Origin of the sequence: Luteolibacter sp., from assembly GCF_039920825.1 — a bacterium.
In the GTDB taxonomy this organism is placed as follows: Bacteria; Verrucomicrobiota; Verrucomicrobiia; order Verrucomicrobiales; family Akkermansiaceae; genus Luteolibacter.
Genome location: NZ_JBDSCX010000038.1, coordinates 1 through 230686, shown reverse-complemented (window position 1 = coordinate 230686; position 230686 = coordinate 1). Strand labels below are relative to the sequence as shown.

Sequence of the window (230686 nt, the reverse complement as noted above, 5' to 3'; positions counted from 1 at the left end):
TGTTCAGCGTGCCGGTGCCGAGGCCGCCGATATAACGGTTCGTGGCGCTGCCGTTGCCGCTGACGGTGACGCCGGAGGAATCATTCAGCGTCATCGTGAAATTCGAGCCGGCGGACTCCCCCAACTGGAATGCGCCGCCCGTGCCGATGCCCAGCGACGAGGTGTTGTTCAGGGTGATCACGCCCTTGGGCAGGTTGGAAGCGCTTCCACCGTTGAATCCGGCACTGAAGTTGGTAGCGGTGATGATGGCGGCATTGTTGGCGACCAGATCCGAGGAAACGCCGCCGATGCCGTTGCCGCGGCCGACCGAGAGCCAGTTGGCCACGGCGAGGGTTCCGGCATCAATCTGAATCCTTGCGTTCTGACCGGCACCGCCATCGGTAACGACGCCGCCGATGACGAGTTCTCCCGAACTGTTATGAGTGCCGCCGTTGAGAAGCAGCGTTCCTTCGCGGACGACCAGCGAGGTGTCGAAGACGGTCGCGGGAACGCGTGCCCGCGCTCCGGTTCCCGACCAGGTGCTGCCATTGCTCAGGGTGAGTGTGCCGGAACCTGTTTTCAGGAGTGCCGAACCACCGGCACCGGTTTCCGTGACGGTGCCGGAGATGGCGGTGTTTCCACTGCCAGCGACGGTTAGTAGACTGTTGCCGGCCGGCGGGACCATCGCGATGTTGCCGGCGATGGTGAGCAGGCCCGAGCCGTTGTTGGTGAAGGTGGTGGCGGAGCCGGCGGCGGTTGATAGGTTGAGCGTCGTTCCTGCAACTCCGATGTTTTGGGCGGTGGTGACGCCGGTGTTGATGGTGATGCCGCCCGCAGTGGTGAAGTTGAGCGTGTCGTTCGCATCGCCGATGTTGAAGACGGCCGCGTCGCCGCCGGAGACGCCGAAGACCAGGCTGCGGATGTTGAGTGTCCCGCCGAGATCGATCACGCCGCCGGCTCCGGTGGTGCTGAAGGCCGCATCATCGGTGCTGGTGAAGACATTGGTGTTGGATCCGGGAAACGCGGTGGTCCAATTCGGATTGTCCTGCCATGTCAGACCATCGCCGCCGTTGTCCCATGTGTCGGAGGCGGCATTGGCGCACGGCAAAAGACCGGCAATCGAGAGGTGGACAATGATAAGACCGAGATGACGGTGGGTTTTGTTTTTGGGTTTCATGGATGCTGATAGAAAGAGGATCGGATCGGATTTTGATGAGGGGTTTGGAACAAGAAGCGGAATCCCAAGGAATAACCCGACATCCAGATGGCGGATTTTTTTCGGGAATGCTGAAACGAAACCGCCCCGACTGGAACGAGGTCCGGCCGGGGCGGTGGAGTTGGTTAACGGGGTTTGTTGAATAATCAGTTAGGGATCACGACGAGGCGGACGAAGACCTTGCCTAGGTTGGTGACGGGGGTGTATTGGACGGTGTTTCCGACCACGTTGGACGCGGCATTGGTCCAGGCAGTTAGGTCCGGCGAGGTTTGCACGGTGTAGCTGCCGTTGAAGGCGGGATCCTTCGGCCAGGTCACCGTGCCGTTTTGCAAGCCGGGATTGGCGGTGAAGGACGAGCCGGTCGCGCCCATGAAATATTCCACGCCGTTTCTAACGCCGTCCTTGTCGTAGTCGCCATCGGCCGTTTCGCCATTGGCATTGGTGGCGGCCCAGCCGGAGTATCCGGTCGGGGTGGTCACCTGCAGGGTGAGCGCACCGGTGGCTTCGGTGAAGGTCCATGTGTTGTTTCCATCAACCTTGGTCCAGATGTCCGACGCCTGGATGAATCCGGGGATGTTGAACAGGAGAGAGTCGAAGGTCCGGCTGGTCACGTTCACCAGCGTCCAGCTGTTGCCATTGGCGACGGCTGCTCCGGTTAGGTTGATGGTGAAATCACCGGAGAGCGTCGCGGAGCCGGAACCGGTGAGTTTGTTGCTGACACCGTTGGCACCGGGTGCGAACTGGAGGGTGGCGTTGTCTGCCAGGACCAGCGTGGTGCCGCTGTTGACGGTGGTGTTTCCGGTGTAGGTGTTTGCGCCGGCGAGCGTGGTGGTGCCGGATCCGGAGTAGGTCATCCCGCCGCTGGCGTTGGCCACCAGCGAGGCGGTGCCACCGATCGAGCCGGTGTTGCCGACACCACCACCCACCAGGGCGAAGGTGGGTGGGGTGGTGTAACCGATTCCGGGGTTGGTGATGGTGATTCCAGTTAGATTTCCGCCGCCGTCAATGTTCGCCACGGCCGTTGCTCCGGTGCCGTCGCCGGTGATGGTCACTTGGGGAGCCGCGATGTAGCCGCCACCGCCGAAGGTCAGCCCGGAAGCGCTCACACCATTGCCGGTGGGGGCGAGCAGGGCCTGGCCAATGGTGATGGCGTTGCCGCCGTTGTTGATGGTGCCGCCGCCGGAATGGACGTAGGCGTTGGTGAGGCCGGTGAGGAAGGTGGTGCTTGCGACGTTGGCCGACAGGGTTCCACCATTGAAGTTCATGACGCCGGTGGCCAGTGCTCCGGGTTTGGAAACGTAGTTGGTGGTGACGGTGCCTCCTAGCAGGTTGAATGTGCCGCTCGCGGTGGCCACGCTGTTTTTACCAAGCTCGATTCCATTGGTTGGGAGAGTGAGTGCGGCGCTGCCGGAAACATTGAGGAAGCCGGTGCCGGCCTCGCCGATCCAGATGGCATTGTTGGTGGCCGAGTTGTGATTATAGATGGCGTTGCCGCTCAGGTTCATGATGCCCACGCCGCCTGCTCCAGCTCCGTTGGTCACAGGGCCTGCGGTCATCGTATAAGTACCGCCACTCAGGTTGAAGACACCATTTGAAGCGCCAAGCCCGATGGCAAGGAAGCCACCGATGCTCGTGGTGCCACCTGTCTGCGTGTAGTCCGCAAACGCACCGCCCACGCCAGCCACGGCAAGCTGTTTGTCGGTAGTCAGCGTGCCGGTGGTGAGCTTCAGCGCGCCCGCGCCGGTGGCGTTGTTACCGATGGTCAGAGTGCTGCGATATACTTCCGTGCCAGCATTCGAGCGGTTGTTGTAGCTGACCGTCGCGCCGTTGATTTCCAATATTCCATTCGCTCCGGCGGTATTGCCAACAATCGCCGTGAAATTGGTGACGGTGGTTCCGTCATCGTTCCGTGAGCCGTAGGTGCCGGTGTTGTTGAGGATGAGGCTGCCGCTGTCGACCGATAGGTTGGAGGTGGCGAAGTTGGAGTTGTTAGTCAGCGTCAAGGTGCCGGTGCCGCGTTTGACGATCCCGAGCTGGCGGGTGTTGCTGCCGTCGTTGTTTCGGATCAGCACATTGGACGTCACGGCAGTGTTGCCGTTCCAGAAAGTCCACTTGGTGCCGACGCCACCGGCGTTTTGCAGGATGCCGGTGCCGAGCGGTGCCGCGCCGAAAAGGTCCTGATTCGTGCCGACAATACCGTTTTGGATGTTGAAGTTTCCGGCGAAGGCACCAGCGGTCCCGTTCAGGACGAGAGTGCCGGTTCCGGTCTTCACGAGATCATATCCCGAACCGAAGTCAGTGATCGCACCGACACCGAAGGTCCCTGCCTGGACGTTGACCGTTCGCGAGGCGGGAATGGTGACCCCGCCATTGCTCATGTAGAGGGTGTTGGAACCGACGAAGCTGATATCGGTATTCCAAGTCTGGGGCTTGGCCGCCGTCATCACGATGGCACCGCCGCTCGTATTATCGATCAGGCCGCCGTTGATGATGATGGTTCCCGGTGCGGTTCCCAGGGCTCCCACGCTGTTGAGGTTCAACTGACCGGCATTTAGCGTGAAGTCGCCGGAGAAGGTGTTAGCCCCGGAGAGGGTGAGGGAGCCCGCACCGGACTTTTCGACGGAACCCGTGCCCAGGATGGGGTTGGCATAAACATTCGATGCTCCTGATAGATTTAAGATGAGGCTGCTGTTGTTGGTGATGGTGGAGCTCGATGCAATGGAGCCTGTCCCTCCGATTTCCAAAATCCCGGCGTTAATGATGGTCGCGCCGGTGTAGGTGTTGGCGGTGGTGATCGTCACCTTGCCATCGCCGTTCTTGATGATCGAACCCGAGCTGATGCCAAAACCGCCGGTGCTGGAAAGCGTGTAGTCGTTAGGATTGTTGTTGAAGACGACGGAGCTGGGACTGACGTTCTGCGCGAGGTTGACGGTGAAATTCGCGGCGGTGTCGTCGAACACCACCGGGCTGTTGGTGGAAAACTCGATGCCGTTTCCGAGGTAGCTCCAGTTTTTGGCGCCGCCGACTGCGACGGTGGTCCAGTTGGAGTTCACATTGCCCGTCCAGACCAGCGATTCTCCGGTGATGCTGAGGGCGATGGAGGTTCCGGTGTTGACCAGCGTGGCGGTCTGGTTGGGGTTCAGGCCAGGGATGGCTCCCAGTGTGAAATGGGAAGCATCGGCGCTGGCATAGCTATCGAACTCGACGAGCGGATAGTCGGTTCCGCTGGTCCACGCTCCCGAAACGTTGGTGACATTGATGACCGTGCCGGTGGCCGGAGTCACGAGATTGGTGGAATGGAGATATCGTTCCATGTAGGTTCCGTTAGCCTGAAGATTCAGGGTCGCGGCACCTTGGAAGGTGAGCGCGCCGACGGAGAGCGGCGAGATGGCTGCGGCACCATTCCCCGTAGTGATCGTGTTGGCGAGCGCGCTGGCGATGGTGAGCGAGTTGATGGTTCCGGTTCCGTCGAGGGAGCCACTGGTGAGTGTGACCGGGGAGGCAACCGGCACGAAACTGGCCTGAACCAGCTTGGCACCGCTGCCGTTGATGGTGACGGAGCTGCTGGTATCGACGCTTCCGCCGTTGGCCAGAGTGAGTGTCCCGCCGCTCACCAGGGTCGCGCCGGTGTAGGTGTTGGTTCCGGAAAGTGTGAGGGTGCCGGTGCCTTGTTTGGTGAGGCCGCCGCTGCCGTCGGATAGAAGCGGGTCAACGACAGTCACGTTGAATCCGTTGCTGTCGATGATGGCACCGCCATTCTTGACATTGGCCTTCTGGGTCGCCCCGCCGAGATCCACGAAGTTCGTGGTGTTGCCGGCGGCCTTGAGTGTGCCGCCGTTGAAATTAAAGGTGGCGGTCCCGGTGTTGTTAGTGGTGATGATCTGACCGATCGTCAGGGTGCCGCCATTAAGGTTGAAGGTGTTGTTGACGGTGCCGGTGGTGGAGGCCTGGTTGAGGTCGATGACACTGCCAAGGCTGATGACACCGTTGTTGTTACCGGTGTAGCCGGTGATCGCGCCGGCGTTGAGGGTCACGAAACTCGTGCCGGCCCCATTCGCATTGGTGCTGAAGCGGATGTCGGTGTTCGTGTTGAGGTTCACGTTGCCGCCGTTGATCGTCAGCTCGCCTTTCGATCCCTGGGTCTCGTTGAGCTTGAGCCAGCGCTCGGTCGCGGTGGCGACGTTGAGCGAACCACTATCGAGATTGAGCCGGCCGATGCCGGTGCCCGCGTAGCCGAGGACGAAGTCCCGCTCGAAGGTGGCGACTCCGCCGTTGATGTGGATGGTGCCAATCGCTCCGTCCGCCATTCCGACCCGCGTTTGGTTGGCATTGGCGGTTTGCTTGAAGGTGGAGGTGCCATTGAGTTCGAGGGTGAAGTTCGAGCTGGCGGACTCCGCGATGTTGACGGTGTTGGCCACCGTGATTCCGGATGTTCCGTTCAGGGTGATCGAGCCCTTGGGCAGGTTGGTTGCGCCGCCGCCGTTGAAGCCGGCGCTGAAGTTGGCTGCGGTGATGATCGCCGCGTTGTTAGCGACGAGGTCGGATGAAACGGCACCCACTCCGTTTCCACGGCCGACCGAGAGCCAACTGCTGATGGCGAGGGTGCCGGCATCGACTTGGATTTTTGCGTTCTGGCCAGCGCCGCCGTCCGCTACGACACCGCCGATCACCAATTCCCCGGTGACGGTGTGGGTGCCACCGTTGAGCAGCAGGGTTCCTTCCCTGGCAACGAGCGGAAAGCCGGCGGCGGTGGCCGGGATGCGGCCCAGCGCGCCGGTTCCAGTATAAGTGCCGCCATTGGAAAGGGTGAGGGTGCCCGCGCCGGTTTTGAGGAGGGCCGAACTGCCCGCGCCGGTTTCGTTGAGAACGCCGGTGACGGTGGTGTTGCCGCTTCCGCTGACGGTGAGCAGGCTGTTTCCTGCGGGAGGGACCGCGTTGATAGATCCGGCGACGGTGAGCAGGCTCGCGCTGTTATTGGTGAGGGTGTTGGTGGCATTGGCAACCGTCGAGAGGTTGACGTTGGCATTCACCAACTGGTTGGTGGCCACGGCCGCGTTGACGATCGCCGAGCCGGCGTTCGCGAGGGTAAGCGTCTGGCTGCCTGCCGCACCCGAGCCGAGCGTGTAGGCGGCGGTGCCGGCGGTGTCGAAAACGATGGCGCTGATCGCAACTCCCGCACCGAGATCCAAGGTGGTGTTGGCGTTGCCGGCATTGTTGAAAGTGGCGGTGTCGGCCGCGCCCGGGGCAGGGGTGGCACTCCAGTTGGTATCCGTCGCCCAGGTGGCGCTGGTGGTTCCGTTCCACGTCGCGCTGGCGGCGAAGGAGGAGGACGTCGCGAAGGTGGCGACGATGAGGGCGGTGGTGCTGGCGAGGAGGCGGGATTGGCCTTTGGGTTTCATGCGATTGGGTTCGTTGGGTTGTTGGGAATCCGCTACGAAATCGGGCTATGGAATGGGTCCCCGAGGGTTTCGCAACGGCGCGGAGCGACTCGTGTTGAGTCGATCGGAAGAAAGCAGCGGATTTCCCGGCGCAAACCCGACATGGATTCGCAAATTTTTTTCCCAACGCGGGAAACAAGCCTCAGTAAACGATCCGGAAGGTGGCGTCTTCCCGGTCGAGCGGGATGTTGATCGCCTCCAACCGGAGAAAATAGTTGGCGTGGCGCAAATAAAGGTCCGGCGACGAGAACGAGTGAAATGACGACCAACTGCTGTTAGCCAGGCCGGGCACTTTCACGAAGGTCGCCTTGGCCTTGAATCCGGGGGAGCCGTCGTCCTTGGCAAGCATCACATGTTCGGCCACGGCGCGGAGATACTGGCCCGGAGAATTGACGGACTCGAAGGAAATGCCCGTGGCGCCGGCGAGACCGGGCACGATCCTCCACTGCGAATCCTGATAGGGGTCGAACGGATAATAGGAGATACTGGCCATCTCATTATCATGCCGCACGAGACAGTCGGGAAAATTCCACGACTTGATGCGGTTCCATTTCGGTCGCCCCCAGTGGGCGATGAGGTTGTCCATTTCCGCTCGGGTGATGGGGATCACCGTGGCGTGCTTGACGTTGAGCGGCGTGTTGTAGTCCCGCTTGTCGATTTCTTTCCAGGCGTCGCTGCTGATGTCGTCGGTTTGCCACGCGTAAAACTCGCCATTCACCGGGCTGTCGGAATCGCCATAGAGAAACCAGCGGTTTCCCTGCAGCGCCTTCACTAACAACGGAGCCTCGATGATGGTTCCGCCGAGCGGCCTGGTGTAGGGAGTGCTGTCGAAACCGCGCGGAGCCAGCGTGGCGGAACGGGTGCCGCGCAGCCGGTTGGCCACGCCGTCCGTGTAATAGAGGAAACGGTTTCCCTGTTCCGGATCCTGAGCGAGCGTGGCGTCCCGCACGTCCTGGCCGGGATCGAAAAACAACTCGTGCGGAGTGACGTGGGTGAAGTCCGTGGTGTAGTTGACGTAAATGCGGCGGCGGTCGGTGTCGCCGGTCCAGATGATGCCGTATTGATTCCTATCAGGATCAAGGAATGCCTCGGGAGCGAGGGTGCGCATCGGCGTGTCGTGGAGCCTGACCAGCCGCGCGTTGTCGAAGGTGATGAAGTCGGCGGTTTCACAAACATGGATCTCTGGCGTGGCGATCCGGTTGAGTCCGGTTAGATTCGTGGCCAGCACAACGAATCCGCCTTCTTTTTTACGGAGGAAAAAAGGATCCCGAAGACCTTTTTGTCCGAGACGGGAGACCAGCACCGGCTCGTTCTGGTTGAGCGGCATCCAGTCGAGGCCGTCCTCACTGGTGGCGATCTGGAGGTTTGATGAATCTCCGCGCCCGGTCGGGGATTCGGTGAAATAGCCCATGAGGTAGCCCGCCATCGGCTCTGCGGCGGGCGACCGGGAAAACAGCAGGCAGGACACGGCCATCCAGCCAGCGGTGCGGAACGAGAGGGCGGATTTCACGGGGCCGGCGGTGTGTGGACGGATTTCAGGATTGTTTCTGGATCGAGGACTCGGCTTCTCGGAAAAGGATCCGGGCGAGCAGCCAGTCCCACCAGAATCCGTGTCCACGGCCGAGCGGCTCGTAAGCCGGTGCGAGTTCGGGAGTGAATGCGAAATCTATCAGCTCTCGGGATTTCTCCAACTCCACCCGGGCGGCATCCGTGTGCCCCGCACGAAGATTCGCCATGGCCAGGACCGGGTGGATGATGGCGGAGATGTAAGGATTCGGATCTTTGTATTCCAATGCCATGGTGCTCCAGACGACGGCCTTCTCGAAATTTCCCCGCCGGTATTCCAGCAGCGAAAGCGCCCATGCCCGCCAGGCCGCCAGGGTCACTTCGTTACCGGGTTTCAAACGCTTCTTTTCCGTATGCGACTTTTCGATCACCTCCTCGATCGGTTCCAGCTGTCGCAGAAAGCCGGGATCCGCGGGGAGCAGCAGGGTGGCTTGGATCACCTGCACCCCCACGATGTCGCGGGGAGTATCTCCGAAATGCGTGATCACCCATTCGCGGAATTTGGCGAAGTCGGCCATGTTCCCGTTTTCGGCCAGGACGGGGCCGGGTGCGATGAGATCGTTGTTGCTGGTGATCTTGTCAGGGCTGGTCAGACGGTTGGCCTGGATCAGTAACAGATAGCACTCAGACGCCTGTTTCCACCGTCCGCGCATCGCATTCCAGCCACCGAGCGAACGCAGCACGTTCGCCGCTTCCAAGGAGGGCTCGATGGTGGATAGCGGAGTGTTCCGTAGCTGGCTGTCCGCCTCCTCGGTGTTTCCTTCGCTCATCAGCACGGCGACTTGGGCGATGTTTTCCCTGGCAGTGGCGTTGCCGCGCAGTTTCTCCTCGTTGCCGCGGGCGGTTTCCGCGATCTGCCGCAAGCGGACCTGCTCCTGTCTCGCCTTGCTCTCGCGCAGGTAGGAGCCGTAGGCCAGCCCGAGACCCAGCACCAGCGCCGCGGCGACACCGGCCGCGGAGCTGACTGCCAGACGGTTGCGTTTCACGAATTTTTGAAACAGATAGATCCGCGACGGCGGGCGGGCCATCACCGCCTCGTTGTCGATGAAGCGCTTCAGATCCATCGCCAGTCCGTTGACGGTTTCGTAGCGGCGCTGGCGGTCCTTTTCGATGGCCTTCATCACCACCCAGTCGAGGTCGCCCTTCACCGAGTAAATTAATTTGGCCGGTTCCGTATGGCGTGTGGAAGCGATTTCCAACCGGGTGTCGTGATCCAGCGAGGCGAGCAGCGCGGAAGGGGAGGGCGGTTCGCGCTCCATCAGGATGCGCCGCAATTCCGCGACGCCGGCGGAGGAAAGTTCTTTCGGATCGAACGGCGTGCGGCCGGCTAACAATTCGTAAAGCAGGATGCCAAGACTATAAACATCGCTGCGTGTGTCCACGTCCAGTCCCTTCCGGTCGGCCTGTTCGGGACTCATGTAGGCGGGCGTGCCGACGAAGTGCTCGTGCGAGGTGATGAGCGTATCGCCGGAGGATTTTCCCGAGGTGGCCTTGGCGATCCCGAAATCGATCACCTTGGGTACGGGTCTGCCGTTGTGCGAGGTGATAAGAATGTTGGAGGGCTTGATGTCGCGGTGGATCACGCCCTTCTGGTGCGCGTGCTGGATCGCATGGCAGACTTGAATGAAGAGATCGATCCGCTGGCGGACATCGAGGCGGTTCTCATTGCAGTAGTCGGTGATCCTCACGCCGCGGACCCATTCCATGACGAAATACGGACGTCCGGTTTCCGTCGCCCCGGCATCGAGCACGCGGGCGATGTTAGGGTGATCCATCACGGCCAACGCCTGCCGTTCCATTTCGAAACGGGCGATCACGCTCTCGGTGTCCATGCCCAGCCGGATGACCTTCAGCGCCACCATCCGCCGCACCGGCTCCTGTTGCTCCGCCAGATAAACGACTCCGCAGCCGCCCTCGCCGATGCGTTCCTGTATCTTGTAGCGTCCAATCCAACTGCCCGGGCCTTCGGCATCGGGCAAAACGGCATCCGCCGCGGCACGGTCCCCGGCGATATCGGTTAGGGTTTCGCAGGCCTCCGCCGCGACCACCGTCCGGGCTTCCTCCGCATCGTGGAAAAACCGGTCGGAGTCGTCGATCGTGGCCAACAGGTTTTCCAGCCGGTCTCGTTGCGCGGGATTTCCGCCGCAGGCCTGATCGAGAAACGCATCCCTAACATATTTATCTTCGATGACCGCCGCGGCCTCGAACAAAGCCTTTTCGATTTCCCTGGAAGCGGTTGTCATGATTGAAACTTGATCGGTGGATCCTGTGAAAAAGCGGGATCCGGTGTGAAAACCCGACATCGATCATCAACCTAGACCGCAGCAGCCGCTTCGATTTCGCGGACCATCTGGAACAAGCTCGCTTTCGCATAGGCCCACTGGCGTTCCACGGTGCGGACCGTCACGCCCAGCGTCCCGGCCACTTCCTGATTGGTCAATCCGGCGAAAAACTTCAACAACACGATCCGGGCGCTGTCGGGATCTTCCTTCTCCAGCCGTCGCAGGCTTTCATCGACAAGCAGCAGGCGTTCGTCCGGAGTTATGTTTCCATGACCGAAAATGGGGTGTTCGTTTTCAGCACGCATTCCTCCGGCCTTGATGCTCGCTTTCTGACGGGCGCGGTCCACCAGGATGCGCCGCATGGCCAAAGCCGCGGCTCGGAAAAAGTGGACCCGGTTGTTCCAGTTCCGGTTGCCCGTCCCCGACAGCCGCAGCCACGCCTCATGCACCAGCGCCGTCGGCTGCAAGGTCATTCCCGCGGATTCCCGGGCCATCCGAGATGCCGCCAGACGCCGTAGTTCGTCGTAGACGAGTGGCAGCAACTGCTCGGACGACATGCTTTCTAACGATTCGGCTGGCTCCATGAGGGGATGGGTTTCTCCACGGTTACTGTGGGAAAGTAGCTGGAGCGGATCGCTCGCGCAAGGAGAGTTACCACGGAAACCAACTCCTTTGCTGGGTTCCGACGATCTCATGTCGGGTAATTCCACCGGATTTCGATTTTCTCCTGTAGCGATCATGAAACCACCGTTTCCATCCCAAACCCATCCATCCGTTGAGATCACTCCGACCCCGGTTGACTCACCGGATTTTTCCCACGCCGAATCCGAATTCCACACCAACGCCCCGTCCGGGAAACTGGATTTCGGCCTTTGGGATCTGGATTCAGCCGCCGGGTGCGCGCCATCTCCCCTCCCGGCATCTCTCCACCTGCCCGCATCATTCCGCGTCGCCACCCGCTGGCAATCCACGCGCCCGATCCCGTCATTCCCGGTTCCCAGCCTGAGCCGGGCCCGTCGCTGATGATGGCGTATAGCGCCTTCCTTGAGGCGATCTAACGAAAATCGCGGACCCCTCGCGCGGATGCCCGACCATGCGGCGGAATCCCCGAAAAACGCGGAGGTATCCATGGAAACCGGGGCCCGATGCATGAATCCGTGAAAGATCACGTTTTGATAGTCGCCCGTCTCGGCTCCCATTCGAGAAATTCCATGAACCGATCCATGATCCCACGCCTCCTCGCACTTGCCACGCTTCTTCCCGGTTTCCTCTCCGCGGAAATCCTCGACACGCTTTCTTTCGGCAACGATGCCTCCGAGTCGCTTCACGAATTGTCCGCGACCTTCTCCGATTTCAAACCCGGTGGTCTCGGCGAACCGGCGCGGCGGTTGTTGCCCGGCGGCGAGCTTGCCTGGCAGGGCGGCATTTTGAAATTCGTCGTCCGCGTCGATCCCGAAAAACAGAACTACATCACCCTCCGCCTGTGGGGCGAGGACGTGAACCATAACCAGATGACCCTGCATGTCGAGGGCAAGCAGCTCGGCTACCGCCATCTTGGCGACTACGAGGCGCTGGAAACGGGATCCGACGCCCCGGCCTATCCCGGGCGTTTCATCTATCGGACCTGCCCGTTGCCGCTTGATCTAACAAAAGGAAGGGATTGCGTGAACTGCGAGATCCGCGCCACCGGGCCGATCTGGGGATACGCCACCAGCTTCGAGCAATACCAGAAGCCGATGACCGAGCCGACGCGGGGACTCTACCGCGCCTACACCCACACCGACGGTTGTTTCACGCCGCCGGCGGACGACAAGCAGGGAGTCTATCCGGAGAACGCGCCGGTCCGCATCACTCCCGGCCCGGAGGTGATGGATGCCGTGAAATCCCGCGTCAACGGCGAGATCGACAATCAATTGAAGGACGTCAGGCGACCGTGCAACCAGATGCAGATCCTGTTTCTCGCCAAGGCCTGGCACACACCGTGGACCCACGCTGCTGGCAAACCGGAGACGATTACGAAAATCCAGACCAGCTTGGACGCGCTTTACCGCGCTTATGTCGCCAATCCGAAACTCGCCGAGGAAGAGCCGTCCACCTACAATCCCGACTGGTTCGGTCTCGGACCGTCCGGGCAGGTGATTGCTTCGTTAGAAAATGAACTCAAGCCGGGGCTGGATGAAAGCATCGACGATGGAAAAGGCGGGAAGATCAAACGCCGCGACGCTTTCAGCGCCATGCTGGTGGTCTGCCGCGACTGGCACCGCGAGCACCGCCGCCAATACACCAACCAGTCGATGATCAACGACCTCTACGGCATCTACCTCGCCAACCGCGGGGTCGCCGTGCTCGCGCCATCGCTGGCGTTGCCGGAGAAACAAGCGCTGCGCTATCTTTACGAATCGATCGGCCTCGAACCATGGCTCGGCAGCGAAAAGGACGGCAAGCCGACGAAGCCGTTGGGCGATTCCTACTATCAGCTCACGGCGAAAGGCCTGACCAAGGAACTCGGCTTTGTCGGGAACTACGGCGAGGTCCTCGACTGGGTGGCGCAGATTTATGAAGCCACCAAGCCGTCACCCGACAAGCCGGGCGACCCGAAAGTGAAGCGGCAGATGATCAAGATCGCGATGGCCCGCTCGCCTTTCCGCTATCCGATGCTTGATGGCGAGGGCAACCGGGCGATGGTTCAGGAAACCATCGTCGGCTGGCGCGATACCCACTATCCGGGCGATGTCACCTATGACCAGCGCCCGTCGTGGGATGGTTCGGCCTTCGAAGTCGCCACCGACGCGCGGGATCCGAAATTGATCGGCTTTTCCCAACAGATGCTCGCCGACAATCAGTTCTTCGCGGTGATTTTCAAACAGATGGAAAACAACACCTTCCGCACCACTTTCGGCCTGATGGGCGTGCCGGAGCGCTACGAATTCATGAAGGCGCAGAAGCCCGTCGCCCACCGCCTGCCGATGTCGTGGGACCAGCCGGACTTTGTATTCACGGATGAGGAGGACGGTGTGGTCGCGATCAAGAACGGCAAGGAAATCCTTTACGCGTCTCTTTATTGGCGAGCCCGCAATGCGGTGAATTTCCTCGGCCGCGTTCATTACCTCACGCCGACCTTCGATCGCATCGCCACGGTGATGGAGGACATCGACTACACACCGTCCGGCATGGAGTACACCCGGCCTAACTGGACAAACTTCGGCTTCGGAAATGGTGGCCATCCTTATCCCGCCAACTACACTTCCGCCCACACCGGTGAGAAACTGCCGATTGCGAAGATCCCAGCGGGCGTGTCGTTTAAACCGGGCGAGGAAAACATCTATGCCGGACGTGGCGATTTCTATCAACTACGGTATGGCCCGTATTTGATCGCCATGAACATGAGCGCCGACAAGACCTTCGACCTCAAGGCACCGGATCATGCGGGAAAAATGACCAACCTCGTCACCCGCAACCCGGTCAAGCCCGGCGGCGTCGCGAAGGTTGCTCCCCGCACGACGGTGGTGATTTTCCAAGAATGATCTACGATCTGTGGACCTGTCCCGGTCCTTATGGAGGCACCACACTCCTGTGGTGCTGGCGAATGAAGTGAAAAAGAAAAAGCCTTCAAAGACCCGTCTTTTTCCCTGCATTCACTCCACGACAAGAGTGTGGTGGCTCCTTATCCGCCGGCCCTTGCGTCCAACGATGTTAGGAGGCGGCATGATCGGCTCCTTCTACTTCGGCTGGGTGAATGCCACTGGCGATACCTTGTCGCGGTAAACCACTCCCGCGGGCGTGAGCGAGCCGTCCTTGCGGACGAGTTGCCGGGAGTCTTCTACCCAATTGTAAAGCGCGTATCGCTCCACGAACGGAGTGTCGTCGAGCATCTCGATCATTTTCTCAACGGCTTCCTTCTGCTGCGCTTCGTTCGGGTCGGGAGCCGAGGTCCAGTTGGCGCCGTTGTTCCATTCGGTGATCCACAGCGGGCGTTTCACCCGGTCGTGGATGCCTTTGAGGAATTGATAGAACTGGTCCGCGGCTCCCTTCGCGTTCTTCGGATCGCTGACGGCGCGGTAGTAATGCACGGGAACGTAATCGACACGCAGTCCGGAGGCGTCGGCCTTGTCCATGAACTGATAGAGCCAGCCGAGGCCGCCGTCGGACACCGCCGGCGCGCCCAGGCGGAGACCGGAGCCCATCAGCACCGGCCATCCCGCGATGGCCTCGTCCACGGTGAGGTTGGCTTGATCCTTGTGGTCCGGCTCGTTGAAGCCCAGCAGGTGGTTGATTCCCTTTTTCTTCCAATCCTGATCCATGCCGGGCCAGTCGCGTTTCTGGCGGATCGCCACGTATTCCAGATCGGGGGATGAATTCGCGCCGATGTTCCAATCGTAAAACCAGCCGACATCGAGTTTCTGCCAGATCCCGCCGGCGATGCCTTTCTTGGACGTCCACCGCCATGGGAAGATGCGGACGAAGCGCACGCCCTCGCTCAATCCGGCGGGGATTTCGTTGACCACCACGTCGTGATCCTGCGCGACGTAGTTCTTGCTAACACCCGTGCCGTTTTCCTTCTGCGCGATGGTGGCCGTGTAGCCGCGCTTGAGGACGAACGAGGCGGCGGGCCCTTTCAATTTTCCGAGCCTCGCGCCGTTGTAGTCCACGTAGCATTTCAAGGGGATGGAGGATCCTGTTAGCGACTTGCCGTCGAAGAGCGTCATTGCGGTATAATCCGGCTCCTGCGGGATGACGACCGTGCCGGCTCCGTATTGCACCACCCGCACGTTGGTCGAGGCGTTCGCTTTGGCACCGTTGATCCGCATCCGGTCGAGAAATTTGGACTCCACCACCGAGGGCGCGACCTTGTCCAGAAACAGCCACGCATCGGGCGAGGTGAAAAAGAACGAGCTGCCGGGGATCGGGTCGCCCTTGCCGGTGACGTGGAATTCCGTGTTGCCGGTTAGGGTCGTCACTTGATCCGCGAGCGTCTCGACGGATTTCATCGCGTAATCCTGGCGGCTGAGGTTCGGTTTTCCCGGTTCGTTCGCGGCGGCGGGCGGCTTTCCTCCGGTTTCGAGCGCGCGGAGGTATTGCTGGTCCGCGGGAGCGAAATTCTCGAAAGCAAACTCGAAGCTCTTGCCGCTGGTGTCCTGCAAGACCACCCAGCCGTTCTTCATCCCGACAAACTCAGCTTCCAGTTGTTTCGAAACTCCGGTGAATTTCCATGACTTCGCCTGCAGGGTGGAACCGCAGGCAACGACCGCCATGCAGGACGCGGCGAGCAGAGTTGTCGGGCGCCTGCCGTGACGGAATGCGGCGAATGTCTTGGAGCTCATGGGTTTTTGATGGGGGTGGTGTGGAATCTAGTCGCTGGTTCGTGGGGTTGTCACCTGCGATCGTGGGCTAGCCCTTGGGGCATCCAACGCCGGGTTTTCATGGAAACTCTCACGCAATGTTTCGTCGATGGCTTCGGGTGAAACTCATGATGCTTAACCGGATTGCGGACTATTTGTACACGGTTTGGAGGGTATTGCGATTACCCTGACAGCCACGCGCTCCGCCAAAGCTTCTCCGCATGAAATTCCCGACCGACAAGATCCGCCTCGTGCTCGCCGCGTTGTCGCTGTTTCCCGCCTTGGTTCAGGGGCAGGACCACACGGTGGTTTTCAGCACAAATGACCCCGGTATCACGAAGTCGATCGATACCTGGGGGATGGATACCACTTGGGCGAACCCTGATAACATGCGCAGCGGCATTGCCAACATGGGCCTCGATCAGATCGACGTGGTGCGTGTCGGTTTCATGATCAACAAGCCTTTAGGTGCGAATGATGAGTTGGACCCCGCCTCGAAAAGCCGCCAGGACGATATGATGGCCGTCGCCGCACTGGCTGGCACCAAGCCGTGGCTGATGATGCCCGATACCGAGGGCGGTGTGGACGCCTATTACAAGAACGGCAGCGAGGTGCGAGCCGATCGCTGGGTGGCCGCGATGGCTGCGGCGAAGCGCTACTATGGCAAAACCATGATTTGGACCGAGCCTTTCAACGAGCCTGACTACGGGCCATGGAACGAGGGTACTCAGGCGAATTTGAACGATATCATGGGCCGACTCGAGGTTCATGCGGATTTCCAAGGCACGGGAATCGCCGGGGCCAGCACGCTGAACTGCAGCAACGCTAACAACTGGTACAACGCCGTCAAAAGCCATGCCGCCGTCGGCACCACCCATTGCCTCGGTGGCACCTTTGACGACTACGTGAGCTGGATGCAGAACGTCCGTGCCAGCGGCGACTTCGTCCTGAATCCGGAAGCCCACAACCTCATGGAAGTGATCGCCGGAGCCGAGTATGGCCTCCAAGGTGCCATCTGGTGGGGAAGCTGCAGCCAGACCCGGGGGCAGTTCGTGAAATCCTGCCAAGGCAAACGACTCGCCTACGCCGAGGACCGTGCGAAATGGACGGCCGCCGCAGTCTATCGGGCACCGGACAACGTGATCCGCTGCTTCGTCGGCGGGTCGGAGCGGATGGGTGTGGCCACGACTTACAAATTCGTTTGCGCGGACCGCGATGTGTTTTTCAACGGCCAGGGACCGATGCGCGAGTTCACGATGACCGCCATCCCGGACAAGGACGGATTCGTCGAGGTCCGCTGGGACGACGCTCCGCCGGACATCGACGGGAAATATGTCATCGCCGCGCGCCACAGCGGGAAGGTCATGGAAATCGCCGGCGGCGGAACGGGCAACGGCGCGAACGCCCGGCAAGCGACTTATGCCGGCGCGGCCTATCAGAAATGGGACATCTCGGTCGCGGACGGCATTTTCAAGAAACTCATCAACGTGAACAGCGCGAAGTCGCTGGAAATCGTCGGTTTCTCCACGGCCGACGGGGGCAACGCACAGCAGTGGGGCGCGGGCGAGAACTGGAACATGAACTGGTTCGTCGAATATGCGGACAACGGCTATTTTTACATCCGCAACAGGTTCAGCGGGAAATATCTGGAAGTTGCCGGAGCGAGCACCGCCGAAAACGCGAATATCGCCCAGTGGACCGGTCTCGGCGGGGCGCACCAGCAATGGAAATTTTTCCCCGCCGGCTACTGGACGAAGGTGGACGACACCGGAGCCGGAGTTTCCTATGGTCCTAACTGGGGAACTTATGTCGGGAATCCCGGCTACCAAGGCACCGAGCATTTCCAGAACACCAGTGGCGGTGAGGTGACCTACACCTTCACCGGCACCCAGGCGCGCTACTACGGATTCAAGCGCAGCGACCTCGGCATGGCGGAAATCCGCGTGGACGATGTGCTCAAAACGACCTTGGATTGCTACAGCGCGACCGGCGCGTTCGATCAACTTCTCTATCAGACCGACCCGTTGCCCGCCGGGACGCACACGCTCAAGGTCCGCGCCGCCGGGACGAAAAACGCGGCGAGTTCGGGCATTTCCATCATCGCCGATGCGTTTTCGAAATTCACGGACACGCCGGTGGATTTCATCGCTCCCTCGCCGCCGAAAGGTCTATCCGCCGTGGCGGGAAACTCCTCGGTCGCGCTCACGTGGAGTGCGAACCCGGAGCCGGATGTCACCGGCTACACCGTCCTTCGTGCGACCGCACCGGGCGGTCCCTATCAGATCATCGCGCTCGCCACCACGGCCCCGGCGTTCACCGACACCAAGGTTTTCAAGGGCACCACCTATTATTACGTGGTTAAGGCGGCGGACGCTTCGACTAATCTATCTGGCCTCTCCAGCGAGGTCGCTGCGACGCCGGGCGGACCGGCCGGGCTGATCGCACGCTATCTCTTCGATGGTGACAGCCTCGATGCTTCCGGGAACTCTAACCACGCCACGCGAACTGGCACGCCAGTCTTCACTACCGGAAAAACGGGGCAGGCACTCGCGTTCGACGGCGTGGACGACTTCGCCACGCTGCCTGTCGCAGCGGTGAATTTCAACGACATCACGATCTGCACGTGGGTGAAATGGACCGGTGGCAGCAACTGGCAGCGGATCTTCGATTTCGGCAATGACACCGCTTTCAATCTTTACCTCTCGCCCAAGACGAGCGACGGCAAGTTGCGCTTCGGTATCCGGGACGGCGGCGGCGAACAGACGCTGAACGCGCCTCCGCTCACCGCCGGACAATGGACGCACGTCGCCGTGACGCTGCAGGGAGATGTCGGAAAACTCTATGTGAATGGCGTCCTCGCCGACACCCAGACCATCACCTACAACCCTTCCTATTTCGGCCCGGCAAACGTCTGGCTCGGAAAAAGCAATTGGCCTGATCCGCTCCTAACGGGCAGCCTCGACGATTTCCGCATCTACAATCTGGCGCTCTCCGGCGCTCAGCTTGCTGCCATCGTTCAGCCCGTTCCGCCGGTTTTCGCCGCCGATCCGATCGTGAAACCCGCCGCCGATCAACTCATCGCCTACGCCGGTCAGACGATCTCTGGCAGCGCCACCGACCCCAATGGCGACACAGTCACCTATTCCAAGGTCGGCGGTCCCACTTGGCTTTCCATTTCCGCAAGCGGAGCGCTGTCAGGCACTCCCGCCGCCACGAACGCGGGTCTCAACTCCTTCACCGTCGCCGCGAGCGATGGCACTTCCTCGACGCAAGCCACGTTGCAAATCACCGTGAACCGCGCGACCTACACCCTTCCCGTCACCGACCCCCCCGGCACCTCCACCTTCACCGTGCCGCTCACCGGCGCGGCGACCGGCTGGCCAGGTGTCGCGGCGGCGGGAAACGATTACATCGTCGGCGGAGGCGCCACGGGCGTCGCATTACGCGGACCGGTTACGGGGAATTCGACTTTCGCGGGCGATTCCCTGACGTTGCTTTCTAACGGCCGGCTTCTTTTGAAAACAACCGCCAGCGCCGTGCAAACGCTGGCCGTCGCGAACCTCACCCTCAACGGCGGCGTCCTCGATCTGGCGAACGCCGTCAACTCCGGCTCCGCCGCCACACTCGCGGGAGCCATCACCCTGGGTCCGAATTCCGGGGCTGGCGGAATCGGCGCGCTGACCGGGGAAACGCTGACGATCTCGGCTGCCATTTCCGGCACCGGCCCGCTGGTGGTCTCCGGCTCATCCGTCAACAGCGGCGCCGATCTGGGAACGGTCATCCTCACCGGCGCGCTATCGTACAGCGGTTCCACAAGCGTGAAAGGCGGCAAGCTCTCGCTGAAAACCGCCTCACTCACCAACACCGCCGCCGTGACCGTCACCGCCCCCGGCGTTCTGGATCTCGACTACACCGGCACCGATATCGTCGGATCGCTGACCCTCGGTGGCGTGCTCCAGCCGGACGGCATCTACGGCAGTGCGAACAGCTCCGGGCGCATCACCGGCAGCGGAAAACTTCAGGTCGGCACCGCCGGATACGCCATCTGGGCCGCCACCCACGCCGCCGGCCAGCCGGCGGACGGCGATGCCGACGGCGATGGCGTGTCAAACGGAGTCGAGTATTTCATGGGATCCAACAGCGCCGGCTTCACTGCCAATCCGTCGGTCGTGAACCGCATCGTTACCTGGCCGAAATCAACGGACTTTGTCGGCAGCTCTGTTGTCCAGATTTCCACCAATCTAGCCACTTGGACCGACGCCACACAGGGTGTTGTGGAAACCGCGAATTCCGTCAAATTCACACTGCCGCCGAACGCGGGATTGATTTTTGTTAGGCTGAAAGTCGTGCCATAATTTCCGTATACGCCGCCGCCGTTCCGACATTTCCTATCATCGTGAAACCACCCCCCGAACAGAACGCCGATCTTGCGTTCACGTTGGACCTCGCCAGCCACCAGGCGGCGTTGGCCGCGTTCCTGCGCTCGCTACTGCCGGTTGGGACCGATCCGCGCGACCTTCAGCAGGAGGTGAACATCACGTTATGGAAGAAGAAGGAACAATTCGAGCCGGGCACGAATTTCAAGGCGTGGACGTTCCAGATCGCGCGTTACCACGTCCTCAACCATTTCCGCGTGCTCAAGCGCGACCGCCGCCTCGTTTTCGATGACGAGCTCGTCGCCCGAATCGCCGACCACGCGGAAAGCTCCATCGACAACGATATGCTTCAGGCCCGGAGAAACGCGTTGCGCGGCTGCCTTGTGAAACTCCGCCAGACCGACCGCGAGCTGTTGGAAATGCGCTACGCCGATCCCGAATCCATCGAGGATTTCGCCCGCCGGCAGAACCGCAACCCCGGCACCGTCCGCGCGCTTCTCAGAAATATCCGCAAGGCGCTCGCGCGATGCATCCGCATGGAACTCGGAGAGGAGGCGCTTTCGTGAACTCCGCCGAAACCGAAGAACTCATCGCCCGCCATTTCGACGGAACGATCACGCCGGATGAGTTCGCACTGCTCCAAAACCGTCTGAAATCCGAACCCGCCGCGTTGGCGCTTTACATGGATCACGCGGCGAATCACGCGCTGTTGGCGGAGCTTTACGAGTCGTCGGCGCCAGCGGCCGCTCCGGTCCGCCGCGTGAAACCGCGGGTTCCTCTCCGCATCGTCCGGAAAAAGCGGGCCGCCACGCCGCGGTGGCACCGCGGGGTGTTCGCCGCCGCCGCGTGCATCGCGCTGGCGTTCTTCCTTTGGCCTGCCCGACAAACCCGCGAGGTGGCAAGCCTGAGCTTCCGCGAAGAGTCCATTTGGTATTACGAAACCGGCGACGGCGGGCGCGACTCCAACAACGGCGGCCAGCTCGAACGTGACCGAACGCTCCATCTGGTGGAAGGTGCGCTGCGCGCCGTGCTCCCCTCCGGCGCGGTCGCCGTCATCGAGAGTCCGGCAGTTCTCCGGCTGGTGGGCGACAACGCCCTGCGGCTTGACGCCGGACGCGGACGTTTCTCGGTGCCGCCGCCCGCGCACGGGTTCGCCGTGATCACCCCGGAGCGAACGATCACCGACCTTGGCACCGAGTTCGGGGTTTTGGAACTGCCTGGAAGCGGCGGTACGGAAGTTCACGTTTTCAAAGGCCGCACCGTCGTCTCCGATGACAGCTCAACTCAGAGGGAGCTCCATGCGGGACAGGCCGTGAAGTGTGCCGCGGACGGGGAAATCCGTGACATCCCGGTGACTCCTGAGGCTTTCTCCAACGCATTGCCGGTCGCTGCGGAAGTCGTTTTCGCCGATGATTTCGAGTCAGCGGGCCTCGCGGATGATAACCAAACCGAGGAACCACCGCAGGGCTGGACCCGCGTCGGACCGGGCGGGCTGGGCGTATTCAACCCGCCGGACGACCATTGGTATTCCGGCCCGGATTTTTCCGATACCGCGCCCGGCGGCGGTGCGCCCGGCGCGATGAAAGGGCCGTCGATGGCCTACCTCTTCAACGGCGCGCCCGGCAGCGGCATGGCCCGCGAGATCGGAAAAATCGCGGCGGACAGCGATTACGCGCTCACCTTCGCCATCGGCCATCGGCCGCTTCAGGGTCCACGCGGCGAGCATGCGCGCTTCGGCGGCTACACCGTCAGCCTTGAGTCCGGCGAAACGGTCCTCGCCACAGCCCGCTCGGATGAAGCCCCATCGCCCGAGAATTCCGTCGGTGACGCCGTACTGCGCTGGAAGTCCACCGCGGCGCTCGCCGGTGCCCCGCTCTCGATCCGCATTACCATGAACCAGCGCGATTATCTGGATATCGACAACGTCCGGCTCATCCGCGTTCCGAAAAGCGGCCGCTGAGAAAGGTTTTTCGGGAAATCCACTCCGCGCGTACACGCCGCCGGGTGGGATGCGGTTACCTCATGCCGAGGTGATGCTGGATCGCGCAGCATCTCCGCATTCCCGACCCAAACCCAATCTCCCGGACCGATGACATCTCTCCGCCATCTAACTCAATTCAAAGCCATCGCCCGATTTCTAAAAATCATCCCTCTGCTGTGGCTTGGGAGCACCTGTCCATCCCACGCCCTGACCTATCATATCAGCTACGTTTACAATGACGACGCCGCGAAGCGAGCTCAGGTGGAAGCGGCGATGAACGAGGCGGTGGCGGTTTACAACGCACAGACGAACATCGATGTGGACATCAATGTGTCCTATCACCCGGGCATTCCCACCGCGCAGTCCGACTACAATGGGACTCTGGGATTCGGCGGGTCGATCAACACGCAGGTGGCGCTCCATGAAATCGCCCACTATCTGGGAAGCGGGACGACCAACGAATGGGAAGCGCAATGGGGAGGAGATAATGTGTGGGACGGAGCGGCGGTGAGACATTTCATCAAGATGTTCGACGGCCCGGGCGCGGAACTTTATCGATCCGGTGTCCACTATTACCCCTACGGTTTCAACTATGGCAACGAAGACAGCCCCATCGCGCGCTTCCGTCTGCCTCGGCTGATCCAGGCGATGCGGTTAGATATGGGCTTCCAGGATGGCGACGGCGATGGCATGTCCGACGAGTGGGAACGTTATAAAATCGGCACCACCTCCCAATCCGCGGCCGGCGATGCGGATGGCGACGGCATTTCAAACTATGACGAATGGTGGAACGAAAGCGATCCGATGCGCGCTTGCCCCGTTAGGAATGGCCGCACCTATATCCTGCGTTCCCGCCTCAGTCAAAAGGTCATGGAAGCGGCGGATACCACGGCCGGTGCGAATGTCCGCCAGAATCCTCTATCCGGATCGGATCTGCAAAAATGGACCGCAACTTCGGTCGGCAGCGGATACTGGAAATTCATCAACCTCGCCAGCGGCAAGGCTTTGGAAGTCGGCGGATTTTCCACTGCCGCAGGAGGAAATATCATGGCTTGGAACGATACCGGAGGAACAAATCAACAATGGCGCATCGTCGAATATGGCGGCATTTACTCGAAACTCTTCAATCGCAACAGCTCGAACATGGTCATCGACGTGGATGGCGGAACAGGTGCCACGGGAAATGGCGCGAACATTTCCCAATACGACGATAACATCAACGCGCTGAATCAGGAATGGGTCTTCGATGACGTCACGCCGACCGATCCACCAGGGAATTTGATGGCCCAATTCAAGCTCGACGGTAGTGCCTGGGACTCCAGCGGCCGTGGACTCCACGGCACTGTTAGCGGCGGTGTCACCTACACCACCGGTCGGGTGGACTCTCAAGCCGCCACATTCAATGGCACGGATGCCTCCATCGAGTTCCCTGCGCCCGTGGACACGAATTTCACCCTCGCCTGTTGGGTGAAAACAGCCGCCACCGCGGGAACCGGCCAATGGTATCAGGGCATGGGCATCATCGATGGCGAAGTCCCCGGAGTGGCCAAAGACTTCGGCCTCGCGCTCGTCGGAAATAAAGCGGCGTTCGGTGTGGGAAATCCCGACATCACCATCACCTCTAACGTCGCCATCAATGACAACGTCTGGCATCACGTTCTCGCCACTCTCGACACTGGCACCGGCGCGATGAGGCTTTATGTGGACGGCGCGCTCCAAGCCAGTGGCACCGGTCCCACAGGCGCACGCACCGCCCCAAGCAAACTCTATCTCGGCAGCATTGGTGGCGTCACCAGATTCTTCAATGGCAGCCTCGATGAGGTTAGAATCTATAATAAAATCCTCAGCTCCACCGAAATCAATCATCTCGCCACCATCGGTCAGACTTCGATCGCATATTATCCGTTCGATGGAAATGTTAGTGATCTCAGCACCTTCAGCAATCATGGGATCGCCACCGGCATCACTTATGGAGTCGGGAAAATCGGCACTCAAGCCGCCCAGTTTGATGGCACCGGCAGTTTCGTCCGCCTCCCCGCCACCGTCAGCGGAGACTTCACCGTTGGCTACTGGATGAAAACCACCGCCACCGGCGGCACGGGTCAGTGGTATAATGGGAAATCCATCATCGACGCGGAAGTCCCTGGCGTTGCTGCGGACTGGGGCATCGCCCTTGTGGGAAACAAGGTCGGCTTCGGCATTGGCAATCCGGACAAAACCATCCTCTCCACCACTGCCGTGAATGACGGAGTCTGGCACTATGTCATGGCGACACGCATCAACACCACGGGTGCCATGAAGCTCTACATCGATGGCCAACTCCAGGTCAGCGACACCGGCCCCGTCGGCCCGCGCAATGCCGCGGGTGGCATGCGTCTCGGCAGCACACTCTATGGCGGATCCTATTTTGCCGGATCCATCGATGATCTGAACATTTTTAACTACGCGCTCACCCCCGACGGAGGGACTGCGACGATGTCGATCACTGCGGCGAATGCGACCGGCAGCAACCTCACTAACAACGGAACTCTGGTGTTCGCATGGAACGTCAACGGCATTGCCGCCAACCCGCTGCCGGTGGTCAATGGCATGACCTTTGCCAACACCGCGCCCGCTTCGGGCCCATCCGCGGCCATCTCCGGATTCCCGGCAGCCGTGAATGAAGTCGGGGGTGCCACTCAAGCTCACTACAGCGGCGACATGGCCAGGGTCATGGGAGATTTCGTGGGAACCAACTTCAGCACCAACGGCACGGTGACCTTGTCCGGCCTGACGGTTGGGTCTCTCTATCGGGTTCAATTCCTCCACCATCAAGACATCAACAACGATGCCCAACGCACACTGCGGGTGCTCTTCGGGGCCGGCCCTTCCGCCACGGCCTATGCGGGTGCGGGGGATGACATCGGGTATGTTAGCAACGTGGTTTTCACCGCCGCCGCCGCAACTCAGATTTTCACGCTGAATCCTACAACCGGTGCCCGTGCCATGCTTAACGGAGTGGTGCTCCATAAAGACCCGGTGGTTGCCATGCAGGTCAATGTTAGTAACCCGGTCTCCCGCCAAGTCGTCCAACGCGATGGGACCAATACCGGTGATATCCCTATCAGCGGCACTTATAACGGATCTTTCGACCGCATCGAAGCCCGGGCCGTGGTCATGGCCGGAGCCGGCAACAACGGCACCACCACCGCCTGGAGCACCATCGCCAGCACGCTCTCCGGAGGCGCCTACAGCGGCACGCTCAACGATGTCCCCGCCGGCGGTTGGTATCAAATCGAAGTCCGTTCCGTCACCGGCGGAATCCCCGAAACCGCGGTCACGGTCACCCGCGTCGGCGTGGGTGACGTCTATCTAACCGGCGGGCAGTCGAACGCCGCCAACCGCGGATTTCCGCTCTACAGCCCGGGAGTGGATCGGTTCAGCGCCCTCAACTACAGCACCGCCGCGTGGACCTTGGCCGCCGATCCGATGCCCGGAGCATCTGTCACCGTCCCGACCTATCAGGGTTCGGTTTGGTCACGGCTCGGTGAAATTCTGGTCAATCGCGACAATGTCCCTGTCGCCATGGTTTGCTTTGCCGAATCGGGATCGGACATCACGCGCTGGCTTCCCGCTAACAACGATCTCTACCCTAGAATCCGCACGGCCGTGCAGAGTTTCCCGCAAAACGGATTCCGGGGGATCCTATGGCACCAGGGTGAAACCAACGCCACGAATGGCAACACTGCGGCCGCCTATCAATCCTGGCTGACCACCATCATCGGCCAAAGCCGTGTCGATGCCGGCTGGACGATCCCGTGGTATGTCGCCGAGGCCTCCTATATCCAGGCCGGACTCGCCAAAGAGGAACCCATCGTCGCAGGCCAGCGTGCGGTCATTTTTGCGGATTCGCAGGTTTTCCCAGGCCCTGTTACCGATAATTTTCATCAGGAAGACAAGGTGATCGACGGTGTGCATTTCAACGCCGAGGGCATGCTCGACCACGCCACGCAATGGTCGGAAGTTCTGGGCGGCACGCCGCCGCTCGCACCGAAGAATGCCGACTTCGAAAGCAACACCGCCTTGGCCGACGGCGGCATCGCGGTCATCGATACCGCCAGTACCAGTTCCCCCTCGGTCATCGGCTGGCGCGCGCTCAATGCCGCCAACACCGGAGCTGCGGACGGTTCTTGCGGCTACTACAACCCGAACTCCTCGTCCTACGCAAACGCGTCGGACACCGGACCCAACGGCGGAGTGTTGCCCGGTATGTTAGGCAAACAGGTTGCCTTCATTTCCAATTCTTTGGCCAACGCCTGCTTTCTGCAAACCCGTCGCTCCATGTTGCAGGCCGGGCGCACCTACACCCTCGCCGTTGCCCTCGGCGTCCGCACCACTTCCGTCGCCACCTTCGGCGGTGCTACCGTTGAATTGCTGGCCGACGGCAATGTCATCGCCAGCCGCAGCATCGACCGCGCCGGGCTCGATGCACTCAACTCCGGCAACGCTTCCGGCACCTTCACCGACATCGCCTTCACCTACACCCCCGACCAAACGGTCACCGCTGGGAAACCACTCGCTATCCGCATTCGCAAGATCGGCGGAGCGAACACCTACATCGATTTCGACAACGTCCGGCTAACAGTCGCCGTCACGCCCTTCGCCTCGTGGCAGGTCGCGCATTTCGGCTCAAGCCTGTCTGTCGACGCGGCATGGGATGCGGATCCCGATGGCGACTCGCTGAACAATGCCTTCGAATACTACCTGGGCCTCGATCCCGCCCACTCGGACGCCCCGACCTTCCTCTCGGACGTCACGCGTTCCGGCGGACCGTGGGTGCGCTATCGCGTGCCGCTCGATCCTGCGGTCGATTCCTCCTCCCTCGGACTTTGGTATTCATTCGATCTTTCCGGGTGGCAACCTGCAGCGACCGAGCCGGATGGAACGGTCGTCGAGGCCCGCGCTGCCGACGAATGGTCGCTGGAAATTTCACGCACCGCCCATCCCCGCGCCTTTTTCCAACTCCGCGCCGGCCCACCGCCCTGATTTCCGCCTGCTCCGGACTCTGGGGGAAAATTTTTTCGTGAAAATCACGCGGCGCGTACACGCCGCCGCCAGGGACGCGGTTACCCCCCAGAGAAAAGTGTCGGTCGCGAGCCGCATGTCCGTCCCAACCCTATGAAACCATTCCCTATCTCCGGTTCCCTGCCTTCCATCCTCCTGATCACCGCTTGCTTCGCCCTGCCGGCTGGAAACGCCGGCGCGGCGGAGTTCACCCTCCCCGTCACGGACCCCGGCGGCACGTCCAGCTTCACGAATCCACTTACAGGAGCCACCGCCACCGGCTGGACCGGTGGGGCTCCGGTCACGACCAAAAATCCGCCCGCGTCCGGAAATACCTACACGATCGGTGGCGGTGCCACCGCCATCGGCATGCGCGGGCCGACTGCCGGAGTGGCGTTTACGTTCCCGGGCGACTCGCTGACCCTGCTTGGCAACGGACGGTTTCTTTTCAAAAACCCGCCCGCTGTCGCCCAGACACTCACGGTGCCCAACCTGATCCTTAACGGTGGCGTGCTCGATCTCGCGAACGCGGGCAACGACTTTGCCACCGCCACCTTCGCCGGTGCCATCTCGCTTGGCGCGAATTCCGCCAACGGCGGCATCGGTGCGCTCACCGGTGAAACGTTCACCGTTGCTGCCACCATTTCAGGGGCCGGGCCGCTGGTCGTCGCCGGGGCGAACGTGAACGCGGGAGCCGATACCGGCACCGTCATCCTCTCCGGGGCGAACACCAACACCGGAGGCGCGACCCTCAACGCCGGCCGCGTTCTCATCGGCGTTTCAAATGCCACGACCGTCAGCGGGGCGCTCGGCGCATCTGCCGGAGATGTCACACTCGGCGCGACCACTGGCGCGAATCCAGTCTCGCTCCTCACGAACGGAGCCTTCACGTTTTCCAACAACCTCATTGTCCGCGCGGGCGGTACCGGTCTCCTCACCTTCGGTGGAAACACCCCGGATCCTTCGGTTTTCTCGGGCAACGTCACTCTCAACCAGAACGCCACAGTCGCCCTGCCGTTTGGCGGGACCCTCAGCCTCACCGGCAATATTTCGTCCGGTACCGCCGGCGCTCGCAACCTTACCTTCAACACCGCCGGCAATGTCAGCCAGTCCACCGGCGTCATCAGCAACGGCGCGGGCACCGTCTCGATCGTTCAGTCCGGCACAGGTGCCACCACCTTGGGCGGTGCGAACACCTTCGGCGGCCAGGTCTCCATTTTCACCGGCGGCTCGATCATCGCCTCCTCGCTCAACAGCGTCGTAGGCGGCACGCCCTCCAGCAACCTCGGCGCTCCTCTGACTGTTGAGGCGGGCACCTTCATTATGGGGGGCAACTCCGCTCCCGGAAACCTCATCTACAACGGCCCCGGCGAGACCACCGACCGCGCCATCCGCCTTCAGGCATTTTCCACGGGGAGCAACGGCGTCATCGACCAGTCCGGGACGGGGTTGTTGAAATTCACCGGCGGCATCACCAACACGAGCGGCTCGAAACATGTCATCACCTTCCAAGGTTCGACCGACGGCACGGGTGAGATCTCCGGGGCGATCACCAACGGCACCGGCCTCGCCGTCACCAAGAACGGCACCGGCACCTGGACACTTTCCGGGCAGAATACCTACACCGGCGACACCACCGTTTACGACGGCACGCTCGTGTTGAAGACCCCATCGCTCTATTATGCCTCCTCCGTCTATGCGTATGGCATCTCCATACTGAAGCTCGACTATGTCGGCACCGCCACCGTCAAGGCGTTATACTTCGACGGGACGCCCGTCCCGGACGGCATTTACGGCTCGGACGATCCCTCCGGCTTTCTTGCTGGAACGGGGAAAATCAAGGTTCTCTCCGTCGGCTACGCCTCTTGGTCCACCACCAACGCTGGTGACCAGGGAGCGCAACTCGACTTTGACAACGATGGCGTGAAAAACGGCGTCGAGTTCTTCATGGGCGCCACCGGAAGCACCTTCACCGCCAACCCGGCCATTATCGGAAGCACCCTGACCTTCCCGAAAAGCGCCGCCTACACCGGCACCTATCACTTCCAGACCTCCCCGGACCTCGTCGTCTGGACCGACGCCACCACCGGCATCACCGACACCGGCACCTCTGTCTCCTTCGTCGTGCCCAACGTTCCGGGGAAACAATTCGTGAGGCTCAAGGTGGAGCCGGAGTGATTTCGAAAACGACTGAAAAACCCAGCTCATGAAATTCCATTCCTCTTACTTCCTTCCGCGTGGTCTCGCCGCCATCTTCCTTGCGACCGGTTCCGCCTTCGCCGCTGAGTATTACATCGGCACGACGGGCGAAAACGCGGGTGGGTCCAGCTTCACCAATCCCCTCACTCCTAGCGCGGCGGGTTGGAAGTTAAACAATGCGGGTACGGCCGTCGCTCCGCTGGCTGGGAATAACTACACGGTCGGGGGGCCTAACATCGGCGGCAACGCAGTCGGCACTCTGTTGCGTTCCCCCACCAGCGGTTCGGTCACCTTCGCTGGCGACAAGCTTACCATCTCCTCCGGTGCGCGCTTCATCGGAAAGAGTAATAACAACACCGGCGGTGTCGGCACGACCCTCACGATCAACAACCTGGTTTTGAATGGAGGCCTCTTCGATCAGGCCGACGCGAACAACGGCGCCATCCTCACCATCGCCGGCAATATCAACGTCACTGCCACCACTTCCCTCGGAGCGCTCTCGAACGAGACTCTCTCCATCACCTCGACCATTACCGGTTCCAGCAACCTGGTGATCGACGGCACCGCGAATGGCAACGCCGACACCGGTCTGGTGCGCTTCACCGGCACCAGTTCTGCCTATACAGGGTCGATCACCATCACCTCGAGCACTGCCACAGTCCCAGTGGCCCCCACCCTCCAAATCGGCAATAACGGCACGACCGGCTCGTTTTCCGGCAGCACCAACATCATCAATAATGGCGCGCTCCGTTTCAATCGAACCAACACGATCACCCAAGGCACCGATTTCGGCCTGATCAGCGGCACTGGCTCGGTCACCCAGACCGGGACTGGAAACGTCATTCTGAACGCTGCGAACACCTTCACCGGCCAAGTCTCCATCTTCACCGGCGGCTCGATCACCGCCTCCTCGCTTAACAGCGTCATAGGCGGCACAGCCTCCAGCAGCCTCGGCGCGCCAACCACCGTCGAGAAAGGCACAATAGTCCTGGGTGGCAACGGCGCTGCCGGCACACTCATCTACAACGGCGGCGGCGAGACCACCGACCGCGCCATCAGCCTCCGGGCATTTTCCGCAGGGAGCAACGGCGTCATCGACCAGTCCGGGACTACCGGGTTGCTTAAATTCACTGGCGGCATCACCAACACGAGCGGAGCGGCCCACGTCATCACCTTGCAGGGCTCGACCGGCGGCACGGGTGAAATCTCCGGTGCGATCACCGACGGTGCCGGCCTCGCCCTCACCAAGGCAGGCACCGGAACCTGGACTCTCTCAAACGGCGGCAGCACTTTCACCGGCAACATCCTCGTTAGCAATGGCACGCTCAAGGCGGCGACGACCAATGTGAACAGCAGCAACCCCACCGCCGGAATCCTCGGCAACACCACCGTCGCCCGATCGATCACCGTGAGCAGTGGCGCGACCCTGGAGTTCGCGATCGGAAACGTCCTGGCCACGGGTGCCTACAATCCGGCCAACGTCACCCTGAATCTGAATGGCGGAACCCTTCGCTCCACCGCCGGAGACACGAATACGCTCGGCGTGGTGAATCTCAACGGCGGCACCATTACCGCGACCACCGGCACCGCCAATGCCAGCTACCAATCCTACGTGCTGAACCAAACCGTGACCGCGACAGGCACGACGCAGTCCGTCATTTCCACCACCGCAGGCGGCAACAATGGCTACCATCTCGGAGTGGGCACGAACAAGACGGTCACTTTCGACGTTGATCCGGGCGCGACGGGCGCCTCGTTGTTAGTATCCGCTCCACTCATCGGCGGCAGCGGCACGGCAGGAGGCGCGGCCGGCTCGGGTATCATTAAAACCGGCGGCGGAACAATGACTCTCTCGGGCGCTAACACCTACACCGGAAAAACCACGATCAGCGGCGGCAGTCTGGCACTCGCTTCGACCGCCTCCATCGCCAACTCGTCCGAAATTTCTATCAACGGCGGCAATTTCAATGTGTCGGCCGTGAGTGGCTTTAGCTTGGGATCCGGGCAGTCGCTCACCGGCTCGGGAGGTTCCGTCACTGGTGCGATCACCGTCAACGGCACGCTCGCCATCGGCAACTCGCCGGGCACGATGACTTTTAATAACGATCTAACGTTCGGGAGTGGGGCGGTTTCCAATTTCGAATTCACCAATATCGCATTAGGTATCAACTCCTTTGATCTCGCGCAAGGAGGTGTGGGCACCCAGGCGGTGACGTTCGGAGGCACGCTGAATCTGCTGTTCTCCGGCGGCACGTATGCCAACGGCGGCTCCGTCCAGATCTTCAACTTCGACACCTACGGGGGAACTTTCTCGACGGTGAACTTCAGCGGCTTGGATGTGGGTCAGTCCGCGGTGTTCGATACCGCAACAGGCTACGTCACCGTGGTTCCCGAACCTAGTGCGGCGTTGCTGGGCGGCCTCGGGATGGTGATATTGCTGCGCCGCCGGCGCGCATAGCCTCAATGCCTGTTAGTCGGGGCTGCCCCCACGGTTTTCGTTCCGGTCCATCCGCAGTCCCTCAACGCGCCGGCGATTTGCTTCCTTGCCGGGCCTCGTCGATCTTTTTGACGAGGTTCTGTTTGCCCTTGTTAGCTGGCAGTTGATCGAGATAGCCGGCGGCGCGGTCGGGATCGCGGTCGGCGATCATCCACGCGTACTCCTGTGTGGCCTTGTCGCGCAATTCTCCGGGCGGGATTTTTTCCAGCCATTTCGCAGGGAGATCGGCGTCCTCGATGGAGCGGCTTGCGATTTGACGCACAAGCGGATGAGAGACTGCGTTTCCCTGTTGGGCAGTCCACGCGGCCCATTCGGCCGGATCGATCTTGAGGAACCAGTCAACCCACTTTTCCGGGTCGGCAAGATCGCCACGGGAGGCGGATTGTTCCGCGACGTGAAATCGTTCCGCAGGCGTGAACTCGGAATCGATCAAAGCGATCGCCTGATCGGCGGGCCATTTGTAGAAATGCCCCGCGATTTCACGGGTGTAATCCTCGCGGATCTTGGCCAGCACCGGGGAAGGATTTTTCTCCTGAGCGCGGCGCAGGGCGGCGAGGAATCGCTGGTGGTCCGCAGGCTGCTTAAGCCTGCTACCGACGAAACCGCCAAGGTGGGCAAGCGCGTCGGGATCAGCGGTGAATTCAGGAGAAACGGCGTGAGCGAGCATCTTATCGGGATCGCTGGTAGCCAGTTCCAGCAGCACGCTCGTGCGGATGCCGGTGGTGGCGAGGTCGGGATTTCCGCGAGAGGATTCCTCGTCGAACTGTTGGAGGGTATGTTTGCTGTCCTCCAGGAGGCAGTTCCGAAAGGCATCGTCGAAAAGGCCCTGCCAATCCGGGAGATCGCGATGGGCTTCAAGATAGTCCCGCCAGGCGAGGGGGGCGGTTCGGGAGAAAATCTCGCGGCAGGCATCAGCGAGGCTGTTCTGTTCCATTCCGGCCGACCGTGGATCGGAGCGCAAAAGATCGAAGAAGCGCGAGATGTCGTCTGCGGAAAACGCGCTGGCCGCGAGAATGAGTTGTTTCATCCGTTCCGGATCGGCGCGGGTCTGATGGTTCCGGGATGCGGCGAACTCTTTGATGATCTCATCGCGGACCAATTCGAACTGCTCCGCCGTCGCGTTCGGTTTGATTTCGTTGGCGGCGGCGCGGTCGGACCGCTTTGCTGTCGGCGCGGGCTGTTCCGCCATCAAGCGGGCGGTTTCAGCATTCAATTCGGAGAGCTTGGAATGCCGGGCGATGCCAATAGCGGCAACGGCCGCGATGGCGGTGGCGATGAGGATGGGCTTCATGGGTTTGAGCGGGGAAGTTTCTGTTGGAGCGATTCGAAACGGAGAATCGTCTCAGCCCGCTTCGTAGGGTCCTTGATCCTGCGGGCCTGCTCGAGCGCTTGGGGCAGGAACTCGGGAAACTCTTCGAAATCACGGCGGTTCAGTTCTTCGGTGACGTCCCCGTCCCGGATGACCTCGCGGGCAGCGAGATCTTTTAAGGACTGCTGTATTTGCCCTCTCTCCCGATCCGCGGCTGCGGCCTTCGTGGTAGTAAAAATTTCCTCAGCGTCGTCCGGGATGTGGGTTTGCAGCCAGGCCAAGGCGTCGCTGTCCACCGCAACACGATCCGGCCGGGGGTGGGTGTTGTAAGGCGTTTCCAGAATCCTCATGGCTTGGGATTCCGCGATGATCCGCCGCTCGGATGGATCGAGATCGAGAGTTTCCATGATCCTGCCGGAAATCGGGCTATCGACGGGCTGCCGTTCGGCGTCGAACAGAAACCGCTCGATGGTCTCCCGGCGGTCCATCCCCCACCGACCCTGCGATCGATCTTCCGGGATGAATTCGCGGATCCACGGAAGGAATTTCGCAAACGCATCCACCATGAAATCGGCGGTCGCGGCGTTTTCCATGGTTCGGTCGTTTAGCATACCCATCGCATCGCGGAGCACATATCCCGGATACACGTCGTCGGACAGCGTCACGATCTCGCGGGCAAGCGGGGAACCGGAAAGAATGAGCGGCGCGGCCACCGCTGCCTGGTATTCCATGAAGGCGTGCCAGTTCCCGCCGGCAGGCTTGGATTTGAACTCTTCCAGCCATCGCACGGCGGCTTCCGGTTCCCCCGCCGTCCATTGGTAAAGAGCTTCCTGAACCCCGGCATTCAGGACCAGGGGTTGCTGCGGATCGGCCGAGCAGGCGGTGCGGACCGCGAGTCCGGGATCGATCTTTGCCAGCGCCGTGATGAGATGGCGAAGCAGATCGGTTTTCCCCTGCCACATGCCGGGCAGCGTGAATGTCTGCGGAATCAGCGTTTCGAGTTCTTCGGCTCCGAGAGTGGCTAACATTTCCTCGAACTCGATTCGCTTCAGAACGGTCCGGTCGGCTTCCTGCTGCGCGCGCTGGAGGATGTCGATGGTGATCCGTCTCTTTCCCGTGCTAACAGTTCGGGTGGCCGTCGTGCCTGAAGCCCTGCGGACCGCCGGCTCTTGGGATGCGAGTGATTCGCGGAGCCGGTCGTTGTGCGCGGCGGCGCGGGAAATGGCGAGCTGCTGCAAGCCCAGCGGGGAAAGCAGGATCAGCAGCGCGATTGGCAGGGTGGCTTTGGATTTCATGGCCATGAACAAGGTGAGTGAGGTGGTGGAATGGGCGGCGGCTCCGGCGAGCGCCTTGGCGGCGACGGATTTCAGCAATGCGGGCGGCGCTGCATTCGCGGATTGGGCGGCGAGCCCGGATGTTAGAGCGACGGCGGAAAGCATCACGCCCTTGCCGCGCAGGATTCGGGAGAGCTTGTCGAGCGCGCGGCGGCATTGCTTCTGCACGGTGGCCGCCGGGCGTGAGACTTCATCGCCGATCTGGTTGAAGGATTTTCCTTCGAAATAATGCCGGAGCAGGATGCGGCGGTCCGAGTCCCGAAGGCGATCGAGCGCGAGATCGAGCACGGGCAGGGCGGTATTCCATGCGGAGGAATCCGCATCGCCGGTGGTGGCGATCCCATCGGGATGGACGAGTTGTTTCCGGCGTTGGTGGGAGGCTTCGGAGCGCATGGCTTTGCTGGATTCGAAGAGCGTGGCGCGGTGGAGCCAGGCCGGCAGACGGTCCGGATGCCTGGCCAGTCCCGCCGCCTTGCGGACGACCGCACAGAGGACGTTCTGGCTGACTTCCTCGGCGATCTGCCGGTCGCCGGTACGGCGCAGTGCGACGTGATAGATGAGCCCGAGGTAACGGCCCGTCAGTTCGTCGAATGCGGCTTCATCGCGATGGCTGGCGAAGCGGGTGAGAAGGTGGCCGTCGGTTTCCTGCATGTCTTTTTGCCCATGTAACACCCTGCCACATCCGGCAGCGGACAATTTTTCTCAAAAAACCACGTCCCGCTTTCCGCAAAGAAAGCCGGCCGGTTTTTCACGACTCGCGCAAACCGCTCGCAATCGAAAGCCGCGCCGCGCGGATCGCGGGGAAAAGTCCGCCGATGACACCGATGACCGTGGCGAAGATGATGGCCATGACCAGCAGGGCGGGGGTGACGCGGAAGGCAAAGGTCACCTGGCTGAAGGTTTGCCAGTTGATGGTGGAGGCGCGGTAGCCGTCGAATAACAGATAGGCCCCGCCCGCGCCGAGGATGCCGCCGAGGATGGAGAGCACGATGGACTCGGTGAGCACGGAGAAGATCACGGGGCTGGTGCCGAAGCCGAGGGCGCGCAGGGTGGAAATTTCCCGGGTGCGGGCGGCGACGGCGCTATACATCGTGTTGAGCGCGCCGAACAAGGCGCCGATGGCCATCAGGCTGGCGATGAAGAAGCCGATGGTCTTGATGAAATGGGTCACCAGCGTGGATTGCTCTTCGTAGAACTCACTCTGGCGCGCGACTTTCACCTCCAGCTTCGGGTTGGTGGTTAGAGTATCCTTGAAGGTCGCGAAGGAATCCGGATTGGCCAGTTTCACATACACGGATTGGAAATCATCGCGGTGATAGGCAGGCTGGAGGACGGCGGCGTCGGTCCAGATTTCCGACTCGGCGATGCCGCCCTTCGAGGTGAAAATACCGACCACCGTCCACAGGTTCTGGCCGACCTTGATTTGCTTGCCGACATCCAGTCCGGCGAAGGCGCGTGCGGCACCGACGCCGACCATGATCTCGTTCTTCCCCGTTTCAAAGCGACGGCCTTCGATCAGGTTGATGTTGCCCCGCACTTCGAAGGCTCCCTGTTCCACACCCCGCAACGGCACATTCGCATCCGTGCCGGTGGAGTACTTGGGGAGATTGATGATGACGAACAGCTCGGCGGAAGTGATCGGCCCTTTGGCGTTAGTTGCGATGCCGGCGGCGTCCGAGATCGTGCGGACGGTGTCGCGGTCGAGGCCGCTGGTCATTTCACTATCCGATCCGGAGCGCAGGACCACGGCCACATCCGGCGAGCCGGATGCCGTCATCGCCTGGCGGAATCCCTCCGCGATCGCGAGCACGCCCACCAGCACGCCGACGACTCCGGCAATCCCGATGGCGGCGGTGAGCGCCGCGCCCTTGCGCTGCGGCAGCGTGCGGAGGTTGAAGAAGGCCACGGAGACCAGTTGGGTGAGGAAGGACATTTTGCTCGATCAAAGAATGAACCGCTTAGGCGCGAAGGTTGCAGAGAAAACGCAAAGATTGGAATTCTTAATTCCTTTGCGCCACCCCTGCGACCTTTGCGTCTTTGCGGTTCAGATTCATGGGTTTGTCCCCACAACCGGGTATGAGACAATCTCCAAATGCGTTCCCGCCTTGGACCAATCCACATCCAGAATGGGGTGGTGTTGTTGCCCACCACTTTCAGTTTCACCCATTCTTGGTTAGCCAACCGGAGTTAGGTACCCAGTATCCCAACCGACTGTTGGAATCCCCGCCCTGAAATGAACCTTCCCCAACGATCCCACCGCCAGTTCAAGCACCTGGCCTGGGCCGAAATCATCAAAAATCCGCTTGTATTTACAAAGTGAATCCTCTAATTCATTTCGTACTTTCGCCATGAAAACTCAACCATTCCCCGAAAACCCCAGCCATTCGCAGGCTTCCCGCCAACTCCCCACCGAGGGCACCTTCCGGTCCCTCTTCGTCGCCCTATTCACCTTCGTCACGATACTGGTCACCGCCGCCATGGTGTCGCCCATCGTGGCATCTGCGGAACCGACCTCCGTTGAGATCGGCACCGTCTGGTTTCCTGCTGTCGATACCGGCGTTGGCCCTGAGAACTTCAAGGTCGCCACCTTCAGCGTCACCCCTGCCACTTGGGTCGCCGGGTCGCGAATCACCATCGAAGCCGTCACCACTTACGAGCAGGCCGAGGCCACCAACGGCGAGGGTGCCAAACGCTACCCGGGCAATGGCTGGCTCCGTGTCAGCTTCCCCGGGAAAACCCCGGCGCAGCTGGAAGTGCATGATCCTTCCGCGCCAAAGACCTACGGCGACCTGAACTCCCGTTACCTGCCGCCCACGGAGGTGGGTGGCGTCGCTTGGTATCGTGTGGGTGAAAATGCCGCGAGCCCGGCCATCCGCCCCGGAACCTTCCACTTCTCGATCATCGCCCCCACCGGCAGCGAGCACTTCGTTTGCCCGAAGGTGGAAATGTTCGTTGAATACCTGGCCCCGAATCCCGCGTTCACCGGTCAGACCCTCAACAGGATTCTCCCCCTCCTGCCGACATCGATCGCACAGACCAAAAACACATCCATCACCGCCATCGCTCCCGGAGTCCAATGGGGCGCCGAGCCGAAAATCGCCATCAAGGTCACTTCTCCCGGCGGCGTGCCGACCGGGCAGGTCGACGTCACCGGGTCGGATGTTTCCGGCAGCGCCATTCTTCATGCCGATGGTGCGGTCGCTCGCGCGACGGTCTCGCTGCCCGGCACCTTGCCGGTGGGCGAGCACACCCTGACCGCCACCTACCTTGGGGACGGCACATTCCTCGGCAGCAGCACCACCACGAGCCTCCTCGTCAGAAAACGTGAAACCAAACCCGAGGTGCGGGTCACGAAAAAGCCAGGGGTGCTCACTGCAGGCGGGATCCGTGTCGCCGTCGGTTCTCCACTCCCGATCAAGCCCGGTGGCGGTGTGACGGTTAACCTCAGGAAGGGCGACGGCACCCGCAAGGTCACCGGCACCTTGAAAAATGGAATCGCCGAATTGCTTCTCCCCGCCCTGCCCGCGGGCACCTGGCGGATCGTGGCGGTTTACGCCGGCGATGACCACTATCGGGCATCGGAATCAACGGCGATCGAGCTCCATGTCGGCGATTGAGTGGATCGCGGCCCCCGCCTCCGCTCTCGGCAGGACACCGCTCCATCTGACAGATCGGGTCGGAGGAAGGACATTTTGTTCGATCAAGGATTGAACCGCTGAGGCGCGAAGGTTGCGAAGAAAACTCAAAGATTGGAATTCTTAAATCCTTTGCGGCCTTTGCGGCCTTTGCGTCTCTGCGGTTCAGATTCATGGGCCCGCTGTTGCCCCCCGATCAGGCAATTTTCCACCCGTTTTCAACTCGCCGGAAAACCTTGGCACCTTCCGGATGGAACCGGTCGCCATGCCATCGCCAGAGTTCGATTTGGATCGTGTCCGGTGCGAGTTGGATCAAATGGAAACCGTTCGGCTCACCTTTGAGTCGGGTGGAGCAGATGGAGGGCGCTTGGGAAACGACGATCCTTCGCTCGGAATCCGCCGGCTCGGGGAAAAGGCAGATTTTCGATTGATGGAAATGACCTGCGAGCAAGAGATCGATTTTTGAGGTCTCGAAAAATTTTCTGACCAACGATATCGGCGCAACCAGCGCGCGTTCCTTTTCGCCGGATCCCACGACCGGATGATGCATCCCGAAAACCCGCAGGAGGCCTTCCGGGACCGTTTCGAAAAAAGTGGCCAGCGCGTGGATTTCAAACGGACTGAGGAAACCGCGCGACCAGTCGAGGTGCAGGCCGAAGGGGGTGGAGGAATTCGCGGTGGCCAGCGCGCCGATGTCGCCGAGCTGCCGGTTAGGTTCTTCGATTTCGGAAATGTATTCCCGGTAGCGGCCGAAGGGTGAAAAGAACCGGTCCAGAATGTGGTTCAGGCCGGGCACGTCGTGATTGCCGGGAAGGGTGACCCAGGGCTGCGGGAGTTCCCTCAACCACGCCCGCGCCAGCTCGAACTCGAAGCGCCGGCCGCGCATGGAGAAATCCCCGGAGACCACCGTGAGGTCCGGCTTCAGTTCCACGGCGAATTCCACCGCAGCCCGTGAAATCCGCGGATCGTAGGCTCCGAAGTGGGGGTCCGAGTAATGGAGAAGCTGGAAGGACATCAGGAAGGATCGCTTTTGGGACGCAGGACGTTCAACGCACGGGGCAGGATTTCGAGGCGGCAGGGCAGGGAGATCCGCAGGATTTCTCCGTCGATCATGGCGGGAATGGTTTTGCGGCGCTTCACGTCGAGGATGATTTCGGAGCTCTCGATTTTCGTCATCTTCTCCATGTCCAGCAGCTTGCCGGTGAGGTAGCCGAGGGCGGCGTGCAACATCTGGCCGCGGCTGAGGTGCTCGGAAACATACGCGGTGAGTTTGCCGGAAGCGAGATTCTTGCGCTGGGGGATGAGGCCCACGCTCTCCTCGTAGCTGCCGGGCGAAAAAGCGGTGAGCCGGGTGCGGCGGTGATAGGTTTTCCCCTCCGCGCTGATCGTCAGGTTCAGCGCTGGCGACGCCACGGCCACGGTGGCGATCTCACGGGCAATGCGCAGGGATTTCACCCACCACGAGCTGCCATGGAAACTCTCGCGGGCTTTGGCGAGCGCGGGGTAGAAGCCGATCACCGTGGTGCACAGGCAGTATTCGCCATTCACCTTGAGCAGGTCGATCGGGAGGGTCTCCGCATCCAGCAGGCTCTCCGCCGCTGCGAAGGGATCGAGCGGGATATTCAAATCGCGGGCTTCCAGGTTGAAGGTGCCGAGCGGGAGAACGCCCAGCGTTTTTTCCGTGCCGTGCAGCAGCCGCGCGGCGGTGGTGATCGTGCCATCGCCACCGCCGACGATCAGGACTTCCCCGGCGGACTCCGCTTTTCCCTTCAGGGCGGCTTCGAGCTGGTCCGGCTCGACCACGCGCAGATCGACGGAATGCCCGCGGCCGGTGAAAATCTGTTTGAGGCGATCCTGCTGCGCGGCCTCCTCGAAGAGGCCTTCGCCGGATTTGCGGTTGATGACGATCTGATAGTTCATGTTCAGTCGGTGATGCGTTTCGGATTGAAGTAGAGGCTGCCGGTAGCATAGCCGAGTTCCCGCGCACGTTGCATCTGCCCCTGAAATTCCTCGCGTCCATCGGCGGGATTTTTCGAGAGAAGCCACAGGAAATTCTTGTCAGGCGATCCCACGACGGCGCGGGTGTACGGCGGATTCGTTTCCAAAATCCAATAATCGCCTTCGAAGAGAATCGCGGGAAATGGGTCGAAGCGGACCAACAGTTTTCCCGGATCCGCGGGGTCGGGCTGTCTGGCGTTTCCGTCGATCGAGGTTCGGGCGCCGTCATTTTTCAGCCCCTCGTTGCTCACGCTTAGGGTGCCGTCGGACTTGGCTCGGTAGATCGCCTTGGCGGCGACGAGATTGTTCTCAAAGGTATTGGGCAGGCGGGCGATCTCGTGCCACACGCCCGAAAACTTCGCAGCATTGAGTTCGCGGACCGTGGGCTGGCTGGCATGGGGACGGGCGCAGGAGAGGAAACAGGCGCTGAGTGCGGCCAAAGCCATGAGGTGCGGGAGATTTTTCATGGAGGGAGAAAGGGACCGGGCGCAGGACCCCTGTTATCGCAGGAGCTGTGCCACCGCACCGATGCAATGGTGCGTAGGTGGTCCGGGCGGCGAGAATGGGTGTGGTTTGCGGAATGCTCCTTTCCGCGCAAAGACCATTGCAAAACGCGATAACCACTCCACCCGATGCGCACGCCTTCTGCCCCTCGTCCCGTCCTTCGGTCCGACGCGTCGGTCGTTTCGGGGGCATCGATGGTTTCCGAAAAATGAACGCCACCCACCGATTGATGCTTGTTGATGGGGGCCGACTCTATCAACACGCCCGCCCGCATCGCCGCAGAGCGCCGGCCCCCATGCAAAACTCCCCGGCAGGGAATGCCTGCCGGGGAGTTTGGTTGTTCAGGAAAAAACGGCCCCGCAGGCGGAAACCCGGTCGCGGGGGCCGTGGGATCATTCGGTGGCAACCACGCGCACGAACTTGCGGGCGCTGTTGACCGGGACCAACGCTTCCTTGCGCACATAGTCGGGGATGTCCTGAGTGGCGCTGTTGGTGATCGTGGCGGTACTGGCGGGCCACGGGTTTTCCAGCATCGTTGCGCTTTCCCGCAAGACATAGGTGCTGGTGCCGGTGGCACGTTGGTTCCAGCGGACGATCAGGCCGGATGGCGTGCTCTGGAAGGTGGACAGCGAGCCGGTTGAGGCGGTGGGTGAGGTGCCGAACAAATATTCCTGAAGGTTCGTGAAGCCATCGCCATCCGGATCATCCGTGCGGGCGCGTTGGCCGGCGTTCGGGATCTGGGCGGACCAGACGGCATACGGATCTGTTTCCGGCCCGGCGGTCACTACCAGCAGTCCGTTTCCTTTGATACGGGCCGTCTGGATGATACCGGGAGTTGGGTTGTCTGATGCTCCATAGGTTCCCGGATTGACCGTCACGCCAGCAAGTGTCAGACGGTTAATCGTGTCAGCCCCGCCTGTCAGCAGATTGAGCGTGCCACTCGCAGCGATGGAAACATTCGCGGTGTCTGCCAGACACGGGAAGCCCATCCGGAGTTCACCTTGCACGACGGTGGTATCCCCGGTGTAGGTGTTGGTCCGGCGCATCCACATCGTTCCCCCACCGGTCTTGGTCAAAGGCGAAGTGAATGAATTGACGTTTCTCAGCACGGCATCCACGTCGAAATCAACGGCGTCGGTGCCAGTGACGTCGGCCACTTGGAAGGTCGTCCCAGGCAAGGCTCCCGATCCCAACGAAGCATTGGCATTCGGCCCCGTCCCAGCGGTGATGATGGCGGAGGGTTCGATACTGTCACCGCCGACCACGAGGGTGCCGACGAAGCAAAGGTTGGTGTCAAATCCGGCGATGGCAACTCCATCGCTGAGTGAGACATCACCATTGTTCAGCGTGAGGTTGGACACGAACGCGACGTTGTTGTTGCCGCCGTTCAACCCCGAATTATTGATCACAACGGAGGGCGCGTATTGCGGCAGCACGGAGGATTCACCAAGGGGCGCGATGCCGTCGAGTGCCAGGGTGGCACCCCCTTGGACGGTGATCACGTTGCCCGGAGTCATTGCCCCACCCACGCAAAACTGATCAGGGCCATTACCCGCACCTTGTGGAGGGTTGGATACAAGCGCCAAATATCCGTTATAGGTGCCAATGCCGGGAGATCCGACAGTGATGCCGCCAGAAAATGAATTGTGGGAATTGGTGAAGCGCACGGCATTGATGCCATTGACCTCCACATGTCCCGCACCCGAGATTTCCCGGTCAAAGTTCAGATCACCTGTCACCGCATGAAATTCCAGTGTGGCTGGAATCCCCGACGGACTATTGACCGCGATGTTGGACGCAAAGCCGTTGTTTCCACTGTTGAAGCTGATCTTGAGTCGGCCCTGGTTGATGGTCGTGGGCCCGGTGTAGCCATATCCCTGAACGGGAATATTGATGAGTTCCTGGGTGCCCGGGCCATTCTTGACGAGGGAGACGGCACCTGCGTCACCTCCACCATTGCGGATGATGCCTCGGAACGTGTGGTCCGTGGCATTGTTGAGCGTCAAGGTGAGGGCGGCGGCGTTCGGCGTGTAGCCCGTTTGGTTGCTCTCGTCATTCTGAACGATATTGATATTAGCGGCCACGGCGGTCGTGCTGCTGAGACCGGCGATGGTCTGGTTAAATCCGCGGAGGTTCATGGTCACCCCGTAGAAGGTTCCGTTGTCGATGGATACCTCGCTGTTCGGGCCGAACTGGTTGGCAGCAGCCATGTTCAAATAGACGTTCGATCCGCCATTTCCCAAGACCACGCTGCCACCGATGGCGGTGGTCGCGCTGCCGGCATCAAGCACTCCGCCATAGACCTTGGTGAGTCCGGTGGCGGCCGTGTTGTTCCCGGTAAGGTGCAGCACGGCAGGACCCGTCTTTCGAAGACCCATTCCCGGTCGGTTCAAGTCCCGCGAGAGGGTGGTATCAATGATGGTGTTCAGGCCCAAGGTGGAACCCGCTGCGAAACCGCCGAGCGACAAGTCGGTGTTGATGTTCGTTTCGGTGAATTCGAAACCGACATCGAGCCCGAGGGTCGCGCCATTTCCGACCACGATGTTGGAAGCTGTCCAAGACCCTGTGTTGCCGCCATAAAGTCCCGAGATACGGCTGAAATTCAAGGATCCGCCGGTCACCGTGGTTGACCCGGTGTAGCTGTTGTCACCGTCGAGGGTGAGGCTGCTGGCACCCGTCTTGGTAAGGCTGCCGATGGACCCGGCGGCATTGGAGATGTTTCCTCCGAAGTTGGTCACGGAGGTGGCGTCGCCGATTGACAGGTTGGTGGTTCCGGCTCCGTTGCCGAGAACGATGGCTCCGAAAGGGCCGGCGATGCTGGAGACGGTCGGCGCGGGCGAGGTGAATTTGACCGTTCCGCTGGACATGCTCAGGGCGCTGGTCCCCAACGAACCATTGCTCGCGGCGGTCAGCGTGCCTTCATTCACCGAGGTGATCCCGGAGAGGGAGTTGTTCTGGGCGAGTGTCACGACGCCGCTGCCTGAAACCGTCAGGGCACCCGCTTGGACCGTGCCGTTGAAGTTGAGATTGCCTGAACCCGTGTAGGTCAGGTCGGTGCCGAATACCACAGGCCCGTTCAAAGTGACATTTCCAGAATTCGCAACCGTGAGGCCATTGCTGACGGTTAGCGCCGCTCCGCCGATGGTGTAGGCGCTGGAGCTGTTGAAAGCCAGCGAGAACGCCGTGAGCGGCGAGGAGACGTTGATGGTTTTGTTGGCACCCGTGCTGTCGAAGGTAAGTGCCGAGGTGGAACTGAAGGCGTTGGGAGCGCCACCGTTGGTCTGCTTCCAATTATTGTCCGCGCCGGCGATCCAATTGCTCCCGGTGCCACCGGTCCAGGTGAGGGGAGCCGTAATGGATTCCGCCGTTCCCAGCGCGACGAATTCCCGGTAGCCGACCCAGCCGTTTTCCTGACTGTCGAAGTGGAATTGGATCGCGGCGACGCCGGTGGCCAGATAGCCGGATTCAGCGGCAAGGGCGGTGTGGGTCGAGTTTTGGTTCCCACCCGTGTGGTTGACGACATGGGCGAGCGGGATGAAGACCCCCGGGGCGTCCCACTTGGAATAGAGGATGGAGAAATCCTGGTTGTCCCGTCCACTGTTGACCCACGCTCCGAACGAATCAAACGACGAGATGTTATAGCCCTTCGTATTCGTGGTGGTATTGAGCGGGAAGATGACGGAGGTGTTGTTCAAAGGACCGACGCTTGATCCGAGATCGGTGTAGGTCCCGACGGAACCATTGGTCAGAGTCGCCCAGCTTGATGAAGTGATCTCGTTGTTGCCGTGGTTTGTATCCGCCGGCGCGGAGGGGGTGTTGGCCGTCGCACCGTTCAGCAGATTGAGACCGCCGGGAAGTGTCCAGATGTTGGTCGAGTTGGACTCGTTGAGCGCGGTGATGACCGGTGTCGGAGGCTCGGAAGCCCGAACGACCAACTCGCGGAAGCCGGTGTAGCCGTTTTCCTGGTTACCCCCGAAAGTGACCCTGATGGAGTGAACGCCTTGGGCAAGGTAGCCGGTGGAGTCGGTCAGGTTGATGTGGGTGCAGTTGTTGGGGTTGCCGCTGTTGTTTTCGAAGCTGCCGATGGTGATGAAGTTGGTTTCATCACCCACCACCGAATACGCAAGAGTGTATTGCTGGTTGTCCCGCCCGCTGTCGCCCCAAGCGCAGTAGGAATCGAAGGAAGTGATGTTATAGCCGGTGGCGTGCCCCGCCAGATTCAACGCGAATGTGACCACCTCGTTATTGGGAGGTGCCACGCTCTGGGCATTTTGACTCGGAGTTCCCAGCGCCCCATTGGTCGTTATCGTCCAATCGACGGACGTGCCCTCACCGACGCCACCACTGGCGGCTGAGGTAGCCGGGGTTGGGGTGGCTGCGGCAAGCAGATTGGTGCCTGTAGGAAGTGTCCAGGGAATTGGGTTACCCCCGGGAACGCTGGCCTGTTCGTTGAACTGAATGACGCCGGCTGAGGCGGGGATACAGGCGAGAAGGGGGGTGACACAGACAATGAAGGACTGTGGAAAGAGACGTGGATATCGGAATTTCATCGGTAGGATTTATACGGGTTGGAACAGCGGGCACCTCCGAAACCCGCACAACCTTTGCGCCAAGATCCGCGGAAGTGCCCGCCATTCCTGGAACCTCGCCGCCGCCCTCTTCAAGCGATACCTACATATTTCTGGTGTATTTTCGCAACTCACAGAAAGTCAGGGAATCATTAGCTAATATTTTCAAAACTCAGAATATCCGCCTTCGGCAGGTAGGTCCTGATGGCCTGTTGCGGAGGCTGGCCCGAGGTCGGCTTTCCTATGCACGAAGGTCAGTGGATCATGGCTCTGCTTTCAAAATCCTTACCCGAAGGGTTCCCCGTAACCTGTGAAAAAAAACCTGCCCGTTCTGCGGATATTCAGATCGTTGTGGCGTCGGCCCGGCAAATGGCGGCCCTCCCGCCGCGCTACAGCGGACATGCGGACCGATCAATTCCAAGACGCGAAGGAGCAAATGGGACGGAGGCCGGCAAACTCCCCCTACTCCACGCATTTGAGACATCTCCAAATCCATCCCCCGCGACTCCGGCAGCTCCCCCTCACAAAAACGTTTTCGTGAATATTTCCGAAATCCTGCAACAAGAGGTGGCGGATTCTTAAACAGGTAAGTGAACGGTGGATGTGACCCGATGGGCGGGCTGCGTTGCCGGACTCAAATTCCCCGAACACGAACCCATGAAACCATTATCCATCAAATCGTTGTTACTCGTCTCCGCCCTGTTCACGCCATGGCTGCAAGCGCAGGACACGTCGGCAAAGGTCCGCGAGATCGAGCAAAAGGTGCTGCAGAAACAATACCTAACCGCCGTCGACGCGCTCGTCGGATCCGCACACGAGGGCGGCGAAACCAGTGCCAGCCCGGACCTCATCGGCAAGCGCGTGCAGTGGCTCACCTTGGTAGGAAATCAGATCGAAGGGGAACACAAAGCACCCGCCGCCAATCAGGAGGAAATGACAAAGAACGCCGGGACGCTCAATGAGCTGGCGTGGAACATGATCACTTCTCCGGATGAGGGTAAGCGCTCTCCGGAAATCGCGCTGAAGCTGGCAGACATCGCCATCGAACTGGCTGGCGGGGACCGGGATCTGAAACCGAAAGTGCTCGATACCAAGGCGCGGGCGCTGTTCCTGCTGGGAAAGCACGCGGAGGCGATCGCCGAGCAGGAGAAGGCCATCGCGGCGGCCACAGTTCCAGAGGAGAAGGCCGGATTCGAAGCGACGCTCGCCGGCTACAGGGGCGGGGGCGATTTGCTGGAGGTCCGTCCGGAAACGCCTGCTATCACAAGCGGCGCCGCCTACATCGTTGAAAAGCTCCGCCGGATTGTCATCCCGCGGATCGATTTCGAGGACGCCACCGTGGAGGAGGCGATCGATTTCCTCCGCCTGCGTGCTGCGGAACTCGATGTCACTGAACCCGACCCTGCCAAGAAAGGCGTGAACTTCGTGATCCGCCTCCCGCGTCTGCTCGCTGCCGGAACCGCCGATGCCGGGACGACTCCCACCGCCCCGGATGCCGCGAGTGATCCGGGTGCCCTCCGGGTGAAAGAACTCCGGCTCCGGAATGTGCCTCTTGCCGTTGCCCTCAAGTATATCTGTGACCAGACCAAGCTCCGCTTCAAGGTGGACGATTTCGCGGTCACTCTCGTTTCCCCAAGCGAGGAGGATAAAGACCTCTTCACCCGCACCTTCAACGTGCCACCGGATTTCGCTTCCAGTCTGGATTCCGGATCAGATGGCGGTAAGGCGGCTGCCCCTCCGACGGCTCGTCGTCCCATCATGGAATTGCTCAAGTCTGCCGGAATCAATTTTGGCGAAGGCAGCTCCGTGACGCTGACCTCTTCCGGCACGCTGCTGGTCACCAACACGCCGAGCGAACTGGACAAAATCGAACAGCTGGTCTCGGTTGCGACGGTTAGGAGCGAATGGACCCGAAAATGAACCAACCCTCCGGCGGCCCTCCGGAACCGGATGGGCGGTAAGGGTAAGGAGCAACGACACTCCTGTCGTTGAAGCGAATGAAAAGCCAAAGAGAAGAGCTTCGTACGTTTCTTGGGCCACCCGTTCGCTTCCACCACAAGAGTGTGGTGGCTCCTGATGCTTGCGATCCACACCGTGCTTTGCGGTTTGTCGGGTTCCGCCCCTCGTGCCATCCTTCGTTCGCTAGACACCGTCCTAGCACCTTCTCTGATCTAATCCCCATGCCGCATGCCTTCCACACCCACTTGGGAGAATTCCACACCACCCGGTGGTCCATCGTCATCGGCGCGCAAGGGCATTCGCCGGCGGAGGTGAATGCCTCGGTGGAGTCGCTCTATCAGCAGTATCTTTCGCCGCTGTATGCGTTCGCGCGGCGGCGGGGATACTCGCCGCATGACGCGCAGGATCTAACTCACGAGTTCTTCTCACGCCTGTTGGAAAAAGGCTGGCTGTCTTCCGCACAGCCGGATCGCGGGCGCTTGCGGACTTTCCTGCTGGTGGCGATGAAGCGGTTCCTGGCAAACGAGTGGGACCGCGCGCGGGCGGAGAAACGCGGCGGCGGCTCGCAACTGGTGAGCCTTCAATCCGAGGAAGGCGAACGCTTGTTCTCAGCCGACAGCGCGGCGAGCTCGACCCTGCCGGATGAGCTGCTGTTCGATCGGAACTGGGCGATGGTCCTCATGCAGACGACATTGGATCACCTCCGGCGCGAGTATGAGCGGAGCACGCGGCCGGGTGACTTCGCGGTGCTGAAATCCTGCCTCACGGCGGAGCGCGGAGACATCGATTATGCGGCCATCGCACGCGAGCTGCAATTGCTCCCGGCTTCGGCGCGAAGTGGGGTGCACCGCTTCCGCAGGCGCTTCCGGGAAATCTTCCGCGCGGAGGTGGCGGGCACCGTTTCCTCGCCCGAGGAAGTGGATGATGAAATGCGGGCACTGATTTCAACCTTGGGCCAACGATGAGCGAAGTTGCTGGAAATGAAAACCCGGTGGCGACGGAAGCGGATGCGCGAACCGCATGTCCGCGTTGCGGAGCACCGTTGGCGGGCGGCAGCGTGGACGGCTTGTGCGCGCGATGCCTGGGGGCGCTGAACTTCGACACGCTCACGCGGATCGGAGGAGCGGCGGATGAGGAGCCACTTGCCGTCCCCACCGTGGAGGAGCTGGCGGAATTTTTCCCGCAGTTGGAGGTGCTGTCCCTGATCGGACGCGGCGGCATGGGCGTGGTTTACAAGGCGCGGCAGAAATCGCTGCACCGGCATGTCGCGTTGAAGTTGCTGGCCCCGGAGCGCGCGGGCGATCCGATGTTCGCGCGGCGCTTCGCCAGCGAGGCGCGATCGCTCGCGGCGCTCAATCACCCGCACATCGTCGGCGTGCATGACTTCGGCGAGGCCGGCGGGTATTTCTATCTGCTGATGGAGTTCGTGGACGGGGTGAACCTGCGGCAGTTGATCCAGAGCCGGCAGCTGACCCCGGACGAAGCGCTGGGCATCATCACCCCGGTGTGCGATGCCCTGCAGGCGGCGCATGAGCGTGGGATCGTGCACCGCGACGTGAAGCCGGAGAACCTGCTCATCGACCGCAACGGCACCGTGAAGATCGCGGATTTCGGCATCGCCCGGATGATGGACGAGCCCGCCGCGGAGGGAATCCATCAAGCCGTGCCGGGTCTTCCGGCGGCGCATACCATCGCCGTCGGAACGCCGGACTACGCCGCTCCCGAGCAACGCGCTTCCGCACCGTCCGACCACCGGGCGGACATCTATTCCCTGGGCGTGGTGCTGTATGAAATGATCACCGGCCAGCGCCCGGGCAGCGGCGTCATCACGCCCCCATCACGACGCGCGGCGGTGGACATGCGGATCGATGAGGTCCTGCTGAAGGCGCTGCAGGAAGAGCCGGACCTGCGCTTCCGGACCGTGGCGGAATTCCGTGATCGATTCCAGGAAGCGAAACAGCACATGGAGCGGAAGACGACCGATCCAAAGCCCGTGCCAGGGTGGAAACAGAATCGCGGACGGATCGCGATCCTTTCCACCGCCTTGATCGTTCTGCTCGTGACAGGCGGACTCCTGATCAAAGGTCAGTCGCTTCAAAAGACCGGTCCTCATTCCCCGGAAATTGCCGGCGAGCCGTTGTTGGAAATGGGATCGCTGGAGGAAGCCTATCAGGCCTTCGAGGCGAACTTCGCCGCGCTGCAGGACGCGCGGGAAATCCAAATCGTCGGCATGCCGGACGGCAGCGCTCCTCCCGCAGCCCAGGCCGGAGTGGTGAAAAATCTCGAAGCCCGCGACCGCCAACTGCGGGCGACCCTCGCGCGGATGCCGAAGGCAGGAAAATAGCGCCACCGCCTTGTAGCGGCGCTCTCTGTGAGCGTCGATGTGGATGAATCGAGCGAAGCCTCTGGAACGGTCTCCGCCGCCGATCCCCCATTCCCGGCTTGCCAAGCGGAGTGAGCTGTCGAGCATCTCTATCGACTGTTGATATCCGCGCCCTGATATGACCTCAGACAGAGGGCGGACGCGAGGTCCCAGTCACGACCCACCCACCTCGACGCCATTCTCTCCGTAGGCTATCCACCGATTTAACCCATGAAATCCACAATCACAGTCACCGCCTTAGGGCTTTTCGCCATGCTCGCCCACTCCGCCGAGATCGCCGGTCCCTGGCACGCCGAATTCGAGGGCCGGCGCGGGCCACAGAAGATCCAGTTCGAGTTCAAAACGGAAGGCGGGAAGCTGACCGGCAAGACGATCTCGCAGTTCGGAGGAAACTCACGCGAGGCGGAAATCCAGGACGGCAAGGTCGAGGGCGAGAGCCTGAGCTTCGTGCAGGTCGTGAATTTCCAGGGTAACGAAATGCGCATCGAATACACCGGAAAAGTCGGCGAGGACGGCATCGCCTTCACCCGCAAGGTGGGCGACTTCGGCTCGTCCGACTTCAAGGCCGCACGCGGTCCCTTGTCTGCCGGTCCCGCCGAGCCAACGATCCCCGCCAACCCTGACCAAGTGAAGTTAGATCCGGACGACAAGCCCGCCTACGACGCTCCACCCGCTGGTTTCAATGAGACGCGGGACAGCATTCCCCACGGCAGGCTGGAAACGATCGAGTATGATTCGAAAACCGTCGGCACCACCCGCAAGATGCAGGTTTACACCCCGCCCGGCTATTCCACCGACAAGAAATATCCCGTCCTCATCATCCTCCACGGCATCGGTGGCGACGAGACCGAGTGGCAGCGCTTCTCCCACGTCGACGCATTGATGGACAACCTCATCGCCGACCACAAGGCCGAGCCGATGATCGTGGTGATGCCTAACGGCCGCGCGCAGAAGGACGATCGCGCCGACGCCGGGATGGGCGCGGCACCCGCCTTCGCCGTCTTCGAGCGCGACCTGTTGGACGACGTGCTCCCGACCATCGAGAAGCGTTACAGCACCCGCGCCGACCGTGAGGGGCGCGCTGGCCGGGCTTTCCATGGGGGGCGGCCAGACGCTCAATTTCGGACTCGGTCATCTCGATACCTTTGCCTGGCTCGGCGCGTTTTCCGCTGCCCCTAACACCAAGCCGCCCGCGGAACTGGTGCCGGATCCCGCTGCGGCGAGGAAGCTCAAGCTGCTGATGATCACCTGCGGCAGCAAGGACGGCCTATTCCGGATCAGCAAGGGCGTGCAGACCTACCTCAAGGAAAAGGAAGTGCCGTATGTCTGGCACGTGGACGACCACGGCCACGACCCCACCCACTGGTCGGCCGCGCTCTACAATTTCTCGCAGAAAATTTTCCGCTGAGCCGCCGCGGTAACCCATCCCATCAACGCCATGTTCCTAACCGATCGAAAACTGATTCTCGTGCTGACAAGCGTTGTGGTGTCCGTTTTCCAATCCGCCACCGCCGAGGAACCGGACAAAAACACCGCGACACTGCGCAGCGCCTTCAAGGACGACTTCCTCGTCGGCGTTGCCTTGAACACGGCGCAAGTCGATGGCCGCAACGCCAATGCCGGCGAGATCGCCGCCCGCCAGTTTTCCGCGCTCACCCCGGAGAACGACATGAAGTGGCAGTCGCTGCATCCGCAACCGGACCGCTACGACTTCAAGGGCGCGGACGCCTACGCCGACTTCGCGGAAAAACACGGAATGGCCCTCATCGGCCACAACCTCATCTGGCACAGCCAGACGCCGCGGTGGGTTTTCCAGGGAGCGGATGGAAAGCCCGCCACCCGTGAGGAACTCCTCAAGCGGATGGAGGACCACATCCACACCGTGGTCGGCCACTTCAAGGGCAAGGTGAAGGGCTGGGACGTGGTCAACGAGGCGCTTTCCGACGGCGGCCCGGATCTCCTGCGCGACTCGCCGTGGCGGAAAATCATTGGCGACGACTTTCTCGACCACGCCTTCCGCTTCGCCCGGGAAGCCGACCCGCAGGCCGAGCTTTATTACAACGACTACGGCCTCGAAAACGAACGCAAGCGCGCCAACTGCGTGAAGCTCATCAAGGGCATGCTCGAACGCAAGGTCCCCATCGACGGCATCGGCACCCAGTCGCATTTCAATCTGAACCAGCCGTCGCCCGGCGAAATCGAGAAGACCATCCAGGCCTTCGCCGATCTCGGCCTCAAGGTCATGATCACCGAACTCGACGTGGACATTCTCCCCGGCCGCGGACCCCAGGGAAATGCCGATATCAACCGCCGCGAGCAGGCCGACCCGGCGGCCAATCCCTACACCGGCGGCTTCCCGGATGACATGCAGGAAAAACTCGCGCGGCGCTACGCCGAGATTTTCGGCATCTATCTGAAGCACCGCAGGTCCATCACCCGCGTCACCTTCTGGGGCCTCGACGACGGGACCAGTTGGTTGAACGGCTTCCCGATCCGCGGACGCACCAACCACCCCTTGCTGATCGACCGGCAACTGAAACCCAAGCCAGCGTTCTTCTCCGTGCTCAAGGCAGGCATGGAAAGTCCGGCAAAATGAATGGGCTCCCAAAGCAGTGACCGGATCGCCTTGTCGCGTCGCTCTGTGAGCGTCGATGCCAAAGAATCGAGCGAAGCCTCTCCTCCAGCCTCCGCAGGGTAATCTCAAGATCACGTCCGCACGCATTGGAACATCGGGAACCAATGCCACTGGGTATTGGACACCATGTTCCGTGAGGACCACAATCAGACGTCGGTTGGCAACGCCGCCAGGAACCTCGGCGCGTTGCGGCGCATCGTCCTGAATGCTCTCAAGTTAGGTCCTAGCGGATCGAAGAAAAGCCTGCTGATGAAGCGGCTCAACGCGTTGGTGAATCCCGCATACCGTGAGAAAGCTCCTTTCCCTAGCTTCATCACCGTGGGCGGCAGCCGTGAATTCGGCCCTTGCAAAACCGCCAATATCGGCGAGCAAGACCGAACACGAATTATGAAACTCCTCCCGCTCGCTTCCGCCTTGGTCCTCGCCTCCCTCTCCTCCGCTTTCGCCGTCACCGATGCGGACATCGATCCCGCCGCGCTGGTGGGAAAAACGCTGACCTTCACCATCGTCACGAGTTCCGCTCCTCTTGCCACCACTGGCACCTGGTCAGGCACCTTCGCCGCTTCTGGAAATGGATTCACCGCCGCAAAAATCACGGGGGACTTCGTTGACATTTCCACCACCTACGCGGTGACCGCGCATTTCGTCGGAGAAACCGACTGCACGTTCGACAGATTGGTGAGCGGCGTCGAGGAGAAGGCTTACGTCGGGCTTTACAGCCAGAACGGGATCGGGAAATTCGATATCGGCCTGGGAGCCGGCATCATGGAGGGCACCTTCACGATTGGTGGCGGCGATCCGCCAAAAGGTCCGGAAATTTCCATCGTCCAAGGGCACGGCGCCGCATTAACTGATGGCAGCGCGTCCAAGAAAAACATCGGCACCGCCCTCGTCGGGAAATCAGTTTCCAAGACCTTCACGATCAAAAATACCGGAACCGCCACGCTCAAAAACATCTCCATCTCCGTGGACGGGAAAAATAAAACGGAGTTTACCGTCTCCAAACTTGGTGGAACCAGCGTCGCCCAGAAGAGTGACACCAGCTTCGTCGTCACCTTCAAGGCGAAGTCCATCGGCGTGAAAAACGCAGCCATCCATATCAAGAGCAACGACAAGGACGAAAACCCGTTCGACATCAAGCTCACCGGAACCGGCGCAGGCATCAAGTGATGCCGCTTCAGCGGGTCACGCCGCGCTGGGAGTTCTCGATGGAATCGATCAGAAGCCTGACGTGATGCGTGTCTGCGGTGTGGGTTGCCTTCAGCGAGCTGAGGGCGATGGCGAGATTGGCGTCCTTTTTCAAAAACAGCTTTTTAAAAGCGGTTTTGAGTTCCCTGATGTCTTCCTCGGTAAATCCACGGCGTTGAAGGCCCGCGGCGTTAAGCCCGCGTGTCAGTGACCGCACCGCCTTGTAGCGTCGCTCTGTGAGCGTCGATGCCAAGGAACCGAGCGAAGCCTCTCCTCCAGCCTCCGCTAGGCAATCCCCCATTCCCGGCTTGCCAAGCGGAGTGAGCTGTCGAGCATCTCTATCGACTGTTGATATCCGCGCCCTGATATGACCTTTCCCCCGTCCCCATGACCGGTCTCATTCTCTACACCACCGAAGACGGAAAAAGCCGTATCCAGCTCCGGGCGGATCAACAGACGGTCTGGCTCACGCAACTTGAGATGGCGGAACTCTTCGACGCCACGAAACAGAACATATCCCTGCACCTGAAGAACATCTTTGAGGACGGGGAGTTGGACCAGGCGGCAACTGTCAAGGAATCCTTGACAGTTCAAATCGAAGGTTCTCGCGAAGTGCAGCGCTCCCTCACGCTCTACCACCTCGACGCCATTCTCGCCGTCGGCTACCGGGTGCGCTCGCCCCGTGGCGTCCAGTTCCGCCGCTGGGCCTCCACCATCCTGAAGGATTACCTGCTCAAGGGTTTCGTCATGGACGACGAGCGCCTCAGGAACCCCGATGGCCGGCCGGATCACTTCGACGAGATGCTCGAGCGCATCCGCGATATCCGCTCCTCGGAAAAACGCTTTTACCAAAAGGTCCGCGATCTCATCGCCCTCAGCACCGACTACGACAAGACGGACCAAGCCACGCCCCAATTTTTTGCCACCGTCCAGAATTGCCTGTTGTTCGCCGTCACCGGGAAAACCGCCGCGGAACTCATCACCGCACGGGCCAATCCTGCCGACCCGCATTTCGGCCTGCTCAACTGGCAGGGTGGAAAGGTCCGCAAGACCGATATCCTCGTCGCGAAAAACTACCTGACCGAGGACGAGATCGACACCCTCAATCGTCTCATCGTCATCTTCCTGGAAACCGCCGAGCTCCGCGCCAAAAACCGTCAGGAAACGCGGATCAGCTTCTGGAAGGAAAACGTCGACCAGATGATCACCTCCAACGGCTTCACCCTGCTGACCCACGCCGGCCGCATCAGCCAGAAACAGGTGGAGTTGAAAACGAACGAACTCTATCTGGAATTCGACCGCTGCCGCAACCAGCAGGACGCCCACAACGCCGACCGCGAGGACGAGGCCGACCTCAAGACGCTCGAAAACAGAATCAAACGCCGCCCGAAGAAATGACCGGGCAAAGTCGCAAGCCGGGCTTGTTAGCCGGGACTGACCCCATCGATTCCGTTTTCGAACGCACGAGAGCATGAACACCCCCCTAGATAATCTGCAGGCCTTCCTTAGAGACGATAAGGTGATCCCAGTCATTGGAGCAGGCGTATCGTATGCTGCGGCCAATTTGCCGGGATGGAAGGCCGCTATCGAGAATGGCTTGTACTATGCAGAAATGCACCGCCTCGACTCCACGCGGATCCATACGGCGCGCGAGCAATTGGATGGCGGCAATCTCATCGAGAGCGCCGACATCATGAAAGCCATCCTCGGCGCGCCTGGGCACCCTTTCTCCAACTGGCTAAAGGACCTTTTCGGTGGGCCCGTAATTCGCTCCCCGGATCTGCTCGATAGTATCGAGGATTTGTGCACGCCCATCCTCCTTACCACGAATTACGACAAGCTGCTCTCCGCACGGAGCCGCCTGCGCACCCGCGAAGTCTTCGACTGGTCCGAATACGAGGAAGTCCGCGGAGCGCTCTCTAATGATCCGCGCTTCATCCTACATCTCCACGGCATCTGGAACAAACCCGAAACTATCGTTCTGAGTAAGGAAGACTACGCCAACCTCGCGAACGAACTCGGCTATAAGGAGCTGCTGAAGAAGCTCTGGAGCGATTACCATTTCCTTTTCATTGGGTGCAGCCGCGATGGCGTGATGGACGAGGATTTCTCCACCGTCTTCGGGTTCCTCAACGAATGGTTCCCCGGCCACACCCACCAGCATTTTATCCTGCTCAATGAGCGGGACATCGAGGCAGAAGCGCACCTGCCGCTCCTGAGACAGTGCAACGTTTCTCCTATCAGCTACGGGCACGACTACGCTAAACTGGCCGAATTCATTAATTTCCTAAACCCTAATCGCGAGCGTGCTCGGCGAGAGACCGAGGAACTCAAGAAAGAGATCGAAGCTCGGGTGGGAAGGCTGAAACTGTCCGACGCGAAGTATTCGGGAAACGACGCGGAGACCCGTCAACTCATCAGGGAGGTACTGCCCGCCGGAGCTTACTGGATCGACTCCCTGCAGCTCAAACTCCTCGGAGACGCCCTCCGGGAAACGAACAACAGCATCAAAAACAAACGCGAACAGTTCCGGTTTTCACAGGGCCTTGTGAAGGCGCTCGTGGAGATGGGAGAACTGGAATCCCAACTCCAGTTATGGACCGAAAACTCAGATAATCCCCCCGCGTTGAACAACGACAAGTTTATCAACCTCGCAATCATCTGCTACGAGTGCCTTGAGCGCTTGCCGGAGGATCTCCTGGAGGAAATCAGACATCGCGCTCCTAGTGCGATCCATTCCTATTATTTCAATGGCTACCTTGGCCAATTTGTCAGCGAATACCGAATGTTAAAAGACCGGTTTCGCGATCACTACAATGACGACAAATACTTCTTCGAAAACTTAAAGCGCCTCATAGACTCGTTGCGCGGATTGCTGAGACTTAATGCGGATATTCTCTTTCCGGACATAGCTCCGGCTATTATTGCACAACAGATCGAAACGCCGGGTTGGCTTTTTGTGTGTGAAGACGAAGCTTCTCTGCGAAAGCCATTATTTCCCTACGAACGCATAGCATGTCTGCCTGCGCAGGGGAATTTGTCGTTTCAGGATGCGGAAATCATTCGCTTTAAGGAGGAGTGGATAGTCGTGATATTCAACTCACAGAAATGTTTTCGGTGGAATCCAAGCAAGCAATTCGCCGCTGAACCGTTCTTCGAGGCGCCGCCAGGGGAGAGTATAAGAGATCTGTTTGTCACCGAGGCGACCCAGGAACGGGTAGTCGTTGTAGTCTATTGTGGATCAACGCTCTACACCTTCCTTAACTTTGAGGCGGTCAAGGATACACATCTGAAAACTGACTTCTCAGATCTCATTTATCATTCGGCTTGCGATGCATTCTTTGGCTTCAATTACTTGGGGATCTCTGATGTCTGTCCAGTGCTGTATGGGGTGAATTGGGATGGAAGCTGCCAACCTGTGATATATTCGGACACTATTTGGAGCGCTATTGAGCACCTACCCGCATGCGGGGCTCCAAGTGTCGAGGTTGACGACGAATTCTTCATGCTCCCTGCCAGATTCAACGGCGGGTTGATGCGCCTTCGGAGGTGGGGCGATAAGGAGGTTGTGGCCGTGAAGTTGAAGTTCTTAAAGCAGGGAGACGGAGCCGATTTACTCGCATTCATCGACGTAGAAAAAGCTGTTCCAGAGCTTCTGGCCCTGGTGCTTCTGCCCAGACGATTGTGCATCGCCTTTGACCTGATGCAGCAAGGGGACTCGATAGACTTAGTTTGTGGCTACCTGTCGACGGGTGAATATCCCAAGCATCTAGTCCAATGGATCAAGGGGGTTGATCGTCAACGGGCGACACAAGCCGACGATAGCTGCACCTACCTCGAGACGAGTGGTTCTGGCCAGTTCGACATCTATAACGTCTGGAACCACTCGGGCGATCGGGTCTTTGTAAATCAGCCAGCAAACGGCACGCTGTTCGATATGAGTCTGTCAGACGGGAGTTTTGATAAACTTTCGATCGACGGCTTGATCAAGATCCTGCCCTTCTGACGTGCAATTCCATGCAGAGAAGCAGACCTGTAGTCATAAATAATCAGTTTATAGACTGAGGGTTGAGTATTTCAGGGCGTCTTCAGCATAACCTTAGTTTGCTATTGATTCGCCAAAAAACTCTCAATTCTTTCCGCGGTGAACGAAAGTCTCGGAAAACGCCCCTCTTCCCTGATGCATTGAATAATTGCGTCCAAGGCAGCAATAAAATCGTCTTCCGATCCTCGGTTTGCCGTTATGCGGTGTAAATCCGAATAATCGAGAATGAGGCAATACTTTTCAGTATTCAACCAGAGATCCATTGTTTCCGCTAGATATCGCTCGGTATCCTTTTCAAACAATTCGCCAACGACTATCAATCCAACCACTTTTTTGTTGGTCGTCTCAAATTCCATGGATTCACCGTTTACGGATATCTCCAGGATATTTTTGTTTTTCCAGTAACGTATTGCTCCTTGAATTTGCCTCGACGCCTTGGCAATTTGCTCTTTGGTTTTTGCTCTTTTCCTCTCTAATTTTCTATTCAGCGCCGCCCCGGTATTTTGATTATCCTTTGCCTGAATAAAATAGAAAATCTCAGTGGTGATCACCAAAATATCGCAAATTTCTTTATTATTATCCAATCTCACGGGATTCAGAAAGATCGCGTCAGAATGGAATGATCGCTGCAATAGCCGAAGAATATCAGATTCTTGCGATGGCCCGGGATTTTCACGTTCTAATGTTGCCGGTCTATTCGTCTGGTTGCTCTGTTTAACATTAGATTGCGCAGTCAAATCTATTACTGCGATATCAAGTGGCATAAGCGTTTCTTTCAAAGAAATGGTGATAGCGTCGGCGTCATCGGCAGCCGTACGCAAGCCAAACCATTTTTGAAGATGGTTGAGATATTGATTAATATTGTCATGAGAGAATGAGATCAAAGGGATTTTGATCTTATTGATGATTTTCGTAGGCGCATCGTTCTTTGCTCTATATCCCAAAAATTCCCTATTATGATCATCAACAAAATGCACGTCAAATTCGGAAGATTCTAGGATTTCAATTAGCAATTTTTCACTTTTTCTATTTTTTATATCAATTTCAGCAAGTAATGTCTTTATCACCAGAGGCTCGTCCGCATCGTCAAAAAATGCCGTCACCAAGCCACAGGTATGATCTGTTAAATAAACATCAGGAACTAGATATATTTTAAAGTGCCCACGAATTTTTGCTGTCAGCAAGAATTCCTTGGGCGCTTTAATTATAAGAAACGGAGCGGATCCGTCCGTCGATTGATATGGAAGCAACCCTCCTTCGTAATTATCGAGGATTGAGCGAAGCTCAGGATATTGAACAGTTACTATTTTAGTCATATGATTTGTGATATAATTTGAAATATTTTTAATATCAGAGCAGGAAAACTTGTCCATCATTCAGTTCCTCTTGGCGTCGAAGGGGTCAGTCAAAGGGGTCTCGAAGGGTTCGAGTCCCGAATAACGAGCATTGAATGTGGTCCTCACAAACTCAGATCATCCCTCCAACCGGCGGCACTCCGACTCGAGTGAAAACAATTTCCCCGCAGGCGTGCGGATGAAGGCGCGCCTGCGGGGATTTTTTCGATCAACTCAGGGTAATGGTGGCGGGGGTGCTGGCCGGGCCGTCGCCGGATTCGTTGTGGGCGGTGATGGTGACGGTGAGCAGGACGCCGAGGGGCAGGCCGGTGAGGGTGGTCTGGTCATCCGCGAAGAGGCCGAAGCTGCGGGGCTCGGGCTCGCCGGGGACTTGGACTTTCACCCGGTAGCCGGTGGCGCGGCGGGCGGCATTCCAATCGGCGATGAGGGTGCCGCTGCCGGCGGCCCCGCCGGCCAAGGTCAGGTTTTCCGGAATGCCGGGGGTGGATGGATCGTCGGGGCGGTTGAAGCCGAAGGCATACCACAGCGGGCTGTCACCGGGGACCGGGATCTGCATCAGCTCGTCGCGCAGACCACCGAGGCGGCGGCGCATGGCATCGAGCGCCACTTCGCGGGCGTTGGCGGCAGCGCTGCTCTGGTTGGTCGCGTTGTTCACTCCGGTGCGGGCGGCGAGGCTGGCTTGATAGAGCGCGGTGGCCACGGCCTCCGTCAGATCCAGATCCGGCCGGAGTGGATCGGTGACGACGCACTCGGGATGGTTGCCGAGGAATTTCGCCATTTCCCCGATGAGCACGAAGCGGTCCTCCTGGCTGGCGGGATTGCTGATGGAGCCTCCGGTGAATCCGGCTTCCTGCCACAGCGGCCCCCATTGGCTGCCGATGCGCGGTTTCTCGAGCTGGATGAAGCGGGCGATGAACGCCTTGGCATTCGAGTCCGCGGATTTGTTCGCCGCGGAGGCGGTGGCCTTGGCGGTGCGTTTCAGCGCGGCGGTCTCCTCGCCGGAGGTCAGCGCGGCCAGTTCGGCACGGATGACGGCGGCGGTGTTCTGTTTCAGGCCGATGGCCACTCCATGCTTGTCCGCGCCATCGGCGGCGTCCTCGGCTAGGGTGATCACGGGGTTGTAGTTTTGTGGTATTTGGTTACTGGCCATAGTGGCGGTTCTGTTTTTTTGTTATGGAATCCCGGCGGCTTTCCCGACCGGCCGGGGTGGTGTGAAACCGGAACCGCCGCTTCCTGCGGCAATCCCGGGGAAAATGGCGATCCCGCTGGAAACCAACAGGTTGTCGTGGCCAATGGGCCGTAAAATCCCGCCGCGCGCGCGGGTGCAGGTGCTGATGGGCTGCGAAATCCAGCCGTCAGCAGGGGGTAAGGGCCTGATGGGCTTCCAACGTCCGCCCCGCGCAGGGGGTAAGGTATCGGGGTGACCCTGTGAGCCCGCCGCGCGGAGGGGGTCAGCACCTGATAGCCCGTGCGCGACCGCCGTGCGGAGGGGGTAAGCTGCTCGCCCCCTGCTCACGGCGGCCGTTGGAAGGAGGCCAGCACTCCACCCCCCGCGCGCGGCGGCCGTTGGAGGCACCCTTGCATCGCAAATCACCCGCGCCCGGCGGGGGGAGGGAGGGGAGAAACGCGCACCTGATCGGCGGCGGAATGATGACGAGTTAGAGATAACCTCCATCCAACGGCATCATCGTTAGAAACGTCAATAAACCAAATCGGCATTATTTTGATAGGTTTTGACTGGGAATCTCCGGAAGTCGTTGGAAATCCAATCTGCCAGAGAGGTCTCGCGCGGAGACGCGGAGCCGCAGAGGGTTGGTGGATTTTCGCAGCCTTGCTCTAACTTGCATGACCCGGGGACCGGCCTTTGTTCTTCTACCGGATTTCCTCACTCGCTGATAGAGACACCGCCGGGCTCCACCTGCAGACCCGCAGCCTTCGCTCTTTGTCCTTGGGAGGTTTTCGAGGGGCGGGTGATGTCATGACCTTCCTCGGGCGTGCCAAGGAGCCCGATCATCTCCTGGGTGTAGCCCGCTTTCGCAAGTTCCGTCGAAGCCCGCTGAGGATCCCGGGCGAGCCATTCCCGAGCCACCTTCTCGATTGCAAATGCCCGCCACGGACCCTCCACCGCCTTCGCCCATTCAAAGGCGGTCTCCACATCTTTCACCGCGGCCTCGGAGGCAAAGGCGGCGAGTATCTCATCAAATGCGGGATCGTCCGGATGATCGCGGAACCACTGCGCCGGTCCTTCAAAATCTCTTTGAAGCCATCCCAGAATCAGCTCCCGCTGGGCGGTGGCGCGCCAGGGCAAGTCCTGTTCCAACGGCGCATGTGCCTGCAGCCACGCCGAGGCCTCCCCCGGACCCGATGCCGCAATGCCGCGAAGAAGCCCCGGCGCACGCCACGCCAATTGCGCCCTGCCTTCGAAATGAGCCAGCGCCGCCAAACCATCGAGTCGTCCCCACTTCTCAAGGAACGCTTTCCATTCCGCTTCGTTGAAAGCCCCCGCGTCGCCCCGCGAAGCAGCATCGCTTACGAGATCGTGCAAACTTGCGGCATTACTTCGATCCAGCCGCTCCAACAGATCCCGGAAAGCGGCACGACGGGATGGCGAATCCTGCGATGTGATCGTGATCACGGAGGATTCCCCGCCAGCTTGTGATGCCAATGCGGCAGCGAACCAAGCGTCTGCCACCTCGCGGACAGAGTAAGTTTTTTCCCTCCCTCTCTCCCGTTGGGTGGCAGCGGGCGAGGATGAAGTCATTCCGCTTCGAACCGGGGCTGGACTCGCGGTGTTGGTTCGCTGCTTGAACCAGCCGACGACGAGCAACAGGAACAAAACTCCTCCCGTTACGAAAATCCGGCGTTTTCCAGAACTCCACATACGAGAAAATGGGATCAAGAGAAAAGCCCGGGGCAGACCCGCATCGAAGCGTCCTGCCCCGGTAGCCCATCAGCCGATGCGCCGGCGACGCAGGAGAAAGACTCCTCCCAATATCCCCAGAGCGGCAGTGCCCGGCTCGGGAATCGTCTGCGCGGTGATCACGAGATAGGGATGCACGTTTTCGAATTTCCCACCATCCGGGAGAGTGCCGTTGGAATTGTAAGTGTAGGAATTCGCGACAAGCTGAGTTGCCGCGGTATCGAAAGGATCGCCGAAGGCATACTCGATGGAGGGGAATCCGAAGCCCGGAACCCCCGCATAGTAGGACACCGTATTCGATCCTGTATTGGTGATGCCCAGCCAGACGATGCCATTGCCAATCGACGAAAACGGATTGCCGATTAGATCCGCGTAGCCCACCTGCGCATTGACCTGCGAGGTGCCTCCCTGAGCCGCAGCTGATCCCGGCCCCGCCGCGCCAACGGTGGCCGAACCTGCCGTGAATCCGGTCAAGGGCGCGATCGTAGACAGCGCCTCCCCCGTGTCTGTGGCCGAGTAGAAATTCAAGGAAACCGTCGAGGAGCCTCCGATGCCCAGCAGAAAAGTGGCGACTTCGAAATAGTCGGTCGCTTCGCTGGTGGGCCAGGCACCGGCACTATTATAGGGAATGCCGACATAGAGCGTTTGGTTGGCAAGAATCTCGACCGTGTAGTCAACATCCCCTCCGGTCACTACTTCCGTATTGGAACTAACGAGAGTGACCGTGGCGGCCTGCACGGATCCCGCGCCGCCAAACGATAGCAGCAGCGCGGAACATAGGACATTTCGGGTGGGTAAATTTGTTTTCATGGAATCAGGGTGAATTGATGAGGGTGGTTAGAGAACCGCAGATGGCTCCGGGAAAGCGGAAGGTATCTTTCGGCGAGATCACTCCGCCCGCGCGATGCCGGTGCTTTCGCCGGATGGGACGAGGCTGACGGACTGGTTGCTTTCGAGCGCGTCCAGTCTGGCAGCGAAGCTTGCGACACGGGCCACTTCGCCCCGCAGTTTCGCGTTCTCGGCCTCCAGCGAGGCCACCTTTTTCGCCAGCTCCTGAGTGGCGCTGACGTTGAGCATGGCGATCGCCTCATAATCCACGGTGCGCAGGTCATTGACCTTGCGGCCATAGACGAAGACTTTCTCGCCGTCTTGGACGAGTTCCAGATTCGCGGTGAAACTCGTCCCATCCGTTGTTTTCACCATGCCGAACACCGGCTCCCCATTTGCCGTGAAGACCTTCACTTTGTCTCCCGCTTTCAAGTCCAGGGCCTTGCCTGTTTCGATTTTAAAAAGGCCATTCCCTTTGGCCAGGCTTGTTCCCGACGCGTAAATATCCGGCAAATAGCCATCCGTTTTACTGATTGCCTGCGGATAGACTTCCTCCACCTGCTGCGCGATGACCTTTTTGATCTGACCGCTTCCCAGCACGGACGTATCCTTCATCGTGTAGTCGGTGACCTTGATCTTGTTCAGCGTCTGAAGATCCGCCGCCGCATTGGATTCTCCGATGATGTTCTTCAGCCGATTGTCCGATGGAGTGAGGCTGCTTGCAGCGATGACCGTTCCCCCGGATAGAACGTTGCCTCCTGCGGCGATGGCGTTCGAGGTGTAGATGCTGTAGTTAACGGGGCCAGCAGCGGCAGCCCCAAGATCTAGTCCGGAAGCCGAAGTGAACCCTCGACCGGCACCGGCAGTTCCGGCGAGGCTGCCCCGGACAACGAGCCGCGCTTCAGTGGGATCGGCGTCTCCGATGCCGAGGCTGCCATCCCTGTTCAAGCGCATGAGTTCCTGAGGAACGCCGGTCTTCCAACTGGAATTGGCGGACCAGACGAAACCGTAGTTGCCAGTCGGGTTGGTGTTGTTGGTATCGGCGACGAAAAAGATGCCCTGCCGCGACTCCATGAACAGGCTGTTGAACCCCGGATCGCCCACGTCCAGTTGGCTGTAGATTCGGTCGCCGGTATCATCCGGACCCCAGCGCACCGCGAACGACTGGGTCAATTCAATGTTCCCATCTTCCACGTCCAACTTGGCGGTGGGGGCGGTGGTGCCGATCCCCACGTTGCCTTGGATCATTGCGCCGTTGAGCGGTGCGATGGTGCCCGTGGTGCTGGTGTAGGTGGCGTCGCCGATGGCCATGCCGCCGCTGGCGGTGCTGCCGTTGACGCTGAGCTTGGACTTCGGGGTGGTGGTGCCGATGCCGACGTTCTGGGCGGAGACGACGGTGGTGAGGAAAGCGGCCGCCAGAAGGCTGGCAGCTCCGATGGTTGGGGTGTTGTTCTTTTTCATGGGTGATGTCAGGGTAAAATAACAGAAGTGGTCCGCAGTGGTGTTTATCTGGCGGTCGGTACGGTGACGGTTCCTTCGTCCTGCGGACGGAGGGCGGCGACGGCTTGTTTCAGTGCCTGCATTTCGGAGGAGGCAAGGGAGGTCAGAAGCGCGGTCACAAACAAACCGGCAAGGACAGGCGCGGTATTTTGCGTTTTCATTGTCTGGTAGGGTGGGGAAATTCTCAGGGTCACTCCTCCTTGAAAATTTTCTCTCCGGAGAATGTCAGTAATGTCTGATATCCCAAGAATATTGAGGGTCAAATATCGGACAAGTGGTCCCAAAACCGGCCATAAAGATGAGGAGCTCCCAACAACCCGAACATCGGCAGATCGTAATGGGAAAACGCCGCGCAACGTCGAAAGGGTTAGCTAACGGAACCCAACACAGCCTGTCGGCATTGTCATCATCCGGATTCCGTTCTCCTCCCCCCTGTTCTTCGGCGACTCCCTCTCCTCCGAAGCCGTGAACGGCCCTTCCCCGATACCGGACGTCACTCGTTTCCACGGGAGCGTAGAGCGCCTCAGGCGCGGAGGTCGCAAACAGAACGCAAAGTGTGGAATTCTTAAATGCTTTGTAAAAGGGGTCAGGCCTAACACCTGACCCCTTTTAGGACAAGCGCCGGGCCGATGGGTCGATGCAGCCTTATTGAACGCCTAAGCCCGCTTGGGTGAGCACACCGTTACGCAAACTCGGCCGATTTAGAGAACCGTTCTGAAGATAGACGACGGACTCCTCCCATTCATACGTCCAACTTGAGATTTGGTCAGCGCGGTGAAGAGAATTTCCCCGCAGGCGGAGGGCGATCTGTTGGAAGTGCGACAGCGGAGGACCAAAGTCCCCCGCCGTTTTTGTTTCAGCGGAGCGGGGTCCGCCGCTCCTCGAAGCCTTGCGTTCCGGCGATTGCTTTTTGCCAGCGATCCAACCTGATGGAAGATTTCCCAGTTTGATAGAAAAAAGGATCGGCGGTGGATGGAAATACCCACCGGTTTTGTGGGGGGAAATCCGCCGGTGACGGCCTCCGGATTTATTCTAGCAGCGGCTGTAGGGCGTTGATGGATTGCGGATTGCACGTTTCGGCCCGCCGCGCTGGTCCTGAACCGCGGAATCTTGCAAAATGCGCATTTCTGCTAGTTGAATTGTCGCGAACGCCATTGCAATTGTTAGGCTGTCTGACGCAGTTTCAGGGAATGTTCACCACCCCGCGCCCCTCAACCCTTTCCCGAACCCTCGCCCTGGTGCCTCCCGTGGTGGCCTTGGTGGCCCAACAGGCGAATGCCGGAGGCCTGTTCCTCAAGGTGGACGTCACCAGCGGACCCGTCATCACCGGCGAATCGCTCGACGTCAAACATTCCGGGTGGATCGAGATCATGTCCATGCAGGCCGGCATCGCCAACCCGGTCACTCTGAGCTCCAGCGGGGGAGGAATCACCCCGGGCAAATCCACCCGGTCGGACCTGGTGGTGACGAAGCTTCTCGACAGGGCCTCGCCACAGCTTTTTCTCGGCTGCGCCGTAGGAACCCGCTACCCGACCGTCACCCTGGAACTGACGACCTCCAACTCTGATGGAGCCTCCCTCACCTACTACAAGATCACTCTGACCAACGTGATCGTCAGCAGTCTTACCACGTCCGCGGGGGGCGAGCGGCCGACCGAAGCGGTTTCCCTGAGCTACGAGAAAATCACGACTGACTACTACATGGTCGATTCGAAAGGCTCGGTACCCACCTCTCCAACGACCACGGCCACTTGGAACTTCGCGAACAACAGCACCAAATGAGGCATCACTTCATGAAGCTGTCAGGAACTTCGTGGCGGCATTCGGCGGTGATTTGGATGATCGCGGTATCAGCCCATGGCCAGGCCGCGGGCTGGCTGGATTTCAACGGCCAGATCAAGGGGGAATCCCTGCAAACGAGTCATGTCGATTGGATCGAAATCGAAGGCTTCCAAATCGGCGGACAACTGCATGCCGCGCAGCCGGGAAAGCTGGGTTTCACCAAACGGCTGGATCGCGCGTCGCCACCACTCACCTCCGCCTGTGCCAAAGGGACACACTATCTGAAGGCGACCTTGGACCTGAATTTCACCTCGCAGGACACCACTCACCCGGCACCGGCGCGGATCGAGCTTGAGGATGTTTTCGTTTCATCGATCGCGATCTCCTCCGGAGGCGATGTCCCGTCGGAATCGTTCGACCTCGTTTTCGGCCGGATTGTTTACACTTACTACTACGACCGCTTTACCTCGGTGATCAGCAATTACGACTTCCGGTTCGCGACTGGCTCGAGCGGCACAGGGACGAATCCGGATACCGATTCGGACGGGCTACCGGATGCATGGGAGACGACCTACGGTTTCCCCATCGGCGCCAACAACGCCGCCGGCGATCCGGATGGTGACGGACTCACCAATCTCCAGGAATACCAGCTCGGCACGGATCCGAAGTCCGGCACCTCGTTTTTCAGAGCCGCGCTCGCTCCCGTCAGCGGGTCGCCGGGGAACTATCAGCTCAGTTGGAACAGCGTGGTGGGCAAGGTTTACGTCATCGAGTGGAGCCCTGATCTAGCTACCCCTTTCGCCACCCTCCGCACCGTCACGGCGACCGCGACGACGAGCACCGCAGCCATCGCCAATGCGGGGAACGTGGGATTCTATCGGGTGCGCCCTCAATAACAGAATGAGTTCCGGCGGAGTTTTCCAGAATCTCGAAGCATGGAATCCCGCACCGCTTCGGAAACATCTCCTCAGAGGTGGCTACCACCGCGAGGCGCTCGAAGCACTCGGGCTGCCCGAGCACTGGATGCGCTCCACGGTCCGCAGCGCCGCCCTGCTCGGCCACGCGCCGGAAGGGTCCCCGGTGAATACGCTCATCCGCCTCTTCACGCTGGGCGAACCGATCGACGGTGATCGCGCGCTGCTCACGCTGGGCGATTCCATTCACGGGCTGTTGGAGATCGGTTTCCTGCAAGCCGGCGGCGGATCGATCCGCTCGAACTATCAGATCATCCCGATGGCCGATGGCTGGGTGGCCTGTGATTTCCTGAGACGCCAGGGAGAAGGCGGCGAAGACTTCGTGATGGGGGTGGGCCTATCCAGCATCACGCTCGCTTCCCTGACGCCGCCCGCCAAAGGGCGCGCTTTGGAATTGGCCTGCGGGATCGGCTGGCTGTCGGGCAAGCTGGCGAAATCCGGACTGTCGGTGGTGGCCACGGATCTGAATGTTAGGGCAATCGAGCTCGGCCGCTTCTCCGCGCGGCTGGCAGGCATCGAGGGCATCGATTTTCGTCTGGGGGACGGTTTCGCCACCGTGGCGGGAGAGACGTTCGATCTCATCGTTGCGAATCCGCCGTTTGTCCAGTCTCCGGGAGGAACGATGATTTACAAGGAATCGGCGGTGGGCGATTCGATCTGCGCGCGGTTGCTGCGGGAAGTGCCCGCGCATCTCGCGCCCGGTGGCATTGCCGTGGTGTTGATCAACTGGACCCACGCGGCCGATGACGATTGGAGCGAGGCACCGCTCTCATGGGTGGAGCCGGAAGGCATGCGCCGGTGGTTGTTTCAGTCCGACTGCTCCTCGCCCGCCGACTATGCGTGGCGGTGGATTTCCAACGACCCGCGTTTCCCGAGCGAACAGGCGGCCACGGATGAAATGCAGCGCTGGCTCGCCCACTATCAGGCCGCGGGGATCCAGCGCATCAGCGGCGGCTTCATGATCCTCCAGAAGTGCGACGCCTGCGGCGAATGGACGCGCACCGAAAGCCGCGCCGCCGAAACGCTCGACACGACCGCCGGGATCGAAGTCCTGCGGGTCATTCACAACCAAACCTGGCTTGCCTCGAATCCCGTTCTGCTAGACAGCCGCTTCGGCGTCCCGGATGGCGTCCGCGCGGAAGCCTGCATGACCTTGGGCGCGGGTGGCTGGAACCGCGAAACCATCCGACTCACGAGCCCGGCCCGGCTTTCTTACGACGGCCAGATCGATGAAAACCTCCTCCGTCTGCTAGCCCTCGTCCGCGAGGGGAAAACTCCGGCGGCCATGGTTGATGAGATCCGCACGCGCCCGGAGCTGGCGGCGATCCCGGATCTACCCGAACGGATCACGGAACTCGTGAGGGATCTGGTCTATCACGGGATGCTCGTGCCTGTTTGATTTTGCCGGAGTGCGGGTGCGGCGCGCATACCGCAGAGACGATAGCCCCGGAGGTGTCTTGCCGCGGCTCCGCGAACACACGGATGAAACCAAAAGCTGCCGACGATGATCCGCGGGCAGCCTTTTGGTCGGATTCTCCCATCTAGACCGGTTGCACAAAATTCTTTTCCGAAACGAAACGCGGAGGCGCGGAGGTCGCTGAGAGAAGCGCGGAGCCAAATCCCGGCACTTTCAGTCTCTGCGACCCTCTCCCCGGTCTCTGCGGCTCCGCGTTTCGCTTGCCGTATGAAATCCTTCCCACGGAGCTTCTCTGACCCTGAGGAAAAACGGCAATGATTTCTGTCAAAGGGTCTAATTGAATTTGCCGGTGATGAACTCCACCAGCCTTTCGTCGCTCATTTTGTTCGAGGTGCATTCTTTGGCGACGGTGTTCTTGAACTGGGGAGTCTCGGCCAGGTAATGAATGAACTGCTCCTGGATGGTGCCGGTTCCAGTCACATGCACCTCATCGGCGTTCTGCATGTGGCTGGTGATTTCCTTGAAAAAATGGGCCTGCAGGGTCTTCTGCTGGTTCTGGGCGGCGTTCTCGTTGGAATTGCCGTCGGCACCCGGGTTTTTGGCGTGGCCTACGACCTTGAACTCGCCGTCGGTGGCGTCGGCATGACCGATGATGGTGGCATGATGGTTGTCCATCCAAATGCCGAACTGCTTCTTGTTTTTAACTGACATCCGATTACCTGCCGCCGCATCGATGGAATAGCGAATGATTTTACGCCTTTTCGCGGAACTGTCATCAGGCGGGCGATGAAGGCGCTCCTCCGAGAAGAGGCCGTAGCAGCGGGGCGGGGGATCGCCGGTGACCTGGAGGTTCAGCCGGTAGCCGGTAGCGCGGCGGGCGGAATTCCAATCGACAATGAGAGTGCCGCTGCCGCCGGCCAGGATCAGGTTTTCCGGAATGCCGGGGGTGGATGGATCAAATTCCATCTGGGAGAGATGTCTCGCGCGGAGCCGCAGGGGCGCAGAGTTATGGGTTGATGGATTTTGAGGTGATTGGCAGCTTTGCTCTAACTTGGAGAATCTCTGCGTCCCCGCGCGATAACAGGATTCATTATTTCTCAGTCGGCCGCTTAGAGGCGTTCCGAAAATGGTCGGAAGCTATTTCCCGTTCCATCTGAAAGAGGTTTCTCGCGCAGAGCCGCAGGGACGCAGAGGGTTGATGGGTTTTGCGGTAATGCGCAGCCTTGCTCTAACCTAAAAAACCTCTGCGCCTTTGCGTCTCTGCGCGATAACAGAATTCATCATTTCTCAGACAGCCAATGAGGGGCGATGACAGCCGGGCAGGTCTTTCATCATCACCTACCGGAGAGGGAAACGACAGGGGTGTCGTTTCTCCCCATTCCAAGTCCGCGGAACTGTTAGCGAGGGCGGCGGATGATGAGTTGCTTGATCGCGGTTTTGCCGCCGTGGGAATCGCGGGCACGGACGTCGATTTTGTTTGAGCCGTAGGCGAGGCTATCGGCGCTGACGCCAAACTGCCATTTGCCGCCATACCCGACTTCGGCGGTTTGCCAGAGGCCTCCGTTGACGCGCCATTGGATGTCGGCGGCGGTCACGGTCGCATCGCCGCGGATGGAGATCGAGCCGGTGTGAATCGTGCGGATGCGCTCTCCGGAATAACCGAACGAGAGGGCGGGATTGGGAACCACGGCACCGGAGGCGTCATACTTCAAGCCGCGACTCCAGCCGGTGACGCCGGGTCCGCCGATGGCGTCGATCTGGTTGTTGTCCAAGGAAATGCCGGCGCGGGCCAGGGCGTGACCGCCACCGCTGCTCTTGGCGCCGAAGGTGATGCTGGTTCCGGCAAGGTAGTTGCCGGCGATGTGGTTGTTCGCTCCGATGGTGATGCCGCTTCCGGCGTTCCAGAAGATTCCGCAATCGCGCCCGCCGTTAGAGCCGGGATTGATCAGGGTGACCGTGGAATTCACGGTGGTGGTCAGTGCGGTGCCGATCTGGAAAACCCAGAAGGCCCCATTTCGGCCACGGGCATCGAGAACCAGGTCGCCGGTGAGCTTGGCGGCACCGCCGAAGGTGTAAACGCCGGGGCGCAGGGTTTTGCCGCCGAGATCGATGTTGCTGAGGGTTTTATCAGAAGGCATGCCGGCGAGGCCAACCTGGGCTTTGATGAGATCGAGCCGCGCCTGTCCCGTCACCGGGCCGGTTGCGATGATGGCACCGTTTTCAATCACCGCAGGCGGAAACCCGGTGATGCCGGAGGTGGCTCCCGGCGAAAGGCCGACGTCACCATTGCGGATGATCGTCCCGGCCACGCCGCTGCCGGTGATCGCCGTGCCGCCGAGTAGAGCGAAATTTTCCGCGGAAAGCAGGATGGTTGCCGAACTGAAGGGCGCGGAGATGAAGAGCGCCAGGGACGCCGCACAGGCGGTGCGGGAGAGATATTTTAGGGTCATTGACCTTTTAGTATGCCCGTTGTCGAGGCCACCGCAAGTGAAGTTAATTTTCCGAGGCTCGGCGCGGTTGTCCGCGCCGATGCGGGTGACTCGGTTTTTTCCCTGTAGCGTGAACTCTTGGGTGTTGGTGGCGGTGGGTGGCCGGGCCTCTTACGGAGCGATGCGCCGCTGTAACGCTTTGCGAGCTTTGATCCGCGTTGCCGCCTTTTCGTAAAAGTGCAGCAGCGGGCTGGTGATGCCATGCACCGTCACGCTGAGCGCGACCACCGACAAGGTGAGTGACACGAGTCTCCCGGTGTTTTCGTCGAGCCCGTGATTGAGGGCATAGCCAAGGTAGTAGAGGCTGCCGATGCCACGGATCCCGAACCAGCCCATCAGCCATCGTTGCGACGGACGCGTCCGCGTTTTCGCGAGAAACAATAGCGTGAACAGCGGGCGGATGACGATGAACAACGCGAGCGCCAGCGGGATCGCGCGCCAGTCCCAGTAGGTGGACAGGCAGATGCCCAGCAACACCACCATCATCATTTCCAGCAGGCGTTCCGCCGTGTCGCCGAAGGTGATGATTTCCGCGACCATGTGACCGGCGGCTTTGGTCGGGTGTTTCAATTCTTCGGGCTGGGCCGTCCGGTTGGCAAATTCCTCGGCGGGCGGATGGGGCGCTGGAGCCTTTTCGCCCGTCGGCTGATTCGCCAGGTATTCGGGGGCGGGGTGGATCTCGGTGATTTCCACCTCGGTCCGGCGGAATCCCTGTCCGGCGGCGAATACCGCGAGGAATCCCCAAGCCCCGATGGCTTCGGCGCTGGCGTAGGCCAAGGCGATGAGGGCGAGTGCGAGAAAGTCATTGGGCGCGCCGGTGTCCGGATACCGACTGCGAAGCCGGATGGCGAAGAGCCCCACCCATTTTCCCAAGAAGTATCCCGCCAGCAATCCCGCCGGGGTCGCCCACAACAGGCGGTGCAGCGCCCATCCACCCGCCCACTCGCCGACGGAGCCGTGCTCCATCCACATCAGCGCGAAGATCACGAAAGGAAAGGCGGCCCCGTCATTGAATCCTGCCTCGCCGGACAGACCGTAGCGCATCCGGTCCTGGTCGCGGGCGTCATTGACGGTGACCATCCCGGCCAGCACCGGGTCGGTCGGAGCCAGGATTCCACCTAGCAGGAAGGCCACCGGCCATGCGAGCCCGAGGACAAAATGGCTGAACACCGCGACTCCGGCGATCGTCGCCAACATCACCGGCCCGGCCAACAGAAAGGCCGCCACCCATGCCGGATGCGACAGCGGCAGCCGGAGCTTCAGCCCGCACACGAAGAGAGAAATGATCACCGCGATCTCGGTGAGGTGCTCGAAGTTGACCCTTTCCCGGATGAAATCCACGGCGATGAGATCCAGTCCCAGCGGCCCGACGGTCATGCCCAGTCCCAGATAGATCAGCGACGACGTCACCGGCAGTCGCCGGAAATACACCGACGACAGCGCCATCACCAACAGCAGCCCTCCTGCCAACGCGATCCATGCCAAAAAACTCATCCTTTGACGCGCAAGCTGGAACCGCTGCCGCGGGTTTGCAACCAGTTCCCGCCGCGATGGAGGGGTGGCCGTTAGGCCGTTTGCCGGGACCGATTGGCAGATTTCTTCCCAAGTTGATCCAGGTTCCATCCAGGTTCCATCCAGCGCCACGATCGTTAGAAATCTCAATAAACCCAACCGGCATTATTTTGAGATGATTTGAAAATGGTCGGAAGCTGTTTTCAATTCTATCCGAATCGATGTCTCGCGCAGGGGCGCGGAGTCAGGGGTTCATGGATTTTGCCCGATGCGCGATTCCTTCCAACGAAACCGGGCGCTGGCGGCTTTTATCGCGGGGGCGGGGTGATCCTTCCGCAAGAGATCTCATGGCAATCATCGACACATTCCTGAAACTGATGGTGGAACGGCAGGCCGAGAGGCTGGTGCTGGTTTCAGATCGCACGCCTTTCCTGCTGATGGATGGAGAGACGATCGAACTCTCGATGCCCGCGCTGCGGGAGGACATGCTGCGGCGGATTTCGAGCGAGATGATCGGCGAGGAGGAGCGGTATGAGGGGAAATTCCTGTCAGCGAACAGTGTGGAATTCGGCTACCGCGTCCAACCGGGCCCGCCGGAGTGGCGGATCGAAATTCACACGCTGGGAGCAGTGCCTCGGGAAGGACATACCGCGGAGGATCCACTGACGCGGGCCGTCGCCGGCTTCATGAAAACTCCCTCCAAGCCAGCCGCCATGGAGGTCGCCGGAAGGGAACCGTCCCCGGGCCGACCGGATCCGGAGCTGGTGGCCCTGCTCGATCAGGCGCTTTTGGAGAATGCCTCGGATCTTTTTCTATCATCCGGCAAGCCGCCACGCATCCGCCGGAATGGCGTTATCGTTGCGCTCGATGCGGGTGCGCCGAACCGCCAGCAGATTCTGGCGCTGGTGCCCGACGACGATGCCCGCGGCGCACTTGAGCAATGCGGCAGTGTCGATTTCGCCGTCCGCTGGGAAATGCCGGACGGGCCCCGCCGCATTCGCATCAATGTCTTCCGGCATCTGGATGGCGTGGCCGCCGCGCTGCGACCGATCCGCCGCCGCGCGCCGCAGCTCTCGGAGCTTTCCCTTTCCGAGGATCTCCATCAGCTCGCCACATTTCCTAACGGGCTGGTGCTGGTGACCGGAGTCGCCGGTTCGGGGAAATCGACCACCTTGGCGGCGCTGGTGGATTTCCTCAACCGCACCCGTCCCCGGCACATCATCACCCTCGAGGATCCCATCGAATACGAGCACCGCGAGATCCAGTGCATGATTCATCAGCGCGAGGTCGGCAGCAATGTGGAGAGCTTCGCGACCGGCCTGCGCGCGGCCCTGCGCGAAAGCCCGGACGTCATTCTGCTAGGGGAGATGCGCGACCACGACACGATCTCCGCCGCCCTAACCGCCGCGGAAACCGGACACCTGGTTCTTTCCACGCTCCACTCCGCCAGCGCCTCGACGGCGATCAACCGCATCGTCGATGTGTTTCCCGGCCACCAGCAGGGCCACATCCGCAGCCAGTTGGCATTGTCGCTGCGGGCCGTGTTGTCGCAACGCCTCGTGCCGTCCCGCAGCGGAGGGCTGGTTCCCGCCGTGGAAAAGCTGCTAGTGACTCCGGCGGTCGCTAACGGAATCCGGGAAGGCCAGGACCATTTCATGCGCAACGCCATGCTGACCGGCGGCGAAGACGGGATGATCACTCTCGAACGCTCCCTGGCCACCCTGGTCCGGGATCGGCTCATCGACCGGGAAACCGCCCTCCGCGCGGCGACCGATCCGAAGCTCCTGCTGCATCTGCTGGAGTGATGGCGAATGCTGGAAATAAAGATGATGATGGATGGCTCGCGCAGGCGCAAAGGTCGCAGAGGGACGCGAAGTTTTTAACCTGGAATGGAAGATGGTTGGAACAGGAGGAAGCGGAGAATAAATATGTCAGGCGGATGAGTCGTGATCTTCATTTCGGTCCAATCTATTTCCCCGATTCTCAGCTACCTCCGCTCCTTCCTGTTAAAATCCATTTCGGTTTCCAAGCTTAAGTTGTTTATTGATAGGAAAATTCAAGGGGCACTTCAATTATCTTTGCGTTCCTTCGCGACCTCTGCGCCTTTGCGGTAAATCTTCTGAATTTACCGCAGCCGCCCCTTCTCAGGGCTTCGGAAATTTTCAGACATCCTCCAAGGTCGAACCCTCCGCGGCAGGAGGGATCATTTTCATTTTACGAACGCATTCGCGGCGCTATTGAAATCGGAACATCCCATGACCGCGAAACAGATCCTTGAAGAGATTCGGCCGCTGGGCCGGGACAGCTACAGGAAGGTGCTGTTGAACCACGGGGTGAAGGAGCCGTGCTTCGGCGTGAAGATCGAGGAGTTGCAGAAGATCCGGAAGCGCATCCGGATCGATTACCGGCTGGCGCTGGAACTCTATGACACCGGCGTTTACGACGCGATGTATCTGGCCGGGTTGATCGCCGACGACGCGCGCATGACCCTCGAGGATTTGCAGCACTGGGTGACGAAAGCGGATTGCGGCGCGCTCGTCGGCTCGACCGTGCCATGGGTCGCCGCCGGCAGCCCGCACGGCCGGGCGATCGCACTGGAGTGGATCGACTCGCCGGCGGAACTCGTGGCGGCGGCCGGTTGGGCGACGCTGGCCAGCCTGGTTTCCATCAAGGATGACACGGAACTCGATGCCACGGAATTGAAAGCACTGCTCGAACGCGTGCGGCGGACGATCCATCAGTCACCGGACAAAGTCCGCTATCAGATGAACGGATTCGTCATCGCCACCGGCTGTTATGTGGGTGCCTTGACCGACACCTCTCTGAAGTGCGGCGAGCAAATCGGCCCGGTGACTGTGGACATGGGCAAGACCTCCTGTCAGGTCCCTTTCTCCGCGGACTATATCCGGAAAGTCCAACAACGCGGCACCATCGGCAGGAAACGCAAATCGGCGAAGTGCTGAATTTTGAACCCACCCGGTTCGGAATAAAAACCGCCTCGCCAAACCGTAACAGTTGCGCCAATAACAAAGGCAACGGATGAATTTTCCACGAGAAATGGCCTGATCATGAAAAAACCGTCCACTTTATTACTACTTGGGTCGGGCGTTCTCATCCTCGCTTTATGGTATCTTCTTGGAAGACCCTACTCAGATCCACAGCGCGAAAAGCCTCCATCTGAAAATTCCAAACCATTGAGTTTAAGATCAAGTCCCGATGGAGAGGCCAGCCCGTTTCGAACTCGTTCCAAGATCCGCGATACCACGGACACCTTTTCGCAATATCTGAACAGAATTGCCCCGGTGACAGATATTGACGATCCCTCAGACACCTATTTTCAGGGCTACCTGCTGGTCCGGCAGGCTCAGAATAAACGTGAAGAATTCGGCAAAGAAAAAGCCGATCGTTCGCTCCTTGAGATTTACGGCAAGGCATACTCCCACTTTTTGGGTGTGCAAATTTCGAAGCCGGAATGGAAAAAGGAAATGGTCCGCACACGTCTCAATCAGACAAAGGATGAACTTAAGGAAATCTACCTGGCCAGCCGCACCCAATGACGGGATTTTTACCGGATGCCGGACCATTCGCGGATGAGAACCTGCCATACCTTTTCAATTTCATGAAGGGCCTGCCTAACAAAACATTGATGCCTTGGTGGCACAGCCTGATGTATTCGACGGGGATCCTCCTGTTGGTGTGCGGTCTTCCGGGCACGTTGCTCTTCTGGCTCGGCGTTGCTTTCGGCCTTCCCGGAATGGGTGACTTTCCCGAAATTTTTGAACCCGCTTCCCGCATGATCGCTGCGGAGATTATTATCGCCGGGATTTTGTTGCTCCTCGCCCATCGAATTTCCAAGCATCGGGAACCCAAGGGAACCACCGCACCATAAGGCACACACCAACGCCGAAGCCTCTCAAGTATAACGTCTTGCTGACGCTCCCGGAAATCCGTTCGTCAAAACCGCTCATTCCCTCATCCTGTGTGTGGGCGAACCGAGATGTTGGATCTATCAACTTTCCCCCGCCCCCGAACCAGTTTCGGAGTTATTGCGGCCGGGGAAATCCGGTTACCTCATCTCTCATGACAGGTCTGCATTCATCGGAAAACGGACTCTTGCAACGACCGCCGACATGGCTAAAATCCGGCATGGTCAGGCTCATGGATGTTCAGATGCAGGCTGCGGAACTCTCGATTGAAGAGAAGGAGAGCTTGCTCGCATTCTTGATTCATGAACTCCCCTCGCCTCCGTCGGGGGCCGATGATGATGAGGTTCTGCGTCGGGAGGAAGAAATGGATTCCGGTGCGGTTGCATCCATTTCCCACGAGGAATTTCTCGATCGAGTGGGGCGTCGGCCGGCGTGAGGAAGATTTTTCACAACCCCAAGGTGCCTGCGGAGGTTCGCGACCTTCTCGAGTATTACGATGGAATTTCGCGTGAATTGGGAGACCGGTTTTGGTCGGAGCTATCCGCAGCCATCGAATATTCCGGCCGCCATCCCGAGAGACACCATTTCGATTCGCTGGGTCTCGGCCTCAGGCGCGGCAATTTGAAGGATTTTCCCATTCACTTTTTATTCAGGGTTTTTCCAGGCCATATTCGGGTAACGGTCGTCCGGCATGACCACCGCCGCCCCTCGTTTGGAATGCGGAGGAAATGAAAAATCCCATGGAAACGCTCATGGCATGAACTCCGTTTCAGTATTGTCGAGGCCGGGGAAATCCTTTTGCCTCGGAACATGACAAAACACCTTGCCCGGCTCGGAGGATTGGCCGCTGTCTTGATGAGCACCCTACACGCCGCGCCGCCGGTAATGGAGGCGGTGGACGCGAAGATGAAAGCCTTCGTGGAGGCGAAGGAAATCGCCGGGGTCGTAACGCTGGTGGCGGATGACGAAAAAATTCTGCATCTCTCGGCGGTCGGATTTTCCGAGATCGACAAAAAGACGCCGATGCCGACGGACGCCGTTTTCTGGATCGCCTCGATGACCAAGCCGGTGACGGCGACGGCGGTGATGATGATGCAGGAGGAGGGAAAACTCTCGATGGACGATTCGGTGGCGAAGTATTTGCCGGAGTTCCGCTATCTGAAAGATGCGGCGGGCAACGAGGTGGTGATCACCCTCAAACAATGCCTGACCCACAGCAGCGGCCTGAGCGACCTAACGCCGGAGGAAACGAAGAACCTGACATCGCTCAAGGAACTGACGCCGGTGGTCGCCGCCAAGCCGGTGCAATTTCCTCCAGGCAGCAAGTGGCAGTATTGTCAGACAGGGATCAATACCGCGGCGCGCATCGTGGAAGTGGTATCCGGCAAGTCATTTCCCGAGTTCGTGCAGGATCGTTTGTTCGATCCGCTGGGAATGAAGGACACCAGTTTCTATCCGAATGCGGAGCTCGTTGCCCGGCTCGCCACGTCCTACAAGCGGACCGACGCCGGGGAGCTCGAAAAAGCGGATTTATTTTTCCTTAACGGCAAGTCGCCTTCCGAAAAAGGCCGCTATCCGATGGCGAACGGCGGCCTGTTTTCGACCGCCACGGACTACTCGATCTTCGCGCGGATGATCCTGCGCGGTGGCGAGTGGGACGGGAAACGTTATCTGAAAGAAGAAACCGTGAAGCAGATGACCAGCGTCCAGAGCGGCGATCTGGTCACCGGCTTCACCCCCGGCAACGCGTGGGGCCTCGGCTGGTGCGTCGTCCGCGAACCGCAGGGCGTGAGCGCCGCGCTGTCGCCGGGGTCTTTCGGACATGGCGGGCTCTTCGGCACGCAGGCGTGGATCGATCCGGTGAAGAAGCGGATCTATCTGTTATTCATCCAGCGCGCGAATTTCACCAACCAAGGCGGTTCGGACGGTTCCGACATTCGCCGCGATTTCCAAAACGCCGCCGCGAAATAAGGTGACGACCCTTCCCGTTATTTTCCGGGCTCTGGAAAAGAGAGTTGCCGGGGTGCGCCTCCCGCTTGGTAGAGTCCGGAGGTGAACGGAGAACCCATGACGACGGCGGAAGCGAAATTGGCCAGACCGTGGCTGCCGTTTGCGCTGATCATCCTTGCCGCGGCGCTGGCGCATCTGTGGTGCCTAGGGTCGCAGTTTTACATGGATGATTTCCCGCAGATCGTGGACAAGGACGTTGTCCTGTCGGGCCATTTTCAAGTCTGGAACCACACCGTGTGGACCACGCTGTGGTACATCATTCAAAACAAGCTCTTTGGGATGTCGCCGGTGGCGTTTCATGCGTTCAACTGGCTGCTGCACACGGCGGTGGCCTGTGTGTTGTTCGGATTTGGCCGGGATTTCCTGAAAGGAAGATGGCCGGAAGGAGTGGCGCTTTTCGGCGCGCTGTTGTTCGCCGTGCATCCGCTGGCCAGCGAGATCCCGAACTACGCGCGGACCCAGGACCTCGCGTGGGTGACACTTTTTTCACTGCTCGCCGCATGGGCCATGCTGCGCTACCTGCAGGAGGGTGGCTGGGGATCGGTGCAGGGAACAGATGGCCAAATTCCGGTGGTCCAGCGCTCGAACCGGTGGTGGAAACTGGTTTTCTGCGTGCTGGCGACGGTGGGTGCGACGTTTTCGAAAGGCCCCGGAATGTTTCACGCGGTGATCGACACCGCCGTGGTGGCAGGGGCCACCTTGGCACAGGGCCATGCCTCGGGCCTGCGGAAAATCGGGAAACGCGAGGTCGGCATCGGGGTCGTGATATTCGCCGCAGTGGTTGCGGTAGCGTGGGCCACCGGCATGCTCAATGGCTGGCTCGGTTCGTTCCACCTCTGGAAGGAGCCGCGTTTCATCGGCCATGCGTATACCCTCTCGCGGGTATTTTGGGAATTCGGGTGGCGCAGCGTGATCCCGGTATCTCTCAGCTCCGACCATCTCATCGCCGAGACTCTGATCCCGCCGGGCGCTCATTTCTGGAACATCCCGGACAAGGGCGCGATGGTTGCGATGGCTTCTTTTCTCGGCTTGGCGGCCTTCAGCGTTTTTCTCATCTGGCGGAAACCGACCCGACTGTTTGGCGTCTGCCTGTTTCTTTTCATCGAGGCGATCCTGCTGCGGTTTCTCTATCTGATCCCCGAGTTCATGCCGGAATACCGGATCTATCCGGGCATGCCGTGGTTCTGCCTCGGCGCGGCCATCCTGTTGGTAACGGTGTGGCGATACCTGTTTGAAACAATGTCGCCGCGCATCCCTGCGGTGATCCTGCTGGGTATCTTCGCGCTTCTGTCCGCCCGGCGTTCCTTCCTGTGGCACGACCTCTACACGCTGACCGCCAATGTGCTGGAGCGCTACCCAGCCCGCGCCCGCGCCCTATGGGAACTCAACGACCGCGACGTGGCGGCAGAAAATTGGCAGCCGATCATTGATCGCCAGAAGACCATGTGGCCGGAAATCGAGCGGCATTTCATCGAGCAAAACAAGATCCTCGCCCCCGCGCGCGAGATCCCCAGCGGAGATTTCGTCCTCGCCATGGTGGCGATTCAAGGCCGCTACGCCCGCGCCGTCGCCCATAATACCAAAACACCCGCCGCCGGGATGCAGGTGATGGCGATGCTGGAGGCGCACATGAAGCAAATGCAAATGACGCCCGAGAACAAACCGCTCGAATGGGGCTATTTCTATCACGACAAGGCGCTGATTCTCGAACAGGCGGGAAACAACGAGGCGGCCGCCGAACTGCTGCGCAAAAAAGAGGTTCCCAGCTTCTGGCCTTACGACCTCGAGCGCATCGAGAAGAAGCTCAAGCCAGGGTCATAACAAGCCTACCTGACAGCCCGCACGGGTTCCTTGACGACCGTGGCCCTTAGCCCCTGTTTCAAGGTTCGCCCGTCCCGCAGCTTGGCGCCATCCGCCAGGATGGTGGCGCCACTCTCCAATTTCACCTCCGATTTCTTGTGCCAATCAAACTTCTCCGGCTGTTGAAAATTGCAAAGAAAGTCAGATCTCAACTCCATCATGGGATCTGTTCCAAAAGACGGCTCGGCGAGGAATGAAGCAAACACGTCTTCTTTTGCGTCGAGCAGCTCGATCGAGGCTTTCACTCCGGACTTCGAAAGAACTGAAAATCTAGCAATACCCGGATCGGGCGCGGGGCCGGCGGCGATCCATACCTCGCACAAAACATTCTCTTGAGGACCGCGGCAATCCATCAACGTGAAAACCTGCGCGATCAAATCGATCGTCGAGTCACCCTTGCACCACACGAAAATCCTTTTGGTCGTCGCATCATAAGCAGCGAAATCGCCTTGATCAAAAACGACTGCCGTCTTCGACAAGCACGACCGCAAATCATATACCGGCCCTGCCAGATAGCCTTCAAGGTCCTTCGGAATTACAGCAACAGGCAGATCGGGTGATAAAATCGATTCCGTCTTCGGGGCTTCGGCGAACGGATCCTTCTCCTGAGGCACTGCGGGCATTCCCGCAAGCGACCTAATGTCGTCGTCTGGCACTTCCATGGTGAATAGTTTGAGAGATCCCGCGATTGGCAGTTCGCGAAGATCATGCCATTCGGATTCGAGCGTGGAATCCAAACAGGAAGTGAATTTGTCGCCACCCTGCAAAAGGCGCGCGTCGCGCCAGGGTATTTCGTCGGCGAGAAGGATTTCGCTCCTGGCATTTATCCGCCATGCAGGACCATGGCCGGCAGCATGCCAGGTTGCCAACGGGACGGCACGGTTGTCCCTCAGATACAGGAGCGAATAGAGGTTGCCGTGTTGGATTCCGTCCCCGTCCGGGATGTCCCAAGAAAGGGAAAGCTGGCTGCTCACCATATCCTTTGTTAAAACATAGGATTCAGCCCTTATGAAGAAAGAGCATTTCCAGCTTGGGATTTCCACCTGACTAGCCCCTGGCGTTATCAGCCCTGGTTGAACCGTTTGCGACACGGAAGCAAGAACCGGTTCGTTTTCGGCGGGAAAACCCTCAGGCTTGCCAGATCGGATCCAATCGACACTCAATTTCACATTGCGGGTTTGTTCCCGAAATCCCGTCAGCTCCTCGACCCGCCACTGGTCCAGCATGACTCCATGAACCACCACCAGCCGCTGCGTTTGGTTCCAAAGCGCCCAGCCGTTTTGCAACGAGACTTTTTTCTCACGCAGAATACCGGTGAGATCGTGAAGCTCATCTCCCGCCGCAACGAAGGGCGTGCCCGAGGGGGCTTCTTTCAGCACAGGACATTCGGCCATGGGTTTGCCCAACACCGGGCCGCGGGCGAAGTGGTAGGCGAACGTTTCCGCCCCGTGGCAGATCCCCACAAGCAGCGCCGCCAGCGGAATCCAAAGCAGTTTCCCGTTCATTCCCGGGTTCTAGCAGCGATGCCGGTGTGCCGCAAGGGAAAGCGCAGCCGCCTATCGGGGACTTCAAGCCAGGTTCGTGAAGACCGCCTGCACGTCGTCGTCGTCCTCGATCTTGTCGAGGATCGCCTCGACCTCTTCCATCTGCTCTTCCGTTAGCTCGATCGGCTGGGTCGGCAGGCGTTGGAGACTGGATTTCGTCGGCACGATGCCTTGGGCTTCGACCGCCTGCGTCAGTTTTGCGAACGCGCCATACTCGCCGATGAGGGTGACGATGCCGTCGTCCACCGACAGTTCTTCCAGTCCGGCGTCGATGAGTTCGAGTTCAAGCTCTTCAAGATCGCGGCCTTCAGGCACGGGAAACTCGACGACGGACTTGCGGTTGAACATGAAATCCAGTTGCCCGCCGTTCACGAGCTGGCCGCCGTTTTTGTTGAAAATGATCTTCAGGTTGCCGACCGAGCGGTTGGAATTGTCCGTCGCGCACTCGACGACGAACAACGAGCCGTGCGGGCCTTTGCCCTCGTAGGTGATTTCCGAAATGTCCGCGGCGTCCTTGCCGGCGGCGCGCTTGATGGCGTTTTCGATGTTTTCCTTCGAGAGGTTTTGGGCCTTCGCGTTGTTGATCGCCACCCGCAGCGGGGCGTTGGATTCCGGGTCGGGGCCACCATTTTTCGCGGCCATCGTGATGGATTTGGCGAGCTTCGGAAATACCTTGGACATGGTGGCCCAACGCGATTCCTTCGCCCGGCGGCGGCATTCGAAATGTCTTCCCATGGTTTTCTGGTCGGTTGAAAAGTGACCCGGCGATTCACCGGGACCGGGATCTAAGCAGGGATGCGCGGGGATGCAAGCGAAGTGGTGACCCGCCACAGCCAGGCAGCTTATTGCTCGATCTCCTCCAGCGGGTTGGCGGGTCCGGGGGCGAACTTCTCGTCGAGCTGGAGGATCGATGGCTGGCGGGTTTTCATGTCCGGATAGGAACCGGCGAGCCACTTGATCCGCTCCGACCGCTGTTTCAGCTCCTGATAGAACTGGGTGAGATGGGGCGGAATCGCGCCGCCGGGAGGGATGACGGCCACCATGTCTTCCAACAGGTGGATCGTGTTTCCAAGGCCTTCAGACTGGATCAGCGTGTCCGCGGTGCTGCGGACGACGCCGGGCGAGATGCCGCTGGGAATTCTCGCCAGCAGTTCGGTCGCGAGCTTGCTGTCGTTCGCCGCGGCACCGGACATGACCGCGCCCCAGAATTCGGCGGGTTGGTCCGTTTCCGGCTGGCCTTCAAGCCATGTCAGCGCTCCTTTGGGATCCTTGGCGGCCCAACCCTTGAGCACTTCCCGGCGGTTGAAGGTGTATTGTTCCTGTCCGTGATGGGCGAAATACTCCATGGCGTCCGGCCCGGCGACCTCACCGACGCGGGACATGAAAAGCGACCACTCGGTTTCATGGATGCGGCCTTCCTCCAGCGTCTGGCGGATGTATTCCTTCCAGAGCGTGTTCCAATTTTCAGCCGTGGTGTTGTCCAGCAGGATCATCAGCCGCTGGAACCGCTCCGTCCGGTTGGGAGCGGAAAGCGCGTGGTTGGCCAGCCGTCGCAGGTCCGCCTCATCCCTTGGGGCCGGCTGGGCCGCCCTTTCCGTCCGCGTGGAGTCCCTGCCGTCCTTCTTCGCGTTGCGGGCTTGTTCCGCCACCGGTGCGGTGGCTGGAGGCTTTTTCCCCACCAGCGTTCCGCACAAGGCGGTGAGAACAACAGCCCCGGCCCAATAGATGCGTTCCCGTTTCCTATCCATTTGCTGATGCAATAGCGGCCACGGCTCAGGCTGTCAAATCATCCGGCGGCTTGCGGAATCTCTCTGCCGATAAGCCACCACCGCAGCGAAAGCCGTCGCAAGCCCGAGAAGCTGATACCCGGACAGTCCGCCAAACGGCTTCGGCGTGGCCCGCAGGAATTCGTGGCCGAAGCGGAACAGCCCGTAAGCGATCAGATAGACGTGGAAATGCTGGCCAGTCAGCCAATGCCTCCCCCGCATCACCCAGAGGCAAACCATCGCCGCCACTTGAAATCCGATTTCCACCGGCACCGACGGCCAAGTCCCGAACGAACAAACAATCCCGCCGCAACACCCGGCGTATAAACAACCGATCCGCCCGAGGATCAGCGGCACCGGCAGCAACATCGCAAACCGGTCGCCCGTGTTCTCGCGGTAATCCAAAACCTTCTTCGCGATCTCCACGCCGATCCACCCGCCCGGCAACGCACCCATGATCGATTTCCCGGACAACCAGATGACCCAGCGGTTAGAATCATGGAAATGCAGCCAGCCTTCCGCGAACAGGAACGCAAGCTTCGCCCCGGCAAATGCGCCAGCCAATCCCGCCGCATAGATCAACGCGACCCGACCGTCCTTCTTCGATTCGCGGAACCAATACACCGCCCCCCAAGCGATGCCGATGAGGAGCATCAGGGCGTAAATCGGGGAACCGACGGGTGTAATGGGGAAATTCAAAATTTGATTGTGCCTATCAGGCATCCAAGAAAAAGCGCCAGCGAGGCCAGCAGGGGAATCAGAAACAGCTGAATGAAGAAAAACAAAATGGTACGAGCAAATATTCCACGGGGCTCGCTCCGGGCACTGATGGAAAGCAAGGCATGATACCAGCCCGTTCCGAGAACAAAAATAACGTTGACCACCACCCACGACAAGACTCCCAGGCGATGAGGGATCAGGTGACCCTGATACCAGACGACCCCCCAAGCGCTGAGAACCGCAAACCCGGCAGGAAGTATCCATAAAATCACCCTGAACCACGCCACGGCCCGGTTGACAGGAGGCTTGGCGACCGGTTCGCAAGCCAGGTTTCGGGAGCCGGGCCATTCGCGATTCGGTTTGATCGGTGGTTCGTTCATTTCCAGTTCCTCCACTCGTCATTTCAATGCGCAGAATCCCAAAACCACTGCCGCCCAAAACAAAGGAATCCAAACCAGCTGGACGACGACATAGATCACAACGCGCCCTGTTTGGAGCGGAATGTTGACGAGAGCGCTGCCACTGGAATCTTTCGCTGAAATCCTGCCCATCCAGATGAGGAAGCCAATCGCCAGAATCGCGCCCAGCGGCCACGCCGCGCCACAGATCGCCACCAGCAGGGGAACTGCGAATGACGGCGATATCCAGATCAGCAGCGCCTTCAGACATGAACGGGCATTGGCAGGATCGGAATCTACCTGTCTTTCCGGCGACGTGTATGGATCATCGCCCCCGCTCATTTCCCGCCTCCCGCGTAATACCTGCAAAACGAATCCAGCACGCCGTCCGGCCGGATGACGTGCGTACAGCAGCGGTCGATGCGGTCCTGATCCCACGTCCATGCATCCATGAACGGCTTGATAAACAAGCGGAACGCATCCTTTTCCTTCATCTCAAAGCGGTGCAGGATTTCTCCCAGCTCGGTGTTCTCGCAGCCGCACTGGATGAGGTCGGAGAGTTCGTAGCGGACCTTGTCGCGCAGGAATTCCTGCAAGCTGGCGAAGTCGATGAACTCGGAAATACTGCGCACGCCGTAGGGAGTCCGTAACAGATAGCCGATCGTCGCGCAGTTCGGATCGCCGCAGGGCAGTGGGGTGAAATCTTCGAAGCGGAGTTTGCCCGCCGCTTGTTCCACCGCGCCGAGGATGATGTCCGCGGTGTTGAGACGCTCGCCGCTGCTGGCAGGCGCGCGTCCCGTTAGAAAAATCGGCTGGAAGGAAACGCCGCGACAGGTGGAGTATTCAAGCCCGGCTTGGATCGTGTGCCACAAGTGCGGCAGGTTTTCCGGCATCACCGTCATCGCCAGCGTGAACGGAATTTCCTCGCGTTCGCAGCGGTCCATCGCGGCGCGTTTCATGTCGCGGAAATCACCGCCTCGCAGCTCGCGCTGGCCGGCTTCCTGCGGGCCGTCGTATTGCAGATAGAGTTGGAAATGGCCGCGGCGCGCGCGTTTCCCCAATTCCTCCAGAAAGCCATCCTCCTTCGCGATCCTCACGCCATTCGTGTTCACCAGGCAGTAGTCGATTCCCGGCTCGGCGTGGATCCAGTCCAACAGCTCGAAGAATTGCGGATGCAGCGTCGGCTCGCCGCCGGAGAGTTGGAGCAGCTCAATCTTCCCCTTGCGCTCGACGACTCCGCGGATGCGGCGTTGCAGCGATTCCAACGAGTGCGATTTCAACCGATCGCCCGCAGCGCCGACCGGCGAATCCGCGAAACAGGTCGGGCAGGCGAGGTTGCACGAATCGACGATTTCGATCAGCGCGAGACATGTGGATAGAACCTCGACCTCCGGCACCGTCGCGTTGGCATTGCGGCCGAGCGTGCCGTTGATTCCGTTAGGATCGGCGGAGCACGCGCAACCGGCACCGCAGGCATTCGACGGGTCGCCCTTCGCCAGCCAGTAGAACCGCGCGTCGCTGGCGATGCACGCCGTGGCCTCGCCATGCTCGGCGCAAGTCCGCGTCAGATAGACCTTCGCCGGTGTGCCCGTCGTTTTCCAAACCTCCGCCGGAACCGCCGCCTGACAAGTCGGGCAACGCGAGGTGGTTTGCTTCAGGGTTTCCTTGAGTTTGGGGAAGATCATAAACTGTTGAGATGGGACGAAACGAGAAAACAGCTTCCCACGGAAAGAACGAGACAAACGATGATCTCGCCGATGAAGTAAGCGGAAACGAGAAATCCCAGCGACCATCCTCGGTAGCGATGCCTCACCGCATCATGAAAATGAAACCCGAGTCCGGGGATCACGCCGAATACCATGAAAAGCGGGGACAAGGCAAGAAAGCCGGCCGCATCATCCGGCGCAATGCCACAGAACGGGACCATGAAGTTGGCGAGCAACGTCATCAGCGGCGGAATCCCCAGAGTGAGCCACAGCGGCCATCGCGGAATCGCCGATGGCGGCTGGGGGATTTCGGGTTCTTCGTTCATTTCATTGAAAATCCATCAACATCGGATTGGCTCCGACGAAGAGAGCCCGCTAACTGAAAAGCACCACGCAGCTCCCGATCCAGACTGCCAGGCAAACAATGATTTGGCCGAACAAATAGGAAAAATTGAGAAACGTCAGCGATGGCCCGCGGTAGCGCTGGCCGACAATTTCACTGAATCTGCCGGTGAAAATAAGAATGAAAATAAAGACTCCTATCGGCACCTCAAAAAGCAGTCCCGAAAGCTGTCCGCGCGACACGGCAAGCCCGGCGATCGTGTTCGCGCCAACCGTCACGAGCGGCGGAGCGAGTAAAACCCGCCACAGCGGCCCTCGCGGGATCGGCGGCACCAGCTTGGGGATCTCGGGGTCTTCATTCATTTCAAGTGATGGCTTCGGACACAGAATCAGGAAACGATCACACACGATCCAACCCAAACCGTGAAACAGACGATAACTTGTCCCAGAAAATAAAACCAGCCAAGAACCAGAAGGGAGGTTCCCTTGTAACGCTTTCCAACAGCCCCGTTGAAGACATACAGAAACGAGAGAAGTGGGAAAAACAGGATCGCCGGAACAGGGATCAAAAATTCTCGCGGAACACCTGAAAGACAGATCAGCAACATGACCAAGGTGACCACTACCGGCGGCGCCAGCAGGGAGAGCCACAACGGCCCTCGCGGAATCGGCGTGGGAATCCCGGGTTCTTCGTTCATCGGCACTTTTATCAAACAGAAACTGAGGTCCGATGATAGCGATGGTCAACGATTGCTTTCCCAACAACAGGGAATCCGAAACGCTGCCGACCGAAGTTCTTGTCAGCCTCCGCGATTCGCACCAAGTTCATAACAGATCATTCATGAAATCATCTTCCATCCGCCTTGCTCTCGGCATCTGGCTCGCCGTCGCCAGCCAGGCATCCGCCGGAATGACGGTCATCACGCTGACCGACATCGCCCGGGCACGGATCGATGCGCTTTCATTTTTCCTGTTTACCTATCTGGTCATCGCGTGGGTGGTGAAACTCATCTGGAACCAGCTTGCAAAATCCTTTACCGCACTGCCGCGACTCAAGTATCTCCAAGCGCTCGGTGTGGTTTTCGTGACCGGGCTGATGTTCTACGTCGTGCTAACGATGATCTCCGGAGCGCGGGAGTTGTTGACTCCGGGAGCTTGGGAAAAACAGGGCGTCGGATATCGCCTTCGCGAGGAGGGTTCTGCACCGCTCGGGAAAGAGGAACGTCGCCAGGCGTTGCGGAAACTCCAGGAGGCCATTTGGAGTTATGCAAAAGCTCATGAGGGAAATGCGCCGGGCAGCCCGTTGATGGCCGGGATCGATCCGGCCTTGTGGAATTTCGAAGGCGGCGGCCTCTACTGCCTGATGCCGGAGGTCCGTCCCGGCGGCGGGCGGAAGGTGCTGGTTTACGAACCCGCTTCGGCAGGCGGGAGACGTTTCGTTCTCCTCGCGGATGGCAGCATCGAAGATCGCTCGGAAGGGACTCTGAAAACGCAGCTCGATGAACAGTTGAAACCATGAGTGATGAACCCATCATCACCCGATCGCCCCTAAGGAACGCACTTAGTTGGACGCTGCGTATCCTTGCGATCTGCTTTTCGATCTTATTTTTTCTTATCGTGATCGAAAGTTTGATGATCATCGAGATCCCGTTTCGTTTCGCCTTCGGCTGGATTTTTCATGCAAACAAAACCCTTCCCTTCTTGCTGGAAAACTGGCGTGCGGCGTTGCTGCCGCTGGGTTGCCTGATCCTCGCGGGAATCCTGGCGCACCGGTTCATCCGGAGGACGCTGGCAGCGAAAGGAATTTCCAGACCATGGCGGCCGGCGGATACATTGGCATCAACGATGTTGCTGCTGCTAGGTTGTGGGGCAGCCATCGCCCTGAGCGGCGTGGTGCACGAGTCTGTCTGGCTCATGAGCGACCGGTGGGTCGAGAGCAACCGGAGAAGCGAACTCACCATGGCGGTGAACAACTCCCGGCAGTTGATGATGGCGCTCGCGGATTACCATGAGATGAACGGCCGCTATCCGAACTCGCTTCGGGAGCTGGAGATCGAGCTGGATACTCCCCGCCAGCTTGCCTGGACCGAGGTCACCTACAAGGGAGTTAGAGAGCCGTTCATCCTCCTTCACCCGGGGGAAACACGACTCATGAATGAAGATGAGCCGCTGATCGTTTCGCCGATCATTCAAAAGGATGGTAAGATCGTGGTAGGTTATGGAGACAGCTCGGTGAAAAGCCTTCCGGCAGGAGAATTCAGCAGGATTTTACAGGCCGCAAGTCTCAGGAAAAACCAACCGCCTCCTGCCGGTGAATAGGGTGATTCCATTCCTGAAGGCCGATGGCATCGCCGCGTCGATCCTGTTAGCGCTCGCGTTGTTGCTGGTGTTTCTGGAAATCAACTTTCCCTTCGGAGGTTATGACCTGCTCCTAATCCATTTCGTGGCAGGTTTCTGGTTTTTCCTCGCTGATAACCTGCCGGCAATATCGCCCGATGCCGGAACATGGGGTCCCGGACTCGGCGCGTTTCTGCTGGCGACGGCCGTCGCCCACCGATTTCTATCAGGATTGGCTGCGAAAACCGGGCGCAACTGGAATTTTGCGACGACATTCTGTCTCGCGCTGGTAGTTCCGGTGCTGTTCGTCATTGCGTTCATCATCCCCGGTGTGTTGTTGCAGTGGGAGATGCTGCGGCAGACACCGTGGCTGGAGACCAATTCACCCTATCTTCTCCGCTAGAAATCTTAGCAACAGTGCCATGGCCACCCGGGCGAGCGCGGGATTGTAACGCGCGCCCTCGTCGCGGAGAAATGCGTGGGCGGCGTTGAACTCGTGCCACTCGAAATCCAGCTCCGCATCCTCGACGACCTGACGCACTTTTCTCCGACCTTCCAGAGGGATGTGCGGATCCTGACGGCCGAAGACAAACAACAGCGACGCCTTCGTAGATGGGAGTCGTTCAAGCGTGTCATCGCATTTTCCGAGTCCGAGATTTCCCGTGTGAAGGTCCGTCGGATAGAACGCGCCGACCGCGCCGATGTCCGGATGGAGTCCGGCGCGCAAGGCAAGGTGGCCGCCGAGGCAGACTCCGAAGCTGGCGACTTTTCCGGTGCCGGACGCATGCCCGAGGAGGAATTTCACGAGGACATCCGTATCCTCATCGTAGGAGGCGATTTCCTTCTCCGTCTTCAGCGCGTTGCCGCGGGCCGAGCCTTCCGCATCGTAAGCGAGTACGGAGCCGAGCGGTTCGAACTCATGATAGACCTCGGGCACGGCGACCAGATAGCCCTCGCCCGCCAAGGCCGCCGCCATCCGCCGGATCGGGCCGGTGGCTTGGAAAATCTCCGAGTAGAAAATGATGCCCGGATGCCGCGAACCTCCATCGGGAATGAAAAGGTGCACCCGCATCGCACCGCGGGTGGTTTCAAGATCGACGAAGGATTCGGAAAGCGTGGCCATGGCGGAGTGTCGTCATTTTCCGCCACGCCGATCCAGAAAATCCGTCGGCGTTGCCAAGTTCGGGGAGAATGGATAGAACCCCGCCCGGTGAATACGATCTTTGAATCCCTCTGCATCCTCCTGTCATGGGCATGGTTGTTCAAAATCATCGATACAGTTTCCCCGTCAGGAATTCCGTTGATCCACCTGCGGTTCAGAAACGGAAAATGCACCTGTATCTTCGGCGCGAACCGGACGTGGGCACGCCAACAGATCGAGGAAGTGCTGAGAGACGGCCACATCGAAACCGCAGTTATCAAGCAATTGAAAAACGGACGCTTCGTATTTTCCAAAAGCGTGCCAGAGGATGCCAGACAACGGATCAGGAATTTGATCGTCTCAGGCCAATGATGCTAGAAGCCCCATAGGTATGGCTGAACGGGCACGGAAAAATCAGCTCTCGAAAACGACCGGGAACTCGCCCCGACCGTTCCAGACTCTATAAGGTCAGCTTTTCCAATTTCGTAGCGATCCAGCTGTTCAGGCTCTCGCCGTCGTTAGTGCTGAGTTCGTAGAGTTTCCGGTGCAATTCAGGTTCCAAGCGGAGAAGGAATTTGCCTGAAAACGGTTTGTCCGGTTCCTCGCCACGGCTCTTGCAAAAATCGAGATAATCATCAATCGACTCATGAAACGCCGTCTTGAGTTCCTCCACGCTGCGTCCTTGGAACGTCACCACGTCACGGACTCCGAGAACTTCCCCGTGGAAAATCTCAGCTTCGTCGTCAAATCGAACGTTCCCGCTGTATCCTTTGTATATCATCATGGCCTTACTCCTGATTCTGATAGGAAGCGTCTCATCGACTTGACGGCTCCTTTATCGGTTGTCGGTTGAGGGTGTGGTCGATGGAAAACGGCTCTCACACCGTTAAGGGCGATTCTCACCCGAGAACCGCTCCCTTCGGTAATTTCGGCACCAGAGGCTCGAAGCAGGGATTCAATGTCCGCCCAGAGAATACTTGAGAGGGCGGGATCCCTGAAAATGGCCTCAAGCGTTCGCCGCTGCCGATTATTCATTGCCTTAAGTGATACTGCATAATGGTATCACGGCAAGTGGAATTTTTAGCCAATTGGAAGCAACAAGGTTTCGCCGAGGGAAGTTCTTAACTCTCGAAATAAGTGTAGCCGTTCAATCCCTCGCGAAAGAGATCGAGGATCTCACGGCGCTCCTTCGGAGAAATGCGGCCTTCAGTGACTGCCTTTTCCGCAAAGGTGCGGAAGCGGGTGACCAGTTCTTTCGGGTCGAACTCAACGTAGGTTAGAACGTCGGCAACGGTATCGCCTTCGACTTCGTGGGTGTAAACCGGTTTACCCTTTTCAAGATGAACGCCAACCACGTTGGTGTCGCCCAGCAGGTTGTGGAGGTCGCCAAGAGTTTCCTGATAGGCTCCAACGAGGAAGACGGCGAGGTAGTAGGGCTCGCCTTGTTTGAAATCGTGAAGCGGAAGGATTTTCGCGACGTCTTCCTTGTCGATGAAGCGGTCGATCTTGCCGTCGCAATCGCAGGTGATGTCAGCCAGGACGGCGCGGTGGCGGGGTTTCTCCCCAAGCCGGTGGATGGGCATGACAGGGAAAACCTGATCGATCGCCCACGAGTCGGGCAGGGATTGGAAGAGCGAGAAATTTCCGTAATAGAAATCGACGAGGGTCGAGGACAGTTCGCGGAGGTCTTCCGGGATGTCATCGAGTTCGGCGATGAGGTTGGAGATGCGTGTTAGAATATGCCAGAACCAGGCTTCGGCGAGGCCGCGTTCGCGGAGCGTGGCGGCGCCGTAAAAGAATTGCGCGCGCATCTGATCGCGGTAGTACATGGCATCGTTGAAGCACTCCTGAAGGTTCTTCTTATTGATGACCTTGTTGACCTCGATGATGTTCATGAGGTTCTGCGGGGCATTCTCCGGAATCGGCGGGGCTTCCTCGCTGGTCTGGGCACTGGTGACGTCAAGGATGTTGAAAACCAAGACGGAGTAATAGGCAACCACCGCACGGCCGGACTCGGAAATGAGATTCGGATGGGCGACGCCAGCCTTGTCGCAAATCTGCGAGATGACCTCTACAATGTCGGTGCAGTACTCCGCGACGGAGTAGTTGCAGGACGAGTGGAAATTGGTGTGCGAGCCGTCGTAATCGACTGCCATGCCCCCGCCGATGTCGAGCACGCCCATCGGCGCGCCTTCCTTGACGAGGTCGCAATACATTCTAACTGCCTCGGTCGCGCCCTCGCGGATGGCTGCGATGTTGGGGATCTGCGAGCCTTGGTGGTAGTGCAGCATTTTCAAGCAACCGATGTAGCCTGAGTCTTTGAGCTGATCGACGACTGCGATGACCTGCGAGGCATTGAGACCGAAAACAGATTTGTCACCGGCGCTGTCCTGCCAATGGCCGGAGCCTTTGGTGGAAAGACGGACGCGGACGCCGAGATTCGGAAGGATGCCGAGTTTGCGCGAACGTTCGAGGATGAGATCGAGCTCGCTGGGCATTTCCAGAACGAGCATGATGCGCAGTCCCATTTTCTGCGACTGAAGCGCGAGGTCGATGAATTCCTCATCCTTGTAGCCGTTGCAAATCAGATAGGCCTCGGGATCGTGCATGTGCGCGAGCGCGGCGATAAGCTCGGGCTTGGAACCGGCTTCGAGGCCGTAGTGATAACGTTTTCCGAACTCGGCGATCTCCTCGATGACCTGGCGCTGCTGGTTGACCTTGATCGGATAGACGCCACGGTATTCACCGCGGTATTTGGTTTCCTTGATCGCCTTGCGGAACGACTCGTTGATTTCCGCGATGCGGGAATGGAGCAAATCGCGGAAACGAAGGAGCACGGGAAGATGGGTGCCGCGGTCACGCAGACCGTCGATGACTTCGAAGAGCGACACTTCGGCCTGCGCTTCGTCATCCTCAAGCCGGACCGTGACGTGGCCGTTCTTGTTCACGCCGAAGAAGCCATGGCCCCATGTTTCAACTCCATAGAGCTCGGAGGATTTTTCGGGAGTCCAGGTGGCGTCGGCTTTGCGTTTGACGGGCTTGGAAGCGATGGAGGCAGGAGGTGTCATGGAAGGAAACGAAACAATGAAAATTGAGAGTGGGCGATGATCGGCGGCAGCAGAAACCTTAATGTGCGGGTTCTTTCCAATCCGGAAAGTCGTTTTTCAATTGCTGGCGGTATTTCTCGACCTCGTCGGTTTTTCCCTGAGCGATGAGGACCTGGATGTATTTCGAGATGGCAAGCGGCTTGAGATCCTTGTCTTCGTGGAACGAAATGACGTTCAGGTAATCGGCACCCGCAGCATCGAGTTGCTTCGCCTGCATGCCGAGATCACCTGATAGGATGCGGAGCCCGGCACTGGTGCGCCCCTGCGGATGAAGCTCTTCCGCCTCGTCGGCCGCGACGCGGGCTTCGGCATTGCGCTTGAGCAAGAGCAGGGCGCGGCCGCGGTCGAGAAGGCCGTCGGCTTTCCAGCCGGGGTTGTCCTCGACGGCGAGCACGTTGTTGACAGCGGTCAGGGCACCTTCGCCATCGCCGGTTTCTAGGCGGGCTTTGGCGAGATAGCGCCAGATTTCCTTGGCGGTTTCGCGGGGCTCCTTGGGGTTGGCGACGAGCGCGAGGGATTTGGCGGCCGAGGTATAGTCGCCGGCGTTGTAGGACTGCATGCCGGACCATTGGATCGCCTGGTCGGGAAGATCGGCCTCGTATTTCCCTTGGATGGCGAGGTTGATTTCCGCAGCAAGTTTCTGCGGATCCTGCGAGGCGAAATAGCCGAGTGCCAGAAGCAATCCGGCGTGCTTGGCATAGGCATCGGGACGGAGGGAGCGGGCCTTTTCAAGATAAGAAATGGAATCCTTGGCGGCGTTGGTTTTCACCAGCCCCCAGCCGATCCAATAGTTTGCCTCGGCTTCCAGATTGGGATCGAGGGATTTGATCGATTTCAGCAGCCCTTGATAGCGGATGATCATGTCCGGGATATTGCCCTCGGTCCGGCGCAAGTGGGCGGACTCCAGCCAGGCATAGGACGCGAGGTCTTCCGAAGCATTGGAGCTTGTTAGCTTGTCGAAATCGATAATGGCTTTCGCGGTTTCAGCACTCTCGACATAGGCTTTGGCGCGCTTGGCCAAGGCCGACGGGATGCGCGAATCATTCGGATATTTGGAGATGAATTCGCTGAGAGATCGGACCGAACCTTGGGCATCCCCGGCTTCGGAAAGGCACCAGCCGCGTTGGTACAACAGCCCGGGACGGTTTTTCTCGCTGACCGCACCGGCATTGATCTCGCTGTAAATCTTGGCGGCTTCCGCCACCTGGTTGTTCGAAAACATGGTCTCGGCCTTCATCATCAGGGCCGTGTGAATCCGGGAATCCTCGGGTCGCGACTTTCGATAGAGCTGGAGAAATGCATCCACCTGATCCGGCACGTTGCGGCCTTCGATTTGGAAAAAGCACAGCAACCGGTTGTAGGCGGCGTGAAATGCCATGTCCGTTTCCGGCTTCACCAGTTTTTCAACATCGCGGAACAACTGGAGCGCCTCGCTGTATTGATTGAGCCGCATGTAGGCGCGGCCGGCGATCATCAGGCGGTTCGCCTCCTTTTCACCATCGCCCTTGAGGGTGCTGCGGCGGAAAATCTCGATGACCTCCTTGTATTGTTTCTTGGCGAAACAGTTCTCCATCAGCGCGGTCTGGGCATCCGGGCGGAAATCCTCCATGCCGGGGGTGCTGACGATGAGCTTGAGATATTTCTCGGCAAGGTCGGTTTGACCGAGTTTGGTGGCGGTTAGAGAAGCATAGAGCGCCGCCTCGCCGCGGGCTTTCGACTGATAGGGTCCGGCGATGACCTCCTCGAACTGGGTAAGCGCTTCCTGCAACTTGCCGGCTTTGAGCGAGAGGTGACCCATGGCCACTTTGGCCTGCGGCGCAAACAAGGCGCCCGCCGGGTCACTGATGACCTTCTTGAACGAGTTGATGGCCTCATTATCACGCCCGAGAAGTCGGTAGCAATTTCCGGCAAGGTAATTTCCGCGGGGACGTTCCTCGGGCTTCGAAGCATTCTCGGCGTAGCGCTCGAAAAGTGGCGCAGCAAAGGCATACTGGCCGTTGTTATAATAATCGGCGGCCAAAGTGTACGCCGCGGCACCCGCCCATTTTCCTTTACCAAAGCGGTTCAGCAACGTGCTGAAGCAGCGTTTCCCATCATCGATTTGTCCCGACTGATAATAGCTGTTCCCCAAATACCACCAGGCCATCTCGGCGTTCGGATGATTCGGAAACGAGTTGAGGTAGTCCGCGAAGATCACGGCGGCCCGCTGATAGTAGTCGCGCCGGTTGTCTTCGACGGTGCTTGCCTGGGCCGAGTCGTAGAGATTTTTTCCACGCAGGAAATAGTCGTTCCCCGCGTCCGGACTCAGCGACGGATCGACAGGCTCCGCCTTGGGGGCTACCTGTGCGACCAGCGGACCGGAGGCGAGAAAGAGAAGTGCGAGCGCTCGTTTCAAGATGAAGGTAGCTTTGTCGGGTTTCAGGCGATTTGCCAAGTCAATCACTTCGAGGGGGCCGCAGGCGTGGGACGCTGGGTCGCGAAGGAAATGTTCCAGATCCCCGCTTTTTGGCAGGTATCGATGATCTCGACGATGCGCTGGTAAGCGACGTTTCCATCGCCACGAATGCGCACCGGCTGGTTGGGATATTGTTTGGCGATTTTGGAGAGCTTGTCGAAAAGTTGAGGCTTATCGACGGTCAGACCCTCGACGCGGATGACTCCGTCGGCCAGGACGTTGATGATGATTTCGCCGCGCATCTGCTTGGGCTCCGCACCTTCCTGGGCGGTCGGGACGGAGACATTGAGCTCCGTCTCGGATTTGCTGAACTGCCAACTGATGATGAAAAAGCTCAGCAGCAACAGCAGGATGTCGATCATCGGCGCCAACTGAATGGAAACCGGTGGCGGTTGACGGGTCAGAAATTTCATCCCGATAGCAGTTAGATCCCGTGGAGATCAGGACGTTCGCCAACGAGTGGAGACGCGACGGGCATGGCATAATCCTCGCGAGCCCGCTGGACCTGCGGAACAAATGGCTGCGCAGTCGGCTGCCGTTCAAGCTGCGACTGGAGAATAGCGATGAAATGGGTGGCGGCGGCTTCGAGCTCCGACACGTATTTCTGCACCCGCCCGCGGAAAATCGAGTAAAACGCCAGCGCTGGGATACTGATCGCGAGCCCGCCGGCGGTGGCGATCAGCGCTTCGGAAACACCTTCGGCCAATCCCATCTGACGCACTCCGGTGCCTTCTCCTGCGGAAATTTCAATGAACGCCTTGATCATTCCCATCACGGTTCCCAACAGACCGACCATCGGAGCGATCCCGCCGATATCGGCGAGGTAGGTGATTCTGGAAGTCAGCATTCCGGCTTGATGCGAACCCTCGACCTGCGCGACATCGCGAACGCTTTCAAACGAAGCACCCGGATTGGCCGTCATGAAATCGAGAGTCTTCTGAGTGACGCGGGCCATGCACTCGTTGCGGCGGTGGCAGAATCCGATCAAGCCGAGATAGTCGCGTTTGCGGATCAACGATTCCGCGGTGTTCATGAACCGGTCGCTGACGACCGCATTGCGGCGGATCGTGAGGAGAAAGACTACGATCAGAAGCACCGTGATCACCGACATAATTCCCAGCGGGTACATCATGGGTCCACCTTTGAGGAGGATTTGCAGGATGTTTGTTTCCTTGGCGACCGGAGCAGCGGTTTCAGCAGCGGAAGCGAGGACCGCGGAAAGGAAAAATCCCGCGACTGAGAAATGGCAGCACTTCATGAATGTGGTGGGATACTATCGATGCACGACACGAACGCAAGCCCGGGCAGTGCATGCCTGCCGGTTACGTCCGAAATCTCCCGATCTTTCCGCGGGCAAGTTTCAGAGGATCTCAAATGCCGGGCTTCTCCCTGCGGCCACCCGAGTCCGTGCTGAGGAAGCGATAGTAGACCTCGAGCATCAGAGTGCTGAGGCAGGTGCGGTATACCTTGCCGCGTCCTTCTCCGGCAAATTCACCGCCAGCCCCGGGTTGTTTCCACGAGCCATCTTCATTCTGATTTTTCAAAAGTTGGTCGCGGAACAAGTTGTTGTAGAATTTCCAGTCGTCACCACCGCGCTGCATCATCGCTTGGGACTCGTAATAGTGGCAGTAGAGGTCGCTATCGTCCTTAGATCCGTAATCGAACTTGGTGTTTTTCACGATATACTCCGCACCTTTGCGGACTGCCGAGATTCCGCCTTTATCCCACATCTGATGACAGAGCATGCCGACGCCGGTGAGAGTCCAGTATTTCTTGTCACTCACCGGATTCACACCGGAGTAGCCGAAGCCGCCGTTTTCGTTTTGGCAACTGCTGAGATATTCGAGCCCCTTGCTGATGCATGCCGTGACGCGCCGATATTTGATGTCCGTGTGACTGCACGCTTTGAGAGCCTGAATCTGCCAACCAGAAACCGAGACGTCGGTGTGACCGCCTTCTTTTTCGTAATGGTAAGCCCAACCACCGTTTTTGTTCTGGTTGTCGATGATGAATTGGCCGGCCTTTTCAGCGACTTCCTGAAGCGATGGCACGTCGATCTTGAGGTCTTTACAAAAGGTCGCCGCCTCGCCGATCGCATAGGTCGCGATGGCGTGCTCGTAGCACCAACCATTTTCGGTGAAATTGCTGGCCATTTTGCCGTCGTTCTTCATGCCGACATTCACCAGATAAACGATGCCCTTCATGCACGAGTCGCCGAATTCGTCGGAAACCGGAGTTTCGCAGTGGCCGAAATAGGCGAGCAACGCCAGACCGGTCATGGCGGGAGCGTTTCTGTCACCCCAAGATCCGTCGGAATTCTGGACGCCCTTGAGCCAGCGGAGGGCTTTCACCACAGCGTCTTCACAAGAGGGCGTTCCGCCGTTCTCCTTGAGGCGGGTGAGGCGGTCTTCCTTCGAACAGCGCTTGCGCATGGTTTCCGGAATGAGACCGAAGAGCTTGCCCGCTCCACCGCCCATGCCCATGCCGGCACCGTTGCCGTTTCCTTTACCGAAACCCTTGCCGGAACCGGAGCCACCGAGGCCGCCGGACATTCCGCCACCGCTCAGCGAGCTGAGTGTGGACATTTCACCGAAGTTGTCACCTTGCTCGGGAATCGCGTAAGTCGCCTTGGCTCCTTCGGCGAAGACCCGCTTGACGTTGGTCGTCGGGGTGATTTGCGCCCGCTTTTTCTGTTGAACCTGATGTTCCGCACCGCGTTCGCCACCGCCACCGCCGGGTGGCATGAAATCGACTTTTTTCTCGGGCTCGCGGATGATCTGGAAAATCCAGAATGCACCGATGATCAGCAGGATGATGTGGAACAGGGCGGCGAACATCAACGAACCGCCGCCGATCTTGGCCCAAATACCGGTCTTCTTTTCCTCCACGTGGATGGGATTTCCCTCGGCGTCGTAAATTTCCATGGTTGGCGAGTGGTTGGGGGTGGTTCCGCTGTTTATTCCGGGCTGCCGGCTTGGAAGGTCACGTCCGAAATTTTGGCGCGGCTGAGAGCATCGAGAACGTCGATCACTCTTTCGTAGCGCGCAAGTTCGTCCGCATAAATGGTGACGAGAACTTTGGACTGCGTGGCATCACTGCTTTCACGCAGTTGGTTGAGGGTGTTGGCCAGCTCTGGAAGCAATTTGACGGTCGGACCGTCGAGCGGATCGTCGTTGAGATAGACCTGTCCTTCGTCGTCGATGCGGATCGCGATTTCGTCCGGCAAATTGACAGGCTGGTCGGTTTCGACGGTTCCGGGAAGCTTGGTGTTGTGAGCGTTCTCCACCTGCACCGCACCGGCCATGACCATGAAATAAAGCATGATGACGAAAACGACGTCGATCATCGGCGCGATTTGGAACCCGAGATTGACCTCGGCGGACGCCTTTCTTTTGCGACGGCTTTTCATGGGATTTATTTATTGGAAGCCGCAAACGAGATGTCGGCGATCCCGCCTTCACCCACGAGGTTCATAACCTTCTGGATTTCGATGGCAGGAAGCTTGGCATCGCCACGAACGACCGCACGCAGCCTTTCATCGGTTTTGCGACGCTCTTGCAGATAGGGAATCAGATCGGCGATGTTCGGGTATTCGCGATCATCGACGAGAACGAGCGATTTGTTGGTGCCCGGATCCCAGCGGACGTTGATGGCGATCTCGTGCTTGGCCATCTCCGGATCGCGCTTGGTGGCGTTAGGCGAGACCGGCAGCTTGATGTTTTTGTCCACCTTCAGAACCTCGGCCGAGGTGATGCACATGAAGAAGATGAGCAGAACTAACAGCACATCGACCATCGGAGCAATTTGGAACTCGGGTTCCCCGCTCTCTCCTCCTCCGCCGCCGCCTGCCATGGTTCTTGATGGTTAGTGTTGAAGTTTACAAAGCAAAGCCGGCTCAGCCTGGATTTTCGATCCAGTTTGGAAGCGCTGCATAGGTTTCCTCTTGGCCGACATCCGCATCCTTGAGGTAATCATAAGGAGCGTTGCGGAAAAGATGCTCGGCTTCCTCTTCCAAGTGGTGAACGCCGGACTGGAGTTTGTTCCGCAGGAAATAGAAGCCCATGAACGCCGGAATAGCGATGAACAGACCGGACGCCGTGGCGATGAGAACCTCACCGATGTGACCGGCGAGGGCCGTCGGATCGCCGATCCCGGCGGAACCAAGGCTGGCGAACGCACCGCGCATCCCGGACACCGTTCCGAGCAGTCCAACCATCGGCGTACAAACTCCGATAACCGAGAGATAGTTGACGCGGGTCTGAAGAGTGGAGTTGACCTTGTCCACCTCGGACATGATCGCTTCCTCGGTGGCGGCCTTGCCATAACCGATGGATCCGAGAGCGGAGCGGACGACTTGCGAGAACGGGCTGTTGAGCGCCTTCATCGTCTGATAGGCTCCGATGTAGTCACCTGCCAGAAACGCCTGTTGGGCCACCGTGACATCCTCGGGAGGAGTCATCTTCTTGGGATTCGTGCGCATCCAGATGTCGATGATGAGCCAGACCGTTGCGATCGAGAACAGACCGATCGGATACATGCACCAGCCACCGTCCTTGAGGACATCAATGAACGTTTTTTTCACTTCCGCTTTGGCAGCACCTTCTGCGGCGAAGGCGGTCATCGGAAGAAACAGGAGAGCCGCATAGACAGCCTTATGGATGGTTTTTTTCATGGCGTGGTGATTGAGAAATGAAGTGAAACGAGGTTGGACAGATTATTTGAGGCTTTCAAGACGCTTGTTGGCTTCCGCGGCGACCAGTGTATCGCCGGACTCGCGGACGGAGGAATGAAGGAGAGGCAATGCTTCGTCGCGTCGGCCGAGCGCGGTGAGGTATTCGGCGGCATTCAGTTCGGCAACCGCATTGAGGATCATGCCGCCGGATGGGAAAAGGCAGGGCACCGTCAGATAGGCTTCGAGGGCTTCCGCATCCTTTTTGGCATCCTTGAGGGCATTGCCACGGAAGAATGAGGCATACGCGCAAACCGCAGTGGGAAGGTTGTCCGTGGTAAGATCGCGAAACGCGGTTTCGCGGTCAGCGGCCTTGGTCGAAACCGGCAACATCAGAGCCTTGCCGAGGGAAACGAACGGATCGATTCCCTGCACTGGAGTGGCGTCGGAAATTTCCTTGCCGATGTCCGCGCACTTCGCGGTGTCACCATTCAGCGCATAGGCGACCAGAGTGGCCCGCGCCGCCTCGATCCAGAAATTTCCCGGGATCTTGGCGGTCATCCGTTGCTGGGCGACCACGGGCTCCAACAGTTTCAAGGCATCGGCCGATTTTCCCATCAGCACCAAGGCAATGCCGCGGTTCACTTCAACAGGCTTGTCGCCGTAAACATGGTCCGCGGATTCCAGCGGAAAGGTCTGACCTTCGCTGAATCCTTCCGCCGGGCCTTTGACGACGATTTGGTTGCCCTGCACCACGACCGCGGAAACAGGGACCGAGCGACCGTTTTGGAAAACAATGCGGGCGGCTTGTTCCGCACCGACCCGTGACAGGGAGGCGGCACTGGCAAGGCAGATCAGGATGGCGGACCGGAATGGACTTGAGGATGGAATCATGGGTTCAAATTTCATGGAGCTTCCTTCACGGCCTCCTTGTAAGCCTCGGTATTCTTGAGCTTCGGATCGTCCTTGAGCAATTGCATCATTTCATCGGCGAGGGCTTTGTTACCCATTTCGTTCCCGGTCCTGTAGGACTCCAAGAGGGCTTTCGCATAAATCTCAGGCGTGCCCTTGTAAGCGGCGCGGAGGCGCTGGTAGTTCGCCATGGCGCGTTTGAAGAGTTCGAGCCGGGCATCCACTCCGGTCTCCTTTTCAGCCTTCTTGCGATAGACCTGGCCGATCAAGAGGTAGGCTTTTCCGGCAGGCTCGCCGCGGAACATTTTATCGCCGACAATCTCAAGCGCCATTTTCTCCGCATCATCGAGGCGGCCCAAGGCGATCAGCGCCTCGACCTTGCCGAGCGTCGTTTCCTTGAAACGGGACATCCCGGGATTATTCGCCAACGCGTTTTCAAAAATCTTGAGCGCTTCGTCCGGCTGCTTGCGGGCGAGAGCGATATAGCCGAGTCCCACCGGACCGGCATCGGCGTAGAGGCCTTCCTTGTAACGGTCCACCAAGCGTCGGAACATCGCTTCCGCATCGTCGAGTTGCCCGAGCTTCAGCAGGATATCACCCGAAACCGCGAGCAACGCCGGGCTGAGCACGGCCGGAGTTTTAGCGTTAACGGTCGCAATGCCTTTCAGATAGAGTTCCGAGCGATCCCGGCGTTTCAACAGTTCGGCGAGACGGGCACGGGCGTAATAGAGCCGGGCATTGGTGGTGGCGTTTTCCTGACCTTGGATCGCCTTGTTGATGATTTCCTGAAGCTGCGCGTCCACCGCATCGATATCGATCTCGGACGGCTTCTTCTTCGGAATGAGGGTTTTCACCAACTCGTCGATGAGGAATTCGACTTGCTCGCTGGTTGGATTCCCGATGCGTGGCTTGAGGGCGTTCGCCAGCATTTCCGCCGCTTCCGGGCCTTTGCCCTCGCGGGTTTTCATTTTCGCCACCCACGACGCCGAAAGCAGGGCGATCGAACTATCCGGTTTTTTCTGGAGAAACTCGCTGTGCAGCGCGGCGATCCCGGCCCAGTCTTTGTTGGCTTGGAGCAGCGAGGTGGCGGAATCGAGCGCATACTGGATCACGTCCTCGGGGCTGTCCGACCAGACGGCCTTTTTGTAGGCTTCGAGGGCGAGCCTCTCGAATTTCGCGATCTCGTCGCGCTTGTCGGATTTCTTTTTCTTATAGGTGTCACCCACCAGACAGAGCATTGAGCCGATCGAAGCATCGTTCGGATGCGAGTTGATGAACGAGTTAAGATCGCGGATGATTTTGTCGGACTGATCGACGTCCTTGTCGTTGAAATCGATGAAGGCGAGGCGATAGCGCAAATCCCCCGCATACCGGCCGTCGGGGAACTTGCTGAGGTATTCCTTGATCGATTCGTTCGTCTTCTTGTACTCGTTGGAGAGGAAATTGGACATCGCCACATAGTAGAGGGCGTTCTCGATCAACGGGCTGTTCGGGAAATTCTTCAGGAAATTCGTGAAGATCGGCGTGGAGTCCTTGAAACTCGCGTCCTGGAAATAGGCGAGGCCTTGGAAAAAGGTGTAACGATCCAGGTTGTCCGACTTGGGGAATTTCGTTTCGAGCCCTTTGTAGAATCGGCCCACTTCCGGCCAGTTTCCGCTTTGAACAAGCACCTCGCCGGCGAGCGTCGCGACCTGCTCGGCGTTGTCCGCATCGGGATATTTCCGCAGGTAATCATCGCAAAGCTCCTTGAGTTTCGCGATGTCCTTGAGCTTGTTGTAAATGATGATTTCCGCGTAGGCGGCCGGCTTGGCATCTTCCGACGTCCCGTATTTCGTCCGGATGGTGCGGAAACAAACGAGCGCTTCTTCCTGGCGCTCCAAGTAGTAAAGGCAACGGCCGCGGCGCATCAGCAGCGCGGAGTCCAGCGTGGCTTTCTCCTCGATGGTCTTCAGCGCGGCTTCCGCCAGCTCGACGGCGGGCTTGAGGTTGCTGAGAAGCTCCGAAGCGTTCGAACGTTGGTTGAGCGGCTTGTCTTTTTCCGACGCCACGCGCTTTTCCAAAATACCCACATCCCGGCGCTGCGACTCGAGCGCGGTTTTCTGGATTTCCAAAATCTCACTGCGCGACGGGATCGATCGGTAGATCGCCAGCGCCGCATCATAGCCTTGGGCCGATTGAGTCCCCACCAGTTCGTCACCCCGCACGATCACCTGGTTCGTATACCAAGCAAGCGCATCGCGGACTCCGGCTTGGTTGATGAGCCGGTCCAGATAGAGCACCAGATCCTCCAGCTTGCCGCTGTCGGCAAGAAGTCCGATCACCTGCACCGCCGCCGTCGTCTGCTGAGGAGAACGGATATCGGAACCCATCAAACTCTTGAAAACGACCAGCGCTTCAGCGTGCTTGCCCAGATCGGTGTAAACTTCACCCAGCCACAAACCCGCTTCAGACCGGAACTTCGGATCCTGCGCCGCAACTTTAAGCGCCTCAACTGCCTTCTCCTTTTTCTCCGGAGTGTTCTGCAGGATGCAGGCCCGCCCGACACCGAGATAGCACCGACTGGCGTATTCACCTTTGGGAAATTTTTTCAAACACTCGGTAAACGCCTCTTCCGCTTGGGTGGGCTTTTCACCGAGCAAATAGCCCAAGCCGATGTTGAAATACAACAGCTCAAGCGGTGCATTCTTGTTCGGTCCGAGCGCCACGAGCAGCTCCTGAATCTTCGAGACTGCGGTGTCGTATTGCTTTTCACCGAACGCGGCTTCCGCCTCGTTGAACAACCGGTTCAGTGTCGCCGGAGCCACGGGTGCGGCAGGAGCGGCTGGCGTTGCCGGTGGTGTCTGGGCATCCAAGCGGGTCGCCGGAATGAATCCCAGAAGCGAAAACGCAAGAAGCGTTGAAATGGGTTGGATCTTTCGCAGCATACGGTCGGGTTGGAAAAGGGAGAGCCAGCGCAATCCTTGTGTCAAGCCAGTAACTCCCCTAAACAGGGAGGAAAGTCCCGTGTTTGCGTGGGTTGAGGGTGACATGGGCAGGTCGGCGACAAAGCAAGGCGGGGGTTTTCAGTTGATCTTTGGGATTCCGGCTCTTCGATAGTGAGCCCGCGTTCCACCTCATGTCCACACCGGATTTCAAAGCCAAGCTCCGCGAGGTGCCCCACCTCCCCGGGGTTTACCTGATGAAGGATCGTCTCGGCTCCATCATCTACGTCGGCAAGGCCCTCGACTTGAAACGCCGCGTCTCGTCCTACTTCATGGCCTCGCAGAAAATGCGTTCTAACGTCAAGACGCGCGCGCTCATCGATTCGATCCACGACTTCGAATTCCACACCGTCCGCAACGAAGAGGAATCACTTCTGCTGGAAGGCAAGCTCATCAAGGACTACCGCCCGCGCTACAACGTCGCCTTCCGCGACGACAAACGCTTTTTCCTCGTCAAAATCCGCCTCGCCGATCCGTGGCCGCGATTCGTCACCACCCGGATGAAAAAGGACGACGGCTCCCGTTATTTCGGACCGTTTCCCCATTCCAGCGCGCTGCGCAACACGCTCGAATGGCTCAACCGCTCCTTCGGCCTGCGCGTCTGCCGCCCTAACATTCCGGGAGAAGCCGACTACAAACACTGCAACGCCGACATCATCCGCAACTGCTCCGCGCCCTGCATCGCCCGCATTTCCCGCGAAGCGTATTTCGAACGCATCGAGGAAGCCTGCCGCGTGCTCGAGGGAAAAGGAAAACGCGAGGTCTTCGACACCCTCCGCGCCGACATGAACGCCGCTGCGGAAGCCCTCGATTTCGAGAAAGCCGCCACCCTCCGCGACGTCCTTCAGAACCTCGAAAAAACCCTCTCTCCCACCCGCCAGTTCGCCCGCGGCCGCGGAGTGCAAACAACGGTCAAACCCACCGAAGACCTCGCCGAACTCGGCGAGGAACTTCATCTATCAGGTCCGCCGAGAGTGATGGAATGCTTCGACATTTCCAACGTCTCCTCCAACCACATCGTCGCCTCGATGGTCCGCTTCACCGATGGCAAACCGGACAACCAGAACTACCGCCGCTACCGGATCAAGACCGTCGAGGGCCAGGACGACTTCGCCTCGATGGCCGAGGTCATCCGCCGCCGCTACTCGCGCATTCTGATGGAAAACGGCGCGGCGAATCCTGATGCCGAATTCTCACAGGAAAACCTCATCGACTCGCAACGCCGCCTCGCCCGCGAGGGTAAGGCGAAAATCGTCCTGCCCGACCTAGTCATCGTGGACGGCGGCAAAGGCCAGCTCGGCATGGCAGTTAGAGAATTGAAAAACCTCGGCCTCCACGACCTTCCCGTCGTCGGCCTCGCCAAACAGCACGAGGAAGTCTTCGTCCCCGGCCGCGAACAATCCATCCGCATCCCGCACGACCGCGGCGCGCTGAAACTCCTCCAGCGCATCCGAGACGAAGCTCACCGCTTCGCCAACGGCTACAACGCCCTGCTCTACCGCCGCCGCATGAAGGAAAGCCTGCTAGACGACTGCCCCGGCATGTCCGCTAACAAGAAAAAACTCCTCCTCGCCACCTTCGGCAGCGTCGCCCGCATTAAAAAAGCCACCCCCGACGAAATCGCCGCCCTCCCCGGAATCTCGAAAAAATCCGCCGAAACCATCCTCGATTTCCTCAGCCGGGACACGTAGCGGCGATCATCGGCCCTCGCGAGTTCATTCATCCTCTGAAGCCACGCCCATGCCCATCGTGCGGCAATCCCAAACAACTATCAGTTCTCGGGCCCGACAAATGGATCGGTGCCGCCGCTCTGTTGGGGAGCCGGGGTGAGGTCCATGCCGCTCTCGGCAAGCTTGTCTCTGATCTGTTGGATATAGGGACTGTCCGCGTACTGGTTGAGGAAATTTTTCACCCGTTCCGGATCCTGTTGGCTCCAAGTAGTGAAGCGGGAGGCCGCTTGCTCCACGGGCCAGGTGGTGGAAAGGGCATCAAAGAAGCCGAGGCTGCCATTGGTCGCCTGGCGTGAGGTTGCGCTGTCTCTGGCAAATCGTTCGAATTGGCCGATCTGTCCGATGGAATTCTTCGAGAGGCTGGCCCAAACGTTGGCTGCCTTATCGTAAGGAAGCTCGTTGAGGCGCCAGCCGATGCTGTCCAGCGCGATGTTTGCGGCCATGTTGTTTTCCTGATTCAGTGGGAGAGAGGTGAGCCAAGCGACGGTGGCGTCAACGCCGGAGCCGGAGAGGATTTCGTCGGCCGCGTTCCGGGTCGCCCGGACACGGTCACCCATGGAGAGCTGGTGATCGATGAGGTAACGGGTGGCGGCGTCCCGATCGAGATTGATCCAACCCTGAATCACGGCGTCGAAGTTGCCGTTGGAGCCAGGAACGTCCGGATGATCCTTCATCCAAGCGAGAGCCGCTTGCGGATCGTTAGTGGACCAGCCGATGATAATATCGCGTAAATCCTTCTGCGGCAGGCGCAGGGGTTTTTCATCCATCAGTGCTTGGATAGCACCCGCGCCGTCGATTTGTCCCCAGCGGTTGGCGAAGGGCCCGTATTCCCCCATGGTCTGGCCTTCCCGGTGGAACTCGAGGAACAGATTATGGACAGCCAGCGCATCCTCCGGTCGCATAAGATCCAGCAAGAGCGCGAAGTCCCGGCCACGGCGGGTGGGGTCGTTATCCGAAAGTGTCGCGCGCATCGCGGCCATCAGTTTTTTGTTCACTCCGCCTTTGGGTTCCGCGGCGATTTCGCCGAGGGAATTAAACAGGCGGGCGCTGCGGGCGGTGGGCAAAAGGGCCGAGATGGAAGGAGAACGCGCTTCGCTGCGGAGGCGCGGCCCGACCGCCGGGATATCGCCGCCTGCCGGGCTGATGGAGCTTGCCCTGCCGAATGTCTGGTAAGCTCCCCAGCCCCAGCCAGTGACGGCAAAGATGGCAAGCGCGGGAATGGCGAGTTGGGTTTTTCTTTCCATGGTGATGGACCTAACATCAACCTCGGGGAAGTCAACGTTCAATTGAACGGGGGCAATCCTCTGAGCTGATAGGACCCAGTTTCATGGCTCGCTTTCCTCCCTGCAAGCCGCCTTTCCGCCAGTCATCGCGAAACCCGCGGAACCCAGGGCGCATCCTGCGGCTGGGTTTTCAACCAAGCGGCGGCTGCGTCTGGATCGCCCACCTCGCGGTGCCTGCCGGATCTTCGCAGGCCTGCGAGTCGAAGAACTGACCCATACTTTCCTAGTGTTGGCTCGGGCTGTTTGGATGTTGGTCGAGCCAGGATTTCGCCAATGCCGGGTCGCCAAGGCTAAGCCGTTTGGCAGTCACCGCCCAAGCGGCGGGGCGGAGCGCGGGTGCGAGTTGGTCGTAAATTTCCGCAGCGGACGGACTCTCCTTCGTGAGGCTGGCAAGGTCGAAGTAGTCGTCGAGACATGCCTGGGTCGTGGCTCCATCCGCCGGAAGCTTGAGCATGGCTGCCACCAATTGCTTGGGGTCGCCATTGGCATTCCGGCTGATGGCGAGCGCTGCTGCCACCGCTTCCATGCGTGTGGTCTTGGGTTTCTGCGCCCATTCCAAAGCTTGGTCGGCGTTGGTTTCCAGCCAACCGGCCATCAAGCTCCGGGCGCGGTCGTCGGCTTCGTGGGCGTATCCGTGGGTGGGAACGGGCCCGAAGTGACTGAAGGCCTCCACTGGATCCAGCCGTCCCCACTGTTGCCACAGACTCTGCATGACGACTTCCGGCTGGCCGTTTCCAAGTTGTTGGGCGTCGGAAAGGATCTTCGTCGCATCCACCAATTCCTCCTTGGTGAGCCCGGAAATCAACCCGCACAACAGCGCTGCCTGATTCCCCCAATCACTGATTAGCGCACCCTCAGCCAGCATCGCCATCCGCTCCTCAGAAGTCAGCCGCGCGGCTTGTTCCGCACTGAGACCTTGGCAAGCCGGTGGGTATTTCCCGATTTCCTTGGCGGGAAGTCCCCCAGTTTCATGGACCGGAGAAACCCGAACCAAGGCCCGGGGGGCAGCGGGAGCGACCACTCCGGCAGGGGGTTCTGCTTCCGGACGGGTCCGGCGCGCCAGGGAAAAGGCCGCCACCGCCGTGCCGACGGCGAGGATGACAAGAGTGGATCGTTTCATGGGAAAATTCCGATTAGCCCATCAGTTCTCCGGCTTTTCGAAAAATGGAGCAACCCATGCTGAGTTAGCAGGCTGGGTTTTCAACCAAGCATTCGCCGCCGCAGGATCCTTCTCGAGCCAGCCTCTCACCATCTCGACCGCCGGTTGCATCCCGCCAGCTGAGGCAGGCAAGCTGATTGCCATTTGCACCGCTTCCTCAGGATTTTTTCCAGAAATCCTCTGGATCAGACCATAGGCCGCTCGCGGTTCATACCCGGGGTCATTCGCATGGCTTTCCAGCCAGGTGGCCGCCGCACGGGGATCGCCCTGAGAGAGACGCTCGGCCACCGTCGGCCAAGCGGCGGATCGCAAGGCAGGCGGCAAACGATCGTAAATCAGCGCCGGAGACGGCTTGTCCGCAGAGGTCGCGGCGAGGTCGAAGTAGTCTTCAAAGCAAGCCCGCGCCGTCAGTTTGTTACCGGCGATGCCGAGAATGGCGGTCTCCATTTGCTTAAGGTCGCCTTGCGCACTGCTCGTGATAGCGTAGGCGGCACCCGCTGCGGAGCCGTTGTCCAACTTATCCAGTTTCGCCCAAGCCATCGCCTCCTCCGGGTGCGTTTCCAGCCAGCCCGCCATCAGGCAGCGGTAGTCGTTGTAGGTGTTGAGGCCTTTGAAGCCGTTCCAAGTCTTGCCGCCGGACGACTGCTGGGAAAGCTCCAGGCAGGCGACGGCACCCACCCGCCCCCATTGGGTCCAGAGGGAATTCCACACTTCCTGCGACCAGGAATTTCCGTTCATTTGCGCATCCAGCAGCGCCTGGGTGGATTCCACCAACTCCTCCTGCGTCATCGCGGAAATCAAGCCACATAGAATGTCCGACTGCTTGCCAGTGTCCGCGAGGAGGGCTGCCTTTTTTAACAACGCGACCCGTTCCGCCGGCGTCATCTTCCCGGCCGTCGCGGTGGTAACCACATCAGTGCTAATCCGGGTTTTCACGACCGATTTTATATTCGCGATCGGGGCCGCCGCAGACTGGGAGGAAGTGGTCCGGGTGTTGACTTCCGAAGCCACGGGGTGCGCCGGCCCGCCGAAATTCCCCCTTCCCATCAGAAATGCGGCAATGCAAACCAGAGCGATGAAAAGTAGGGATAATGAGGTTTTCATAAAAGGAATTGGAAAGGAATCTCCACGGTCAGCGACCACACGAACCCGTCTCCTAACGATTCCTCGCCGCCACCACAATCACAAAGCTTCCAAAGCAAGGATTTCGACCTGACCGACCCGCACCGGACAGCTCCAGCCGCATCGCGCCGCTGAATATGCAAATCCGCCGGGGCCACGTCGGATTTTCTCCACTCGCGCCTCAAACAGATAGCTCCGCCATCGGAACTTTCCCGGACCAGGCCCTGAAATCTTTTTTCGTCGTTCGGACTTTTAGCGGAATCAGTCTGAAATCTTTTTCGACCATCCGCACTTTTCTGGATCGCACTCTAAAAAAATTTTCCCTTCACCTGGAATTTTCCGCCAGCCAACAGGGAAAAATTTCGGAAGTCCGATTTTCCCAGGACATCGCCTTGAAACATTTTTGCCACATCCGCTCTATCCGACATCATCCCCGGCCGCAAGCTCTCCTTCGCGGATGACCTGCGCGACCGCCTCTCCGCGAACAATGCTTCCGGCGCGTTCGACCTCATCCTGCCCCAGCTCGATTCCGCCCTAACCGCCGCTGGCGGCGCTGCCTCCAGCGAGGCCGTCGCCCTGGCCGTGCGCAAGGCCGGCCTCACCTTCACTGGGGACACGAAAATGGGTCCCATCCTTTTCGACCAATCCCGCCTCTATCCGGCAGGACAATCCGGGGAGAAGGAGCCGGCGGTGGTGCCACCGGCTCCGTAAGCGGTAATTTCATGAAGACGCCTCCCATCACCTGCGACCGGATAGGCTGTGAAAACGCCGATTCCGGTCGCTTTTGTTTTCTCAGTTCCGGGGTGCCGAGGTGAATCATGAATCCCGCAAGAGTTTGCAAATCAGGAGTGAAAGCATTCCTTGCCGTGCCGTGTAACCCAGTCCGAAAATGACTACCAACAACGCCACCCTGTTCGCCGCCGCGATAAGCCTGACGCTCTGCAGTCCCGCCATTTACGCTGGCCAGAGCGTGACCAGCGCCAGCGCGCTCGTAGCCGCAGTGCGCGACGGGGAAGAGGGTACGACCATCGAGATTGCCGCCGGCACTTATCAGATGGAGGCACCACTCGAACCAAAAGCCCGCATGATTTTGAAAGGTGCCGGTATGGACAAGACCATCATCACCCAGCTCGCGGGCTGGAAGCCTCCGACTAAGACGCTGCCTGACCCGGAGATGACGACTGAAGGGATGGACACGCGGGCCTATCTGATCCGGCTCACGGACAAGGCGGACGGCATCACCATCTCGGATCTCACGCTGCTCGGGCCGCAGTTGCACGGTGCGATCTACGGCTGGGAACCGCTGAATCTGCATCTGCATCATCTGCGCATCCAGGACACGCTGTGGTGCGGGATTCGGAGCTTCGGAATGAAGGGGGCGAAAATTCACGATTGCGAGTTCATCGATGCCGGTGGCCGGTGGGACAAGGGCGAGCCGGGGCTCAAGGGCGGCATCACCGGTGGCGCGATTTTTTCCGTCTGGATGTCCGACACCGAGATCGCCGACAACCGCTTCGAGCGAACACAGACCGCGGCGGCGGACGAGTTCTACGGCATCAAAGGGCGCGAAGCCAAGCGCTGCCACATCCACCACAACACCATCGGCGTGAACTTCTCGATGGAGTTTCCATTTGATAACAACGAAGACGTGGAAATCGACCACAACGTCTGCCGCGGCGTTATTTCCATCCCCAAACACGCGGGCGGATCGGTGCCTCCGAGCGGCAGCACCTGCCACATCCATCACAACTGGATGACCACCAGCTACGCCATCGAGTTCCCTCGGAACGGAGTGGAAATCGACCACAACCTCTTTGATTTCGAGGTCAAGGACGATGGCGGGAATCTCATTTCCAGCTTCGCCCAAGAGTCGGCTCCAGGACCGGTCCGTTTTCATAACAACCTCGTCAACAATCCCGGCCGCGGTGTCATCTGGCTGAATGAGGTTTTTAACAACGTGGAAATCCGCAACAATCACATCCGCACGCGCACCACGCCGACTCCCCGCACGGAGGGATTGTTCGGCTTCAGTCCCGGCTGCGATTTCAAGACGATTACAATTCAAGATAATGTCATCGAGTGCGAGGGACAGATGCGACCGCTCCTGCGCTGCAAGGAAAGCTACGGCGCGGTAATCCGGAATAACACGCTTAGCAAGGTTTCCGACACCGATCAATACGAGAACCCACGCACCGGCAAAGTAATCGGCCTGGAACAGCCGCTCAAATTCGCGTGCGGAGTACACGGCGGATTCACCGTGGACGGCTGGCAGGCCAAGCCCTCGGCGAGGTAGCGGATTGGAACGGCTCTACGATTTACCAGCAAAAACAACACATGCTAACGGGCCCGTTTTCTGCCCGCCGCACAGCGTCAAGGCAGCACGCCAAGGCTTCCCGTTGTTCGATGAGGCTTCGGCGATGAGGAGATCGCCATTCCTAACGGGCGGAAGACTGATCTTGATGCCCGGTCATCCAGCCCCGACATTCGACAGAAACTCGTCTGTTAAAATGCGGGGACCGCCTTGATCGACGCACGATTCCAAATCCTTACTTCGGCTTCTTCTCCGGCTTCGCGGGAGCTGCCGGTGTTGCCGGAACGGGTGCTGCCGGAGCAGGGGCGGTCTTGGCCGCGGCCTTGTCGGGTTTCACTTCGATGCTGGCGGCGGTCATCGTGTATTGGACGGTGACTTTGGATCCCACTTTGGGGACACCGGTGACTTTGGTATCGGCGGTGCGGGCGATTTCCCATTTCTCGGTATCCTTCTGGATGACGATCTTGGCATCGGTGACTTCGAGCACCGGACCGGTGACCTGATAGGTGACGGTCCCGGCGTGAAGCGGGGCGGCGAAACCGAGAATGGCGGACGAGATGGCGAGCAGGACGGTGGTTTTCATAATGGTTTTGTGACCACTAACCCTTGCAACAATATTGCCGGGAAGTAAAGCCACCCCGGCGGCTATTTCGCGAAGGCCTCGAATTCGGTCATCCCGCTGCCCGATCCCGGCTTGTGGGTGAGGACAATGCGCAGCTTTTCCGTCTGCCGCGGTGCGAAAACCGCCTCGTTCGCCATGCCACCGGTCGGGACAGCGGGGCTCCTCGAGGGGTTGGCGATTTCTTTCCATTGCCCCTCCTGCCAGGTCTCAATGGCGAACTTTTCCGGAGCCTGGACGCCGCCCTTGTCATCGAACAGATAGAGAACCACCCGGCCGACGGTTTCGGGTTTGGCGAAGTCGACCTGGAACCAATCGCTCGGGTTGCCGGATTCGTAGCTGGTCCAGCGGTTCATCGGCGTGGGCTGGAAAATGATCTTTCCGTCGAGCGCGGCGGCCGGATCGCCGCCGAAGCGGTCGGTGTGCGAGGCGGTGGCCTTGGGATACGCGTCACCGGTCCGATGCGCGGCAAGATTGCCGGGAGCCCGCGGTGCCGGCTCATAGGGAAGCTTGCCGGTGCCCCATGCCTCCAACTCCGTTAGACCCGAACGGGCTCCGGGAGCGTGACGGATCACGGCGCGCAAACGCTGGATTTTCATCGGCGCAAATTTTAAGGTGTAGGGCCTGTCACCGCCTGGAATTTCGGAGGAAACTCTCTGACCGGGGATGGCTTTGGACATGTTGCCGTTCCACGCCTGCAGCTCGATTGCGGCGGGAGGCACGATATCCTTGCCGTCGTCGAGCACATAAAGCTTCACCTCGTCGATGACCCGCGCGGTACCGAAATCGACTTCCACCCAGTCGGTTGCGTTAGATGATCCCGCGGTGGTCCAGCGGTTCGCGGGCTTGATGTCGTAGCGGCGCTCGCCGTCGCAGAGCTTCGCCAGCGAAGTTCCCCGGGCCACGAAGGAAGCCGTGAAGCGTGGGAACGAATTGCCATCATTGTTCACCGCGTGGTTGATCCGGCTTTCCTCAGATTGGCGGATCTCACGCGCGCCGGGCAGCGTGGCGGTGAGCTTGCCGAGCATCGGAGTCTTCGCGAGGCGCTTGCCGTCGACGAGCAGGTGGAATCCGGCGCCCAGCTTGTAGCGGGCGCCGTTCCGATCCCACACGATGGCAAACTGGTGCCCCCGATAGGAAAGGTGATCAAGCGCGAAGTAATCCCAGGCCGCAGGGGCTAACGGATCAATAACCAGCGTGTCGTCGTCACCTGTCTTCAGGCCGACAAGGCCGGTGATGACAAGGTCGTTGAAACCCGAGTGAAAGTAATGCTCGCTGTGGTTGGGGGAGTCATGACCATCCCAGAGACCGGTGTCCGGATGGAGCCCCTCCGCGATGTAGGGTTTGCCATCCTTGCGGTGGGAAATGGCAAAGGTGTGGAGCAGTTTTCCGTAGTCCTCGCGGGAAATGAAATCCTGCTGATAGTTTTGCAGCAGGTTCGCCATCGCCTTGAGCGTCTGAGTGGTGGCGAAGGGCCAGGACTGGCCGCTCCACCAACAGCAGGAATCCTTGAGGACAAACATCGGATCATGTCGCTCGACCGTGGAAGGGCCGTAGGCCGCTTGGAAATAGTCAGGATCCATCAGGAATTTCCACGCCGCTTCAAAGCCCTTTTCCGGCAGATTGAAGGCCCATGGGACATAGCCATGAAGTTCACGGCCGTGCTCGCTGCCCTCGAAGCGGCCCGACTGATAGGTCAGCGTGTGTTTCCGAACGGTGACGCCATCCTTGTCCGTCTCGTCGCGGGCGGACATTGGGAAAAAGAACTCACGCTTGGGATCCCACAGTTGTTGGACTTGTTTCCTGATGGCGGCAGCCTTTTCGCGGAAGGTCTCCGCCGTCTTCGCGTCGCCCGCGAGTGCGGCGACCTTGGCGATGGCGACCTCGTCGGCCCACATGTAGGTGTTGAAGGACGGCCGGAACGATTGCTCGCCGCGCAGGATATCGCGTGTTTGCCGGCTGTTGATGTTAAACTCCATCCCGTCGTCGTGGCCGCTCTGCCAGAACATGCCCATTTCCGGCACCCACTGCCGGGCCACCCAGCCGTCATGGTTTTTCACCAGATCCGGCAGCAGACCGGTGGTGAAATTTTTATTCGGATAGACCTGTTGGACGGCCCATGCGGAGTCCGCAAGCCAGCTCGAATAATTCCTCGGCTGCGCACCTGGCGTGTGGAACCAATAGTTCAAATAGTCCCTGACGTAGCGGGGATCGTTCAACCAGCGCACTTCATAAATCTGATGCCCGGACGGACAGGAAATCGAACCATAGGCCCCCGACCAGGGCGGACGGTCGATGAACTCGGTGAAGCTGTAACCGCTGTCCGGCGAGCCATAGACGAGGTGTTTGGTGACCAGTTCCCAGCGATAGTAGTAGGTCGTGTTGATCTCTTCATCCGGGCATTCAAAGAACGGGATGTTCGCTTCGAACCATTCGAAATCCCGATTCTCCCAGAACGTCTGGCGTTTGAGCAGCGCGGAATGGTCCAGCACCTGGGCCGCCGCCGCACCTGCCAGTAGGGCCGCCAGCAGGAAATGCCGTTTCATCCGGAAAATCAGTTGTCCTTTTCTGATAGTCCGGTCGATGCCTCGCCGGTGTCCGACGGCAGGATTTCGTTGGTGAGCCGCTTGACTCCCTGTTCGGCGATGTCGCTTTGCGGATGGATGCTGTGCGCCTTGAGGTACCAGGATAGCGCGGAGCCGACCTGCTTGGGCGTGCGGTTTTCAAACTGCTTCGCCTTGTCGAGCGCGAGGGTGAAATCGGCGACTTTGGGAGCTAACAATTCAAGCTCGCGGCCGAGTTTCGGATCGTCTGGAAATTCCTCGCGCAGCTTGGCGAGCTGCTCCCACGCGGCGTAATTCTGGCCGATCTTGCTGAACTCGGACGCCTTGCCGAGTGCGGTTTCGATCTTCGTGAGATTGGTCATGATCTGCTTGAACGCGTCCTCACGAGTGGGATCGCCCTGGATCGCCGGAGCGATCTCATATTGGCGGCGGGCGACCTCGCGGAAATTCCCCTCGCTGAGAAGGCGGTCGAAATCGTTGCGGATGGAAACGAGTCCGCCGCTGTTGCTGACGAGTGTGCGGAATTCCTTGAGCTTGGGATTGGTCGGCCAGATTTCGGCAGCGGCCTTGATCTTCTCGGCAGCCTTGTCGCTCTCCTTCGCTAACAGGTGCGCCTTGGCCTCCTCGATCGCGAGGTCGGAAGCAAGCGTGTAGGCGGCGATGGCGCTATCGACCTTGGACGACGGGAAGTCCTTCGCCTGAGTCTTCAAGCGGGCGGCCAGCTCCATGGTCTTCGTGTAATCATGGGCCTGAAGCGTGCCATAAAGCTCGTTCAGATCGCGGAAATAATCCGCCACCTTGCGCTTTTTCTCCAACGAGAGCGTGGCAACCGGCGCGAGATATTCACCAAGCGCGTAGGCTTCCATCAGCCGCTGCGAAGCGGAGTGAAGTTCGCCGCGGGAGAGCATCAGGTCGAAGGCTTCGATGTATTTCGAAGTCTCGCGGATCGCTTCGTTAGAGAGCGAGTCGAGCGAGGCCACCGTCGGGCTGACACCGACGGATTCGGAAAACAACTTGGAGACGTCCGAGTTTTTGTCCACGCGCAGGGTGGAGTCGCCGTCCTTCCAGATCTGATTGTAGAACCGCGCGGCCATCAGGACGTGCTCGTAGCGGCGCTCCATGAACCACTGGATCATGCTCACCTGATACTGCGCTTTGGTCCGCAAGGTCTGGGCCTCGGTGCGGGCGATGTTGGTCTTTTTCAAAACCTCGATCTCCGCGATGCGGCGGAGCGTGTCCGCATACTTGAGCGAGTTCACTCCCGCCCCGGGATCGATCGCGGGCTGCGGCGCCTTTTTCTTGTCACCCGCTTTTTGGGATTCACCGAGTTCCTTGTCTCGCTCGTGGCGTGCTTTCCAGTCTCCCTCAGAAATGATCTCCTTCTTCTCGTCCTCGATGGTCTGGTTGAGCTTGTTGAGCCCGTTCACATCCTTCTTGGCCAGCATCGCCATGTAGATCGACTCCGCGAGCGAGCCGCAGAGATTCGCATCGCCCGGATAGGTGGCCGCGGTCGGCAGCAGTTTGAACGCGGAATAAAGATCAGGTCCGCCGGATTTGAACGGGGAAATCGTCGCCAGGATTTCTGAGACGACCTCGCGGTATTTTGCGGCCTCCGCATCCGCTTCAGGCGGCTGGCTCAGGTATTTCTCGAAGCGCGCCTTGAGCAGGCGATTGTCGCCTAACGGTATCGCGACACCGCCGACGGTGATGGTCTCGGCGGAAGGATCGAGCATCGGGATTTCCTGCCCGAGCGGACCGGCGGCAGGTTCCTTCTTCTGCTGGCCGGGCCCCGTGTCGGTGGGCGTCGCGGCCGGAGCAGGCTGCGCCGCAGGTGGCGGTGTGTAAACCTGGCCGTGGGCCAGGCCCGCGAAACAAAGAGGAAGCAAATACCGGGCTTTCATGGAGTGATGAAATTTTCGTTAGAGACGGTTCACTCCGGTGGCGACGGGGATGCCGCCTTGCCGGAACTTCACGCGGAAGGCGTATTTCTGCTTCGCGTCGATGTTGAGCGTGTTGAACTGCTGCGGAATTTCGATCCCGACGAACTTGTCACCGCCGGGGGTGTCGATTCTCACGCTGACGAGCTGGCCGCGGCTGGTCGTCCACTGGAGTTTCTCGTCGATCTGTCCCTCGATGACGTACCCGTTGCCGCGCAGCATGTTGCCGTTTTCGAGGAGTTCATCGACATCGAGCTTCGGGACATCGCCGAAGCCGGCCGATTTTTTCCCGATCAGGGATTTCCCGGCGATGATGGCCACAACGATGGCGGCGATGGCTCCGATGATGATGCCGGGATGGAGTTTCGAACTAGCGCGTCGTGCCATGTTTCAAGAGGGTTTGAGAGGTGAATCTATCATCGGAGTTTTCTGAAATCGAGGCGGAAAATCGGTCAATCCCACTGTGGCCTGCGAACCCCGGCCCATGCGGCGATCACCGCCACGAGAATATGAGCCCCGAGCGTGTAGAGACAGGCGCTTTGAGCGGAGAGACTGGTATCGATGACCGATTTTACCGCGTCGTGAACCTGGGTTTGCAGGGCTTCAACCGATCCCGACCATGCCCAATAGGCGGAAATGAACGGGCGGGTGAACATCTCGACACTGTCCGGCAGCGCGAGCACCGCGCCTGACAATGGGAGCTGGAACCCGACGAGGTAAATCGACAGCAGCGAAGCCTGCTCGGCAGTCCGCATGAGCGAGGAAATCGCGAGACAGATCGCCGTCATCGCCGCGTTGATCAGCAGCAGGAAACCCGCGTGCTCGATGAAATTTCCACGGAACGAGCCGAGTGAATTCACGAAAAACGCCATCCACAGCGATTGCCCGATCACCAGACACGCGAGGAACGCGATCTTCGACGCGAGGTAAGCGGAAGGCCGCAGCCCGCCGAATTTCTCCTTTTCGTAAATCGGCCGCTCGCCGGCGATCTCTCGCGCGGAATTGTTAGACCCCATCAGCGACAGCAGCACCACCTGGAACATGATGATGCCCGACACCGCGGATCCGACCTTGGCTTGGTCCGATCGCACGTTCTGCTGCTCCTGGATTTCGAGCATCACGTTTGACTGCCGCGTGTCTGAGAAATTCCGGATCGGTCCGGATGCCTTCTTGCTGAAAATCGTCACCAGCAGCGGAAAGCAAATGATGATCGCAAGCTGCAAGAACACCTGCCCGCGGTCGCGGAAAAAGATCCGCCAGCGACGGGACAGCAGGGTGGCGAACTGGCTGAAAAAACCAGGCAAGCGAACAGCAGCATCCGGCTTCTTATCCGCGCTATCGGTTTCCACCGTCGCCGGCAAATGCAGGCTGCCGCTGGAAATGAGCAGCTCGCGGCTCTTGTCCATCATCTTCTGATAGGACTCGCGGTGCTTCTGCCACGACGCATGCCAGCGCTCGGAAGGCTGCGTGGCAAGCCGCGGGTAAACCTCCTCCGTGTCGCCCACGGAAAAATAATGTGTTAGGCGCTCCGGTGGTCCGTGGAACGCCACCCGTCCTTCGTGCAGGACCAGGATCGAGTCATACAATTCCAAATGCGCCAACGAGTGGGTCACCGACATGACGATCCGTCCGTCCTTGCGCGACAGGTCGTGGAGCAAGCGAACGATTTCCCGCTCCGAGCGCGGGTCGAGGCCGGACGTCACCTCGTCGCAAAGCAGAATTTTCGGATCGGAAACCAACTCCATCGCCAGTCCGAGCCGCCGCTTCTGTCCGCCGGAAAGCACCTTCACCTGCCGGTCGCTGATCGGGCTCAACCCCGTTTCCTCAAGCACGCTGTCGATCCGGTGATCGAGCTCCGCCGTGTCCCGGCTGCGAACCCGAAGCCGGGTCGCCGCTTCGACCGACTCGTCCACTGTCAGCGGATCATAGGCGATCGAAAACTGCGGCACATAGCCGATCTCTGACGGCGAAAAATCCCCCTCTTTCGACAAGTCCCGAGAATCCCAGAAAAGCGACCCGCCCGACTCGGGATTCAACCCGGCGATGGTTTTGAGCAGGGTCGTTTTCCCACAGCCCGATGGCCCGACGATTGCCATGAAATGTCCCTTGGGAACCCGGATGGAAACTCGATCCACCAAAGGAATGTCTTCTCCGTCTTTGCGGATGGTGAAACTGACTTCTTGAAGCTCTAGCACGAAATGAATGGGTGTGAAAAATAGCTAACGACGCCGACCGCGGGTATTTATCGCCATTGGACAAATAAACGGCGCGGTTAGTCGATCGGGACAATGCGCAGCGTGCCGCCCGCCTTTTTCTGAAGCGAGGACGCCAGGGTCGGGGCCATGTTTCCCGCTGCCACCGCGGGTGCCGCTGTCGGGTCATTTTCCAACGCATTTCGCAACGCGCCTTCCACGAGTTGGCCGCAATGGATCTTCATCGGCGGCAAGGGCCCGAGGTCGCCGGTCAGTTCCTGGGCGGTGAGGTGCTTGGCTTCTTCGGCGGTTTTTCCGCGCAGCAGTTCCGTCGCCATCGAGGCCACGGCGATCGCCGTTTGGCAGCCGAATGCTTGGAACGACGCGCGGTCGATCACGCGCTTGCCGTCCTTTTCGGTGAATTTCAGCCACATCCGCAGCATGTCGCCGCACTCCGGGGAACCGACGGTTCCGACGGCATCGGCGTTCTCAAGTTCACCCTGATTGAGCGGGTTCGCGAGCGCCTCTTTCACTTTTGATTCGAATGAACTCATGGTTGATGCCTCCGATCTTCGGCGAGGAACCGCCGATTACGAGTCAAAATCCCCGGCCATGGAATCACCGGAAAGCGTCATTTCACGGTGAATTGCCGGCCGCGTCCGGTTTCCCACGCGTTTTTCACACTGGCGTAAAGCGCCGTCAGGTCCGCTTCGGTGAGCACCCGATACTCGATGGATTTCGCATGGGTCGTCTCAGGAAATTTTTTGACGACCATGTTCTGCACCTCGGCCCCCGTCCGCCGCGCCGCCTTATCGACCAATTCGCGACCACGGTTTGCAAGGTCGGAAACCGTGTTTCCCGGAGCGGCATCGGTCACCGGAGACATGAAATAGAAACGCGCCAGCGCCTGGCCGACCGTGTCCACCGTCACCTCATCCACAATCACCGCCCCATCTAACAAATACTTGTGGCGGCTCACCGACGTGATCCGGTCCAAGGCGACCATGTAATTTCCGCCGCCGAGCGAAGCCTGCCAAAACCGTTGTGGTCCGGCGGAGTCTCCGGTCTTCTTCGGGTCCGTGGTCTCGGTGTCGGTCCCGGGATCCGTCGCGCCATTGTCGGTTTGAGCCCGCGCGGGAACCGAAAAAGCAAGAGCGCCGGCGAGCACGATCAAGAGGGATTTTTTGAACATGCGGAGAACGTGACACCATCTTTCCCGTTTGGCCAGCGGGGATGAAGCGCGATTGATGCTGAAAGCATCCGCCGCAAATTCGTGTAAGCTGCGGCTGGTTCATGCGCGTCTCCGCTCTCTCAATCGGCTTTGCTTTCCTTCCCTTGCTGGTGAAGGCAGAGGATCATTGGGCCTATCTCCCGCCGGTCGATGTGAAAATCCCGGCGGACGGATCGATCGACTCCCTGCTCGCTTCGGCTTGGAAAAAGGCGGGTTTGGCCCCCGCCAAAATGGCGCCTCCCCGGCAGTGGATCGAACGCGCGGCCTACACGCTCACCGGCCTGCCACCCACGGCGGAGCAGATCAAACGCATCGAGACGAATCCTGACGACGCTACCTGGAAGGCGCTCGTTGACGAGCTGTTAGCGAGTCCCGCCTACGGCGAACGCTGGGCGCGGCATTGGATGGACGTCGCCCGCTATGCCGACACGCGGGGCTACAATTTCGATCAGGACAACCGCTACCCCTTCGCTTACACCTACCGCGACTGGCTGATCCGTTCCTTCAATGCGGACATGCCCTATGGCCGCTTCGTGAAATTGCAGATCGCCGCCGACTGCATGACCGACAAGCCCGAGGATCCGGACCTGGCGGCACTCGGATTCCTAACAGTCGGCCCGCGTTCCGGAGGCTTGGAAACCATCGACGACCGCGTCGATGTGGTCACGCGCGGATTTCTATCAAGCACGGTTTCCTGCGCGCGCTGTCACGATCACAAGTTCGACCCGATCACCACCCGCGACTATTACTCGCTCTATTCGATTTTTGAAAATACCGACGAGCCGGAGAACAAGCCGATCATCGGTAGTCCTCCGGATGCTGCCGCCTATCAGACATTCAAAGAGGAAGCCGCGAAACTGGACGAAGCGGACCGCGCCGCCCGTCAGGCCATCGTCGATCAGTTGCATCAGCCGGAATCCGCTGCCGTCTATCTGGAACTGGCATGGCAGGCGAAGAAGGAGAACTGGGATGTTTCAAAAGCGACCGCCGACGCGTTCAAGCGAGGCCGCTACCGTCCGGCCGCCGTCATCCGCTGGCGGGATTTCCTGAACGACAAGGCGTGGGGCGACAAGGCGATTCCCCGCATGGCGACTTGGGCGAAGGAGATGGATGCCGCGGATGAAGCGGGCCGCAAGGCGCTCTGCCTCGCCCTCATCAACGAGGGGGCCGCCGCACCCGACGGCAGCGAACTGAAAAATCTATCAGCCCAAGGCGGTTGCCCGCTTGCCTACGACATCAACAAAATCCGCGAGTTCTTCGATCAGGAGGACGGCAATCAAGGCCGCAAGCGCGCGGGCGACATGACGAAGCTCCAGAACGATCACCCCGGCTCGCCGCCGCGCGCGATGAGTTTGAAGGATAAGGGAAACTGGTCGCCCGCACAGATCTTCATCCGTGGAAATCCGGACAACCGCGGTGAAACCATCGACCGCCAGTGGCTCGGCTTCCTCGGCGGTGGAAAATTCGAGGACGGCAAGAGTCCGCGCCTGTCGCTTGCGGAAAAAATCGCAAATCCTAACAACCCGCTCGCCGCCCGCGTCATGGTCAACCGAGTCTGGGGCTGGCACTTCGGCAGCAATCTTGCGGACCCGGGAGATTTTGGCATCCAGCAAGCCGACCCTCCGCTTCGTCCCCTCCTCGATTGGCTGGCGATCCGTTTCACCGAACAAGGCGGTTCATTGAAAAATCTTCACCGTCTGATTCTAACATCAAAAGCCTTCCGCCTCGCCGCGGAGGGTTCCGTGAAAAACAATACCATCGACGAGGCTAACAATTATTTCTGGAAATGGAAACGCCAGCGCGTCGATTTCGAGGCCATGCGCGACCGCCTGCTCACCAGCGCCGGCAGCCTCGATACCGGAACGACCGGCGGCCGCTCCGTCTCGCTGGAAAGCGCCGATGCCGACAGCCGACGCACCGTTTATTCCTTCGTTGATCGCTACGCCCTCGCTAACACCTTCGTTTCCTTCGACCTGCCGCATCCGGATCATCACAGCCCGAAGCGCGTCGAAACCAGCGTTCCACAGCAGGCGCTGTATTTTCTCAACAGCCCTCTCGCCCTGCGTCAGGCGGCGAAACTGGCGGCCGATCCGAAGTTCCGCGAACTGCCCGATGACAAGGCGCGGCTGCAATGGATCTACCAACGGATCTATCAGCGAGATCCTTCCGCCGGAGAAACCGGCGACGCCCTGGCATGGCTCGAAAAAATCAACCCGGCCGACTATCAGCCGAAGTTATCGGGAGTCTGGGAAATCCGACACGCCCCGGACACCGGCGGCCTGCCCGGCGAGGCGCTGCCATTTCCGCTTTTCGGTGACGGGGTTTGGAAAACAGGTCCCGATCCGTCCACCGCACCCATCCGCTGGCTCAACGCGGGCGCGACCGGTGGCCATCCCGCAGCAGGCCATGATTTGATTCTCCGCTGGCGCGCCCTCGGCGCGGGACAGGTGCGGATGACGGGAAAAATCGAACGGACGGGCAAAGGTGGCGCAACCCTGGCGTGGAATCTCGCCAAAAGCGGTAGCCCGGATTTCGTCAATCACACCCTGCCTCCCGATTCGAATTCTAACATTGATGGCGACTGGAACAACGTGGTCGCCGGAGATACGGTGGACTTCGTACTTCGCGCTCCGGACGGGGATGCCAGCGGCTCTTCCGGGTGGGACCTCCGCATCATGGGCCGGGAAACCGCCGATGACAAACCGGAGGAAATCGGTGCCCTGCGCGACCAATTTCCCATCAGCAATTCTCCCCCACCCGCCGTGGTTGCGGGCGATCCATGGGCGGACCTGATCCAGATGCTCTGGGCGTCCAACGAATTCAATTTCATCGAGTGACCATGTCCCACCACCTAACAGCCAAAGACATCATCCTCGACCGCCGCGACTTCCTGCGCCGCTGCGGCATTGGATTCGGCGGGCTCGCGCTCGGCAGTTTGTTCGGTGGAAACGCTTCCGCCATGTCCGTCGATCCCGGCGTCATGCCCGGCCCTCATTTCGCGCCGAAGGCGAAGCGGGTTGTCCATCTTTTCATGAACGGCGGACCGTCCCAAGTAGATACGTTCGATCCGAAACCCGCGCTGCAACTCCAGCACGGCAAGGTCATCCCGCTCGAAGGACTGAAAACCGAGCGGCCCACTGGCACCGCCCTTCGAACGCCATTCACTTTCGACCGTTACGGCGAATGCGGGCTCGAGGTGAGCGAGCTTTTCAAACACACCGCGAAGCATGCCGACGATCTCTGCGTGATCCGCTCGATGACCGCCGACGTCCCTAACCACGAGCCGTCTCTCATGCTGATGAACTGCGGCGACGGCCGGCTCGCCCGCCCGTCGATGGGCTCGTGGGTGACTTACGGACTCGGCAGCGAGAATGAAAACCTGCCCGCCTACATCTCGATGTGCCCCGGCGGAATGCCGATCAAGCGCGCGGAAAATTGGCGGGCTTCGTTCCTTCCCGGACGTTTCCAAGGAACCTATCTGGACAGCTCGATCGAGGAAGTGGACCGCATGATCGAAAACCTCCGCAACCCGGTGGCGCGGAATTCACGACAGGGACGCGAACTGGATTTTCTCCGCGAGCTCAACGAACGCCACGCCGCGGAACGGGGACATGAGCCGCAGCTGGAAGCGCGCATCCGCAGTTTCGAGCTCGCCTATCGAATGCAGAGCGATGCCACCGACGCCTTCGATATTTCCAAGGAACCGACCAACATCCGCGAAATGTATGGTCCCGGCAGCTTCGCCCGTCAATGCCTGATGGCGCGCAGACTGCTAGAAAGAGGCGTGCGTTTCATCCAGCTCTGGCATGGCAACGGCCAGCCGTGGGACAGCCACGACAACATCGAGGACCACCGCCGCCTGGCCGGCGAATGCGATCAGGCGATCGGCGCGTTTCTATCTGATTTAAAAATGCGCGGCATGCTCGATGAAACGCTCGTCATCTGGGGAGGAGAGTTCGGCCGCACGCCCGTCGTCGAGATGCCCAAGGCCGGTTCCAACGCCGGCATCATGAAAGGCCGCGACCACAATCACTACGGCTTCACCACCTGGATGGCGGGCGGCGGAGTGAAGGGCGGCCATGTCCACGGCGCGACCGATGAGTTCGGATTCAGGGCGATTGAAAAGCCCGTCCACGTCCACGATCTCCACGCCACGATTCTTCATTTGTTAGGATTCGATCACGAGAAGCTCACCTATCACTACTCCGGCCGTGACTTCCGCCTCACCGACGTACACGGCAAGGTCGTTCACGAGATCATCGCGTGATTTTGTTCCGGAGCCGCCCGTTTATTTTGCGAGCCGCGGCTTTCCACGTGGCTGCCGATTTTGGATCGACATGAATCAATCATTCCTTCCGCTTCACCACCACCGTTCCGTCCTTCACCGTGTCAGGCGGGTGGAGGAGGACTTCATCACCGGCGCTGATACCTGATAGGATTTCCGTGAAGCGGCCATCCGAATGACCGGCTTCGACAGGTGTCAGCTTGGCGGTGCCGTTGCTGAAGAGATAAGTTTTCCACTGGTTGCCCTCGCGGAAAAGCGAACCGGCGGGGACGACCAGCACATCGTCCGCATGCCAGACGGCGACGCGGACTTCGACTCGGTAGCGATCTCCAAGCGCCTTCGCGGTGTCCGGGATATCGACCAGATCGCTGAGGACGATGACCCGTTGTTCTTCGACGCCGAGGGCGGAAACCTTGGTGAAAGCCGCAGGCTCCACCCGGCGGACGCGACCTGCTAGAGGTGCCTCCCCACCCCATTGTTCGATTTCCACGGAGTCGCCGGGGTGGATGGTGACGGCATCGCGCGAGAGGATTTCCGCTTCGATCTCGATGTCCGCCGGTTCGCCGACTTCGAGGATCTGCGTGCCCGGTGTGACCACCATTTCGCTCTCCTGCATCACCTTGAGCACGCGGCCGGAAACGGGGGATTTTACTTCCACCAGATTTCCCGCCGTGCTGGCTTCCGGGCGCTCGAGCGCGGCGCGGGCTTGGGCGAGTTCGTAGTCGATGACTTGCAGGGAAAACTCCGAGGCTCGAACCTCGGCGGCCCGCATCGAGGATTCCATCTCGACGCGGTCACGATCGGACTCGGACATGGTGCCGGCCTTCGTCACGGAGCGGACGCGTTCGAGTTCGGCTTCCGCCATTTTCGACGCGGCGCGGCTGGCTTCCAACGATTCGACGGCCCGCTTGCGGGAGGCCTCGTGCATCGAAACGACGGCCTCGGCCTGCGCGCGGGCACGGGGATCCAGGAGCGGCGACACGACCGGTTCGATGACCGTTAGAACAGTCGCGCCGGCTTTCACCTCATCACCCGGCTTCAGCGGCACGCGGCGCATTTTCCCGGCAACGGGAGCGGCGACGACGTAGCGGTTTCTAACACGCGTCTTGCCTTCCTCGGAAACCCGGACGGTCAGCGGCCCGCGGGCGGCGACGCCGGTTTCGACGATGACCGGCTTCGGCCACAAGCCCCAGGCGATGAGGGCGACCAGAAACAATCCGCCGAGCCAGGGCAAAAGGCGTTTGAGGACATTTTTTCCCGATGGATCGCGCTTGGTTTCCCATGGGGCGCTGGCGTTGGAATTGTCGGAATCTGGATGGGCCATGGCTGCGTGCGGACTTGATAGGCGGGCAGGCGGTGTTTTCAAGGAACCAACTTGCCCGAATGACGGAAGGGAACGGTGTTATTTCCGACCCTCGTCGTATTCGAAATACTCCGGCATCGTCTGGATCTCATCGCGGTCTTCCAGACCGCTTTCCTTTTTCCTGCGGACGAGCATTTCGGAAGTGCCGTCATTCCAGCCGACCTTTTTCAGATAGTTGTTCCAGATAAAAATATCGAGTTCAGTGAGCGCTCGGCCGTTCGCGAAACACCATTTCAGTATGTCCTCGTCCGTGCCGCCTTGCAGCACGCGTTCGACGAGTTTCGCATAGTCCACTTGCAGAAAGCCGGCGCAGCGGCCATCGAGACCCGTTCCCAGATTGTCACAAAAATCCTCGCGCAGATTGTCAGCCGCATGAAGCCGGATCTTGTCCAACATTCTCGCGAAATAGATCATCCCGAGAGTTTCCTGATAGGCGGAGAGCGGTACGGATTTCATGGTTCGGCAGATGGAATAACCGGGGACGCATCGCGAAGCAAGCCCGCGAGATCCAGTGGCAGGGTGACCATCGCGAGGCTGCCATTCACATCCCGCGGCCACTCGTCCCGCGGACGGTCCCGGTAGAGCTCCACCCCGTTCTGGTCCGGATCACGCAAATAGAGCGCCTCGCTCACGCCGTGGTCGCTGGCACCGTCGAGCGTGATTTTCGCCTCGACCAACCGGCGCAACGCATCTCCGAGGCTGGCCCGGCTCGGATAAAGAATCGCCACATGAAACAACCCCGTCGTTCCCCGCGCCGGCGGCGAACCACCCAGACTCTCCCACGTGTTCAGCCCGATGTGATGATGATACCCGCCTGCGGAAATGAACGCCGCCTGCTTTCCATAGCGCTGCATCAGCTCGAAACCCAAGACGCCGCAATAGAAATCTAGCGCCCGCTCGAGATCCGCCACTTTCAAATGCACGTGCCCGATGGACACTCCGGGGTCGATGGGACGGTCATTCATGCCGGGATTGTCCGCGCGGCATTCGCTTTCGCAATGGTTGAAATGGAGGTTTCACGGCGTTAATTGAGCCATATTAATTTGAATATCTTAAGTTTCACTCTAGTCAATATGGCGATTGAATGCCATCGTCGGACTCGACAAAGAGATCGGTTCGCCCCCCAAAGCGACTTCTTGTCGATGCGATCGCACCCCACACGTATCCCATCCCAAAATGAAATCGAACTCCCTTAAATTCCTCCTTTCCGCCGGACTGTTCCTGCTTCCGGCCATGTCCTTGCAAGCCGGCTTGAACGCCACGCTCCAGGTCGATATCAACTGCTATTTCCAAGCCAAGACCGGCATCTCCGGCGGCGTCGAATCCGGCCAAGTCGGTGTCGTCCGGCTCGACTCGAAACAACTCCTCACGCTCATCGGCAAGGAAAAGGGAATCAAGTTCGCCAATGGAACCCTGTTGATGGTCTCCGATGACGCCGTCGTTTTTGTCGCCGATGCTCAGGGCAATTCCATCATGGACGTCAGCAACTTGGTGAAGATCGTATTCCGAAAAGGTCACGAACTGCTTCACGGCAAGGTCAACCTCACCAACGGCAAGGAGGACAGCCGCACCTATTACCCGATCAGCCTGACGTTCAATCTCACCACCCTCAAAGGCTCCCTGGACGGCATCGGCATCGAAGATCGCCTCACCACCGCACCCGACGGCGACGGCGTCCAGATCATCCGCGGCAATACCGACTGCTCTGTCAACGGCAAGGGATTGGTCAACGGCGGATCCGGCTTCTACGAAGGCACGATCAATCTGAAGGGCAGAAACGCCTCCGTCCAATAAGGAGCCAGCCATGCCCACCCCGCGCGGCCGGATCCCATTGCTCGCCGGTGGCGCGGCGGTCTTGCTGGCCGCTGCCATGCTGATCCTGCAACGATCCAGCCCGGGGGGGAAACAGGAACCCAACGCAGCACCTTCTGCCGTTAGAAAATCCTCGACCCCTGCGGAAAACCGGACTTCCGTCCCGTCCCGCCGCCCCCCGCCCTACGGCCTTCTCAACCTGCCTGCGCTTCCCGCTCCGGTCGAGCCGCCCTACCCGCCGGGCTCGCCCGATAACCGGGAATGGATCGACAATTGCATCACCCGGCTCGACGACCTCGCCTGGCGTGACGATCCCGAGTCGCTCGCAAAAATTCTAGCGGAGCTACGCAACCCGCTTCCGGAAATCCGCGCCGCCGCCCTCAAAGCCACCAGGGCGTTCGGTAGCCGCGATGCCATTCCCTACCTCGAAGCCATTTCCCGCGACACCACGGATCCGCTCCAACAGAAGGCCCTCAGCGACCTCATCGAGCATCTCAATCTCCCCACGGTGCTCGAACAATCCGATTGGGACGGGATCGAGTGACGGAAGGGATGCCCGCAATCTCATGGGCCGCCGCAATCACTGCCGCCGCGACCCCGAAATCCTCGCCAAATGGCGCACCGCCTCCAGCAAGCGTGTGATTTGAAATAGTCAAAAATCCCGTCAACCAAACAGCTCCGGAAAACCATCCGGGGCTGTTTTTTTGATGGCAAACGCCCCTTCGAAAGCATTCATTCAAGTGTTCATATGAATAAAGAACTGATTGACCGCATGCGCCGGGATTTCGACTCGCTGGCCCAAACCCTGCCCACCGACGGAAGTATCGAGTTCTGGTTCGCCCGGGATTTGCAGGAGCCCTTGGGATATGCCCGCTGGGAAAATTTCCTCACCGCGATTCATCGCGCCATCGAGTCCTGTGAATCAACGGGTTACCAATCTTCCGATCATTTTCGTGGCGTCACGAAATTGATCCCTGTTGAAGACGATGGTTACCGTTTTCTCGGACTTACATGCGCCGAGACAGATTCCTCCGCAAAAAGTCTCCACAGGCCCGCATTGGGCTGGCAAGGTGCGGCAGCGTAAAATTACTCAACACAGCCTTCCGCCGCCCATGACCCTCGAAAAACTCCTCAATCGCCTTGGCTATGAGGGTTCTCCGTATTTTCTCAAGCGTGACGACGGAAACTTTGAGTCGGAACCGAGCTACGGTCACATTTTCCGTAAGGCCTTGGACCTGAAACGCCCCAAGACCCCCCGGTGGCGAGTTGAGGGAGTCTATGGCGTGCGCGATCTGGAAACAAAAGCGCACCGCTTTCTTCCCGTCGTCTATGTCTGCACAGCAGATGACGCGGCGGCAGCTCAGGAACTTCACCGGCTGGTTTGGAATCAGGACGTGGTGCCCTACGTTCTGGTGCTTACCCCAAAGGGAGTGACCGCCTATTCCGGTTACCGCTTTTCGGCAGACGCAAAGACCAACGATAAGAAAGGTGTCCTCGCAGCACTCACCGATTTCAATCACGCTCAGGAAATCGTCGATCTCTTCCATGCCCGTGAGGTAGATTCAGGACAAATCTGGAAGCATCCCCGCCTCAAGGTGGACACCAGCCAGCGTGTCTATCATGAACTTCTGAAGACGCTTCGCAATTTGGACACCGCCCTCCAGGCTGACGAGCTTTCCAAAGAAGTGTCCCACGCCCTGATCGGAAAATACGTGTATCTCCGCTACCTTCGCGACCGGGGCATCCTATCCGACGAGCGACTTTCCATCTGGGGTCTGAAAGAGTCCGATATTTTTGGAAACAAGGCCAAGAAAGGCAGTCTCGAAAAGTTGACCGAAGCATTGGACGGCTGGCTCAATGGTGAAGTTTTCCCACTACCATGGCGAGGCCCTGCATCTCCATCACCAGCGCATTTCCAAGCAGTGGCAGGAGCTTTCCATGGCGATGAGTCGCATTCTAATGGCACCCAACTTCAGTTGGATTTGCAGCCCTACGACTTCTCTTACATCCCGATAGAAACCCTCTCTCTTGTGTATGAGCAGTTTCTCCACATCGAGAAAAAGAAACCTGCCAAGGATGATGACCAGGCTGAGACGAAACCAACCAAAGGTCGCACGGAAGGTGCCTACTACACGCCGCTGCCGCTGGTGAACTTCATGCTCGCGGATATGGAGCAACGTCGTCCTCTCAAGAAGGGGATGAAAATCTTCGATCCAAGTTGCGGATCCGGCGCGTTTTTGGTTCAGGCCTACCGTCTCCTCATCGAGAAAACCTTCCCCAACCAACGTCCGAAACCGAAGGATCTGCGGGATCTACTTGAATCCTCCATCTTCGGTTGCGATGTGGATGGAGACGCCTGCCAAGTCACCCAGCTCAGCCTTCTGCTAACCCTGCTGGACTATGTGGATCCGCCGGATCTCACCGGCCCCATGCACTCTTTCAAGCTGCCCACTCTGGGAGAGAGCAAAGATCCCAAGAAAATTGCTGAGGGCCACACGCCCAATATTCTCAAAGGCAACTTTTTCGGTATTGAGCCCGCGCTTCGAGCAGCGGTGGCGCGAAAAAAGTCCGCGAAGTTCGATTGGCTCATTCACGGCTTCGATTGGGTGGTCGGCAATCCTCCATGGAAAACCATCCGGCCCAAGAAACTCGGGGAGAATGATTCTCCGGTCTGGGACTGGATGAAGGACCATGAAAAAACGCAACCCGTGGGACTAAATCAAGCTGCACAAGCATTCGTGTGGGCAGCCCCGCGCTATCTCAAGGCGGAAGGCGAATGCACATTGCTTGTTCCTGCCATGGGATTATTTGAAGAGCCTTCCGCCGAGTTCCGAAAGGCATTCTTCGATCAATATCAGGTCCACAACGTGGCGAACTTCACCAATTTGGCTGAAGTACTGTTCGACGGCCGAGCACGAGTTCCTGCTGCTGCTATTTCTTACCGAGTCCGACTGAGCGGCGAAACGTCCGAACCAGATGAAGCCATCACTGTTTTTTCACCTTTCGTAGTCAATCAAGAGCCTACGTGCCCCGCCAGTGAGGGCGAACGGACCAAAATCTGGAGCTTGGTCATTAATGGAAGCGAGATTCAAACCTTAGGCCAACGGCAAGCCGCAACTGGCAGTAGCCTGCCATGGAAGCTGGCAATGTGGGGTTCGCCGTGGGATGACCAATTGCTCAAAAGACTGGAGAGGAAATGGCCTTCGCTGTTACGGTTGGAAGCAAAGTGGAATAGCAAACGCCAAGACTTCATTAAGACGGATGAATTGCAGGTAGTAAATGTGAGTGAAGGTCTGCAACTGAGAGAAAAAGACGGCGCGGATGTTGAGCCAGCTGATTATTTGCAGGAAAGGCTTACAATGGAAATGAGTGCGATGGACCGCTGGAGACACGTCTTTAGCCTTCCAAAAGACAGTCTGAAAAATCTGGAAAACCATTCCTATTTCGCCCTAAAAGGGCGATTAAAACGCCCTCTTTCTGTTTCAACTTCACCTCAGATTATTGTTAGTGCGGCACGTAGCTTTGCAATTTACTCCGAGAAATCAATAATCGTTCCCTCACGCCAAATCGGCATCATTAGTTGCACGAAGGACAAGAACTTTCTCAAGGCTTTGTCGTTGTTTTTAAGTTCCGACTTCGCGTTCTACCACCAATTTTTTCGGTCCACTCAACTCGGAATTAAGCGAGAAGTATCGACGCTTGAAGCACTTCGGAAGATGCCAATTCCGTTAACTGGTCTGCCTCCCTCCGAACTTGCCAAATGGGTCGAACTCCATTCAAAACTCGCGAAATGCCCTCCGCGCCGAGTTGATGAGCGAAAACAAACAGTAAAGCACCCGGATCTCTTCGAAAGTGGAGAGTCTGATTTCGACACCCTCCTCAAGCAACTCAACCGGATGACTTACGACTTGCTCGGCTTGGATGAACAGGAACGCGCTCTAATTCATGACTTGGTTCAAGTGCGTTACGCTCTCAACGATGGCAAGCGCGGTGACGCGGCGATGCGCGAGCCCGAGCCCGCCGAATTGCTGGCCTATGCCAAGGCGCTCAAGTTGGAGCTGGACGATTTCGTGGGACAAGAAGCCGGGCGCGAGCATCGGGTCACCGTCGTCACTGATGGCGAATCCGCCATGGTAGAGATCGATTTTACACAGGATCTGAAAGCCGCCAAGAAACCCCAAGTATTGGCAGCGAGCAGCGATGAGGCCGCCGCGCTGCACAAAACAAAATCGAAGGTACTGCGCGAGAAAGCGCAGTGGGTGTATTTCAATCGCAATCTCCGGATCTATCGAGACAGGAAAACCTATGTATTCAAGCCGTTGAACCGTTTCCACTGGACCCAGAGTTCCGCGCTCACCGATGCCAGTGAGATCATCGCGGAAACCTTGGAAGGAGTCCCCAACTGACCGCATGTCCGAATCTCCCCCTCAGAGCAGTGCCAACCACGCGGACTACCAAGCCGCGTTTCTGGGACATGTCCACCGACTCCTGCAACTTGCCTACGAGTCTCTGACTCCTGCGGACTATCAGACCTCCGAGGAAGATGACATCACCGGCGACCTTTGCAATTACATGAAGTATCTCACGGAGGATGCACCCACCAGTCGCTGGATGCTCCAGTTTTCTGTCCATGATCAAGACCCGGTCAACAATATCAAAGCGGTGAAAACCGATCAGCCCCGCAAAGGCAAGCGACGCCCGAGACTGGATATCCGCCTTGTCAGCAAGACAGCCAGTCACACCCAGCGCTTCTGTATCGAAGCAAAGCGCCTCTATCGAAGCGATTCCGTGAGCGAATATGTGGATGACGCCGGTGTGGGTGCCTTCGTCTCTGGTGAATATGCCAGTGATGACGACTTTGGCGGCATGCTGGGGTATATCCAGACTGAGTCCTTGGAATATTGGGTGCCTAAAATCGAGGCGAAGATCCGGCAGTTGCCGAGTGTTCAGAAATTCTCGAAGGAGGAAAAGTGGTCAAAGGTCGCTTTCCGAGATGGTCCGAAAAATTGTTTCAAAAGCCATCATAGCCGGGAAACGGGACGTCCGATCACTTTACTCCATGTAAAATTTCCCTTCACTTCGGTGAAGTGAGCTGTCTCGGCCACACGTTTGCTTTGCCCTACTAAATCGGAGCAAGGGATTCGAGGCGGAGGACGGGGGTGCGGCGGGTGTTGGATTTTTCGAGGTCGAGGGTGAGGTGGAGGGACCAGTCGTTGAGGTCGTCGGGGTCGATGAGGGTTTGGTGGAGGGTGAGCTTGTCCTCGGAAAGGTGGGTGTGGCGGGCGTTGCGGGCTTCGGGATCGAGGCGGATCTGGTGGCGGGCGTCGTGGTAGGTGTTGAGGAGGACCATCAGGCGTTCGTTGGACCAGGGTTTGCCGTCGGAGTCGGCGGGTTCGATGAGGCCGAGCGCGGTTTCCGTTTGGTAACGGGAAAGGGCGGTGACGAGGGTGAGGACGTGGTTGCGCAGGTGCCGGGTGAAGGCCTGTTTGTTTTTGGTATACGGGATTTTCGATTGAAGATTGTTGATTGCTGATTGTTGATTTGAAGATTTGTCCGGGATTGGCGCGTCGGGGTTTTTCATGGCCTGCCATTCGTCTAGCAGACTCGAGTCGGTGTGGCGGACGATGAGTTCGAGGAAGGACTCGGCTTCCTGGAGGGTTTCGGTTTTGGCGGCGTCGGGGACGGTTTGGGCGAGGACTTTGTAAACCTCGCCGAGGTGGCGGAGGAGGACGGCTTCGGCGCGTTCGAGCTTGTAGGTTTTGATGTAGTCCTCGAACGACTGGTAATTCTCGATCATTTCCCTCGCGATGGTCTTGGGCTTGACGTTTTCGCTGCCGAGGTAGGGGTGGGTGAGCTTGAAGCTGTTATAGGTTTGATAGATGAAGTCGGCACCGGGTTTCGGCCACTCGACTTCATCGAGCATGGCGATGCGGTCGTCGTATTCCATGCCTTCGTCCTTGAGGCGGGCCATGAGCTCGGACTTGAGGAGATCGACCTGCTTGCGGAGGACGATGTCGGGGTTTTCCAAGATCGATTCGATGAGTGAGATGACGTTGAGTGCGTAGTCATCGGCTTCCTTGTCGAGCTGCGGGATGGCGTCTAGCAGGTAGAGGCTGAGGGCGTGGTTGATCGAGAAATCCTCGGGCAGCGAGACATCGACGACGACTTTCTGCGGGCCGCTGCGTTTGGCGGGCGGGATGATGTGGAGGATCTTCGCGCCGATGAGGCCGCGGAAAAGTTTGAAGGCGTGCTGCTTGAGGAGCTTCTTTTTCGAGGGAGGCTCGTGGCTGTCGTCGATGATTTTTTTCAATGCGGCGCAGCCGTCCTCGTTGGTGCGGGAGAGGACGTTGAGAAGGGTGTGGTGGTGGACGGAGAAGCTGGAAACGAGCGGCTCAGGCGGGGCGGTCTGGAGTTTTTCGTAGGTTTGCTCATCCCAGTGGACGAAGCCTTTTTCCGGTGGTTTGCGTTTTTCGAAGGACTTCTTTTTGTTAGCCACGGCCTTGGCGGCGAGGCGGAGATTCTCGATGATGTGCTCGGGCGCCTGGGCGACGACGTAGCCGACGGTATCGAACCCGCGGCGCCCGGCGCGGCCGACGATCTGGCGGAAATCGCGGACGGCGAGAATTTTCGTTCCGCGGCCGTCGTATTTGCAGAGGCCGGTGAGCATGACGGTGCGGATGGGAACGTTGACGCCGACGCCGAGGGTGTCGGTGCCGCAGACGACCTTGAGCAGGCCCTTGGCGGTGAGCTTCTCGACTAACAAACGGTATTTCGGCAGCAGGCCGGCGTGGTGGATGCCGACGCCGTGGCGGAGGATTTTCGCGAGTTCACGGCCGTAGGGACTGCGGAAATCGGCATCATCGAGCGCCCGGTTGATAGCGGTTTTCTCCTCCTTTGTGCAGAAGTTGGTGGAGAGCAGGTCACGGGCGGTGTCGGCGCAGGCGTTCTGGGTGAAGTGGACCAAATAGACGGGCGTGCGGCCTTGTTCGTTGAGCTCGGCGACTTTTTCCTGGAGCTGGGTGGTGGAGTATTCGAACTCAAGCGGGACCGGACGCTGGTCGGATTGAACGAGGGTGGTTTCGGCTCCAGTTAGAGTGGTGAGGGTCTTGGAGAAAAACGAGGAGTCGCCGAGAGTGGCGGACATCAGGAGGAATCGGGCGCGGGAGAGTGTGAGCAGTGGGATTTGCCAAGCCGCGCCGCGCGAGTGGTCGGAGTAATAGTGAAACTCGTCCATGATGACGTCGTCCACTGGGGCGTGCGCGCCGTCGCGAAGGGCGATGTTGGCGAGGATTTCCGCGGTGCAGCAGATGATGGGGGCATCGTGGTTGACGGTGGCGTCGCCGGTGATCATGCCGACGTTTTCCGGGCCGAAGACGTGGCAGAGGGAGAGGAATTTCTCGTTGGCGAGCGCCTTGATCGGCACGGTATAATACGAGCGGCGGCCCTGGCAGAGCGACTTGAACTGCATCGCCTGCGCGACCAGCGATTTCCCCGAGCCGGTGGGGGTGTTGAGGATGACGTTCTTGTCCTGGAAAAGCTCGAGGATGGCTTCCTCCTGGTGGTCGTAGGGTTCGGTGGCGGTGTTGAGAAGGTAGTCGAGGAAGGCGTTGAGGATGTCGTCCGCGGTGGGGTTTTGGGGGAGATTTTTCGGGTTCAGCGGGGCGGACATGGGGGGAGGTTGGCGGAGGAATCAGGAACCGCAAAGGCGCAAAGGTCGCGAAGGGAGCGCGAAGTTTTTTGGATGAAACGAAAAGCGGAGATGCGGAGGCCGAGGAGTATGGCGGGGAGGAAGGGGCCGTTTCGGGGATTTTCCTGCTGCAATTTTAGGTTGGTGTGAGGGGCAACTTGGACTAGGGTGCCGCCCCCCGAGGGGAAATTATGGCGATACAAGGTGAAGAACTGGCTCTGGCTTGCGCGAAAGCGGCGGACGATATCAAGGCGGAAAACATCCGCGTCTGGGACATGCGCGGGGTTTCGAACCTCACGGATTACATGATCGTCTGCTCGGGGACCTCGATGCCCCAGCTCCGGGCGATCCTGCGTGACGTGGCCGGCAATGTGGAAGACCTCCACGGCGTGAAACCGACGATGACCGAAGGCAAAGCAGACACCCGCTGGGTCGTTTTGGACTACATCGACGTGATGGTTCACGTGATGGACCAGGAGCTGCGCGAGTATTACGGCCTCGAAGACCTGTGGAAGGACGCGAAGGAAGTGACTTGGCAGCAGGCGGTCTGAAAATTTTGGGAATAGGCGGCGACTTACCCACTCCCATGATTGCCGATGAGTGAATTCGCAGAGTTAGTCGATGCCCATTACCAAGCGTTGTTTCGCTTTGGGATGTCGCTGACCCGCGATGTGGACCGGGCATCCGATCTGGTGCAGGAAACGTTCTGTATCTGGGCCGCGAAAAACGAACAACTTCGTGACCGCTCGAAGGCGAAGACCTGGCTGTTCACCACGCTGCACCGCGAGTTTCTCAACCAGCGGCGGCGTGCGGCGAAATTTTCCGACGAGCCGCTCGACGAAGCCACGCTCGAAGCCTCCGTTAGCAACGACGGTGACGCGGAACGCCAGATGGACGGACAACGCGCCATGGAATTGTTAGGCACGCTGGATGAAACCTACCGGGCACCGATCGCGCTGTTTTATCTCCAACAGCACAGCTACAAGGAGATCGCCGAAATCCTCGACGTGCCGATCGGCACCGTGATGTCGCGGCTTTCACGCGGCAAGGAAATGCTGCGCAAGCAGATGACGGCCGAGCCTTCGAGCGTGCCGAAAAACATTTTACAAATCGAACCGGGAGGCATCCGCCATGGATAAGGAACAAGCACGATTCATCCTGCGCAGTTTCCGTCCCGACGGGGCTGATGCGGCTGATCAGGATTTCGCGGAAGCCCTCAAGCTGGCGCTGGAAAACCGCGAACTGGGCGAGTGGCTGGCGCACGAGCGCGCCTTCGACGCGGCGTTCGCCCATGCCCTCGGCTCGATTGATTTGCCGGGCCATCTCCGCGAGGACATCCTGGCCTGCCTGGCTGTGGAGCGCGGCGATTTTCCACAGGCAGAAGACTCCGCCGACGCGGCGTGGATCGGTGCGCTGGCATCCATCCAGCCGCCCGCCAACCTGCGCGCTGACGTGCTCGCCGCGATGGACCGGACCTTGGTTCAAACGCCGGTGGCGAAAGGCAAAATCTCGATTTTCCGCCGCGCGGCGATTCCTCTGGCAGCCGCGGCCGGTATTGCGCTCGCATTTCTCATCACCCGGCCCGCCAATCCAACAGCGACCGCTCAGACTAGCAGAATTCCGATCGACGTCGTTCAGGCGGGCTTCATCCGGACTTTCGAATCGCCGACGTTCGACCTTGAAGAGAAAAATCCGGAGCACCTGACGTTGATTCAACACTTGAAGGACAAGGCCCTGCCCAGCCCTTCGTGCCTGCCTCCCGGATTGGGAAATGTCGCCGGCCTGGGCTGCCGCGAGCTGCTGATCGACGGCAAACGCGGGTCGCTCATCTGCTTCAACCGCGGCGACGAGGGCCTCGTCCACATGGTGATTTTCCGCCGTGAAGACCTTGAGGGCACCTTTCCGGACATGACCCACCCCGAGTTCGCACGGAACGGGGAATGGTCATCCGCACGCTGGCAACATGGCGACAACGTGTTCCTGCTGATGGAAAATGCCAAAACCGAAAAGCTGGCTGCGTTGTTCTCACAGGGCTGACCGTTAGGAGCGCCGTTCGGCTTCCTCCAAAGACGCCAGCAGCGCGTCGAAAACCTCCGGTTCGAGTGCCCGGTTCGGTGCTCCCTTGAGGCAACTGACAAACCACTTCTGGAGCAATCCCCGCCGCTCGGCGGGAAATCCGCGCGTGAAACCTCCTTCGCCGCCGTCCAACAATTCCTCGTCCCGCCGGCCGTGGGCGCGGGCAAGCATTTTCCGATAGCGGACGAGAACCCCGTCTAGCAGAATCCATGGGAAGTTCGGATTCTTCGGCGGCCCCATCGCCAACGATCTTCCCTCGCCCGCACCGAGCTTCACGCCGCCGTGGAAATCGATCCGCAGATCCGGCAGGCTGCCACCTTTGAACCATGCCACGCCGCCGCTCCCGAGCGCTCCGAGAGCAGCACCGAGGCCGTGGGACAAGCCGCCGGTCATCAGATCGAATGCGAGGCCGGCCGAGCCACCGACCGCCGCCGCGATCACGGCGAGCTGGTTGCGGCCGAGCCCCCACTTGCTCCAGGTTTCCGCGCTTTCCAGATCGATACCGTGGTAGGTGCCGGGATCGGTATCGGCTTTCAAAAGATGGTGCCGGTAAATCCCCAACAAGGATCTGACACAATCACGTTCGAGACCGGCGAGCGCGGTGAAATACTTTTTCGAAAGTTCTCCTGCCTTGCGTTCGCGGCGCGACGGCAGATGAAGGTCGCGTTCTTTGAGCGTGGCGGTGACGCGGAGTTCGAGCGCGCTTTCGAGAAATCTGAGCACGGCTTCCGCCGCTTCCTCGCGGCGTTGTTGCCACTCGTCCTCGACCCGGCGAATGGTTTCCTCCAGTTGTTCGCGATGCTGTTCCTCGATTTCCAACAACGCCTTGAGCAGCCGCAGCCTCTCCTCGTAACGGGCGTGGTGCGCGTCGAAAGTGCGCACGAGATTGAAGGAGCCACCCAAACGGGATTTCCAAGCTTCTTCGTCCGGTCCGGTGGCATCATCGCGGCGGTTGAGAAGCGCGAGCCGAGGCCGGCCGGTCCACCGGAGGATCTCCATTTCCGCTAGAAAATCATCACGCAAGGGTTTCGCCGGATCCACCACGTAGAGGATGCCCGCACCGGCAATCAGCGGGTCCAACAAACGCTTCTCATCGCCGAAATCCTCACCAGCCTCAGCGACGAACCGGCGCAGTGTTTCCAATCCCGGCGTGCCCTCGCCATGGAGTTGCTGGATCGCCCGCATGGCTTCCACCGGCCGCGAAAAACCCGGGGTATCGATGAACCGCACGCACTCCACACCGCCGAATACGACACGGTGAGGTTGGCAGCGGGTGGTCTCTCCGGGCGTGGGGCTGATCCGGACGAGTTCGTTATCATCAATCTCTAACAATGTAGCAATCACCGCGGATTTCCCCATGTTCACCCGGCCGACGACGGCGAAGGTCGGGACATTCCGCGGAACGGTTTCGTTCATTCGGCCGGCTGGATCTCGTTGCGTTTTTCGATGTCGATGACCGGCCGCTTGTCACTCCCGACGCTCTCGAGTCTGATCTTTCCTTTCAAACGGATCTTCTTTCCCGAGAGGGAGCGCAACGAGGATTCGGACAGTTCACCGACTGCATCCTCCCTGGAAATGGCGCCGCGGAAGTCCGAGCTGCCGGAGGCTCCGGAAAATATCAGATACTTGGTTGCGCCCGATTTCGACTCGGCCATCGATTCGACCGTGCCTTCGATGATGGCCTCCTCCTTGTTCTGTGCGAGGAGCAGATCATGGTCGGACGGGCTGAAGACACCGCCTTTCGCGGCAATGGTTTGCTTGATGGCGGCGACCTTGGCATCCGCCTTCTGGCTCGACTTGCGGGCGGTGGCGGTGAGTTCCGCGGCCATGCGGTTGGCCCGTTCCTCGCGTGATTCACCCGGAATCGAGGCGACGGCCGGCGTTTCTTTTGCGACAGCCGCGGGCTTGGATTCGGCGCGAGCGGCAGCGGGTGGCGATGGCTTTTCCGCAGAGACGATCCTTACCACGGGCGTCGGGCGCTCCTGTGCTTTCGCCACCAAGGCTGCGTTCCTGCGGACCAACATCCATCCGCCGAGACCGGTGGCGAGCAAGGCGGTGCATGCGAAAATCCAGACCGGGGCTTTCGACTTGGATTTCCTTTTCCCGGCAAGGATCGGGCGTGTCGCCTGGCGCACCACCCGTTTGGCGGGAGCCGGCGGTTCTACCCCGATGGCGGCGGCCAACATCTCGCGGGCCTCATGCAGGGTCGCCGTGCGGGCCGAGCCATGAAGCCATTTCAACCAGCCGCCGAGACCGGTGGAGGAAAGTTCCCTAACTTGTTTGCCAGTCCAACCCATGATGGAGGTCGTTAGAACGATGAACGGTTCCAATCCGAGCTGGCCGTCGTTTTTCCCCAACCATTTCAACGGCGAAATCCAAAAGCTGACCGGCCGCTGGGTTTGCTCCGCGCCGATGATGACGGTGTGCAGATCGGTTTCCACCCAAACACCTTCCGCTCCCATCACTTCTGATAGAATCTGACAGACTTCGAGCGCCTGGTTGATCACCGTAATGGCTTCCGGCTGGCTGAGAGGCCGGGCTTTGAGAAACGTCTGGAGCGCCTTGCCTTCGATCCACTCGGTGGCGATGTAGGGCATTCCGTCGACGGGGTCGCATCCGCCGCAGATGATCGATCGCAGTGCGGGGTGGCTGAGTTCCGAGAGACGGTTGACCGACTCGGCATAGACTGCCTGCTCGTCTTCGCTCAAGCCGCCGCCGGTCGGACCGAAAGGGAAAAACCTGCGGACGGCGACGGGAAGTTGGGTCTCGCCATCGATCGCCCGGAAAACGACGCCGGAAGAGTCCTGGACCACAAGGTCCTCGATTTTAAAACGCTGCACCACTGAAGTGTGACTATCACAGGTTAGAGAAGAGTCCAAGCATCGAAGAACGATCTTTCATTACTTGAGAGGCAGGAAGGCGGCGCGGGTGAAGCGATCCGGTTGGTGGAAATCCGGTTCTCCCTGCCCGAGATTGGCGGCGCTGATGAATTTTTGCTCGGGCGATGCGAGGATCATCGCCACATTGAGCCGGGTTTGAGGGCCGAAATCGAGTCGCGCCCGAAGCAGGGGGAGCGGGATCGCCATCGCGGCGACCCAGGTGCCGTCGGCGGCCATTTCCGAAAACGTCGCCACCTCGGGCATCGCGATGTCCATTTCGTCCGCCCTGACCCGCGGTGCGGTGAATTCACAGGTCCACCAGGCGCCGTTGGGGGCGAGATTGAACTCGAAATACCGTCCGCTCGCCGGATCCGCGATGAAGAGTTCGGCGACGTCGTAACGCCAGAGTTCGGCTTGAAACGCCCCGGGCCGCGACTTCGGGTGAACCAGCGCGGGCTTGCGGTGGTTGGCGAGAAACCAGAGGTGAAATGGATCCGTGACCAGCGAAAATGCCGCGGGCGGATCAATCGCTTCGCCTTGCAAATCACGGGCTAGGCCGAATAGCGGGACGTCCAATTCACCCCACACCAAAGGCCGGGGACTGGTGAGAATGGTCATGCGGCGGAGTTTGGGAGAAGACGTGATTTCCTGTCGAGGCCGGAGATCGCTGATTGTTAGCGGAAGTTCGCTAAATTTAGTCGCTTTTTCAGGTTGGTTTTGCTTAAACCCCCCCAAGTAATTAATTTCATGCCTCGCCCGCGATCAGGATTTTACAGCACGATTGAGTATATCGGACCGCGTCCGCAAAAGCCGAAGAGGCGAAATTTCTTCGGCGGATGGGTGATCATCGTGATTGCTCTGGGCATCGGCTTTTGGTTCGGAAAACCACTGGTTCCCTTTCTGAAGGCGACCCAAGTGGATGCAACCATGGAGCAGGCGTCCTTGTTGATTTCCACGCTGGAGGATTCCAATAAATTCGGCAGCGGACTTGCCGCAGCGGCTCTTTCCCACTCCGGCGACGAGGTTGCCTACGATTCAGCCTACTACAAAATCCCGTACCCCAATGGCGACGTGCCGTCGGGCAAAGGAATGGCCGCCGACGTGGTCGTGCGCAGCTATCGCAATGTGGGCATCGATTTGCAGGCTCTCGTTCACGAGGATATGACGGAAAATTTCCGCCTCTATCCTCAACTTTGGGATGCCGTCGGCCCTGACGCCAATATCGATCACCGCCGGGTGGCCAATCTCCAGCGCTTTTTCGAACGCAAGGGGGAAACACTCACGCCCTCGCGCAATGTCTCTGATTACCGCCCGGGCGACATCGTCGTTTGGGCGCTCGCCAATGCGGAAAGCCACATCGGCATCATCGTTCCCGGTCCCGGAAACCGTGCTGGCGAAGCATGGGTGGTCCACAACATGGGTGCTGGCATGAAATGGGAAAACATCCTCTTCGACTATCCGGTCCAACGCCACTTCCGCTATCCGTCCAAGGACGAGAAGGCTGAAGCGGAGAAATAAGTTTCAGAACCGGCGTCTCAGCCGAGGTTCTCTATCCGGAAAACGACCGGCGCGCTGTTGATGCAGTCGAGCGCCTCGATTTCAGTTAGTGCCTGTTGGAGTTTCCCGAACGGGCAGGTGTGGAGCAGGAAGACCATGTCCACGAAGGCGGCGTCCGGATTGCTCGGGTTCACCGGCGAATGGGTGCCGGAAATGCCGATGCGATGATCTGCTAGAACACGCGCGATTTCAGCAACAACGCCGGGGCGGTCGGTGACGTCGAAGCGGACGTAGTAGGCGGTCGAGGTTTCGCCGACAGGAAGGATGGTGCCGCTTTCGCGGTAGGGCAGGAAACCGCGATGGCCCGAAGCTTGGCGGAGGCCGCGGGCGGCTTCGACGAGGTCGGCGACGACGGATGATGCGGTCGGATCCTGACCCGCACCGCGACCGTAGAAGAGCGATTCGCCAGCGGCATCACCGTGGACGGCGACGGCGTTGAAGACGCCGTGGACGGAGGCCAGAATGTTGGATTTCGCGATGAAGGATGGCTGGATACGGAGTTCCACCGAGCCGTCGGCATGTTCGCGGATGACGGCTAACAGTTTTACGGCGTAACCGAGGTTTTTCGCGAAATTGATATCGGTCGGGCGCACTTGCTCGATGCCGGAGACGTGGATGGATGCCGGATCGATTGGGAATCCGTAGGCGAGCGTGGCGAGCAGGATCGCCTTGTGGGCGGCGTCCCAGCCATTCACGTCGAGCGCCGGGTCCGCTTCGGCGTAACCGAGCGATTGGGCTTCGCCGAGAGCGTCTTCGAAAGTGAGCCCGGCGTTGGTCATCCGGCCGAGGATGTAGTTTGATGTGCCGTTGATGATGCCGGAAAACGAGTGAATGCGGTTGCCGATGAACGAGTCCTGCACCGTGCGGATGATCGGGATGCCCCCGGCGACGGCTGCTTCAAAGTGAATCGGCGTGTCCATTTCCCGGGAAAGGGCGAACAGTTCGACACCACGCTCGGCAAGTAAGGCCTTGTTTCCAGTGACGACCGGTTTTTTCGCGCGCAGGGCAGCCGCGACGATTTCAAAAGCATCCGTTGTCCCCCCGATGAGTTCGACGACGATGTCCACCGCGGGATCCGCGACGAGGGCACGCCAGTCGGTGGTCAGAATTTCCGCAGGGACGTCTCCCGTCGTGGCACGGACTTTGGCAAGATCGCGGACGAGGATTTTCGCAATATGCAGGGTCACGCCGCCGCCGGTGCGGTCGGCGATAAGCGCGCCGTTGCGTTGCAGGGTGTTCCAGACGCCGGAACCGACGGTTCCGAATCCGGCCAAGCCGATGCCAAGGGATGAGCAGGGGTTCACGCGGCGGACTGTGAAGCCGTTTCACGCGCTGTCCAAGCCGGAAGAGTCGGAAAAATTCCGGAGATCAGGTAGGTTCCGAGAATTGGCGCTCGGCTTCGAGCCAGTCGCCGTGGGAATCGCCCGGCAGACCTTGCTCGACGCGGCGGCGGTAGTTCAAGTAGGCAGCGCGGGCCACTGAATCGAGAGACGGTTTCGGAGAAGCTGCTTTCTTCGCTGGCACCTTTTTCGCGGCGGGAGCTTCGGAAGTTGCAGGCGTGGCCACCTTTTTGGCGACCGCTTTTTTCGCGGCTTTCTTGGCGACGGGCTTGGGCGTGGTTTCAGCTTCTTTGGAAATGGGATCCGTCGTGGTTTTAGCAGTTTTCTTGGCGGCCATGGTGTTGAGAGGTTGGTTTGGAATGAGCAAATGCGATACCAAATGGAAAATAATCGGTCCGACTGGTGATTGCCAGCATTTTAGATCCGAGTATAGTTGCGCCATGTCCGACGGGTTTTCATGGAGCGCCACACGCGACAGCGGCGCTGCGTACCGCTTGCCCGGCCCGGATCACCTGGGCTGGTGGGCCGCCGTGGCGATGCTGGTTTCGGTCCTGCTCCACGTCGTCGTTTTCTTCGCGTTGGACCGGATGAAAATCGCCATCAAGTTCGAGGAAGCCAAGGAACTCAGTACCCGGCCCATCGACGTCCGCCAAGTGGAAGTCCGGCCCGCGGACGACGAACGCTCACTGCCGCCCGAGCAAGTGGTCATTCCGCCAAACGATGCGGCCGCCTTGATGGAAGACATCGAACTCCTCGCGAAATTGCCTGAAAACGCGGAGATCGATATCAAGCCGGACATCACCCAGGCGGAATATGCGTTGAAAATGCAGAACCCGGCGCTGGAGGGCGATCCGGCCGCTGTCGCAATGGAAATTTCCTCCAATCTTGAAATCGACACCGCCGACCTCCCCGAGCTCGGTCGCCAGCCCGAAAGCATCCGGCCCGCCGAAGTTGGCCAACTCACCGTCGATCCCGGAGCCGTTTCCGCAGACGACGCCGAGGCGGGCGGTTCCTCCGATCTCATCAAATACGGTGCCGGCGGAAAAACCGACCATGGCACGCTCGATGGCGTCACCTCGCTGGAGAACATGCTCGATCTCCCGCCAAACGTCCTTCTCGGCGCAAAAACCATGCTGCCCAGCGACCTGCTTTTTGAATTCAACAGCTCGGAACTCCGCGGCAGCGCCAAAGTCGGCCTCATGAAACTCGGAATGCTGATGGACCGCAACCCGAGCCTCTACTGCTGGATCGAAGGCCACACCGACCTCGTCGGCGGCGATGAATTCAATCTCAACCTCTCGATCCAACGCGCCGAGGCCGTGAAAAACTACCTCGTCAGCTCCCTCCGGATGGACTCCCGCAAGATCATCACCCGCGGCTTCGGGCGCTACGAACCGCTCGTCACCGCCGGCACTCCCGACGAGCAATCCGCCAACCGCCGCGTGGAAATCCGCATGCGGAAAACTCCTCCCACCAAGGAGCAGATGAAAATCGAGCCGCAAAAGGCCGCCGTCATCGAAGAAACTCCTTCGCCGAAGGCCGTGCTGGTGAAGCCTAACCGGGCTCTTCCCGTGGAGGAACCTCCCGCTCCTGCCCCGCCCATGAAGGCGGCCCCGGTCGAAGAACCGCCTGCGCCCCCGTTGAAAGCCGCTCCCGTCGAGGAAACGCCGCCGCTTCGGGCCGTTCCCGCTTTCCCTGAAGTCCCACGCGCTTCGCCCGTCGAGCCGAAGATGATCCCCCGCGCCGGCGTCATCGACGAGGAGTAAATCAGCCTCCTCCTCTCTCTGGATTCTTGTTTCTGGAATCTGGACTCTCCCCCCGGTCTCTACCCTTTACACCGCCCCCGGCTTTCCCGCATCTTCCCGCGCCCATCCAAAGTGGCTGGCGCGTCTCGCGCCAGACCGTTGCGGAGGCGTCTCGCCTCCAGCTTTTTTCTTCCAGCACCACCATGACTTCCGCCGAGATCCGCCAGAGCTTCCTCGATTTCTTCACCGAGAAACAGCACACCATCGTCCCTTCGGCCTCGCTGCTCCCGCAGTCGCCCGGCCTGCTGTTCACGAACGCCGGGATGAACCCCTTCGTCCCGTATTTCCTCGGCGTGGAAAAAGCTCCCTACGATCCACCGCGCGCGGCCGATACCCAGAAGTGCATCCGCGCCGGCGGCAAACACAACGACCTCGAGGATGTCGGCTACGACACCTATCACCACACGTTTTTCGAAATGTTAGGAAACTGGTCGTTCGGAAATTATTTCAAAAAGGAAGCCATCGCCTGGGCCTGGGAACTCGTCGTCGAGCGTTGGGGCCTTCCCGCCCACCGCCTCTACGCCTCCGTCTATGCGCCGAAGCCCGGCGATCCAGGAAATTTCGATCAGGAAGCCTACGACATCTGGGCCGCCCTCTTCGTTTCCAAAGGCTGTGACCCCGCCGTCCAGATCGTCCACGGCAACGTCAAAGACAACTTCTGGATGATGGGCGAAACCGGCCCCTGCGGACCCTGCTCCGAGCTTCACGTCGATCTAACACCCGAGGGCAATCCCGTCACCGGCCGCAACCTCGTCAACAACGACTCCGACCTCTGCATCGAGATCTGGAACCTCGTCTTCATCCAGTACAACGCCGAGGCCGACGGCAGCTTCCGCGAGCTCCCCGCCAAACACGTCGATACCGGCATGGGTTTCGAGCGCGCCTGCTCCATCATCCAGAACACCAAGGGCTTCACCGACTTCTCGAAAAAACCCAGCAACTACGCCACCGACGTCTTCCAACCGATCTTCCGCAAGCTGGAAGAACTATCAGGAAAAACCTACGTCAACATCTATCCGGAACTCGGTGCCGACCGCGCCGCCTTTACCGAGGAGATGAAAACCGCGATCGCCTTCCGCGTCATCGCCGACCACTTGCGTACCCTGAGCTTCTCCATCGCCGACGGCATCATGCCGGGGAACAACGGCCGCAACTACGTCCTCCGCCGCATCCTGCGCCGAGCAGTTAGATACGGCCGCCAGCTTGGTTTCTCCGGAGAAAAGCCGTTCTTCGGCGCGCTGGTGGAAACCCTCGTCGCCGAGATGGGTGGAGTTTTCCCTGAGTTGAAAAACCGCGAGCAAGTGGTTCGCCAAACGCTTGAGCAGGAAGAAGCGAGTTTCAACCAGACTCTGGATCGGGGGCTGAACCTATTTGAACAAGCAGCAAGACCGCTTGCAGCTATCGAAGCTTCGCAGGTTCAGTCAAAATCGTCAGTTAGTTCGCAATACTCTGAGGAAAATTCCGCATTCAAAGGTGGCGTTCAATACAGAACCTTTGTCGCAGGTTATGTCGAACCCGTTGGGTCGGGGACCATTGTCCGTGTCCTTGACGGTGAATTTGCGTTCAAACTCTACGACACCTTCGGCTTTCCCATCGACCTCACCGAATTGCTCTGCGCCGAGCGAGGCCTCAACGTGGACATGCCACGTTTCGAGGAACTCATGGAGCAACAGCAGGAACGTTCCCGTGCTGCTCAAAAATCCACCATTGTCCGCGCCCTCGACATCTCCACCGATGTTGTCACCGAATTCGTCGGCTTCGAGTTAGACGAAGTGGAAACTACTGTGCTTGAAGTTCACGAACAAGAAGACTCATGGCTGGTTATCACCGACAAAACGCCATTCTACGCTGAAATGGGTGGTCAGGCCGCTGACTCCGGCTTCATGAAATTCCACGGTGAAAGCCCGGACATCATTGGAGTCGTCAACATCGGTAAAGCTCGTGGTTTTGTTCTCAGAAAGGACAACTATGAGTTTATGGAGGAAGGCAGCGGCGACTGCATTTTTCCCAAAGGCATGCACAGCATCGTAGGTCTTAAGGTCGTTCTCCAACTCGACAAGGATCGTCGCAATCCCATCGAAGCCCACCACACCGCCACCCACCTTCTCCACTGGGCGCTGCACGAAGTCGTCTCCGCGGACGCCGCGCAGCAAGGTTCCTCGGTCGATGAAAACCGCCTGCGCTTCGACTTCAACAGCGCCGCCGTAACGCCCGAGCAACTCGCCGCGATGGAGGAAAAGGTCAACGCCTCCATCAAGGCTGGCGACTCCGTGAGTTGGAAAGAAGTCCCCCACGCCTCCATCAAGGGCCGCCCGGACATCATGCAATTCTTCGGCGACAAATACGGTGACCTAGTCCGCGTCGTCCAGATCGGCGGCGAACCACAAGCGCTCAACGGCTACTCCCAGGAACTCTGCGGCGGCACCCACGTCCGCAACACTGGCGAGATCGGCCTTTTCAAAATCAAATCCGAGGGAGCCATCGCTTCCGGCGTCCGCCGCATCGAAGCCGTCTGCGGAGAAGCCGCCTGGGCCTACCTCAACGAGAATACGGAAAAATGGCACGCCGAGCTCACCGCCGCCCGCGCCAAACTCCACGCCGCCAACGAAAAGCTAACATCCCTCGGCGAGGAATCCGTCGCCGTGAATGACTTCCCACACATCATGGGAGCCATGCTCGCCGAACGCGCCGACATCGCCCAGATCAACGCCACCTTCGCCCACGGCCAGCGCACGCTGGAAGAAACCCAACAAGGCGCCATCGAAGCCGAGAAGCGCATCAAGAAAATCCAAGCCGCCCAAGCCGCCGCCCTCGCCGACGAATCCCTAGCAGAACTCATCGATTCGGCAACGAAAGAAGGAAAACCCATCATCGTTTCCTTCGAGTCCGACGCCTCGCTGCTTCAGGAACTCCAGAACGGTCTCAAGAAAAAGCAATTCGCCGGCCCCGCCCTGCTCATCGTCGATGACGGAGAAAAACTCCACCTCGCCACCCACTGCGGCCCAGACGCTCTCGCCAAAGGCCTGAAAGCCGGCGACCTCCTCCGCGATCTAGCAGCCCTCGCCGGCGGCAAAGGCGGCGGGAAGCCGGATCAGGCACGAGGTGCTGCGCCGGATCGTTTAAAGTTAGAGGAAATCAAGTCCGCTGCTGCAGCAATCTTCAATTGCCAACGAACCAATTAATCGTAGAAATGCCCCGATACTTCCATGATACAATCTTACTTGGTGCTGTTCTGTTGATGGCTTCGTGCGGGGCAGCTCCAACTTCAAAAGAAGCTGCTGTTGCGGCCAGTTTCACTCCAACGCGCGATATGTCTTTGATATACGTTTATCGACCCGCTGGTTTGTTAGGCGCGGCCGTAAATTCCAGAGTTTCGATGGATGGAAGAAGCAAGGGAGAGCTTCCTAATGGTAAATTCATGTGTTTTGAGACGGTGCAAGGCAACCATGAGTTACTCGCAGGAGGCCGTTCGATTCGGTTTTCTGCAAAGTCAGGTGAATGCTACTTTTTCATGGTGAACGTTTCCTCGGAGTCGCAGGGCCACATGGTGACTGGGCCGGTAACGGTGCCTATTCTGGGTTTTAACTTTCAAGGACAGCAAGTTGATGCGAACGAAGCGCGGAGCGCTCTTCAAAAAATCAGCCAAGTTGCCGTGAAGGATGCTCCAATCTCTCAGACAGTTAGAATTATTCGAGAATAGAAGTTGTTCCCGTGGGTGTCTTCTGTGTGGCCATCCGCACCGATGATGGCGTTTCTACTTTAATCGGTTCAGGTGGCGCATTTCTACCACCCCTGTATTTACGTTCCGGCTTCACCCCAACAACCGGTCATAATCCGCATGCGACCCGATCCACACCCACTCGACTCCTCCGTCCGGCAGTTTCCAGTCAATCGCGCGATAGCCGATTCCAACTCGCACTGAAAATCGGTTTCCGCTGCCTTGGAGTTTCTTGAAATGCAGCGAGGGATGTCGTGGATCCTGCTGCCAGAGGGCATAATTTTTCTCGGCCAAATTCTGGACCTCGGGAGGAAGGGCATCGAAGCATTTCCAGAACCTGCGAGTCGCCCGCGACTTCATCGCGTGGCCGGCCACGGGTTGAGTTCTCCGGTCACTCTCTCGCTTCCGGCCTCGTCGAAGAGAAAATCCAGTTTTCCGTCTTTGGAATCCTGATTCATCCTGCGATCCCAAGCGTCCGCCACTTTCGCCTCAAGCCATTTGGCCAGACGCAGGAACTCATCTTCCTTGAGATTTTCGATCGCGCTTTCGATCTCTTCAACCGTGCTCATGGGCGCAACCTATTCAAAAATCCGCCGATTCGCAAGCTCGCTGCTCATGACCGTCACAAGTACCAAGGATTGAGCTCCTCGGTCGCTTTGTCGTCCGCCATAATCAGCGGATTTCTCAGGGTGATGGGAGTAACGACGATGCGGTAGGCGGTCTGCCGAACTCAGAACGGATAAGCCGCCCGGCGGGCGTGTTCGTCGGCCCAGTCGTAGATCATGCGGCGGGAGGCGGCGTTGTTGGCAGTGAGGATTTCCAACATTTCCCGATAATGGCGGAGATCATCCTGGAGTTCGCGTTTGATCGATTTCGGGTTGGCGATGGTGCCGTAAAACGGATCCCTGAAACGTTGGAGCGGGCCGTATTGCGGCTCGTTCGGCAGGTAGTGGGTCTGGAGCTTGAGATCGTCGATCTGCTCCTTGAGCACCATGCAGTAAACCTGGAGTTTCTGGTCGCCGGCGGTGGCGAGGTTGGTGGCTTCCTCGCCGAGCCATTCCATTTCGAGCTGGAGCATTTCCCGCAGGTCATTGGCGGCATAGGCGGAGTTGAGGCGCTGCATCCAGACTTTCTTGTGCTCCTTGAGCAGCGGTTCCGGTTCAAGATCGGGGTGGAAGGCTTTGGCGAGTTGCTTGAAGAGGGACTTGAGGTCGCGGTTTTTGGCGTCTTCCTGTTCGAGGCGTTTGCGCTCCTTTTCGGCCTGGGCCTTGGTAGGTTTGCGACGGGGCTTCGCGTCGGCTGATGGAGAACCGGCCCTGTTTTCGAAAGCATCACGCAGGCGCTCGCTTGCGATGCGCTCGAATTCCTCGGGATCGCCGTTCGGATCGAGATCGCCGAGGTCCAGATCAAGCCCGGCTTCACGCGCGGCCTGTTCCATCATCGTGCGGACGAAATTGAATTCGTCACTCTCGCTCTCTGTCATCCGCTCATCGTCCTCGTCGGGACCAAGCTCCTCAACGACGGCTTCCAGTTCACTGATTTCCTCCGCACTGAGGCCGACGGGATCGGCCAGCAGTTCGGTCGCCTTGCCGCTTAGCAAGTCGCCGAACCAGCGGCGGCGTTCGGCTGTTAGCTTGAGGGTTTGGAACGCTTTGAATCCGCTGAAAACGAGATCGCGATTCAGGCGGTTGATATCCTCGATCAACGGCATCAGCTCGCGGATGGAGGTGGCGAGGACCTCGTCGAGCCGTGCTTGCTCGCGGGCGTGGCGCGCTTTGGTGGCTTCGAGACTTTTCATCAGGCGGTTGAATTCCACCTGCGTGCGGCTGAGTGGCGCGCCGTTTCCCAGCCGGATGACAAGGCCTTCCTTGGGATGGGCGGGTTTATGCTGCACCTTTCGTTTCATGAGCGGGATTTTCCTGACAGAGCGGGTGAAGTCAATGGCGCGAGCCGCGATGGCAATCCATCAGCACCGACCGACGATCCGGACCTCGATGAGTCGATGAAACTGCCGGATTCCACGGAAACCGGCAATCTCCATGCCGTTTTCCGCGGAATTCGCTGTTAACCCCAAGTGTGTATTGCGCGGCCTGCCAAATTTTTCCAAGCTCGCTCCGTCTTTACCCACCAAAGGCCGGGATTCCACCCACCTTTCCCTGAAAAACCGATCGCTGAAAATCAATCCACTCACATGTCACTGACCATCAAACCGAAATCCGAATGCGCCTTCGATCAAATCTCGCTGGGTGAAGTCATGCTCCGTCTCGATCCCGGCGAGGGCCGGATCCGCACCGCCCGCCAGTTCGCCGCTTGGGAAGGCGGCGGGGAATACAACACCTCGCGCGGGTTGAGGAAATGTTTCGGTTATAAAACGGCGGTCGTCACCGCGTTCGTCGATAACGAGGTCGGCCATCTCATCGAGGATTTTATTATGCAGGGAGGAGTCGCTACGGATTTCATCCAGTGGCGCGAGGACGACGGCATCGGACGGAATGTTAGAAATGGTTTGAATTTCACCGAGCGCGGCTTCGGCGTGCGCGGTGCTGTTGGAAATCCGGATCGCGGAAATACGGCGGCCTCGCAACTCAAGCCCGGTGATGTCGATTGGGATCACATCTTCGGCAAACTCGGCGTGCGCTGGTTCCACACCGGCGGCATCTACGCGGCTCTATCGGAAACCACCGCGGCCCTCACCGTCGAGGCTGTGAAGGCCGCTAACAAATACGGCACGGTTGTTTCCTACGATCTCAACTACCGCCCGTCGCTCTGGAAAACCATCGGCGGCCTCGCGAAAGCGCAGGAAGTGAACCGCGAGATCGCGAAATACGTCGATATCATGATTGGCAACGAGGAAGACTTCACTGCATCGCTCGGCTTCGAAGTCGAAGGCGTGGACCACAACATTTCCGCCATCGAGCTCGATGCCTTCAAAGCGATGATCGAAACCGCGGTGAAAGAATTCCCTAACTTCAAGGTCGCCGCGACCACCCTCCGCGGCGTGAAAACCGCGACCATCAACGATTGGTCCGCCATCCTCTGGCACGACGGAAAATTCCACGAAAGCCGCAAATATCCCGACCTCGAAATCCTCGACCGCGTCGGCGGCGGTGATTCATTCGCGTCCGGCGTGCAGTTCGGTTTCATGGAGTTCAACGACGCGCAGAAAGCCGTGGAATACGGAGCCGCCCACGGCGCGCTCGCTTCCACGACGCCCGGCGACACCTCGATGGCCACCCGCAAGGAAGTCGAAAAACAAATCGGCGGTGGCGGGGCCCGCGTGGTGCGCTGAGCGGACAAGGGAAGAACCTGTCCCGACTGTCTCAGTCGGGAGGTGAATCCGGCTGAAGTATTTTCCACATTTCACCGCCTGCCTACGCGCCGGACCACCGGGATCCCTTCGACCGATTGCTGGTATGGCAGGCGATCAACGGCAAGCACACGCTCGTGAGTCGGGGGCGGGCCATGCCGTTTTTCAAGGAACACGGCTTGAGTTTGGAGTGGTAGTGAACGGGGCGATGGCTTTTGGTAAGTGGGGCGGGAAAAATCACTTCTTCCAAAAAGGAGTCCGTTGTGGCACACAGCGGGCTCTTTTCATTTTTTACCCCGATCATTTCCAATGGCTTCCCAAGAACCTCACACCTTGTCACCCGCCGCCCGCAGTGCCGCTTTGTTGGTGGCGCGAATCATCTTTTTCAATGGCCTGCTGATCGGTTTGGGACTCTGCGCCGCCGCGGTCGGGGTGTTGTTTTTCCAAATAGGAAATGTCTCCGCGCCGATGGAGCGCTGGCTGGTGGGAGCGGTGTTGATCGGGCTCGGGGTGATGGCGTTCGGCTTCACCGCGATGGCAAAATCCCGGATCGCGAAGCTCAAGAAGGATTTCTGAGTTGGATCGTCAGCCACTTGAAATTTCTCCGTCGGGCACGATCCTGACGGCATGTCGGTTGCCTCGCTCAAGCCCTTTTTCAAGGCCAAGGGCTGGCGGCCGTTTGAATTCCAGAAACAAACCTGGGAAGCCTATCAATCGGGAGAATCCGGTCTTCTCCATGCGCCGACCGGGCTCGGAAAAACGCTCGCAGTCTATCTCGGACCGCTGGCGGAAACCCTCGATGAAAACGGCCAATGCCGGATCCTCTGGCTGACACCGCTCCGCGCTCTCGCCGCGGATACCTTGCGCGCGTTGCGAGAACCGCTCGCCGTTCTCGCACCGCATCTTGAAGCCGAGGCCCGCACCGGCGACACGCCCGCTGCCCTCCGCGCCCGCCTCCGGAAGAAGCTGCCGCACACGCTGGTCACCACACCGGAGTCGCTTTCGCTGATGCTGACGCATGCCGATTTCCCGGAGAAACTATCAGGTCTGCGCTGCGTCATCGTCGATGAATGGCACGAGCTGCTAGGAAGCAAGCGCGGCGTGCAAACGGAGCTCTGCCTCGCAAGGTTGCGCGCGTGGATTCCCGGATTGCGCGTCTGGGGACTTTCCGCGACCTTGGGGAATCTGACGGAAGCGCGGCGGACGTTGTTAGGAAATGCGTTCGCAGGTTCGGTGGAAATTTCCGCCGATCTCGAAAAACGGCTCACCATCGAGACACTCATTCCGAAGGAAATCGATCGCTTCCCATGGGCGGGCCACATTGGCACGCGGCTCGCACCGCAGGTCGCGCGTCACATCGAGAAAGCCACGACCACGCTGCTGTTCACGAACACCCGCTCGCAAACGGAAATCTGGTTCCAGGAGTTGTTAGCACTCAAGCCGGAGTGGAAGAGCCGCATCGCCGTGCACCACGGATCGCTCGACCGTGACGAACGCGATCTTGCGGAAAACGGCCTGCGTGATGGCTCATTGAAATGCGTCGTCTGCACCTCGTCGCTCGACCTAGGCGTGGATTTCTCGCCCGTCGATCAAGTCATCCAAGTCGGTTCGCCGAAAGGAATTGCCCGGCTTCTCCAGCGCGCCGGGCGCTCCGGCCACCAGCCCGGCAAGCCGTCGCGGATCCTTTGCGTGCCGACCAACGCGCTCGAACTCGTTGAATTTGCCGCCGCTCGCGATGCCGCGCTTGCCCGCCACATCGAGACCCGCCGCCCGCTGCGCAAGCCGCTCGACGTGCTTGCCCAGCACCTCGTCACCTGCGCGATCGGCGCGCCGTTTCTCCCCGATGAAATGCTCCGGGAAATCCGTTCCTCGCACGCTTTCACCGATCTAACTGATGATGAGTGGCAATGGTCGCTCGGTTTCATTTCCAACGGCGGCAAAGCCCTCGCCGCCTACCCGCGCTATCAGAAAGCCCGGATAGAAAACGGCCGCTACACCGTCGATGACAAGCGCCTCATCCTCCAGCACCGCCTGAGCATCGGCACGATTTCCAGTGATCCCGCCATCTACATCCGCTTCGCCAACGGCCACACGTTAGGCACCGTCGAGGAATCCTTTATCGCCGGCATTCGCACCGGAGGTCACCTCATTTTCGCCGGCAGGCATCTCACGCTCGTTCGTTTCCATCAGCGGGTCGCCACTGTCAAACCCGCGGGGAAAACGACCAAAGGCCGCATCGCCATCTGGGGCGGCGCGAAGATGTCGCTTTCCACCGAACTCACCCACGCGATCGCCAAAGTCATCAATGATTTTTCCCAATCCGAGTCTTCCTCCAAGCATCCGCCTGAAATGACGGCCGTGGCTCCCATTCTGGAAATCCAGCGTCGTTGGTCCCGCCTTCCTTCTGACGATTCTTTGCTCATCGAATTCACCCGTTCCAGAGAGGGCGAGCACTTGTTCTTTTTCCCCTTCGCCGGCCGTCTCGTCCACGAAGGACTCGGCACGCTCGTCGCCTACCGCATCGGCCGCGAGATTGGACAAGCGATCCAGGCGACGCAGAACGACTACGGATTTTCCCTCACCGCAAAACGCGGCCTCGTCCTTGATGAGAAATCCCTGCGTCGCCACCTCAGCCCGGATGATCTGCTAGAAGACCTCGTCGCCTGCATGAACACCGCGGAACTTGCCCGCCGGAATTTCCGGGAAATCGCCCGCGTCTCCGGCCTCATCCTCCAGCAACCGCCCGGTCGCCAAGACCGCTCCGGCCGCGAACTCCAATCCAGCTCCACTCTCCTCTACGAAGTCCTCCAACGCTACGATTCCGACAACCTCCTGCTCCAACAATCCGAGCGCGAAATCCTCGAAAAGCAGCTCGAATTCACCCGCCTGAACGAAGTCATCCACGACCTCGCCAGCCGCCCCTTTCACCTCGTGGAAACCGAGCACCTCACCCCGATGGCTTTCCCTCTGTGGGCTGATCGCCTCCAATCCACTCACGTCGCCCCGGACGCCGCCACCCGCCTCGCCGCCATGTTGGACGAACTCAACCGCGCCGCTGGAGCGGAAAAACCTTTGAAATCCATCACGACCAATTCCCGCCGAACCAGCCGGCGTTAAGTTGCCACACATGAAACCACCCGCCGATGGGCGGGTGGTCAGGGTGCCGGGTGAAAAGTTGAAAAAACTCGGAAAAATGGGCCCGGTTTGAAAATCAGCCTGCAGCTGCGGCGAGCTTGGAAGTCCGGTGATACTTGCCGGGATCAGGACGGGTTCCGGGGTGGGTCACCGCATAGATCAACGCGAGATAGTTGATCGTATTAGGATGAGCTGGGGTCTCGTGGTGGTTGGATTGATTGCGTTTTTTCATCGTGGTTTTGGAGTTTGCTTTCTCTTTGCAGGGAGCGGGCCAATTTTTTAAGATTGGGAAAAATCACTGATTACGAGTGACTTGCGAAACATGAATTTTTCGGGAACTTCCATTCGAAGCGGGTCAAAATTGCAAAACGTCGCTTCGGGCGGTGGCGATCGTGCCAATTTCACCCGCCCACGAGCAGCGATGTCCGAAAGTGAAAAAACCAAGTTTCGAATTTGCCACAGCCGGAATCCCGACCACCAATAGATCCAACCCCGACTCGCCGGTTAGAATGCTTCCTTTTCCCGAAAATCCTTCCATTTCCTTGCTGCCGGAAGGTGCCGTATTTCTCATCGAGTCCCGCACGCTCGTCGTCGCGGATGTTCATCTCGGCAAGTCCGCGACGTTCCGAGCGCGTGGCCTGCCGGTGCCGGAAGGGGATACCGGCCGCGATCTTGCCAGGCTGACCGCGCTTGCGGAAAAATACGCCGCCGCCCACCTTGTCATCGCGGGTGATCTTTTTCATGCGCCTGCGGGGATCACTCCGGAGCTGGAGGAAGAGCTGGATCGTTTCCTAACAACCATCTCAATGCCCGTCACCCTCGTCATGGGAAACCACGATGCGAAAATCAAGCGCCTGCCCGCCGGACTCGATCCTCTTCCCCATCTTGATCTCGGTGACACGCTCCGGATCCTTCACGATCCCGCCCACGCGGACGGCGATCGATTGCACATTTCCGGCCACTGGCACCCGATCGTGAAAATCCCGGATGGCAAACGCACATCTCTGCGACTGCCTTGTTTCCTATTTCGGAACAACACGCTGGTGCTCCCTGCTTTCGGAAGTTTCACCGGCGGTGCGGTGATGAGTTCCGAGCCAGGGGATCGATACTTTGTTGAGCTACGGGGCAAGGTCGTAGAGATTCCGCCTGACATTTTCCGCTAGGGAGGGAATCGCTGACGGTTTCCATCGTGCCAATGACCGGCTTTGCATGGCAAGCGGTCTAGCTCATGAAGACTGTGTTGGCGGCACGATGCGGATGCGAACGAACAGCGGGCCTGTCGCAGGGCGGGTGACGGGTTGGCTGGTGGTGGCGGAAGCAGCGGTGATCGGTGCAGAGGGTGTCCAATCTGTCAGATTGCCGGAGGTTTCGACGACATAGGTGCGGTTTGCGACGGACGACCATTCGATCCGCAAGCCGTCGCTCTCGGTTTCCACGAGCGATTGGCGGATGAAATCGCTCGAATCCACCGGTGACGTTCCGGCCAGGTATTCGAAAAGGTTGGAGTATCCGTCCTTGTCCTGATCTTGACTGGCATTCGGCGTGATGCCGTCAAAATAGAATTTCTCCCATTCGTCATTCATGCTGTTCCTGTTTCGGTCCGTGACGAAGCCGGTGCGGGTTTTCGGCGGCAGGAGCACGGAAAAAACCGGCGGCACGATCCAAGTGCCGATGGATTGTACCGAAGAAATATCCATGTCGGAGGTCAGGATCGGGGCCTGGTTGTCGGACAAACTGAAGGGGAACTGCGTGATCTCGTTGGAGGCTCCCAGATCCGACGGCCAATTCGCGGACACCGGCGGGGCGTGGCGGAAGACCCGGCATCCGTTCAGCGGTCCGATGGTCGAGACCCGGACATCCCAGCCGTCTTGTGATCGAGTCGGCACAATCCTCAGATTTCCGTTCACCCCGGGAGTGAGCGCGGCCTGCCCGGTGAGATAGTCGGAACAATAGCCATTGGACGGTCCCTTCCAGCCGGGACTCACCAGAAGGGCGGAGGTCAGGCTGTTTTGCCAATCGAGCACCGAGTCAACGGTCGTGCCGACGGGAATGTAGGGTGTGAAGATGCAGGATTCTCCCGGAGCCAGGGATTTGTAACCAGACGGTGGAGATCCAGCGCCATAGAGATTCATGTAGAAGGTTTTTGACGTGCCCCCATTGACATACATCTTGTTCAAATCTACGGCTGAAGTCGTGATGAAGCCGGGGTGACTATCACCCACGCGTTTGAATTCGAGTCCCAATTTTGGTTGATCGAAAGTTACCTTCGGTTGCACCCCGGTTCCTCCGGTATCAAGTTTGAGGGGCCAGCCTGTGTTGTTTTTCACGACCACGAAGGGCGCATAGACGAGGTGCAGGATCTGATCCCATTCCGATCCGCCCATCACGGATGGCACGTTTGTCGCCCACAGGCTATAGATGGGACGGCTGAGCAGGGAATAGACCACACCGCAATTCACCTCCACCTGCGGGGCCTCCTCCGCGTGAGTGGTCGAGAAACTAACACAGGACAGCAAGGCGATGCCAATGCGCGATAGCAGTCGTAGGTGGCGGATGATTTTCAGGAGGTTGGCTAGGGTGAGACTGGAATACGATCAGACATTTCTCCTTGGAGCAAGCCGCATACGGCGATTCTCCGGTCTCATTTCGGATAGAAACCTCGATCCGGTGCAATCGACGGCTAAACCGTTGCTTTCCATCTTGCCAATGCCCTGCTTTGCATGGCAAAGCAAGGCATGACGACACGCGAGGAAGCGGCAGAGCAGTTGCGGGTGATCCGCTCGATGATGGAGCGGGCCACGATTTTCCGCGCCTTGTCCGGGGAAACTGCGCTGGTCGGCGGGGCGGTGTCGATGGCGGTGGCGTGGTTTTCAGAGCGCCGCCACGGTTGGGCCTGGGCTGGCTGGTGGTTGGGCGGGCTGGCAGTAGTTCTGTTTTTCTATGCGTTCCAGTCCTATCGGATGAAGTCGAACCAAGGTCGGCCATTCTGGAGCTCCGGCCTGCGGACGGCCCTGCGCGGAGCGTTTCCCTCGCTGATCGCAGGTGGATTCATGGCGCTGCTTTTCGTTCGGAGCGGAAACGATGTGGCGGCGGCCTGCATGTGGATCGTGCACTACGGCTTGGCGCTGCTGGCGATCCGTGAGTTCGCGCCGAAGTCGATGGTGTGGCTGGGTTGGGGGTTCGTGGTTTTCGGAGTCGCCAGCCTGGCGAGCGTCACGGATGTTCTGCATGTGGACCAACAATGGCTGATGCACGTGAACAGCTCGCGGCTGATGGCCATTTCCTTCGGAGGGTTTCACTTGATCTATGGCGGGTTGATCGTCACGACCGGCAAGCGCGAAGAAGCAGCGGCATGATCGATTTTTCCCAACTGGACAAAACCATTCACGAGAAGGGACGGCTGTCGATCATGACGCTGCTCGCTTCCCGGGCCGAGCCTTGGGCGTTTCAGGACCTCAAGTCACAGCTCGAGATGTCCGATGGAAATCTCATCACCCACCTGCGGACTTTGGAAAAAGCGGAGTTCATTTCGGGGGAAAAGCTCACCGGCGACGGCCGGCCGCAGACGCTCTACGTGCTGACGGCTGCCGGGCGCACCGCGTTCGTCGCCTACCTCGGGATCCTCGAACAAATTCTCGGTCTCGGGAAATAATCTGCTTGCTCGCAGCTAGCTTTGTAATACAAAGCATCTAGCCATGAACCGATTCCGCCCCGCTTCGCGCCCAAATACTTTGCATCACAAAGTTTTATCCACCCTTTCGGAAAGAAGATTCATGCCACCTGCCGCCGCAGGATTGGAAGTGCGGGTGTCGAGCGCACTCGGGATGGACGACGACGCGCGGGCCGCTCTGGGGCGCGTCGCCGTTTTGGCGAAATCCCGGAAAATCGGGATCGCCGGTCGGTTCATGCCGGACCGTGGAGTCAGCGGAAAATTGGCGGCGCTCGGGATTGCCGAAAACGTCGAACCGGAGGATTTTTTCCGCTTTCGCACCATCGTGATTCCCTATTGCGGCGTCCCGGCGCGAGTCCGGCGCGAATGGGAGGAATCCGGTCAAGGCCTTGAGGATCTAACCTCACCGCAAGTCCGGCGGGCGCAGGTGGCCCTTGGGTTGCTGAAAATGGAAGGAGCGCAGGCTTTGGTGATCGGCCGCCATGAAGACCCGGAAACGCTGGCTATTTCCGGAGGAAATTCCGCGATGCGGATCATCGAGGACACGACGGACACGTCCCGGCTGCTGTTTGCCCCGGCGTTCGGCGCGGTCTGCCAAACCACTCTCTCACCACGTAGGGTTTCGTGGTTGGTCCAGCAACTTCGCCTGCGCTGGAGGGATGCGCGGGTGACGTTTCTGGATACGGTTTCGTCGGCGATGGCTGCCCGCGAGGAGGCGCTGGAACGCCTTCTGGTGGTTTGCGACAGGGTGGTCGTCGTCGGCGAAACGGGAGAATCCTCTTGTGAGGCCTTGATGGAAACGGCCTCGCGCCGGGGAAAACAAGCCATCGCGGTGACCGGTCCGGATGACTTGGCGGCTACGGATTTCGCTCCGAACGAGAAGGTCGCGCTCACCGCCGGGGCTTTTGCCACCGACGAGGCGATCCGTGCCGTGGCCGAGGTGTTGGCTCGGAAATAAGGGGAAAGGATCTCCGGTCCATTTACGCGCAGGAGCGTTGTAAGAAGGCACCGGAGATCTCTACCCCTTTGGTTGGAATTCAGCGCTCGAGGATTTCAACCTCGTAACCGTCAGGATCGGTGACGAACGCCATTTTACGACCGCCCGTGGAGAATTTCTCCCGCCAGCCGGACGGCCAGATTTCGATACCCGCCTTCTCGACGGTATCGCAATATTCGATGATGTCGGAAACACCGAGCGCTGTGTGCATCAGGTCGTCCGGGCAGGTGGTCTTGTAATTTTCCGACCAGGTGAGTTCGAGAAAAACATCGTTGCCCGGGAGTTCAAGGAAGGCGAGTTGGTTGCCTTCGGGCGATTGCTTGCGCTCCTTTTCGGAGTAGCCGAGTTTTTCGTAAAACGCGATGGAGGCATCGAGGCTCTGGACACGGATGCGGGTATGGAGAAATCGGATCATGGCGGCGGGAGAGTGGAACAGAACCGGAGAATTGCCAAACGGCGATTGAGCGCGGCCTATCATTTTTGCCGCATCCGCTGATGAACCTTTGCAATGCCCTGGCGGCAATGGTAATTGAAGAAACCATGAAAACGATAGTCGTCGCAGTCGATTTCTCAAATGCCACACACGGAGTTCTCGAAATGGCCACCCGTCTGGCGAAATCCTTCGGGGCGGATCTTCGGTTGTTCCATGTGATCGAACCGGAGCCGAGCTACACCGCCTACGGATTCACCCCGGACGAATTCCCCGCGATGAACGCGTTTCAGGAAGAAGCGAAACGCCGCGCCGCCCGCAAGCTCGAGGACCTCCTCACCACCGTCCGCGCCGATCTCCCCGCCGCCACCTCGAAGCTCGCCGAAGGCAGCCCGCTCCACGCGCTGCTCGACCATGTGAAGGAAAGCGGTGCCGACTTCGTCGTTCTCGGTTCGCACGGCCACGGCGTGATCGCCTCGCTGCTGTTAGGTAGCGTCGCCGAAGGCATGGTCCGCAAAGCCACCGTGCCGACACTCGTTGTGCCCGCCCTCGCGGAATAGCGGGAAATCATGTAGGGTATCGCCCTACGCCAGGCTAATGCATTACCCCACACAATTGTAAGGCTTGGTTTTGGTTTGACGCCACCAGTGCTGGCTGATAGAAATCGGCTTCAACCGCGCGTTCATTTCCCGCCTTCACCACTGCTCCCGAATTTTCGGGATTCACGATCTATCAGTTTATTGAACTCGTCCGCCCCCCGGAAAAAATGAAAGTGAGTCAAAACAACTCCAGCCCGGAATGGCCAGTATCGCTGATAGAATTTTGATCCCAGACGCATTGCGAGCCGGGGCGGACCCCGCAAACCTAACGGATGCAGAACAGCATGCCTTGCAGGTCGGGTGGAACCGGACGGAGACGGACTACCCGCGGGACAAATGCATCCACGGGATTTTCGAAGAACAGGCAGCGCTTGCGCCTGACGATGTGGCGCTTGTGACGGGTGACCGGCGGATGACCTACCGGGAACTGAACCAGCAGGCGGATCACATCGCGGAAAATCTGCGCGGTCTCGGAGTCACTCCCGGCAGCTTGGTCGGGATCAGCGTGGAGCGTTCGTTCGATCGGATCGCCGGACTTCTGGGCATTCTCAAGGCAGGTGCCGTTTACTGGGCGCCCGAGGAAAACCTCCCGGAAGACCGGATGAGGGACCTCGTCGCGGATGCCCGCCCCCGATGCGTGATCGCGAATCACAACTCCGCGGAACTCTTTTCAGCGCTGGCCCATGTCGCGCTGGTGGAAACCCTTTCCGCCCCGCCCTCTGGCCCGCCCAACCTGCCGATATCCCCGACTCAAGCCGAACTTCCCGCTTACGTGAGCTATACTTCCGGCTCCACAGGCCGGCCCAAGGGCGTCATCGTTCCCCATCGCGGTGTGGTTCGATTGGTCACGGGTGCCAACTACGTTTCCCTAAACTCCGGCGAAACGCTTCTGCATCACTCGCCGCTTTCATTCGACGCCTCCACCTTCGAAATCTGGGGAGCTCTGCTCAACGGCGGCACGCTTGCGATCATGCCGCCCGGCCAACCGTCATTGCACGAGATCAGTTCGGCGATCCATCAGCATGGCGTTACCACACTGTGGCTGACCGCGGGCTTGTTCCACCTGATGGTCGATGAACAAATCGATGGCCTGAAACCCCTGCGCCAACTGCTTGCGGGGGGAGACGTCCTTCGCCCGAAGCATGTCGCCAAGGCACTTCGCGAACTGCCGGGCTGCCGCATCATCAATGGTTACGGCCCCACGGAAAACACCACCTTCACCTGCTGCCACACCATCCGCGATGAAAACGAATTGACCCCTTCCGTCCCCATCGGCCGGCCGGTTTCCAACACCCGCGTTTACATTCTGGATGAAAATCTGAAGCCGCTGCCGTTAGGTTCGGCGGGCGAACTGTATGCCGGCGGCGACGGCGTGGCCTGCGGGTATCTCAACCAACCCGACCTAACTGCCGAACGCTTCATTGCGGATCCCTTCACTCCCGGAAGCAGGCTCTATCGAACCGGTGATCTCGCGCGCTGGCGGCCGGACGGGACCATCGAGTTTCTCGGACGAATCGACACCCAGGTAAAGATCCGCGGATTTCGGGTCGAGCTGGGAGAAATCGAAACCGCCCTCCGCGGCATTCCCGCCATTCGCGAAGCCGTGGTCGTCAAACGCGATGACATGCCCGACCACCTCTCGCTCGTCGGCTACGTGACCCTGGAGGCCGGCGCGGATCTTTCCACCAGCGAACTGCGGGACTCCATGCGCGAACTCCTGCCGAAATACATGGCACCGTCCGCGTTCGTGGTGCTCGATCGGTTTCAATTACTGCCTAACGGCAAACTTGACCGACGGAATCTCCCGCCACCCGCCACCGAACTAACATCCGCCTCCGAGCCCATCGAACCGCCGAAGGATCTGCTAGAGCTTGAACTCGTCCGCATCTGGCAGCGGCTTTTCCAGCGCGAATCCATCCGCGTGGACGACGATTTTTTCGATCTCGGCGGCCACTCGCTGCAAGCCGCCCAACTGGTCGCGGAAATCGGGAAACGCTTCGGAAGCAAGCTGCCCATCGCCGCGCTGTTCCAATCGCCCACCATCCGCGATCTCGCCCTGCGGCTTACCGAAGACAAGTGGCTGCCAGCCTGGAGTTCACTCGTACCGCTTCAGCCACTCGGCTCCAAGCCGCCGCTGTTTCTCGTCCACGGCTGGGGCGGTGACGTATACGGATTCGTAGGGCTGGCACATCTGTTAGCTCCGGATCAACCCGTCTATGGCATCCAGGCCGTCGGGCTGGATGGGAAATCAGCGCGACACGTTTCCGTGGAGGAAATGGCCACCCACTATGTTCGTGAAATCCGCTCGTTCCAACCGGAAGGTCCCTATTTCCTCGGCGGCTATTCGCTCGGCGGGCTGATCGCATTCGAAGTCGCCAGGCAGCTTGATCTCATAGGCCAGAAAGTCGCCTTGCTGGCCATGGCTGACAGCGACCCCATCGGCAGCTTTCCCTCGCCCATCTATTCCGCCTACCTCCGCGGGCGGTTAGTGCACCATCTCAAGCACTGGTGGACCATGCCTAACCGGCAGCGGCTTGGTTACTGCCGGAATCGTCTGCGGACACTCCGCGAATGGTTTGTCCAGAACCATGCCGAGCCCGTCGTGGTCACCCCTCCACCAGTGAATGAAGGCAACGCCCCGCAGATTCCCGGCTTCCAAGACTACTACCACGCCCTCACCTCCGCCTACAAGGTCCGGCCTTATTCCGGGTCCGCCCACATCATCCTGAGCGAGGACGGAGATTGCCACGGCGGCTCCTCATGGCGGCACGTCGTGAGCGGCGGACTTTCCTATCAGAAAATCCCCGGTACCCACTATCAGATCCTGCTGCCGGAGTTCGTCGGGGAAACGGCCGAGGCGTTCCGCACCGCGATCAAACAAGCCCGGGGATGAATCCGCGGCTTGGGATGCTTCGTCTGATGGGAATCGCTGAAGTCAGGACCCCGCGCATGCCCTGCGCTGTGCCGCTCTGAGGGCCGCCGCCAGAATCACGGGTATGGCAGTAAGCATTCCGAACCCGATGTAGGCCCAGATCTGGTTCTGGCCGGCATAGACGCCGACTCCAAGGCTGCGGACCATGAAGATGTTTGCCATGCTGTTGAGAAAAGACGTCAGACAGATCATGCCGGCGAGAACCGCAGGGTTCAGGAAGAACGAAACCTTTCTGGAATTTCCCAAACGCCAGTTTCCGCGAACAAGCCGGAGGACAACCCAGACAAACAAGCCCATCGCCATGAATGAGACCATATAATAAGCACAGGTGCACACCAGGTCACTCCAACCCAAGCTTCTGGTGGACATCGCGGCCACGATCGCGGCGAAGGTCGTAAACATCCTGGTGCCGTTCCAGAAGACTTGCGAAACAAGCACACCGAAAATCATCCACCGCGCCCGCTCGGCCCACACGGCATCGGGATCGATCTTGGCAAACTCTTCGATCATTTCGGCACCACCCAGCCTTCGACGGGCGAGGTGAAAGGCTTCGTCCTCGGTGAGCGCTTGCATGCGGAGTTCGTCAAATGCGTCGCGGAGATGCGACTCGAGTTCGGCGAGATCGGAAGTACCGATGGAACCGGATTCGTTGAGTTCGGTGCGCCAGCGGGCGATGGCTTGATCGAGGTGGAAAGGTGCGTTCATCGGACGATTGGTGTGAGATTCAGAAGAGATCATGCGCTGGCAGGGTTCCACAGCGCGTCGAGGGTTTGATGGACGGAAAGCCATTCCTCGCGTTCAAAGGTTGCCGCTTTTTTTCCGGGCTGGGTGAGGCGGTAGTATTTGCGTTTGCGGCTCGTGTCGCCGTCCTTCCACTCGGCTGTGATCAAACCCTCGCGTTCGAGCCGGTGCAGCACCGGATAGAGCATTCCCTCAGTCCATTCGAGCTTGCCGTTGGAGAGTTCCTTCACTCGCTGGATCAGCGCGTAACCGTAGTTTTCACCCTCGGCAAGAATGCCGAGAAGCAGCGGGCGGGTGGTGGCGGCGATCAGTTCGCGGGCAGGCATAGTAGCTATATGCCTTGTTGATCAAGGTATGTCAAGCGGATGTTGTGAATCGATGGACTATCACGACGAAGGAGCCGTGAATTCCTGGGATTCCCAGTTCCTACTGCTGTAAGCGAACATATTCAAAAACGCCAAAGCAATCGGACGTATGCAAATCGAGCATTGCATCCGAACGCATCCAATGCTAGCTCACGGTTGATGCGAATCAAAACGGTCAGCACATTCGGGGAATTGGTCCGGGATCAGCGAAAGCAGCGCGGGTGGTCGCAGAGTGAGTTGGCGGAGAAGGCCGGGGTCAGCCGCTTGTGGATCGGGCAGTTTGAGAAGGGCAAGGAAACTGTCGAGCTGGGCAAGGTTCTGAAAACGCTGCGGGCGCTGGATATTTCGCTGGATGCCGGACTCCTGCGTAGCAACCCGTTTCCGGAAGGAGTGCTGAAGCCATGATGGATTCGCTTCACATCCTGCATGGAAGCACGTTGGTCGGGACTCTGGGGTACGATCGGAAAAAGGATGCGATTTCGCTCACTTACGAAGGATCATGGCAGTTCGACAGCGAAGGTTTCCCTATTTCGCTTTCCCTGCCACTGGCCCGGATGGTTCATGCCGATGATTTCATCCGTCCGTTTTTGCAGGGACTTCTGCCGGACAATTCGACCGTGATTGAGGCTTGGGGAAAACGTTTTCAGATTTCTCCGAGGAACCCGTTCGATGTCATCAAGCATGTGGGAGAGGATTGTGCCGGAGCATTGCAGTTCGTGCGTCCGGAGCGTTTGGAGCGGATTCTATCCGGAGAACTGGACACTCTAACACCGCTCTCCGAGGAAGATCTTGAAAAGCGGATGGTGGACCTGAGCGCCCAAGCGCGCGCCATTCCCACCCAGATCGAAGGCCGGTTCAGTCTTGCTGGCGCACAGACAAAAGACGCGCTCCATCTGAAGGACGGGCGGTGGCATGTGCCGGGAGGACGCATTCCTTCGACACATATCCTCAAACCGGAGTTGGAAGAATTCGATCACCATGCCCTGAACGAGCACTTCTGCCTCCAACTGGCGGCCAAATCCGGACTCATTCGGGCGGAAAGTCACATCCTCGACATCGCCGGCAAAAAGATTCTCTGCGTGAAACGCTATGATCGGGTCACCGATGGCGAGGGAAACATCCTGCGCATCCATCAGGAGGATACCTGCCAAGCCAACGGGCGATATCCGAATCAGAAATATCAGGCTGACGGCGGACCGTCCGCTGCTGAAATTGTGAAACTCCTGAGAGAATTTTCAGATGATTCATCCGATGACATCGCCCGATTCGTCATGGCGCTGGCGTTCAACTGGGTCATCGCCGGCACAGACGCGCACTCGAAAAACTACTCGCTCCTTCACGGTCACGGGAGCTTTCTGCGGTTGGCTCCGTTCTATGACCTTGCTTCGTTCCTGCCCTATCAGCGTGATCCGAGTTCCACCAAGGTGAAACTCGCGATGAAGATCGGCGGCAGCTACCGGCTTCACGAGATCGATGCCGCGCATTGGAGAAAATGGGCGCTGGAAGCGGACCTGACTTCAGGATGGGTGGAAGCTTACGTGCACACCTTGGTCCAAACGGTTTTGGAGTCATTGCAGGCCACCAAAGACCTCGTGGCAGAGACGCACGATTCCCCGTTTCTTGAGAAACTAACTGATGCCATTGCGGAACGGGCCACGAAATGTGCGGACATCATGGTCTGAAGTCCCCCAATGAGATCACCGAGCCGCGACGAGGTCGTAGCCTCGCCAGTCGCCGATGGTGATGTCGGCGAACTCACCGACGGGGATGCTTTCATCCACCATGACAGAGCCGTCGATTTCCGGGGCGTCCCACTGGGTGCGGGCCGACACCTGGCTGATTACAATTTTCCCCTCCATGACAACGATCCGGAGATCTTTCGTTTCGCCGGCGCGATGAAGGAATGCTCGCTCTTCGCTTTCAGACGGGATAAGATCATTTCAAGGATTTCTCTTTCCGCGAGTCATGGTTAGGTAGCGAACCAGATGGAAGGGTAAAGCCATTCAGAGAAATGTGATTCCGGAACCATGAAACACACACCTTATCCAGCCTTTCTCCTTGGAGTGATGCTTGCAGGCGGCGTGGGCGCACAGGAAAAACCCCTGCTCACCTATCAGTGGCAGGGTGGACATTCGCCCTATAAGCAAGTCCGCGTGGTAATTTCGCAGACTGGGGATGCGACGGTTTCATGGCAGAGGCACGAACCGCCTGTCCTCGAATATCAAACCACCCTTTCAGCCGAAGAGCTTGGAGCCGTACAAGCCATGATCCGGTCCACTGATTTCTTCGAGCAATCCGGGGAAACTCCGGTAATTCTGAGGGATGCCGGTGAAACGGAATTCAGCATCGAGAGCGGTGGCAAAGGCAAAACCCTGAAATACCTAAGTTTGCCAGCACTTGCACCCATGGAGGGGATGATTGGAAAACTGACCGCGCAAGCTTTCGCAATGCAAGCCATCGAATCAGACGGCGATATCGGGGCCGCCGCTTGCGCCGTAAGTCCGCCCCTTGCGGGAGGAAAGGCGCTTCAGCCGGGAGTTCTGAAGAAGCCGCTGATGACCTATGTACGCGGTCGCCACACCAGACAGAAAGTTCAATGCGCATTGGAGGCGCTTTCGTATGTGACGACGCCGGAAGAATACTGTGGGTTCATCTCGATGGGCTTGGATGATTGGTTGCAAAGGGAAACTTTGCTCAGCATCATTGGATCCCGCCCATTCTGCGGCAACATCCCCGATGCTCATCTCGAGTCGCTGTGCCCGATCTATCTTTCATATGTCAGGGGTACCGCTTCCCGGGAGGCTGAACTGACTCAGACTGAAAAGGAGGCGCTATCGAGCTTCACTGATCTTTTGGGAGAGAGTAGATATGAACCAGCGATCCCCGTTTTGTTGAAATGGTTCGAGGCGCACGACCGGCCGGGCGCAACCGCATCTCTGACTCCTATCGCAAAAATGGGCGAAGCAGGCCTTGCTGTGCTTATTCCCTATTTGGATAGCCCCAACGAGAATTACAGGATCAACGCCATCGAATTGCTCGCCATCACATCAAGGCTTGGACCGCATGCGGGCTTCTCCCACCCCCTGACGGAATACCAATATGAGAAGATGATTCCGATATTTGTCGACAAGGCGATTCCTCGACTGCGTGAGTTGGCGGTGAACGATCCTTCCAAGCTCGTGCGAAAGAGAGCGGAGGAAACGCTAGCGGAGATTCGGAAGCGGGTGGAGAAGGAGCGGATACCAACTGGTCGCTGACTTGCCGGACAGGAGTGTCCGCGCTCTTTATCGCGCGGCGACGAGGTCGTAGCCGCGCCAGTCGCCGATGGTGATGCCGGCGAATTCGCCGACGGGGATGCTTTCATCCACCATGACAGAGCCGTCGATTTCCGGGGCGTCCCATTGGGTGCGGGCGACGCCGGGTTGCTCGACTAACACGCGGACGGCTTTGCCGACTTGCGCTTGGTTGGTTTCTCCTGCGATGCGTTGGAGCTCGGCCATGGCGCGGGACCAGCGGCTTTTGCGGGTGGCGTGGTGGATGTGGCCGTCCATTTTCTCGGCGCGGGTGCCCTCTTCCTTGGAGTAGGAAAAAACGCCGGCGCGTTCGAAACGGAACTCGCGGATGAACTCCAACAGCTCTTGGAAATCGTCCTCGGTCTCGCCGGGGAAGCCGACGATGAAGGTGGTGCGGATGCCGAGGCCCGGGATGCCGGCGCGCATGCGGCGGAGCAGGTCGCGGATGTAATCGCCGCTGGTCACGCGCTTCATGGCGGTGAGCATTCTATCGGAAATGTGCTGGAGCGGGATATCGACGTATTTCGCAACCTTGTCGCACTCGGCGATGGTGGTGATGAGTTCGTCCGACCAATGCGCGGGGTGGGTGTATAACAGCCGGACCCAGAAATCGCCTTCGATCTTGTTGATCTCGCGAAGCAGCGTGGAAAGCGATTCGCCGCGGGTGGAATCGACGGGGGAGTTCGGCGTCGGGCGTTTTCCTTCCCACTGGTCCATGCCGAAATAGGTGGTGTCCTGGGAGATGAGGTTGATTTCCTTCACTCCGGATTTCACCAGCGCCTCGACTTCTCTAACGACCGAATCCTGCGTCCGCGAACGGTGCATGCCGCGGATCTTCGGGATGATGCAGAAGGTGCAGGTGTGGTTGCAGCCCTCGGCGATCTTGACGTAGGCGAAATGGTCCGGTGTCAGGCGCATCCGAGGAGTGGACCAGTCCGGAACGTATTGTGGCTTGAGCGTGACGAAATCGCGCGGGTCCTCGGTGGCGGACGGGCCTTCGGTTTTCTGGACTTCGGAGTCGTTCTTCTTTCCTAGCAGATTCTCGATGATCGGGGCGACCTTGGTGATTTGATCAAGGCCGATGAAGGCGTCCACTTCCGGCATGATGCCCGGAAGGTCCTTGGCGAAACGTTGTGATAGACAACCGGCGACGATGATTTTCTGGCGCGCGCGGTCCGGATCGGCGGCGCGGTCGGAAACGGCACCGAAGATGGCGTCGATGGATTCCTGTTTCGCCATGTCGATGAACGAGCAGGTGTTGACGATGAGAACGTCCGCAAGCTCAGGGTCAGGCGTTAGAGACATGCCGGCCTGTGCGAGGTGACCGATCATGACTTCCGAGTCGATGAGGTTCTTGGCGCAGCCGAGTGAGATGAGACCGACGGTGGTGGACATGAAAAAAGTGGATAGTGATCCGTAAACGGTGATCAGAGCAAGACGCTCAATATTGGGGCGGCAGGATGAGTTCGTCGCCGATCTGCGGCTGGATTGGGCCGAAGCCGGGTAGCGGACTGGCAACGGCCCCATCAGCTTCCACTTGGGTAACCTTTAACTGGCCAAGGATGCCGGTCTTGCGGCGGATGGCGACGATCGTGCCGACCTGCACTTGCTCGGGCATGCGGACGTCGAAGGTGATGAACGGTCCATATTGCGGGTCCTCGACATATTCCTTCACCGAGCCCATCAGAAGCGCCTCGCTGATCATGCGGGCGCGGCGGAGTTCGCTATCACCTTTTTCGAGCTTCTTCGTGTCGAGCAATCCTTCTTCGGCGGCATCAACCATTTTCGCGCGCTCACGTTCTTCCTCAAGCTTGCGGATTCTTTCCATCTGTTCCTTCATCTGTTGGATTTCCGAAGCATTCGAGCTGGCAGTGGGTGTGACTACCGGCTCGCGTTGGAGTTGGAGCATTTGTCGCTCGATCGCGAGTTTGTCCTGCTCGGCCTGGATTTCCTTCACTTGCGATTTCAGACGGGCGATTTCGCTGGCGGAAGTATTTCCCACGCCGGTTTTCATTCCTTGCCAGGAAACCGCAAGAGCACCCAGCAAAAGCGCGATGGTGGCGCCAAGAAGAAGTTTCATCGTGTCCATGGGCGGGACGGTGGCTGGGGAACTTGCGGATGTCAACGCGGCTTGAGTTGCCCGGAGAAATGAGGTTTTGCGGGAAATTTCCGGAACCTCACTGACCACTTGCCTGGCGCTCCGCCTGCCGACGAATCAGCCGGGTCTGGACCGACTCCGGAATCGGATTGGTCGAGATCCATGCTTGGGCCGAGGTCGGGTCGCGATCCATCCATGCGCTCAATGTGCGCTGATACATTTGATCACGCTGTCCTTGATCGGTGATCCGCGCGATCTGTGTGGCGGCGAGGGCCGGATCGCTGCCAAACGAATGCCAGACCACATCCTGCACCACACGATCGTTCACATCGTTCGGAAAACGATCCAACAAGCTGACTGCCGTCTTGGGATTTTCTGCCGCGACGCTGCTGACCACACCGCGCAAGGCGTTGCTGCGATCGTCTCCGGCGGGGAGCGATGAGAAGGAACTCAGCGCCGCTTGCGAATCCTTGGACGCCCACACCCCGTAAACGTCGTCCATCCGGCGCTGCGACGCTTCGCCTGGATTGGCGATGAGCCATGCCGCGGTTCCGGCCGGGTCGTTTTCCGCCAGCTTGTCGGCCACGCGCATCATCGCGCCGTTGCGAAGGGCTTCGTCGGAAATGCCGGTGATCCAAGCCTGGGTCGCGGCGGTTCCTTGTTGCAGCAAATGGGGCAGCATGAAATCGAGTCCTTTGCCACGTTCTTCGCTGCGCGGCATGCTGGCGAGCAGTTCGGTCGCTTTGGTCGGATCGGTTCCGGAGAGGCCGCGGATGATCCCGGGGAGATAGGGATTCGGGCCGTCGCCTTCGAAATTCGCCTGCGCCCAGCGGATCGCCGCGTCGGGATCGGTCGTCGCCCAGGTCGTGAGAATGGTGTCCTGCGCGAAACCGTTGCGGGTGTTTTCCTTGGCGTAGGCGAGTGCGCTGGTCGGATCCGCCTGCGCCCAGGCCGTTAGAAGAAGCGAGTATTCGCCCATCCGGCTGTCGGTGATGCCGAGTTCGCGGAAAGAGGCGACGGCTTCTTCGAAATCACCGGGTCCGAGCTGGTCGATGTAAGCCAGCAGGGCGCGGTTCCGATCCAGCGGATTTTCGCCCCGGACGATCGATTCCAAGCGGGCAAGGCGATCTTTCGACGACTCCTGATGCTTCGATTCGGCGCGGGTCTGGGAAGATTTTTTCGTTCCGACTCCGGTTTCCAACGATAAGGAGGACGATGAAGTCCGAGAGGATTTGGTCTCGCCCGGGCCGTGTTCTACCGCTGCGGAATTGGAAGATGAGACCCTGCCCGCCATGAACCCTCCGGCTCCGATGAGAAAGAGAGCGGCGAGTGCGGTGACGGGTTTGAGTTTCATAAAATCGCAACGGGAGAATCCCTGATAACACAGTAACGTTCCGGCTCCCGGAAATTGTCAAAAAATATGTCCTGCGACGCCGGGAATTCAGCCCGCAAACGCATTTGCCGGCTGCCCCTTCACCCCCAGCCCGCAAATCATGAACAAGCGCCCGCCGAACTCTTCGACGACTGATTTGTGGACACCGGTCGTCACGTAAAGATCCGCCAGATCCGGCCCGCCGAAAGCGCAGGCGGTCGTTTCCAAGCAAGGCAGTTCGACCCGCCGGATTTCATTTCCCGTTTCAGGATCGAAACAAACAACACAGCCGCCGTGGCAAAACGCGATCCACAGGTGGCCGTCGGCATCGATCGTCATGCCATCTGGCGATGAATCCAGATGCGCGGTGGAAACAACGCTGCGCATGTTGCGCAAATGGCCGTCCTCGTAATCGAACGCCAGCACTTCCTTGCGCGGTGTATCGATGTAGAAAACCGTTTCGCCGTCCGCCGACCAGACGATGCCGTTGGAATTTGTCACCGGTCCGAACGCCTCGTGCAGCGTCAGATCCGGGTCGAGTCGATAGAGCCGCGCATCGCCGGTTTTCTTCACCAGGCTGATGGTTCCGGCGAAAAACCGGCCGTCGGGCGAGCATTTGCCGTCGTTGAAGCGGTTGTCCGGCTTGTCCGGTTCCGGATCGGCGATGGCGGTGAGGTGGCCGGTTTCCTCGTCGAGAAAATGCAGTCCGTGATCGCCGGCGATGACCAATCCGCCGCTTTCGCGAGGGACCACGGTGCCCACGCGTTCGCCCGCGTCCCAGGATTTCGCGCTGCCGTCCGCCGGGTCGTAGCGATGGACGAGGTGGCCTTCGATATCCACGAAATAGAGCGCGTCGCGCCACCAAACCGGGCCCTCGCCCCATTGGCTGTGGATGTTTCCGGCGGGTTTGATGGTGATCATGGCCGCAGCCTAAAAGCGCCCGCGAATCCGCACCAAGGTAAAATCACCGATCCCGGGCTTTCATTTCATCTAACCCGCTGGCAGGATCCGTCCCCGATGCGTGACGAGGCTCTCAGCGATGTCTTGAAAGTGTGGCTCTATGTCGCCGCATTCGTATTGCTGGGCGCATGGATTTCGCCGCTGCTCTACAATGCGGGCAAGGCGCTGGCGGAAGTTTCCGCGACCAAGGAAACGAACGGTCCGCTGAAATGGCTGGCAGACCAATGCCGGGCGACGCATTTCCCGGGATTTTTCAAATTGGCGCTGATGCTCAGTGCCGGCGTTTTGTTCTTCCCTCTCGTCGAGTGGCTGCATGGCGGGCGTGCTTCGGAACGCGGGAAAGTCGGATTTCTGCGCCTGCCCGAAGGAGCGCGGAGTCGGACCACCGGGCAGCGATTGAAGAAAAACCCACAAGGGATGCTTCAGGCGGTGGCGGGTTTTGTGGGAGTGACTCTGCTGTTTTTCCTGATCGCCACCATCCTTGTTTTCCTAGGGGTTTTCGAATGGAAATCTCCGACGGAATCCATGATCAGGATCGTGCTCAAGGTGTTCGCCACCTCCATCCTTCTGGCTGTTGTCCAGGAAATCCTCTTTCGCAGCGTCGCCATGGGGATCTTCCTACGGGCGATGCGTCCGGCTTGGGCCCTGGGAATGACAGCCGTCATTTTCGCCTTGGTCTATTTTCTGAATCCGCCGCCGGGCTTGAACGTTTTGGATCCGGAAGCGTCGGGCATCGGCTTCGAAATGCTGCGGAAAATCGCCGGGCAGTTTTCCGAGCCGCAAGTCGTCATCGCGAGCTTCACGCCGATGCTCGCCCTCGGGGGAATGCTCGCCTACGCCCGCTGGGAAACGGCATCGCTCTTCCTGCCCGTCGGCCTTCACGCCGGATGGATTTTCATCAACGGCATTATTTCCCACGTGACCCTGCCGGTGAGCCACCCGGATACGCTGGTGTGGTTATTGTCCGGATCCACTCTCCAGCAAGGCCTGCTACCGTTGGCCGGGATCATTTTCGCGGGCGGATTGGTCGTCCGGCTCACCTCGACCCCTGCCGATGCCCACGAAACCACGGCCTGAACTCCGTGGCTGGCGGCGGTTGGTGTCCCGCTCGCTGGATCTGCTCTACCCGCCGTCCTGCGCGGTTTGCCGGGTGGATTTGACGGAGGGTCGGGCCTTGTGCGACGTATGCAACGATGATTTGCCGAGACTCGCAGCACCGTTTTGCCAATCCTGCGGCGAAACTTTCGAGGGCCAAATCGAAGGCCCGTTCGCCTGTCCGAACTGCAGCCATTTGAAATTTTCCTTCGAGTTCGCCCGCCCGGCGATGGTCCGCGACGACCGCACTCTGGACATGATCCACCGCTTGAAATACACCCGCGAACTCCACCTCGCCAAAGACCTCGGCCGCCTCGCTGCTGAATCATTTTCCGATTCCCGGCTGGCTCCGGCACTGGCGGAAAAATGGCCGCTGGTCCCCGTGCCGCTGCATCGCCGGCGATTCCAACACCGCCATTTCAACCAAGCCGAGGAAATCGCGAGGGAGCTATCCGCACGCACCGGACTTCCCGTGGTCAAGGCCATCAACCGCATCCGCGCGACCGAACATCAAACCGCCCTCACACGCGCCCAACGCCTGGCCAACCTGCGCGGAGCATTCCAAATCACGAAATCCGGCGAGCAGGAAATTTCCCAAAATCCCGTCGGAGCCGTCCTCGTTGATGACGTCCTTACCACCGGCTCGACCGTCGATGAATGCGCTAAAATCCTCCGCCGCGCAGGATTCAAACGGGTCGTCATTGTCACCGTGATGCGCGGTTAGGCGATGACCCGCTTCGGGTCGAACCGCTCCAACACGATGCGACAGACGCCTACCGTTAGCGCCAGCGTCAGCATCGGCAGCAGTCCGGAACGAAGCGAATCCCCAAGTCCCCAAGGATGCACCGCATGCGAAGGGACGCCGCGGTAGAGGAGGTTGTAGCCCTTGAATGCGAAGATCCATCCGGCATGCAAGCCGATGGGAAACCACAATGACCCCGTCCGCAGCCGGGCCCATGACAGGATCATCCCGATCACGAACAAGGTGGCGAAGTCCGTCACGAAAAACTGCGGATTCGTGAAGTGCAGCATGATTTTCCCCAACAACTCGAACCCCGCCAGCGGCGATGCCGGATCGGTGATCGCCGAGCCGGCCGGGGGCTCCAGAAAATGGATGAACGCGAAAAACAGTGAGGTCCCCACGCACGCCGCTTGCGGCTTTGAAAATCTGAGCCACAGCCCGAGCAGCACTCCCCGGAACAACCATTCCTCCACCAACGATGCGGCAATGGCCGGAATCGCAATCGATCCGATCACCTTTCCCAAACTCAGGGTCTTCGGGTTTGCCACGTAGGCACCCCAATGATGAAGCAGCATGCCAAGCCCCCACAACAGGCCTCCCGCGACCACGAATCCCGCGGCCGTTTGAAGCAAGCCGCATTTCCATGAAAACCGGCTGGCCGCTTCGTCAACGCACAGCGATCCGGCTTTCACCAAGCGGATCCGGCGGAGCAGAAACGGCAACAACAGCAATGCCGAAAACGACAGCGAACGGCTGTAATAGCGGCTGTATTTCGCCCCCGCGCCGGCATTGCCCAGCCATTCGAAAAACGCTGGCAAATCCCGCGTCGCCGCCGCTTCTCCGAGACTCGTTCCCGCCCGATAGAGCCACGGCACGATCACCGCCGCCAGCAGCATCGACAATATTACCCATAGTACCGTCGCACCGGCTTCGGATCGGAAAAATCGCTTCACGCCCGATGGTTTTGAGCGGTCTGATGTAACTTGTCCAGAGGAGGTTGGAGATTTTCCGACGTGCAATTTGCAAATCACGAAAAAAGCCGCCGGGACACCCCCGGCGGCTTGATAGAAACAGGAATCGCGGAAACTCAGAGCCCGGCCAGAACGGCCTTGATCGCGTCGAAGTCCGGCATGTCGCTCGGCACCTCGAGGACCTCCGCGTATTGCACCACGCCGGCTTTATCGATGACGAACGCGGAACGCTTCGACACACCGCCCATGATCAGGTTCTTCGCGGGCAGGAACTGGTCGTAAGCCACGCCGTAGGTTTTCGTCACCGCGTGCTCGTAATCGCTGAGCAGCGAGATCGTGATGCCTTCCTTCTGCGCCCAGGCTTCCTGCGCGAAAGGATTGTCGCCGGAAATTCCGAGCACCTTCGCGTCGAGCGCGTCGTATTCGGAAATGCCTTGGGAAATGCTGCAGAACTCCGCGGTGCAACCGCCGGTAAACGCCATCGGCACGAACAACAGGACGATGTTGGATTTTCCGATGAGGTCGCCCAGCGTGACCAGCTCGGGGCCATTCGCGGTTTTGCTGACGAGAGTGAAATCCGGGGCTTTGTCGCCGACTTTGATGGACATGTTGGTTTGGTGGTTGTTTGAAGTGAGGCGCGCACTGTAGAACGCGGCCAACGGATATGTCATACGAATTTTCAAATTTTGGGCGGCACCTCGGCTCCGGCAGCGGCATCGGCGATCTGATGGACGACCTCGGCCACGCCCTCGCCAGCGGCGGGCCGGACCTGAAAATGCTCGGCGGCGGCCAACCCGCCCGCATCCCGGAAATGAACGCAGTCTGGCGCAGGCGGCTTGAGGAGTTGATGGAGGAAACCGGCGGACTCGAGCGCTCGCTCACCTCCTACGATCCGCCGCGTGGAAATCCCGCCTTCCTCGAAGCCATCGCCACCCTCTTCCGCGAGACCTTCGGCTGGGATCTAACATCGGACAACGTCGCCGTCACCAGCGGCGGCCAGACCGCCTTCTATTTCCTCTTCAATTTGTTAGCCGGCGACATGCCTGACGGCAGCCGCCGGAAAATCCTGCTGCCACTCGTTCCCGAATACATCGGCTATGCAAACCAAGGCGTCGGCGGCGAACTCTTCCGCGCCATCACTCCACTCATCGAGAAAACCGGCCCGCACGAATTCAAATACCGCGTCGATTTCGACAACCTCGAAGTCACGCCGGACATCGCCGCCATCTGCGCCTCGCGCCCAACCAATCCGACCGGCAACGTTCTAACTGACGAGGAAATCGCCCGCTTGTCCGCCATCGCGAAGCAGCACGACATCCCGTTGATCATCGACAATGCCTACGGCGCGCCCTTCCCCGGCATTATCTTTTCCGAAGTGACACCGCATTGGGAGCCGCACATGGTGCTCACGCTCAGCCTTTCGAAAATCGGTCTGCCCGGCACACGTACCGGCATCGTCATCGGTCCGCCGGAAATTATCCGCGCACTCGGCTCCATGAGCGCCATCGCCGGATTGTCCAATCCCAACATCGGCCAGCAGATCGCGCTGCCACTCATCAAGTCCGGCGAAATTCTCAAGCTCAGCCGCGACGTCGTCCGTCCGTTCTATCAGGAAAAATGCCGGCTCGCCCGCCAGGCCGCCGTCGAGGCGTTCGGCGACGACATCGAGTGGTTCATGCACGTCAGCGAAGGCGCGCTGTTCCTCTGGTTCTGGTTTCCCGGCCTGCCGATCACCTCGCAGGAACTCTACGAACGCCTGAAAAAACGCGAGGTCCTCATCATTCCCGGCCACCACTTCTTCTTCGGTCACGACGATGAAAACTGGCAACACCGCCACGAATGCATCCGCGTCTCCTACGCCATGGACGAAGCGGTCGTTAGAGACGGCCTGAAGATCATCGCGGAAGAGGTCCGGCGAGCAGGCCTCTAACTCCCACTTCCGCCCGGGTGATACGGCGCGGGATTTTCATCGTTTCCACGCCTTGGAATCCCGCGTCTCGCCATCAGGGATGATCGCTGTTTCCTCCGGTTGGATCGGATAGGGACCTTCAAACGAAAGCACTTTTTCCGGTCCGATCTTCCGGCCCGGCAATGGCGAGTCGTTGGGCAGCACATACCCCTCGCCAAAACTCGGATCCTCGACGGCATTCCCTTCCGGGAGTTCGACGGCTTCCTGTGCAGGGTCCTTGCCTAGCCGCCAACGTGTCCACGGCGTTCCGGCATTCCAGAAAACATTCCGTTCGACCACCGGCGAGCCGTAGGTCTTCGCGGTCAGGCGATCGCCGCTCGCAAGCCCCTGCACGATTCCTTTGCCGACGAAGATGTTTCCACGGATTGTTGGAGAAACCATGCCGCACAACATCACCGCTTCGCGTAAATCGTCGGCGAAAATGTTCCGTTCAATCAGGTCACGGGACTCGAACCAGCAACTGAGGCTGCCCATTTCGTTGCGGGCGAGCACATTGCCGCTGATCTCCCCCGCCGTGTCGCCGGACAGGTAGATGCCGCTGCGCGCGTTGCCGAAGATCAGGTTGTTGGAAATCTTCGGACTGCAATCGTCATATCGGATGCCATGCCAAGCCGCGCCGGAAATCCGGCAACCGCTGATGGAAACCTCGCCGGCGCGACGGCTCATGGTGATACCCGCGTAGTAGCAGTTGCGCACCGTGCAATTGCGGATGTCGGCCTCGCAATATTCGCCGATGGAGATGCCGGTGTTCCACGCCGCGGCGATCAGGCAGTCCTCCATTGTCAGTTTTCCCTGGATGAGATCCGCGCCACTGCCGGGTGAGCCAAGAAAGGCGCAGTGACGGAGGGTGAGCAGGCAGTTCTCGCTCTTCAGCAGGGCCAGGTCGGAAAGAGAACCTTCCGCAGACGGACGGGACATCGATAGGGAGATGCCTTCGAGTGAAACCTTGCCCCTGGTCTCGAGGTGGATATTCACCGCCGGCTCCCGCAATACCGGCGCGATCGGTTTTTCCAGCGGCAGCCTCGAATAGTCCGGACCCTCGACCGCAATGCGGGTCTTCTCCCAACTCACACCGATCAGGGTGACCGGCTTGCGGATGACAACCCGCTCCTGATAGATTCCCTCGCCCACGCGGATCACCGCATTGTCGGGAGCGGCCTCCAGCGCTTCACGGATGGAATTGAATTTTCCAAGGCCATCCACGTTCACCTCGCCGGGGCTCACTTTGCCCACGCTCACCTTGGCGACCGGAGGTGGTGCCACAGCGGGCGGTTGTTTCCTTTTTTGGAAATTGAAAGCGAAGATCGCCGCGCCGACGAGAGGAAGCAACAGATAGAGATAAAGCAGCCGCTTGTGTGCCTTCACCGGTGACAACGCCCGCAATACCATGGCGGCAACCACCGCCACGCTGAGGATCAGCACCGCGCCTTTCTCCAGCCCGGAGGTGAACCACGCGAGGATCAACAGGATCGCCGGTGAAAAATGTGCGATCAGCCATTTCCATGTGGCTGGCTTGATCCCCGACGGCTGGCTCACGCCGGCGATCACCGTGTTGAACTCGCCCGCCGTCTGATAGCGTCTCGCGGGTTCGTGTTCCAACGCCCGCAACACGATCTCGTCGAGACGCACATCGATTTGTACGCGCTTCGACGGTGCGACGGGCGAACCGGACGGACGCTCGCCGGTCAGCATTTCGTACAGCACCACGCCGAGGGCGTAGATGTCGGCGCGATGATCGACTTTTGAATTCCTTTCATCCTGCTCGGGAGCCATGTAGGCGGGCGTTCCCGCGTGCTCCGCGGCATCACCTGATAGAGAGGCGATGCCGAAGTCCGCGATTTTCACCCGGCCCTCGCGGTCGAGCAGGATGTTCTCGGGCTTGATGTCACGGTGGACGACGCCGCGGTCATGGGCGAACTGCAGCGCCTCGCAGACCGGAGGAACGATGGCCAGCGCCTGTTGGGAATCGAGCTTTCCCTCCCGCAGGAGGTCGCGGAGGTTCACTCCATCGATGAACTCCATCACCAGATAGTAGAGCCCGCCGGTTTCGCCGAAATCGTGGATGGTGACGATGTGCGGATGACTGAGCTTCGCGAGTGTTTCCGCTTCCTTGGCGAAACGTTCGGCGAAACGGGAATCGCGTTCCCGTTCGGGTGCCAGAATCTTGATTGCGACGAGCCGGTTGAGCGACTTCTGGCGGGCCTTGTAAACAACGCCCATTCCTCCGCGGCCGAGGCATTCGATGATTTCAAATTGCGGAAAACTGGCAGCGATCTCTTCAGGGGACGGCGGGGGCAGCGGATTTTCCGGTGGTCCGCCGTCGAGCGTGCGGGACGCGATCGCCTGCGCCATCAGGCAGGCCGGGCAGACTTTCCGCGAAGCGCCGGTCGGAAGCGGTCTGCCGCATTCGGGACAAGTTTGGGATGGATCGTTTTTCATGTCACTCCGCTCTTCCCCGATCAATCGCATTCGTTACTGAAAATTTTCCATCACTCGGAAAGGGCCGCGAACAGCGCGTTCATTTCCTCGTCCACCAGATCGTCGGTGGCAAGCGTGCGGGAAATTTCCCCGCGCAGCCGTTGGCGGTAGCGCTTGCGCAAACGATGCACCGCCACGCGCGCCGCGCCCTCGGTCATGCCCGATTCCGCTGCGAGATCGGCGTAGGGAATCGTCGCGCTGCTCACCGAGAGAAACGGCATCCAGCGGGCAAACGAGTCGCCCGGTTCGGAGGCATTCGCTTCCACCTCGAGATCGGCGAGCACCTTGTCCAGCAGCGCGAGAGCCCATTCACGGTCGAAGAGCTTGTCCGGACTGCGCCCGTCCTCAAGCTCCAAACAGAGGCCGGTTTCCCCATGCTGCCGGTCGATCGAAAGATGTTGGACAAAGCCGCCGCGCTTCTGCCGGTGGTCGCGCCGCCATTCGCTGGCGATGTGGTTTTTCAACGATGCCAGAAGGAACGCACGGAATCGTCCGCGATCCCGATCGGCGAGGCGCAGGCCGCCGGTTTCTATCAGATCGGCAAAAAATCCCTGCACCAAATCCTCCGCATCCTGCTCCTGTTTGCCGAGACGCCGGACATAGCGGTAAAGCGGAGGCCAGTAGGTTTCGAAAATCGCCGCCAGCGCTTCCGGCGCCCGGGTGTCGCCGCCGCGGGCCGCGTCTCCGATGATCGACCAACGGGTGGAGGCGAAGATCGAGTGCCGCGTTTTGAAGGGTTTTTCGGGCATGAAGTCGGAATACTGCGGATGTTCTACCAGAAAACGACCGGCACGTTACACGGAAATTTAAAAGCTCGCGAAATCGCGTTGCTCAATCCTTCAGCCGGATGATCAACCGCTCCGGCTCGACCTTGAATTCCTCCACGCCGGTGATCTTGCCGTCCTTCCCGCCGAGGATGTCAGCTAACAAATCGCGCCCCTTCAATCCCGCCAGCCAGTCGTTCGGCAGGGAAATTCCCCAGACCGTCAGATCGTCGATCACGAAACTCGGATGCCCCGGCGCGCCACCGACGAGAAACCGGGCGCGGGCTTTCAGACGTTTCCCGCCGACCACCGGCAGATCGGGAGGCAGATCCGTTTCAATGCGGGCGAGGATCGCATCCGTCGCCAGTTGGAAGCTAACACTTTTTCCGAAGGTCGTCCGCTCGTTCAGCAGGCCATTGAGCTCGCGTTCGGTAAGGATGATTTCCTTCGATCCTTTTTCATACTTCGGCTCGGCCGGTTTCTGCATCGCCTCGACCTTCGCCTCCACCGCGGCCTTCTCCGGCGCGGTCAGAACTACCGGACTGATCGGACGGTTGGACCACCACCACAAGCCACCGAGTACCAACAGCAGGATCACCAGACCTATCAGGACTTTCAGCAGGCAGGAATTGCCGGATTTCGGTGGAGTCGGAGCGGGTTGCGGACTTTCGTTCATGGGATATCAACTAAGGAGAATGGACGCCCCCGTCCATTCAAATGATGGGACGGGGGCGTCCCATCTCTTCAGGAAACCGCAAGCGCCATCTCGCTTTGCCATAGACTGAAATTCCCCTCCCGAAGTTTTGCCTTCACCGGATTCCGCCGGATGTAGCGAACGGCGTTCGCAAAATAATCTCCATCACGGATCATCGTGTCCCGGTAGTTCGCCTGCCAGATCGAGCCGCTCCCGATCCTCCGCGCGGATATCGATTTCCAAGTCTGGATCAATGACGGAATGTCATCCAGAGGTTTGAATAGCAGATGCACGTGATTCGGCATGATCACCCACGCATGATGCTCATACCGCTCTCCGTGATGAAACATCAGCACCGTCTCCAACAGATGACGGTTTCCTTCATCTCTCAACAAACAGGAGCCCGCCCCCTGGTCCAACCACACCTCCAATCTGGCGGTGAATCGCCGGTGATATTCCTTTTCCAACTCGGGAGTCCACGGTCGTGGCCAAGTCCGTTTCCATGCGTCGCGCTGGGTTTTCCAGTGATCGATCTTATCTTTCGGCAGGGAATCTCCCAGGCGGAAGGTCACGAACTGCATCGCTTCACCCTGCTGCCAATGCGGCAGCTTCCATCCGTGCTTTTCGATAGATTCATCCGGGTGGAGATAATCGCGCGACACGCTAACTCCCATAAGAAGAATGGACGCCCCCGTCCATTCCAAATGATGGGACGAGGGCGTCCCATCTCCTCAATGCACCACCATTTCAATCAACTATAAGTGCCGAGCAGTTGGTGCACGTTCTCGATGGCCATGCTCCCTTCGCCGACCGCCGCGCTGCACCGTTTCACCGATCCGGAGCGGACATCACCCGCGGCAAAGACGCCGGGCCAACTGGTCTCAAAGGGATAAGGCGGGCGGGCGGCATCCGTCCAAGCCGGAGCTCCGGCCACCGCCTGGCCGGTTTTTACGAAGCCGCGTTCGTCCTGCCAGATTTCCGGTGGCAGCCAGTTGGTGCAAGGGTTGGCACCGATCATGGAAAACACAGCGACGGTCTGCACGGTGCGGCGTTCGGCCGTTTGTGTGTTCTCGATTTCCACCGACTGGAGCCTGGACTCGCCCGTCATCTTGCGGATTTCCGTGCGATAGTGGATCTCAATGTTGTCCTTCGCCTCGACGCGGGTGGAGAGGTAGCTGGACATGCTCTTGGTTAGATCCGTGCCGCGGACGACGAGGAGCACCCGGCTGGCGATTTCGGAAATGAACATGGCGGCCTGCCCGGCCGAATTTCCGGCTCCGACGACGATCACGGTGGCGTCTTTGCAAAATTTCGCCTCCATCACCGTCGCGGCGTAATAGACGCCCATGCCTTCGAATTTTTCACGGCCTTCCGCTTCGATGCGGTTGTATTGCGCGCCGGTGGAGATGATCACGGTCTTCGCCCGCAAGACGGTGCCGCAGCCATCGATGGTGATGGCGGCGGCGTGTTCGCCATCGGCCTTGGTGAGCGAGAGGGCTCGGGAAGGAGTGGAAAATTTCGCACCGAATCGGTGAGCCTGGAGCTGGGCGCGGTTGGTGAGTTCTCCGCCGCTGATGCCGGTGGGATGGCCGAAGAAGTTTTCTATCAGCGACGAGGACCCCGCCTGACCTCCCGGTGCGAAGCTTTCCAAAACGACGGTTCTCAAGCCCTCCGAAGCGCCATTCACCGCCGCCGCCAACCCGGCGGGTCCGGCACCGACGATGGCGAGATCGCAGAGCTTTTCCGTTTCACCATCGAAGCCTAACGGCCGCACCAAACCTGCGACGATGGCGACTTGCATGATGGTGGGTTTCTTATGGACGCATCCATCGCCGACGATGACGGCAGGCAGATCCGCCGAGGGCAGGGTGTAACGTTCGATGATCGTGATGCCTTCCTCACTGGTGGAGTCGACGAGGCTGTGCGGGATGTGGTTTTTATCGAGGAAATCGTCGATCAGATGACCGCCGCGGCAACCGGGATGGGCGAGGACGCGGAGCCCGGCGAACTTGCCATCGTGCAGGAGCCGTTCGCGGCGCATCATGAAAGCGCGTACCAGGGTTTCGCCCACGCCGGGCAAATCTGCCAGAGCACGCCGCAGCTTGTCGGCGGGAATGAGGATGACTTCCGTTTCCTCCGCTCCGCCGCGCACGCTGGCGATCGACGAGGTGCCGTGCAACATGGAGATTTCCGCCACGAAATCGCGCGGTCCGGGTTCTGCTAGAATTTGCTCCGTTCCTTCGCGGGATTCGTAAGCTTCCAACCTGCCGCTGATGACCACCGCCATCGGGTAATCGCGCTGCCCCGCGTGGACGACGACTTCGCCGGCGCGGATGATGCACCGCTCGCCGATGGCTTCCAATTCCGCGAGCTGCCGATCCGACAGTTTCGGAAACGCAATGCTCTCGGTGTCGCGGTAAAATCTATCTTCCTCTTCTTCGGTGGTCATCGGTTCGGGCAGGGGATATGTGTGGAGGCTGACGGGAGCTTATTTAGACATAGCAGAAATTACGCCCGTTGGCCACAGGAATGGACGATCCGCACCCTTCAGCCGGAAATGATCCAGCCCCGCAAGGCGAAGCGGTGGGCGGCCTCAAGTCCTCGATCAGGAAGCAATTTCCGGCAGGTGATGCTCGCAGTATTCCTGGCCATCGGTGCCGACCCGGAACTCGATGTCCGCATCGTGTTCCTCGGTTTTTCCACAAACCACGCATCGATGGATGGCACCCGAGCCGGCAATGATCGCGCGGCGGAATTCGTGGCGGCGCTTGAGAGCCTGCCAGCCACCGTTGAGCAGCGCGTCGCCGCCACCAATCGCACCTCCGGCAAACAGGCCGAAGAGATGCGCCCAGTTGGCGATCGGTCCGACCAAGCCGGTGAAACAAACGACCAGCCAGATCAGCATGTAACGGACGGTTCGCGGGTTGAGATAGAGGCCGCCCCTGGGATGGAGTTTCCCATGCACGACTACGAAGCCAAACAGCCCGTAAACAACGCCGGACATGCCGCCGAAGTTAGTGCCGCCTGAGAGCGCTTGGGCGACATTGGAAACCACCGCAATGATGGCCACCAGCAGCAAGAACTTCACCCGGCGAAGGTAAGTTTCCAGCGAGCAGCCAAGCGTCCACAACCACATCATATTAAAGATCAGGTGCATTGGGCCGAAGTGGAGGAACGCGGGCGTCACCAGGCGCCAGACCTGGCCGTGTTTGATCTGTTCGAAAGGCTTCGATGTTGGAAACACTGCCTTCTTATATTGCTCGAGCACTCGTCGATATTCGGGCGAGTCATCGCCGTCAGCCTCCTCGATCGATTCGAGACGGGTCTGTAGTTTTTCCAACAGTTCTTGGGGTGGCTGATCGGAAAAATAAAGCCCTGAAACGGGTTTGGTATTGAAGCCCAGTTGGCTGATAGCGGCAACGATGCAGCAGATGACGATGAGGAAAATGGTAGCCGGACAGCCCGACCAATGGATCGGCATTTGCCGATAACGGGCGTGTCGGGGATTCGGTGGGCCGGACGGCTGGCGGTTCATCATGTGTTCCTTATGATATCATCGACCCCGTTGCCAAGTTCGGTTGTGATTTGGGCGGGGTTCAATATTTCTGGCGCCTAACACTCGTCAGTGAGCGGCAAGCCAGTTAGGACCGGTGCCGGCTTCCACGTCGATCGGAACTCCGTTTGGCAGTGGCAGCGCGGTTTTCATCGCATCGAGGATTTTCGGGATGAGTTCCTCCTGCTCATCGAGCGCAAGGTCGAAGACGAGTTCGTCGTGCACCTGGAGCAGCATTTTCGTTTTGTATGGCTTTTCCCGTAGCAAGGTATCGACGCGGATCATCGCGAGTTTGATCATATCGGCGGCGGTGCCTTGGATCGGTGAATTGATGGCGGCGCGTTCGGCGTTTCCGCGGAGGTTTTGGTTGCCGGAAGTGAGGTCCGGGAAATAGCGACGGCGGCCGCTGAGGGTGGCGACGTAGCCGGATTCACGGGCTTCGTTCACCGTGCGATCCATGAACTCGCGGATGGTAGGATACTCACGGAAATAGGCGTCGATGATGTTTGCTGCTTCGGTGCGAGGGATGGCTAACCGCTGGCTGAGGCCGAACGCGGAAATGCCGTAGATGATCCCGAAGTTCACCATCTTCGCGGTGCGGCGCATGTCGGAGGTGACATTTTCCGGATCGATCACGAAGACCTTGGACGCGGTGACGGTGTGGATGTCGGTGCCGTTTTGGAAGGCCTCGATCATCGTCGCGTCTTTTGATAGAGCGGCCATCACGCGCAGCTCGATTTGCGAGTAGTCGCACGATAGAAGTGTGAATCCCTCGCGCGGTACGAAGGCCTTGCGGATCTTGCGGCCAGCTTCGGAGCGGATCGGGATGTTCTGCAAATTCGGATCGGTTGAAGCCAACCGTCCTGTCGCTGCCACAAGCTGATGGAAAGTTGTATGGATACGCCCTGTTTCCGGGACAATGTGGTTGGGCAATGCGTCGAGGTAAGTGGATTTCAGTTTCGTCGCTTCCCGCCAGGCGAGGATATCGGTAATGATCGGGTGCTTGCCTTCAAGCGTGGCGAGCGTCTGTTCGTCCGTCTTATATTGACCGGTCTTGGTTTTCTTCGCCTTATCAGCCAGACCTAACTGGTCGAACAGGATTTCACCGAGTTGCTTCGGCGAGGCGATGTTGAACGAGCGATCGGCATGGCGGTGGATGGATTTCACCAGCTCGTCGATCTGAATCTGAAGCTCGTCGCCGATGACGGAGAGGGCTGCTGGATCGATGGCGATGCCTTCCATTTCCATGGCTACCAGCACCGGTTGCAACGGGCCTTCGATGTCGCGCAGAATTGGTGCCTGGCCCGATGTTTCAAGCAGCGGGCGAAGCGTCTGCGCGAGTTGGAACGTGACATCGGCATCCTCGGCGGCGTATTCCGCCAGCACGGCGAGCGGGATGGCGGAAATGTCGAGGTCCTTGGAGGCCTTGGTTTTTTCCGCATGGGCGAACAAGTCAAGCGAAGCGGCCGCCTCAGGTTCGGCGACAGGTTTGGAAATATCCGCGAGTTTGACCGGAGTGTAGCCTAGCAGAATTTCGGAAAGGTAATCCATCGAGTGCCGCCGCTCGGGCGCGACAAGCGTATCGGCAAGCATCGTGTCGAAGAACGGCCCGGTGACTTGGATGCCGTGGTGGAGCAGGATCGAGAGATCGAACTTGAGGTTGTGGCCGATTTTTTCCGCAGGCGACGAAAGGGCGGCGCGGAGGTCGGAAAGCAGGGAGTCCGAATAGGGAAGATACCAGCCTTCATGAGCTTTCCATGAAAACGCGACGCCTAGCAGCTTGGCGGCGAAGCGGTCGAGGCCGGTCGTTTCGATGTCGAAGCAGAAGGATTTCTGTAGAGCGAGTTCGTCAAAAAGCTGCTTCTGGAGTTCCGGCGTGTCGGCGAGATGATAACTGTGTTCTACCTCGCGGATGGTTTTGAAGGTTTCGAAAATCGTCGGCGTAGCGGTCTCTTCCGGACTACTTGCTTCCTCCCCTCCCGAGGCGAATAGCCGCTTCGACAGCGTGCGGAATTCGAACTCGTTGAAGAGTGTTTTCAACGCCTCGTCATCGCGTTTTGATAGAACAAGCGCGTCCCAAGTCACTTCCACCGGCACATCGAGAATGATCGTGGCGAGCTCCTTCGACAGCAGGGCCTGGTCGGCGTGGGTTTCGAGGTTTTCCTTCTGCTTGCCCTTGAGAGTGGCGGTGTTGGCGAGAAGGTTTTCGATCGAGCCGAAATCGGCGATGAGCTTCTGCGCGGTCTTCGGACCGATGCCGGGAACGCCGGGGATGTTGTCGGACGCGTCGCCCATCAACCCTAACAAATCGATAATCTGGTGCGGTTCGCTGACGCCCCAGATTTCCGGAAGCTGCGGCAGGCCGATGATTTCATGGTCGTTGCCCTTGCGGCCGGGTTTCCACATGAAGGTGACGGCTGATAGAAGCTGCGCGAAATCCTTGTCGGGCGTGACCATGTAGGACTCGAAATCGTCCGGTTCTGCACGTTTCACCAGGGTACCGATGATGTCGTCCGCCTCGAAGCCGTCGATTTCCAACACCGGGATGTGGAACGCGCGGCAGAGATCCTTCACATGCGGAATCGCAGCGGCAAGTTCCTCCGGCATCTCGTCACGCTGAGCCTTGTAGGCCGGATAACGGATGTGCCGCGGCGTCGGCGCGGACGTGTCGAACGCGACGCCGATGTGCGTGGGGCTTTCCTTTTCCAGGATGAACAGCAGCGTGTTGATGAAGCCGTAAAGCGCGGAGGTGTTGACGCCCTTCGAGTTGCGGATCGGATTCTGGATGAACGCGAAATGGGCACGGTAAACCAGGGCCATGCCGTCGAGCAGGAAAAGGCGTTTCATGGCGGCAGCTTGGTCAGCTGCCGGGAACGAGTCGAGGCGAGGGAAACAAAATCCTTGCGGATAACTGTATGATTGTTACCATACAGTAGAACACCGTCTCGAAATGCTCCATTTCCAGCTCGATATCCAATCAGGCGTCCCGGTTTACCGGCAACTGATGGACCAGATCCGCCATTATGTGGCGTCGGGCACGCTCGCACCGGGCGACCAACTCCCTTCGATCCGCGAGATGGCGAAAACGCTGGCCGTGAATCCAACCACCATCGTCAAAGCCTACGGCGAGCTGGATCACGAAGGCGTCGTCGAGCTGCGACACGGGCGCGGTGTCTTTGTGGCGGAAACTCCGCCCGCGTGGCCCGAGGAGCGGCGCCGTGAAAAGCTCGACGCGCTCGCCCGCCAGATCGCCGTGGAAGCCCGGCAAATGGGCGCTTCCGAAGACGAAGTCCGCGAGGCGATCCGGCGCGCCTTCATTTCACTCTCCAACCCGCCCCCGCCATGAACTCCACCGACGAACCCGTGATCGCCGCCAGCGGCCTGTCCAAATCCTTCCGCGGAAATCTCGCGGTTAACGGCCTCGATCTCGCCGTGCCGCGCGGCTCGATTTATGGCCTCATCGGCCGCAACGGCGCGGGCAAAACCACCACCCTGCGAATGCTCATGGGCCTGCTCCGCCCGGCGGCCGGCACCGCACGGGTGCTCGGTCACGAACTCTGGTCGGCACCCCGCGCCATTCGCCAGCGGGTGGCCTATGTCTCGCAGGAGCAACAGCTTCCGCCCGCGAAATGCACCGCCGATCTTTGCCTCGATTTCTCGCACCTTTACGAAAACTGGGATTTCCCGCTGGCGGAAAAGCTGGCGAAGCGGTTCGGCATCCGCGTCGAGTCGCCGATGGCAGCGCTCAGCGGAGGTGATCGGCGCAAGGTGGCCGTGCTGCTTGCGTTTTCCGCCAGACCCGAGGTAATCATTCTCGACGAACCCGCAGCCGGCCTCGATCCCATCGCGCGACGACAGCTCATGGAGGAAATCGTGGATTTCCTCGGCGACGGAGGCGAGCGCACGGTGCTTTTCAGCACCCACATCCTGGAAGATCTCGAACGCGTCGCCGAACACGTCGGCATCATGGACCGCGGCCGGATGCTCGCCGCCGGTCCTCTGGAAGACCTTCAATCCGGAATGCGCCGTGTGCAGGTCGTCTTCGACAGCCCCGCCGTTCCGGAAGGTTTCAGCATTCCCGGTGCCATGCGAACTCGTGTGGAAGGCCCCGTTTTCACTGCCATCGCCCGCATCGACAGCCCCGCCCGGCTTGAGGAAATCCGGGCCTTGCCCGGCGTCCGCGTCTCCGATTTCCCGCTCGGCCTGCAAGACCTCTTCATCGAGCTGCTGGGTAACCAACCCGAAAATCCGAAACTCTAACCGCCATGTCAGAAATCCGCTTCACCGCCCCCACGAGTCGGGGAACATCCGATTTCCGCGCCCTGCTTCTTCAGGAATGGAAACTCTGCCGCAATCAATTCATCCGGTTGGCGTCTGTCTGGTTCATCGGACTTTGGGTGCTGGTCATTTTCCAACATCCGGGCTGGTTGCTGGCGATCGGTGTCGCCCACATCATGACCCTTTCCGCCGTCCAAGGCGGGCGTGACGTCATCGACGGCACGGAGGAATTTTCATTCACATTGCCGCCGGGCCGGGGGCCGTTGTTTCTCGCGCGGATCTTTCCGGGGTTCGTCTTCCTGGCGGCCAACGGTCTGTTAGGTAGCCTGGCCATCCTATACAGTCTTCCGCAGCGGCTTTGGTCGCTCGTCTTCAGCAGCGGGCTAACAGAATCATTCTCCGTCGTCCGGGAACCGGTCTGGTACATCGCGGCCTTGTTCGCGCCTTGCGCTGCCCACGCCATCACCTTCACTACCGCCGCCCTTTCCGGATCCCGGCAAGGGGTCAACGCGGCCGTCTCGGTCGGATTGATCGGAACCGCAGCCACCATGCTGGTCGGGTGGTGGGCCGACAAAGGCCTGTCGCCCGAACCTTGGGGAATTCTAACCGGAGTCGGACTACTGGGAGTCGCCGTGCTCGTGCCGGCCGCCGGATACCTCCTTTATCTCCGAAAGGAAACGTCCGCCTCCAGCGACTCCGCCGATGGCGTCAAAGTGAGATTCTGGATCGTCGCCGCCATTGTCACGGCTTTCTTTCTGCTGCTCGCGTTCTGGTTGCGCTCCGCGTCGGTGAGTTCGGTCGGAATGAATGACTTGCGACGCGATCAGATGGTCGCCCAAAACCCGGCGCATTTCACGCTGACCCCCGTGAAATCCCCCGCGCTCTGAAACCCAACCTTCAATTGACATGAACTCACATTTCCTCATCGGCCAGTTCCTCTATCAGGTCACCGTAGTGCTGATCGCGATCTCGCTGCTGGTATTTGCTTTGACGAGATCCTCGTCCTCCAACCGTCCGGTCGTCCGTCCCGATCATTTTCACCGCCTTGTCCGCAGGCTGGCGGCGCTCGTCGCGGTCGGTGCCGTGGCTGCCACCGCCATCGGGACCTGGCGCGGCACTTCAGGAGTTGTTCGCGCCGATGCCTTCGAAGTCACCGTCCCCACCAGGCCCGCGCCTCTGATCGCGAAAGCCCCTGACAACCGCTCCCTCGACATTGGTCCGACAAAACTGATAGGCACGGTGATCGTTGCCCGTCGGGTCGGGAGCCGGTATTTTCCACTTCATGGCGAAAGCCGGGTGGTTGAGGGACAGGCGGGATATCTCATGTCGCTGAAGTTCGACTCCACCTGGAAGGACTACCATTACACCGTTTCCATCCAGACCGAGAATTTCTATCACAAGGACGGAGTCCTCAACTCGCAAGGCGGTCTTTACATCAATATGAACGGGCCGGGCGGGAGCGACAAAAGTTCGGTCGTCACGATTCCCAATCGGCACGTTGATCACGAAAGCTTTCCAAGGTGGCCCCGGCTTGATCCATCAGCCTACGTCCCTTGTCCCGGTGGACGACAGGGGAAATCTTTATCTTCTCATCCACCTCGCGCTTTCTGACCGCAGTGATCCGCTGCGCGAAACGCCCGCGCTCGCGTGGCTCGCAACCGAGCGCTTTCCGTCGGAAAGCTGGATCTCCCAGTCCGGATTACCTCGCTTGCGTGATGACTCTAACACAGCTCCAGGCCTCCGCATGTTCGCCTACCTCGGACCCGCCTCGTGGTTGTTGGTGCTTGCCGCGGCGGCGGGGTCCCTGTGTTTCCGCCGCGGCTGGCGCGGCCCCGCGTTCACCGGACTGACCGCCTGCATGGTGCTTTATGCGGGGGTGATCGACGCCCTCGTCCTGCAACGCCGCGCCCGCGTGATCGCCGATTCCGGAAAGCCGGAATCCACCCGAGTGATCGCCGCAGTCTCTCTGCAGGGCACGTTCTTCCACAAGGCGCGGGCCGTCGAACTCCTCGATGAAATTGCCCGCGATGCCAGCGCCCCTACCTCGCTCCGCGAGGCAGCGCGCCATTTAGCGGTCAAGGGCGGCTGACCGAACCGTCGTTGGACTGCTTGACGTCGAGCATCAGGGAAATGTGCATGGCCGTGAGCTCGCCCATCGACCGGCAGTCGCCAAAGCCGCTGGTGCCGTGCATCCGGTCCAACTCGCGTGCCAGTTTGGTGACGTGATCCATCGGCGCAATGTCCTCGCGTCGCATGATGCCGAGCAACGCGCGCAACCGGCTGCTCTCTACTTTCGCCCGCCGCGCCATCTGCGCGTGTTCCTCCGCGACGTACTGGTCGATGCTCTTGCGGTTGAGCACCTCGAAGGCCAGACGGGTAACCTTGCGGTTCGAGTTGAAACGGAACGCCAGATAGATATTGCCACTTCCCTCATATGACTGCTGGTCGAAATCGATGGCTCGTACGCGATACTGCACTTCCTCGAAATCCGGGGTGATATCGACGACGTAGTTCACGCTGCGCATGTCACCAAGCAGGCGTATGAAACTTCGCTCGGTGAATTTCGTGAACTCCTTGGCGATCCGGACCTTGTTGAGCCCCGGTTGCGGCAGATATTCGCGGAGAAAAACATCCCCGGGCACGCCTGCGATGTGCTCCTCGATGAGCGTGTTGCCATTGACCAGATAGTTCATCCGGTTAGGCGAAAGGATGTGCTCCAGTTCGAGTCCGTAGATGCGCGAGGCATCCGCCTGTTTGACGTAGAAGTAATCCGAGTTGTCGTTGAAAAGATTGGTGACGCGGATGCGGAACGGTTTTGAATTTCCAAAATCACCAAAGTCGATTCGGTCCACCAGAAGGTGTTCGTGTTGCTCCGCGTCGCGCCCGAGCTTCAGTTCGGTGTAGATGCTGGTCAGCCGCGGCCGCAACTCCGCGATGACTTCCGGCGGATACATCACCGTCAGCCACAAGGTTTCACGGCCCTTCGGATCGTCATACGGGATCGCCCCGCTGAACCGGCAAAGTTCGTCATAGACTTTGGGAATCTCCCGCTGGCGATCGAAGTGATAGAGATACTGCCGCAATGATTGGGAAACCGGATACTTCGTCTTCTGCCGCGCGATCACGGGCGAAGCATGGAGGAAATCGATGACTGTAGCCAGCCCGGGTTTCAGGCGGTCCGTTTTGTTGACAATTCACCCATATCGCCGTATTTACGGTTTGTGAAAACTACCATCGAAATTCCCGACGCCATGGCCCAGCGGGTGAAAATCCTAGCAGCGGAGCAGCGGACCACCCTGCGGGATCTGGTTCTGCAGGGGTTGGAAACCATTTTAAACGAGAAGCCGGTGAAAGCCCGGGATCGCGCCAAAAAAGTCTTTGCCGCCATGGATCGACTGCCCGAGTTCTCTGCGAAAAACCGCCTCAGCCGCTCCGATGCCAATGCGCGCTGACATTTTTCTAGATACCAATATCCTGCTTTATGCCGCCTCCCGCGACGCGGCTGGCTTACAAAAGCGCGAGAAAGCCCGCGAGCTTTTGGGCCGCGAGAACGTGGGGCTTTCCGTGCAAGTTCTCGCGGAATTCTTTGTCAACGCCACCGGCAAACTCAAACTTCCAGAGGACAAGGTGGCCGCGGTATTGGAGTCCTTCGAAAGCTATCCGATCCTGCCGGTGACGGAGGCAATTTTCTGGGCGGCACTCGTCACGAGGAGGCGCTATCAGATTTCATACTGGGACGCCGCGATCATTGCCGCGGCGGCGGAACTGGGCTGCCACACGATTTTCTCCGAGGATCTCAATCATGGTCAGATCTATGACGGCGTGCGTGTTCTCAACCCTTTCGCGGACTGAGGGTCATCACGATTTCCGCGCGATCGCGACGAGCACCGCCTTCTGCGCGTGGAGACGGTTTTCCGCTTGTTGGAAAATCGTTCCGGCATGCAGCTCAAGCACTTCCTCGCTGATCTCCTTGCCGCGATAGGCGGGCAGGCAGTGCAGGACGATGTGGCCCGGAGCGGCGTGCGCGAGGAGTTCCGAGTTCACCTGGAATCCGGCGAACTCGAGTTCCTTTTCCTTCTGCCCTTCCTGGCCCATCGACAGCCAGACGTCGGTATTGACGACATCCGCACCCTTCGCGGCGGCTGCCGGATCGGTCGTGATGGTGACGTTCGCAGCGTCGAGTTTTGCTAGAAAATCGGCGGGCGGCTGGCAGGAAACCGGCGATGCCACTGCCAGCTCGAAGCCGAGTCGTTTCGCGGCCCACATCCAGGAGATGGTCATGTTGGAAAATCCATCGCCGATGAACGCGACCTTTTTACCCTCCCAAGTGCCGAGTTTCTCGCGAATCGTCAGCAGGTCGGCGAGGATCTGGCAGGGATGTTCGTCGTCGGTAAGCGCGTTGATCGTCGGGATGCCGGAAAACTCCGCGAAGTCCACGACGTCCTGCTGCGCGAACGTCCGGATGATCGCGCCATGCACCATGCGTCCCAACACCCGCGCGGTGTCCTTGATCGGCTCTCCGCGGCCGAGTTGGATGTCATTTCCTGATAGAAACATCGGAAAACCGCCGAGCTCGCGAATGCCGACTTCGAACGACACGCGGGTCCGGGTGGACGACTTGGTGAAAATCAGCGCCCACGTTTGCCCTGCGAGCGTCTGTCCGTCACGGCCGCGCTGGCGCTTCAGATATTCGGCCGAGTCGAGCAGGCGTTCGAGATCCTTGGCGCTGAGTTCTTCGATGGACAGGAGTTGGTTCATGGGAATTGAGTGGCTGGGGTCCAGGGGCTGGAGGCTGGGAGAAAGCAAGAGTGGATCAGGAAGTGGCAAGGCGGCGTTCCAAGGCTTCAATCAGCCCATTGAGCATGCGCCCGACTTCGCCGCAGCGTTCGAGCAATTCGTCGTGGTCCGATTCCAAAATATAATTGTAGCACATCGCCAGGGTGATTTGTGTCTCCACTTCATTCATCGATCCCCTGGAAATTGATAGAAAGTGGATGAAGTCCGGCGTGGTTCGCCTGCCGTGCCCTTCGGCAATATTCGACGGCACCGATACTACGGAGCGGTTCAGTTGAGCGCTCAAACCGAAAAGCTCCTGCTTGGGAAACACAAGAGTCGCGTTGTGAACCTCGACGCACAAATCCATGGCTTTTTGCCATACCAGCAAATCACGGTAATACTTAATGTGCATGATTTCGATTCTTACGTATTCCAGCCCCTAGTCCCCGCTCCCAAGCTCCTCAAGGACCGTGCGAATGATCGCCAGCGCCTCGTCCACTTCCGTGTCGGTGACGTTCAGCGGCGGCAGCAGGCGGAAGGCATTGGGCCCAGCAGGTGGAACGAGAAGTCCTTTATCCATCAGCAGGTTGACCACGACGAGCGCGGGTGTCTTTCCTTCCGGAACCATGATGCGTGCGGGATCGAGAGCGATTCCTAACAAGAGTCCCTGGCCGCGCACTTCGGTGACGATCGGAAGGTTCCACGAGCGCACGGTTTCACGGATGCGGACTTCCTGCAGGATCGCGTTCACGGCGAGTTCCTTTTCGCGGATTTCCTTCAGTACCGCCAGAGACGCGGCGCAAACCAACGGGTTTCCGCCATAGGTCGAGCCATGCGAACCCGGCCCCATGAGCGATGAAAGCGCGGTGCCGTCAACATCGACCGCACGGTCGCTCAGCCAGAATGCGCCGATCGGCACACCGCCGCCCATGCCCTTGGCCCACGAAATGCCGTCGGGTTTGACCTCGGGAGCGATCATGCGCCAGCCCATCGCGTCGCCGCAGCGACCGAAACCGGTCTGGACTTCGTCGATGAACAATAACAGATCGTGCTTTTTACACAGATCCGCCACGGCACGGATGAATTCCGGCGTCGCCATGTTCACGCCGCCCTCACCTTGGATGGGCTCTAGCAGTATAGCGGCGGTTTCCGGGCGGACCGAATTTTCGAGCGCCGCGATGTCGTTGAATGGCAGGTAGCGGAAGCCGGGCAACAGGGGATCGAAGCCTTCCTGAATTTTCGCCTGTCCGGTGGCCGACATGGCTCCGAGCGTGCGGCCGTGGAACGACTGCAGAAACGTGACTACTTCATAGCGTTGCGAGCCATTCGCCTGCGGGCGCTTCAAACCGAAACGGCGGGCGGACTTGATCAGGCCGTCGTTCGCTTCGGCACCGGAGTTCGAAAAAAAGATTTTTCCCGGGAGCTGGACGTGGTGCGTGTTGATTTCCTCCGCGAGTTCGGCCTGCAGCGGATTCTGATAGAGATTGGAAACATGCATCAGTTCGCCAGCCTGACGGCGGATCGCCTCGACCAAGGTCGGATGACAATGGCCCAGCGAACACACGGCGATGCCCATGCAGAAATCGAGATAGCTCCTCCCGGCCTCATCCCACAGCCGACAGCCCGCTCCTCGCACCGGCACGAGCGGAAAGCGCCCGTATGTGGGAAGAACGTGTTGGGCATACATTTCGGGAGTCGTCATGGCAGGTCGGGAAAGGGGCGGAGGCTAACTTGATTCCGCGAAATGGCAATGCGCGAAATTTCACCGCCCGCCCGAGGCCCTTCAAGCCCGCCACTCATTGGAAAACCTAGGAAAATGAGAACGCCGCCTCCCCCCCCGGAAAGACGGCGTTCCTGTTTTTACCCTGTCGCAGACCACACCCGCGAAACCAAGGCAAAGAGTCCATGGACGATGTCCATGCGAGTAATATGACCCGTTTTCGGACTTCCGACATTAGGTTTATTCTCATTCCTCTGTCGGAGAAACTCCTTCGAGCTTGTGGGAAATTTCCACTACACCACCCTACTAGTTCACCAGCCCGTTCTGCATCGCGTAGCGGGTGAGTTCGACATTCGTCGACAGCCCCATTTTCTCCGAAATGCGGCTACGGTAAGTGGCCACGGTCTTCTCGCTGAGAGCGAGATCCGAGCTGATTTCCTTGATGGTCTTGCCGGAAGCGATGAGCTGGAGCACTTGGAGCTCGCGGTTGGAAAGGGTCTCGTGGGAAGTCGCCGCGGAATCTCCGGCCATCACCCCGGCGAGCCTCTCGGCAAGCGCGGAACTGATGAAACGACGGCCTGATAGAACCCGCTGTACGGCGGTGACGAGGATGTCCGAAGCGCTTTGTTTGGAAACATAGCCCGCGGCCCCGGACTTCAGGGCGCGGAGGGCGTAATCATCCTCGGATTGCGAACTGACCACCAGAATGGGCAGCGAGGGCTTCTCCCGCTTCACGTCCTGAATGAGTTCCAGACCACTGCGGCCCGGCATGCTGATGTCCACCACGGCCAGATCCCAATCCTCGCGCTGCACCGCCGCCAAACCTTCCCTCGCATCACCCGCCTCGCCGATTTTCACTCCCTTGAAATGCTCCTCCAGCAGCGAAATCATGCCGCGCCTCACGATGGCATGGTCGTCGACAATCAAAACTTTCATGCGAATACAGTTGGAGGGGTCCCCACGCTTGGCAAGGGAATCGTCAAAATCACCTCGGTGCCTTTGCGGGCGCTGCGGACGAACGCCACCCGCCCGCCGACGTTTTCCGCACGTTCCAGCATCCCGATCAGGCCGAGGGACTTCGGATCGGTCAGTTCCGCGGGATCGATGCCCTTGCCGTCATCGTGGATGGCCAGCTTCAGGATGTTGTCCTTCACCGAAAAAGTGGAGTCGATCTTCCGCGCCTCGGCATGACGGGCGATGTTGGTTAGAGATTCCTGGAAAATCCGGAAGGCGGCGGTGCTCACCTCGCTGGGAAGGGTTTCCGGATAGTCGTCGATCTCGATGGCACAGGGGATCGACGTGCGTTGGGAAAAATGCTCCGCCTCCTCGCGCAATGCGGCCCCGAGTCCGAGATGGTCAAGGGCGCTCGGTCGCAAGCCCGCTGAAATTCGCTGCACCGAGTTGATCGTCGTATCCACCATTTCGGATGCCTCCACCAGCTTGTCGATGCAGGGATTCAGCGTCCGGTCCTCGCGGTCGGCGAGGCGGGTTTCGACCAGCCGCAGTTCCATCTTGATGCCTGTTAGCAACTGGCCGAGCTCGTCATGGATTTCCCGGGCGATCCGCGTGCGGTCTTCCTCCCTCAATGTCTGGATGTGCGCGGACAACCGACGGAACCGCTCGCGCGCCTGCTCGATGACGACGAGCCGCCGTTTCTCCGCCAACCGCCAGCCACCGTACGCGCGGCGCAGGACGAAAAAAAGCAGCACCGCAGTGGTGATGACGAAATTCAGCCCCTTGAGCGACTGGATCACGCCCACCTCGGAGGAGTCGGGCACGGATTTGGTCAACAACAGGTCGGATCCCACGATCCACGTGCTGGCCAGAACGAAATAGATCACCACGATCCGGACCTCCGGCAGCGACCAATGATAGCTAGACTCTGATTCCATCGATTCCGGGGAGGGACCGTGATTGTTTGCGGGAAATCCCTTCACTGACGACACCACTAAAGATTCTCCGACAAAGAGTCGAGCCGGGAAATGAGATCCGGTTTGGCTTGGTCCATCCGCTTGGGAATGCCCATACTCCCCGCGACCCGGACATGGTGCGAGATTCCTTATTCCCCACGGCCTCCAACGCGAAACCACCGCCCTGCCTCGCGCCGCTCCAGGAGGTCATGCTCAGGGATTCGTTCCATGCGCCCCGGGAGGGCTATCATGTCGAGCAGGTGGAAATCGTCCTCGCCCGCGACTTCCCTCCCGCCCGAATCACGGCGGCTTGGGAGGAAACCGTGACAGTCTCGGAAGCCCTCCGCACCACCTTTGATTTCAAAAATGGAATTCCAACAGGATTCCACACTGCGCTGGTTTTTCCGGCGATGGAGGTTTCCGCCGAATTGCCCGCATCATGGGAAGACTGGCGCGAATCGGATCGCTGCCGGCCTTTGCTATTTCCCGAGGTCGTGCCGTGGCGGATCGTGTATTGGCCGCACAAACGCAAACTCGTCTGGACGTTTCACCATGTGCTGCTAGACGGACGATCAATCACCCGCATCCTTCGCGGGTTCCTGGCGCGGCTGGCAGGAAATTCCGCGGAAGCACTTCCGCTGTCACGGTGGCAGGCGCCTTCGGCCGAATCCGTGGCAATCGCCGCCGGAATATTTCACGAGTCGGCACGTCTGTTAGGGGTCGCCGATTTTAAAATTCGCGATCACCCGTCCTGTCCCAGACCGGCGGTGCGTCGCCTCGGAAATGAATTCGCAAAATCGCTGCATGCGCGGGCAACGGAAATCGAAACCACCGCCGCCACGCTCGTGATCTGGGCATGGGGCCAGGCGATGGCGGAATTTTCAGGTGCCGACGCCGTCCTCATCGAACAAGTCCGCGCCGGAGCACCGCAACCCGGCACCGCGGGCTTCACAATGAATCTTCTGCCGCTGGTCGTCCGCCGGTCGGGTATCGAAGCGCTGCCGGATTTTCACAGGGATCTTCTCGCATTGCGACGAATCGAATCCGTGTCGTTCAACGATTTCGCGGCGGATATCTATCCGGATGTCGATGCGCCGGGGACAAGCATGATCATGGTCGAGCACGGCACGCTTCAACATGCGGTCGGCGAGAGCGAACTGACCGAATCCATTGTCCTGCACGAACGCAAGGGCGAATCTCTGATGGCGACCGCGCACCTGCTCCCCGACCTCAGGCTCGAAGTCGAAGGTCCGAAACGGCATGATTTATTAGCGGCATGGATCGAACAACTGGAGCGCGGGATTGATCCCACCTGAAATAAGGAGGGTAGGACTACGGCCTACCCGTGGGCAACGGATATCCAAGCTCCGGATCTATCCGGCAGTTCGCCTTGAATGACATCATCTTGTTTTCTCTTCCGGACAGGTCGGCCACAGTCCGACCCTCCTTATCCCACCTCCTCGAACAAACTCGCCTCCCGCTCTTGTTGGAACTGGTGCGTGTAAAGCGCGTGGTAGTGGCCCTTAGCGGCGAGCAGTTCGGCATGGGTTCCGCTTTCGAGGATCTTCCCTTTTTCAATCACCAGGATTCGATCCGCCGTGCGGATGGTGGATAACCGGTGAGCGATGACAAAGCTGATACGGCCATGGAAAATCGCCTTCAATCCCTGTTGGATCAATTGCTCGGTTTCCGTGTCGATGGAAGACGTCGCCTCGTCCATGATGAAAATCCGTGGATTCGCCAGCAGCGCGCGGGCGAAGGAAACAAGCTGTTTCTGCCCGGTGGAAAGGCGGTTGCCGCCCTCTCCCACATCGGTTTCGTAACCATTCTCCAGCCCGCGGATGAAGCCATCGGCGTTCACACTGCTCGCGGCGGCCTCGACTTCGGCATCCGTCGCATCAAGCCGTCCATAACGAATGTTTTCCCTAACGGAGCCGCTGAACAAATGCGGTCCTTGCAGGACGATGCCGAGGTTGGATTGATACCACGCCAGCCCACGGTCGCGCAGGTCCACGCCGTTTACGAGAATTTGTCCGCCGGTCGGTTCGTAGAAACGCGCGGCGAGGTTGACGATGGTGCTCTTGCCGCCGCCGCTCGCTCCGACGAGAGCGATGGTTTCGCCTGAACTAACAGTGAGGTTGAAATCCTTCAATACGGATTCGCCATCCGAGTAGGAGAAATCGACATGGCGGAATTCGATGCCATCGATTCCGCGCGTGCCTCCATCCGGCGCAATGTCGTCAGGACGATCCGGGGTGTCGTGTTTTTCCAAACGCGACTTCACGGCCTCGCTGTCGCTGATGCCGGGCACGGTGGCTAACAGGCTGAGCACGCGTTCGCCTGCGGCCTGCGCGCCTTGCATTTGCACGAGCACCTGTGCGATCTGGTTGATCGGATTGAAGAACTGCCCGGCGTAGAAAATGAACGCCACCAACGTGCCGAGCGTGAGCTGTCCGCCCATCACCTCCACGCCGCCGCGCCACAGGGCGATGCCTGCCGCGACGCTGCCGAGCGTGAGGACGATGGGAATGTAAACCGCCGATTGCAGCGCGTTCTGGATCGAGACGCCATACATCTGCGAGGACAAGCTTTGGAATTCCCGGAGGTTTTCCTCCTCGCGCACCAGCGTCTTGCTCGTGCGCAAGCCTTGCAACGCCTCGGCGAAGGAAGCGGTGATCATCGAGTTGAACTTGCGGGTGTCGCGCGAGCTGAGCAACAGCTTTTTCTGGAACACCGCGCTGACAAAAATCAACGGCGGCACGACTGATAGAATCAACAGTCCGAGCATCGGATGCAGGACAATCAGCACCACGGCGATCATGATAACGAGGCACACCGCCCACACCAGATCGAGGCTGCCCCACGCGATGATGCGCGCGAGCTTGTCGCAGTCCGACGTCAGCCGCGAAATCAACCATCCGGTCGGGCGGTGGTCGAAGTAGGCGAATTCCAACTCCTGCAAACGCTTGAAGCACTCCTCGCGGATGTCGTGGCTCATGTTGTTGGCAAGCCCGCCGGCCGAGTTGATGAAGAACCAAACGCCGGTCGCCAACGAGATCGTTAGAAATCCATACACCCCCATTTGCGGCCATAGGTTCGGTGACGAACCCGCGGTGGCGACCGTGTCCACCGTCCAGCGGGTGACCAGCGCGAACGACGCATCCACCATGGCGATCGCCACGGCGGAAATGGAAAGCGGTATAAGCAGGCGCTTATACGGCAGGGCATGTCGGAACACGCGCGCCCACAGGCTCAAGTCGAGCTTGTCGCTGAATACATCTTCCTGGGGTTCGTCTTTCATGAGGCGGTATCTGCTAACATTTCATTCTCCAGCGCGTTCTGGATCGTCCACAGGCGGCGGTAGAGGCCGTCCTGCGAGGCGAGTTCGTCGTGGGTGCCGTGCTGGATGACTCGTCCTTTTTCGAGCACGATCACCTTGTCCGCATGGGCCAGCGTGGAAAGCCGGTGGGCGATCACCAGCGTCGTGCGTTTGCCATGGCGGTTGCGGAGCGCGTCGAGAATCGTCGCTTCCGTCTCCGCGTCCACAGCGCTGAGGGCGTCGTCCAGCAGGAGCACCGGCGTGTCTTGCAACAGCGCCCGCGCCAGGGCCACACGCTGTCGCTGGCCGCCTGATAGAGTCACGCCGCGTTCGCCGACGAGCGTCGAATAGCCCGAGGGAAATCCGCTGATCGTGTCGTGGATGTGCGCCATCCGCGCGGCTTCGCTAACTTCGTCGCTGGCAGCGGTGTCACGGCCCAGACGGATGTTTTCACCGATGGTCTTCGAGAACAGGAACGGCTCCTGCATGACCACGCTGAACTGCGAGCGCACCCACTGGCGGTCGAGATCTCGCAGTTCGTGGCCGTCGAAACGGATCGAACCCGAGCTGTAATCGTAGAGCCTGAGCAACAGGTGCATGATGGTGGACTTCCCTGAACCGGAAGGTCCGAGGATCGCCAGTGTTTCGCCCGGTTCCACCGTGAAGGAAATACCGTTGATCGCGGCGTTCTCCTCGCCGTGGCCGAAGAACAGGTCGGTGACTTCGATTTTTCCCGCGGCCGGGGATTGCGGGTGCGCGGGAGTTTCCGGCGCGCTTTCCTCCGCTTCGGATAGAATTTCTCCCATCCGCGTGAGGGCGACCACCGATTTCCCGAGATCCGTCAACGTGCGGCCCATCTGTCTAACGGGCCAAAGCAGCATGTTGAGAAACATGATGAATGCGAACAAGGTGCCCACCGTCAGGGTGCCTTGGGAAATGAACCATGCGCCGGTGAAAAGCACGATGCCTTGCTGGATCAGCACGATGAGATCCGAGGTGGACCAATACCAGGCCATCAGGTGCAGCAGCTTCAGGCTGCGGTCGCGGTATTGCTTGTTAGGCTCGGCGAATTTCGCGATCTCGAAGTCCTGCCGCGCGAAGGCGCGCACCACGCGCAGGCCGGTCAGGTTTTCCTGCACCACCCGCGTGACCTGGCCTTCCGACTCCGCCACCTCCTTGAAAAGGTGCTTCACCTTGCCGATGTAAATGTAGCCGAAGAGGATGATCGGGCCGATCAGTGCGAAGGATACCAACGCCATCCGGCCGTCGAGCAGGATCATGATCGGCAGAGCCGTTAGAAGCAGCAGCACCGAGTTGCTCACCTCCACGACCTGCGTGGACAGGGCCATCCGCAGCGTTTCCACGTCAGACGTGCAACGCTGGATGAGATCGCCTGTTTCCGCGCGGTCGTGGTATTTCGCGGGCAACCGCTGGAGGTGATCGTAAAGGCGATCCTTCAATCGGCGGGCGACTCCATCCGATGCCTCGGCGGCGAGACGGCCTTTCAGATAGCTGAATCCGCCGGCGATGATCGTGAGCGAAACCATCAGTAGCGCGGGAAACCACAAGCGCTCTCTAACGAAATCCGCGCCGCCCATCAGGCCGATGATCCACGTCGTCAGGCGGCCTTCATCCGGCTTGCGCGAGAGCGCGAAGTCGATGGTCGCGCTCGCGACGAGCGGCGTGAGGTAGTTGATCGCGGTGAAGACGAACAACGTGGCGATGGCCCACGCGTATTTGGCGCGGAAGCCATGCGTGAGCTGCCAGAGCAGGCCGTGCGGCGTTGTTTTCGGAGTGATGGATTGGCCGGATGCCATGGTGGTGATTCGAACGAGTGAGATGGAAATGAAAAAGCCCGCGGAGGATGCGGGCGGCTTTCAAACTCAGTTGAATCAGCAGCCCGCGTTTGGTTTCGGGGCCGGCTGGATTTGCTTCAAACCCTTCAGACAGCGCCCGCTCCTGGAATCCAGGAGACACGGTATAGGTTGAAGGGCATTGCTTTCATGAAGGTAAAATCGTGGTGACTCCCGAGGGATTAGCTTTCCCGTTTCCGCGAGGCAAGAAAATTTCCCGAACCGGCGTAGGTGGACTCCACCCATATGATTGGAAAACTCATCTTCTGTCTGTTACCCGTCACTTTGGCAGCCGAACCCGCCCGTCAGGAAAAATTCCTGAGCAACGGCGAAGTAAAAATCGGCGTGGACATGACCTCAGGCGGATCGGTTTTCTGGTTCTCCGAGCTTCCTGCTGATAGAAACCTGCTCAACCATGCCGACCGCGGCCGCTTCATCCAGCAATCCTACTACGGTCAGCCCGACGGCTCGAAATGGGGCGAAAAACCGTGGCGCTGGAATCCCGTGCAGGGCGGCGACTACTTGGGAAAACCCGCGCGCGTCGTCGAGTCCGACGGAACCGAAACCCAACTTCACGTGAAGAGCGTTCCCATCAACTGGGCGGGCGGTCAGGAGCTCGACGAATGCCGGATGGAGGAATGGATCACGCTTCACGGCAAGGTCGCCGAGATCCGGTTCCGCTTCACCTACTCCGGGGAAACCACTCATCCGGCGATGCACCAGGAGCTGCCCGCCGTTTTCATCGATCACGCGCTGTCGCGGATGGTGTATTATTCGGGTGAAAAACCATGGAGCGGCGAACCTATCAGCAGCGACGTCCCCGGCTGGCCGAACGAGTCCCGCGATATTTCCGAATCGTGGGCGGGCTACGTCGGCACCGATGGACGCGGGCTGGGTGTCTATTTCCCGGGGTCGAAAAAGGCCACCTGCTATCGCTTCGAAGGCCCGGACGGCCCGGCTGGCTCCGGGTGTTCGTATTTCGCGCCGATCCAGATGCTCACCATCAAACCGGGATTCAGCCACGAATATACGGTCCATCTCACCATCGGTACGGCCGAGGAAATGCGCTCGCGGTTTGGAGAAATCAAATTGGGCAAGGTTCCTGCGAAGACGCCATAACTCCCGTATTCGGGTTAACCCGGATAGGTTGTTGCTGATGGGGCGGGCCGGGGACGAAACTCTCAGCCAGCAAAATGACCGCAACCCTCCTCACGACGCCCCGCGGCCGCATCGTCCGTTTTCTTTTCCGAGGCATGATCCCGCTGATCGCGGCCTCGTCGTTGTCCGCCAAGGAGTTTCACGTCGCCACCACCGGCGACGATTCGAAACCCGGCTCGGCCAACGCGCCATTCGCCACCGTCCAGCGCGCTGAAAAAGCGGCGAACCCCGGCGACACCGTATTCATCCACGGCGGCACCTACAAGATGGCCGAAAGCCAGATTGCCGTGGTCCGGCGTGACCGGGCGCGGGTGGTTTTCCTCAGCAAGAGCGGCACCTCCGACAAGCCCATCCGCTATGCCGCCTTCGAAAATGAAAAGCCGGTGTTCGATTTCTCCGAGGTGAAACCCGCCGATTGCCGCGTGACCGCGTTCCATGTCGCCGGATCCTGGCTGCATCTCAAGGGACTCGCCGTGACCGGCGTGCAGGTCACCATCAAGGACCACACCCAGTCGATCTGCTTCGACAACGAAGGCGACCACAACATTTATGAGCAGCTTGAAATGCACGACGGCCAAGCCATCGGCTTCTGGCTCGGAAAAGGCTCCCAGAATCTCGTGCTGAACTGCGACGCCTATCGAAACTACGATTTCACTTCGGAAAAAGGCAGGGGTGGCAATGTCGACGGTTTCGGCTTCCATGTCCCGCAGGGGAGCACCGGCAATGTATTTCGCGGCTGCCGGTCGTGGTTCAACAGCGATGACGGATTCGATCTCATCAACACCAACGAATCCGTGCTGATCGAAAACTGCTGGTCCTTTTACAACGGCTTCGATCCTTCGTTCAAATCGCTTGGCGATGGCAATGGCTTCAAGCTCGGCGGCTACGGTGTCAGTGGCGGCCCCGTGCCATCGGTTGTTCCCCGTCATGTCATCCGCTTCAGCCTGGCCGTGCGCAACAAGGCCGCCGGATTCTATGCCAATCACCAGCCCGGCGGTATCGACATGCTCAACAACTCGGCCTATCTCAACGGTGTCAATTTCAACCTGCTAGGCCGTAATGCCGAACACACCGCAGACGTCCCCGGCTACGGCCACAAGCTCGAGAACAACCTCGGCTACAAGGGCCGCACCGAGGTCTCAAACGTCGACATTTCGAAATGCCAGCTCATCGCCAACACCTTCGACATGAAGCTCCAGTTGACCGATCATGATTTCAAAAGCCTCGACCAGGCCGAGCTCATCCAGCCCCGCCAGCCCAACGGCGACCTGCCCGTCATTTCATTCATGAAATTGAAACCCGGCAACCCCGCCATCGACAAAGGAGTCGACAACGGTCTGCCCTTCAAAGGCAAAGCCCCCGACCTCGGCGCCTTCGAACTCGGCATGGTGAAATGACACGCTGAGAACTCTTCCGAGGCGCGGCGGGCTCCGATCAGCCGAAGCCATGGTGCATCTATCACCTGCGGCCTCCGCGGTCCCTTCATCAACATCATTGCGCCAAGCCTCCAAATAAGGTTGATCACGGCATGTTCTCACACGCCGTCACTCCCCAGATCAAGCTGAGTCTGTTGGAAGAACGCCATGCCGAAGCGCTGTTCCACGTCACCGATCAAAACCGCGCCTATCTCCGCGTTTGGCTGCCGTGGCTGGACTCGACCCGCACCGCCGAAGATACGCGAGCGTTTATCCGAGGAACGCGAGACGATTTCGCCACCCGCGGTTGGGCCGTCTGTGGTATCTGGTTCGAAGGTGAAATCTGCGGCGTCATCGGTTATAACCAGATCGATTGGACGAACAAAGTCGCTTATATCGGCTATTGGCTGGCGGAAAATTTCCAAGGCAAGGGCATCATCACTGCCTGCTGCCGGAGTCTGATCGATCACTCGTTCCGGGATCTCGATCTGAACAAGGTCGTCATCACCTGCGGTACCGGCAACTCCCGCAGCCAGGCCGTCCCGGATCGGCTCGGTTTCGTCCGCGAGGGAGTGCTGCGCGACGCCGAGTGGCTCTACGACCATTTCATCGACCACACGGTGAATGCGGTTTTGAAGCGGGAGTGGGGGAAAGCGGAATGACCCGCCGCTCCCGAGGTCAATCCACCGGCAATTCCGAAGGTGTTTCTGCATCAACAACACCAAGGCTGACTTAAAGATCGAAGTGCGGCGTTAGGAAACTTCATGAAATAACTGATAAGAAGTTCCGTATGCTCAGACATTTTGAATGTTTTGCCAATGATCTCAAGTTAAGCAAGTTAAGTAATTTCTCTTGCTCTTTGTAGGGCAAGCGGATTGCCTCCGCCAGTTTTACTCCAACGGAATAGGTCATGCCGGGAAGGGATCAGTAACATATTCTATCGAAATACTTCTCCCTTCCGTCTGCCAAGAAACGAATCACCATGAAAATCTGCTCCCTGCCACTCGTCTTGCTCTCCATGGCATCTGCGACCATGGCCAATACCCCACCGACGGTCGTCATCCAGTCCGCCGCCATGCGGCCGGGCACCACGTTGATGGATGTGGTCTATCGGGTGAACGATCCGGACGACGCCACCGTCAAGACCCGGGCGCTGGCCTTTGTGGACGGCACACGCTCGTTCGCCAAGGTCCTTAGACCCACCACCTTCGTCGAAGGCACCGCGGCCAAACTGGGCGACACCATTCCGGCCAACGTCGATCACACGCTCACCTGGAATGTGGGCGCGGATTGGAATATCGATCTCGGGCAGGTGAAATTCGAGGTGCTGGCCACCGACCAGCGCGGCTTGCTGCCCTTCGATTGGATCACCATTCCGGCCGCGGGTGGAAAGCCGGCCATCACGATCAGCAAGGATGCGCCGACAGATGCGCAGGTGCTGAACGCCCTTTTCTGGCAATACGCGGCTGGTGATGCGGGCTTGACCCTCACGAATGGAGTGCTGCGTGGAAACTCCGCGAGCGGAGCCTTCAAAGACGTCGATTTGGCGAGTGGAACCACAGTGAAGCCCTATAGCGCGCCCTTTGTTTTCAAGCGCATGAACCTTGCTGCGGCCACCGGGATGAACCATGCCATCAAAGCGCGTGCCGGCCTGCTGAATGCTAACAGATGGCATGCCGAAAATCGGGCATACGATGGATTGTCCATTGTGATTGCGGCAGGGGATAATTCCAGCGGTCAAAGCACCATTGCTGCGGGAGTGAGTGATGTCACCGCGATCTCGGCGGGGAATTCTCACAGTCTTGCGCTCAAGAGCGATGGCACGGTGGCTGAATGGGGGGAAATCTCAATCAGTAGTCAAGTAACCGCCATGCCCGCCGACCTGGATGAGGTCACGGCGATCTCGGCGGGGGAGTATCACAATCTCGTGCTGAAGAATGATGGCACCGTGGTTACGTGGGGGGGCGGTACTGGCCCAATTCCCGCAGGCCTCAGCGGGGTCACCGCGATTGCGGCTGGCAGCGGTCACAATCTCGCGCTCAAGAGCGATGGCTCTATAGTTGCGTGGGGGAACAACTACTTCGGTCAAGCGACGGTTCCGGCGGGACTGAGCGGAGTCACCGCGATCGCTGCGGGAAAGGATTACAGTCTCGCTCTCAAGAGCAATGGCACGTTGGTGGCGTGGGGAAATAAGGCCGATATCGGTTCCATTCCCGCCGGACTCAGCGGGGTTATCGCGATGGGGATTGGTGCCAATCGCTGTTTCGCGCTCAAGAGTAACGGCACGGTCGTTTCGTGGGGGTTGAATGCCTACGTTCCTCCCGGATTGAGCGGGATCACCGCGATCTCGGTCGGCCCTTACCACAGTCTCGCGCTCAAGAGCGACGGTACTGTCGTGGCATGGGGAGAGAATAATTTTGGCCAAATCGACCTTCCTGCAGGGCTGAGCGGAGTCATCGCGATCGCGGCGGGTGGTTACCACAATCTCATGCTCAAGGCCAAGGCCCTTTGAAGATAGGAGCACCCGTTAAATGCATATGCTTCCGTCCTATCTGTCCTGAATTCCCATGAAAACCGCCTGCTTCACTCTGGGATGGATTTCGCTGGCCGCCGCAGCACATGCGGCGACGGTGAATCTTGTCCAGAACTCCGTGGATGACGCCACCGGCGGCAGCATCCCCGCGGTTGCCTCCAGCCAGTATCTGGAAACCGGCGTCGTCCGGAGCACCGTCACCGCGCCCGCTGTTTCCGGCGGCTATCGCTTCACCCACTGGACGAGCGGCAACGCCCCTGGCGCAACTTCACGGGATGCCTGGGGCCGCTCGCGGAATCCCGTTCTGTTCACCCTGCTGGAAGATACCACCTTCACCGCGCACTATCTTCCCGCCTCACAGGACAGCGATGGCGATGGTTTGTTAGACTGGTATGAGATCGAGTATTTTGGCGATCTCAGCCGCGGCCCCTCGTTCGATGGAGATGGCGATGGCATCCCGCTCTCCGCGGAATCCAGCGGCGGCACGCACCCGCTTTATGGAAATTCTTCCCAGGAAGGCGGCATCGCGTCCACGGACTCCGCATTGGTCACCGCGAATCTAGCGGGCTACCCCGCCTACACCTTGCGCAGCGAGCCAGCCGGCACGGTGAATCAATCCGCCATCGTGCCGCCCGGCACCGTCGTCACCACGCCGGATCTCACTCAGGCCACCTTCGGCTACTGGACGCTCGATGGAGTGCCGCAACGCGACCCGTGGGGCGTGGCCCTGCGGAAAATTTCCTTCACCATGGCCGCCGGGGACCGCGAGGCCGTAGCTTGGTTTTTCAATGGCGATACCGATGGCGACGGTCTGCCGGATGCCTGGGAGCAATTTCACTACGCCACCCTCGCCAATGACGGTTCTTTCGATGGTGATGGCGACGGCAGGAATCTCCTAACCGAATACACCGGCGGCACCTCGCCGCTTTATGGAAATTCCTCCCAGGAAGGCGGCATTTCGTGGGCGGACTCCTCATTGGTCATCGCGAATCTCGCTGGCTACCCGCGCTACACGCTCGCCAGCGATCCCGCGGGCAGCGTGAATCAATCCGCCTTTGTCCCCGCCGGCACCGTCATCACCACCCCGGAGATGACGCTGCCCACCTTCGGTTATTGGGAGCTGGACGGCGTCCCCCAGCGCGATGCGTGGGGCATGGCACTGCGGAAAATTTCCTTCACCATGGCCGCCGCGGACCGCATCGCCATCGCCCGTTTGTTAGCCGCTGATAGTGATTTCGACGGCATCGCCGATGGATACGAGCAATATTACTTCGGCACTCTGGCTAATGACGGCGGGTTTGATGGCGATGGCGACGGCATCCCCCTGTCGCAGGAAATCGCCAGCGGCAGAAATCCCCTCTATGGTGATACCAGCCAGGAAGGCGGCATCTCCTGGGCGGACTCCGCGCAGATCGTGGTGAACCTGCAACCTTACGAGCGCCTCGGCAAGGCGCTGGTCGGCGGCGTGCTCACGGATTTCTTCTCGCCGGATCCCGGTTCTGTTAGCGGCATCCAGGCCGGCACCTGGTCCGCCACCGCCATGAGCGATTGGGATGGCGATGGCGATCTGGATCTCTTCGTCGCCCACCAGAATGGCCTGCGCGTTTTCCGCAATATCGGCACCGTCCATCAGCCGGATTTCGAGGAAATCACGGAAGGCTTCTCCGCCCTCGCCGACTATATTGCCGGGATCGACCGCCCGCTCATCGCCGGGGGAGATTGGAATGGGGATGGCAAGGGAGACCTCGTCATCGGCGGAGGCGGCGGCACCCTGTGCTTCATCGCCTCCGGCGGAAATTTCTCCTCGGATGGCACCGGCCCGGAACTCGCCACCGGCTCCGCCCGCGCGCTGCCCGCCCTCGGAGATATGAATGGAGATGGCCGCGCGGACCTCATCGTCGTGCTGGCGGATGGCTCCTCGCGCCTCTATCAGAATGACGGTACGGCCATGCCCTTCGGCGGAGACTTTACCTCGGATTTCCTCGGCGTCTCCGTACCGGACGCCACCGCCATCACCACCGGAGACATCAATCAGGACGGCCTCACGGACGTCCTGCTGGCGGATGTGGACGGCCGCATCTGGGAGTTCCTCAAAAACAGCGGCGGCGGATTCACCCTCCACAGCAAGGTCTGGGGCGGCAGCGGACCCGGCTTCGCCAGCGGCCTCACCCTCGCCGCCGTGGACCTCGAAGGCGATGGCGATCTCGACCTGATAGGCGGCCTCGCCAATGGCGGCATCATCGCCATGCGCGATCCCCACGTCGGCCGCCCCACCGGACTAACAGCCACTCCCGGTGGCAGCTCCATCCAGCTCGACTGGGATGCGAACTGGCAGTCCCGCATCTCCGGCTACGCCGTCTATCGCGCTGGCGCGGACGAGGGTCCGTGGGCGAAAGCGGAGTCCGCTCCCATGCCGCTGCCCGGCTATCTCGATACCTCGGTGAACCGCGGCGTGCTGAAATACTATCAGGTCACCAGCGTGAGTTACTTCTTCCTCCCCGGAAACTCCGAACCCAAGGCCGTGGAAAGCCTCCCCTCGGACATCGTCACCACCGCCGCCGGTAAGGTCGCTCTCGCCGTGCGCCCCGTCTTTGGCAGCCCCGGCGAGCGCATCGCCATCCAGCTCTCGATCGACAATGCCATCGGTGTCTCCGGCGAGGGCATGCAGCTCCGGGTAAACTACGACCCCACAGCGCTCGTCCCTCTCGCCCAAGTCGAGGAAGGTGGGGAAACCGTCATCGCCAGCGGCCTCGGCCGCGACATCACCTTCACCGACAATGGCGCGGAAGCCACCGGCAAGCTCATCATCGACGGCAGCGGCGGCGCGCTGGAGCCTGGCTCCGGGATGCTCTTCACCCTCCAGTTCGAGGTCGCCCCCGGCCTCGAGGAAGGCCGCACCCTCGGCGTCTCCATTTCCGGAGCAGACCTCCGCGATCTCGATGGCAAGGCGCTGGCCGTGAAAATCCGCGTCCTCGACAAGCCGGAGACCGGCTTCGCATTCACCCGCGGCGATCTCGATGGGGATGGCCTGTTAGGCGAGGCCGACAAGACCCTGCTCATGGAGCTCCTCCTGCCGGATTCCCTAATACCCACCGCGGACCAGCTAACAGCCGGCGATCTCAATGGCGACGGAAAATTGGACGAGAACGACGCCGTCCTCCTGCTGCAGTTGCTCAACGCCGCCGAATCCCCGTGAACTTTCCCATGAACCGCCTTTCCAAGCACCTGACGCGGATCCTCGCCGCGGCCGCCCTCGCGCTGCTGGCGCTCTGCACCGGCGCGAGCGCCGCCACCCGCACCTTCGCGCTGCCTCGCTACCTCGCCAACCCCGGCGGCACTGTGGAGGTCCCCGTCACCCTCGACGACGCCAGCGGCCTCGCCGCCATCCGCGTCCGTATCAATTTCGATCCCGAACTGTTGCAACTCCAGTCCGTGAAAGCCGGTCCGCTCGGCAAGGCCTTCGAGCTCAGCCATGGCAAAGGCGAGGGCTTCGTCCAGCTCCTGCTGTTCCGCGCCGGCTCTCTCGCCGGTGGTTCCGGCCGCCTCGCCGTGCTGAAATTCAAAGCCAACCCCGGCGCAAAGGCGAAGGAATACTCGGACCTCGCCATCGCGGACATCGGTCTATCGGATAGTTCCGGCGTCATCCGCCTGCGCCAGAAGGATTCCCTCCGCCTCAAGAATGGCCAGGTCGCCGTCACCCTGAGCCCGGACATCAACAACGGCGGCAGCGGCCCCGCCGAATTCTGGAAAGACCTCCAGCCTCTATCAGGAATCACCCTCGCCGGCTCCGATTTGAAACCCGCCTTCTCTCCTTCCGTAACCAGCTACACCGCATCCGTAGCCGGCACCGTCGCATCCATCAAGATCAGGCCCGCCCTCGCCGATCCCAATGCCACCGTGAAAGTCAACGGCCAGCCCGTCAAACCCGGCTCCGCCAGCTCGCCCGTGTTGTTGGATGTGGGCGGAAATACCATCACCGTCCGCGTCAGTTCGCAGAACGGCACCCGCCTCAAGACTTACAAAATCAAAGTCACCCGCGGTGAAGCCACCGGCTCCTCGGACGCCTCCCTCGCCGCTCTCGTGGTGAACACCGCCCCCCTTGCTCCCAAGTTCAAGGTCACCACCACCACCTACACGGCCAACGTCCCCGCCTCCACCAAGACCCTGCGGATCAAAGCCACCTCCACCCTCGGCTCCGCAAAAATCAAGATCAATGGGACGAGAGTGGAATCAGGAAATTTGAGCGAGCCAATCCCCCTCAAGACCGGCCCAAATGCCATCAAGATCGTCGTCACCGCCCAGGACGGATCCACCAAAACCTATCAGATCGCCATTACCCGGGCCAAACCGCCCGCAGCGCCGGTTCTTCAGGATTTTCTAGCAGCCGCCATGATCCGCCCTCGTGGGGAGTCTATGGTTGCCAGAGAGTCCGAGGTTTCCAAAGTCGTGCAAGATGGCCAAAAATACCTGCAACTCACCATCCGCCGCAATCCGGGAACACCCAAACCCGTGGTCGAAGTCTCTCCCAACCTGGTGGACTGGTTCAGCGGCGACAAGCACACGACGATTTTGTTAGACGATGGAGCGGTTCTCAAAGTCCGCGACAACACACCCATCACACCGGACGCGAAACGGTTCATCCGGACGCGCGGTGGGGCTGGAGCCCTCGAGAGGGATTAGCCGGACTCGGAGCGGATGCGGGATCCCCGGAAGAACCTTGCCCACTAACGCGCCCGGTTCCAAAGTCCGGCGAACCCCATGCCATTTCCCAAAGGATTTCTTTTCGGCACCGCGAATGCCGATCATCAGGTGGAGGCCCATGATCCCGGGCGGGAGGACGTGTGGGATGTTTGGGAACGTTGCCAGGGGCTGACTCCGCGCGGGCGGGCGACGGATTTCGCAAATCGCTACGAGGAGGACATCTCGGCGGCAGCGGGGCTGGGGTGCAAGCTGTTCCGGTTCTCGATCGCTTGGGTGCGGGTGGAAATTTCCAGCGGAAATTTCGATGCGGAGGCGCTGGCTCATTATCGGAAAATCGCGGAATGCATCCGTGACCACGGCATGAAGGTGATGGTGACGCTGCATCATTTCGTGTGGCCGGTGTGGCTGGAGCGGGATCACGGCGGACTGATAGGAAAGGCGTTTCCCGAATTTTTCGCACGGTATGCGGACCGCGTGGCTGAGGAGCTGGGAGATGTGGTGGACTATTGGATCACGTTCAACGAACCCAGCCAACTGACCTTCGGCTACATCAAGCCATGGTGGCAGAACCGTTACTACATGCCGCCGGGATTGCCGCGGGGGTCGGACGTGGATGCGGAGGCCGAGGCGGTGGGGAAATTGATCCCCAATCTTTTTGAAGCACACGCCCGCGCGAGGAGTTGCATCAAGGCTCGCCGGCCCGATGCGAAAGTCGGGGTGAATCCGATGGTGACGGGCTTCCCGACGTGGCTGCAGATGCTGATGGACTTCGGCGCGTGCCATCGCGGGCTAACAGAAGCGCTGTTCAAGTTCACCACCAAGGGCGCGCTGGTGGGTGGCAAGGGCGACGTGGATCTCGTCATCGGCGGGATCACGGCGGGCGACGAGACACGCTTCGAGCTGAGTGATCCGTATTTGCGGACGGGCAAGGCGGTGTTGGTGAACGCCGCTTACGAGGGCGAGGGAATCGCTTCGCTGACGCGGCGGAAAGTCGGCGTCATCGGGATCGGAAACCAGCCGGTGTCGTGGCAGCGCGATCTGCCGGGAGACACGCTGAAGAAAATTTTCGCGAACTACGACGACGCGCGCGAGGCGTTGTTGAAGAACGATGTCGATGCCATCTACGGCGACGCGTTTTTCCTAACACCCAGCGGCATGGAGGAAACGGCGGGCCTGCGTTTCCTCGTCACGGAACTGAGCGACGAGGCCTACGTGGTGGCCGCGCCGCACGGGCATTACCACCTGCTGGAGCGGGTGAACCGGGCGGTGGCGGAATTCCAGGGCGACGTGTCGGCGACCCCTCAGGCCGCCCCCGTTTCACCGGCGGCGAAGAAGGCTAGGCGACCCGTTTCCCTGCACGAGGTGCTCACCGGCGAAGGAGCCGACATCGAGAGTCCGGCGGAAAATCGCGACATCCGGCACATCCGGCGGCGCGGGAAAATCCGCATCGGCATCCGCACCGATGCGCCCGAGGATCCGCAAAACGTCGGCGGCGAAGGCTTGGAAATGACGCTCGCGCGGCGGATCGCGTTCGAGATCTTTCACAACGAGGACTGCCTGGAAATTGTTCTGATAGAGCCCGGCGCGCGGCTCAAGGTTCTGGAAACCAAAACCGGCTGGCTGAACTGGGCGTGGCGGTTCTGGGGCACGACGACGATGATCGCGAACGCGAACTGGTGGTATCTCGGGACGTCAGGGCGATTGCCGTTAGAACTGTGTCCGGAAGAGGCGGTGGGTGCGCAGGATTTCGTGGGGCTGGATTATTATTGGGGGCTGCCGACATGGAAGCTCGGGAAATTCCGCTCGCTGGAAGACGCGGCGCACGGGAAATTCCTCAAGGCGCCGGTGTGGCCGCGGGGGCTGTATCACGCGTTGCGGCGGTTTCACCGATGGTTTCCCGGACAGGAACTTTTCATCGTGGAAAATGGCAGCGTACCGGTGGCCAATGGAATTTCACGGACCGACTACCTGCGCTCGCACGTCGCCGAGGTCGAACGGGCGATCGCGAAGGGCGTGCCGGTGAAGGGCTACAATTTCTGGTCCATCACCTCGAACCGCGAGTGGGGCCATGCCTTCGATCCGAACACGGACTTCGGCCTGTATTTCGTGGATCTCGACAAGGACCCGGAGCTGAAGCGCGTGGCTACGGACGAAGTGGAGGTTTACAAGGAGATCATCGGCACCGTGGGAAAACCGGTTTGACCCTGAAGACCAATGATGGTAAATCACCATCATGGTGAAAACGCAGGTGCAAATCCCGGACGCGCTTTTCCGCGAGGCGAAACGGCTGGCTGCGGAAAATGAAATGAGCTTCGCGGAGGTGGTCCGGCGAGGGCTTGAGGAAATCATCCGTCATCATCCGCCGGGGCGCTCGAAAGCGGAAACGTGGACGGTTCCCGACCCTTTCGACATGGGCGAGCCGCTTGCTCCGGAAGAGGAATGGACCGCGCTCAGCCACGATTGATCTTTTTTTCGGATGCTTAGTTTTGACACCAACATCGCCGTTCACGCCGCCAACCGGGCATCACCGGACCATGCTGCCGCAGCGGCCTTCATCCAGTCGCTGGCCACCCGCAGGGACGTGGCGATCTGTGAATTAGTGCTCGTCGAACTTTACCTGAAGCTGAGGAACGAGAAAATTTTCCCGCGTCCGTTGACGGCGGATCAAGCAATCGATGTCTGCCAAGCGTATCGAAAAAACCAGGCATGGACGCTCATCGAATCCGCTCCGGTAATGGACAGCGTTTGGGAAGAGGCCGCCGGAAATGGCTTTGCCTTCCGCCGGATTATTGACGTCCGTCTGGCGAGGACGCTGAGGCATCATGGTGTTGAAGAGTTTGCCACCGCCAATTTGAAGGACTTCAACGATCAGGGATTCAGCCGCATTTGGAATCCGCTGATTGACTGATCTGAAGAGAGGAAGATCCCTGTTGAGTCAGTGGAAGCTTGATCCGACTATTCTTTCCGATTAGCCAAGTGCGCCGCATGGATTCCAAACCGCCCAGCCTGGATGCATTGCGCATCGACCGATCGCAAACACCGCTGAAGGCCGGGAGTGGCAGGGGGTGGTGGGCTCTCCTGATCCTTCTCTTGCTGGCGGGAGCCGGAGCGTGGTGGTTCATGCGGCCGAAAGGGATTTCCGTGAAAACGGCGACCGTGCAGGTTCAGAGCGGTGGCGGCAGTGGATCGAAAACGTTGCTGAATGCCTCGGGCTACGTGACGACACGGCTTGATGCGACGGTTTCCTCGAAGATCACCGGCAAGGTCTTGGAGATCCTGGTGGAGGAAGGGATGAAGGTGGAAAAGGGTCAGATCGTCGCGAAGCTCGACGCCTCCAACGCGGAAGCAGGTCTTCACTTGGCCGAGGCGCAACTGGCATCCGCGAAGCTAAATCTAGCGGAAACCGAGCCGATGGTGAAATACACCGAGGTGGAAATGAAGCGGCTCACCGCGCTGGAAAGCACTCGGGCTGTTAGTAATTCTGAGCTCACACGGGCGCAAGCCGAAGCCCGCACCCAGCTCGCGAAACTCGAACATATGCGTGCCGAAATCACCGTCGCCGAGCGCCAGGTGGATGATTGGAAACAGCAGGTGGACGACACGATCATCCGCGCGCCGTTTTCCGGAGTCGTGACGACCAAGGATTCGCAACCCGGCGAAATGATTTCCCCGATGTCGGCCGGCGGTGGTTTTACGCGGACCGGGATCTGCACGCTGGTGGACATGGCATCGCTGGAAATCGAGGTGGATGTCGGCGAGAGTTTCATCAACCGCGTAAAGGCGAACCAACCGGTCGAAGCCACCCTCGACGCCTATCCGGAATGGAAAATCCCGTGCAAGGTCATCGCCATCATCCCCACCGCGGATCGCCAGAAAGCCACGGTGAAAGTGCGGGTGGCGTTTGAAAAACTCGACCCCCGCATCCTGCCGCAGATGGGCGTGAAGGTGGCCTTCCAAAGCGACGAAACTGCGGAAGCCACCGAAGCAGCTCTCACCAAACTTGCGCTTTCCGTCCCCAAGGAAGCCGTTAGAAACGACAACGGCAAAGACGTGGCATGGGTCGTGCGCGATGGAAAAGTGGAACGCCGCGCCGTCACGGTAAGCAATTCCAACAGCACCGAAGCCATTCTCACCGCCGGCCTTTCCTCCGGCGAAATTGTCGTCCTCGATCCTCCTCCCACCCTCACCGACGGAGCCGCCGTCACCGTAGAAAATTCCCGATGAGCACCTCTCCCGAAACCCTCGTCCGCATCAGCAACGTCACCAAAACCTTCAAGCGCGGCTCGGAGGAAATCCACGTTCTATCAGGCCTCGACCTGGAAGTGAAGGCCGCCGAATTCCTCGCGCTGATGGGCCCGTCCGGTTCGGGGAAATCGACGTTGCTCAATCTCATCGGCGGACTCGATCGGCCGACCGCGGGAAATGTCCAGATCGGCCCGGACCGCGTGGACCAGCTATCCGACCGCCAGCTCGCCGCCTGGCGCGCGCGGCACATCGGGTTCGTATTCCAGTTTTACAACCTCCTCCCCGCTCTATCTGCGGAGAAGAACATCGAGCTGCCGTTGCTGCTAACTCATCTCAGCAAGGCCGCCCGCCGCCAGCACGTTGCCGCCGCGCTCGAAGCCGTCGGCCTGACGCATCGGGCGAAGCATCATCCGAATACTCTATCAGGCGGCGAGCAGCAGCGCGTCGGCATCGCCCGCGCCATCGTCACCGATCCCACGGTCCTGCTCTGCGACGAACCCACCGGTGACCTCGACCGCAAGTCCGGCGATGAAATTCTCGCCCTGCTCCAGTCGCTCAATACGGACCACGGCAAGACCATCATCATGGTCACCCACGATCCCCACGCATCAGCCCGCGCCAGCCGCACCGTGCATCTGGACAAAGGCCAGCTTTCCAACAACCCGGTGGATTGAGACGATGAAATTCCTACCCCTCGTCCTCGCCGGGCTGAAACGGAAGAAACTGCGCACTGCGCTCACGTTTCTATCGATTTTCGTCGCCTTCCTGCTCTTCGCCTACCTCGGCGCGATCAAGGTCGCGCTCAGCGGCGGTGTGGAAATGGCGGGGCAGGACCGCCTCATCGCCGGTCACAAGGTCTCGATGATCCAGACGCTTCCGGAAAGCTATCTGAACCGCATCAAGTCCGTTCCCGGCGTCGCCGCCGTGGTCCACCAGACGTGGTTCGGTGGAATCTATCAGGATCCCAAGAATTTCTTCGGCACCTTCCCCGTCGATCCCGAGGCGCATCTCGAAATGTTTCCGAAGCGGTTCGTCATCACGGATGCCGAGAAAAAGGCATGGCTCTCCACCCGCACGGGAGCGATCGTCGGCCGGCAAATCGCGAAAAAGTTCCATTGGAAGGTCGGCGACCGCATCCCTATTCAGTCTCCCATCTGGGGCCAGCCCGCCGGAATGACGCAGTGGGAGTTCGAGATCGTCGGCATCTACACCGTCGCGGAAAAAAACGCCGACGAAGCCAGCATGTTCTTCCGCTACGATTACTTCGAGGAAGCCCGGCAGAAAAACAAGGGACAGGTCGGCTGGTTCATCATCCGCATCGCGGATCCTGACAAGGCCGCGCAAGTGGCCGCCGCCATCGACAAGGAGTTCGAAAATTCCCCCTACGAAACCAAGACCCAGGCGGAAGGCGCGATGGCGAAGGGCTTCGCCCAGCAGATCGGCGACATCGGCACCATCGTCATGGCTGTGGTGGGGGCGGTCTTCTTCACCATCCTACTGGTCGCCGGAAATACCATGGCGCAATCCGTTAGGGAACGCACCGCCGAGCTCGGCGTTCTGAAAGCCGTGGGTTTCACCAATACCCGCGTGCTCGTGCTTGTCCTGTTGGAATCCTGTCTCATCGCCATCCTCGCCGGGTGCGCCGGGCTCGGTGTCGCATGGCTCTCTCTCCTCGGCGGCAGCCCCATCCCGGACGTGCTGCCGGTGCTCTATCTGCCACCCTCCACGATCGCCGCCGGTGCCGGTTTCGCTGTTCTGCTAGGAATCGTCGCTGGTGTGCTGCCCGCGTGGCAGGCGATGAACCTGAAAATTTCCGAAGCCCTGAGACGGGGCGGCTGAGGCAAATTCAGAAGATTTACCGCAGAGCAGAGGTATTGAAGAAATCGGGCATCCGGAAATTGAAGGAGTTTCAAGAGATCTGTTTCCGCGCCCCTGCGTCACTGCGCGAGAACAGGAATTCATCATTTTCAAAACCGCCTCTTATGATTTCCGTTCCTCATCCAAGCCCCGGCCTCGTGCCGAAGGTCGTCCGGAATATTCGTCCATTTGGTATCGGAGCTGAGGGCCAAATCTCCCGCGACGTTGATGATCTGCCGGAACCAATCCAAATAGCTCCATTCCCGCGGCTTCGGGGAATACAAATACCTTCCCCCGGCATCCCAGTGAACCTCGACGCCTTCGAGATAGATGTTCGGATAGGAATTCGCGGTCGGAAAGACGAGCAGCCGCCCGTCGGGGGCGATCGTAACTTCGGCGATGGGGCCGGGATTCATTGCGACGACGATGGTGGATCTTTATTGAGTGATGCCGTCCCAGCCCTGTTGCTGCCGGCATGCGACGATTCTGTTCCAGATCGGGTCCGGGATGGCGTTCTGCCAGACTCCTCCAAGAACGAACGCAAATGAGGGATCACGCCGGGCCCTGGCTTCGATCTCGTCGATCACGACCGCGCCTTGATTCGTTAGAATGTCTTCAACCGGTCCGGACGCGAAAACCTCCACCGCGGTATGTGTTGGATCCAGCTCGTGAATGGCAAAAACAATCTCCAGTGCATAGCGAGCGTCGTGGTAGGATGCTCCCCAAAGAAGTTCGTCCGCCCATGCTCCGAGCAATTTCTCCCGTTCATCAAGACAACCAGTGCGTAGATCGAGCCAGCCTTGGGCGACAACTTTGGGATCAAGTATCATCTGTTCTTTCTAGCAAAAATTATGGTTCGCCAGTTTGTTCGTTTGTGATGATTTCGGCATAGGTGCCGTCGGAGAGAATCAATCTCCGTACCAGCATGTCCCCTCCGACCATCACTCCGTCACGGATTTTGTCCCATACTTCGAAGTTGATCATGGTACCAGCGGGCACGGTTGAATACTCGGCTACGAGCCATTCCCAAATCCGCTGCCAATCGATCTTGGAATTTTGGATCAGAATGCTTGTCCCCCGATCGCCGAAAAAGTCGGATGTCGTGAGGAAATCCCATCCATTCTCCCAATTCTCGGCAAGTTGATCGTATGCTAGGATTTCGATCTCGGAATCGAGTCCCTCGATCGATGACGATGCCGGGTGCTCTTCCTGATAGCGCATCAGGAGGGACAGGAGTTCGTTGGAGGTGAGGTTTGTCATGGGCCCGTATTGTCTGCTAGAAACTTGTCCGGTCGTCATTGTTCCTTGATTTGCTTCAGCTTCGAGGTGATCACCCGGCTGTTCATGAGGACGATTCGGTGTTCCTCCGAGCCATTGGCCAGCATCGAAATGAGATAGTATTCGACCTGCCGCTTTTCTTTTTCGGGACCTTTCAGAAGCCGGAGCTCGGTGACGATGAGGGTGCGCAGTGCGTTGTTAGGATCAACGTCCTTCATCGCAAGGTCGATCGCCTTGGCGGCGGAGACCGGCACCGTGCTGTAGGTGGATGACGGTTCCGGCAGCGAGGCGAACAATGCCCGGTCCACATAAAACTCCCGCTGGAAGTTCAGAAGCTTCGGGGGTGTCGTTTCGGGAAATGGTGAAACAGGCGTCGATGCCGGTGTTGATACCGGCGGGCCGCTGTGAAGGAGAAGCTCTTCCCCATACGAGGTGGACATTCCTGCGATGAGCACGCTCAAGAGAATCGAATGGAGGTAGGTGAGAACGTTCATGATGAGTGTTTGATTTCGCCCGCGGTCTCGGGCTGGGATGGGTCAGCCGGGTTTTTTGATTCTGGTAATCTTGATCCCACCGATGGCGGTTTGGAGGGTCACGATATAGGAAAACTGCGGATAGGGTTCGGGTTGGGTTTCATCCAGGATGGCGGTGCCGGAAACCTCCAGGACGCAGGTATCCTTCTTGGTCCATTTCGAAAAAGTCTCATAGAGCCGGGTGGTTTCTCCGTGGGACCCTGCGAGCGATTTGAAGATGCTGGAACGCCAATCGGGGTGAGGCAGGATCGCGATGCGGCCTTGGGTGATGGAGAAGAAATCGATCCTGGACCAGATCCGCCCGCCGGAATACACCGCGACCAGGGTCTCGTCTTCATTCCAGAAGGCCTTGGTCACCCATTCTTCGCGGCCAAGACTTTCCGGGACATCGGGGTAGGCCTCGGACGGGCTGGAGCACTTTGAAATCACTCTGCCATCATGACCCATCAACGAAACATTCGATCCGAGGGAGGCGGGCGCCGAACCATCCGGCATGTGCTGCTCAACCGACTCCGAAGCCAGCCGATAGTGACCTGACGGCGATACGGTCGCCGGGTGGACCGCCGCGCTGACCCTGCCTGAAAGCAGCAACAGCGGCAGGAGTAAAAGGATTCCAACGGGATCGGTGATTCGTTTCATGGTTTTAGAGTTCTCAGCCTTAGGCGGCATCATGTTCCCTGCGTCCCTCTTTACGAGCAGTCACCCAATGGCTTTCCAATCTCCCAGTGGTGCCCAAACGGATCAACGATACGTCCGACGCGCCAGCCATAGGGTTGATCGCTGACTGGCGAAATCACCGTAGCCCCGGCGGAGACGGCCCGTTCGAACACGGTGTCCGGGTCCGCGACGGTCAGCACCATTCTCACGGAACCACCACCGAGAGTCTCCGGGCTGAAATTGGCATGAGAAGGCGACTCGTCCGCGAGCCAGAACTGAGCCCCGTCCACCGACAAGCGGGCTACGACCTCTCCTCCCTCGTCCTCGACGCGGAACAACTCCTCGGCTCCGAAGGCTCGCTTGTAAAAATCAATCGCACTTGCGCCCCTTCTGACCGAGAGCATCGGGCCTAACTCCGTCTTTGTATGTCCGGTTGTTTTGGACTCAATATTCATGAAAATGTCCTTTCTCGAACGGGCCCGTTATCCCTCATCGGGTCGTTTGTTTTCGCGATGCTCAGAAGCCCGCAAAGTGCGAAAGGAAGGAGGAGGATTTTGTTCACGAAATGATAGGTTCTGCGTGATCATCGGCATCTAGCGGATGCATGCAAGGCGATATGGGTCCTCGCAGGGGATTTATGGGTTTCCCCCGTCGATGTCCTCCTTGCCATCGGCAGATGTCACATGATAGGCCTCCGACTGGATGAGAGCATTATTTGGAATTTCAAAAAATCCATGGAAATCGATCTGGGTATAGATACGCAGCAGCACATTTAATAAGACCTCGATCACTTAATATCGAGGTTCTTTCGAAATTTTTACCATGCTCTTGATCAACCTCATCGCAATATTGTTCGACCGAGTAAAAATCCACTCCAATAGAGCGGGATATATTTATTCCTTGCTCCATTACCTTATCTCCAAAGGACGATGATTTCTCAGGAATAAAAATGGAAGTAGTGAGATTGTTCCAACCAACTAAATAGGGATCAATGATATCGTGCAGTCTTAGAATTTTTGCGCATGCCATCAAAATCGGAAGTGTTGTATTAGGTATGGCGATTCCGGCGTGTTCGATAAGAGTGGGATCAGATCCTCGTTGGCGAAGGTATTTTAGCGCCAACTCTACGTTGCATTCGCTACGCAATACTTTACCTCTTAACAAGTGATGGTCATTCAAATACCATCCAAATGGTTGTTCTGCGATGAAAGAGTTTCCTGTCAGAGCGCAAGCTGCAAAAAATATGCCGAGATGATAGCCCTGAGATTCATTGAGTATTTTTTGTAAATTTGGGACTTCTCGCTGGATGTTGGTGGTGATTGCTGAAACTAATTCGACGACTTCAAAGATATTAAGAAGTCCCAAATTTGCCGCTATAAGGCATAAACCCATCCTTGCGTAGCAGTGTGAGAGTCTGATTGGAGCAAAATAAAAAGAATTGATTCCTTCATGCGAAAAAATACCTAAAGGCTCTAAAGTGTTGGAGATGTGGGCCTCTCGGAAAATTTTTAGATCAGCTTCCAAAGACTGCGCGATTGAAAGAGCCATTGATTTCACAAAAGAATCAGACGACCAACCAACAGAAATTGATGCTGTCGAAAGTGACGCAGCAATTCTGAATGGAATGCTCCAGTCACCCGTATTTTTTACCCGATCCGAAAACCATCCCACATAATGCCATAGCAATTCATCGAGTGCCGGAAGATCAGTCGATGATGAGTCACAGATTGGTCGAAGAGCGGCCACAAGAGCCTTATGCTGGAAAGATGACTGGGCTGATGCATATACCGCTTCAAGTGCATCTTTCGATCTGAACGCGGCGGCCCCCAGATTTGATTGGGGAGACAACAATACATTATGGGGCTGTCGCTGCTTCTCGCCTACCAACGGATTTACGCAAAAATGAGCCGGTCCGAGAACATTCAACGAATAGTGAACCACGTTTTGGCGCTTACCTGATTGATGTGTTATCTCCGGAATAAGATGGGAGATGTCGCCAAGTGTCAGGATTGGCCTGGCAACTTGGGAATCTGCGGATCCCACGATAAAGTCGTTTAATCCTTTTGTGAAGGGGCTCAGAGGAGATCCTGCCAGTGATGATTGATCAGGAAGGCAAGAGGCTATGATACTAATGCAAAGCGAACTTTTATTCTCTTTTGCCGGTTTCTCGATGGCTTCTCTTAAATCTGTGCTGGAATGTCCAGATTGGCACGCATCAATAACTATGTTCAGAATCTTAACATCAAGATCGCGAGCATAGCGGATTAGCTCTGCAACTGAGATTCCATGGGCGGAAGGTAAATCGGGAAAATAATCTTTAGGACAGAGATAAAAATTCTCGTTGTGTACTCCACCATGTCCCGAAAAGAAGATGGTGAAAACTTGGCACTCTCGAATCTTGGAGATCTTTTCCAAGAAAAAATCATGAATTTCGTTACAGGTCGGAGAATCAAGCTGGAAGGCTAAATCGGGAAGATAAAGGCCTTGTTGACTTAGCAAGCTATCCTTTATGGTAGTCGCATCATTCTTTGTACAGCTTAGATTCGGCAACCTCTCGTATCTGTCGCAGCTGATGCTCAATATTCCTCCGTTCATCGCTATGAAGCTGGTATTTTAGAAGATTCTCAAAGTGCTCGTCTAGCGCTTTGATCCACTTCTGTTTTTTAATTTGATTGATTTGATCAATAAATCCGGGATCGCTCGCTTCCAGTTCTTGAGCTTTAACGACGAATTTTTCAAAGCTTTCCGGATCAAGTGCAATAAACGGTTCGCTTAGTGACAAGTCTTCTTTTAAGCCCATATGAATACCTTTCCACATCTGGAGTAACCCGGGACGAATGTCGCCACTGAGTTTGAGATCAATAGCGGGTTGATTTTTGGTGGCATCTGCTATCGTTTCGAACATCGACGATTCGAACTCAGCGGCTATCGATTGAATAAAAGAAGATTTTAGTATCTCGATAGCGGAGAAGTCCGCAGTCGAGATACTTTCCAAAGGTAAGTGAACAAGTGATGAATGCATTTTGAGATCACCAGTCCAGTGCTTTGACTTTGAATCTTCATCTGTCATGTGACCACTCCATCTGGCACCATGCTTGAAAACTAGAACATTTTCTCTAGCAACAAATTGTTCTCTTTTTTTGGCCAGCTCCACGAATATTTCTTTGAATAGCTCATCAAGAAGGCTGAAATTACGCTCCTCTTCAACTGAGAACCTTTTGGCTTCTCTTGCATTGCGATATTCTGAGGCTGTTGCCAGTTCGTCCATAAGCTAAAAAAGTGATGATGGCTTGGGCGTTGCCGAGGAGGGTGTCGATGGAGGAGGTGCTTTCGACGACTTCGAGATTGTCGCTGTGTTTGGCGGATTCAGTCGAACAGGCTCTTGGGTAATCCGCTTTGGCGGATCATCGAAAGGAGGGTTCCGATGGGGATGTCCTTGCGGGGGTGGGGAACGATCACCGTGCTGCCTTGGTCGTTCCGGTATTTGGCGTGACTGCCGCGTTGGGAAACAAAGTGGAACCCGTTGGCGGTGAGAATCCCGAGGAAAGCGTCCGATGAGATTCGTTTCGACATCAGTCAGTGTCGGATTCAGGCGATTGCCATTTCACCCACGGTGATTTCGGAAATGCGAGGGGCGGGTTCGGAGGTCCCGTCATCCTCCAGATAGAGTTCGACCGCTTCCTTGAGCATGAGTAGGGCTTCCTCCTTGGTCGCGCCGAAACTGGAAACGTCGAAGTCCAAGCACTGGGCGACGTAATCCGATTCTTCCCGATAGAGGGTGTAGTGGACCTTTCTCATGATGGGAGAATAGGCCAAGAGTCCGTGGGAGCAAGCTTGGAGGCGGAGAAGTGGGGACGAGGGCGTCCACTCCTTAGGTCCGATCAGTTTGCGGGCGGCGGGGTGACGATGGGTTCCGCCTTCTTCGCGGCGCGTTCGGTGCGGGAGGCGCTTTTCCAAGCGGCGAGTTTGTCGGGGTCGCGGCTGTATTTGTTTTGGATGGCGGCGTCGAGGCGGGTGATGATGGCTTGGGCTTCGCCGAGGAGGGTGTCGATGGCGGAGGTGCTTTCGACGCCTTCGAGGTTGTCGCTGTGTTTGCCGGAGTTGCAGTTGTCGAGCGCATCGCGATCGGCGCGGAGGTCTTCGACGAAGTCGGCGGGGAGTTCGTAGGCGATGAATTTTCCGCGGAGAGCGGCCTTGGCGGCAAGCTGGGCCGGGGTGTCGCCGCCGTCGGCGACGGGGGTGGTGTTGTCTTCGAGGAGTTTCAGGAGGGAATCCGCATGGGTGGTCACGGGGGTCTCGACCGAGGTGCCGGGGTGGCGGTAGGCGGCATCGTCGAAGGCGGGTTCGTCGATCTTGATGGCGCGGGCGGTGCGGGCGATGTCCTTGAAGTCGGTGGAGAGGGCGTCGATGAGGACGGGCTTGCCAACGGGCGTGCGGAGCTGGCCGACACGGGCCTCGGTGAGTTCGAAGACGATGGGATCGAGCTCGAGGAAGAGCGCGGCGGCCTTGCCGCCGGCGGTGAGATCCGCGGTATTGTCGCGGCCGAAGGTTTGAACACGGGTGGCGCGCTCGAAGCGGCGGATGTTACGGTCGTCCATATTGGTTTGGTAGTGACTGGCAGGATTTTTTTTTGCCAGTGCCTGCCAATCTGTCAGAACCGATTAGATAGGGAAGAAGTAAATGGCAAGTGCCTGATATTGTCATAATGCCATGACTGTGAGTGGATAATGAGTGGTAATTTGGTGGAATTGTCCAAGATTCGGACAAAATGCGCACGGGCTTTGGATAGATTTTGAACGGACTTTGGATAGGGTTTGCATGGACTTGGGATCGAAGTCGCACGCACTTGGGGGCAGGTTGAGATGGGTTGGGATCGATGTCGCAGAGGGTTCGGGCCGCGGTCGCACATGCTTTGGGTGGCGGTTTCATGGTGTCCGGATAGGGCGCGTGCGGACTTGAGGGGGTGGTCGCGTGGAGTTGGGGTGGAACCTGCAACGGGTTCGGAGTTTCCCGCACGGAGTCGGTGGGGAGGTCGCATGGGCTTTTGAGACTATCTGAAGAAGGATGAATTCCTGTTCTCGCGCTGAGACGCAGGGACGCAGAGGTTTTTGAGATGGCAGAAAAGCCCATCGGAAAACGCCATGAACTCTTCCCTCAGCGCCTCAGCGGCTCTGCGCGAGACACTCTTCTCCGGATAGTAATAGAGGTTCTCGCGCAGGGACGCAGGGCCGCGGAGGTTTTCAGATGAGATGCGGTCTGAGAGGCTGTCTGAAAATTCCGATCCGGTGCGGTGGATGACACTCCTGCCACTTTTTCTGCGTGAACCGGGGATAAGGGGCATGGACGTCTGGTCCATGCGTGGGGACGAGACGTCCCCACCCCCTATTTTAAGACGCCCCGTTCGCTTGGAGGGTGTGTGTGGAAGCCGGCCTGCCCCTGAAAGCGGTGATGCGCTGTCGCTTTCACCGCAGTCCAAAGTTTCCGCCTGCGGCGGGGTGGGGGACGCGGAATTGGAAGAATCAGATTCGGAGCAAGATGCTCCAGCCACGGTCTGGAGCGAGACGCTCCAGCTACGATGCGCGGCGGGGTGGGGAAGAATCGGATGGAATTTGGGCAAAACCTGACGGGCGGCGGCGTTATTGGGGAAACTTGCTCTGGGTTTTCCGGGCAGAGCGGTTAAGATGCCTTTACCAAAATGGGACTCAGCCTCGATCCATACAACATCCTCGCGGGATTCATCTTCGGGACCATCGGCTGGGGGGCGTCCCGGTATGGGAAGCGGTTGGAATTGTGGCAACCGCGGGTGATTGGGTTCACGCTGATGGGTTATCCGTATTTGTTCACGAACAACTGGCTGCTGTGGGGGATCGGGGTGGCGTTGATCGTGACGCTGTGGTTCTACCACGACCAGTGAGGTCCGGGGGATTTCCCTTGGCAGAAGGGGTGTTTTTCAAGCTAGTTTGCCCGCGCCCATGCCTACCGAAGCGATTCTTTCCACCGCCCGCCAGTTTCTAGGAGTGGACCCCACGGTTCCCATCACACTGGAGCCGATCAAACGCGGGGCGTCGGGGAGGACGATCGTGAGGGTGAAGACGCCGAGCCGCCCGCCATTCATCGGCATCCACTGGACGGAGGAGCGGGAGGATAACGCGCAGTTCGTGCCGGTGGCGCAGTTTCTGAAACAGGCGAAGCTGCGGGTGCCGGAAATCATCCACGACCGGGCGCGCTACCGGGTGGCGCTGGTGGAGGATCTGGGGGATGTGGATTTACTGTCGCTGAAGGACCGGCCGTTTGCGGAGCGGCTGCCGTTTTACCGCTCGGCGATGGAGCAGGTGGACAAGTTGTTTTACGCGAAGCCGCCGAAGGAATTCCACCTGATGCCACCATTCGACGCGGCGCTGTATCGTTGGGAGCAGGAGTATTTTTTCGAATACCTGGTGGAGGATTATCTCGGGATGGACGCGGGTCCGCTGCGGAAAAACCCGGTGTTTGCGGATTTGGCGGAGCGCCTCGGCAAGGTGGCGCGGCATCTGGTGCACCGTGATTTCCAATCGCAGAATCTGATGATCAAGGACGGCCAGGTGTATCTGATCGATTTCCAAGGGCTGCGCCGTGGACGTCAGGAATACGATCTGGCCTCGCTCATTTTCGACCCCTACCTCGACCACACGGCCGAGGAGCGCGAGCAACTGCTGGTGCTGTGGGAGGACCTCGCCGACGAGCGTCCGCTGGAAACGCTGTTCCACGAATGCGCCGCGCAACGCCTGATGCAGGCGCTTGGGGCGTTTGGAAATATTGTTAGAAATCGCGGGGACGAGTGGTATCGGCCCCACATCGGGACGGCGGGCCGCCTGCTGGGCGAGGTGACGGCGGGCACGGAACTCGAAGATCCGCTGGCTCCGGTGCTGGCGAGGATCCGTAAATCCCAAGCGTGAAAGACAAGCTCCAGCGTTGGCAATGGGTGCTGCTGGCTTCGGCGGCGGCGGCGTTCGGCGCGTGGACATGGAGCCCGGGATCGAGCGTGGACCGCACGCTGTTCACCACGGTGGCGGGCAGCTCGGCGAATGGCGCGCTGTTCATTTCCGGCCAAGGCAGCCGTGAAAAACCATGGACGCTGCGGACCTTCGCCGCCGATGTGAAGACCGACCGGCGGCAGTCTCCGGTGATCGTTTCGCTGGGCGATGACCTGGCGGGCTTTTTCCAGTCGACCCCGCCCGCGCCGATCGATCTGGCGGTGATTTTTACGAATTTCCAACGCCTCGGCGCGAAGAAAGCGGCGACGGCGGCGGTGTTGGCGTGGGAAAAGCCGGATCCGATCGGCTTGGCGGCATTGGAGAAATCGCTGGATGGCTTCGATTCGCTGGTGATGGCGGCCCCGCTTTCGCGCGGCGTGGTGAGCGCGGCAATCCCGGCACCTTTCCGGCGGTCATCGATCGCAGTGGAGAGAATCCACGGTGATACCTCGGCGCTGCCGATCGTCAACCGCCTGCCGATTCCCGGGATTTCCCTCGGCCGGGAAACGACGATCGCGGGATTTTCCTCGCTGGAGTCGGAAAAGCCCGGCGAGTTTTTTCCGCTGATGGCGCGTTGGGAGGATCGGGTGGTGCTTTCATTTTCGCTGCTGACGGTGATGCAACGGCTGAACCTGCCGTTGGATGGGCTGGAGGTGCGGCTGGGGGAATTTCTCAAACTCGGCCCGGAAGGTCCGATTGTGCCGATCGATGAATTCGGCCGGCTGACGTTGCCGGTGACGAAAATTTCCCCATATCAGGAAATTTCCGCCGAGGCGTTGATCGACGGCGGCGACGATTTGTTTCCCAAAGAAGCGCCGGACCCGGTGATCCTGCGCGACGACCAAAGCTCTGCGGAACCGGCGACGCGGGCGTTTTCGAAATCGCTATCATCGGTGATCGCGGCGATCGCGTCGAACCGCGGGCTGACGGAAGGGCTGGAATACAAGCGGCTGTCGCAGGACGGGGAGTTGGCGATGCTGGTGGTGGCGGTTTTGGGGCTGACCGGGTTGTGCGGGGCGTCGGATTTCGCGCGGTATCTCGGAGTGCTGGCGCTGGCGGGTGGCTCCGTCGCGGCGCAGTGGATTGCGTTCGGTGCGGCGTCGCTGTGGCTGCCGGTCTTGCCGGTGCTGGCGGCGGCGGTCGCGGCGATCGTTGTTGCCAAGTGGGCGACGAGAAATTCTGCTGAGGCCGAGTTGGTCGTTGTTTCGCCGGCGCCTATCGAATCTCCAGTCGTATCCGTGCCTTTTTTCGAGCCAACTCCGGAAGTCGAACCGGCTCCGAAACCCAAGGCCAAGCCGCCCGCGAAAAAGGCGGTTCCCCGCAAAACCGCAGCCAAGAAAACCGCCGCCGTCAAAGAGCCACCCGCCGAAAAGCCGAAGCCCGTTGCCAAAAAGCCCGCGAGAAAAGCCGTAAAGCCGAAAGCCCCGCCTGCGGAAGAACCACCTGAGAATCCTTAAACCAATGCCGCTCATGGACCCGATCGAAAAAGCCAATTCCCTCATCGAAGCGCTGCCCTACCTGCAAGCCTTCCGCGGAAAAACCTTCCTCATCAAGATGGGCGGTTCGGCGATGGAGGATCCGGAACTCGTCGCAAAAGTGATGCGCGACATCGTTTTCCTAGAGGTCGCCGGAATCAACCCGATCGTCGTCCACGGTGGCGGCAAGGCGATTTCCGCAGCGATGGAAGCGGCGGGATTGGAGGCGAAATTCGTCGGCGGATTCCGCGTCACGACGGATGAGGCGATCGATATCGTGGCCCGCGTGCTGTCGGAGGAAATCAATCCCGGCCTCGTCCGCATGATCCGTGATTTCGGGGGCAAGGCCGTCGGCATCCCCGGCAACGACGTTTTCCTCGGTGAGAAAATCAAAGGCACGGATACGGATGGAAGCAAAGTGGACATCGGCCGCGTCGGTGAGGTCGTGGGGTGTCACATGGAATACATGGATGCCGCGCACAAGGCGGGCATTGTCCCCATCATTTCCCCGCTCGCCGCCGAGCTGGCCACCGGCAAACCGCTCAACATCAACGCCGATCTCGCCGCCGCCGCACTGGCGAAAGAACTCCGCGTCGCGAAACTCGTCTATCTCTCCGACGTTCCCGGCCTGCTTTCCGATCCCAAGGACCCCTCCACGCTCATCAAATCCGTCACCCGCAAGGAGGCGGACGCGCTCATCGCCGATGGCACCATTTCCGGCGGGATGATCCCGAAAATCCGCAGCGCCGTGGATGCGCTCAACGCTGGAGTCCGCAAGGTCCACTTTGTCGACGGCCGCCTGCCGCACGCGTTGTTGTTGGAAATTTTCACCGACGGCGGAGTGGGGACTGAAGTGGTGAGGTAGCGGCGATCTTGTAGGTAGTTTAGCCCTTTAGGGCAATGCCTTTAAGGATTCGTGAAGATGATGGTTTTCAGGAGGGGTCTTGAGCTGGCGATTTTTGTCTTGGGCCAGTCTTTGATTGGTTGTCTCAGCGTTCGCGGGCAA

The 230686-nt window shown here is 59.3% G+C and carries 194 protein-coding genes (1 of these 194 cut by a window edge); 88 read left to right on the top strand and 106 right to left on the bottom strand.

The features are described from left to right. The 5 genes from ABIQ96_RS10080 to ABIQ96_RS10060 form a co-directional block, all read right to left on the bottom strand. Positions 1 to 1156, bottom strand: the start of a protein-coding gene (locus ABIQ96_RS10080) for an autotransporter-associated beta strand repeat-containing protein (protein ID WP_348214453.1). The gene continues 1538 nt to the left of window position 1, outside the view; only the first 1156 of its 2694 coding nucleotides appear in the window; its start codon is at positions 1154 to 1156; its stop codon lies off the left edge, out of view. Between the two features lie 185 nt (positions 1157 to 1341). Then, positions 1342 to 6594, bottom strand: coding sequence for an autotransporter-associated beta strand repeat-containing protein (locus tag ABIQ96_RS10075; RefSeq protein WP_348214452.1), 5253 nt, complete (start codon positions 6592 to 6594; stop codon positions 1342 to 1344). 181 nt (positions 6595 to 6775) lie between these two features. Then, positions 6776 to 8143: an AbfB domain-containing protein gene (locus ABIQ96_RS10070; protein WP_348214451.1), complete on the bottom strand. Its 1368-nt coding sequence runs from the start codon at positions 8141 to 8143 to the stop codon at positions 6776 to 6778. A 25-nt stretch (positions 8144 to 8168) separates the two neighbouring features. After that, complete coding sequence (locus ABIQ96_RS10065) at positions 8169 to 10442, bottom strand: serine/threonine-protein kinase (protein ID WP_348214450.1); 2274 nt, start codon at positions 10440 to 10442, stop codon at positions 8169 to 8171. Positions 10443 to 10513: 71 nt separating this feature from the next. Further along, positions 10514 to 11065 carry an ECF-type sigma factor gene (locus ABIQ96_RS10060; protein ID WP_348214449.1) on the bottom strand — a complete coding sequence of 184 codons (552 nt, stop codon included), beginning with the start codon at positions 11063 to 11065 and terminating at the stop codon, positions 10514 to 10516. 312 nt (positions 11066 to 11377) lie between these two features. On the opposite strand from ABIQ96_RS10060, the gene ABIQ96_RS10055 reads away from it, so the two are divergent. Beyond that, positions 11378 to 11539: a hypothetical protein gene (locus tag ABIQ96_RS10055; protein ID WP_348214448.1), complete on the top strand. Its 162-nt coding sequence runs from the start codon at positions 11378 to 11380 to the stop codon at positions 11537 to 11539. Between the two features lie 165 nt (positions 11540 to 11704). Continuing rightward, entirely contained in the window at positions 11705 to 14005 is a 2301-nt protein-coding gene (locus ABIQ96_RS10050; protein ID WP_348214447.1) for a hypothetical protein, read from the top strand. Between the two features lie 195 nt (positions 14006 to 14200). On the opposite strand, the gene ABIQ96_RS10045 is transcribed toward ABIQ96_RS10050, so the two are convergent. Continuing rightward, positions 14201 to 15802 carry a glycosyl hydrolase gene (locus ABIQ96_RS10045; RefSeq protein WP_348214446.1) on the bottom strand — a complete coding sequence of 534 codons (1602 nt, stop codon included), beginning with the start codon at positions 15800 to 15802 and terminating at the stop codon, positions 14201 to 14203. Between the two features lie 239 nt (positions 15803 to 16041). Between ABIQ96_RS10045 and ABIQ96_RS10040 the strand changes: the two genes are divergently transcribed. The 6 genes from ABIQ96_RS10040 (at position 16042) to ABIQ96_RS10015 (ending at position 31877) form a co-directional block, all read left to right on the top strand. Beyond that, complete coding sequence (locus ABIQ96_RS10040; RefSeq protein ID WP_348214445.1) at positions 16042 to 20175, top strand: LamG-like jellyroll fold domain-containing protein; 4134 nt, start codon at positions 16042 to 16044, stop codon at positions 20173 to 20175. A gap of 41 nt (positions 20176 to 20216) precedes the next feature. Beyond that, the gene (locus ABIQ96_RS10035) at positions 20217 to 20762 is read left to right on the top strand and encodes a sigma-70 family RNA polymerase sigma factor (RefSeq protein ID WP_348214444.1); all 546 of its coding nucleotides are present in this window, start codon (positions 20217 to 20219) and stop codon (positions 20760 to 20762) included. Continuing rightward, positions 20759 to 22156, top strand: coding sequence for a FecR domain-containing protein (locus ABIQ96_RS10030; protein ID WP_348214443.1), 1398 nt, complete (start codon positions 20759 to 20761; stop codon positions 22154 to 22156). The genes ABIQ96_RS10035 and ABIQ96_RS10030 overlap by 4 nt, the downstream gene beginning before the upstream one ends. Before the next feature lie 129 nt (positions 22157 to 22285). Continuing rightward, positions 22286 to 27202 (top strand): LamG-like jellyroll fold domain-containing protein, encoded by a 4917-nt coding sequence (locus ABIQ96_RS10025; RefSeq protein WP_348214442.1) that lies wholly within the window; start codon positions 22286 to 22288, stop codon positions 27200 to 27202. Positions 27203 to 27334: 132 nt separating this feature from the next. Next, positions 27335 to 29398 (top strand): autotransporter-associated beta strand repeat-containing protein, encoded by a 2064-nt coding sequence (locus ABIQ96_RS10020; RefSeq protein WP_348214441.1) that lies wholly within the window; start codon positions 27335 to 27337, stop codon positions 29396 to 29398. Positions 29399 to 29426: 28 nt separating this feature from the next. Beyond that, positions 29427 to 31877, top strand: a complete 2451-nt coding sequence (locus ABIQ96_RS10015; RefSeq protein ID WP_348214440.1) for an autotransporter-associated beta strand repeat-containing protein — start codon at positions 29427 to 29429, stop codon at positions 31875 to 31877. Positions 31878 to 31938: 61 nt separating this feature from the next. Here the strand turns inward: ABIQ96_RS10015 and ABIQ96_RS10010 are convergent, their stop codons facing one another. The 3 genes from ABIQ96_RS10010 to ABIQ96_RS10000 form a co-directional block, all read right to left on the bottom strand. Then, positions 31939 to 33207 (bottom strand): hypothetical protein, encoded by a 1269-nt coding sequence (locus ABIQ96_RS10010; protein ID WP_348214439.1) that lies wholly within the window; start codon positions 33205 to 33207, stop codon positions 31939 to 31941. Further along, positions 33204 to 35210 (bottom strand): sigma-70 family RNA polymerase sigma factor, encoded by a 2007-nt coding sequence (locus ABIQ96_RS10005; RefSeq protein WP_348214438.1) that lies wholly within the window; start codon positions 35208 to 35210, stop codon positions 33204 to 33206. The genes ABIQ96_RS10010 and ABIQ96_RS10005 overlap by 4 nt, the downstream gene beginning before the upstream one ends. Positions 35211 to 35307: 97 nt before the next feature. After that, positions 35308 to 36492 (bottom strand): ABC transporter permease, encoded by a 1185-nt coding sequence (locus ABIQ96_RS10000; RefSeq protein WP_348214437.1) that lies wholly within the window; start codon positions 36490 to 36492, stop codon positions 35308 to 35310. Between the two features lie 415 nt (positions 36493 to 36907). On the opposite strand from ABIQ96_RS10000, the gene ABIQ96_RS09995 reads away from it, so the two are divergent. After that, positions 36908 to 38176, top strand: a complete 1269-nt coding sequence (locus ABIQ96_RS09995) for an Ig-like domain-containing protein (RefSeq protein WP_348214436.1) — start codon at positions 36908 to 36910, stop codon at positions 38174 to 38176. Between the two features lie 214 nt (positions 38177 to 38390). Here ABIQ96_RS09995 and ABIQ96_RS09990 read toward each other — a convergent pair whose 3' ends face one another. The 4 genes from ABIQ96_RS09990 to ABIQ96_RS09975 form a co-directional block, all read right to left on the bottom strand. Continuing rightward, positions 38391 to 39209, bottom strand: coding sequence for a metallophosphoesterase (locus ABIQ96_RS09990; protein WP_348214435.1), 819 nt, complete (start codon positions 39207 to 39209; stop codon positions 38391 to 38393). Beyond that, positions 39209 to 40114, bottom strand: a complete 906-nt coding sequence (locus tag ABIQ96_RS09985) for a diacylglycerol kinase family protein (protein WP_348214434.1) — start codon at positions 40112 to 40114, stop codon at positions 39209 to 39211. Before ABIQ96_RS09985 ends, ABIQ96_RS09990 begins: the two co-directional genes overlap by 1 nt. Positions 40115 to 40116: 2 nt before the next feature. Further along, positions 40117 to 40659 carry a lipocalin family protein gene (locus ABIQ96_RS09980; RefSeq protein ID WP_348214433.1) on the bottom strand — a complete coding sequence of 181 codons (543 nt, stop codon included), beginning with the start codon at positions 40657 to 40659 and terminating at the stop codon, positions 40117 to 40119. Between the two features lie 429 nt (positions 40660 to 41088). Further along, entirely contained in the window at positions 41089 to 45246 is a 4158-nt protein-coding gene (locus tag ABIQ96_RS09975; protein WP_348214432.1) for an autotransporter-associated beta strand repeat-containing protein, read from the bottom strand. A 675-nt stretch (positions 45247 to 45921) separates the two neighbouring features. Between ABIQ96_RS09975 and ABIQ96_RS09970 the strand changes: the two genes are divergently transcribed. The 7 genes from ABIQ96_RS09970 to ABIQ96_RS09940 all read left to right on the top strand — a co-directional run bounded on the left by ABIQ96_RS09970 (position 45922) and on the right by ABIQ96_RS09940 (position 53411). Further along, positions 45922 to 47184: a tetratricopeptide repeat protein gene (locus ABIQ96_RS09970; protein ID WP_348214431.1), complete on the top strand. Its 1263-nt coding sequence runs from the start codon at positions 45922 to 45924 to the stop codon at positions 47182 to 47184. Positions 47185 to 47444: 260 nt separating this feature from the next. After that, positions 47445 to 48188 (top strand): sigma factor, encoded by a 744-nt coding sequence (locus ABIQ96_RS09965; protein ID WP_348214430.1) that lies wholly within the window; start codon positions 47445 to 47447, stop codon positions 48186 to 48188. Continuing rightward, on the top strand, positions 48185 to 49567 hold the full coding sequence (locus ABIQ96_RS09960; protein ID WP_348214429.1) for a serine/threonine-protein kinase: 1383 nt from the start codon (positions 48185 to 48187) through the stop codon (positions 49565 to 49567). Before ABIQ96_RS09965 ends, ABIQ96_RS09960 begins: the two co-directional genes overlap by 4 nt. Before the next feature lie 249 nt (positions 49568 to 49816). Then, positions 49817 to 50785 (top strand): alpha/beta hydrolase-fold protein, encoded by a 969-nt coding sequence (locus ABIQ96_RS09955; protein WP_348214428.1) that lies wholly within the window; start codon positions 49817 to 49819, stop codon positions 50783 to 50785. After that, on the top strand, positions 50703 to 51014 hold the full coding sequence (locus tag ABIQ96_RS09950; RefSeq protein ID WP_348214427.1) for a hypothetical protein: 312 nt from the start codon (positions 50703 to 50705) through the stop codon (positions 51012 to 51014). The genes ABIQ96_RS09955 and ABIQ96_RS09950 overlap by 83 nt, the downstream gene beginning before the upstream one ends. Before the next feature lie 30 nt (positions 51015 to 51044). After that, the gene (locus tag ABIQ96_RS09945; RefSeq protein ID WP_348214426.1) at positions 51045 to 52202 is read left to right on the top strand and encodes an endo-1,4-beta-xylanase; all 1158 of its coding nucleotides are present in this window, start codon (positions 51045 to 51047) and stop codon (positions 52200 to 52202) included. 165 nt (positions 52203 to 52367) lie between these two features. Further along, a complete protein-coding gene (locus tag ABIQ96_RS09940; RefSeq protein WP_348214425.1) occupies positions 52368 to 53411 on the top strand; it encodes a choice-of-anchor D domain-containing protein in 1044 nt (347 codons plus the stop codon). A gap of 7 nt (positions 53412 to 53418) precedes the next feature. On the opposite strand, the gene ABIQ96_RS09935 is transcribed toward ABIQ96_RS09940, so the two are convergent. Continuing rightward, positions 53419 to 53682 (bottom strand): hypothetical protein, encoded by a 264-nt coding sequence (locus ABIQ96_RS09935; protein WP_348214424.1) that lies wholly within the window; start codon positions 53680 to 53682, stop codon positions 53419 to 53421. A 134-nt stretch (positions 53683 to 53816) separates the two neighbouring features. Here ABIQ96_RS09935 and ABIQ96_RS09930 point away from each other — a divergent pair, with 134 nt between their 5' ends. Further along, complete coding sequence (locus tag ABIQ96_RS09930) at positions 53817 to 54827, top strand: virulence RhuM family protein (RefSeq protein ID WP_348214423.1); 1011 nt, start codon at positions 53817 to 53819, stop codon at positions 54825 to 54827. 73 nt (positions 54828 to 54900) lie between these two features. Continuing rightward, positions 54901 to 57435 carry an SIR2 family protein gene (locus ABIQ96_RS09925; RefSeq protein WP_348214422.1) on the top strand — a complete coding sequence of 845 codons (2535 nt, stop codon included), beginning with the start codon at positions 54901 to 54903 and terminating at the stop codon, positions 57433 to 57435. A 101-nt stretch (positions 57436 to 57536) separates the two neighbouring features. On the opposite strand, the gene ABIQ96_RS09920 is transcribed toward ABIQ96_RS09925, so the two are convergent. The 6 genes from ABIQ96_RS09920 to ABIQ96_RS09895 form a co-directional block, all read right to left on the bottom strand. Then, positions 57537 to 58790, bottom strand: coding sequence for a hypothetical protein (locus ABIQ96_RS09920; protein WP_348214421.1), 1254 nt, complete (start codon positions 58788 to 58790; stop codon positions 57537 to 57539). 247 nt (positions 58791 to 59037) lie between these two features. Next, positions 59038 to 59943: a fibronectin type III domain-containing protein gene (locus ABIQ96_RS09915; protein WP_348214420.1), complete on the bottom strand. Its 906-nt coding sequence runs from the start codon at positions 59941 to 59943 to the stop codon at positions 59038 to 59040. A 771-nt stretch (positions 59944 to 60714) separates the two neighbouring features. Continuing rightward, complete coding sequence (locus ABIQ96_RS09910; protein WP_348214419.1) at positions 60715 to 61464, bottom strand: hypothetical protein; 750 nt, start codon at positions 61462 to 61464, stop codon at positions 60715 to 60717. A 315-nt stretch (positions 61465 to 61779) separates the two neighbouring features. Further along, positions 61780 to 62559, bottom strand: a complete 780-nt coding sequence (locus ABIQ96_RS09905; protein WP_348214418.1) for a hypothetical protein — start codon at positions 62557 to 62559, stop codon at positions 61780 to 61782. A gap of 78 nt (positions 62560 to 62637) precedes the next feature. Next, complete coding sequence (locus tag ABIQ96_RS09900; protein WP_348214417.1) at positions 62638 to 64038, bottom strand: tail fiber domain-containing protein; 1401 nt, start codon at positions 64036 to 64038, stop codon at positions 62638 to 62640. A 44-nt stretch (positions 64039 to 64082) separates the two neighbouring features. Next, positions 64083 to 64238: a hypothetical protein gene (locus tag ABIQ96_RS09895; RefSeq protein ID WP_348214416.1), complete on the bottom strand. Its 156-nt coding sequence runs from the start codon at positions 64236 to 64238 to the stop codon at positions 64083 to 64085. Positions 64239 to 65267: 1029 nt separating this feature from the next. Here ABIQ96_RS09895 and ABIQ96_RS09890 point away from each other — a divergent pair. Genes ABIQ96_RS09890 through ABIQ96_RS09880 form a run of 3 tightly spaced genes read left to right on the top strand, consistent with a single transcriptional unit; the run spans position 65268 to position 68231 of the window. Further along, positions 65268 to 65858 carry a type VI secretion system tube protein Hcp gene (locus ABIQ96_RS09890; RefSeq protein ID WP_348214415.1) on the top strand — a complete coding sequence of 197 codons (591 nt, stop codon included), beginning with the start codon at positions 65268 to 65270 and terminating at the stop codon, positions 65856 to 65858. A gap of 11 nt (positions 65859 to 65869) precedes the next feature. Continuing rightward, entirely contained in the window at positions 65870 to 66754 is an 885-nt protein-coding gene (locus ABIQ96_RS09885; RefSeq protein ID WP_348214414.1) for a type VI secretion system tube protein Hcp, read from the top strand. A gap of 4 nt (positions 66755 to 66758) precedes the next feature. After that, a complete protein-coding gene (locus ABIQ96_RS09880; RefSeq protein WP_348214413.1) occupies positions 66759 to 68231 on the top strand; it encodes a methyltransferase in 1473 nt (490 codons plus the stop codon). Between the two features lie 351 nt (positions 68232 to 68582). On the opposite strand, the gene ABIQ96_RS09875 is transcribed toward ABIQ96_RS09880, so the two are convergent. The 3 genes from ABIQ96_RS09875 to ABIQ96_RS09865 form a co-directional block, all read right to left on the bottom strand. After that, positions 68583 to 69215 carry a hypothetical protein gene (locus ABIQ96_RS09875; protein ID WP_348214412.1) on the bottom strand — a complete coding sequence of 211 codons (633 nt, stop codon included), beginning with the start codon at positions 69213 to 69215 and terminating at the stop codon, positions 68583 to 68585. 431 nt (positions 69216 to 69646) lie between these two features. Continuing rightward, positions 69647 to 70699, bottom strand: a complete 1053-nt coding sequence (locus tag ABIQ96_RS09870; RefSeq protein WP_348214411.1) for an ice-binding family protein — start codon at positions 70697 to 70699, stop codon at positions 69647 to 69649. A 150-nt stretch (positions 70700 to 70849) separates the two neighbouring features. Next, complete coding sequence (locus tag ABIQ96_RS09865) at positions 70850 to 72232, bottom strand: sodium:proton antiporter (protein ID WP_348214410.1); 1383 nt, start codon at positions 72230 to 72232, stop codon at positions 70850 to 70852. Between the two features lie 365 nt (positions 72233 to 72597). Between ABIQ96_RS09865 and ABIQ96_RS09860 the strand changes: the two genes are divergently transcribed. The 7 genes from ABIQ96_RS09860 to ABIQ96_RS09830 all read left to right on the top strand — a co-directional run bounded on the left by ABIQ96_RS09860 (position 72598) and on the right by ABIQ96_RS09830 (position 80007). Further along, on the top strand, positions 72598 to 74055 hold the full coding sequence (locus tag ABIQ96_RS09860) for a PilT/PilU family type 4a pilus ATPase (protein WP_348214409.1): 1458 nt from the start codon (positions 72598 to 72600) through the stop codon (positions 74053 to 74055). 450 nt (positions 74056 to 74505) lie between these two features. Next, a complete protein-coding gene (locus ABIQ96_RS09855; protein WP_348214408.1) occupies positions 74506 to 75213 on the top strand; it encodes a DNA alkylation repair protein in 708 nt (235 codons plus the stop codon). Positions 75214 to 75318: 105 nt separating this feature from the next. Then, entirely contained in the window at positions 75319 to 75807 is a 489-nt protein-coding gene (locus ABIQ96_RS09850; RefSeq protein ID WP_348214407.1) for a hypothetical protein, read from the top strand. After that, positions 75804 to 76139 (top strand): hypothetical protein, encoded by a 336-nt coding sequence (locus tag ABIQ96_RS09845; protein WP_348214406.1) that lies wholly within the window; start codon positions 75804 to 75806, stop codon positions 76137 to 76139. The genes ABIQ96_RS09850 and ABIQ96_RS09845 overlap by 4 nt, the downstream gene beginning before the upstream one ends. 191 nt (positions 76140 to 76330) lie before the next feature. Then, the gene (locus tag ABIQ96_RS09840; RefSeq protein WP_348214405.1) at positions 76331 to 76612 is read left to right on the top strand and encodes a hypothetical protein; all 282 of its coding nucleotides are present in this window, start codon (positions 76331 to 76333) and stop codon (positions 76610 to 76612) included. A gap of 374 nt (positions 76613 to 76986) precedes the next feature. After that, positions 76987 to 78147 (top strand): serine hydrolase domain-containing protein, encoded by a 1161-nt coding sequence (locus ABIQ96_RS09835; RefSeq protein WP_348214404.1) that lies wholly within the window; start codon positions 76987 to 76989, stop codon positions 78145 to 78147. 81 nt (positions 78148 to 78228) lie between these two features. Then, positions 78229 to 80007 carry a hypothetical protein gene (locus ABIQ96_RS09830; protein WP_348214403.1) on the top strand — a complete coding sequence of 593 codons (1779 nt, stop codon included), beginning with the start codon at positions 78229 to 78231 and terminating at the stop codon, positions 80005 to 80007. Between the two features lie 5 nt (positions 80008 to 80012). On the opposite strand, the gene ABIQ96_RS09825 is transcribed toward ABIQ96_RS09830, so the two are convergent. The 10 genes from ABIQ96_RS09825 to ABIQ96_RS09780 form a co-directional block, all read right to left on the bottom strand. Further along, positions 80013 to 81452, bottom strand: a complete 1440-nt coding sequence (locus ABIQ96_RS09825) for a hypothetical protein (RefSeq protein ID WP_348214402.1) — start codon at positions 81450 to 81452, stop codon at positions 80013 to 80015. A gap of 162 nt (positions 81453 to 81614) precedes the next feature. Further along, a complete protein-coding gene (locus ABIQ96_RS09820) occupies positions 81615 to 82325 on the bottom strand; it encodes a YebC/PmpR family DNA-binding transcriptional regulator (protein ID WP_348214401.1) in 711 nt (236 codons plus the stop codon). 107 nt (positions 82326 to 82432) lie between these two features. Beyond that, positions 82433 to 83338 (bottom strand): hypothetical protein, encoded by a 906-nt coding sequence (locus ABIQ96_RS09815; RefSeq protein WP_348214400.1) that lies wholly within the window; start codon positions 83336 to 83338, stop codon positions 82433 to 82435. Positions 83339 to 83371: 33 nt separating this feature from the next. Further along, entirely contained in the window at positions 83372 to 84055 is a 684-nt protein-coding gene (locus tag ABIQ96_RS09810; RefSeq protein ID WP_348214399.1) for a prolipoprotein diacylglyceryl transferase family protein, read from the bottom strand. Continuing rightward, entirely contained in the window at positions 84052 to 84456 is a 405-nt protein-coding gene (locus tag ABIQ96_RS09805; RefSeq protein ID WP_348214398.1) for a hypothetical protein, read from the bottom strand. The genes ABIQ96_RS09810 and ABIQ96_RS09805 overlap by 4 nt, the downstream gene beginning before the upstream one ends. Positions 84457 to 84474: 18 nt before the next feature. Next, positions 84475 to 84816, bottom strand: a complete 342-nt coding sequence (locus ABIQ96_RS09800; protein WP_348214397.1) for a hypothetical protein — start codon at positions 84814 to 84816, stop codon at positions 84475 to 84477. Next, on the bottom strand, positions 84813 to 86159 hold the full coding sequence (locus ABIQ96_RS09795; protein ID WP_348214396.1) for a radical SAM protein: 1347 nt from the start codon (positions 86157 to 86159) through the stop codon (positions 84813 to 84815). The genes ABIQ96_RS09800 and ABIQ96_RS09795 overlap by 4 nt, the downstream gene beginning before the upstream one ends. After that, positions 86156 to 86506: a hypothetical protein gene (locus ABIQ96_RS09790; protein WP_348214395.1), complete on the bottom strand. Its 351-nt coding sequence runs from the start codon at positions 86504 to 86506 to the stop codon at positions 86156 to 86158. Before ABIQ96_RS09790 ends, ABIQ96_RS09795 begins: the two co-directional genes overlap by 4 nt. A gap of 49 nt (positions 86507 to 86555) precedes the next feature. After that, a complete protein-coding gene (locus tag ABIQ96_RS09785) occupies positions 86556 to 86885 on the bottom strand; it encodes a hypothetical protein (protein WP_348214394.1) in 330 nt (109 codons plus the stop codon). A 26-nt stretch (positions 86886 to 86911) separates the two neighbouring features. Next, on the bottom strand, positions 86912 to 87220 hold the full coding sequence (locus ABIQ96_RS09780) for a hypothetical protein (protein ID WP_348214393.1): 309 nt from the start codon (positions 87218 to 87220) through the stop codon (positions 86912 to 86914). Between the two features lie 143 nt (positions 87221 to 87363). Here ABIQ96_RS09780 and ABIQ96_RS09775 point away from each other — a divergent pair, with 143 nt between their 5' ends. From ABIQ96_RS09775 to ABIQ96_RS09765, 3 genes are all read left to right on the top strand, one after another. Then, positions 87364 to 88041, top strand: coding sequence for a hypothetical protein (locus tag ABIQ96_RS09775; protein WP_348214392.1), 678 nt, complete (start codon positions 87364 to 87366; stop codon positions 88039 to 88041). 98 nt (positions 88042 to 88139) lie between these two features. Next, positions 88140 to 88841, top strand: coding sequence for a hypothetical protein (locus ABIQ96_RS09770; protein ID WP_348214391.1), 702 nt, complete (start codon positions 88140 to 88142; stop codon positions 88839 to 88841). Beyond that, positions 88834 to 89262, top strand: coding sequence for a hypothetical protein (locus ABIQ96_RS09765; RefSeq protein ID WP_348214390.1), 429 nt, complete (start codon positions 88834 to 88836; stop codon positions 89260 to 89262). The genes ABIQ96_RS09770 and ABIQ96_RS09765 overlap by 8 nt, the downstream gene beginning before the upstream one ends. Here the strand turns inward: ABIQ96_RS09765 and ABIQ96_RS09760 are convergent. Further along, entirely contained in the window at positions 89242 to 89982 is a 741-nt protein-coding gene (locus ABIQ96_RS09760) for a dienelactone hydrolase family protein (protein ID WP_348214389.1), read from the bottom strand. The two genes, ABIQ96_RS09765 and ABIQ96_RS09760, sit on opposite strands and share 21 nt — an antisense overlap. Before the next feature lie 87 nt (positions 89983 to 90069). On the opposite strand from ABIQ96_RS09760, the gene ABIQ96_RS09755 reads away from it, so the two are divergent. Beyond that, on the top strand, positions 90070 to 90372 hold the full coding sequence (locus tag ABIQ96_RS09755; protein ID WP_348214388.1) for a DUF3634 family protein: 303 nt from the start codon (positions 90070 to 90072) through the stop codon (positions 90370 to 90372). An 88-nt stretch (positions 90373 to 90460) separates the two neighbouring features. Here ABIQ96_RS09755 and ABIQ96_RS09750 read toward each other — a convergent pair whose 3' ends face one another. The 12 genes from ABIQ96_RS09750 to ABIQ96_RS09695 all read right to left on the bottom strand — a co-directional run bounded on the left by ABIQ96_RS09750 (position 90461) and on the right by ABIQ96_RS09695 (position 104067). Continuing rightward, positions 90461 to 90784, bottom strand: coding sequence for a type II toxin-antitoxin system HicB family antitoxin (locus ABIQ96_RS09750; RefSeq protein WP_348214387.1), 324 nt, complete (start codon positions 90782 to 90784; stop codon positions 90461 to 90463). Beyond that, on the bottom strand, positions 90781 to 91035 hold the full coding sequence (locus ABIQ96_RS09745; protein ID WP_348214386.1) for a type II toxin-antitoxin system HicA family toxin: 255 nt from the start codon (positions 91033 to 91035) through the stop codon (positions 90781 to 90783). The genes ABIQ96_RS09750 and ABIQ96_RS09745 overlap by 4 nt, the downstream gene beginning before the upstream one ends. Positions 91036 to 91121: 86 nt before the next feature. Beyond that, positions 91122 to 93068 (bottom strand): biosynthetic arginine decarboxylase, encoded by a 1947-nt coding sequence (speA, locus tag ABIQ96_RS09740; protein WP_348214385.1) that lies wholly within the window; start codon positions 93066 to 93068, stop codon positions 91122 to 91124. A gap of 58 nt (positions 93069 to 93126) precedes the next feature. Further along, positions 93127 to 95502 (bottom strand): tetratricopeptide repeat protein, encoded by a 2376-nt coding sequence (locus ABIQ96_RS09735; protein WP_348214384.1) that lies wholly within the window; start codon positions 95500 to 95502, stop codon positions 93127 to 93129. A gap of 44 nt (positions 95503 to 95546) precedes the next feature. Beyond that, positions 95547 to 95975: a biopolymer transporter ExbD gene (locus tag ABIQ96_RS09730; RefSeq protein ID WP_348214383.1), complete on the bottom strand. Its 429-nt coding sequence runs from the start codon at positions 95973 to 95975 to the stop codon at positions 95547 to 95549. A gap of 11 nt (positions 95976 to 95986) precedes the next feature. Then, on the bottom strand, positions 95987 to 96820 hold the full coding sequence (locus ABIQ96_RS09725; RefSeq protein ID WP_348214382.1) for a MotA/TolQ/ExbB proton channel family protein: 834 nt from the start codon (positions 96818 to 96820) through the stop codon (positions 95987 to 95989). Between the two features lie 112 nt (positions 96821 to 96932). Then, on the bottom strand, positions 96933 to 98486 hold the full coding sequence (locus tag ABIQ96_RS09720) for a prenyltransferase/squalene oxidase repeat-containing protein (protein ID WP_348214381.1): 1554 nt from the start codon (positions 98484 to 98486) through the stop codon (positions 96933 to 96935). 32 nt (positions 98487 to 98518) lie between these two features. Next, on the bottom strand, positions 98519 to 98971 hold the full coding sequence (locus tag ABIQ96_RS09715) for a biopolymer transporter ExbD (protein ID WP_348214380.1): 453 nt from the start codon (positions 98969 to 98971) through the stop codon (positions 98519 to 98521). Between the two features lie 5 nt (positions 98972 to 98976). Further along, on the bottom strand, positions 98977 to 99414 hold the full coding sequence (locus tag ABIQ96_RS09710) for a biopolymer transporter ExbD (protein ID WP_348214379.1): 438 nt from the start codon (positions 99412 to 99414) through the stop codon (positions 98977 to 98979). Between the two features lie 43 nt (positions 99415 to 99457). Continuing rightward, positions 99458 to 100234: a MotA/TolQ/ExbB proton channel family protein gene (locus ABIQ96_RS09705; protein ID WP_348214378.1), complete on the bottom strand. Its 777-nt coding sequence runs from the start codon at positions 100232 to 100234 to the stop codon at positions 99458 to 99460. A 42-nt stretch (positions 100235 to 100276) separates the two neighbouring features. Further along, complete coding sequence (locus ABIQ96_RS09700; RefSeq protein ID WP_348214377.1) at positions 100277 to 101125, bottom strand: hypothetical protein; 849 nt, start codon at positions 101123 to 101125, stop codon at positions 100277 to 100279. 11 nt (positions 101126 to 101136) lie between these two features. Beyond that, entirely contained in the window at positions 101137 to 104067 is a 2931-nt protein-coding gene (locus tag ABIQ96_RS09695; protein ID WP_348214376.1) for a tetratricopeptide repeat protein, read from the bottom strand. 191 nt (positions 104068 to 104258) lie between these two features. On the opposite strand from ABIQ96_RS09695, the gene ABIQ96_RS09690 reads away from it, so the two are divergent. After that, on the top strand, positions 104259 to 105815 hold the full coding sequence (locus ABIQ96_RS09690; RefSeq protein WP_348214375.1) for an excinuclease ABC subunit UvrC: 1557 nt from the start codon (positions 104259 to 104261) through the stop codon (positions 105813 to 105815). An 80-nt stretch (positions 105816 to 105895) separates the two neighbouring features. On the opposite strand, the gene ABIQ96_RS09685 is transcribed toward ABIQ96_RS09690, so the two are convergent. Next, positions 105896 to 107098: a hypothetical protein gene (locus tag ABIQ96_RS09685; RefSeq protein WP_348214374.1), complete on the bottom strand. Its 1203-nt coding sequence runs from the start codon at positions 107096 to 107098 to the stop codon at positions 105896 to 105898. A gap of 83 nt (positions 107099 to 107181) precedes the next feature. Between ABIQ96_RS09685 and ABIQ96_RS09680 the strand changes: the two genes are divergently transcribed. Beyond that, the gene (locus tag ABIQ96_RS09680) at positions 107182 to 107349 is read left to right on the top strand and encodes a hypothetical protein (RefSeq protein WP_348214373.1); all 168 of its coding nucleotides are present in this window, start codon (positions 107182 to 107184) and stop codon (positions 107347 to 107349) included. A gap of 11 nt (positions 107350 to 107360) precedes the next feature. Here the strand turns inward: ABIQ96_RS09680 and ABIQ96_RS09675 are convergent, their stop codons facing one another. Continuing rightward, on the bottom strand, positions 107361 to 108257 hold the full coding sequence (locus ABIQ96_RS09675) for a hypothetical protein (protein ID WP_348214372.1): 897 nt from the start codon (positions 108255 to 108257) through the stop codon (positions 107361 to 107363). 21 nt (positions 108258 to 108278) lie between these two features. After that, complete coding sequence (locus ABIQ96_RS09670) at positions 108279 to 109232, bottom strand: hypothetical protein (protein WP_348214371.1); 954 nt, start codon at positions 109230 to 109232, stop codon at positions 108279 to 108281. Between the two features lie 1075 nt (positions 109233 to 110307). Between ABIQ96_RS09670 and ABIQ96_RS09665 the strand changes: the two genes are divergently transcribed. Continuing rightward, entirely contained in the window at positions 110308 to 111711 is a 1404-nt protein-coding gene (locus ABIQ96_RS09665) for a right-handed parallel beta-helix repeat-containing protein (RefSeq protein WP_348214370.1), read from the top strand. A 253-nt stretch (positions 111712 to 111964) separates the two neighbouring features. Here the strand turns inward: ABIQ96_RS09665 and ABIQ96_RS09660 are convergent, their stop codons facing one another. The 7 genes from ABIQ96_RS09660 to ABIQ96_RS09630 form a co-directional block, all read right to left on the bottom strand. After that, positions 111965 to 112312, bottom strand: coding sequence for a hypothetical protein (locus tag ABIQ96_RS09660; RefSeq protein ID WP_348214369.1), 348 nt, complete (start codon positions 112310 to 112312; stop codon positions 111965 to 111967). Between the two features lie 62 nt (positions 112313 to 112374). Continuing rightward, positions 112375 to 114894: a discoidin domain-containing protein gene (locus tag ABIQ96_RS09655; RefSeq protein ID WP_348214368.1), complete on the bottom strand. Its 2520-nt coding sequence runs from the start codon at positions 114892 to 114894 to the stop codon at positions 112375 to 112377. A gap of 8 nt (positions 114895 to 114902) precedes the next feature. After that, a complete protein-coding gene (locus ABIQ96_RS09650; RefSeq protein WP_348214367.1) occupies positions 114903 to 116813 on the bottom strand; it encodes a hypothetical protein in 1911 nt (636 codons plus the stop codon). Positions 116814 to 116831: 18 nt separating this feature from the next. Next, a complete protein-coding gene (locus tag ABIQ96_RS09645; RefSeq protein WP_348214366.1) occupies positions 116832 to 117236 on the bottom strand; it encodes a hypothetical protein in 405 nt (134 codons plus the stop codon). A 65-nt stretch (positions 117237 to 117301) separates the two neighbouring features. Further along, entirely contained in the window at positions 117302 to 119044 is a 1743-nt protein-coding gene (locus ABIQ96_RS09640; RefSeq protein ID WP_348214365.1) for an ATP-binding cassette domain-containing protein, read from the bottom strand. A 77-nt stretch (positions 119045 to 119121) separates the two neighbouring features. After that, positions 119122 to 119595 (bottom strand): iron-sulfur cluster assembly scaffold protein, encoded by a 474-nt coding sequence (locus ABIQ96_RS09635; RefSeq protein ID WP_348214364.1) that lies wholly within the window; start codon positions 119593 to 119595, stop codon positions 119122 to 119124. Positions 119596 to 119672: 77 nt separating this feature from the next. Continuing rightward, complete coding sequence (locus ABIQ96_RS09630; protein ID WP_348214363.1) at positions 119673 to 120233, bottom strand: hypothetical protein; 561 nt, start codon at positions 120231 to 120233, stop codon at positions 119673 to 119675. 101 nt (positions 120234 to 120334) lie between these two features. Between ABIQ96_RS09630 and ABIQ96_RS09625 the strand changes: the two genes are divergently transcribed. Both ABIQ96_RS09625 and ABIQ96_RS09620 read left to right on the top strand, forming a co-directional pair. Then, positions 120335 to 123109 (top strand): DUF1549 and DUF1553 domain-containing protein, encoded by a 2775-nt coding sequence (locus ABIQ96_RS09625; RefSeq protein WP_348214362.1) that lies wholly within the window; start codon positions 120335 to 120337, stop codon positions 123107 to 123109. 2 nt (positions 123110 to 123111) lie between these two features. Continuing rightward, positions 123112 to 124539 (top strand): DUF1501 domain-containing protein, encoded by a 1428-nt coding sequence (locus ABIQ96_RS09620; RefSeq protein ID WP_348214361.1) that lies wholly within the window; start codon positions 123112 to 123114, stop codon positions 124537 to 124539. 79 nt (positions 124540 to 124618) lie between these two features. Here ABIQ96_RS09620 and ABIQ96_RS09615 read toward each other — a convergent pair whose 3' ends face one another. The 3 genes from ABIQ96_RS09615 to ABIQ96_RS09605 form a co-directional block, all read right to left on the bottom strand. After that, on the bottom strand, positions 124619 to 125881 hold the full coding sequence (locus ABIQ96_RS09615; RefSeq protein ID WP_348214360.1) for an HlyD family efflux transporter periplasmic adaptor subunit: 1263 nt from the start codon (positions 125879 to 125881) through the stop codon (positions 124619 to 124621). 78 nt (positions 125882 to 125959) lie between these two features. Continuing rightward, entirely contained in the window at positions 125960 to 126376 is a 417-nt protein-coding gene (locus tag ABIQ96_RS09610; RefSeq protein WP_348214359.1) for a DUF5069 domain-containing protein, read from the bottom strand. After that, positions 126373 to 126885 carry a VOC family protein gene (locus tag ABIQ96_RS09605; RefSeq protein ID WP_348214358.1) on the bottom strand — a complete coding sequence of 171 codons (513 nt, stop codon included), beginning with the start codon at positions 126883 to 126885 and terminating at the stop codon, positions 126373 to 126375. The genes ABIQ96_RS09610 and ABIQ96_RS09605 overlap by 4 nt, the downstream gene beginning before the upstream one ends. A 211-nt stretch (positions 126886 to 127096) precedes the next feature. On the opposite strand from ABIQ96_RS09605, the gene ABIQ96_RS09600 reads away from it, so the two are divergent. The 5 genes from ABIQ96_RS09600 (at position 127097) to ABIQ96_RS09580 (ending at position 132823) form a co-directional block, all read left to right on the top strand. Beyond that, positions 127097 to 127714 (top strand): hypothetical protein, encoded by a 618-nt coding sequence (locus ABIQ96_RS09600; RefSeq protein WP_348214357.1) that lies wholly within the window; start codon positions 127097 to 127099, stop codon positions 127712 to 127714. A gap of 10 nt (positions 127715 to 127724) precedes the next feature. After that, on the top strand, positions 127725 to 128276 hold the full coding sequence (locus ABIQ96_RS09595; RefSeq protein WP_348214356.1) for a HEAT repeat domain-containing protein: 552 nt from the start codon (positions 127725 to 127727) through the stop codon (positions 128274 to 128276). A 204-nt stretch (positions 128277 to 128480) separates the two neighbouring features. Beyond that, complete coding sequence (locus tag ABIQ96_RS09590) at positions 128481 to 128816, top strand: hypothetical protein (protein ID WP_348214355.1); 336 nt, start codon at positions 128481 to 128483, stop codon at positions 128814 to 128816. Positions 128817 to 128844: 28 nt separating this feature from the next. Further along, positions 128845 to 132138: an N-6 DNA methylase gene (locus tag ABIQ96_RS09585; protein WP_348214354.1), complete on the top strand. Its 3294-nt coding sequence runs from the start codon at positions 128845 to 128847 to the stop codon at positions 132136 to 132138. 4 nt (positions 132139 to 132142) lie between these two features. Further along, positions 132143 to 132823 carry a hypothetical protein gene (locus ABIQ96_RS09580; RefSeq protein WP_348214353.1) on the top strand — a complete coding sequence of 227 codons (681 nt, stop codon included), beginning with the start codon at positions 132143 to 132145 and terminating at the stop codon, positions 132821 to 132823. Positions 132824 to 132854: 31 nt separating this feature from the next. On the opposite strand, the gene ABIQ96_RS09575 is transcribed toward ABIQ96_RS09580, so the two are convergent. After that, positions 132855 to 135401, bottom strand: a complete 2547-nt coding sequence (locus ABIQ96_RS09575; RefSeq protein ID WP_348214352.1) for a DUF3516 domain-containing protein — start codon at positions 135399 to 135401, stop codon at positions 132855 to 132857. A gap of 209 nt (positions 135402 to 135610) precedes the next feature. Between ABIQ96_RS09575 and rsfS the strand changes: the two genes are divergently transcribed. From rsfS to ABIQ96_RS09560, 3 genes are read left to right on the top strand one after another with little or no spacing between them, the layout of a single operon-like run. Next, a complete protein-coding gene (rsfS, locus tag ABIQ96_RS09570) occupies positions 135611 to 135970 on the top strand; it encodes a ribosome silencing factor (RefSeq protein WP_348214351.1) in 360 nt (119 codons plus the stop codon). 45 nt (positions 135971 to 136015) lie between these two features. After that, positions 136016 to 136558, top strand: a complete 543-nt coding sequence (locus ABIQ96_RS09565) for an RNA polymerase sigma factor (protein ID WP_348214350.1) — start codon at positions 136016 to 136018, stop codon at positions 136556 to 136558. Then, positions 136551 to 137456, top strand: coding sequence for a hypothetical protein (locus tag ABIQ96_RS09560; RefSeq protein ID WP_348214349.1), 906 nt, complete (start codon positions 136551 to 136553; stop codon positions 137454 to 137456). The genes ABIQ96_RS09565 and ABIQ96_RS09560 overlap by 8 nt, the downstream gene beginning before the upstream one ends. Positions 137457 to 137459: 3 nt before the next feature. Here the strand turns inward: ABIQ96_RS09560 and ABIQ96_RS09555 are convergent, their stop codons facing one another. Genes ABIQ96_RS09555 through ABIQ96_RS09545 form a run of 3 tightly spaced genes read right to left on the bottom strand, consistent with a single transcriptional unit; the run spans position 137460 to position 140992 of the window. After that, positions 137460 to 138911, bottom strand: a complete 1452-nt coding sequence (locus ABIQ96_RS09555) for a GTPase/DUF3482 domain-containing protein (RefSeq protein ID WP_348214348.1) — start codon at positions 138909 to 138911, stop codon at positions 137460 to 137462. After that, positions 138908 to 140335, bottom strand: a complete 1428-nt coding sequence (locus tag ABIQ96_RS09550; RefSeq protein WP_348214347.1) for a hypothetical protein — start codon at positions 140333 to 140335, stop codon at positions 138908 to 138910. Before ABIQ96_RS09550 ends, ABIQ96_RS09555 begins: the two co-directional genes overlap by 4 nt. A 60-nt stretch (positions 140336 to 140395) precedes the next feature. Further along, entirely contained in the window at positions 140396 to 140992 is a 597-nt protein-coding gene (locus ABIQ96_RS09545; protein WP_348214346.1) for a hypothetical protein, read from the bottom strand. A 129-nt stretch (positions 140993 to 141121) separates the two neighbouring features. On the opposite strand from ABIQ96_RS09545, the gene ABIQ96_RS09540 reads away from it, so the two are divergent. After that, a complete protein-coding gene (locus ABIQ96_RS09540; RefSeq protein WP_348214345.1) occupies positions 141122 to 141892 on the top strand; it encodes a DUF1287 domain-containing protein in 771 nt (256 codons plus the stop codon). 17 nt (positions 141893 to 141909) lie between these two features. Here the strand turns inward: ABIQ96_RS09540 and ABIQ96_RS09535 are convergent, their stop codons facing one another. Both ABIQ96_RS09535 and ABIQ96_RS09530 read right to left on the bottom strand, forming a co-directional pair. Beyond that, complete coding sequence (locus ABIQ96_RS09535) at positions 141910 to 143235, bottom strand: homoserine dehydrogenase (protein WP_348214344.1); 1326 nt, start codon at positions 143233 to 143235, stop codon at positions 141910 to 141912. A 64-nt stretch (positions 143236 to 143299) separates the two neighbouring features. Further along, complete coding sequence (locus ABIQ96_RS09530) at positions 143300 to 143608, bottom strand: hypothetical protein (RefSeq protein ID WP_348214343.1); 309 nt, start codon at positions 143606 to 143608, stop codon at positions 143300 to 143302. Between the two features lie 103 nt (positions 143609 to 143711). Here ABIQ96_RS09530 and ABIQ96_RS09525 point away from each other — a divergent pair, with 103 nt between their 5' ends. The 3 genes from ABIQ96_RS09525 to ABIQ96_RS09515 all read left to right on the top strand — a co-directional run bounded on the left by ABIQ96_RS09525 (position 143712) and on the right by ABIQ96_RS09515 (position 148776). Then, positions 143712 to 145037 carry an OmpA family protein gene (locus tag ABIQ96_RS09525; RefSeq protein WP_348214342.1) on the top strand — a complete coding sequence of 442 codons (1326 nt, stop codon included), beginning with the start codon at positions 143712 to 143714 and terminating at the stop codon, positions 145035 to 145037. A gap of 182 nt (positions 145038 to 145219) precedes the next feature. Beyond that, the gene (locus ABIQ96_RS09520; RefSeq protein WP_348214341.1) at positions 145220 to 148258 is read left to right on the top strand and encodes an alanine--tRNA ligase; all 3039 of its coding nucleotides are present in this window, start codon (positions 145220 to 145222) and stop codon (positions 148256 to 148258) included. A gap of 8 nt (positions 148259 to 148266) precedes the next feature. Next, entirely contained in the window at positions 148267 to 148776 is a 510-nt protein-coding gene (locus ABIQ96_RS09515) for a DUF2846 domain-containing protein (protein WP_348214340.1), read from the top strand. A gap of 111 nt (positions 148777 to 148887) precedes the next feature. Here the strand turns inward: ABIQ96_RS09515 and ABIQ96_RS09510 are convergent, their stop codons facing one another. The 3 genes from ABIQ96_RS09510 to ABIQ96_RS09500 all read right to left on the bottom strand — a co-directional run bounded on the left by ABIQ96_RS09510 (position 148888) and on the right by ABIQ96_RS09500 (position 150700). Beyond that, positions 148888 to 149154, bottom strand: a complete 267-nt coding sequence (locus ABIQ96_RS09510; RefSeq protein WP_348214534.1) for a hypothetical protein — start codon at positions 149152 to 149154, stop codon at positions 148888 to 148890. Then, positions 149151 to 149363 (bottom strand): hypothetical protein, encoded by a 213-nt coding sequence (locus tag ABIQ96_RS09505; protein WP_348214339.1) that lies wholly within the window; start codon positions 149361 to 149363, stop codon positions 149151 to 149153. Before ABIQ96_RS09505 ends, ABIQ96_RS09510 begins: the two co-directional genes overlap by 4 nt. Before the next feature lie 161 nt (positions 149364 to 149524). Beyond that, a complete protein-coding gene (locus ABIQ96_RS09500; RefSeq protein WP_348214338.1) occupies positions 149525 to 150700 on the bottom strand; it encodes a hypothetical protein in 1176 nt (391 codons plus the stop codon). 285 nt (positions 150701 to 150985) lie between these two features. Here ABIQ96_RS09500 and ABIQ96_RS09495 point away from each other — a divergent pair, with 285 nt between their 5' ends. The 3 genes from ABIQ96_RS09495 (at position 150986) to ABIQ96_RS09485 (ending at position 155218) form a co-directional block, all read left to right on the top strand. Continuing rightward, a complete protein-coding gene (locus tag ABIQ96_RS09495; RefSeq protein WP_348214337.1) occupies positions 150986 to 152083 on the top strand; it encodes a sugar kinase in 1098 nt (365 codons plus the stop codon). Between the two features lie 327 nt (positions 152084 to 152410). Continuing rightward, a complete protein-coding gene (locus ABIQ96_RS09490; RefSeq protein WP_348214336.1) occupies positions 152411 to 152677 on the top strand; it encodes a hypothetical protein in 267 nt (88 codons plus the stop codon). Between the two features lie 51 nt (positions 152678 to 152728). Then, entirely contained in the window at positions 152729 to 155218 is a 2490-nt protein-coding gene (locus ABIQ96_RS09485; RefSeq protein ID WP_348214335.1) for a ligase-associated DNA damage response DEXH box helicase, read from the top strand. A gap of 94 nt (positions 155219 to 155312) precedes the next feature. Here ABIQ96_RS09485 and ABIQ96_RS09480 read toward each other — a convergent pair whose 3' ends face one another. Continuing rightward, a complete protein-coding gene (locus tag ABIQ96_RS09480) occupies positions 155313 to 155468 on the bottom strand; it encodes a hypothetical protein (protein ID WP_348214334.1) in 156 nt (51 codons plus the stop codon). 199 nt (positions 155469 to 155667) lie between these two features. On the opposite strand from ABIQ96_RS09480, the gene pdeM reads away from it, so the two are divergent. Continuing rightward, positions 155668 to 156399 (top strand): ligase-associated DNA damage response endonuclease PdeM, encoded by a 732-nt coding sequence (gene pdeM / locus ABIQ96_RS09475; protein ID WP_348214333.1) that lies wholly within the window; start codon positions 155668 to 155670, stop codon positions 156397 to 156399. Between the two features lie 63 nt (positions 156400 to 156462). On the opposite strand, the gene ABIQ96_RS09470 is transcribed toward pdeM, so the two are convergent. Next, positions 156463 to 157752, bottom strand: a complete 1290-nt coding sequence (locus ABIQ96_RS09470) for a hypothetical protein (protein ID WP_348214332.1) — start codon at positions 157750 to 157752, stop codon at positions 156463 to 156465. Positions 157753 to 157956: 204 nt separating this feature from the next. Between ABIQ96_RS09470 and ABIQ96_RS09465 the strand changes: the two genes are divergently transcribed. From ABIQ96_RS09465 to ABIQ96_RS09455, 3 genes are all read left to right on the top strand, one after another. Then, positions 157957 to 158592, top strand: a complete 636-nt coding sequence (locus ABIQ96_RS09465; protein ID WP_348214331.1) for a hypothetical protein — start codon at positions 157957 to 157959, stop codon at positions 158590 to 158592. Next, on the top strand, positions 158589 to 158888 hold the full coding sequence (locus ABIQ96_RS09460) for a transcriptional regulator (RefSeq protein ID WP_348214330.1): 300 nt from the start codon (positions 158589 to 158591) through the stop codon (positions 158886 to 158888). The genes ABIQ96_RS09465 and ABIQ96_RS09460 overlap by 4 nt, the downstream gene beginning before the upstream one ends. Positions 158889 to 159009: 121 nt before the next feature. Continuing rightward, positions 159010 to 159864: a hypothetical protein gene (locus ABIQ96_RS09455; RefSeq protein WP_348214329.1), complete on the top strand. Its 855-nt coding sequence runs from the start codon at positions 159010 to 159012 to the stop codon at positions 159862 to 159864. Positions 159865 to 159943: 79 nt separating this feature from the next. On the opposite strand, the gene ABIQ96_RS09450 is transcribed toward ABIQ96_RS09455, so the two are convergent. Beyond that, positions 159944 to 160318, bottom strand: a complete 375-nt coding sequence (locus ABIQ96_RS09450) for a VOC family protein (protein ID WP_348214328.1) — start codon at positions 160316 to 160318, stop codon at positions 159944 to 159946. Between the two features lie 125 nt (positions 160319 to 160443). Between ABIQ96_RS09450 and ABIQ96_RS09445 the strand changes: the two genes are divergently transcribed. Both ABIQ96_RS09445 and ABIQ96_RS09440 read left to right on the top strand, forming a co-directional pair. Then, positions 160444 to 160893 (top strand): universal stress protein, encoded by a 450-nt coding sequence (locus ABIQ96_RS09445; RefSeq protein ID WP_348214327.1) that lies wholly within the window; start codon positions 160444 to 160446, stop codon positions 160891 to 160893. A gap of 238 nt (positions 160894 to 161131) precedes the next feature. Continuing rightward, positions 161132 to 163825 (top strand): amino acid adenylation domain-containing protein, encoded by a 2694-nt coding sequence (locus ABIQ96_RS09440; RefSeq protein WP_348214326.1) that lies wholly within the window; start codon positions 161132 to 161134, stop codon positions 163823 to 163825. 42 nt (positions 163826 to 163867) lie between these two features. Here the strand turns inward: ABIQ96_RS09440 and ABIQ96_RS09435 are convergent, their stop codons facing one another. Next, complete coding sequence (locus ABIQ96_RS09435) at positions 163868 to 164569, bottom strand: hypothetical protein (protein ID WP_348214325.1); 702 nt, start codon at positions 164567 to 164569, stop codon at positions 163868 to 163870. A 29-nt stretch (positions 164570 to 164598) separates the two neighbouring features. Beyond that, entirely contained in the window at positions 164599 to 164931 is a 333-nt protein-coding gene (locus tag ABIQ96_RS09430; protein WP_348214324.1) for a PadR family transcriptional regulator, read from the bottom strand. A gap of 198 nt (positions 164932 to 165129) precedes the next feature. Here ABIQ96_RS09430 and ABIQ96_RS09425 point away from each other — a divergent pair, with 198 nt between their 5' ends. Next, a complete protein-coding gene (locus ABIQ96_RS09425) occupies positions 165130 to 165375 on the top strand; it encodes a type II toxin-antitoxin system Y4mF family antitoxin (protein WP_348214323.1) in 246 nt (81 codons plus the stop codon). After that, a complete protein-coding gene (locus ABIQ96_RS09420; protein WP_348214322.1) occupies positions 165372 to 166652 on the top strand; it encodes a type II toxin-antitoxin system HipA family toxin in 1281 nt (426 codons plus the stop codon). The genes ABIQ96_RS09425 and ABIQ96_RS09420 overlap by 4 nt, the downstream gene beginning before the upstream one ends. A 15-nt stretch (positions 166653 to 166667) precedes the next feature. On the opposite strand, the gene ABIQ96_RS09415 is transcribed toward ABIQ96_RS09420, so the two are convergent. Further along, complete coding sequence (locus tag ABIQ96_RS09415) at positions 166668 to 166829, bottom strand: hypothetical protein (protein ID WP_348214321.1); 162 nt, start codon at positions 166827 to 166829, stop codon at positions 166668 to 166670. 168 nt (positions 166830 to 166997) lie between these two features. Here ABIQ96_RS09415 and ABIQ96_RS09410 point away from each other — a divergent pair, with 168 nt between their 5' ends. Continuing rightward, positions 166998 to 168227, top strand: coding sequence for a hypothetical protein (locus tag ABIQ96_RS09410; protein WP_348214320.1), 1230 nt, complete (start codon positions 166998 to 167000; stop codon positions 168225 to 168227). A gap of 27 nt (positions 168228 to 168254) precedes the next feature. Here the strand turns inward: ABIQ96_RS09410 and rimO are convergent, their stop codons facing one another. The 4 genes from rimO to ABIQ96_RS09390 form a co-directional block, all read right to left on the bottom strand. Then, complete coding sequence (gene rimO / locus ABIQ96_RS09405) at positions 168255 to 169658, bottom strand: 30S ribosomal protein S12 methylthiotransferase RimO (RefSeq protein WP_348214319.1); 1404 nt, start codon at positions 169656 to 169658, stop codon at positions 168255 to 168257. Positions 169659 to 169704: 46 nt separating this feature from the next. Beyond that, on the bottom strand, positions 169705 to 170352 hold the full coding sequence (locus tag ABIQ96_RS09400; protein WP_348214318.1) for a hypothetical protein: 648 nt from the start codon (positions 170350 to 170352) through the stop codon (positions 169705 to 169707). Between the two features lie 88 nt (positions 170353 to 170440). Next, positions 170441 to 171715 (bottom strand): hypothetical protein, encoded by a 1275-nt coding sequence (locus ABIQ96_RS09395; RefSeq protein ID WP_348214317.1) that lies wholly within the window; start codon positions 171713 to 171715, stop codon positions 170441 to 170443. A gap of 87 nt (positions 171716 to 171802) precedes the next feature. Next, complete coding sequence (locus tag ABIQ96_RS09390; protein WP_348214316.1) at positions 171803 to 172654, bottom strand: SMP-30/gluconolactonase/LRE family protein; 852 nt, start codon at positions 172652 to 172654, stop codon at positions 171803 to 171805. 96 nt (positions 172655 to 172750) lie between these two features. On the opposite strand from ABIQ96_RS09390, the gene ABIQ96_RS09385 reads away from it, so the two are divergent. After that, a complete protein-coding gene (locus ABIQ96_RS09385) occupies positions 172751 to 173770 on the top strand; it encodes a CPBP family intramembrane glutamic endopeptidase (protein ID WP_348214315.1) in 1020 nt (339 codons plus the stop codon). Further along, on the top strand, positions 173748 to 174512 hold the full coding sequence (locus ABIQ96_RS09380; protein WP_348214314.1) for a ComF family protein: 765 nt from the start codon (positions 173748 to 173750) through the stop codon (positions 174510 to 174512). The genes ABIQ96_RS09385 and ABIQ96_RS09380 overlap by 23 nt, the downstream gene beginning before the upstream one ends. Here ABIQ96_RS09380 and ABIQ96_RS09375 read toward each other — a convergent pair. Both ABIQ96_RS09375 and ABIQ96_RS09370 read right to left on the bottom strand, forming a co-directional pair. Then, positions 174509 to 175483, bottom strand: coding sequence for a CPBP family intramembrane glutamic endopeptidase (locus ABIQ96_RS09375; protein ID WP_348214313.1), 975 nt, complete (start codon positions 175481 to 175483; stop codon positions 174509 to 174511). The genes ABIQ96_RS09380 and ABIQ96_RS09375 overlap by 4 nt on opposite strands. Before the next feature lie 134 nt (positions 175484 to 175617). Further along, on the bottom strand, positions 175618 to 176109 hold the full coding sequence (locus tag ABIQ96_RS09370) for a redoxin domain-containing protein (RefSeq protein ID WP_348214312.1): 492 nt from the start codon (positions 176107 to 176109) through the stop codon (positions 175618 to 175620). A gap of 56 nt (positions 176110 to 176165) precedes the next feature. Between ABIQ96_RS09370 and ABIQ96_RS09365 the strand changes: the two genes are divergently transcribed. After that, positions 176166 to 177431, top strand: a complete 1266-nt coding sequence (locus tag ABIQ96_RS09365; protein ID WP_348214311.1) for a valine--pyruvate transaminase — start codon at positions 176166 to 176168, stop codon at positions 177429 to 177431. A 36-nt stretch (positions 177432 to 177467) separates the two neighbouring features. On the opposite strand, the gene ABIQ96_RS09360 is transcribed toward ABIQ96_RS09365, so the two are convergent. The 7 genes from ABIQ96_RS09360 to polA all read right to left on the bottom strand — a co-directional run bounded on the left by ABIQ96_RS09360 (position 177468) and on the right by polA (position 187806). Further along, entirely contained in the window at positions 177468 to 179909 is a 2442-nt protein-coding gene (locus tag ABIQ96_RS09360) for a protein kinase (protein ID WP_348214310.1), read from the bottom strand. 50 nt (positions 179910 to 179959) lie between these two features. Next, positions 179960 to 180697, bottom strand: a complete 738-nt coding sequence (locus ABIQ96_RS09355; RefSeq protein ID WP_348214309.1) for a sigma-70 family RNA polymerase sigma factor — start codon at positions 180695 to 180697, stop codon at positions 179960 to 179962. Between the two features lie 82 nt (positions 180698 to 180779). Then, positions 180780 to 181388: a hypothetical protein gene (locus ABIQ96_RS09350; protein WP_348214308.1), complete on the bottom strand. Its 609-nt coding sequence runs from the start codon at positions 181386 to 181388 to the stop codon at positions 180780 to 180782. 68 nt (positions 181389 to 181456) lie between these two features. Continuing rightward, positions 181457 to 182068 carry a transposase gene (locus ABIQ96_RS09345; RefSeq protein ID WP_348214307.1) on the bottom strand — a complete coding sequence of 204 codons (612 nt, stop codon included), beginning with the start codon at positions 182066 to 182068 and terminating at the stop codon, positions 181457 to 181459. An 89-nt stretch (positions 182069 to 182157) separates the two neighbouring features. Then, positions 182158 to 183855 (bottom strand): FAD-dependent oxidoreductase, encoded by a 1698-nt coding sequence (locus ABIQ96_RS09340; protein WP_348214306.1) that lies wholly within the window; start codon positions 183853 to 183855, stop codon positions 182158 to 182160. Positions 183856 to 184011: 156 nt separating this feature from the next. After that, positions 184012 to 184944, bottom strand: coding sequence for a rhomboid family intramembrane serine protease (locus ABIQ96_RS09335; RefSeq protein ID WP_348214305.1), 933 nt, complete (start codon positions 184942 to 184944; stop codon positions 184012 to 184014). Positions 184945 to 185028: 84 nt separating this feature from the next. Continuing rightward, on the bottom strand, positions 185029 to 187806 hold the full coding sequence (gene polA / locus ABIQ96_RS09330) for a DNA polymerase I (RefSeq protein ID WP_348214304.1): 2778 nt from the start codon (positions 187804 to 187806) through the stop codon (positions 185029 to 185031). 103 nt (positions 187807 to 187909) lie between these two features. On the opposite strand from polA, the gene ABIQ96_RS09325 reads away from it, so the two are divergent. The 5 genes from ABIQ96_RS09325 (at position 187910) to ABIQ96_RS09305 (ending at position 191326) form a co-directional block, all read left to right on the top strand. Continuing rightward, positions 187910 to 188305 carry a GntR family transcriptional regulator gene (locus ABIQ96_RS09325; protein WP_348214303.1) on the top strand — a complete coding sequence of 132 codons (396 nt, stop codon included), beginning with the start codon at positions 187910 to 187912 and terminating at the stop codon, positions 188303 to 188305. Continuing rightward, positions 188302 to 189219: an ABC transporter ATP-binding protein gene (locus ABIQ96_RS09320; RefSeq protein WP_348214302.1), complete on the top strand. Its 918-nt coding sequence runs from the start codon at positions 188302 to 188304 to the stop codon at positions 189217 to 189219. Before ABIQ96_RS09325 ends, ABIQ96_RS09320 begins: the two co-directional genes overlap by 4 nt. 5 nt (positions 189220 to 189224) lie before the next feature. Next, positions 189225 to 190124, top strand: coding sequence for a hypothetical protein (locus tag ABIQ96_RS09315; RefSeq protein ID WP_348214301.1), 900 nt, complete (start codon positions 189225 to 189227; stop codon positions 190122 to 190124). 19 nt (positions 190125 to 190143) lie between these two features. Next, a complete protein-coding gene (locus tag ABIQ96_RS09310) occupies positions 190144 to 190848 on the top strand; it encodes a hypothetical protein (RefSeq protein WP_348214300.1) in 705 nt (234 codons plus the stop codon). Between the two features lie 133 nt (positions 190849 to 190981). Then, positions 190982 to 191326: a hypothetical protein gene (locus ABIQ96_RS09305; protein ID WP_348214299.1), complete on the top strand. Its 345-nt coding sequence runs from the start codon at positions 190982 to 190984 to the stop codon at positions 191324 to 191326. Here ABIQ96_RS09305 and ABIQ96_RS09300 read toward each other — a convergent pair. Beyond that, complete coding sequence (locus tag ABIQ96_RS09300) at positions 191313 to 192362, bottom strand: hypothetical protein (RefSeq protein ID WP_348214298.1); 1050 nt, start codon at positions 192360 to 192362, stop codon at positions 191313 to 191315. The two genes, ABIQ96_RS09305 and ABIQ96_RS09300, sit on opposite strands and share 14 nt — an antisense overlap. Positions 192363 to 192458: 96 nt before the next feature. On the opposite strand from ABIQ96_RS09300, the gene ABIQ96_RS09295 reads away from it, so the two are divergent. Then, positions 192459 to 192689 carry a hypothetical protein gene (locus ABIQ96_RS09295; RefSeq protein WP_348214297.1) on the top strand — a complete coding sequence of 77 codons (231 nt, stop codon included), beginning with the start codon at positions 192459 to 192461 and terminating at the stop codon, positions 192687 to 192689. Next, complete coding sequence (locus ABIQ96_RS09290; protein WP_348214296.1) at positions 192679 to 193089, top strand: PIN domain-containing protein; 411 nt, start codon at positions 192679 to 192681, stop codon at positions 193087 to 193089. The genes ABIQ96_RS09295 and ABIQ96_RS09290 overlap by 11 nt, the downstream gene beginning before the upstream one ends. A gap of 6 nt (positions 193090 to 193095) precedes the next feature. Here ABIQ96_RS09290 and argF read toward each other — a convergent pair whose 3' ends face one another. The 5 genes from argF to ABIQ96_RS09265 form a co-directional block, all read right to left on the bottom strand. Beyond that, positions 193096 to 193995 carry an ornithine carbamoyltransferase gene (argF, locus tag ABIQ96_RS09285; RefSeq protein WP_348214295.1) on the bottom strand — a complete coding sequence of 300 codons (900 nt, stop codon included), beginning with the start codon at positions 193993 to 193995 and terminating at the stop codon, positions 193096 to 193098. Between the two features lie 55 nt (positions 193996 to 194050). Beyond that, complete coding sequence (locus tag ABIQ96_RS09280) at positions 194051 to 194425, bottom strand: four helix bundle protein (protein ID WP_348214294.1); 375 nt, start codon at positions 194423 to 194425, stop codon at positions 194051 to 194053. A 27-nt stretch (positions 194426 to 194452) separates the two neighbouring features. Further along, positions 194453 to 195715, bottom strand: a complete 1263-nt coding sequence (locus tag ABIQ96_RS09275; protein ID WP_348214293.1) for an aspartate aminotransferase family protein — start codon at positions 195713 to 195715, stop codon at positions 194453 to 194455. A 324-nt stretch (positions 195716 to 196039) separates the two neighbouring features. Further along, positions 196040 to 196669 (bottom strand): response regulator transcription factor, encoded by a 630-nt coding sequence (locus tag ABIQ96_RS09270; RefSeq protein WP_348214292.1) that lies wholly within the window; start codon positions 196667 to 196669, stop codon positions 196040 to 196042. After that, positions 196666 to 197625, bottom strand: coding sequence for a sensor histidine kinase (locus ABIQ96_RS09265; protein ID WP_348214291.1), 960 nt, complete (start codon positions 197623 to 197625; stop codon positions 196666 to 196668). Before ABIQ96_RS09265 ends, ABIQ96_RS09270 begins: the two co-directional genes overlap by 4 nt. Positions 197626 to 197777: 152 nt before the next feature. Here ABIQ96_RS09265 and ABIQ96_RS09260 point away from each other — a divergent pair, with 152 nt between their 5' ends. Next, positions 197778 to 198959 (top strand): hypothetical protein, encoded by a 1182-nt coding sequence (locus ABIQ96_RS09260; RefSeq protein ID WP_348214290.1) that lies wholly within the window; start codon positions 197778 to 197780, stop codon positions 198957 to 198959. Between the two features lie 131 nt (positions 198960 to 199090). Here the strand turns inward: ABIQ96_RS09260 and ABIQ96_RS09255 are convergent, their stop codons facing one another. Both ABIQ96_RS09255 and ABIQ96_RS09250 read right to left on the bottom strand, forming a co-directional pair. Further along, on the bottom strand, positions 199091 to 200944 hold the full coding sequence (locus ABIQ96_RS09255; RefSeq protein ID WP_348214289.1) for an ABC transporter ATP-binding protein: 1854 nt from the start codon (positions 200942 to 200944) through the stop codon (positions 199091 to 199093). After that, positions 200941 to 202779, bottom strand: a complete 1839-nt coding sequence (locus tag ABIQ96_RS09250) for an ABC transporter ATP-binding protein (RefSeq protein WP_348214288.1) — start codon at positions 202777 to 202779, stop codon at positions 200941 to 200943. The genes ABIQ96_RS09255 and ABIQ96_RS09250 overlap by 4 nt, the downstream gene beginning before the upstream one ends. Before the next feature lie 267 nt (positions 202780 to 203046). Between ABIQ96_RS09250 and ABIQ96_RS09245 the strand changes: the two genes are divergently transcribed. The 12 genes from ABIQ96_RS09245 (at position 203047) to ABIQ96_RS09190 (ending at position 218706) form a co-directional block, all read left to right on the top strand. After that, positions 203047 to 203934 carry a hypothetical protein gene (locus tag ABIQ96_RS09245; RefSeq protein WP_348214287.1) on the top strand — a complete coding sequence of 296 codons (888 nt, stop codon included), beginning with the start codon at positions 203047 to 203049 and terminating at the stop codon, positions 203932 to 203934. A gap of 74 nt (positions 203935 to 204008) precedes the next feature. Then, on the top strand, positions 204009 to 205370 hold the full coding sequence (locus tag ABIQ96_RS09240; RefSeq protein ID WP_348214286.1) for a right-handed parallel beta-helix repeat-containing protein: 1362 nt from the start codon (positions 204009 to 204011) through the stop codon (positions 205368 to 205370). A 131-nt stretch (positions 205371 to 205501) separates the two neighbouring features. Next, the gene (locus tag ABIQ96_RS09235; protein WP_348214285.1) at positions 205502 to 206050 is read left to right on the top strand and encodes a GNAT family N-acetyltransferase; all 549 of its coding nucleotides are present in this window, start codon (positions 205502 to 205504) and stop codon (positions 206048 to 206050) included. 320 nt (positions 206051 to 206370) lie between these two features. Next, positions 206371 to 207900, top strand: coding sequence for a hypothetical protein (locus ABIQ96_RS09230; protein WP_348214284.1), 1530 nt, complete (start codon positions 206371 to 206373; stop codon positions 207898 to 207900). 55 nt (positions 207901 to 207955) lie between these two features. Then, a complete protein-coding gene (locus ABIQ96_RS09225) occupies positions 207956 to 211117 on the top strand; it encodes an FG-GAP-like repeat-containing protein (protein WP_348214283.1) in 3162 nt (1053 codons plus the stop codon). Between the two features lie 8 nt (positions 211118 to 211125). Further along, the gene (locus ABIQ96_RS09220) at positions 211126 to 212601 is read left to right on the top strand and encodes a cadherin-like beta sandwich domain-containing protein (protein ID WP_348214282.1); all 1476 of its coding nucleotides are present in this window, start codon (positions 211126 to 211128) and stop codon (positions 212599 to 212601) included. Between the two features lie 78 nt (positions 212602 to 212679). Further along, the gene (locus ABIQ96_RS09215; protein ID WP_348214281.1) at positions 212680 to 214824 is read left to right on the top strand and encodes a family 1 glycosylhydrolase; all 2145 of its coding nucleotides are present in this window, start codon (positions 212680 to 212682) and stop codon (positions 214822 to 214824) included. A 31-nt stretch (positions 214825 to 214855) separates the two neighbouring features. Beyond that, positions 214856 to 215086, top strand: coding sequence for an antitoxin (locus tag ABIQ96_RS09210; RefSeq protein WP_348214280.1), 231 nt, complete (start codon positions 214856 to 214858; stop codon positions 215084 to 215086). A 12-nt stretch (positions 215087 to 215098) separates the two neighbouring features. Then, the gene (locus ABIQ96_RS09205; protein ID WP_348214279.1) at positions 215099 to 215530 is read left to right on the top strand and encodes a TA system VapC family ribonuclease toxin; all 432 of its coding nucleotides are present in this window, start codon (positions 215099 to 215101) and stop codon (positions 215528 to 215530) included. 77 nt (positions 215531 to 215607) lie between these two features. Continuing rightward, positions 215608 to 216846, top strand: coding sequence for an efflux RND transporter periplasmic adaptor subunit (locus tag ABIQ96_RS09200; RefSeq protein WP_348214278.1), 1239 nt, complete (start codon positions 215608 to 215610; stop codon positions 216844 to 216846). Then, complete coding sequence (locus ABIQ96_RS09195; protein ID WP_348214277.1) at positions 216843 to 217541, top strand: ABC transporter ATP-binding protein; 699 nt, start codon at positions 216843 to 216845, stop codon at positions 217539 to 217541. Before ABIQ96_RS09200 ends, ABIQ96_RS09195 begins: the two co-directional genes overlap by 4 nt. Before the next feature lie 4 nt (positions 217542 to 217545). Further along, on the top strand, positions 217546 to 218706 hold the full coding sequence (locus tag ABIQ96_RS09190) for an FtsX-like permease family protein (RefSeq protein WP_348214276.1): 1161 nt from the start codon (positions 217546 to 217548) through the stop codon (positions 218704 to 218706). A 128-nt stretch (positions 218707 to 218834) separates the two neighbouring features. On the opposite strand, the gene ABIQ96_RS09185 is transcribed toward ABIQ96_RS09190, so the two are convergent. From ABIQ96_RS09185 to ABIQ96_RS09135, 11 genes are all read right to left on the bottom strand, one after another. Then, a complete protein-coding gene (locus tag ABIQ96_RS09185) occupies positions 218835 to 219140 on the bottom strand; it encodes a hypothetical protein (protein WP_348214275.1) in 306 nt (101 codons plus the stop codon). 21 nt (positions 219141 to 219161) lie between these two features. Then, positions 219162 to 219554 (bottom strand): DUF6869 domain-containing protein, encoded by a 393-nt coding sequence (locus ABIQ96_RS09180; protein ID WP_348214274.1) that lies wholly within the window; start codon positions 219552 to 219554, stop codon positions 219162 to 219164. Between the two features lie 19 nt (positions 219555 to 219573). Next, positions 219574 to 219984 carry a hypothetical protein gene (locus ABIQ96_RS09175; RefSeq protein ID WP_348214273.1) on the bottom strand — a complete coding sequence of 137 codons (411 nt, stop codon included), beginning with the start codon at positions 219982 to 219984 and terminating at the stop codon, positions 219574 to 219576. 35 nt (positions 219985 to 220019) lie between these two features. Continuing rightward, positions 220020 to 220496: a hypothetical protein gene (locus tag ABIQ96_RS09170; protein ID WP_348214272.1), complete on the bottom strand. Its 477-nt coding sequence runs from the start codon at positions 220494 to 220496 to the stop codon at positions 220020 to 220022. A 42-nt stretch (positions 220497 to 220538) separates the two neighbouring features. Next, positions 220539 to 221174 (bottom strand): hypothetical protein, encoded by a 636-nt coding sequence (locus tag ABIQ96_RS09165; RefSeq protein WP_348214271.1) that lies wholly within the window; start codon positions 221172 to 221174, stop codon positions 220539 to 220541. Positions 221175 to 221224: 50 nt separating this feature from the next. Beyond that, on the bottom strand, positions 221225 to 221647 hold the full coding sequence (locus ABIQ96_RS09160; protein WP_348214270.1) for a VOC family protein: 423 nt from the start codon (positions 221645 to 221647) through the stop codon (positions 221225 to 221227). 268 nt (positions 221648 to 221915) lie between these two features. Further along, the gene (locus tag ABIQ96_RS09155; protein WP_348214269.1) at positions 221916 to 223787 is read right to left on the bottom strand and encodes a caspase family protein; all 1872 of its coding nucleotides are present in this window, start codon (positions 223785 to 223787) and stop codon (positions 221916 to 221918) included. Beyond that, the gene (locus ABIQ96_RS09150) at positions 223714 to 224460 is read right to left on the bottom strand and encodes a hypothetical protein (RefSeq protein ID WP_348214268.1); all 747 of its coding nucleotides are present in this window, start codon (positions 224458 to 224460) and stop codon (positions 223714 to 223716) included. Before ABIQ96_RS09150 ends, ABIQ96_RS09155 begins: the two co-directional genes overlap by 74 nt. Before the next feature lie 98 nt (positions 224461 to 224558). Beyond that, on the bottom strand, positions 224559 to 224765 hold the full coding sequence (locus ABIQ96_RS09145) for a type II toxin-antitoxin system HicA family toxin (RefSeq protein ID WP_348214267.1): 207 nt from the start codon (positions 224763 to 224765) through the stop codon (positions 224559 to 224561). Between the two features lie 15 nt (positions 224766 to 224780). Continuing rightward, positions 224781 to 224990 (bottom strand): type II toxin-antitoxin system HicB family antitoxin, encoded by a 210-nt coding sequence (locus tag ABIQ96_RS09140; protein ID WP_348214266.1) that lies wholly within the window; start codon positions 224988 to 224990, stop codon positions 224781 to 224783. A gap of 83 nt (positions 224991 to 225073) precedes the next feature. After that, complete coding sequence (locus ABIQ96_RS09135) at positions 225074 to 225790, bottom strand: hypothetical protein (RefSeq protein ID WP_348214265.1); 717 nt, start codon at positions 225788 to 225790, stop codon at positions 225074 to 225076. 1097 nt (positions 225791 to 226887) lie between these two features. Between ABIQ96_RS09135 and ABIQ96_RS09130 the strand changes: the two genes are divergently transcribed. From ABIQ96_RS09130 to argB, 4 genes are read left to right on the top strand one after another with little or no spacing between them, the layout of a single operon-like run. Then, entirely contained in the window at positions 226888 to 227106 is a 219-nt protein-coding gene (locus tag ABIQ96_RS09130; RefSeq protein ID WP_348214264.1) for a hypothetical protein, read from the top strand. Positions 227107 to 227164: 58 nt separating this feature from the next. Continuing rightward, positions 227165 to 228127 carry a phosphotransferase gene (locus tag ABIQ96_RS09125; protein WP_348214263.1) on the top strand — a complete coding sequence of 321 codons (963 nt, stop codon included), beginning with the start codon at positions 227165 to 227167 and terminating at the stop codon, positions 228125 to 228127. Beyond that, positions 228124 to 229662: a hypothetical protein gene (locus ABIQ96_RS09120; RefSeq protein ID WP_348214262.1), complete on the top strand. Its 1539-nt coding sequence runs from the start codon at positions 228124 to 228126 to the stop codon at positions 229660 to 229662. The genes ABIQ96_RS09125 and ABIQ96_RS09120 overlap by 4 nt, the downstream gene beginning before the upstream one ends. A 13-nt stretch (positions 229663 to 229675) precedes the next feature. Continuing rightward, entirely contained in the window at positions 229676 to 230545 is an 870-nt protein-coding gene (gene argB / locus ABIQ96_RS09115; RefSeq protein WP_348214261.1) for an acetylglutamate kinase, read from the top strand. Positions 230546 to 230686: the final 141 nt, after the last annotated feature.

Bases quoted from the DNA above. Each gene is read 5' to 3' on its own strand.
- ABIQ96_RS09415 (WP_348214321.1), bottom strand. From the start codon at position 166,829: ATGGAGGGGAAAATTGTAATCAGCCAGGTGTCGGCCCGCACCCAGTGG.
- ABIQ96_RS09170 (WP_348214272.1), bottom strand. From the start codon at position 220,496: ATGAACGTTCTCACCTACCTCCATTCGATTCTCTTGAGCGTGCTCATC.
- ABIQ96_RS09695 (WP_348214376.1), bottom strand. From the start codon at position 104,067: ATGCTGCGAAAGATCCAACCCATTTCAACGCTTCTTGCGTTTTCGCTT.
- ABIQ96_RS10000 (WP_348214437.1), bottom strand. From the start codon at position 36,492: ATGTCCTTCCTCACCCAACTGGTCTCCGTGGCCTTCTTCAACCTCCGC.
- ABIQ96_RS09230 (WP_348214284.1), top strand. From the start codon at position 206,371: ATGAAAATCTGCTCCCTGCCACTCGTCTTGCTCTCCATGGCATCTGCG.
- ABIQ96_RS09590 (WP_348214355.1), top strand. From the start codon at position 128,481: ATGAATAAAGAACTGATTGACCGCATGCGCCGGGATTTCGACTCGCTG.
- ABIQ96_RS09955 (WP_348214428.1), top strand. From the start codon at position 49,817: ATGAAATCCACAATCACAGTCACCGCCTTAGGGCTTTTCGCCATGCTC.
- ABIQ96_RS09480 (WP_348214334.1), bottom strand. From the start codon at position 155,468: ATGAAAAAACGCAATCAATCCAACCACCACGAGACCCCAGCTCATCCT.
- ABIQ96_RS09365 (WP_348214311.1), top strand. From the start codon at position 176,166: ATGTCATACGAATTTTCAAATTTTGGGCGGCACCTCGGCTCCGGCAGC.
- ABIQ96_RS09420 (WP_348214322.1), top strand. From the start codon at position 165,372: ATGATGGATTCGCTTCACATCCTGCATGGAAGCACGTTGGTCGGGACT.
- ABIQ96_RS09605 (WP_348214358.1), bottom strand. From the start codon at position 126,885: ATGAATGACCGTCCCATCGACCCCGGAGTGTCCATCGGGCACGTGCAT.
- ABIQ96_RS09410 (WP_348214320.1), top strand. From the start codon at position 166,998: ATGAAACACACACCTTATCCAGCCTTTCTCCTTGGAGTGATGCTTGCA.
- ABIQ96_RS09685 (WP_348214374.1), bottom strand. From the start codon at position 107,098: ATGGAAAGAAAAACCCAACTCGCCATTCCCGCGCTTGCCATCTTTGCC.
- ABIQ96_RS10015 (WP_348214440.1), top strand. From the start codon at position 29,427: ATGAAATTCCATTCCTCTTACTTCCTTCCGCGTGGTCTCGCCGCCATC.
- ABIQ96_RS09140 (WP_348214266.1), bottom strand. From the start codon at position 224,990: ATGAGAAAGGTCCACTACACCCTCTATCGGGAAGAATCGGATTACGTC.
- ABIQ96_RS09455 (WP_348214329.1), top strand. From the start codon at position 159,010: ATGCCACCTGCCGCCGCAGGATTGGAAGTGCGGGTGTCGAGCGCACTC.
- ABIQ96_RS10045 (WP_348214446.1), bottom strand. From the start codon at position 15,802: ATGAGCTCCAAGACATTCGCCGCATTCCGTCACGGCAGGCGCCCGACA.
- ABIQ96_RS09865 (WP_348214410.1), bottom strand. From the start codon at position 72,232: ATGAGTTTTTTGGCATGGATCGCGTTGGCAGGAGGGCTGCTGTTGGTG.
- ABIQ96_RS10010 (WP_348214439.1), bottom strand. From the start codon at position 33,207: ATGAAGCCCATCCTCATCGCCACCGCCATCGCGGCCGTTGCCGCTATT.
- ABIQ96_RS09545 (WP_348214346.1), bottom strand. From the start codon at position 140,992: ATGACCATTCTCACCAGTCCCCGGCCTTTGGTGTGGGGTGAATTGGAC.
- ABIQ96_RS09600 (WP_348214357.1), top strand. From the start codon at position 127,097: ATGAAATCGAACTCCCTTAAATTCCTCCTTTCCGCCGGACTGTTCCTG.
- ABIQ96_RS09855 (WP_348214408.1), top strand. From the start codon at position 74,506: ATGACCGCGAAACAGATCCTTGAAGAGATTCGGCCGCTGGGCCGGGAC.
- ABIQ96_RS09675 (WP_348214372.1), bottom strand. From the start codon at position 108,257: ATGAAACGATCCACTCTTGTCATCCTCGCCGTCGGCACGGCGGTGGCG.
- ABIQ96_RS09860 (WP_348214409.1), top strand. From the start codon at position 72,598: ATGGCAATCATCGACACATTCCTGAAACTGATGGTGGAACGGCAGGCC.
- ABIQ96_RS09135 (WP_348214265.1), bottom strand. From the start codon at position 225,790: ATGGACGACCGTAACATCCGCCGCTTCGAGCGCGCCACCCGTGTTCAA.
- ABIQ96_RS09950 (WP_348214427.1), top strand. From the start codon at position 50,703: ATGGGGGGCGGCCAGACGCTCAATTTCGGACTCGGTCATCTCGATACC.
- ABIQ96_RS09635 (WP_348214364.1), bottom strand. From the start codon at position 119,595: ATGAGTTCATTCGAATCAAAAGTGAAAGAGGCGCTCGCGAACCCGCTC.
- ABIQ96_RS09690 (WP_348214375.1), top strand. From the start codon at position 104,259: ATGTCCACACCGGATTTCAAAGCCAAGCTCCGCGAGGTGCCCCACCTC.
- ABIQ96_RS09655 (WP_348214368.1), bottom strand. From the start codon at position 114,894: ATGAAACGGCATTTCCTGCTGGCGGCCCTACTGGCAGGTGCGGCGGCG.
- ABIQ96_RS09775 (WP_348214392.1), top strand. From the start codon at position 87,364: ATGAAATCATCTTCCATCCGCCTTGCTCTCGGCATCTGGCTCGCCGTC.
- ABIQ96_RS09515 (WP_348214340.1), top strand. From the start codon at position 148,267: ATGCCCCGATACTTCCATGATACAATCTTACTTGGTGCTGTTCTGTTG.
- argF (WP_348214295.1), bottom strand. From the start codon at position 193,995: ATGAACCAACTCCTGTCCATCGAAGAACTCAGCGCCAAGGATCTCGAA.
- ABIQ96_RS09250 (WP_348214288.1), bottom strand. From the start codon at position 202,779: ATGGCATCCGGCCAATCCATCACTCCGAAAACAACGCCGCACGGCCTG.
- ABIQ96_RS10065 (WP_348214450.1), bottom strand. From the start codon at position 10,442: ATGACAACCGCTTCCAGGGAAATCGAAAAGGCTTTGTTCGAGGCCGCG.
- ABIQ96_RS09615 (WP_348214360.1), bottom strand. From the start codon at position 125,881: ATGGCCCATCCAGATTCCGACAATTCCAACGCCAGCGCCCCATGGGAA.
- ABIQ96_RS09350 (WP_348214308.1), bottom strand. From the start codon at position 181,388: ATGAACGAAAGTCCGCAACCCGCTCCGACTCCACCGAAATCCGGCAAT.
- ABIQ96_RS09835 (WP_348214404.1), top strand. From the start codon at position 76,987: ATGACAAAACACCTTGCCCGGCTCGGAGGATTGGCCGCTGTCTTGATG.
- ABIQ96_RS09815 (WP_348214400.1), bottom strand. From the start codon at position 83,338: ATGGATAGGAAACGGGAACGCATCTATTGGGCCGGGGCTGTTGTTCTC.
- ABIQ96_RS09630 (WP_348214363.1), bottom strand. From the start codon at position 120,233: ATGTTCAAAAAATCCCTCTTGATCGTGCTCGCCGGCGCTCTTGCTTTT.
- ABIQ96_RS09700 (WP_348214377.1), bottom strand. From the start codon at position 101,125: ATGATTCCATCCTCAAGTCCATTCCGGTCCGCCATCCTGATCTGCCTT.
- ABIQ96_RS09575 (WP_348214352.1), bottom strand. From the start codon at position 135,401: ATGTCCGCCCCGCTGAACCCGAAAAATCTCCCCCAAAACCCCACCGCG.
- ABIQ96_RS09315 (WP_348214301.1), top strand. From the start codon at position 189,225: ATGTCAGAAATCCGCTTCACCGCCCCCACGAGTCGGGGAACATCCGAT.
- ABIQ96_RS09660 (WP_348214369.1), bottom strand. From the start codon at position 112,312: ATGAAAACCACCGTCCTGCTCGCCATCTCGTCCGCCATTCTCGGTTTC.
- ABIQ96_RS10020 (WP_348214441.1), top strand. From the start codon at position 27,335: ATGAAACCATTCCCTATCTCCGGTTCCCTGCCTTCCATCCTCCTGATC.
- ABIQ96_RS09395 (WP_348214317.1), bottom strand. From the start codon at position 171,715: ATGAAACTCAAACCCGTCACCGCACTCGCCGCTCTCTTTCTCATCGGA.
- ABIQ96_RS09945 (WP_348214426.1), top strand. From the start codon at position 51,045: ATGTTCCTAACCGATCGAAAACTGATTCTCGTGCTGACAAGCGTTGTG.
- ABIQ96_RS09985 (WP_348214434.1), bottom strand. From the start codon at position 40,114: ATGAACTATCAGATCGTCATCAACCGCAAATCCGGCGAAGGCCTCTTC.
- ABIQ96_RS09180 (WP_348214274.1), bottom strand. From the start codon at position 219,554: ATGATACTTGATCCCAAAGTTGTCGCCCAAGGCTGGCTCGATCTACGC.
- ABIQ96_RS09905 (WP_348214418.1), bottom strand. From the start codon at position 62,559: ATGAAAACAAATTTACCCACCCGAAATGTCCTATGTTCCGCGCTGCTG.
- ABIQ96_RS09220 (WP_348214282.1), top strand. From the start codon at position 211,126: ATGAACCGCCTTTCCAAGCACCTGACGCGGATCCTCGCCGCGGCCGCC.
- ABIQ96_RS09925 (WP_348214422.1), top strand. From the start codon at position 54,901: ATGAACACCCCCCTAGATAATCTGCAGGCCTTCCTTAGAGACGATAAG.
- ABIQ96_RS09900 (WP_348214417.1), bottom strand. From the start codon at position 64,038: ATGAAAAAGAACAACACCCCAACCATCGGAGCTGCCAGCCTTCTGGCG.
- ABIQ96_RS09820 (WP_348214401.1), bottom strand. From the start codon at position 82,325: ATGGGAAGACATTTCGAATGCCGCCGCCGGGCGAAGGAATCGCGTTGG.
- ABIQ96_RS09265 (WP_348214291.1), bottom strand. From the start codon at position 197,625: ATGGAATCAGAGTCTAGCTATCATTGGTCGCTGCCGGAGGTCCGGATC.
- ABIQ96_RS09340 (WP_348214306.1), bottom strand. From the start codon at position 183,855: ATGACCACCGAAGAAGAGGAAGATAGATTTTACCGCGACACCGAGAGC.
- ABIQ96_RS10040 (WP_348214445.1), top strand. From the start codon at position 16,042: ATGAAATTCCCGACCGACAAGATCCGCCTCGTGCTCGCCGCGTTGTCG.
- ABIQ96_RS10075 (WP_348214452.1), bottom strand. From the start codon at position 6,594: ATGAAACCCAAAGGCCAATCCCGCCTCCTCGCCAGCACCACCGCCCTC.
- ABIQ96_RS09435 (WP_348214325.1), bottom strand. From the start codon at position 164,569: ATGAACGCACCTTTCCACCTCGATCAAGCCATCGCCCGCTGGCGCACC.
- ABIQ96_RS09430 (WP_348214324.1), bottom strand. From the start codon at position 164,931: ATGCCTGCCCGCGAACTGATCGCCGCCACCACCCGCCCGCTGCTTCTC.
- ABIQ96_RS09850 (WP_348214407.1), top strand. From the start codon at position 75,319: ATGAAAAAACCGTCCACTTTATTACTACTTGGGTCGGGCGTTCTCATC.
- ABIQ96_RS09145 (WP_348214267.1), bottom strand. From the start codon at position 224,765: ATGTCGAAACGAATCTCATCGGACGCTTTCCTCGGGATTCTCACCGCC.
- ABIQ96_RS09495 (WP_348214337.1), top strand. From the start codon at position 150,986: ATGTCACTGACCATCAAACCGAAATCCGAATGCGCCTTCGATCAAATC.
- ABIQ96_RS09970 (WP_348214431.1), top strand. From the start codon at position 45,922: ATGAAACCATTATCCATCAAATCGTTGTTACTCGTCTCCGCCCTGTTC.
- ABIQ96_RS09995 (WP_348214436.1), top strand. From the start codon at position 36,908: ATGAAAACTCAACCATTCCCCGAAAACCCCAGCCATTCGCAGGCTTCC.
- ABIQ96_RS09125 (WP_348214263.1), top strand. From the start codon at position 227,165: ATGCCTACCGAAGCGATTCTTTCCACCGCCCGCCAGTTTCTAGGAGTG.
- ABIQ96_RS09240 (WP_348214286.1), top strand. From the start codon at position 204,009: ATGACCGCAACCCTCCTCACGACGCCCCGCGGCCGCATCGTCCGTTTT.
- ABIQ96_RS09505 (WP_348214339.1), bottom strand. From the start codon at position 149,363: ATGAGCACGGTTGAAGAGATCGAAAGCGCGATCGAAAATCTCAAGGAA.
- ABIQ96_RS09890 (WP_348214415.1), top strand. From the start codon at position 65,268: ATGTTCACCACCCCGCGCCCCTCAACCCTTTCCCGAACCCTCGCCCTG.
- ABIQ96_RS09465 (WP_348214331.1), top strand. From the start codon at position 157,957: ATGGCAAAGCAAGGCATGACGACACGCGAGGAAGCGGCAGAGCAGTTG.
- ABIQ96_RS09840 (WP_348214405.1), top strand. From the start codon at position 76,331: ATGACAGGTCTGCATTCATCGGAAAACGGACTCTTGCAACGACCGCCG.
- ABIQ96_RS09795 (WP_348214396.1), bottom strand. From the start codon at position 86,159: ATGATCTTCCCCAAACTCAAGGAAACCCTGAAGCAAACCACCTCGCGT.
- ABIQ96_RS10025 (WP_348214442.1), top strand. From the start codon at position 22,286: ATGACATCTCTCCGCCATCTAACTCAATTCAAAGCCATCGCCCGATTT.
- ABIQ96_RS09585 (WP_348214354.1), top strand. From the start codon at position 128,845: ATGACCCTCGAAAAACTCCTCAATCGCCTTGGCTATGAGGGTTCTCCG.
- polA (WP_348214304.1), bottom strand. From the start codon at position 187,806: ATGAAACGCCTTTTCCTGCTCGACGGCATGGCCCTGGTTTACCGTGCC.
- ABIQ96_RS09555 (WP_348214348.1), bottom strand. From the start codon at position 138,911: ATGAACGAAACCGTTCCGCGGAATGTCCCGACCTTCGCCGTCGTCGGC.
- ABIQ96_RS09200 (WP_348214278.1), top strand. From the start codon at position 215,608: ATGGATTCCAAACCGCCCAGCCTGGATGCATTGCGCATCGACCGATCG.
- ABIQ96_RS09650 (WP_348214367.1), bottom strand. From the start codon at position 116,813: ATGAAAGCCCGGTATTTGCTTCCTCTTTGTTTCGCGGGCCTGGCCCAC.
- rsfS (WP_348214351.1), top strand. From the start codon at position 135,611: ATGGCGATACAAGGTGAAGAACTGGCTCTGGCTTGCGCGAAAGCGGCG.
- ABIQ96_RS09520 (WP_348214341.1), top strand. From the start codon at position 145,220: ATGACTTCCGCCGAGATCCGCCAGAGCTTCCTCGATTTCTTCACCGAG.
- ABIQ96_RS09805 (WP_348214398.1), bottom strand. From the start codon at position 84,456: ATGAACGAACCACCGATCAAACCGAATCGCGAATGGCCCGGCTCCCGA.
- ABIQ96_RS09130 (WP_348214264.1), top strand. From the start codon at position 226,888: ATGGGACTCAGCCTCGATCCATACAACATCCTCGCGGGATTCATCTTC.
- ABIQ96_RS09790 (WP_348214395.1), bottom strand. From the start codon at position 86,506: ATGAACGAAGAACCCGAAATCCCCCAGCCGCCATCGGCGATTCCGCGA.
- ABIQ96_RS09440 (WP_348214326.1), top strand. From the start codon at position 161,132: ATGGCCAGTATCGCTGATAGAATTTTGATCCCAGACGCATTGCGAGCC.
- ABIQ96_RS09290 (WP_348214296.1), top strand. From the start codon at position 192,679: ATGCGCGCTGACATTTTTCTAGATACCAATATCCTGCTTTATGCCGCC.
- ABIQ96_RS09625 (WP_348214362.1), top strand. From the start codon at position 120,335: ATGCGCGTCTCCGCTCTCTCAATCGGCTTTGCTTTCCTTCCCTTGCTG.
- ABIQ96_RS10050 (WP_348214447.1), top strand. From the start codon at position 11,705: ATGATCCCACGCCTCCTCGCACTTGCCACGCTTCTTCCCGGTTTCCTC.
- ABIQ96_RS09920 (WP_348214421.1), bottom strand. From the start codon at position 58,790: ATGACTAAAATAGTAACTGTTCAATATCCTGAGCTTCGCTCAATCCTC.
- ABIQ96_RS09780 (WP_348214393.1), bottom strand. From the start codon at position 87,220: ATGAACGAAGAACCCGGGATTCCCACGCCGATTCCGCGAGGGCCGTTG.
- ABIQ96_RS09195 (WP_348214277.1), top strand. From the start codon at position 216,843: ATGAGCACCTCTCCCGAAACCCTCGTCCGCATCAGCAACGTCACCAAA.
- ABIQ96_RS09325 (WP_348214303.1), top strand. From the start codon at position 187,910: ATGCTCCATTTCCAGCTCGATATCCAATCAGGCGTCCCGGTTTACCGG.
- ABIQ96_RS09580 (WP_348214353.1), top strand. From the start codon at position 132,143: ATGTCCGAATCTCCCCCTCAGAGCAGTGCCAACCACGCGGACTACCAA.
- ABIQ96_RS10060 (WP_348214449.1), bottom strand. From the start codon at position 11,065: ATGGAGCCAGCCGAATCGTTAGAAAGCATGTCGTCCGAGCAGTTGCTG.
- ABIQ96_RS09210 (WP_348214280.1), top strand. From the start codon at position 214,856: ATGGTGAAAACGCAGGTGCAAATCCCGGACGCGCTTTTCCGCGAGGCG.
- ABIQ96_RS09215 (WP_348214281.1), top strand. From the start codon at position 212,680: ATGCCATTTCCCAAAGGATTTCTTTTCGGCACCGCGAATGCCGATCAT.
- ABIQ96_RS09525 (WP_348214342.1), top strand. From the start codon at position 143,712: ATGTCCGACGGGTTTTCATGGAGCGCCACACGCGACAGCGGCGCTGCG.
- ABIQ96_RS09965 (WP_348214430.1), top strand. From the start codon at position 47,445: ATGCCGCATGCCTTCCACACCCACTTGGGAGAATTCCACACCACCCGG.
- ABIQ96_RS09150 (WP_348214268.1), bottom strand. From the start codon at position 224,460: ATGGACGAACTGGCAACAGCCTCAGAATATCGCAATGCAAGAGAAGCC.
- ABIQ96_RS09225 (WP_348214283.1), top strand. From the start codon at position 207,956: ATGAAAACCGCCTGCTTCACTCTGGGATGGATTTCGCTGGCCGCCGCA.
- ABIQ96_RS09800 (WP_348214397.1), bottom strand. From the start codon at position 84,816: ATGAGCGGGGGCGATGATCCATACACGTCGCCGGAAAGACAGGTAGAT.
- ABIQ96_RS09500 (WP_348214338.1), bottom strand. From the start codon at position 150,700: ATGAAACGAAAGGTGCAGCATAAACCCGCCCATCCCAAGGAAGGCCTT.
- ABIQ96_RS09785 (WP_348214394.1), bottom strand. From the start codon at position 86,885: ATGAATGAAGACCCCGAGATCCCCAAGCTGGTGCCGCCGATCCCGCGA.
- ABIQ96_RS09175 (WP_348214273.1), bottom strand. From the start codon at position 219,984: ATGACAAACCTCACCTCCAACGAACTCCTGTCCCTCCTGATGCGCTAT.
- ABIQ96_RS09280 (WP_348214294.1), bottom strand. From the start codon at position 194,425: ATGCACATTAAGTATTACCGTGATTTGCTGGTATGGCAAAAAGCCATG.
- ABIQ96_RS09990 (WP_348214435.1), bottom strand. From the start codon at position 39,209: ATGTCCTTCCAGCTTCTCCATTACTCGGACCCCCACTTCGGAGCCTAC.
- ABIQ96_RS09540 (WP_348214345.1), top strand. From the start codon at position 141,122: ATGCCTCGCCCGCGATCAGGATTTTACAGCACGATTGAGTATATCGGA.
- ABIQ96_RS09870 (WP_348214411.1), bottom strand. From the start codon at position 70,699: ATGACCCTAAAATATCTCTCCCGCACCGCCTGTGCGGCGTCCCTGGCG.
- ABIQ96_RS09510 (WP_348214534.1), bottom strand. From the start codon at position 149,154: ATGAAGTCGCGGGCGACTCGCAGGTTCTGGAAATGCTTCGATGCCCTT.
- ABIQ96_RS09680 (WP_348214373.1), top strand. From the start codon at position 107,182: ATGGCTCGCTTTCCTCCCTGCAAGCCGCCTTTCCGCCAGTCATCGCGA.
- ABIQ96_RS09370 (WP_348214312.1), bottom strand. From the start codon at position 176,109: ATGTCCATCAAAGTCGGCGACAAAGCCCCGGATTTCACTCTCGTCAGC.
- ABIQ96_RS09595 (WP_348214356.1), top strand. From the start codon at position 127,725: ATGCCCACCCCGCGCGGCCGGATCCCATTGCTCGCCGGTGGCGCGGCG.
- ABIQ96_RS09335 (WP_348214305.1), bottom strand. From the start codon at position 184,944: ATGATGAACCGCCAGCCGTCCGGCCCACCGAATCCCCGACACGCCCGT.
- ABIQ96_RS09165 (WP_348214271.1), bottom strand. From the start codon at position 221,174: ATGAAACGAATCACCGATCCCGTTGGAATCCTTTTACTCCTGCCGCTG.
- ABIQ96_RS09960 (WP_348214429.1), top strand. From the start codon at position 48,185: ATGAGCGAAGTTGCTGGAAATGAAAACCCGGTGGCGACGGAAGCGGAT.
- ABIQ96_RS09715 (WP_348214380.1), bottom strand. From the start codon at position 98,971: ATGAAAAGCCGTCGCAAAAGAAAGGCGTCCGCCGAGGTCAATCTCGGG.
- ABIQ96_RS09705 (WP_348214378.1), bottom strand. From the start codon at position 100,234: ATGAAAAAAACCATCCATAAGGCTGTCTATGCGGCTCTCCTGTTTCTT.
- ABIQ96_RS09320 (WP_348214302.1), top strand. From the start codon at position 188,302: ATGAACTCCACCGACGAACCCGTGATCGCCGCCAGCGGCCTGTCCAAA.
- ABIQ96_RS09490 (WP_348214336.1), top strand. From the start codon at position 152,411: ATGGCTTCCCAAGAACCTCACACCTTGTCACCCGCCGCCCGCAGTGCC.
- ABIQ96_RS09160 (WP_348214270.1), bottom strand. From the start codon at position 221,647: ATGAATATTGAGTCCAAAACAACCGGACATACAAAGACGGAGTTAGGC.
- ABIQ96_RS09665 (WP_348214370.1), top strand. From the start codon at position 110,308: ATGACTACCAACAACGCCACCCTGTTCGCCGCCGCGATAAGCCTGACG.
- ABIQ96_RS09270 (WP_348214292.1), bottom strand. From the start codon at position 196,669: ATGAAAGTTTTGATTGTCGACGACCATGCCATCGTGAGGCGCGGCATG.
- ABIQ96_RS09530 (WP_348214343.1), bottom strand. From the start codon at position 143,608: ATGGCCGCCAAGAAAACTGCTAAAACCACGACGGATCCCATTTCCAAA.
- ABIQ96_RS09760 (WP_348214389.1), bottom strand. From the start codon at position 89,982: ATGGCCACGCTTTCCGAATCCTTCGTCGATCTTGAAACCACCCGCGGT.
- ABIQ96_RS09750 (WP_348214387.1), bottom strand. From the start codon at position 90,784: ATGATGATATACAAAGGATACAGCGGGAACGTTCGATTTGACGACGAA.
- ABIQ96_RS09560 (WP_348214349.1), top strand. From the start codon at position 136,551: ATGGATAAGGAACAAGCACGATTCATCCTGCGCAGTTTCCGTCCCGAC.
- ABIQ96_RS09205 (WP_348214279.1), top strand. From the start codon at position 215,099: ATGCTTAGTTTTGACACCAACATCGCCGTTCACGCCGCCAACCGGGCA.
- ABIQ96_RS09355 (WP_348214309.1), bottom strand. From the start codon at position 180,697: ATGCCCGAAAAACCCTTCAAAACGCGGCACTCGATCTTCGCCTCCACC.
- ABIQ96_RS09400 (WP_348214318.1), bottom strand. From the start codon at position 170,352: ATGGACACGATGAAACTTCTTCTTGGCGCCACCATCGCGCTTTTGCTG.
- argB (WP_348214261.1), top strand. From the start codon at position 229,676: ATGGACCCGATCGAAAAAGCCAATTCCCTCATCGAAGCGCTGCCCTAC.
- ABIQ96_RS09710 (WP_348214379.1), bottom strand. From the start codon at position 99,414: ATGGCAGGCGGCGGCGGAGGAGGAGAGAGCGGGGAACCCGAGTTCCAA.
- ABIQ96_RS09185 (WP_348214275.1), bottom strand. From the start codon at position 219,140: ATGAATCCCGGCCCCATCGCCGAAGTTACGATCGCCCCCGACGGGCGG.
- rimO (WP_348214319.1), bottom strand. From the start codon at position 169,658: ATGTCCACCACCGTCGGTCTCATCTCACTCGGCTGCGCCAAGAACCTC.
- ABIQ96_RS09620 (WP_348214361.1), top strand. From the start codon at position 123,112: ATGTCCCACCACCTAACAGCCAAAGACATCATCCTCGACCGCCGCGAC.
- ABIQ96_RS09980 (WP_348214433.1), bottom strand. From the start codon at position 40,659: ATGAAAAATCTCCCGCACCTCATGGCTTTGGCCGCACTCAGCGCCTGT.
- ABIQ96_RS09425 (WP_348214323.1), top strand. From the start codon at position 165,130: ATGCGAATCAAAACGGTCAGCACATTCGGGGAATTGGTCCGGGATCAG.
- ABIQ96_RS09930 (WP_348214423.1), top strand. From the start codon at position 53,817: ATGACCGGTCTCATTCTCTACACCACCGAAGACGGAAAAAGCCGTATC.
- ABIQ96_RS09720 (WP_348214381.1), bottom strand. From the start codon at position 98,486: ATGGAAATTTACGACGCCGAGGGAAATCCCATCCACGTGGAGGAAAAG.
- ABIQ96_RS09190 (WP_348214276.1), top strand. From the start codon at position 217,546: ATGAAATTCCTACCCCTCGTCCTCGCCGGGCTGAAACGGAAGAAACTG.
- ABIQ96_RS09260 (WP_348214290.1), top strand. From the start codon at position 197,778: ATGGTGCGAGATTCCTTATTCCCCACGGCCTCCAACGCGAAACCACCG.
- ABIQ96_RS09940 (WP_348214425.1), top strand. From the start codon at position 52,368: ATGTTCCGTGAGGACCACAATCAGACGTCGGTTGGCAACGCCGCCAGG.
- ABIQ96_RS09445 (WP_348214327.1), top strand. From the start codon at position 160,444: ATGAAAACGATAGTCGTCGCAGTCGATTTCTCAAATGCCACACACGGA.
- ABIQ96_RS09880 (WP_348214413.1), top strand. From the start codon at position 66,759: ATGAGTTCCGGCGGAGTTTTCCAGAATCTCGAAGCATGGAATCCCGCA.
- speA (WP_348214385.1), bottom strand. From the start codon at position 93,068: ATGACACCTCCTGCCTCCATCGCTTCCAAGCCCGTCAAACGCAAAGCC.
- ABIQ96_RS09745 (WP_348214386.1), bottom strand. From the start codon at position 91,035: ATGAATAATCGGCAGCGGCGAACGCTTGAGGCCATTTTCAGGGATCCC.
- ABIQ96_RS09845 (WP_348214406.1), top strand. From the start codon at position 75,804: ATGACGGGATTTTTACCGGATGCCGGACCATTCGCGGATGAGAACCTG.
- ABIQ96_RS09460 (WP_348214330.1), top strand. From the start codon at position 158,589: ATGATCGATTTTTCCCAACTGGACAAAACCATTCACGAGAAGGGACGG.
- ABIQ96_RS09730 (WP_348214383.1), bottom strand. From the start codon at position 95,975: ATGAAATTTCTGACCCGTCAACCGCCACCGGTTTCCATTCAGTTGGCG.
- ABIQ96_RS10005 (WP_348214438.1), bottom strand. From the start codon at position 35,210: ATGCAGGAAACCGACGGCCACCTTCTCACCCGCTTCGCCAGCCATCGC.
- ABIQ96_RS09725 (WP_348214382.1), bottom strand. From the start codon at position 96,820: ATGAAGTGCTGCCATTTCTCAGTCGCGGGATTTTTCCTTTCCGCGGTC.
- ABIQ96_RS09380 (WP_348214314.1), top strand. From the start codon at position 173,748: ATGCCCACGAAACCACGGCCTGAACTCCGTGGCTGGCGGCGGTTGGTG.
- ABIQ96_RS09645 (WP_348214366.1), bottom strand. From the start codon at position 117,236: ATGGCACGACGCGCTAGTTCGAAACTCCATCCCGGCATCATCATCGGA.
- ABIQ96_RS09610 (WP_348214359.1), bottom strand. From the start codon at position 126,376: ATGAAATCCGTACCGCTCTCCGCCTATCAGGAAACTCTCGGGATGATC.
- ABIQ96_RS09885 (WP_348214414.1), top strand. From the start codon at position 65,870: ATGAAGCTGTCAGGAACTTCGTGGCGGCATTCGGCGGTGATTTGGATG.
- ABIQ96_RS09895 (WP_348214416.1), bottom strand. From the start codon at position 64,238: ATGAAAACGCAAAATACCGCGCCTGTCCTTGCCGGTTTGTTTGTGACC.
- ABIQ96_RS09390 (WP_348214316.1), bottom strand. From the start codon at position 172,654: ATGATCACCATCAAACCCGCCGGAAACATCCACAGCCAATGGGGCGAG.
- ABIQ96_RS09450 (WP_348214328.1), bottom strand. From the start codon at position 160,318: ATGATCCGATTTCTCCATACCCGCATCCGTGTCCAGAGCCTCGATGCC.
- ABIQ96_RS09275 (WP_348214293.1), bottom strand. From the start codon at position 195,715: ATGACGACTCCCGAAATGTATGCCCAACACGTTCTTCCCACATACGGG.
- ABIQ96_RS09360 (WP_348214310.1), bottom strand. From the start codon at position 179,909: ATGAAAAACGATCCATCCCAAACTTGTCCCGAATGCGGCAGACCGCTT.
- ABIQ96_RS09305 (WP_348214299.1), top strand. From the start codon at position 190,982: ATGTTCGCCTACCTCGGACCCGCCTCGTGGTTGTTGGTGCTTGCCGCG.
- ABIQ96_RS09155 (WP_348214269.1), bottom strand. From the start codon at position 223,787: ATGAACGGAGGAATATTGAGCATCAGCTGCGACAGATACGAGAGGTTG.
- ABIQ96_RS09235 (WP_348214285.1), top strand. From the start codon at position 205,502: ATGTTCTCACACGCCGTCACTCCCCAGATCAAGCTGAGTCTGTTGGAA.
- ABIQ96_RS09875 (WP_348214412.1), bottom strand. From the start codon at position 69,215: ATGGAATTTGATCCATCCACCCCCGGCATTCCGGAAAACCTGATCCTG.
- ABIQ96_RS09485 (WP_348214335.1), top strand. From the start codon at position 152,729: ATGTCGGTTGCCTCGCTCAAGCCCTTTTTCAAGGCCAAGGGCTGGCGG.
- ABIQ96_RS09310 (WP_348214300.1), top strand. From the start codon at position 190,144: ATGAACTCACATTTCCTCATCGGCCAGTTCCTCTATCAGGTCACCGTA.
- ABIQ96_RS09385 (WP_348214315.1), top strand. From the start codon at position 172,751: ATGCGTGACGAGGCTCTCAGCGATGTCTTGAAAGTGTGGCTCTATGTC.
- ABIQ96_RS09255 (WP_348214289.1), bottom strand. From the start codon at position 200,944: ATGAAAGACGAACCCCAGGAAGATGTATTCAGCGACAAGCTCGACTTG.
- ABIQ96_RS09975 (WP_348214432.1), bottom strand. From the start codon at position 45,246: ATGAAATTCCGATATCCACGTCTCTTTCCACAGTCCTTCATTGTCTGT.
- ABIQ96_RS09565 (WP_348214350.1), top strand. From the start codon at position 136,016: ATGAGTGAATTCGCAGAGTTAGTCGATGCCCATTACCAAGCGTTGTTT.